The sequence below is a fragment of the Mesorhizobium onobrychidis genome (assembly GCF_024707545.1).
Lineage (GTDB): Bacteria > Pseudomonadota > Alphaproteobacteria > Rhizobiales > Rhizobiaceae > Mesorhizobium > Mesorhizobium onobrychidis.
Window position 1 is genome coordinate 4,553,540 of the sequence record NZ_CP062229.1, and the last position, 221,993, is coordinate 4,775,532.

Annotated in this window: 224 protein-coding genes, 6 tRNA genes and 2 pseudogenes (1 of these 232 cut by a window edge); 103 read left to right on the top strand and 129 right to left on the bottom strand. The window is 61.6% G+C overall.

All coding sequences use genetic code 11. The features are described from left to right. Positions 1 to 21 precede the first annotated feature (21 nt). The 12 genes from rpsC to rpsL all read right to left on the bottom strand — a co-directional run bounded on the left by rpsC (position 22) and on the right by rpsL (position 8,704). A complete protein-coding gene (gene rpsC, locus IHQ72_RS22665) occupies positions 22 to 747 on the bottom strand; it encodes a 30S ribosomal protein S3 (RefSeq protein WP_077377560.1) in 726 nt (241 codons plus the stop codon). Further along, the gene (gene rplV / locus IHQ72_RS22670; protein WP_023799292.1) at positions 747 to 1,136 is read right to left on the bottom strand and encodes a 50S ribosomal protein L22; all 390 of its coding nucleotides are present in this window, start codon (positions 1,134 to 1,136) and stop codon (positions 747 to 749) included. The genes rpsC and rplV overlap by 1 nt, the downstream gene beginning before the upstream one ends. Positions 1,137 to 1,138: 2 nt before the next feature. Continuing rightward, positions 1,139 to 1,417 carry a 30S ribosomal protein S19 gene (gene rpsS, locus IHQ72_RS22675; RefSeq protein WP_006205463.1) on the bottom strand — a complete coding sequence of 93 codons (279 nt, stop codon included), beginning with the start codon at positions 1,415 to 1,417 and terminating at the stop codon, positions 1,139 to 1,141. A 16-nt stretch (positions 1,418 to 1,433) separates the two neighbouring features. Then, positions 1,434 to 2,267 carry a 50S ribosomal protein L2 gene (rplB, locus tag IHQ72_RS22680; protein WP_029352208.1) on the bottom strand — a complete coding sequence of 278 codons (834 nt, stop codon included), beginning with the start codon at positions 2,265 to 2,267 and terminating at the stop codon, positions 1,434 to 1,436. 23 nt (positions 2,268 to 2,290) lie between these two features. Beyond that, positions 2,291 to 2,584, bottom strand: a complete 294-nt coding sequence (locus IHQ72_RS22685; RefSeq protein WP_010909275.1) for a 50S ribosomal protein L23 — start codon at positions 2,582 to 2,584, stop codon at positions 2,291 to 2,293. Continuing rightward, positions 2,581 to 3,201 (bottom strand): 50S ribosomal protein L4, encoded by a 621-nt coding sequence (rplD, locus tag IHQ72_RS22690; RefSeq protein WP_027154042.1) that lies wholly within the window; start codon positions 3,199 to 3,201, stop codon positions 2,581 to 2,583. Before rplD ends, IHQ72_RS22685 begins: the two co-directional genes overlap by 4 nt. Beyond that, positions 3,201 to 3,947, bottom strand: a complete 747-nt coding sequence (rplC, locus tag IHQ72_RS22695) for a 50S ribosomal protein L3 (RefSeq protein WP_258117359.1) — start codon at positions 3,945 to 3,947, stop codon at positions 3,201 to 3,203. The genes rplD and rplC overlap by 1 nt, the downstream gene beginning before the upstream one ends. A gap of 94 nt (positions 3,948 to 4,041) precedes the next feature. Further along, positions 4,042 to 4,350: a 30S ribosomal protein S10 gene (rpsJ, locus tag IHQ72_RS22700; RefSeq protein WP_006205468.1), complete on the bottom strand. Its 309-nt coding sequence runs from the start codon at positions 4,348 to 4,350 to the stop codon at positions 4,042 to 4,044. A gap of 63 nt (positions 4,351 to 4,413) precedes the next feature. Continuing rightward, a complete protein-coding gene (gene tuf / locus IHQ72_RS22705; protein WP_258117360.1) occupies positions 4,414 to 5,589 on the bottom strand; it encodes an elongation factor Tu in 1,176 nt (391 codons plus the stop codon). Positions 5,590 to 5,655: 66 nt separating this feature from the next. Further along, on the bottom strand, positions 5,656 to 7,746 hold the full coding sequence (gene fusA / locus IHQ72_RS22710; protein ID WP_029352192.1) for an elongation factor G: 2,091 nt from the start codon (positions 7,744 to 7,746) through the stop codon (positions 5,656 to 5,658). Between the two features lie 30 nt (positions 7,747 to 7,776). Beyond that, positions 7,777 to 8,247 (bottom strand): 30S ribosomal protein S7, encoded by a 471-nt coding sequence (gene rpsG, locus IHQ72_RS22715; protein WP_008875664.1) that lies wholly within the window; start codon positions 8,245 to 8,247, stop codon positions 7,777 to 7,779. Positions 8,248 to 8,332: 85 nt separating this feature from the next. Further along, positions 8,333 to 8,704, bottom strand: coding sequence for a 30S ribosomal protein S12 (gene rpsL, locus IHQ72_RS22720; RefSeq protein WP_006333356.1), 372 nt, complete (start codon positions 8,702 to 8,704; stop codon positions 8,333 to 8,335). 462 nt (positions 8,705 to 9,166) lie between these two features. On the opposite strand from rpsL, the gene IHQ72_RS22725 reads away from it, so the two are divergent. Together IHQ72_RS22725 and IHQ72_RS22730 are read left to right on the top strand one after the other, a co-directional pair. After that, positions 9,167 to 9,448 (top strand): transcriptional regulator, encoded by a 282-nt coding sequence (locus tag IHQ72_RS22725; protein WP_123150797.1) that lies wholly within the window; start codon positions 9,167 to 9,169, stop codon positions 9,446 to 9,448. A gap of 165 nt (positions 9,449 to 9,613) precedes the next feature. Then, entirely contained in the window at positions 9,614 to 10,549 is a 936-nt protein-coding gene (locus IHQ72_RS22730) for a Gfo/Idh/MocA family protein (protein WP_258117363.1), read from the top strand. Positions 10,550 to 10,922: 373 nt separating this feature from the next. On the opposite strand, the gene rpoC is transcribed toward IHQ72_RS22730, so the two are convergent. From rpoC to tuf (IHQ72_RS22800), 14 genes and pseudogenes are all read right to left on the bottom strand, one after another. Further along, on the bottom strand, positions 10,923 to 15,119 hold the full coding sequence (gene rpoC, locus IHQ72_RS22735; protein WP_258117364.1) for a DNA-directed RNA polymerase subunit beta': 4,197 nt from the start codon (positions 15,117 to 15,119) through the stop codon (positions 10,923 to 10,925). Between the two features lie 130 nt (positions 15,120 to 15,249). Next, a complete protein-coding gene (rpoB, locus tag IHQ72_RS22740; RefSeq protein WP_123150793.1) occupies positions 15,250 to 19,386 on the bottom strand; it encodes a DNA-directed RNA polymerase subunit beta in 4,137 nt (1,378 codons plus the stop codon). 252 nt (positions 19,387 to 19,638) lie between these two features. Beyond that, a complete protein-coding gene (gene rplL / locus IHQ72_RS22745) occupies positions 19,639 to 20,016 on the bottom strand; it encodes a 50S ribosomal protein L7/L12 (RefSeq protein ID WP_023680442.1) in 378 nt (125 codons plus the stop codon). 54 nt (positions 20,017 to 20,070) lie between these two features. Beyond that, positions 20,071 to 20,589, bottom strand: a complete 519-nt coding sequence (gene rplJ, locus IHQ72_RS22750; RefSeq protein WP_065011395.1) for a 50S ribosomal protein L10 — start codon at positions 20,587 to 20,589, stop codon at positions 20,071 to 20,073. Between the two features lie 396 nt (positions 20,590 to 20,985). After that, positions 20,986 to 21,684, bottom strand: a complete 699-nt coding sequence (gene rplA / locus IHQ72_RS22755) for a 50S ribosomal protein L1 (RefSeq protein ID WP_095494992.1) — start codon at positions 21,682 to 21,684, stop codon at positions 20,986 to 20,988. Positions 21,685 to 21,688: 4 nt separating this feature from the next. After that, positions 21,689 to 22,117, bottom strand: a complete 429-nt coding sequence (gene rplK, locus IHQ72_RS22760) for a 50S ribosomal protein L11 (RefSeq protein ID WP_029352163.1) — start codon at positions 22,115 to 22,117, stop codon at positions 21,689 to 21,691. A 171-nt stretch (positions 22,118 to 22,288) separates the two neighbouring features. Then, complete coding sequence (nusG, locus tag IHQ72_RS22765; RefSeq protein ID WP_006333333.1) at positions 22,289 to 22,816, bottom strand: transcription termination/antitermination protein NusG; 528 nt, start codon at positions 22,814 to 22,816, stop codon at positions 22,289 to 22,291. Positions 22,817 to 22,843: 27 nt separating this feature from the next. Continuing rightward, entirely contained in the window at positions 22,844 to 23,047 is a 204-nt protein-coding gene (secE, locus tag IHQ72_RS22770; RefSeq protein ID WP_013531408.1) for a preprotein translocase subunit SecE, read from the bottom strand. A 370-nt stretch (positions 23,048 to 23,417) separates the two neighbouring features. Continuing rightward, positions 23,418 to 23,493 (bottom strand) — tRNA-Trp (locus IHQ72_RS22775). 148 nt (positions 23,494 to 23,641) lie between these two features. Continuing rightward, a complete protein-coding gene (locus tag IHQ72_RS22780) occupies positions 23,642 to 24,073 on the bottom strand; it encodes a metal-dependent hydrolase (RefSeq protein ID WP_309508642.1) in 432 nt (143 codons plus the stop codon). Positions 24,074 to 24,139: 66 nt separating this feature from the next. After that, the gene (locus IHQ72_RS22785) at positions 24,140 to 24,622 is read right to left on the bottom strand and encodes a group II truncated hemoglobin (RefSeq protein WP_258117373.1); all 483 of its coding nucleotides are present in this window, start codon (positions 24,620 to 24,622) and stop codon (positions 24,140 to 24,142) included. A gap of 101 nt (positions 24,623 to 24,723) precedes the next feature. Continuing rightward, a complete protein-coding gene (locus IHQ72_RS22790; RefSeq protein ID WP_374120270.1) occupies positions 24,724 to 26,388 on the bottom strand; it encodes a COG3904 family protein in 1,665 nt (554 codons plus the stop codon). A 179-nt stretch (positions 26,389 to 26,567) separates the two neighbouring features. Next, positions 26,568 to 28,217, bottom strand: a pseudogene (locus IHQ72_RS37425) (COG3904 family protein); the annotation flags it as partial. A gap of 345 nt (positions 28,218 to 28,562) precedes the next feature. Next, on the bottom strand, positions 28,563 to 29,738 hold the full coding sequence (gene tuf / locus IHQ72_RS22800; RefSeq protein WP_258117360.1) for an elongation factor Tu: 1,176 nt from the start codon (positions 29,736 to 29,738) through the stop codon (positions 28,563 to 28,565). A gap of 304 nt (positions 29,739 to 30,042) precedes the next feature. Between tuf (IHQ72_RS22800) and IHQ72_RS22805 the strand changes: the two genes are divergently transcribed. Together IHQ72_RS22805 and IHQ72_RS22810 are read left to right on the top strand one after the other, a co-directional pair. Next, positions 30,043 to 30,930 (top strand): DMT family transporter, encoded by an 888-nt coding sequence (locus IHQ72_RS22805; RefSeq protein WP_258117376.1) that lies wholly within the window; start codon positions 30,043 to 30,045, stop codon positions 30,928 to 30,930. Positions 30,931 to 30,996: 66 nt separating this feature from the next. After that, positions 30,997 to 31,443: a GFA family protein gene (locus IHQ72_RS22810; RefSeq protein ID WP_258117377.1), complete on the top strand. Its 447-nt coding sequence runs from the start codon at positions 30,997 to 30,999 to the stop codon at positions 31,441 to 31,443. Positions 31,444 to 31,559: 116 nt separating this feature from the next. Here IHQ72_RS22810 and IHQ72_RS22815 read toward each other — a convergent pair. Together IHQ72_RS22815 and IHQ72_RS22820 are read right to left on the bottom strand one after the other, a co-directional pair. Beyond that, positions 31,560 to 31,633, bottom strand: a tRNA-Gly gene (locus IHQ72_RS22815). 70 nt (positions 31,634 to 31,703) lie between these two features. Continuing rightward, a tRNA-Tyr gene (locus IHQ72_RS22820) sits at positions 31,704 to 31,788 on the bottom strand. 199 nt (positions 31,789 to 31,987) lie between these two features. On the opposite strand from IHQ72_RS22820, the gene IHQ72_RS22825 reads away from it, so the two are divergent. After that, a complete protein-coding gene (locus IHQ72_RS22825; RefSeq protein WP_258117378.1) occupies positions 31,988 to 32,836 on the top strand; it encodes a TrmH family RNA methyltransferase in 849 nt (282 codons plus the stop codon). 119 nt (positions 32,837 to 32,955) lie between these two features. Here IHQ72_RS22825 and IHQ72_RS22830 read toward each other — a convergent pair whose 3' ends face one another. From IHQ72_RS22830 to gcl, 4 genes are all read right to left on the bottom strand, one after another. Further along, entirely contained in the window at positions 32,956 to 33,843 is an 888-nt protein-coding gene (locus IHQ72_RS22830; protein ID WP_258117379.1) for a 2-hydroxy-3-oxopropionate reductase, read from the bottom strand. Between the two features lie 193 nt (positions 33,844 to 34,036). Beyond that, complete coding sequence (locus IHQ72_RS22835; RefSeq protein WP_258117380.1) at positions 34,037 to 35,200, bottom strand: IS4 family transposase; 1,164 nt, start codon at positions 35,198 to 35,200, stop codon at positions 34,037 to 34,039. Between the two features lie 186 nt (positions 35,201 to 35,386). Then, positions 35,387 to 36,184, bottom strand: coding sequence for a hydroxypyruvate isomerase (gene hyi / locus IHQ72_RS22840; protein ID WP_258117381.1), 798 nt, complete (start codon positions 36,182 to 36,184; stop codon positions 35,387 to 35,389). A 170-nt stretch (positions 36,185 to 36,354) separates the two neighbouring features. Further along, entirely contained in the window at positions 36,355 to 38,136 is a 1,782-nt protein-coding gene (gene gcl, locus IHQ72_RS22845; RefSeq protein WP_258117383.1) for a glyoxylate carboligase, read from the bottom strand. Positions 38,137 to 38,338: 202 nt separating this feature from the next. Between gcl and bhcR the strand changes: the two genes are divergently transcribed. Together bhcR and IHQ72_RS22855 are read left to right on the top strand one after the other, a co-directional pair. Further along, on the top strand, positions 38,339 to 39,223 hold the full coding sequence (gene bhcR / locus IHQ72_RS22850; protein WP_258117385.1) for an HTH-type transcriptional regulator BhcR: 885 nt from the start codon (positions 38,339 to 38,341) through the stop codon (positions 39,221 to 39,223). Between the two features lie 61 nt (positions 39,224 to 39,284). Beyond that, positions 39,285 to 39,779 (top strand): YbaK/EbsC family protein, encoded by a 495-nt coding sequence (locus IHQ72_RS22855; RefSeq protein ID WP_091591224.1) that lies wholly within the window; start codon positions 39,285 to 39,287, stop codon positions 39,777 to 39,779. Here IHQ72_RS22855 and IHQ72_RS22860 read toward each other — a convergent pair. From IHQ72_RS22860 to IHQ72_RS22870, 3 genes are all read right to left on the bottom strand, one after another. Beyond that, entirely contained in the window at positions 39,747 to 40,103 is a 357-nt protein-coding gene (locus tag IHQ72_RS22860) for a hypothetical protein (protein WP_095489666.1), read from the bottom strand. The genes IHQ72_RS22855 and IHQ72_RS22860 overlap by 33 nt on opposite strands. A 168-nt stretch (positions 40,104 to 40,271) precedes the next feature. Next, positions 40,272 to 40,580, bottom strand: coding sequence for a BA14K family protein (locus IHQ72_RS22865; protein WP_258117391.1), 309 nt, complete (start codon positions 40,578 to 40,580; stop codon positions 40,272 to 40,274). Between the two features lie 198 nt (positions 40,581 to 40,778). After that, a complete protein-coding gene (locus IHQ72_RS22870; RefSeq protein WP_258117392.1) occupies positions 40,779 to 40,946 on the bottom strand; it encodes a hypothetical protein in 168 nt (55 codons plus the stop codon). Positions 40,947 to 41,099: 153 nt separating this feature from the next. Here IHQ72_RS22870 and IHQ72_RS22875 point away from each other — a divergent pair. Then, positions 41,100 to 41,175, top strand: a tRNA-Thr gene (locus IHQ72_RS22875). Between the two features lie 354 nt (positions 41,176 to 41,529). Here IHQ72_RS22875 and IHQ72_RS22880 read toward each other — a convergent pair. Further along, a complete protein-coding gene (locus IHQ72_RS22880; RefSeq protein ID WP_258117393.1) occupies positions 41,530 to 42,021 on the bottom strand; it encodes a class I SAM-dependent methyltransferase in 492 nt (163 codons plus the stop codon). Between the two features lie 518 nt (positions 42,022 to 42,539). Between IHQ72_RS22880 and IHQ72_RS22885 the strand changes: the two genes are divergently transcribed. Then, positions 42,540 to 42,615, top strand: a tRNA-Thr gene (locus tag IHQ72_RS22885). Positions 42,616 to 42,746: 131 nt separating this feature from the next. Here IHQ72_RS22885 and IHQ72_RS22890 read toward each other — a convergent pair. Continuing rightward, the gene (locus IHQ72_RS22890) at positions 42,747 to 43,172 is read right to left on the bottom strand and encodes a hypothetical protein (RefSeq protein WP_258117394.1); all 426 of its coding nucleotides are present in this window, start codon (positions 43,170 to 43,172) and stop codon (positions 42,747 to 42,749) included. A 3-nt stretch (positions 43,173 to 43,175) separates the two neighbouring features. Continuing rightward, entirely contained in the window at positions 43,176 to 43,856 is a 681-nt protein-coding gene (locus IHQ72_RS22895) for a hypothetical protein (protein WP_258117395.1), read from the bottom strand. A gap of 147 nt (positions 43,857 to 44,003) precedes the next feature. Between IHQ72_RS22895 and IHQ72_RS22900 the strand changes: the two genes are divergently transcribed. The 3 genes from IHQ72_RS22900 (at position 44,004) to IHQ72_RS22910 (ending at position 45,977) form a co-directional block, all read left to right on the top strand. Then, positions 44,004 to 44,291, top strand: a complete 288-nt coding sequence (locus IHQ72_RS22900) for a helix-turn-helix domain-containing protein (protein ID WP_258117396.1) — start codon at positions 44,004 to 44,006, stop codon at positions 44,289 to 44,291. A gap of 772 nt (positions 44,292 to 45,063) precedes the next feature. Then, positions 45,064 to 45,246 (top strand): hypothetical protein, encoded by a 183-nt coding sequence (locus tag IHQ72_RS22905; RefSeq protein ID WP_258117397.1) that lies wholly within the window; start codon positions 45,064 to 45,066, stop codon positions 45,244 to 45,246. 536 nt (positions 45,247 to 45,782) lie between these two features. After that, positions 45,783 to 45,977: a hypothetical protein gene (locus IHQ72_RS22910; protein ID WP_258117398.1), complete on the top strand. Its 195-nt coding sequence runs from the start codon at positions 45,783 to 45,785 to the stop codon at positions 45,975 to 45,977. A 29-nt stretch (positions 45,978 to 46,006) separates the two neighbouring features. On the opposite strand, the gene IHQ72_RS22915 is transcribed toward IHQ72_RS22910, so the two are convergent. The 3 genes from IHQ72_RS22915 to IHQ72_RS22925 all read right to left on the bottom strand — a co-directional run bounded on the left by IHQ72_RS22915 (position 46,007) and on the right by IHQ72_RS22925 (position 47,171). After that, a complete protein-coding gene (locus tag IHQ72_RS22915) occupies positions 46,007 to 46,228 on the bottom strand; it encodes a DUF768 domain-containing protein (protein WP_258117399.1) in 222 nt (73 codons plus the stop codon). 143 nt (positions 46,229 to 46,371) lie between these two features. After that, positions 46,372 to 46,731 carry a hypothetical protein gene (locus tag IHQ72_RS22920; RefSeq protein WP_258117401.1) on the bottom strand — a complete coding sequence of 120 codons (360 nt, stop codon included), beginning with the start codon at positions 46,729 to 46,731 and terminating at the stop codon, positions 46,372 to 46,374. A gap of 221 nt (positions 46,732 to 46,952) precedes the next feature. Further along, complete coding sequence (locus IHQ72_RS22925) at positions 46,953 to 47,171, bottom strand: hypothetical protein (protein WP_258117402.1); 219 nt, start codon at positions 47,169 to 47,171, stop codon at positions 46,953 to 46,955. Between the two features lie 524 nt (positions 47,172 to 47,695). Here IHQ72_RS22925 and IHQ72_RS22930 point away from each other — a divergent pair. Next, a complete protein-coding gene (locus IHQ72_RS22930) occupies positions 47,696 to 48,448 on the top strand; it encodes an RDD family protein (RefSeq protein ID WP_258117403.1) in 753 nt (250 codons plus the stop codon). A 921-nt stretch (positions 48,449 to 49,369) separates the two neighbouring features. Here IHQ72_RS22930 and IHQ72_RS22935 read toward each other — a convergent pair. Continuing rightward, positions 49,370 to 49,810, bottom strand: coding sequence for a hypothetical protein (locus IHQ72_RS22935; RefSeq protein ID WP_065008440.1), 441 nt, complete (start codon positions 49,808 to 49,810; stop codon positions 49,370 to 49,372). A 237-nt stretch (positions 49,811 to 50,047) separates the two neighbouring features. Between IHQ72_RS22935 and IHQ72_RS22940 the strand changes: the two genes are divergently transcribed. Further along, positions 50,048 to 50,377 (top strand): hypothetical protein, encoded by a 330-nt coding sequence (locus IHQ72_RS22940; protein WP_258117405.1) that lies wholly within the window; start codon positions 50,048 to 50,050, stop codon positions 50,375 to 50,377. Between the two features lie 21 nt (positions 50,378 to 50,398). On the opposite strand, the gene IHQ72_RS22945 is transcribed toward IHQ72_RS22940, so the two are convergent. From IHQ72_RS22945 to IHQ72_RS22980, 8 genes are all read right to left on the bottom strand, one after another. Then, positions 50,399 to 50,737, bottom strand: a complete 339-nt coding sequence (locus IHQ72_RS22945; protein WP_258117407.1) for a ParB N-terminal domain-containing protein — start codon at positions 50,735 to 50,737, stop codon at positions 50,399 to 50,401. Beyond that, positions 50,734 to 50,934: a helix-turn-helix transcriptional regulator gene (locus IHQ72_RS22950; RefSeq protein WP_258117408.1), complete on the bottom strand. Its 201-nt coding sequence runs from the start codon at positions 50,932 to 50,934 to the stop codon at positions 50,734 to 50,736. The genes IHQ72_RS22945 and IHQ72_RS22950 overlap by 4 nt, the downstream gene beginning before the upstream one ends. A gap of 111 nt (positions 50,935 to 51,045) precedes the next feature. Continuing rightward, positions 51,046 to 52,089, bottom strand: a complete 1,044-nt coding sequence (locus IHQ72_RS22955; RefSeq protein WP_258117410.1) for a hypothetical protein — start codon at positions 52,087 to 52,089, stop codon at positions 51,046 to 51,048. Between the two features lie 4 nt (positions 52,090 to 52,093). After that, entirely contained in the window at positions 52,094 to 53,338 is a 1,245-nt protein-coding gene (locus IHQ72_RS22960) for a tyrosine-type recombinase/integrase (RefSeq protein ID WP_374120407.1), read from the bottom strand. 359 nt (positions 53,339 to 53,697) lie between these two features. Further along, positions 53,698 to 53,841 carry a hypothetical protein gene (locus tag IHQ72_RS22965; protein WP_258117414.1) on the bottom strand — a complete coding sequence of 48 codons (144 nt, stop codon included), beginning with the start codon at positions 53,839 to 53,841 and terminating at the stop codon, positions 53,698 to 53,700. Positions 53,842 to 53,854: 13 nt separating this feature from the next. Next, on the bottom strand, positions 53,855 to 54,490 hold the full coding sequence (locus IHQ72_RS22970) for a hypothetical protein (RefSeq protein ID WP_258117415.1): 636 nt from the start codon (positions 54,488 to 54,490) through the stop codon (positions 53,855 to 53,857). Beyond that, a complete protein-coding gene (locus tag IHQ72_RS22975) occupies positions 54,487 to 56,478 on the bottom strand; it encodes an SIR2 family protein (protein ID WP_258117416.1) in 1,992 nt (663 codons plus the stop codon). The genes IHQ72_RS22970 and IHQ72_RS22975 overlap by 4 nt, the downstream gene beginning before the upstream one ends. A 261-nt stretch (positions 56,479 to 56,739) precedes the next feature. Continuing rightward, positions 56,740 to 56,961 carry a helix-turn-helix domain-containing protein gene (locus tag IHQ72_RS22980; protein WP_258117418.1) on the bottom strand — a complete coding sequence of 74 codons (222 nt, stop codon included), beginning with the start codon at positions 56,959 to 56,961 and terminating at the stop codon, positions 56,740 to 56,742. Positions 56,962 to 57,052: 91 nt separating this feature from the next. Here IHQ72_RS22980 and IHQ72_RS22985 point away from each other — a divergent pair, with 91 nt between their 5' ends. The 3 genes from IHQ72_RS22985 (at position 57,053) to IHQ72_RS37165 (ending at position 58,807) form a co-directional block, all read left to right on the top strand. Continuing rightward, positions 57,053 to 57,793: a hypothetical protein gene (locus IHQ72_RS22985; RefSeq protein WP_258117419.1), complete on the top strand. Its 741-nt coding sequence runs from the start codon at positions 57,053 to 57,055 to the stop codon at positions 57,791 to 57,793. Between the two features lie 495 nt (positions 57,794 to 58,288). Further along, positions 58,289 to 58,507: a hypothetical protein gene (locus IHQ72_RS22990; RefSeq protein ID WP_258117420.1), complete on the top strand. Its 219-nt coding sequence runs from the start codon at positions 58,289 to 58,291 to the stop codon at positions 58,505 to 58,507. Positions 58,508 to 58,558: 51 nt separating this feature from the next. Beyond that, the gene (locus IHQ72_RS37165) at positions 58,559 to 58,807 is read left to right on the top strand and encodes a DUF982 domain-containing protein (protein ID WP_374120274.1); all 249 of its coding nucleotides are present in this window, start codon (positions 58,559 to 58,561) and stop codon (positions 58,805 to 58,807) included. A gap of 235 nt (positions 58,808 to 59,042) precedes the next feature. Here IHQ72_RS37165 and IHQ72_RS22995 read toward each other — a convergent pair whose 3' ends face one another. Beyond that, the gene (locus tag IHQ72_RS22995; RefSeq protein WP_258117422.1) at positions 59,043 to 59,351 is read right to left on the bottom strand and encodes a DUF1236 domain-containing protein; all 309 of its coding nucleotides are present in this window, start codon (positions 59,349 to 59,351) and stop codon (positions 59,043 to 59,045) included. Between the two features lie 741 nt (positions 59,352 to 60,092). On the opposite strand from IHQ72_RS22995, the gene IHQ72_RS23000 reads away from it, so the two are divergent. Next, positions 60,093 to 60,836 (top strand): thermonuclease family protein, encoded by a 744-nt coding sequence (locus IHQ72_RS23000; RefSeq protein ID WP_258117424.1) that lies wholly within the window; start codon positions 60,093 to 60,095, stop codon positions 60,834 to 60,836. Positions 60,837 to 61,222: 386 nt separating this feature from the next. After that, the gene (locus tag IHQ72_RS23005; protein ID WP_258117426.1) at positions 61,223 to 61,468 is read left to right on the top strand and encodes a hypothetical protein; all 246 of its coding nucleotides are present in this window, start codon (positions 61,223 to 61,225) and stop codon (positions 61,466 to 61,468) included. Between the two features lie 190 nt (positions 61,469 to 61,658). Here IHQ72_RS23005 and IHQ72_RS36915 read toward each other — a convergent pair whose 3' ends face one another. Beyond that, complete coding sequence (locus tag IHQ72_RS36915; RefSeq protein WP_309508643.1) at positions 61,659 to 61,994, bottom strand: hypothetical protein; 336 nt, start codon at positions 61,992 to 61,994, stop codon at positions 61,659 to 61,661. Positions 61,995 to 62,009: 15 nt separating this feature from the next. Continuing rightward, entirely contained in the window at positions 62,010 to 62,624 is a 615-nt protein-coding gene (locus IHQ72_RS23015; RefSeq protein WP_258117429.1) for a TetR/AcrR family transcriptional regulator, read from the bottom strand. Positions 62,625 to 62,714: 90 nt separating this feature from the next. Between IHQ72_RS23015 and IHQ72_RS23020 the strand changes: the two genes are divergently transcribed. From IHQ72_RS23020 to IHQ72_RS23050, 7 genes are all read left to right on the top strand, one after another. Then, positions 62,715 to 63,821 carry a polyamine ABC transporter substrate-binding protein gene (locus tag IHQ72_RS23020; protein ID WP_258117430.1) on the top strand — a complete coding sequence of 369 codons (1,107 nt, stop codon included), beginning with the start codon at positions 62,715 to 62,717 and terminating at the stop codon, positions 63,819 to 63,821. Positions 63,822 to 63,834: 13 nt separating this feature from the next. After that, entirely contained in the window at positions 63,835 to 64,680 is an 846-nt protein-coding gene (locus IHQ72_RS23025; RefSeq protein WP_258117432.1) for an ABC transporter permease, read from the top strand. Positions 64,681 to 64,682: 2 nt separating this feature from the next. Next, the gene (locus IHQ72_RS23030) at positions 64,683 to 65,465 is read left to right on the top strand and encodes an ABC transporter permease (protein ID WP_258117434.1); all 783 of its coding nucleotides are present in this window, start codon (positions 64,683 to 64,685) and stop codon (positions 65,463 to 65,465) included. Further along, a complete protein-coding gene (locus tag IHQ72_RS23035) occupies positions 65,462 to 66,526 on the top strand; it encodes an ABC transporter ATP-binding protein (protein ID WP_258117435.1) in 1,065 nt (354 codons plus the stop codon). The genes IHQ72_RS23030 and IHQ72_RS23035 overlap by 4 nt, the downstream gene beginning before the upstream one ends. Positions 66,527 to 66,529: 3 nt before the next feature. Further along, positions 66,530 to 67,291, top strand: a complete 762-nt coding sequence (locus IHQ72_RS23040; protein WP_258117436.1) for an MBL fold metallo-hydrolase — start codon at positions 66,530 to 66,532, stop codon at positions 67,289 to 67,291. A gap of 487 nt (positions 67,292 to 67,778) precedes the next feature. Next, positions 67,779 to 68,552, top strand: coding sequence for an NAD kinase (locus IHQ72_RS23045; protein WP_254025158.1), 774 nt, complete (start codon positions 67,779 to 67,781; stop codon positions 68,550 to 68,552). Positions 68,553 to 68,743: 191 nt separating this feature from the next. Next, on the top strand, positions 68,744 to 70,336 hold the full coding sequence (locus tag IHQ72_RS23050; RefSeq protein WP_258117439.1) for a DEAD/DEAH box helicase: 1,593 nt from the start codon (positions 68,744 to 68,746) through the stop codon (positions 70,334 to 70,336). Between the two features lie 192 nt (positions 70,337 to 70,528). Here the strand turns inward: IHQ72_RS23050 and IHQ72_RS23055 are convergent, their stop codons facing one another. Further along, positions 70,529 to 71,422: a LysR family transcriptional regulator gene (locus IHQ72_RS23055; RefSeq protein WP_258117440.1), complete on the bottom strand. Its 894-nt coding sequence runs from the start codon at positions 71,420 to 71,422 to the stop codon at positions 70,529 to 70,531. Between the two features lie 127 nt (positions 71,423 to 71,549). Here IHQ72_RS23055 and IHQ72_RS23060 point away from each other — a divergent pair, with 127 nt between their 5' ends. Next, the gene (locus IHQ72_RS23060; RefSeq protein WP_258117441.1) at positions 71,550 to 72,431 is read left to right on the top strand and encodes an NmrA/HSCARG family protein; all 882 of its coding nucleotides are present in this window, start codon (positions 71,550 to 71,552) and stop codon (positions 72,429 to 72,431) included. 34 nt (positions 72,432 to 72,465) lie between these two features. Beyond that, positions 72,466 to 72,738, top strand: a complete 273-nt coding sequence (locus IHQ72_RS23065) for a DUF2798 domain-containing protein (RefSeq protein WP_192365652.1) — start codon at positions 72,466 to 72,468, stop codon at positions 72,736 to 72,738. A gap of 176 nt (positions 72,739 to 72,914) precedes the next feature. On the opposite strand, the gene IHQ72_RS23070 is transcribed toward IHQ72_RS23065, so the two are convergent. The 6 genes from IHQ72_RS23070 to IHQ72_RS23095 form a co-directional block, all read right to left on the bottom strand. Further along, entirely contained in the window at positions 72,915 to 73,565 is a 651-nt protein-coding gene (locus IHQ72_RS23070) for a YiaD family glycine zipper/OmpA-like lipoprotein (RefSeq protein ID WP_258117445.1), read from the bottom strand. Between the two features lie 280 nt (positions 73,566 to 73,845). Then, positions 73,846 to 74,214 carry a GFA family protein gene (locus IHQ72_RS23075; RefSeq protein WP_258117446.1) on the bottom strand — a complete coding sequence of 123 codons (369 nt, stop codon included), beginning with the start codon at positions 74,212 to 74,214 and terminating at the stop codon, positions 73,846 to 73,848. 210 nt (positions 74,215 to 74,424) lie between these two features. Beyond that, positions 74,425 to 74,811 carry a hypothetical protein gene (locus IHQ72_RS23080; RefSeq protein ID WP_192365005.1) on the bottom strand — a complete coding sequence of 129 codons (387 nt, stop codon included), beginning with the start codon at positions 74,809 to 74,811 and terminating at the stop codon, positions 74,425 to 74,427. Positions 74,812 to 75,252: 441 nt separating this feature from the next. Continuing rightward, positions 75,253 to 76,384 (bottom strand): peptide chain release factor 2 gene (gene prfB, locus IHQ72_RS23085; RefSeq protein WP_258117449.1). Its coding sequence is split into 2 segments (ribosomal slippage): positions 75,253 to 76,317 and positions 76,319 to 76,384, totalling 1,131 coding nucleotides; the frame shifts between segments, so codons are not numbered across the junction. Positions 76,385 to 76,525: 141 nt separating this feature from the next. After that, positions 76,526 to 78,982 (bottom strand): penicillin-binding protein 1A, encoded by a 2,457-nt coding sequence (locus IHQ72_RS23090; protein WP_258117450.1) that lies wholly within the window; start codon positions 78,980 to 78,982, stop codon positions 76,526 to 76,528. 209 nt (positions 78,983 to 79,191) lie between these two features. Then, entirely contained in the window at positions 79,192 to 80,469 is a 1,278-nt protein-coding gene (locus IHQ72_RS23095; RefSeq protein WP_258117451.1) for an N-acetylmuramoyl-L-alanine amidase, read from the bottom strand. Between the two features lie 675 nt (positions 80,470 to 81,144). On the opposite strand from IHQ72_RS23095, the gene IHQ72_RS23100 reads away from it, so the two are divergent. Beyond that, complete coding sequence (locus IHQ72_RS23100; RefSeq protein WP_258117453.1) at positions 81,145 to 84,096, top strand: Rne/Rng family ribonuclease; 2,952 nt, start codon at positions 81,145 to 81,147, stop codon at positions 84,094 to 84,096. Between the two features lie 95 nt (positions 84,097 to 84,191). Here the strand turns inward: IHQ72_RS23100 and IHQ72_RS23105 are convergent, their stop codons facing one another. Beyond that, positions 84,192 to 85,121: a glutaminase gene (locus IHQ72_RS23105; RefSeq protein WP_258117454.1), complete on the bottom strand. Its 930-nt coding sequence runs from the start codon at positions 85,119 to 85,121 to the stop codon at positions 84,192 to 84,194. Positions 85,122 to 85,126: 5 nt separating this feature from the next. Next, on the bottom strand, positions 85,127 to 86,275 hold the full coding sequence (locus IHQ72_RS23110) for a pyridoxal phosphate-dependent aminotransferase (RefSeq protein WP_258117455.1): 1,149 nt from the start codon (positions 86,273 to 86,275) through the stop codon (positions 85,127 to 85,129). A 158-nt stretch (positions 86,276 to 86,433) separates the two neighbouring features. Here IHQ72_RS23110 and IHQ72_RS23115 point away from each other — a divergent pair, with 158 nt between their 5' ends. The 6 genes from IHQ72_RS23115 (at position 86,434) to aat (ending at position 91,949) form a co-directional block, all read left to right on the top strand. Beyond that, entirely contained in the window at positions 86,434 to 87,828 is a 1,395-nt protein-coding gene (locus IHQ72_RS23115) for a M48 family metalloprotease (protein ID WP_258117456.1), read from the top strand. An 87-nt stretch (positions 87,829 to 87,915) separates the two neighbouring features. Further along, positions 87,916 to 88,719 carry a DsbA family protein gene (locus IHQ72_RS23120; RefSeq protein ID WP_258117457.1) on the top strand — a complete coding sequence of 268 codons (804 nt, stop codon included), beginning with the start codon at positions 87,916 to 87,918 and terminating at the stop codon, positions 88,717 to 88,719. Positions 88,720 to 89,019: 300 nt separating this feature from the next. Then, complete coding sequence (aroQ, locus tag IHQ72_RS23125) at positions 89,020 to 89,454, top strand: type II 3-dehydroquinate dehydratase (RefSeq protein ID WP_258117458.1); 435 nt, start codon at positions 89,020 to 89,022, stop codon at positions 89,452 to 89,454. Positions 89,455 to 89,480: 26 nt separating this feature from the next. Further along, on the top strand, positions 89,481 to 89,939 hold the full coding sequence (gene accB, locus IHQ72_RS23130) for an acetyl-CoA carboxylase biotin carboxyl carrier protein (protein WP_258117459.1): 459 nt from the start codon (positions 89,481 to 89,483) through the stop codon (positions 89,937 to 89,939). Between the two features lie 19 nt (positions 89,940 to 89,958). Next, complete coding sequence (gene accC, locus IHQ72_RS23135; protein WP_258117461.1) at positions 89,959 to 91,302, top strand: acetyl-CoA carboxylase biotin carboxylase subunit; 1,344 nt, start codon at positions 89,959 to 89,961, stop codon at positions 91,300 to 91,302. A 29-nt stretch (positions 91,303 to 91,331) separates the two neighbouring features. Further along, positions 91,332 to 91,949, top strand: coding sequence for a leucyl/phenylalanyl-tRNA--protein transferase (gene aat, locus IHQ72_RS23140; RefSeq protein ID WP_258117462.1), 618 nt, complete (start codon positions 91,332 to 91,334; stop codon positions 91,947 to 91,949). A gap of 11 nt (positions 91,950 to 91,960) precedes the next feature. On the opposite strand, the gene IHQ72_RS23145 is transcribed toward aat, so the two are convergent. The 3 genes from IHQ72_RS23145 to IHQ72_RS23155 form a co-directional block, all read right to left on the bottom strand. Beyond that, positions 91,961 to 92,329: a hypothetical protein gene (locus IHQ72_RS23145; protein WP_127319587.1), complete on the bottom strand. Its 369-nt coding sequence runs from the start codon at positions 92,327 to 92,329 to the stop codon at positions 91,961 to 91,963. Between the two features lie 104 nt (positions 92,330 to 92,433). Then, complete coding sequence (locus tag IHQ72_RS23150) at positions 92,434 to 92,985, bottom strand: DUF2155 domain-containing protein (RefSeq protein ID WP_258117466.1); 552 nt, start codon at positions 92,983 to 92,985, stop codon at positions 92,434 to 92,436. A gap of 125 nt (positions 92,986 to 93,110) precedes the next feature. Continuing rightward, the gene (locus tag IHQ72_RS23155; RefSeq protein ID WP_258117467.1) at positions 93,111 to 93,509 is read right to left on the bottom strand and encodes an NADH:ubiquinone oxidoreductase subunit NDUFA12; all 399 of its coding nucleotides are present in this window, start codon (positions 93,507 to 93,509) and stop codon (positions 93,111 to 93,113) included. Between the two features lie 225 nt (positions 93,510 to 93,734). Here IHQ72_RS23155 and panB point away from each other — a divergent pair, with 225 nt between their 5' ends. Beyond that, positions 93,735 to 94,577 carry a 3-methyl-2-oxobutanoate hydroxymethyltransferase gene (gene panB / locus IHQ72_RS23160; protein WP_258117468.1) on the top strand — a complete coding sequence of 281 codons (843 nt, stop codon included), beginning with the start codon at positions 93,735 to 93,737 and terminating at the stop codon, positions 94,575 to 94,577. A 47-nt stretch (positions 94,578 to 94,624) separates the two neighbouring features. Then, positions 94,625 to 95,476: a pantoate--beta-alanine ligase gene (gene panC, locus IHQ72_RS23165; protein WP_258117470.1), complete on the top strand. Its 852-nt coding sequence runs from the start codon at positions 94,625 to 94,627 to the stop codon at positions 95,474 to 95,476. A 5-nt stretch (positions 95,477 to 95,481) separates the two neighbouring features. Here the strand turns inward: panC and IHQ72_RS23170 are convergent, their stop codons facing one another. Continuing rightward, on the bottom strand, positions 95,482 to 95,934 hold the full coding sequence (locus tag IHQ72_RS23170) for a phasin (protein ID WP_258117471.1): 453 nt from the start codon (positions 95,932 to 95,934) through the stop codon (positions 95,482 to 95,484). 369 nt (positions 95,935 to 96,303) lie between these two features. Here IHQ72_RS23170 and IHQ72_RS23175 point away from each other — a divergent pair, with 369 nt between their 5' ends. Continuing rightward, positions 96,304 to 97,704, top strand: coding sequence for a glycosyltransferase family 39 protein (locus IHQ72_RS23175; protein WP_258117472.1), 1,401 nt, complete (start codon positions 96,304 to 96,306; stop codon positions 97,702 to 97,704). A 67-nt stretch (positions 97,705 to 97,771) separates the two neighbouring features. Here the strand turns inward: IHQ72_RS23175 and IHQ72_RS23180 are convergent, their stop codons facing one another. The 4 genes from IHQ72_RS23180 to IHQ72_RS23195 form a co-directional block, all read right to left on the bottom strand. Continuing rightward, positions 97,772 to 98,260, bottom strand: a complete 489-nt coding sequence (locus IHQ72_RS23180; RefSeq protein ID WP_258123910.1) for a GNAT family N-acetyltransferase — start codon at positions 98,258 to 98,260, stop codon at positions 97,772 to 97,774. Positions 98,261 to 98,264: 4 nt separating this feature from the next. Continuing rightward, positions 98,265 to 99,764 carry an Asp-tRNA(Asn)/Glu-tRNA(Gln) amidotransferase subunit GatB gene (gene gatB / locus IHQ72_RS23185; protein WP_258117473.1) on the bottom strand — a complete coding sequence of 500 codons (1,500 nt, stop codon included), beginning with the start codon at positions 99,762 to 99,764 and terminating at the stop codon, positions 98,265 to 98,267. Positions 99,765 to 99,931: 167 nt separating this feature from the next. Further along, positions 99,932 to 100,363 carry a CBS domain-containing protein gene (locus IHQ72_RS23190; RefSeq protein WP_258117474.1) on the bottom strand — a complete coding sequence of 144 codons (432 nt, stop codon included), beginning with the start codon at positions 100,361 to 100,363 and terminating at the stop codon, positions 99,932 to 99,934. A 103-nt stretch (positions 100,364 to 100,466) separates the two neighbouring features. After that, positions 100,467 to 101,225 carry a rhomboid family intramembrane serine protease gene (locus IHQ72_RS23195; protein ID WP_258117475.1) on the bottom strand — a complete coding sequence of 253 codons (759 nt, stop codon included), beginning with the start codon at positions 101,223 to 101,225 and terminating at the stop codon, positions 100,467 to 100,469. A 421-nt stretch (positions 101,226 to 101,646) separates the two neighbouring features. On the opposite strand from IHQ72_RS23195, the gene IHQ72_RS23200 reads away from it, so the two are divergent. From IHQ72_RS23200 to IHQ72_RS23240, 9 genes are all read left to right on the top strand, one after another. After that, on the top strand, positions 101,647 to 102,285 hold the full coding sequence (locus IHQ72_RS23200; protein WP_258117476.1) for a PAS domain-containing protein: 639 nt from the start codon (positions 101,647 to 101,649) through the stop codon (positions 102,283 to 102,285). A 117-nt stretch (positions 102,286 to 102,402) separates the two neighbouring features. Beyond that, a complete protein-coding gene (locus IHQ72_RS23205) occupies positions 102,403 to 103,020 on the top strand; it encodes a PilZ domain-containing protein (RefSeq protein WP_095492016.1) in 618 nt (205 codons plus the stop codon). 272 nt (positions 103,021 to 103,292) lie between these two features. Further along, positions 103,293 to 103,901, top strand: a complete 609-nt coding sequence (locus tag IHQ72_RS23210; protein ID WP_258117477.1) for a transglutaminase-like cysteine peptidase — start codon at positions 103,293 to 103,295, stop codon at positions 103,899 to 103,901. A gap of 470 nt (positions 103,902 to 104,371) precedes the next feature. Then, a complete protein-coding gene (locus IHQ72_RS23215; RefSeq protein WP_135937609.1) occupies positions 104,372 to 104,797 on the top strand; it encodes a globin family protein in 426 nt (141 codons plus the stop codon). Between the two features lie 680 nt (positions 104,798 to 105,477). Next, positions 105,478 to 106,056, top strand: a complete 579-nt coding sequence (locus IHQ72_RS23220) for an OsmC family protein (RefSeq protein ID WP_258117479.1) — start codon at positions 105,478 to 105,480, stop codon at positions 106,054 to 106,056. A 65-nt stretch (positions 106,057 to 106,121) separates the two neighbouring features. After that, positions 106,122 to 107,354: a flavin-containing monooxygenase gene (locus IHQ72_RS23225; RefSeq protein WP_258117480.1), complete on the top strand. Its 1,233-nt coding sequence runs from the start codon at positions 106,122 to 106,124 to the stop codon at positions 107,352 to 107,354. Between the two features lie 10 nt (positions 107,355 to 107,364). Beyond that, on the top strand, positions 107,365 to 108,576 hold the full coding sequence (locus IHQ72_RS23230; RefSeq protein ID WP_258117481.1) for an NAD(P)/FAD-dependent oxidoreductase: 1,212 nt from the start codon (positions 107,365 to 107,367) through the stop codon (positions 108,574 to 108,576). A 140-nt stretch (positions 108,577 to 108,716) separates the two neighbouring features. Then, a complete protein-coding gene (locus tag IHQ72_RS23235) occupies positions 108,717 to 109,046 on the top strand; it encodes a MaoC/PaaZ C-terminal domain-containing protein (RefSeq protein WP_258117482.1) in 330 nt (109 codons plus the stop codon). Between the two features lie 397 nt (positions 109,047 to 109,443). Further along, positions 109,444 to 114,135: an alpha/beta fold hydrolase gene (locus IHQ72_RS23240; RefSeq protein WP_258117483.1), complete on the top strand. Its 4,692-nt coding sequence runs from the start codon at positions 109,444 to 109,446 to the stop codon at positions 114,133 to 114,135. 142 nt (positions 114,136 to 114,277) lie between these two features. Here IHQ72_RS23240 and IHQ72_RS23245 read toward each other — a convergent pair whose 3' ends face one another. Then, the gene (locus IHQ72_RS23245) at positions 114,278 to 116,290 is read right to left on the bottom strand and encodes a BTAD domain-containing putative transcriptional regulator (protein ID WP_258117484.1); all 2,013 of its coding nucleotides are present in this window, start codon (positions 116,288 to 116,290) and stop codon (positions 114,278 to 114,280) included. 257 nt (positions 116,291 to 116,547) lie between these two features. Between IHQ72_RS23245 and IHQ72_RS23250 the strand changes: the two genes are divergently transcribed. After that, on the top strand, positions 116,548 to 116,709 hold the full coding sequence (locus IHQ72_RS23250; RefSeq protein ID WP_258123911.1) for a YjiS-like domain-containing protein: 162 nt from the start codon (positions 116,548 to 116,550) through the stop codon (positions 116,707 to 116,709). Between the two features lie 252 nt (positions 116,710 to 116,961). Next, positions 116,962 to 117,522 carry an ankyrin repeat domain-containing protein gene (locus tag IHQ72_RS23255; RefSeq protein ID WP_258117485.1) on the top strand — a complete coding sequence of 187 codons (561 nt, stop codon included), beginning with the start codon at positions 116,962 to 116,964 and terminating at the stop codon, positions 117,520 to 117,522. A gap of 54 nt (positions 117,523 to 117,576) precedes the next feature. On the opposite strand, the gene IHQ72_RS23260 is transcribed toward IHQ72_RS23255, so the two are convergent. Beyond that, complete coding sequence (locus IHQ72_RS23260; RefSeq protein WP_258117486.1) at positions 117,577 to 118,104, bottom strand: gamma carbonic anhydrase family protein; 528 nt, start codon at positions 118,102 to 118,104, stop codon at positions 117,577 to 117,579. 19 nt (positions 118,105 to 118,123) lie between these two features. Further along, a complete protein-coding gene (locus IHQ72_RS23265) occupies positions 118,124 to 118,636 on the bottom strand; it encodes a DUF6949 family protein (RefSeq protein WP_441338654.1) in 513 nt (170 codons plus the stop codon). Between IHQ72_RS23265 and IHQ72_RS23270 the strand changes: the two genes are divergently transcribed. Continuing rightward, a complete protein-coding gene (locus tag IHQ72_RS23270; protein WP_258117487.1) occupies positions 118,620 to 119,351 on the top strand; it encodes a hypothetical protein in 732 nt (243 codons plus the stop codon). The genes IHQ72_RS23265 and IHQ72_RS23270 overlap by 17 nt on opposite strands. Before the next feature lie 113 nt (positions 119,352 to 119,464). On the opposite strand, the gene IHQ72_RS23275 is transcribed toward IHQ72_RS23270, so the two are convergent. Then, positions 119,465 to 119,668 (bottom strand): DUF3126 family protein, encoded by a 204-nt coding sequence (locus IHQ72_RS23275; protein WP_013531334.1) that lies wholly within the window; start codon positions 119,666 to 119,668, stop codon positions 119,465 to 119,467. Positions 119,669 to 119,818: 150 nt separating this feature from the next. Next, the gene (gene cysE, locus IHQ72_RS23280) at positions 119,819 to 120,667 is read right to left on the bottom strand and encodes a serine O-acetyltransferase (RefSeq protein WP_258117503.1); all 849 of its coding nucleotides are present in this window, start codon (positions 120,665 to 120,667) and stop codon (positions 119,819 to 119,821) included. A 246-nt stretch (positions 120,668 to 120,913) separates the two neighbouring features. Here cysE and IHQ72_RS23285 point away from each other — a divergent pair, with 246 nt between their 5' ends. Beyond that, positions 120,914 to 121,513: an HD domain-containing protein gene (locus IHQ72_RS23285; protein WP_258117505.1), complete on the top strand. Its 600-nt coding sequence runs from the start codon at positions 120,914 to 120,916 to the stop codon at positions 121,511 to 121,513. A gap of 232 nt (positions 121,514 to 121,745) precedes the next feature. Here IHQ72_RS23285 and IHQ72_RS23290 read toward each other — a convergent pair whose 3' ends face one another. The 3 genes from IHQ72_RS23290 to IHQ72_RS23300 form a co-directional block, all read right to left on the bottom strand. Continuing rightward, positions 121,746 to 122,513 carry an alpha/beta fold hydrolase gene (locus IHQ72_RS23290; RefSeq protein WP_258117507.1) on the bottom strand — a complete coding sequence of 256 codons (768 nt, stop codon included), beginning with the start codon at positions 122,511 to 122,513 and terminating at the stop codon, positions 121,746 to 121,748. A gap of 20 nt (positions 122,514 to 122,533) precedes the next feature. Further along, positions 122,534 to 123,046, bottom strand: a complete 513-nt coding sequence (locus IHQ72_RS23295) for a DUF192 domain-containing protein (protein WP_258117509.1) — start codon at positions 123,044 to 123,046, stop codon at positions 122,534 to 122,536. Positions 123,047 to 123,167: 121 nt separating this feature from the next. Beyond that, positions 123,168 to 123,740, bottom strand: a complete 573-nt coding sequence (locus IHQ72_RS23300) for a cold-shock protein (RefSeq protein WP_258117510.1) — start codon at positions 123,738 to 123,740, stop codon at positions 123,168 to 123,170. A 239-nt stretch (positions 123,741 to 123,979) separates the two neighbouring features. Between IHQ72_RS23300 and gloA the strand changes: the two genes are divergently transcribed. Next, entirely contained in the window at positions 123,980 to 124,420 is a 441-nt protein-coding gene (gene gloA / locus IHQ72_RS23305) for a lactoylglutathione lyase (protein ID WP_258117512.1), read from the top strand. Between the two features lie 130 nt (positions 124,421 to 124,550). After that, positions 124,551 to 124,844, top strand: a complete 294-nt coding sequence (locus IHQ72_RS23310) for a DUF2218 domain-containing protein (protein ID WP_258117513.1) — start codon at positions 124,551 to 124,553, stop codon at positions 124,842 to 124,844. 10 nt (positions 124,845 to 124,854) lie between these two features. Here the strand turns inward: IHQ72_RS23310 and IHQ72_RS23315 are convergent, their stop codons facing one another. Both IHQ72_RS23315 and ilvA read right to left on the bottom strand, forming a co-directional pair. Further along, a complete protein-coding gene (locus IHQ72_RS23315; protein WP_258117514.1) occupies positions 124,855 to 125,409 on the bottom strand; it encodes a DUF1697 domain-containing protein in 555 nt (184 codons plus the stop codon). Further along, positions 125,406 to 126,662 carry a threonine ammonia-lyase IlvA gene (ilvA, locus tag IHQ72_RS23320; protein WP_258117515.1) on the bottom strand — a complete coding sequence of 419 codons (1,257 nt, stop codon included), beginning with the start codon at positions 126,660 to 126,662 and terminating at the stop codon, positions 125,406 to 125,408. Before ilvA ends, IHQ72_RS23315 begins: the two co-directional genes overlap by 4 nt. Positions 126,663 to 126,899: 237 nt before the next feature. Between ilvA and IHQ72_RS23325 the strand changes: the two genes are divergently transcribed. Further along, complete coding sequence (locus IHQ72_RS23325; RefSeq protein WP_258117517.1) at positions 126,900 to 127,967, top strand: alpha/beta hydrolase; 1,068 nt, start codon at positions 126,900 to 126,902, stop codon at positions 127,965 to 127,967. 146 nt (positions 127,968 to 128,113) lie between these two features. After that, complete coding sequence (locus IHQ72_RS23330) at positions 128,114 to 129,280, top strand: alpha/beta hydrolase (protein ID WP_258117518.1); 1,167 nt, start codon at positions 128,114 to 128,116, stop codon at positions 129,278 to 129,280. Positions 129,281 to 129,307: 27 nt separating this feature from the next. On the opposite strand, the gene ade is transcribed toward IHQ72_RS23330, so the two are convergent. Then, positions 129,308 to 131,119 carry an adenine deaminase gene (gene ade / locus IHQ72_RS23335; RefSeq protein WP_258117519.1) on the bottom strand — a complete coding sequence of 604 codons (1,812 nt, stop codon included), beginning with the start codon at positions 131,117 to 131,119 and terminating at the stop codon, positions 129,308 to 129,310. Positions 131,120 to 131,182: 63 nt separating this feature from the next. On the opposite strand from ade, the gene IHQ72_RS23340 reads away from it, so the two are divergent. The 3 genes from IHQ72_RS23340 to IHQ72_RS23350 all read left to right on the top strand — a co-directional run bounded on the left by IHQ72_RS23340 (position 131,183) and on the right by IHQ72_RS23350 (position 132,289). Continuing rightward, positions 131,183 to 131,647: a hypothetical protein gene (locus tag IHQ72_RS23340; RefSeq protein WP_258117520.1), complete on the top strand. Its 465-nt coding sequence runs from the start codon at positions 131,183 to 131,185 to the stop codon at positions 131,645 to 131,647. Between the two features lie 139 nt (positions 131,648 to 131,786). After that, positions 131,787 to 132,026: a hypothetical protein gene (locus IHQ72_RS23345; RefSeq protein WP_258117522.1), complete on the top strand. Its 240-nt coding sequence runs from the start codon at positions 131,787 to 131,789 to the stop codon at positions 132,024 to 132,026. A gap of 177 nt (positions 132,027 to 132,203) precedes the next feature. Continuing rightward, positions 132,204 to 132,289: transfer RNA gene (locus tag IHQ72_RS23350), tRNA-Leu, on the top strand. Between the two features lie 34 nt (positions 132,290 to 132,323). Here IHQ72_RS23350 and IHQ72_RS23355 read toward each other — a convergent pair. Further along, complete coding sequence (locus IHQ72_RS23355) at positions 132,324 to 132,902, bottom strand: NUDIX domain-containing protein (protein ID WP_258117523.1); 579 nt, start codon at positions 132,900 to 132,902, stop codon at positions 132,324 to 132,326. Positions 132,903 to 133,300: 398 nt separating this feature from the next. On the opposite strand from IHQ72_RS23355, the gene IHQ72_RS23360 reads away from it, so the two are divergent. From IHQ72_RS23360 to IHQ72_RS23415, 12 genes are all read left to right on the top strand, one after another. Then, positions 133,301 to 134,404, top strand: coding sequence for an NADH:flavin oxidoreductase/NADH oxidase (locus tag IHQ72_RS23360; RefSeq protein ID WP_258117524.1), 1,104 nt, complete (start codon positions 133,301 to 133,303; stop codon positions 134,402 to 134,404). Between the two features lie 95 nt (positions 134,405 to 134,499). After that, complete coding sequence (locus tag IHQ72_RS23365; protein WP_123149945.1) at positions 134,500 to 134,793, top strand: DUF982 domain-containing protein; 294 nt, start codon at positions 134,500 to 134,502, stop codon at positions 134,791 to 134,793. Between the two features lie 31 nt (positions 134,794 to 134,824). Beyond that, positions 134,825 to 135,064, top strand: a complete 240-nt coding sequence (locus IHQ72_RS23370; protein WP_095491993.1) for a DUF2188 domain-containing protein — start codon at positions 134,825 to 134,827, stop codon at positions 135,062 to 135,064. 284 nt (positions 135,065 to 135,348) lie between these two features. Beyond that, complete coding sequence (locus IHQ72_RS23375; protein ID WP_258117525.1) at positions 135,349 to 136,437, top strand: ABC transporter ATP-binding protein; 1,089 nt, start codon at positions 135,349 to 135,351, stop codon at positions 136,435 to 136,437. Positions 136,438 to 136,473: 36 nt separating this feature from the next. Next, a complete protein-coding gene (locus tag IHQ72_RS23380) occupies positions 136,474 to 137,799 on the top strand; it encodes an ABC transporter substrate-binding protein (RefSeq protein ID WP_258117526.1) in 1,326 nt (441 codons plus the stop codon). A gap of 205 nt (positions 137,800 to 138,004) precedes the next feature. Further along, complete coding sequence (locus IHQ72_RS23385) at positions 138,005 to 138,856, top strand: carbohydrate ABC transporter permease (protein ID WP_374120408.1); 852 nt, start codon at positions 138,005 to 138,007, stop codon at positions 138,854 to 138,856. Between the two features lies 1 nt (position 138,857). Next, positions 138,858 to 139,751 carry a carbohydrate ABC transporter permease gene (locus tag IHQ72_RS23390; protein ID WP_258117528.1) on the top strand — a complete coding sequence of 298 codons (894 nt, stop codon included), beginning with the start codon at positions 138,858 to 138,860 and terminating at the stop codon, positions 139,749 to 139,751. Positions 139,752 to 140,156: 405 nt separating this feature from the next. After that, on the top strand, positions 140,157 to 140,900 hold the full coding sequence (locus IHQ72_RS23395; RefSeq protein ID WP_258117529.1) for a competence/damage-inducible protein A: 744 nt from the start codon (positions 140,157 to 140,159) through the stop codon (positions 140,898 to 140,900). Positions 140,901 to 141,079: 179 nt separating this feature from the next. Then, a complete protein-coding gene (locus tag IHQ72_RS23400) occupies positions 141,080 to 141,913 on the top strand; it encodes a universal stress protein (protein ID WP_258117531.1) in 834 nt (277 codons plus the stop codon). A gap of 133 nt (positions 141,914 to 142,046) precedes the next feature. Then, positions 142,047 to 142,547, top strand: a complete 501-nt coding sequence (gene gpt, locus IHQ72_RS23405; protein WP_023798205.1) for a xanthine phosphoribosyltransferase — start codon at positions 142,047 to 142,049, stop codon at positions 142,545 to 142,547. A 199-nt stretch (positions 142,548 to 142,746) separates the two neighbouring features. Continuing rightward, the gene (locus IHQ72_RS23410; RefSeq protein ID WP_258117533.1) at positions 142,747 to 143,235 is read left to right on the top strand and encodes an NUDIX hydrolase; all 489 of its coding nucleotides are present in this window, start codon (positions 142,747 to 142,749) and stop codon (positions 143,233 to 143,235) included. Between the two features lie 708 nt (positions 143,236 to 143,943). Then, positions 143,944 to 147,717, top strand: coding sequence for a vitamin B12-dependent ribonucleotide reductase (locus IHQ72_RS23415; protein ID WP_258117534.1), 3,774 nt, complete (start codon positions 143,944 to 143,946; stop codon positions 147,715 to 147,717). 256 nt (positions 147,718 to 147,973) lie between these two features. On the opposite strand, the gene IHQ72_RS23420 is transcribed toward IHQ72_RS23415, so the two are convergent. The 8 genes from IHQ72_RS23420 to IHQ72_RS23455 all read right to left on the bottom strand — a co-directional run bounded on the left by IHQ72_RS23420 (position 147,974) and on the right by IHQ72_RS23455 (position 155,933). After that, on the bottom strand, positions 147,974 to 149,278 hold the full coding sequence (locus tag IHQ72_RS23420) for an IS4 family transposase (protein ID WP_258117536.1): 1,305 nt from the start codon (positions 149,276 to 149,278) through the stop codon (positions 147,974 to 147,976). Between the two features lie 209 nt (positions 149,279 to 149,487). Beyond that, a complete protein-coding gene (locus IHQ72_RS23425) occupies positions 149,488 to 151,686 on the bottom strand; it encodes an esterase-like activity of phytase family protein (RefSeq protein ID WP_258117537.1) in 2,199 nt (732 codons plus the stop codon). 205 nt (positions 151,687 to 151,891) lie between these two features. Next, positions 151,892 to 152,908 (bottom strand): glycoside hydrolase family 25 protein, encoded by a 1,017-nt coding sequence (locus tag IHQ72_RS23430; RefSeq protein ID WP_258117538.1) that lies wholly within the window; start codon positions 152,906 to 152,908, stop codon positions 151,892 to 151,894. Between the two features lie 224 nt (positions 152,909 to 153,132). Beyond that, positions 153,133 to 153,375, bottom strand: coding sequence for a hypothetical protein (locus IHQ72_RS23435; protein ID WP_258117539.1), 243 nt, complete (start codon positions 153,373 to 153,375; stop codon positions 153,133 to 153,135). Between the two features lie 118 nt (positions 153,376 to 153,493). Beyond that, a complete protein-coding gene (locus tag IHQ72_RS23440; RefSeq protein WP_258117542.1) occupies positions 153,494 to 153,892 on the bottom strand; it encodes a GFA family protein in 399 nt (132 codons plus the stop codon). 186 nt (positions 153,893 to 154,078) lie between these two features. After that, positions 154,079 to 155,035, bottom strand: a complete 957-nt coding sequence (locus IHQ72_RS23445) for an alpha/beta fold hydrolase (RefSeq protein WP_258117544.1) — start codon at positions 155,033 to 155,035, stop codon at positions 154,079 to 154,081. A gap of 25 nt (positions 155,036 to 155,060) precedes the next feature. Beyond that, positions 155,061 to 155,546 (bottom strand): SRPBCC family protein, encoded by a 486-nt coding sequence (locus tag IHQ72_RS23450; protein ID WP_258117545.1) that lies wholly within the window; start codon positions 155,544 to 155,546, stop codon positions 155,061 to 155,063. Positions 155,547 to 155,684: 138 nt separating this feature from the next. Next, positions 155,685 to 155,933, bottom strand: coding sequence for a ParB N-terminal domain-containing protein (locus IHQ72_RS23455; RefSeq protein WP_095490758.1), 249 nt, complete (start codon positions 155,931 to 155,933; stop codon positions 155,685 to 155,687). Between the two features lie 157 nt (positions 155,934 to 156,090). On the opposite strand from IHQ72_RS23455, the gene IHQ72_RS23460 reads away from it, so the two are divergent. The 5 genes from IHQ72_RS23460 to IHQ72_RS23480 are packed head-to-tail and all read left to right on the top strand — an operon-like array spanning position 156,091 to position 161,610. After that, on the top strand, positions 156,091 to 157,731 hold the full coding sequence (locus IHQ72_RS23460) for a N,N-dimethylformamidase beta subunit family domain-containing protein (RefSeq protein ID WP_258117548.1): 1,641 nt from the start codon (positions 156,091 to 156,093) through the stop codon (positions 157,729 to 157,731). A 1-nt stretch (position 157,732) separates the two neighbouring features. Beyond that, complete coding sequence (locus tag IHQ72_RS23465; RefSeq protein ID WP_258117549.1) at positions 157,733 to 159,112, top strand: aminotransferase family protein; 1,380 nt, start codon at positions 157,733 to 157,735, stop codon at positions 159,110 to 159,112. A gap of 2 nt (positions 159,113 to 159,114) precedes the next feature. Then, positions 159,115 to 160,044: a 3,5-dioxohexanoate:acetyl-CoA acetone transferase gene (gene kce / locus IHQ72_RS23470; RefSeq protein ID WP_258117551.1), complete on the top strand. Its 930-nt coding sequence runs from the start codon at positions 159,115 to 159,117 to the stop codon at positions 160,042 to 160,044. Positions 160,045 to 160,066: 22 nt separating this feature from the next. Further along, positions 160,067 to 160,582, top strand: coding sequence for a GNAT family N-acetyltransferase (locus IHQ72_RS23475; protein WP_258117552.1), 516 nt, complete (start codon positions 160,067 to 160,069; stop codon positions 160,580 to 160,582). Then, positions 160,582 to 161,610, top strand: a complete 1,029-nt coding sequence (locus tag IHQ72_RS23480) for a histone deacetylase family protein (protein ID WP_258117553.1) — start codon at positions 160,582 to 160,584, stop codon at positions 161,608 to 161,610. The genes IHQ72_RS23475 and IHQ72_RS23480 overlap by 1 nt, the downstream gene beginning before the upstream one ends. Positions 161,611 to 161,628: 18 nt before the next feature. Here IHQ72_RS23480 and IHQ72_RS23485 read toward each other — a convergent pair whose 3' ends face one another. Together IHQ72_RS23485 and IHQ72_RS23490 are read right to left on the bottom strand one after the other, a co-directional pair. Next, positions 161,629 to 162,894 (bottom strand): cysteine desulfurase-like protein, encoded by a 1,266-nt coding sequence (locus IHQ72_RS23485; protein ID WP_258117554.1) that lies wholly within the window; start codon positions 162,892 to 162,894, stop codon positions 161,629 to 161,631. A gap of 54 nt (positions 162,895 to 162,948) precedes the next feature. Then, positions 162,949 to 164,016 carry an aldo/keto reductase gene (locus IHQ72_RS23490; RefSeq protein ID WP_258117555.1) on the bottom strand — a complete coding sequence of 356 codons (1,068 nt, stop codon included), beginning with the start codon at positions 164,014 to 164,016 and terminating at the stop codon, positions 162,949 to 162,951. A gap of 381 nt (positions 164,017 to 164,397) precedes the next feature. Between IHQ72_RS23490 and IHQ72_RS23495 the strand changes: the two genes are divergently transcribed. After that, positions 164,398 to 164,562: a hypothetical protein gene (locus IHQ72_RS23495; RefSeq protein WP_023798224.1), complete on the top strand. Its 165-nt coding sequence runs from the start codon at positions 164,398 to 164,400 to the stop codon at positions 164,560 to 164,562. 50 nt (positions 164,563 to 164,612) lie between these two features. Here IHQ72_RS23495 and IHQ72_RS23500 read toward each other — a convergent pair whose 3' ends face one another. Then, positions 164,613 to 165,119 carry a DUF1993 domain-containing protein gene (locus IHQ72_RS23500; protein ID WP_258117562.1) on the bottom strand — a complete coding sequence of 169 codons (507 nt, stop codon included), beginning with the start codon at positions 165,117 to 165,119 and terminating at the stop codon, positions 164,613 to 164,615. 121 nt (positions 165,120 to 165,240) lie between these two features. Between IHQ72_RS23500 and IHQ72_RS23505 the strand changes: the two genes are divergently transcribed. Continuing rightward, entirely contained in the window at positions 165,241 to 166,290 is a 1,050-nt protein-coding gene (locus tag IHQ72_RS23505; RefSeq protein ID WP_258117563.1) for a DUF1176 domain-containing protein, read from the top strand. On the opposite strand, the gene IHQ72_RS23510 is transcribed toward IHQ72_RS23505, so the two are convergent. From IHQ72_RS23510 to IHQ72_RS23540, 7 genes are read right to left on the bottom strand one after another with little or no spacing between them, the layout of a single operon-like run. Next, positions 166,287 to 167,162, bottom strand: a complete 876-nt coding sequence (locus tag IHQ72_RS23510) for an alpha/beta hydrolase (RefSeq protein WP_258117564.1) — start codon at positions 167,160 to 167,162, stop codon at positions 166,287 to 166,289. The genes IHQ72_RS23505 and IHQ72_RS23510 overlap by 4 nt on opposite strands. A 31-nt stretch (positions 167,163 to 167,193) precedes the next feature. Continuing rightward, positions 167,194 to 168,804, bottom strand: coding sequence for an NTP transferase domain-containing protein (locus IHQ72_RS23515; protein WP_258117565.1), 1,611 nt, complete (start codon positions 168,802 to 168,804; stop codon positions 167,194 to 167,196). Then, a complete protein-coding gene (locus IHQ72_RS23520) occupies positions 168,801 to 169,505 on the bottom strand; it encodes an XdhC family protein (protein ID WP_258117566.1) in 705 nt (234 codons plus the stop codon). The genes IHQ72_RS23515 and IHQ72_RS23520 overlap by 4 nt, the downstream gene beginning before the upstream one ends. A 10-nt stretch (positions 169,506 to 169,515) precedes the next feature. Further along, positions 169,516 to 169,854, bottom strand: a complete 339-nt coding sequence (locus tag IHQ72_RS23525; RefSeq protein ID WP_254018040.1) for an XdhC family protein — start codon at positions 169,852 to 169,854, stop codon at positions 169,516 to 169,518. Between the two features lie 28 nt (positions 169,855 to 169,882). After that, positions 169,883 to 171,133: a vWA domain-containing protein gene (locus IHQ72_RS23530; protein ID WP_258117568.1), complete on the bottom strand. Its 1,251-nt coding sequence runs from the start codon at positions 171,131 to 171,133 to the stop codon at positions 169,883 to 169,885. Positions 171,134 to 171,136: 3 nt separating this feature from the next. Beyond that, positions 171,137 to 172,066 carry an AAA family ATPase gene (locus tag IHQ72_RS23535; protein ID WP_258117569.1) on the bottom strand — a complete coding sequence of 310 codons (930 nt, stop codon included), beginning with the start codon at positions 172,064 to 172,066 and terminating at the stop codon, positions 171,137 to 171,139. Positions 172,067 to 172,098: 32 nt separating this feature from the next. After that, positions 172,099 to 172,593, bottom strand: a complete 495-nt coding sequence (locus tag IHQ72_RS23540) for a flavin reductase (protein WP_123150093.1) — start codon at positions 172,591 to 172,593, stop codon at positions 172,099 to 172,101. A 192-nt stretch (positions 172,594 to 172,785) separates the two neighbouring features. On the opposite strand from IHQ72_RS23540, the gene IHQ72_RS23545 reads away from it, so the two are divergent. Together IHQ72_RS23545 and IHQ72_RS23550 are read left to right on the top strand one after the other, a co-directional pair. Next, positions 172,786 to 173,859, top strand: coding sequence for a branched-chain amino acid ABC transporter substrate-binding protein (locus tag IHQ72_RS23545; RefSeq protein ID WP_258117573.1), 1,074 nt, complete (start codon positions 172,786 to 172,788; stop codon positions 173,857 to 173,859). After that, positions 173,859 to 174,878 carry a P1 family peptidase gene (locus IHQ72_RS23550; RefSeq protein ID WP_258123913.1) on the top strand — a complete coding sequence of 340 codons (1,020 nt, stop codon included), beginning with the start codon at positions 173,859 to 173,861 and terminating at the stop codon, positions 174,876 to 174,878. Before IHQ72_RS23545 ends, IHQ72_RS23550 begins: the two co-directional genes overlap by 1 nt. Here the strand turns inward: IHQ72_RS23550 and IHQ72_RS23555 are convergent. Next, positions 174,776 to 175,087, bottom strand: a complete 312-nt coding sequence (locus IHQ72_RS23555) for a DUF2171 domain-containing protein (protein WP_258117574.1) — start codon at positions 175,085 to 175,087, stop codon at positions 174,776 to 174,778. The genes IHQ72_RS23550 and IHQ72_RS23555 overlap by 103 nt on opposite strands. Positions 175,088 to 175,228: 141 nt before the next feature. Between IHQ72_RS23555 and IHQ72_RS23560 the strand changes: the two genes are divergently transcribed. The 3 genes from IHQ72_RS23560 to purB are packed head-to-tail and all read left to right on the top strand — an operon-like array spanning position 175,229 to position 177,833. Then, the gene (locus IHQ72_RS23560; RefSeq protein ID WP_258117575.1) at positions 175,229 to 175,954 is read left to right on the top strand and encodes a DUF2259 domain-containing protein; all 726 of its coding nucleotides are present in this window, start codon (positions 175,229 to 175,231) and stop codon (positions 175,952 to 175,954) included. Further along, entirely contained in the window at positions 175,951 to 176,466 is a 516-nt protein-coding gene (locus IHQ72_RS23565) for a hypothetical protein (RefSeq protein WP_258117576.1), read from the top strand. The genes IHQ72_RS23560 and IHQ72_RS23565 overlap by 4 nt, the downstream gene beginning before the upstream one ends. A 59-nt stretch (positions 176,467 to 176,525) precedes the next feature. Further along, a complete protein-coding gene (gene purB, locus IHQ72_RS23570) occupies positions 176,526 to 177,833 on the top strand; it encodes an adenylosuccinate lyase (protein ID WP_258117578.1) in 1,308 nt (435 codons plus the stop codon). Positions 177,834 to 178,116: 283 nt separating this feature from the next. Here purB and IHQ72_RS23575 read toward each other — a convergent pair whose 3' ends face one another. Continuing rightward, positions 178,117 to 178,929 (bottom strand): VOC family protein, encoded by an 813-nt coding sequence (locus IHQ72_RS23575; RefSeq protein ID WP_258117579.1) that lies wholly within the window; start codon positions 178,927 to 178,929, stop codon positions 178,117 to 178,119. Positions 178,930 to 179,229: 300 nt separating this feature from the next. On the opposite strand from IHQ72_RS23575, the gene IHQ72_RS23580 reads away from it, so the two are divergent. Then, entirely contained in the window at positions 179,230 to 179,778 is a 549-nt protein-coding gene (locus IHQ72_RS23580) for an RBBP9/YdeN family alpha/beta hydrolase (protein WP_258123914.1), read from the top strand. Here the strand turns inward: IHQ72_RS23580 and IHQ72_RS23585 are convergent. Together IHQ72_RS23585 and IHQ72_RS23590 are read right to left on the bottom strand one after the other, a co-directional pair. Next, entirely contained in the window at positions 179,775 to 180,548 is a 774-nt protein-coding gene (locus IHQ72_RS23585) for an HpcH/HpaI aldolase family protein (protein WP_258117581.1), read from the bottom strand. The two genes, IHQ72_RS23580 and IHQ72_RS23585, sit on opposite strands and share 4 nt — an antisense overlap. 220 nt (positions 180,549 to 180,768) lie before the next feature. After that, positions 180,769 to 181,089: a DUF1476 domain-containing protein gene (locus IHQ72_RS23590; protein WP_258117584.1), complete on the bottom strand. Its 321-nt coding sequence runs from the start codon at positions 181,087 to 181,089 to the stop codon at positions 180,769 to 180,771. 277 nt (positions 181,090 to 181,366) lie between these two features. Between IHQ72_RS23590 and purC the strand changes: the two genes are divergently transcribed. The 5 genes from purC to IHQ72_RS23615 all read left to right on the top strand — a co-directional run bounded on the left by purC (position 181,367) and on the right by IHQ72_RS23615 (position 183,834). Next, positions 181,367 to 182,161 carry a phosphoribosylaminoimidazolesuccinocarboxamide synthase gene (gene purC / locus IHQ72_RS23595; protein ID WP_023674725.1) on the top strand — a complete coding sequence of 265 codons (795 nt, stop codon included), beginning with the start codon at positions 181,367 to 181,369 and terminating at the stop codon, positions 182,159 to 182,161. A 42-nt stretch (positions 182,162 to 182,203) separates the two neighbouring features. Next, complete coding sequence (gene purS, locus IHQ72_RS23600; RefSeq protein WP_258117591.1) at positions 182,204 to 182,446, top strand: phosphoribosylformylglycinamidine synthase subunit PurS; 243 nt, start codon at positions 182,204 to 182,206, stop codon at positions 182,444 to 182,446. A 73-nt stretch (positions 182,447 to 182,519) separates the two neighbouring features. Next, complete coding sequence (locus tag IHQ72_RS23605) at positions 182,520 to 182,708, top strand: hypothetical protein (RefSeq protein WP_258123915.1); 189 nt, start codon at positions 182,520 to 182,522, stop codon at positions 182,706 to 182,708. Next, positions 182,705 to 183,373, top strand: coding sequence for a phosphoribosylformylglycinamidine synthase subunit PurQ (purQ, locus tag IHQ72_RS23610; protein WP_258117593.1), 669 nt, complete (start codon positions 182,705 to 182,707; stop codon positions 183,371 to 183,373). The genes IHQ72_RS23605 and purQ overlap by 4 nt, the downstream gene beginning before the upstream one ends. 44 nt (positions 183,374 to 183,417) lie before the next feature. Beyond that, the gene (locus tag IHQ72_RS23615) at positions 183,418 to 183,834 is read left to right on the top strand and encodes a hypothetical protein (protein ID WP_258117594.1); all 417 of its coding nucleotides are present in this window, start codon (positions 183,418 to 183,420) and stop codon (positions 183,832 to 183,834) included. A gap of 152 nt (positions 183,835 to 183,986) precedes the next feature. On the opposite strand, the gene IHQ72_RS37170 is transcribed toward IHQ72_RS23615, so the two are convergent. Next, positions 183,987 to 184,139 carry a DUF1127 domain-containing protein gene (locus IHQ72_RS37170; RefSeq protein ID WP_374120275.1) on the bottom strand — a complete coding sequence of 51 codons (153 nt, stop codon included), beginning with the start codon at positions 184,137 to 184,139 and terminating at the stop codon, positions 183,987 to 183,989. 185 nt (positions 184,140 to 184,324) lie between these two features. On the opposite strand from IHQ72_RS37170, the gene IHQ72_RS23625 reads away from it, so the two are divergent. The 5 genes from IHQ72_RS23625 to IHQ72_RS23645 all read left to right on the top strand — a co-directional run bounded on the left by IHQ72_RS23625 (position 184,325) and on the right by IHQ72_RS23645 (position 190,637). Continuing rightward, complete coding sequence (locus IHQ72_RS23625) at positions 184,325 to 185,737, top strand: aminotransferase-like domain-containing protein (protein WP_258117595.1); 1,413 nt, start codon at positions 184,325 to 184,327, stop codon at positions 185,735 to 185,737. 148 nt (positions 185,738 to 185,885) lie between these two features. Next, positions 185,886 to 188,126 (top strand): phosphoribosylformylglycinamidine synthase subunit PurL, encoded by a 2,241-nt coding sequence (purL, locus tag IHQ72_RS23630; RefSeq protein WP_258117597.1) that lies wholly within the window; start codon positions 185,886 to 185,888, stop codon positions 188,124 to 188,126. 86 nt (positions 188,127 to 188,212) lie between these two features. Next, a complete protein-coding gene (locus tag IHQ72_RS23635; protein WP_023674714.1) occupies positions 188,213 to 188,446 on the top strand; it encodes a BolA/IbaG family iron-sulfur metabolism protein in 234 nt (77 codons plus the stop codon). Positions 188,447 to 188,889: 443 nt separating this feature from the next. Then, positions 188,890 to 189,225 (top strand): Grx4 family monothiol glutaredoxin, encoded by a 336-nt coding sequence (grxD, locus tag IHQ72_RS23640; RefSeq protein ID WP_258117612.1) that lies wholly within the window; start codon positions 188,890 to 188,892, stop codon positions 189,223 to 189,225. Between the two features lie 251 nt (positions 189,226 to 189,476). Then, complete coding sequence (locus IHQ72_RS23645; protein WP_258123916.1) at positions 189,477 to 190,637, top strand: multidrug effflux MFS transporter; 1,161 nt, start codon at positions 189,477 to 189,479, stop codon at positions 190,635 to 190,637. Positions 190,638 to 190,657: 20 nt separating this feature from the next. On the opposite strand, the gene IHQ72_RS37510 is transcribed toward IHQ72_RS23645, so the two are convergent. Continuing rightward, entirely contained in the window at positions 190,658 to 190,975 is a 318-nt protein-coding gene (locus tag IHQ72_RS37510) for a UCP034077 family protein (RefSeq protein ID WP_502572792.1), read from the bottom strand. A 330-nt stretch (positions 190,976 to 191,305) separates the two neighbouring features. On the opposite strand from IHQ72_RS37510, the gene IHQ72_RS23650 reads away from it, so the two are divergent. Both IHQ72_RS23650 and IHQ72_RS23655 read left to right on the top strand, forming a co-directional pair. Further along, positions 191,306 to 191,560, top strand: coding sequence for a hypothetical protein (locus tag IHQ72_RS23650; protein ID WP_258117613.1), 255 nt, complete (start codon positions 191,306 to 191,308; stop codon positions 191,558 to 191,560). 44 nt (positions 191,561 to 191,604) lie between these two features. Beyond that, entirely contained in the window at positions 191,605 to 192,696 is a 1,092-nt protein-coding gene (locus tag IHQ72_RS23655) for a hypothetical protein (RefSeq protein ID WP_258117614.1), read from the top strand. Between the two features lie 328 nt (positions 192,697 to 193,024). Here the strand turns inward: IHQ72_RS23655 and IHQ72_RS23660 are convergent, their stop codons facing one another. From IHQ72_RS23660 to IHQ72_RS23715, 11 genes are all read right to left on the bottom strand, one after another. Further along, entirely contained in the window at positions 193,025 to 193,234 is a 210-nt protein-coding gene (locus tag IHQ72_RS23660) for a hypothetical protein (RefSeq protein ID WP_258117615.1), read from the bottom strand. Positions 193,235 to 193,707: 473 nt separating this feature from the next. After that, positions 193,708 to 193,941 carry a hypothetical protein gene (locus IHQ72_RS23665; RefSeq protein ID WP_258117618.1) on the bottom strand — a complete coding sequence of 78 codons (234 nt, stop codon included), beginning with the start codon at positions 193,939 to 193,941 and terminating at the stop codon, positions 193,708 to 193,710. A 288-nt stretch (positions 193,942 to 194,229) separates the two neighbouring features. Further along, a complete protein-coding gene (locus tag IHQ72_RS23670; RefSeq protein ID WP_258117620.1) occupies positions 194,230 to 194,481 on the bottom strand; it encodes a UCP034077 family protein in 252 nt (83 codons plus the stop codon). A gap of 91 nt (positions 194,482 to 194,572) precedes the next feature. Continuing rightward, on the bottom strand, positions 194,573 to 195,751 hold the full coding sequence (ppaT, locus tag IHQ72_RS23675) for a pyridoxamine--pyruvate transaminase (RefSeq protein WP_258117621.1): 1,179 nt from the start codon (positions 195,749 to 195,751) through the stop codon (positions 194,573 to 194,575). 233 nt (positions 195,752 to 195,984) lie between these two features. Continuing rightward, a complete protein-coding gene (locus tag IHQ72_RS23685; protein WP_258117622.1) occupies positions 195,985 to 196,812 on the bottom strand; it encodes an inositol monophosphatase family protein in 828 nt (275 codons plus the stop codon). After that, positions 196,802 to 197,692 carry a tRNA 2-thiocytidine(32) synthetase TtcA gene (gene ttcA, locus IHQ72_RS23690; protein WP_258117625.1) on the bottom strand — a complete coding sequence of 297 codons (891 nt, stop codon included), beginning with the start codon at positions 197,690 to 197,692 and terminating at the stop codon, positions 196,802 to 196,804. The genes IHQ72_RS23685 and ttcA overlap by 11 nt, the downstream gene beginning before the upstream one ends. A gap of 136 nt (positions 197,693 to 197,828) precedes the next feature. Then, a complete protein-coding gene (gene rpsD, locus IHQ72_RS23695) occupies positions 197,829 to 198,446 on the bottom strand; it encodes a 30S ribosomal protein S4 (protein ID WP_127317332.1) in 618 nt (205 codons plus the stop codon). Positions 198,447 to 198,851: 405 nt separating this feature from the next. Next, positions 198,852 to 199,040 carry a DUF3008 family protein gene (locus IHQ72_RS23700; RefSeq protein ID WP_095490797.1) on the bottom strand — a complete coding sequence of 63 codons (189 nt, stop codon included), beginning with the start codon at positions 199,038 to 199,040 and terminating at the stop codon, positions 198,852 to 198,854. A 61-nt stretch (positions 199,041 to 199,101) separates the two neighbouring features. Next, a complete protein-coding gene (murI, locus tag IHQ72_RS23705; protein ID WP_258117627.1) occupies positions 199,102 to 199,914 on the bottom strand; it encodes a glutamate racemase in 813 nt (270 codons plus the stop codon). A gap of 117 nt (positions 199,915 to 200,031) precedes the next feature. Beyond that, positions 200,032 to 200,688, bottom strand: a complete 657-nt coding sequence (locus tag IHQ72_RS23710; protein WP_258117628.1) for a hypothetical protein — start codon at positions 200,686 to 200,688, stop codon at positions 200,032 to 200,034. A 71-nt stretch (positions 200,689 to 200,759) separates the two neighbouring features. Next, positions 200,760 to 201,605 (bottom strand): RNA methyltransferase, encoded by an 846-nt coding sequence (locus IHQ72_RS23715; protein WP_258117629.1) that lies wholly within the window; start codon positions 201,603 to 201,605, stop codon positions 200,760 to 200,762. A 217-nt stretch (positions 201,606 to 201,822) separates the two neighbouring features. Here IHQ72_RS23715 and IHQ72_RS23720 point away from each other — a divergent pair, with 217 nt between their 5' ends. From IHQ72_RS23720 to IHQ72_RS23730, 3 genes are read left to right on the top strand one after another with little or no spacing between them, the layout of a single operon-like run. Next, on the top strand, positions 201,823 to 203,034 hold the full coding sequence (locus tag IHQ72_RS23720) for an NADP-dependent isocitrate dehydrogenase (RefSeq protein ID WP_258117631.1): 1,212 nt from the start codon (positions 201,823 to 201,825) through the stop codon (positions 203,032 to 203,034). Positions 203,035 to 203,047: 13 nt separating this feature from the next. Then, positions 203,048 to 203,668, top strand: a complete 621-nt coding sequence (locus tag IHQ72_RS23725; protein ID WP_258117633.1) for a glutathione S-transferase family protein — start codon at positions 203,048 to 203,050, stop codon at positions 203,666 to 203,668. A 15-nt stretch (positions 203,669 to 203,683) separates the two neighbouring features. Continuing rightward, positions 203,684 to 204,265, top strand: a complete 582-nt coding sequence (locus IHQ72_RS23730; RefSeq protein WP_258117635.1) for a demethoxyubiquinone hydroxylase family protein — start codon at positions 203,684 to 203,686, stop codon at positions 204,263 to 204,265. A 6-nt stretch (positions 204,266 to 204,271) separates the two neighbouring features. On the opposite strand, the gene alaS is transcribed toward IHQ72_RS23730, so the two are convergent. Both alaS and recA read right to left on the bottom strand, forming a co-directional pair. Beyond that, a complete protein-coding gene (alaS, locus tag IHQ72_RS23735; protein WP_258117636.1) occupies positions 204,272 to 206,938 on the bottom strand; it encodes an alanine--tRNA ligase in 2,667 nt (888 codons plus the stop codon). Between the two features lie 255 nt (positions 206,939 to 207,193). Next, positions 207,194 to 208,291, bottom strand: a complete 1,098-nt coding sequence (gene recA / locus IHQ72_RS23740) for a recombinase RecA (RefSeq protein WP_008875470.1) — start codon at positions 208,289 to 208,291, stop codon at positions 207,194 to 207,196. Between the two features lie 274 nt (positions 208,292 to 208,565). Here recA and IHQ72_RS23745 point away from each other — a divergent pair, with 274 nt between their 5' ends. Continuing rightward, a complete protein-coding gene (locus IHQ72_RS23745) occupies positions 208,566 to 209,504 on the top strand; it encodes a carbohydrate kinase family protein (RefSeq protein ID WP_258117638.1) in 939 nt (312 codons plus the stop codon). Between the two features lie 19 nt (positions 209,505 to 209,523). Here IHQ72_RS23745 and IHQ72_RS23750 read toward each other — a convergent pair whose 3' ends face one another. Next, complete coding sequence (locus tag IHQ72_RS23750) at positions 209,524 to 209,847, bottom strand: TfoX/Sxy family protein (protein WP_258117640.1); 324 nt, start codon at positions 209,845 to 209,847, stop codon at positions 209,524 to 209,526. A 90-nt stretch (positions 209,848 to 209,937) separates the two neighbouring features. On the opposite strand from IHQ72_RS23750, the gene IHQ72_RS23755 reads away from it, so the two are divergent. After that, entirely contained in the window at positions 209,938 to 210,435 is a 498-nt protein-coding gene (locus IHQ72_RS23755) for a GFA family protein (RefSeq protein WP_258117641.1), read from the top strand. 195 nt (positions 210,436 to 210,630) lie between these two features. On the opposite strand, the gene sufA is transcribed toward IHQ72_RS23755, so the two are convergent. The 7 genes from sufA to IHQ72_RS23790 form a co-directional block, all read right to left on the bottom strand. Then, positions 210,631 to 211,011: a Fe-S cluster assembly scaffold SufA gene (gene sufA / locus IHQ72_RS23760; protein ID WP_006206001.1), complete on the bottom strand. Its 381-nt coding sequence runs from the start codon at positions 211,009 to 211,011 to the stop codon at positions 210,631 to 210,633. 92 nt (positions 211,012 to 211,103) lie between these two features. Beyond that, positions 211,104 to 211,496, bottom strand: coding sequence for an SUF system Fe-S cluster assembly protein (locus IHQ72_RS23765; RefSeq protein WP_095489690.1), 393 nt, complete (start codon positions 211,494 to 211,496; stop codon positions 211,104 to 211,106). Between the two features lie 5 nt (positions 211,497 to 211,501). Beyond that, on the bottom strand, positions 211,502 to 212,743 hold the full coding sequence (locus tag IHQ72_RS23770; protein WP_258117644.1) for a cysteine desulfurase: 1,242 nt from the start codon (positions 212,741 to 212,743) through the stop codon (positions 211,502 to 211,504). Positions 212,744 to 212,933: 190 nt separating this feature from the next. Then, positions 212,934 to 214,202, bottom strand: a complete 1,269-nt coding sequence (gene sufD, locus IHQ72_RS23775) for a Fe-S cluster assembly protein SufD (RefSeq protein WP_258117645.1) — start codon at positions 214,200 to 214,202, stop codon at positions 212,934 to 212,936. Positions 214,203 to 214,245: 43 nt separating this feature from the next. Continuing rightward, positions 214,246 to 215,001, bottom strand: coding sequence for a Fe-S cluster assembly ATPase SufC (sufC, locus tag IHQ72_RS23780; protein WP_023798289.1), 756 nt, complete (start codon positions 214,999 to 215,001; stop codon positions 214,246 to 214,248). A 30-nt stretch (positions 215,002 to 215,031) separates the two neighbouring features. Continuing rightward, positions 215,032 to 216,549, bottom strand: a complete 1,518-nt coding sequence (gene sufB, locus IHQ72_RS23785) for a Fe-S cluster assembly protein SufB (protein WP_077371599.1) — start codon at positions 216,547 to 216,549, stop codon at positions 215,032 to 215,034. A 187-nt stretch (positions 216,550 to 216,736) separates the two neighbouring features. Further along, positions 216,737 to 217,900, bottom strand: coding sequence for a cysteine desulfurase family protein (locus tag IHQ72_RS23790; RefSeq protein WP_258117646.1), 1,164 nt, complete (start codon positions 217,898 to 217,900; stop codon positions 216,737 to 216,739). A 240-nt stretch (positions 217,901 to 218,140) separates the two neighbouring features. On the opposite strand from IHQ72_RS23790, the gene IHQ72_RS23795 reads away from it, so the two are divergent. Both IHQ72_RS23795 and IHQ72_RS23800 read left to right on the top strand, forming a co-directional pair. Next, positions 218,141 to 218,815 carry an alpha/beta hydrolase gene (locus tag IHQ72_RS23795; protein ID WP_027154148.1) on the top strand — a complete coding sequence of 225 codons (675 nt, stop codon included), beginning with the start codon at positions 218,141 to 218,143 and terminating at the stop codon, positions 218,813 to 218,815. A 13-nt stretch (positions 218,816 to 218,828) separates the two neighbouring features. After that, positions 218,829 to 219,479, top strand: coding sequence for an FMN-binding negative transcriptional regulator (locus IHQ72_RS23800; RefSeq protein WP_258117649.1), 651 nt, complete (start codon positions 218,829 to 218,831; stop codon positions 219,477 to 219,479). Positions 219,480 to 219,591: 112 nt separating this feature from the next. Here the strand turns inward: IHQ72_RS23800 and IHQ72_RS23805 are convergent. Then, positions 219,592 to 219,922: pseudogene (locus IHQ72_RS23805) on the bottom strand (lipid-A-disaccharide synthase N-terminal domain-containing protein). Beyond that, entirely contained in the window at positions 219,915 to 220,643 is a 729-nt protein-coding gene (locus IHQ72_RS23810) for a glycosyltransferase family 2 protein (RefSeq protein ID WP_258117650.1), read from the bottom strand. The pseudogene IHQ72_RS23805 and the gene IHQ72_RS23810 overlap by 8 nt, the downstream one beginning before the upstream one ends. Positions 220,644 to 220,964: 321 nt before the next feature. Here IHQ72_RS23810 and tyrS point away from each other — a divergent pair, with 321 nt between their 5' ends. After that, positions 220,965 to 221,993 carry the 5' portion of a tyrosine--tRNA ligase gene (tyrS, locus tag IHQ72_RS23815; protein ID WP_258117651.1) on the top strand. The gene runs 225 nt beyond the window's last position, so the window shows 1,029 of its 1,254 coding nt (coding positions 1-1,029); the start codon lies at positions 220,965 to 220,967; its stop codon lies beyond the right edge, outside the window.

Below are 221,993 nucleotides of genomic sequence, written 5' to 3' on the forward strand. Positions count from 1 at the left end.
AACTCCAAATTCTCAACTGTCTCAGGCGTTTTCGCGACGGCGACCGCGTTCGCGCTCACCACCACCGCCATGCGCATGATCGCCCTCGGTGGCGCGGCGCTCCGAAGCCATCGGGTCGTGCTCGAGGATTTCGCCCTTGAACACCCAGACCTTGACGCCGCAGATGCCGTAGGCGGTGTGCGCTTCGGCCGTGCCGTAGTCGACGTCGGCGCGCAGCGTATGCAGCGGCACGCGACCTTCGCGGTACCATTCCATGCGCGCGATCTCGGCGCCGCCGAGACGGCCGGCGCAGTTGATGCGGATGCCTTCGGCACCGAGGCGCATGGCCGACTGCACGGCGCGCTTCATGGCGCGGCGGAACGCGATGCGGCGCTCGAGCTGCTGGGCGATCGACTGGGCGACCAGCGTCGCGTCGATCTCGGGCTTTCGCACTTCGACGATGTTCAAATGCGTCTCGGACTTCGTCATCTCCATCAGCTTCTTGCGAAGCTTCTCGATGTCGGCGCCCTTCTTGCCGATGATCAGGCCCGGACGCGCCGCATGGATGGTGACGCGGCACTTCTTGTGCGGACGCTCGATCACGACCTTTGAAATCGCGGCCTGCTTGAGTTCCTTCTCAAGATACTTGCGGATCTTGATGTCCTCATGCAGCAGCTTGCCGTACTCGCCGGTGTTGGCGAACCAGCGCGAATCCCAGGTGCGGTTGATGCCGAGACGCAGACCGATCGGATTGATTTTCTGGCCCATTATGCGGCCTCCACTTTTTCTTCGACTTCACGAACGACGATCGTGAGGTGCGAGAACGGCTTCTCGATACGGCTGGCGCGGCCACGGCCACGGGCATGGAACCGCTTCATGACGATCGACTTGCCGACATAGGCTTCCGCCACGATCAGCGCATCGACGTCGAGGTCGTGGTTGTTTTCCGCGTTGGCGATCGCCGATTCCAGCGTCTTCTTGACCGTGCCGGAAATCCGCTTGGCCGAGAATTCGAGATCGGAAAGCGCTGTCGCGACCTTCTTGCCGCGGATCAGCGCGGCAACCAGGTTCAGCTTCTGCGGGCTGATACGGATCGTGCGCAACACGGCGCGCGCTTCGTTATCAGCAAGCCTGCGCGGAGCTTTGGCCTTGCCCATGATTATTTCCTCTTCGCCTTCTTATCCGCGCCATGACCGTAATAGGTCCGGGTCGGAGCGAATTCACCGAACTTGTGGCCGACCATGTCCTCGTTCACCGAAACGGGAACGTGCTTCTGGCCGTTGTAGACACCAAAGGTGAAGCCGACGAACTGCGGCAGGATGGTGGAGCGACGGCTCCACATCTTGATCACCTCATTGCGACCACCTTCACGAACCTTGTCCACCTTCTTGAGAAGGTAGCCGTCGATGAAGGGGCCTTTCCAAATCGAACGAGTCACTTGGCGTTACCTCTTCTTAGCTCTTGCGCTGATGGCGCGAGCGCAGGATGAACTTGTCGGTCGCCTTATTGGACCGCGTCTTCTTGCCCTTGGTCGGCTTGCCCCAAGGCGAAACCGGATGGCGGCCACCCGAGGTGCGGCCTTCGCCGCCGCCATGCGGATGGTCGACCGGGTTCATGGTCACGCCGCGATTGTGCGGACGTTTTCCCCGCCACACCGTGCGGCCTGCCTTGCCGTCATTGATGTTGCCGTGGTCCGGGTTGGACACGGCGCCGACAGTGGCCATGCACGAGCCGTGGACGACACGCTGCTCACCCGAATTCAGGCGCAGGATCGCCATGCCCTGGTCACGGCCGACGAGCTGGGCATAACCGCCAGCCGAACGGGCAACCTGGGCGCCCTTGCCCGGCTTCAGCTCGATGTTGTGGACGATCGTGCCGACCGGCATCGAGGCCAGCGGCATCGCATTGCCCGGCTTCACATCGACCGCTTCGCCGGCCACGATCTTGTCGCCGGCAGCAAGGCGCTGCGGGGCGATGATGTAGGACAGCTCACCATCGTCATACTTGATCAGCGCGATGAAGGCGCTGCGGTTCGGATCGTATTCGATACGCTCGACAGTTCCGACAATGTCGAACTTGCGGCGCTTGAAGTCGATGATGCGGTACGTACGCTTGTGACCGCCGCCGATGAAGCGGGCCGTGATGCGGCCGTAATTGTTACGGCCGCCCGACTTAGTCAGGCCTTCGGTCAGGCCCTTGACGGGCTTGCCCTTGTAGAGGCCCGAGCGATCGACGATGACCAGCTGGCGGGTGCTCGGCGTTATCGGGTTGAATTTTTTCAGTGCCATGTTTGTTGTCCTCGCGGTCTTGCTCAGAGACCCGTCGCGACGTCGATCGACTGGCCGTCGGCCAGCGTCACGATCGCCTTCTTGACGTCGCTCTGGCGGCCGATCGTGCCGCGGAAGCGCTTGATCTTGCCCTTGCGGACAAGCGTGTTCACGGCCATCACCTTGACGCCGAACAGCGCTTCGACGGCAGCCTTGATTTCCGGCTTCGACGCCTTCTTGGCGACGTTGAAGACGACCTGGTTCTGCTCGGAAGCCATGGTCGACTTTTCGGTGATCGCCGGCGAGACGATCACGTCGTAGTGACGAAGGTCGGTCATTTGAAGCGCTCCTCGAGAGCCTCGACGGCGGCCTTCGAAAGGACCAGCGTGCCGCGGCGCAGAATGTCGTAGACGTTGATGCCCTGGATGGGCAGCACGTCGATGTTCGGGATGTTCGTCGCCGCCAGCTTGAAGTTCTTGTCGAGCTCGGCGCCGCCGATCAGCAGGGCGTTGGACAGGCCCAGCGTCGCGAAATTCGCGATCAGCGCCTTGGTCTTGGCCTCGGTCAGCATCAGTTCGTCGATGATGATGAGCGACGCGCTCTTGGCCTTGGCCGAGAGAGCATGCTTGAGGCCCAGCGCACGCACCTTCTTCGGCAGGTCGTGCTCGTGGCTGCGGACGACCGGGCCGTGGGCCTTGCCGCCGCCGCGGAACTGCGGAGCGCGTGCCGAATGGTGACGGGCGCGGCCCGTACCCTTCTGCTTGTACATCTTGGCGCCGGTGCGGGCGATCTCGGCGCGACCCTTGGTCTTGTGCGTGCCCTGCTGCTTCTTGGCAAGCTGCCAGCGCACGACGCGCTGCAGGATGTCCTCGCGCGGATCAAGGCCGAAAATCTCCTCGGAGAGTTTCACCTTGCCGGCGTCCTTGCCGCCAAGCGTTGTGATCTTGAGGTCCATTATTCCGCTCCCTCTGTGGCCGGGGCATCTACTGTGGCCGGGGCATCGTTCTTGGCGCCATCACTGGCTGCAATGACGCGGATTGCGGCGGGCTTCGGCGCATTGGCCGGCAGCGCAACCTTGGCCGCGTCACGGACCAGGATCCAGGCGCCCTTCGAACCGGGAACCGCGCCGCGGATCAGGATCAGACCGCGATCGGCGTCGGTCGAGACGACCTCGACATTCTGCGTGGTGACGCGGGTGTCACCCATGTGGCCGGCCATATGCTTCCCCTTGAACACCTTGCCCGGGTCCTGGCGCTGGCCGGTCGAGCCGTGCGTACGGTGCGAGACCGAGTTGCCGTGGGTCGCGCGGCCACCGCCCATGTGGTGCCGCTTGATAACGCCCTGGAAACCCTTGCCGATCGTGGTTCCCGTCACATCGACCTTCTGGCCGGCGACGAAATGATCGACGGTGATCTCGGCGCCGACATCGATCATGTTGTCGGCGGAGACACGGAATTCGGCAACCTTGACCTTCGGCTCGACGGAAGCGGTCGCGAAATGGCCGCGCATCGCCTTCGACGTGTTCTTCACCTTGGCAAGGCCAACGCCGAGCTGGACGGCGGTATAGCCGTTCTTCTCCTGCGTGCGCTGCGCCACGACCTGGCAGTTCTCCATCTGGAGAACAGTGACGGGAACATGTTCCCCGGCATCGTTGTAGATGCGGGTCATTCCCACCTTTTTTGCAATCACACCTGAACGCATCGGTTCAATTCCTTTAGAGTTCCCTGTCGGGGCTGTCGCCCCTCCACGCCTCTTGTTCCTTCAGAGTTCCGGGTCGCCCCGCCTCTCTGGTTCCTTAGAGCTTGATCTCGACGTCGACACCGGCGGCAAGATCAAGCTTCATCAAAGCGTCGACCGTCTGCGGGGTCGGATCGACGATGTCGAGGAGACGCTTGTGCGTGCGCATCTCGAACTGTTCGCGGCTCTTCTTGTCGACGTGAGGCGACCGGTTGACCGTGAACTTTTCGATCCGCGTCGGCAGCGGAATGGGGCCGCGGACGTTGGCGCCGGTGCGCTTGGCCGTCGACACGATTTCCCGCGTCGAGGCGTCAAGCACCCGGTGATCGAACGCCTTCAGGCGGATGCGGATATTCTGTCCGTTCATGCGTCACTTCCTTGTTCTGGCGCGGCGCGGGCAGCGCCCGCGACAGATCGGTTTAAGTCCAAATTACTCTTTGATGGTGACGACGATGCCGGCACCGACGGTGCGGCCGCCTTCACGGATGGCGAAGCGCAGCTTCTCTTCCATGGCGATCGGCACGATCAGCTCGACATCGACGGTGATGTTGTCGCCCGGCATCACCATCTCGGTGCCTTCCGGCAGCGACACGATGCCGGTCACATCCGTCGTGCGGAAGTAGAACTGCGGACGGTAGTTGGTGAAGAACGGCGTATGACGGCCACCTTCGTCCTTGGTCAGGATGTAGGCTTCGGCGACGAACTTCTTGTGCGGCTTGACCGTGCCCGGCTTGGCCAGAACCTGGCCGCGCTCGACACCTTCACGGTCGACACCGCGCAGCAGCGCGCCGATGTTGTCGCCGGCCTGGCCCTGGTCGAGCAGCTTGCGGAACATCTCGACGCCCGTGCAGGTCGTCTTGGTGGTCGGACGAATGCCGACGATCTCGAGCTCCTCGCCGACCTTGACCACGCCGCGCTCGACGCGGCCGGTCACCACCGTGCCACGGCCCGAGATCGAGAACACGTCCTCGATCGGCATCAGGAACGGCTTGTCCAGCGGACGAACCGGCGTCGGGATGTAGTCGTCGACCGCAGCCATCAATTCGCGGATCGAATCCTCGCCGATCTTCTTGTCGGAGTCTTCAAGCGCGGCAAGCGCCGAACCCTTGACGATCGGAATGTCGTCGCCGGGGAACTCGTTCTTGGTCAGCAGCTCGCGCACCTCGAGCTCGACCAGTTCGAGCAGCTCGGCGTCGTCGACCTGGTCGACCTTGTTCAAAAACACCACGATCGACGGCACGCCGACCTGACGGGCCAGCAGGATGTGCTCGCGGGTCTGCGGCATCGGGCCGTCGGCGGCCGACACGACCAGGATCGCGCCGTCCATCTGCGCGGCACCGGTGATCATGTTCTTCACATAGTCGGCGTGGCCGGGGCAATCGACATGGGCGTAGTGGCGGGCGGCCGTCTCGTACTCGACATGCGCCGTCGAGATGGTGATGCCGCGCGCCTTTTCCTCGGGCGCCGCATCGATCTGGTCGTAGCGCTTGTATTCGCCAAAATACTTGGTGATCGCCGCCGTCAGCGACGTCTTGCCGTGATCGACGTGGCCAATCGTGCCGATGTTCACATGAGGCTTTGTACGCTCGAATTTACCTTTTGCCATGTGATGTCTCCATTCCTGCTCGCCCGTGCGGGCTTTGAATTAAGTTAGCGCTGCAACCCGTTCTGGTTACGCGTATTTCTTCTGGACTTCCTGAGCGACCGCGGTCGGCACCGGCTCGTAGTGATCGAACTGCATCGTGTAGGCCGCGCGGCCCTGGCTCATCGAGCGCAGGTTGTCGACGTATTTGAACATGTTGGCGAGCGGCACCATCGCGTTGATAACCACCGCCACGCCACGGGCTTCCTGGCCCTGGATCTGGCCGCGACGGCCGTTCAGATCGCCGATGACGCTGCCGACATAATCTTCCGGCGTCACCACTTCGACCTTCATGATCGGCTCGAGCAACTGCACGCCAAGCCTGGGCGCCGCTTCACGGAAGCAGGCACGGCCAGCGATTTCGAAGGCCAGAACGCTGGAATCCACGTCGTGGTAGGCACCATCGATCAGCGTCGCCTTGACGCCGATCATCGGGAAGCCGGCGAACGGACCCGAAGTCATGACGCTGTTGATGCCCTTTTCGACACCGGGGATGTATTCCTTCGGCACAGCGCCGCCGACAATCTTGGATTCGAACAGGAATTCGCTGCTTTCCGGATTTGGCTCGAACAGGATCTTGACGCGGGCGAACTGGCCCGTGCCGCCGGTCTGCTTCTTATGGGTGTAGTCCTGCTCTTGGCTGCGGGTGATCGTCTCGCGATAGGCCACCTGCGGCGCGCCGACATTGGCCTCGACCTTGAACTCGCGGCGCATGCGGTCGACGATGATGTCGAGGTGGAGCTCGCCCATGCCGGAGATGATCGTCTGGCCTGATTCCTCGTCGGTCTTGACGCGGAAGGACGGGTCCTCGGCGGCCAGGCGATGCAGCGCAAGGCCCATCTTTTCCTGGTCGTTCTTGGTCTTCGGCTCGATGGCGATCTGGATGACCGGATCGGGGAATTCCATGCGCTCGAGGATGACTGGATGTAGCGGATCACAGAGCGTGTCGCCCGTGGTCGTGTCCTTGAGGCCGGCCAAGGCGACGATGTCGCCGGCGAAAGCCTCTTCGACGTCGGCGCGCGAGTTCGCATGCATCTGCAGCATGCGGCCGATGCGCTCCTTCTTGCCCTTGACCGTGTTGTCGACCGAGATGCCCTTGGTGAGCTTGCCCGAATAGATGCGGGCGAAGGTGAGCGAGCCGACGAACGGGTCGTTCATGATCTTGAAGGCAAGCATCGACAGCGGTTCGTTGTCGTCGGCATGACGCTCGATCTCGGCGTCGGTCTTGGCGTCGACGCCCTTGATGGCCGGAACGTCGGCCGGCGACGGCAGGTATTCGACGACGGCGTCGAGCAGCGGCTGCACGCCCTTGTTCTTGAAGGCCGAGCCACAGAACATTGGGTAGAATTTCACCGCAATGGTGCCCTTGCGGATTAGCGCACGGATCTCGTCATTGTCGGGCATCTTGCCTTCGAGGTAATTCTCAAGCGCCGTCTCGTCCATTTCGACGGCGGCCTCGATCATCTTCTCGCGGTATTCTTCCGCACGAGCCTTAAGATCGTCCGGGATCTCGACGACGTCCCAGGCAGCGCCCAGCGTTTCGTCGCGCCAGACCAGCGCGTTCATCTCGACGAGGTCGACGATGCCCTTGAACTCGGTCTCGGCACCGATCGGCAGCTGCATGACGACGGCATGCGCGCCGAGGCGCGAGCCGATCATCTCGACCGAGCGGTAAAAATCGGCGCCGATCTTGTCCATCTTGTTGCAGAAGATCATGCGCGGCACGCGGTACTTGTCGGCCTGGCGCCAGACGGTTTCCGTCTGCGGCTCGACACCGGCATTGGCGTCGAGCAGCGCAATGGCGCCGTCGAGCACGCGCAGCGAACGCTCGACCTCGATGGTGAAGTCGACGTGGCCGGGGGTGTCGATGATGTTGAAGCGGTGCATCTTGCCGTCACGACCCTTCCAGAAGGTCGTGGTCGCGGCGGACGTGATGGTGATGCCGCGTTCCTGCTCCTGCTCCATCCAATCCATGGTGGCAGCACCGTCATGGACTTCGCCGATCTTGTGCGACTTGCCCGTGTAGTAGAGGACGCGCTCGGTGGTCGTCGTCTTGCCGGCGTCGATATGCGCCATGATACCGAAATTGCGGTAGTCTTCGATTTTATATTCGCGGGCCATGGGAGGTGCCTCTTCAGTCTCGTTCGCGCTTTACCAGCGGTAGTGCGCGAAGGCGCGGTTGGCTTCTGCCATCTTGTGGGTGTCCTCACGCTTCTTGACGGCGGTGCCGCGGTTGTTGGCCGCGTCCATCAGCTCGCCGGAGAGGCGGTCGACCATCGTGGTCTCGTTGCGGTTGCGGGCGGCGGCGATCAGCCAGCGGATGGCCAGCGCCTGACGGCGCTCGGGGCGCACGTCGACCGGAACCTGGTAGGTGGCGCCACCGACGCGGCGCGAACGCACTTCCACATGCGGCGCGACATTGTCGAGCGCCTGATGGAAGACGGTGACCGGCTCCTGCTTGGTCTTGGACTGGACCTGGTCAAGCGCGCCGTAGACGATGGTCTCGGCAACCGACTTCTTGCCGTCATACATGACGGCGTTCATGAACTTGGTGACGATCAAATCGCCGAACTTCGGGTCCGGATTGATCTCACGCTTTTCTGCACTGTGACGACGGGACATTTTTTCTCTGCCTCAATTCTGCGTGGTGGCCTAGATCCCGGATCGTCGCTTGGCGCCGTTCGGGATGACCTTGGCTACGCTTCGGTCACTTCGGACGCTTGGCGCCGTATTTCGAACGGCGCTGCTTGCGGTTCTTCACACCCTGCGTGTCGAGCACGCCGCGGATGATATGGTACCGGACGCCCGGAAGATCCTTGACGCGGCCGCCGCGGATCATCACCACCGAGTGTTCCTGAAGGTTGTGACCTTCGCCGGGGATGTAGCCGATCACTTCAAAACCATTGGTCAGACGGATCTTGGCCACCTTGCGCAGCGCCGAGTTCGGCTTCTTCGGCGTCGTTGTGTAGACGCGCGTGCAGACGCCCCGCTTCTGCGGGTTCTGCTGCATGGCCGGGACCTTGTTGCGCTTCACCGGCGCAATGCGCGGCTTGCGGATCAGCTGGTTGACGGTAGGCATTAAACCCTCTTGTCTCTCAATTCCGTGTCTCGCCCGGTCAGGGCCGCTCAAAGCGTCATTTCCATACGCAAATTCGGGCCACAAACCGCGCCTCGCGGTCTTGCCCGAACAAATGGCAGAGGAAGCGGAAACCGCTTCATGCACGCCGGAAATGTCTTTTCGCTCGTAAAACGAACCCTGTTTGAGGCAAACTCCAAAGCGTGTCGCTTCGGAAGGGAGAGCCTCACATCGGTTCTGACTGGGCGGCTTCTACTCGCAAGCCTGTTGCCCGTCAACCCCGGAGCGCCAAATATTACGCTGAAACCGAGGCTTGGCAGCCATGCGAAAGGCGCATGTAATTTTCTTTCGCCATTTTGCAAGAGGAGGGAAGAAAGTGACCGGCTTTCGGCTGTTGCGCGGCCATGCTTCATGCGAAAAAGAGGCATGAACAGCACAAATCCCCTCGCCCGGAGGAATCAGCCCGTGAACGACAATGACGAGCGCCCGGTCACCATCATCACAGGCCGGGCGTGGAAGAGGAAAGACGGCAAGCCGGAAGGCGTCCACGTCATGCTGGTCGCTCCCGACGACGATTCGGCGGTGCGCCGGGCGCTCGAATCGCTCTCGGCCGAAGGTTACGCCGAGGCTGAGCTCGACCAGATCGGCGACCTGGACGGCGTGCCCGACGACGAGCCGCACCTGTCGGCCTATCAAGGCGCGCTCGAAGGCGAAGTGTCGATCGTCACCTTCGACGTGCCAGTCTGAGGCAGGGCCAGTCTAAGCAGGGCCAGTCTGAAGCAAGGCCAGTCTGAAGCGGGCTCTATCTCGGCCCGCCGGGCGAGCCTCCCGCGACTTGCCCGGCATCGGTTCTCTGCTAAGAGAACCAATCGCTGCCAGGAGCAGTGCATTTTCCAATCCGTGGAGTCTCCCATGTCCTCGAACAGCAACCCTATCAAGCTCGGCATCGTCGGGGTGGGAAAGATCGTCCGCGACCAGCACCTGCCAGCCCTGGCGAAGGACCGGGACTACCGCCTCGTCGCCGCCGCCAGCCGGCACGGCAAGGTGGACGGCATTGCAAATTTTCCTGATATCGAGGCGATGCTCGACGCGGTGCCGGAGCTTGAGGCCGTATCGCTCTGCATGCCGCCGCAGTTCCGCTACGACGCCGCGCGGACAGCACTGGCGGCGAAAAAACATGTCTTCCTGGAAAAGCCGCCCGGCGCCACGGTGAGCGAGGTCGAGGATTTGAAGGCGCTAGCGGTCGCGAACGGCGTCTCGCTGTTCGCGAGCTGGCATTCGCGCTATGCCCCGGCAGTCGAGGCCGCGCGCGATTTTCTCGGCTCGACCACGATCAGATCGGCTGCCATCAACTGGAAGGAAGACGTGCGCCGCTGGCACCCGAACCAGGACTGGATCTGGGCCCCGGGCGGCTTCGGCGTCTTCGATCCCGGCATCAACGCGCTGTCGATCGCGACCCACATATTGCCGGCGATGTTCATCAGCTCGGCGATCCTCGATTTTCCCGAAAACCGCGCCGCCCCGATCGCCGCCCATATCGCCTTTCGCACCTCGAACGGATTGCCGGTGGCGATGGAACTCGACTGGCGCCAGACCGGCCCGCAAAGCTGGGACATCCTGGCCGAGACGGACAAGGGGGCGATGCTGCTTTCGGGCGGCGGCTCAAAACTGGCGGTCGACGGCCGCGTCGTTCACGACGAGCCGGAAGCCGAATATCCGATGCTCTACAGGCGTTTCGCAGAGATCGTGCGCGCCGGCATCTCTGATGTCGATCTCGCCCCGCTGCAGCATGTCGCCGACGCCTTCATGCTCGGCAAGCGCAATGTGGTGGAGGCGTTTTACGATTAAGCCGCGGAGCTGTAAGGAGTGGCCTTCGCTCCGGTCCTGACCATCTTGCAAGCGTCGCGCCGCCCCTCATCTGGCTGCCGCCATCTTCTCCCCGTGAACGGGGAGAAGGACGCGGTCATCAAAGATTTCGCCAATCTCCAGCGTCGCAGAAAGTGCGCCAAGGTTGCGGTCAGCTTCTTTCTCCCCGTTTACGGGGGAGAAATGCCCGGCAGGGCAATGAGGGGCGGCATCGGTCGATCGAAATAAGTCGCAACACTCGACGAGGCCTCCTCCCAAATCCGTCGCCGGCGGCATAAATTTCCAACTTCAACACACAAAAAAAGCCGCCGGGTTGCCCCGACGGCTTTGTTGCCTGAGATCTGTACCGCCGCGCTTACTGCGCGGCGGAAGCCATGTCGGTCAGCATCGGATCGGCGACCTCGACGCCCGACGCCTTGCGGCGCTCGTCGATGATCAGCTCGTCGCGCGAGGTGGCGATGCGCCGGATCTGGCTCATCGTGCCGCCGGTGCCGGCCGGGATCAGACGGCCGACGATGACGTTTTCCTTCAGCCCCTGCAGCATGTCGGTCTTGCCGGCAACCGCCGCTTCGGTCAGCACCCTGGTCGTCTCCTGGAAGGAGGCGGCCGAGATGAAGGACGGCGTCTGCAGCGAGGCCTTGGTGATGCCCAAGAGCACCGGCTGGCCTTCGGCAGGCTTCTTGCCGTCCTCGACCAGGCGCTCGTTGACCTCTTCCAGCTCGATCACGTCGACGTGGTCGCCCGGGATGTAGGTCGAGTCGCCCTGCGCAGTGATCTCGACCTTCTGCAGCATCTGGCGAACGATCACCTCGATGTGCTTGTCGTTGATCGACACGCCCTGCAGACGGTAGACCTCCTGGATCTCGTTGACGAGGTAGGACGCAAGCGCCTCCACGCCCTTGATCGCCAGGATGTCGTGCGGCGCCGGATTGCCGTCGAGGATGTAGTCGCCCTTCTCGATGACGTCGCCGTCCTGGAGATGGAACGGCTTGCCCTTCGGGATCAGGTATTCGACCGGCTCAAGCGTCGAGTCATGCGGCTCGATAATAATGCGGCGCTTGTTCTTGTAGTCGCGGCCGAAGCGGATCGTGCCGTCGATCTCGGCGATGATGGCGTGATCCTTCGGACGGCGTGCCTCGAACAGTTCGGCAACACGCGGCAGACCGCCGGTGATGTCCTTGGTCTTGGCGCTTTCCATCGGGATACGCGCCAGCACGTCGCCGGGGCGAACCTGCGCGCCCGGCTCGACCGAAAGAATGGCCTCGACCGAGAGCAGGAAGCGGGCGTCGCCGCCCTTCGACAGTTTGCCAACCTTGCCCTTGGTGTCCTGGACGACGATCGCCGGCTTGAGGTCGTTGCCGCGTGGCGTCGAACGCCAGTCGATGACCTCGCGCTTGGTGATGCCGGTCGATTCGTCGGCCGTTTCCTGGACGGAAATGCCGTCGACCAGATCCTCGAACGCCACCTTGCCCTCGATTTCGGTGAGGACCGGGCGGGTATAGGGATCCCACTCGGCGATGCGCTGGCCGCGCTTCACCTTGTCGCCATCGTCCACGAAGATGCGCGAACCATAGGTGACACGGTGCGTGGCGCGCTCCTTGCCGGCCTCGTCGAGGATCAGCACCGCCATGTTGCGGCCCATGACCATCTGCTGGCCGTCGGAGTTGCGCACCACGTTGCGGTTGCGGATCTCGACCTTGCCCTCATACGAGGCTTCAAGGAACGACGAGTCCACCACCTGCGCCGTACCGCCCATGTGGAAGGTACGCATGGTGAGCTGGGTGCCCGGCTCGCCGATCGACTGCGCCGCGATGACGCCGACAGCCTCGCCCTGGTTGACGGGGGTGCCGCGGGCCAGATCGCGTCCGTAGCAGACCGCGCAGACACCGACCCTGACGTCGCAGGTCAGCGCCGAGCGGATGCGGACCGACTGGACGCCGGCCTTTTCGATCTGCTCGACGTCGCGTTCGTCCATCAGCGTTCCGGCCTTGACCAGAACCTCACCCGTGACCGGATGAGCGATGTCGTCGAGTGCCGTGCGGCCGAGAACGCGCTGGCCGACGGAAGCGACGACCTGGCCGGCATCGACGATCGGCTGCATGGTGAGGCCCTTGTCGGTGCCGCAGTCGACGGAGTTGACGATGCAGTCCTGCGCCACGTCGACCAGACGACGGGTGAGGTAACCCGAGTTGGCCGTCTTCAAGGCGGTGTCGGCCAGACCCTTGCGGGCGCCGTGGGTCGAGTTGAAGTACTCGAGCACGGTCAGGCCTTCCTTGAAGTTCGAGATGATCGGCGTCTCGATGATTTCACCGCTAGGCTTGGCCATCAGGCCGCGCATACCGGCAAGCTGGCGCATCTGGGTGGGCGAGCCGCGCGCACCGGAGTGCGACATCATGTAGATCGAGTTCATCGGCTTTTGACGGCCATTGTCCTCGAACTCGACCGCCTTGATGCGGGCCATCATCTCGTCGGCGACCTTTTCCGAGCACTTGGCCCAGGCGTCGACGACCTTGTTGTACTTCTCGCCCTGCGTGATCAGGCCGTCATTGTACTGCTGCTCGTATTCCTTGGCCAAAGCCTCGGTGTCGGAGACCAGCTTGATCTTGGCATCCGGGATCAGCATGTCGTCCTTGCCGAACGAAATGCCGGCGCGGCAGGCGTGGCTGAAGCCGAGGGCCATGATACGGTCGCAGAAAATGACCGTCTCCTTCTGACCGCAATGGCGATAGACGGTGTCGATCATCTTGGAGATGTTCTTCTTGGTCATCTCCTGGTTGGCGGTCTCATAAGGCACGTTGACGTTCTTCGGCAGAAGCTCGCCGATGATCATGCGGCCGGGCGTGGTGTCGTAGATCTTCGACACGACCTTGCCATCCGCATCGACCGTGCGGAAGCGCCCCTTGATCTTGGAATGCAGCGTCACCGCCTTGGTCTCGAGAGCGTGCTGGAGTTCGCCCATGTCGGCAAACACCATGCCCTCGCCCGGCTCGTTCTGGTTGACGATCGACAGATAGTAGAGACCCAGAACCATGTCCTGCGACGGCACGATGATCGGCGCGCCGGAAGCCGGGTGCAGGATGTTGTTGGTCGACATCATCAGCACGCGGGCTTCAAGCTGGGCTTCCAGCGACAGCGGTACGTGAACCGCCATCTGGTCGCCGTCGAAGTCGGCGTTGAAGGCCGTGCAGACCAGCGGGTGAAGCTGGATAGCCTTGCCTTCGATCAGGATCGGCTCGAACGCCTGGATGCCGAGGCGGTGCAGCGTCGGCGCACGGTTCAGAAGCACCGGATGCTCGCGGATGACCTCGTCGAGAATATCCCAGACCTCCGGACGCTCCTTCTCGACCAGCTTCTTCGCCTGCTTGACGGTCGAGGAATAACCCTTGGCGTCGAGACGGGCATAGATGAAGGGCTTGAACAGTTCGAGCGCCATCTTCTTCGGCAGGCCGCACTGGTGCAGCTTGAGCTCCGGACCGGTCACGATGACCGAGCGGCCGGAATAGTCGACGCGCTTGCCGAGCAGGTTCTGGCGGAACCGGCCCTGCTTGCCCTTGAGCATGTCGGACAGCGACTTCAACGGACGCTTGTTGGCGCCGGTGATGACGCGGCCGCGACGGCCGTTGTCGAACAGCGCGTCAACGGCTTCCTGAAGCATGCGCTTTTCATTGCGCACGATGATGCCGGGCGCACGCAGCTCGATCAGCCGCTTCAGGCGGTTGTTGCGGTTGATGACGCGGCGATAGAGATCGTTGAGATCCGACGTGGCGAAACGGCCGCCGTCCAGCGGGACGAGCGGGCGCAGGTCCGGCGGGATCACCGGAACCACCTTCATGATCATCCATTCCGGACGGTTGCCGGACTCCATGAAGTTCTCGACGACCTTGAGCCGCTTCAGATACTTCTTCTGCTTGAGCTCGGACGTGGTCGAAGCCAGCTCCGAACGCAGGTCGCCGGCGATCTTCTCCAGGTCCATGCCGGCCAGAAGGTCGTGGATGGCCTCGGCGCCTATCATGGCGGTGAAGCTATCTTCGCCATACTCGTCGACGGCCATCATGTACTCTTCCTCGCTGAGGAGCTGGTGCTCCTTCAGCGCGGTGAGGCCAGGCTCGGTGACGATGTAGTTCTCGAAGTAGAGAACGCGCTCGATGTCCTTCAGCGTCATGTCGAGCAGCGTGCCGATACGCGACGGCAGCGACTTCAGAAACCAGATATGGGCGACGGGCGCGGCCAACTCGATATGGCCCATGCGCTCGCGGCGGACGCGCGACAGCGTGACTTCGACGCCGCACTTCTCGCAGATGACGCCCTTGTACTTCATGCGCTTGTACTTGCCGCACAGGCATTCGTAGTCTTTGATCGGACCGAAAATGCGCGCGCAGAACAGGCCGTCGCGCTCCGGCTTGAAGGTGCGGTAGTTGATGGTCTCCGGCTTCTTGATCTCGCCGAACGACCAGGACAGAATCTTCTCAGGGCTGGCGAGCGAGATCCGGATGGAATCGAACACCTGCGCAGGCGCCTGGGGATTGAAGAGATTCATGACCTCTTGGTTCATGCCGTTCTCCTTTTCGGGGTCCTCGAAAACCCCTTGCATCTAGCGCGGACCAAACGCCCGCCGACTTGATCGGCCATCGGCCGAAGAATTTGGTGCGTCCGGTCGCGGAAGCCGCGACCGGACGTCGTGCTCACTCGGCCGCGTCGGGCAGCCGAACCGGGTTGTCGTCCAGCTTGGTGTTCTCCAGCTCGACATTGAGGCCCAGAGACCGCATTTCCTTGACGAGAACGTTGAAGCTCTCGGGAATGCCGGCCTCGAACGTGTCGTCGCCTCTGACGATCGCCTCGTAGACCTTGGTGCGGCCGGCGACGTCGTCCGACTTCACCGTCAGCATCTCCTGCAACGTGTAGGCGGCGCCGTACGCTTCGAGCGCCCAGACCTCCATCTCGCCGAAGCGCTGGCCACCGAACTGCGCCTTGCCGCCCAGCGGCTGCTGGGTAACGAGCGAGTACGGCCCGATCGAACGCGCATGGATCTTGTCGTCCACAAGGTGGTGAAGCTTGAGCATATATATGTAGCCCATCGTCACTTTGCGATCGAACGGCTCGCCGGTGCGTCCGTCATAGAGCTGCGACTGACCGCTGGTGTGCAGGCCCGCCTGCTCCAGCATGATGTTGATGTCGGCCTCGTGCGCGCCGTCGAACACCGGTGTCGCGATGGAGACGCCGCGGCGCATCTGCTCACTGAGGCGAACGACGCTCTCGTCGTCATAGTCGCGGATCGGCTCGTTGCGGTCGTTGGCCGGCATGAAGCTCTCGAGCGTCTTGCGCAGCGGCTTGATGTCGCCGCCTGTCTTGTACGCGTCGATCAGCTCGCCGATCTTCCTGCCCATTCCGGCGCAAGCCCAGCCCAGATGCGTCTCCAGGATCTGGCCGACATTCATGCGGCTCGGCACACCCAGCGGGTTGAGCACGATATCGGCATGCGTGCCGTCCTCGAGGAACGGCATGTCCTCGACCGGAACGATCCGCGACACGACACCCTTGTTGCCGTGCCGGCCGGCCATCTTGTCGCCAGGCTGCATCTTGCGCTTCACGGCCACGAAGACCTTGACCATCTTCATGACGCCGGGAGGCATCTCGTCGCCGCGCTGCACCTTCTCGACCTTGTCCATGAAGCGCTGTTCGAGCGCCTTCTTGGAATCGTCGTACTGGCCACGCAAGGCTTCCAGTTCGCTCTGGAGCTTTTCGTTCTCCACAGCAAACTGCCACCACTGCGAACGCGGATACTCGTCGAGCGTGTCCTTCGACAGCTTCGAGCCTTTCTTGAAGCCCTTCGGCCCGGCAATCGCGTCCTTGCCGACGAGTACGTCGGACAGGCGCGAATAGACGTTGCGGTCGAGGATCGCCTGCTCGTCGTCGCGGTCCTTGGCGAGGCGTTCGATCTCCTCGCGCTCGATCGCCATGGCGCGCTCGTCCTTCTCCACACCGTGGCGATTGAAGACGCGCACTTCGACGACGGTGCCGAAGGTTCCGGGCGGCATGCGCATGGAGGTGTCACGCACGTCCGATGCCTTTTCGCCGAAGATGGCGCGCAGAAGCTTTTCTTCCGGCGTCATCGGGCTTTCGCCCTTCGGCGTGATCTTGCCGACCAGGATGTCGCCCGGCTGCACTTCCGCGCCGATATAGACGATGCCGGCCTCGTCGAGGTTCTTCAGCGCTTCTTCCGAGACGTTGGGAATGTCGCGCGTGATCTCCTCCGGCCCGAGCTTGGTGTCGCGCGCCATGACCTCGAACTCCTCGATGTGGATCGAGGTGAAGACGTCGTCGGCGACGATGCGCTCGGACAAGAGGATCGAGTCCTCGTAGTTGTAGCCGTTCCACGGCATGAACGCGACCAGCACGTTGCGGCCGAGCGCCAGATCGCCGAGTTCGGTCGATGGACCGTCGGCGATGATGTCGCCCTTGTTGACCCGGTCACCCATACGCACCAGCGGACGCTGGTTGATGCAGGTGTTCTGGTTCGAACGCTGGAATTTCATCAGCCGGTAGATGTCGACGCCCGACTTGCCGGGATCGAGATCTTCCGTAGCGCGGATGACGATACGCGTCGCGTCCACCTGGTCGACGATGCCGCCGCGGCGGGCACCGATGGCGGCGCCCGAGTCACGGGCGACGATCGGCTCCATGCCGGTGCCGACGAACGGCGCTTCGGCGCGCACCAGCGGCACGGCCTGACGCTGCATGTTCGAGCCCATCAGCGCGCGGTTGGCGTCGTCGTTCTCGAGGAACGGGATCAGGGCCGCGGCCACCGACACCATCTGCTTCGGCGACACGTCCATCAGATCGACGTTTTCGCGCGGCGCCATCATCACTTCGCCGGCATTGCGGCAAATGACGAATTCGTCGACGAAACCACCATTCTTGTCGAGCTCGGCATTGGCCTGCGCGACGTGGTGCTTGGCCTCTTCCATCGCCGACAGATAGACGACCTCATTGGTCAGCTTGCCATTGACGATCTTGCGGTACGGGCTCTCGATGAAGCCGTACTTGTTGACGCGCGCGAAGGTGGCCAGCGAGTTGATCAGACCGATGTTCGGGCCTTCCGGCGTCTCGATCGGGCAGATGCGGCCGTAATGCGTCGGGTGCACGTCGCGCACCTCGAAACCGGCGCGCTCGCGGGTCAGACCACCGGGTCCAAGCGCCGAGAGACGGCGCTTGTGGGTGATCTCCGACAGCGGGTTGGTCTGGTCCATGAACTGCGACAGCTGCGAGGAACCGAAGAACTCGCGCACGGCGGCAGCCGCCGGCTTGGCGTTGATCAGGTCCTGCGGCATCACCGTGTCGATCTCGATCGAAGACATGCGTTCCTTGATCGCGCGCTCCATGCGCAAGAGGCCGACGCGGTACTGGTTCTCCATCAGCTCGCCGACCGAGCGCACGCGGCGATTGCCGAGATTGTCGATGTCGTCGATCTCGCCCTTGCCGTCGCGCAGTTCGACCAGCGTCTTGACCACGGCCAGGATGTCGTCCTTGCGCAACACGCGCACGGTATCCTCGGCCTTGAGCTCGAGGCGCATGTTCATCTTGACGCGGCCGACGGCCGACAGATCATAGCGCTCGCTGTCGAAGAACAGCGAGTTGAACATGGCTTCGGCGGTTTCGAGCGTCGGCGGCTCACCGGGGCGCATGACGCGGTAGATGTCGAACAGCGCGTCCTGGCGGCTCTCGTTCTTGTCGACGTTGAGCGTGTTGCGGATATAGGCGCCGACATTGACGTGATCGATGTCGAGAACCTTGATCTCATCATCGCCGGCGCTGAGAAGCACCTTCAGCGTCTTTTCGTCGATCTCGTCGCCGGCTTCGAGGAAAATCTCGCCGGTCGCATAGTTGACGATATCCTCGGCAAGGTAGTTGCCGAGCAGATCCTCGTCGGTCGCCTTGATCGCCTTGAGACCCTTTTCGCCGAGCTGACGGGCCTGGCGGGCAGTGATCTTCTTGCCGGCTTCGACGACGACCTCATTGGTGTCTGCATCGACCAGGTCACCAACCGCCTTGAGGCCGCGGAAACGCTCGACGTTGAACGGGATGCGCCAATGGTCGCCGGCGCGCTTGTAGGTGATCTTGTTGTAGAAGGTCGACAGGATCTCCTCGCCGTCCATGCCGAGCGCCATCAGCAGCGACGACACCGGAATCTTGCGGCGGCGGTCGATGCGGGCGTGCACAACGTCCTTCGAGTCGAACTCGATGTCGAGCCACGAGCCGCGATAGGGGATGACCCGCGCGGCAAACAGCAGCTTGCCGGACGAGTGCGACTTGCCCTTGTCATGGTCGAAGAAGACGCCCGGCGAACGGTGCATCTGCGAGACGATGACACGCTCGGTGCCATTGACGATGAAGGTGCCGTTCAAGGTCATGAGCGGCATGTCGCCCATGTAGACGTCCTGCTCCTTGATGTCCTTGATCGACTTGGCGCCGGTATCCTCGTCGATATCGAACACGATGAGGCGCAGCGTCACCTTGAGTGGCGCGGCATAGGTCAGGTCGCGCTGACGGCATTCGTCAACATCGAATTTCGGTGCTTCGAACTCGTACTTCACGAATTCCAGCATCGAGGAGCCGGAAAAGTCGGAAATCGGGAACACCGATTTGAAAACCGCCTGCAGTCCCTCGTCAGGACGCCCGCCCTTGGGCTCCTCGACCATCAGGAACTGGTCATAGGATGCCTTCTGAACCTCGATCAGGTTCGGCATCTCCGCAACTTCCGGAATCTTTCCGAAGAATTTGCGTACGCGTCTGCGGCCATTGAAAGTTTGTGTCTGGGCCATCGTCGCTCCTTAGCTCGATTCTCGGGGCGAGCCTCGCCGCGGCTCGCCTTGCATTCTCGGCCACCTCGGCGGCGGCCTTTATTTGTTCACCCGCCACCTGTCGGTGGCCGGCCAAAACGGGAGAAAACCCGTTTCCTGAAGGCCGGTTCACGGCCCTCAGGAAAGAGGTTTTCGTACTCTTCGCGTTACGCAGCCTCCCTTCGCGCCAAGGGAGTGGCGGACGGCGCGAAGCCGCCCGCCGATATCAAACGCTTACTTCAGTTCGACCTTGGCGCCGGCTGCTTCCAGCTGGGCCTTGAACTTGTCCGCGTCGGCCTTGGAAACAGCTTCCTTGACCGGCTTCGGAGCCGCCTCGACCAGATCCTTGGCTTCCTTGAGGCCAAGACCGGTGATGGCGCGAACTTCCTTGATGACGTTGATCTTCTGAGCGCCCGCCTCGGTGAGGACGACGTCGAATTCCGTCTTTTCCTCGACCGGAGCAGCAGCAGCCGCGGCACCGCCAGCGGCGGCAACCGCCACCGGAGCAGCAGCGGAAACGCCCCACTTTTCTTCCAGAAGCTTCGACAGCTCGGCCGCCTCGAGGACGGTCAGCTTCGAAAGGTCGTCTACGATCTTTGCCAGATCAGCCATTGCAATATTCCTTCATAGGGTTCGAACGTGTGTTTGTGATAGCGAGGAACGGCCTCATGCCGCCTCGTCCTTCCGGGCGTAAGCGCCGATGACACGCGCGACCGAAGCCGCAGGCGCATTGACGATCTGGGCGATCCGGGTTGCCGGCGTGGCGATCATGCCAACCAGCCTGCCGCGCAGCTCATCGAGCGACGGAAGTGTGGCGAGTGCCTTCACACCGTCGGCGTTGAGCGAGGTGGTGCCCATTGCGCCGCCGAGAATGACGAGCTTGTCATTTCCCTTGGCGAAATCGGACGCGACCTTCGGCGCCGCAATCGGATCCTCCGAATAGGCGATCAGCGTCTGTCCCTTGAACAGGTCGATGATCGATGCGGAGTCCGTGCCCTGAAGAGCGATTTTGGCGAGACGGTTCTTCGCGACTTTGACGGTGCCACCGGCGACACGCATTTTCGACCGAAGGTCGTTCATTTGCGCGACGGTGATACCGGCGTAGTGGGCCACGACGACTGAACCAGCGCCCGAAAACGCTTCATTCAGGCCCGTGACGAGTTCGCGTTTTTCCGCTCTGTCCACTGCCTATCTCCAGTTGACCCCTGCCCCATTACGAGAACAGGCGTCGGGTTGCCTTTTTGCCGGTCGGGCCATCCAGTAACGGATCTCCCGAACGACGCTCGAGGATCCTGCCCCCTTTCGCCACACCAGCCGGCAAGCCGAATGGTGCGCAGACAAAAGGCAAACACGGTTCGAACCTTTCATTGGAGCAGTCGCTCCGTTGTCCGGTCTTCACCCGTCTCATGCAGGCCCACATGAATTAAGGCCCCCCTTGAACTAAGGCTTGGGGCCGCCCGCAATCTCGGACAGGATGTCCGGAAGCCTTCCGACTTCCGGTACCGGGCCGCCAAGATAAGTCGGAGGCCCGGAATTCTGTTTGCGGATCAGCCCTTTAGCGGCCGATCCAAATAGTTCGTATCAGGACGCCGCCAGCGTCGAGACGTCGAGCTTGAGGCCCGGGCCCATCGTCGAGGTGACCGACACCTTCTTGACGTAGTTGCCCTTGGCACCAGCCGGCTTGGCCCTGTTCACCGCGTCGGCGAAGGCGCGGACATTCTCCTCCAGCGCCTTGACGTCGAACGAGATCTTGCCGACGCCGCCATGAACGATGCCGGCCTTCTCGACGCGGAACTCGACCGCGCCGCCCTTCGATGCCTTGACGGCGGCGGTAACGTCGGTGGTGACAGTGCCGACCTTCGGGTTCGGCATCATGCCGCGCGGGCCGAGCACCTTACCCAGACGGCCGACCAGCGGCATCATATCCGGCGTGGCGATGCAGCGATCGAAGTCGATCGTGCCCTTCTGGACGATGTCGACCAGATCCTCGGCGCCAACGATATCGGCGCCGGCCGCCTTGGCTTCCTCGGCCTTGTCGCCACGCGCGAAAACGGCGACGCGGACGGTACGGCCGGTGCCGTTCGGCAGATTGACCACGCCACGGACCATCTGGTCGGCATGGCGCGGGTCGACACCCAGGTTCATCGCGATTTCAACGGTCTCGTCGAACTTCACCGAGGACCGGTCCTTGAGCAGCTTCAGCGCATCACCCAAGGCATAGGCCTTGTTGGGATCGATGCCTTCGCGGGTCTTCGATACACGCTTTGCAATCTTTGCCATGATCTCAGCCCACCACTTCCAGACCCATCGAGCGGGCGGAGCCCTCGACCATGCGCATGGCCCCCTCGATATCGGTCGCGTTCAGATCCTTCATCTTCTGCTCGGCGATGGCGCGCACCTTGTCGCGGCCAATCGTGCCGGCCTTGACCTTCCCCGGTTCCTTCGAGCCCGACTTCAGGTTCGCGGCCTTCTTCAGGAAGTAGCTCACCGGTGGCGTCTTCATGACGAAGGTGAACGACTTGTCCTGGTAGTAGGTGATGACGACCGGAATCGGCGATCCCTTTTCCATTTCCTGGGTCTGCGCGTTGAACGCCTTGCAGAACTCCATGATGTTGATGCCGCGCTGACCAAGCGCCGGTCCGATCGGGGGCGACGGCGTCGCCGAGCCCGCGGAAACCTGGAGCTTGAGCTGGCCTGCAATTTTCTTAGCCATCTCTTTCCTGCCTTTATCTCATGCCGGCCCCACTATCTGGGCAACACCGGCGGTTGCAGTCTGGTGGTGCGGTTCCTGCGGCCGGCTAAAGCCGCATTCGCCTCCCACCCGTTTGGCCGCGATTTCCACGCCGCCTCTCCTCACCGCCGCATGGGCGACAAGGATTTCGGATCAGCCTTTTTCGACCTGTCCGAATTCGAGATCGACCGGCACGGCGCGCCCGAAGATCGAAACTTCCACCTTGAGCCGCGCCCGCTCCTCGTCCACTTCCTGGACGAAACCGTTGAACGACGCGAACGGACCGTCCGAGACGCGGATCGCCTCGCCGATCTCGAAAGTGACCGACGGCTTCGGCCGCTCGACGCCTTCCTGCACCTGGTTCAGGATGCGCTGGGCCTCGGCCTCGGTGATCGGCACCGGCTTCGAGTCACCCAGGAAGCCGGTGACCTTCGGCGTGTTCTTCACGAGCGAGAACACCGCGTCGGTCAGGTTGGCCTTCAGGAGCACGTAGCCCGGGAAGAACTTGCGCTCGGCATCGACCTTGCGGCCGCGGCGTATCTCGACGACCTTCTCGGTCGGCACCACGATCTGCTCGATGTCAGCGGACAGGCCCTTCTGCTTGGCCTTGTTCTCGATGTCCTCGGCGACCTTTTTTTCAAAGTTCGAATAGGCGTGGACGATGTACCACCGCGCAGTCATCTCAAGACTTCTCCGTAATCGCCGGACTTAGCGTCCAATGCCCAGAATCTGCTCGACCGCGAGGCCCATGAGCTGATCGGCAGTAAAGAAAAAGATCATCGCGATCACAGCGAACGCCAGAACCATCACCGTCGAGATCATCGTTTCGCGCCGCGACGGCCAAGTCACCTTGGCGGTCTCCGCGCGAACCTGCTGGAGAAAGACGAAAGGATTTGTGGTTTTCGAAGCCATGTGCCGCCTGTCTGCGAGACCCGTTGACCGGATCTCCTGGATGATCCCGCTGGCCGGGATGTGCCGCCTGAGCCTGTGTTCGCGCCGAATCAGCGCAATCATTTCGCCCATGCAAATCGGACGCGTAAAGCCGGATTCCCAGCTCCACGCGTCGCGTGTCTGTTTCGTCTACATAAAACCGATTCTTGATCCACGCAAGTGGCAAGTGTCCGCTTTATGACAAACGCCGCATCGGAACCATCCAGTCGTCCCGTCCCGGCTATGGCGCTCTTATGCCTCAAAACAGCCTATATGGCAAGCCACCGTGCGATTTTCAAAAGGCCGATGCGTGGAAGATCAGACATTTTCATGAATTGGCCATTTCGAAAAATGGCACGGGCAGCAGGGCTCGAACCTACGACCTGCGGTTTTGGAGACCGCCGCTCTACCAACTGAGCTATGCCCGTATCGCGCGCTGCTATTTCATAAAGCGGACAAGAACTCAAGTCGAGTTTTTAGGCGTGGCCGCGACGAACTGCGATCGTCGAAATCCGAGGGCCAGCGCCCAGGCGCATATGAGAAGTTCGAGAGCAAAAGTCCAATTCAGCATGAAGCTCATGACCCAATTGCGTACATGGCCGGAACCGTGACGAGTTCGAGCGCATGCCCGTCGAACGGCATTAGCCACATTATAGGCGAGGCCACGCTGTCCAGGATCATATGCATCATTGCGGCGGCAAAGAAGGCGCCGACTGGGGCCAGATATCGCTGACCACGCCATTTCGCGACCGACAATGCCACAAGGCCGGTCGCTGCCCAGAAGAGCGGCCAATGCGTGATGTAAGCGTGGTGATGGGTCTGGCGGCCATCGACAAAATGGAAGTAGAGCATGTCGATATCCGGGAAGACGCTGCCTAGCATAGCCGCCGCCATGATCCCCGATCTGCCGGGCCAACGGTTTCGCGCGAAAGTACCGAGTATGTAGCCAGCCGGAAGATGAGCGATCAGCATCGCCAAACCTTGTTCACTACCGAGTTGGTCGAACATCGCGGCATATTGTGGCGCATTCAGGAAGGATTACCCCGCTTCGCCCCATGCGGGCTAGGGAGAGGGCTATTTCGCGCTCGGCGGCTTGTACGGTCCGCCGGGCACGCCCCAGCCCCAGGCCGGCATCGGTTCCGTCTCCGGGTCGCAGGTCTCGCCAAGGTTGGAGTTCATCTTAGCCAGCCGCGACCCCCACTCGACATAGGCCATGAAAGCCGAGCGGAATTCCGGATCGTCCGGCAGCCCGACTTCATCGGCGGCGTTGGCAAGCAGATTGATCCAGCGGCGGCGCTGTTCCTCGCTCAGATGCTTGCCGAGATGGTGCATCACCATCTCGCGGTGGCCGCCATGCTCTTCGCTGTAGGTCTTCGGTCCGCCAAAGACCTCGCCGATGAAGGCCGCGACATGGGCAGGATGGTCCGGCGACATGTTTTTGAACACCGGGCCGACGATCGGATCCTGAAACACCTTGCCGTAGAAGGTTTGGGTCAGGCGGTTGAGCGCTTCGGTGCCGCCGGCCCATTCGAACAATGTCGGGACGTCCTCGTTCATCACCGATCCTCGATTGCAACTGACAGCGACGGTAGCGGAACGATCGTGCGGAGCTCAACCTGCCTCGATGGCCAGTTTGGGCCGGCTGCGGTGTCTGCACCTTACAACTTGACCGACGCGTCGGCCTGAACCTCGGACGTCGACACCACGCGGCAATTCTCCGGCATTGGCTCCGATTTGCAGATGGTCGGACCGGTAAATTCATCGACCGATTCAAGCCCGGTCGTCAGCCCGACTTTCAACATCATGTCGGGTTCGAGCTGCCGATGGCGCGAGGCCGGCACCGACAGCATCGCCACCAGCAGACCGGGTCCGACCGACATGTCTTTGAGATAGGTTTTGACCCGCTGCTCCAACCCCATCGAATGCACGGTCAACTGCGCGCGAGGACCGACAAGGCGCCTGACACCGCCGGCAAGCATGATCGGACAGGCCGCGCCACATTCGCCGCTCGCATCGATCGTGAGCCCGACATAGACGCCATCTTCGGCGGTGCAATCCGCCTTGTCCGGCTCGCATCCAATGAAGTCCGTCCGCGCAACCGCCACGTCGAGCTTGCGTTCTCGAATCAGCCTTCCGGCGGCCAGAGCACCGAGCACGTCACCTCCCGGCGAGTTGATCACCACGGGCAGTCGCCGATCACCGATAGTGTCCAGCAGTTGGCGCAGCCGTTCCGGCGTTTGAGCGCTAATCATGCCTTCAGCGGAGATCCATTCGGGACAGTTGGGATCGCAGAGAAAACTTCTGCCGCGAACCAGAACGAAGCGCATATCGCCAACATCGGCCCGCTGCACGGTTTCGGGTTCGACCGACGCGGGAGCGGGCTTGGCGTACGCCACCACGTCGCCGGCCGGTGCCGGTATTTCTCTACAGTTCGCGGCCACCGGATCGGTGTTGCACAGGGTTGCCGCGGTCAGCAGGTCGACGGCATCCAGGCTGGTAACCAGCTTCGTCTGCAGCATGTCATAGGGAGCCAGCTGCTGGATGCTGCTGGCCGGCGTGTTCTTCATCGTCTCGAGCACGGCCTGGCCGACGCCCATTTCGTTCAGATAGGCCGCCAGTCTTTTCTCCACCGACTTGCTCATCTCGTAGGTCTTGTAGCTGCCGGCGTTCTTGCGGCCGACGACCTTCTTGCTGAGGATCTTCTTCTTGCCTCTCACCACGCGATAGGTGGTCCGGTACTGCAATTTCGTCCGGATATAGGTCGTGGTGATCTGATGGACGCCGAGATAGGCCCATTGACCGACGACGCGCCTGATGCCGCCGGCAAACATCAGCGGACAAGCGGAATTGCAAATCGCGCCGTCGGCATAGGCATTGCCGAAATAGCGAGCACCCTTGCCGTCTTTTTCCTTGCACACCTTGGCGTCGGGCTGGCAACCGGTGAACCCGGTTTTGCCGACCGCAATATCGAGCTTGTTCTTGCGGATCAGCCGGCCAAGCGACAGCGCGGCTTCGACGTTGCCGCCGGGAGAATCCACGACAACAGGCAGTTTTCGGCCGCCGAGTGCCTTGAGCGTGCGTTTGAACAGGGCCGGCGTGCCGGCTTCTATCGAGCCTTCAGCCGATATCCATTCCGGGCAAGTGGGCTCGCAACCAGGCGCATTGCTGCGGACGACGACGAACCGCATCGTCGGACCAAGATCCGGCGTGGATTTTTTGGTGTTCGCCGCAAAGGCAGCGTGTCCCATGACAAGGAACGACGCCAGGCAGATCACCCCAAGCATCCACCATGTCTGGCCATTCAGACGGTGCCATGGAACCATTCGGGCAAGCCCCCCGCAATGCAAGCTATACTAGTTCAGCTTTGAAGGCTTGCAACAGGGTTTTGCGACGCCGCAGGCGCCGGCTGTACCCAAAAAAGCAAGATGGGCGGCTCGAAGACCGCCCCTTCGCATCGGATATCGGCCGGCAACGCCGGCGCCGATTATTGGCCGGCGCGAAGCTACAGCTTCGGGGGCGCCGCGGCCTCGGCGTTGGCTGACGGCGTGACCCTGCAATTGTCGGGCTTCGGCAGCGACTTGCAGATGGTGGCGCCGGTCAGTTCGTCCACCGATTGAGGACCCGTCGTCAGCCCAAGCTTCAGCATCATGTCAGGTTCGAGTTGGTGCTCGACCGGAATGCGCTGAAGCGCCATGAACAGATCAGGGTTGATTGCCATCTCGTCAAGGTAAGCCTTGATCAGCTGGTTTTGGCCCATCAGGCCTAGGCTGAGCCGCGCCCATGAACCGACAAGCCGCCTGACGCCGCCTGCCAGCATCAGCGCTCAGGCCGAATCGCAGTCGCCTTTCGCATCGCTGGTCACTCCGGCATACGCACCGTCTTTGGCCAGGCAACTCCACTCTCTCGGGTCGGCGACGTCGAGCTTCCTCTCATGGATAATCCTTCCCGCCGCCAAAGCGCCAAATAAGTCGCCACCTCGCGAGCTAACCACTATAGGCAGCAGCCGGCTGCCGAGCGTGGTGAGGAACTGGCCCAGCTTCTGCGGGGTCTGGCTCGTGATTACGCCTTGGGCCGATATCCATTCCGGGCAGTCGGGATTGCAGGACGAATTGCTGCCCCGAACCACGACGAAGCTCATCTCGGGTGCCTCGTTCCCCGGCGCCGCCCCGAGCGGCAGAGCCCACATCCATTCCGGGCAGTGGGCCAGCAAATCGGATCGCTGCCGCGAACGAGTATGAAGCCCTTATCCAGGCGCCTCGTTCCCTGGCGCTGCCTCGACCGGCTGAGTAGGTGCCTCCTTGGCCGGCTGAGAAAGTGGGACTTGAGCCGGTTGAGAATGTCCGGCCTTCGCCTCGATCGCTGCCGCCTTCTTGGCATTCGCAGGGATCTCCCTGCAGTTCGCCGGCGCAGGACTCCGCCGGCATATGCCCGCCTGCGTAAATATGTCGAGAGAGTCCGTGCTGGTGACCAGCTTCATCGTCAGCATTTCGTGGAGGGCCATCTGCCGGATGTCACTGGCGGGCGTGGCCTTCATTCTGTCCAGCACGCCCCGCCCGACACCCATCTCCCTGAGATAAGCCGAGAGCCTCCTCTCAAGCGCCTTGCTCATCTCATAGGTCTTGTATCCGACATTGTCTTGAGTGACGGTTTCTGTGGTGATCTTATATTTTTTGCCCCGCACAACTCGATAGGTGGTTCGATATTGCCGTGTTGTGCGGAAATGAGTCGTAGTGATCTGATGGACGCCTAGATGGGCCCAACCGCCGACCACGCGTCCGACGCCTCCGGCAAACATCAGCGGACATGCGGAGTTGCACATGGCACCCCCGTCAGACGCAATGCCGAAATATGCGGCGCCCTTGCCGTCATTGGCCCGGCAATCCTTCATCCCGGGCCAACAATCGGAAAACTTGGTTATACCGACGGCGATATCGAGCTTGTTTTTGCGGATTATTCGACCAAGCTGGAGCGCAGCATCGACATTGCCGCCCGGGGAATTAACGATGATCGGCAGTTTGCGGCGGCCGAGCGTCTTCAATATGCGCTTGAGTTGCGCTGGCGTGCCCGCTTCGATGGCGCCTTCAGCCGATATCCATTCCGGGCAGCTGGGCTCACAGCCCGGCGCGCTGCTGCGAACGACGGCGAACCGCATCGGCGAAATATCATCGGACCAGATCTGCGGCTCGGTCCACGTCGTCAGATCGGACCATTTCGGGAAGACATCCTCGGCTTTCGCCGCAAAGGCAGCCATCACCATTGCGACCACCGGCGCCAGGCGAACCAGCCCGCGCCACCACCTGGCCCTACTGTCTGAACGGCATCCCGGAACCACGCTTGGCAAAAGCCCCCTTGATGCAACCTATAATAGTTGCGGCGGTGGTGCTTGCAATAGCTTTGAAACGACCGCGCAAGATTGTTCTGCGTGGAGCCAGTAAACGAAGAAAGGGCGGCCCGAAGACCGCCCTTCCCTGTCGATCCCGACAAATGCCGGCGTCGATTACTCTTTGATGGTGACGACGATGCCGGCACCGACGGTGCGGCCGCCTTCACGGATGGCGAAGCGCAGCTTCTCTTCCATGGCGATCGGCACGATCAGCTCGACATCGACGGTGATGTTGTCGCCCGGCATCACCATCTCGGTGCCTTCCGGCAGTGACACGATGCCGGTCACGTCGGTCGTGCGGAAATAGAACTGCGGACGGTAGTTGGTGAAGAACGGCGTGTGACGGCCACCCTCGTCCTTGGTCAGGATGTAGGCTTCGGCGACGAACTTCTTGTGCGGCTTGACCGTGCCGGGCTTGGCCAGAACCTGGCCGCGCTCGACACCTTCGCGGTCGACACCGCGCAGCAGCGCGCCGATGTTGTCGCCGGCCTGGCCCTGGTCGAGCAGCTTGCGGAACATCTCGACGCCCGTGCAGGTCGTCTTGGTGGTCGGACGGATGCCGACGATCTCGAGCTCCTCGCCGACCTTGACCACGCCGCGCTCGACGCGGCCGGTCACCACCGTGCCACGGCCCGAGATCGAGAACACGTCCTCGATCGGCATCAGGAACGGCTTGTCCAGCGGACGAACCGGCGTCGGGATGTAGTCGTCGACCGCAGCCATCAATTCGCGGATCGAATCCTCGCCGATCTTCTTGTCGGAGTCTTCAAGCGCGGCAAGCGCCGAACCCTTGACGATCGGAATGTCGTCGCCGGGGAACTCGTTCTTGGTCAGCAGCTCGCGCACCTCGAGCTCGACCAGCTCGAGCAGCTCGGCGTCGTCGACCTGGTCGACCTTGTTCAAAAACACCACGATCGACGGCACGCCGACCTGACGGGCCAGCAGGATGTGCTCGCGGGTCTGCGGCATCGGGCCGTCGGCGGCCGACACGACCAGGATCGCGCCGTCCATCTGCGCGGCACCGGTGATCATGTTCTTCACATAGTCGGCGTGGCCGGGGCAGTCGACATGGGCGTAGTGGCGGGCGGCCGTCTCGTATTCGACATGCGCCGTCGAGATGGTGATGCCGCGCGCCTTCTCTTCGGGCGCCGCATCGATCTGGTCGTAGCGCTTGTATTCGCCAAAATACTTGGTGATCGCCGCCGTCAGCGACGTCTTGCCATGATCGACGTGGCCAATCGTGCCGATGTTCACATGAGGCTTTGTACGCTCGAATTTACCTTTTGCCATAGTCTCTTTCCTTGGACGGCCTGGACCTTCAGTTCAGTCGAATGCGGGGCGATTAGCGACTGCGGCCGAAAAACACAAGTGCCTTGTGGCCGGGGCTTCTCACCCGGTCTGAACCCATGATCCGGTTTTCGGGGATGTGGCGCGGATATAGGAACGAACAAGAAGGAATGGAATGGCCGAAGATAGGTTCCGCGGGTACCGGCATTCAGCGGGTGGACATCGCCGCTCCCGCCTGTCCGCTTGCCGGATTTACAGCCGGATCTGGCCCATTGCCGGTGTGACGCCGGTCTGATTTCCTGATCCGATGCATTTCATTCCGATCGCCATCCGCGGCCCGCTGTTCATGATCCTCTCGACCGGGTCCTATGTCGCCAACGACACCATGTTGAAGCTCGCCACTGTGGGGCTGCCGCCCTATGAAGTGCTGTTTCTGCGCGGGATCGCGGCAACTCTTTGGGGCATCCCGTTGCTACTTGCACTGGGCTACGCCAAGCAGATCCCGCTGATCCTCGAGCGGAGAGTGTTGCAAAGAAACCTGCTCGAGCTGGCGGCAATTCTTTGCTACGTGGTGGCGCTCGCCAACATGCAAATCGCCGATTCGACCGCCCTGGGGCAGATCACTCCCCTGCTCATGCTGATTGGCTCCTCTGTCCTGTTCGGCGAACGCATCGGCGGGCTGCGCATGGCGCTGATCGGGCTCGGCTTCATCGGCGCGGTGATGGTGGCGCAGCCGACCATGCAGGGAATCTCGGTCTACGCCTTGCTGGCGCTCGGCAATGCGGCATTCGCCGCCGCGCGCGATCTCGCCGGGCGGCGGGTCGCCGCCGATGTGCCTGGCATGATCGTCGCAATTTCCGCGGTGGTGGTGGTGCTAGTCGGCTCAGGCGTCGCGCATCTGATGTCCGAGCGTTGGGTGATGCCGGAGACGCATCATTTGCTGCTTATGGCTGGGGCCGGATTGTTCCTGATCTTCGGCCACTTCTTCATCTTCATGGCCTATCGCGTCGGGCCGACCGGGGTGGTGGCGCCCTTCTACTACTGCTTCACCGTCTGGGCGGTCGTTTCGGGGCTGGTGGTGTTCCAGCAATTGCCGAACGCGCTGGCGATCAGCGGCATCCTGCTGGTGGTGGCCAGCGGGCTGACCATCGTGTCGCTCGACGAGCGTAGGCGCCGACTGACCGTCGTCGCATAATTTGGGGAGTGGTGACCAAAACAACGGTTACACCACAAATTTCAACTTGGCCGCTGCCCGCAAAAAATGGAGAAACCTGTGACAAGCCAGGAGAATGCCGGCAACCGCATGCTTGCCGGAAAATGCCTGTGCGGCGCCGTGCAATACGCGGTGGCCGACGAGTTCATCTACGCCGCCAACTGCCACTGCTCGAACTGCCGGCGCACCACCGGTTCGGCCTTCAAGCCGTTTGCCGGCATCGAGCGTGAGAGACTGAGCCTGACCAAGGGCGAGGACAACCTCCTGATCTTTGGCGAGGAGACCGGCCATGACACGCGCTGCAAGACCTGCGGCTCATTGCTCTATTCGGTCGTCCGCGACGGTGCTTTCGTGCACGTCGCCATGGGGACCCTCGTCGACGAGCCGACCATCCGCGCGACGCAGCACATCTTTGTCGGCTCCAAAGCGAAGTGGTTCACGATCGCCGACGACCTGCCTCAATATGAAGAGCATGTCGCCGGAGGTGCCGACTGAAGACCTGGCGATGTGGATGACGGCATTGACGCTCAGGCACTACAGAACCGCCACAGACCAGTGACACAGCGCATTTTCAAGGAAGTTATTTTCGATAATGACTTCAACAGCATGCTTGGAGCGGGTAGCGGGAATCGAACCCGCATATTCAGCTTGGAAGGCTGCTGCTCTACCACTGAGCTATACCCGCGCCTCTCGCCCGAAAACCGCCATGCACTTTTCGGTCCGATGCATTGCGTTCAGGGCTTCCGGGCCGGCAGTGGTGGAGAGGGTTGGATTTGAACCAACGTAGGCATAGCCAACGGATTTACAGTCCGTCCCCTTTAACCACTCGGGCACCTCTCCAGTCTGCCGCCGGAGCCATGCAACGAGGCATCGACGCGTCGCGACCGCGTGAGCAGCCCTTCGCGAAGCGCCTTATGGCGGCAGCGCCCAAAACTGTCAACCGCAACATCCCGGCAAAACGCGCTGAATTTCTTGACGACCCGCCGAGCAGGGTATCCGGCTGTATCCATAGACAGACGACACGGCTATAGAACCGGCCATGAGCAACGATAACAAGCCCAAGACCCCGAAAGACACCCACTACGCCAAGCTGCGGCGTGCGCATCGCGACGAGAAAAGCGGCGGCGCGCCGGCGTTCAGGCCGCGCCAGCCGTTGCCGCCAGGAGAGACCGCCGCAGACGGCCTGGTGCGGCTTTACGGCCTGCACACGGTGCGGGCGGCACTCGACAATCCGCGCCGGCGGATCAAGAAGATGCTGGTGACGCGCAACGCCGCCGAGCGGCTGGCGATCGCCGACCTCGCCGCCCTGCCCTTTGAGACAGAGATGGTCGAACCGAAAGACATCGACAAGGTCACCGGCTCCGATGCCGTGCATCAGGGCGTGCTGATCGAAGCCGAGCCACTGAAGCCGAAGCGCCTCGATGCGCTCGGCGATACAACGTTGGTGCTGGTCCTCGACCAGGTTACCGACCCTCACAATGTCGGCGCGATCCTGCGCTCGGCGGTCGCCTTCGGCGCCGGCGCGCTGATCACCACGGCGCGCCACAGCCCGCATGAATCCGGCGTGCTGGCGAAATCGGCCTCCGGCGCGCTGGAGCATATCGACCAGATCGAGGTGAAGAACCTCGCCGACGCGGTCGGCCAGCTGCACGAGGCCGGTTTCCAGACCATCGGCCTCGATTCCGACGGACCGGCGGAACTCGAGAAGAGTTTTTCGGGAGAAAAGATCGCATTGGTGCTGGGCGCCGAGGGCAAGGGCCTCCGCCAGAAGACCCGCGAGACGGTGACGACGCTCGCCCGGCTCGACATGCCCGGCGCCATCCGCTCGCTGAACGTGTCGAACGCCGCGGCGGTGAGCCTTTATGCAGCGAGGAAATTTTTGGGGTAAGGGAGTAGGGGAGTAGGGGAGTAGGGGAGTAGGGGAGTAGGGGAGTAGGGACGTGCAAGTTTGCCGCATGCCGTGAATAGACATTTCCTACTGCCCTACTGCCCTATTCCCCTATTCCCCTATTCCCCTAACCCATGTCCCGCCATTCGCTCCAGCGCCCTGACCAGCGCCGAGTGATCCTCCTTGGCGCCGTCATTGGCCGCGCAGGAGTTGAACAATTGCTGCGTCGTCGAGGTGTTGGGCAGCGAAACGCCAAGCGCTTTTGCCCCTTCAAGCGCCAGGTTGAGATCCTTCTGGTGCAGTTCGATGCGAAAGCCCGGCGCGAAGCTGCGTTTGATCATGCGCTCGCCATGCACTTCGAGGATGCGCGAGGCCGCCAGCCCGCCCATCAGCGCTTGTCGCACCTTGGCCGGATCGGCGCCGGCTTTCGATGCGAAAACAAGGGCTTCGGCGACCGCTTCAATGGTCAACGCAACGACGATCTGGTTGGCGACCTTGGTGGTCTGGCCGACACCGTTGGGGCCAACCAGCGTGATGTTCTTTCCCATCTTCTCGAACACCGGCCTGGCGCGCTCGAAGGCCTTTTCCTCGCCGCCGACCATGATGGTCAGCGACGCGGCCTTGGCGCCGACCTCGCCGCCCGATACCGGCGCATCGAGATAGTCGCAGCCGAGGTCGTTGACCTTCTTGGCAAAAGCCTTGGTCTCGATCGGCGAGATCGAGCTCATGTCGATGACCAGCTTGCCCTCGGTCAGGCCAGACGCGACACCGTTGTCGCCGAAGAGTACATCGGCCACCTCAGGCGTGTCGGGAACCATGGTGATGATGATGTCGGCGGCACGTGCCACGGCGTGATGGCCGGAGACGGTCTTCAGACCCTTGGCGACGAGATCGGCCGGCGGTTTCGAGCGGTGGTCGCTGGCGACAACGGTGTAGCCCGCATCGAGCAGATGCCCCGCCATCGGCGCGCCCATGATGCCGAGGCCTATGAAACCGATGGTGTCCATTGATTATCTCCCTGGTATTTTCTTTGTTAAGGCCGCGTTCCTTCGCGCCCCCCTCTGGCCTGCCGGCCATCTCCCCCACGGGTGGGGAGATCGGCAGTTTCGGCGCCGGCTTGTAACTTTCTCGACCTCGGAAGTTAGCGAAAGCGGCGGTGACATCCAATCTCCCCACTTGTGCAGGGCTGTCCGGGGAAAGTTATTCATATATGAAGGCCATCTGATTGGGAGAGGCTCGGTCTTTTGGTCGGCTTTGATTGACCGGTGGCGGCTTGTGGATGGTGTGCATTTTCCGCCGCCCGAACAAGTATTGAGCGACCAGTTCTGTGAACCTCAAGATTGGAATAGGGACGCGGCGGGTGCGCGCGACAATGCGCAGCAGCGCATAGGCGATCATTGCGGCAAAGAGTTGCAGGCGAATGGCATTGCCGTTGTTGCCGAGGAACTTGCGGATCTTGAGGTGCTGCTTGATCCATCGGAACAGAAGCTCGATTTGCCAGCGGCCTTTGTAGAGCCGTCCAATCTCGATGGCGGAGCGCTCCAGATCGTTGGTCAAAAGCGTGATGGTGTCGCCCTCTTCGCGCTGAACGCGCAGGCGACGCAGGCGCATCGGCAGCTTGCAAACGCCCTTGCTGACCAGGCTTACCTCACTGTCTTCCACAACCAGGAAGCCGTCGCCCTGCGGCTCGGCTATAGGGCGATCGCACACCAGCGCCAGCCCCATGTTGGCCTTGGGCCGCGTCACGAAGATCGATCCGGCTTCGGCGATCGCCGTCCACCAGCCATAATGGCAGTAGCCCTTGTCGAACACGTAGGTCGCTCCAGCTTCGATCGTGATCTGGCGGCCGACCTGGGCGTCGTTGACGTTGGCGTCGGTGATGTCGAGGACGCGCGGACAGTCGGCCTTCGGGTCATAGACGACATGCACCTTCATGCCGCGGATGCGCCCGTTCGACTTGGCCCAATCGCACAGTTTGCCGAGCGGAATGGGGGTCGAGTCGATCAGCCGCAGCATTTCTGTGCCCTCGCGCCGCGTCTGCCGGTCAAGCAGACCCGCCACCAGACCGAACGCCTCGGCAAAGATGGCGACCGGACGCCGTCTGTTGGCGTCCGACAAGGTCGAACGCATCAAGGGACCGCTGCCCAGGTGATAATGATGCTGGCTGTTGGCGTTCCAGCCGGCTTCCAGGCCACGCAAGCCGCTGCTGCCGCAGAACTGGGCATAGATCAGCGCCACCAGATGATCCCAGCTTCTGAACGATTTGTCGTACGCATCCCCGTCGTGGCGATCCACAATTGCTTGGAATTGACGCCGATCGATGGGTTCAAGAAGCTGCCCGAAGATGCTAGGTGCAAAGCGCATGCCCCGTTCCTTTTCTGAGTCTCGACAACCAGAGAGAAGACGGACAAAACCCGTTTTACGGGGCATGCACATGTGGCATTTCGATTCACTCAAAACTTTCCCCGGACAGCCCTGCCACTTGTGGGGGAGATGGCCGGCAGGCCAGAGGGGGGCGCCAAGGAACTCGACTTCAATAATCCTTGACCCCTACGCCGCCGCACTGCCCTGCCCGGCAAACTCCCGGAACCATCCCAGTCCGGCTTCCGTCCCGCCCTTCGGCTTGTACTCCGCCCCGATCCAACCGGTATAGCCGATGCGGTCGATGTGGTTGTACAGAAAAGGAAAATTGATCTCGCCCGTCCCCGGCTCATGACGGCCGGGATTGTCCGCAAGCTGGATATGCGCGATGCGGTCGAGGTTTGCCTCGATGGTGCGGGCGAGATCCCCCTCCATGATCTGCATGTGATAGATGTCGTATTGCAGGAACAGGTTCTTCGAGCCGACGCGGTCGATGAGCGCCAGGGCCTGGTCCGAATAGTTCAGGAAGAAGCCCGGAATATCGCGCGTGTTGATCGGCTCGATCAACAGCCTGATGCCGGCCTGCGCCAGCTTCTCCGCTGCGAAAGCCAGGTTTTCGGCGAAGACATCTTCCAGCACTGAACGCTCGACGCCTCGCGGCGCGATGCCTGCGAGGCAGTTGACCTGTTCGCAACCCAGCGCATGCGCGTAGGTGATCGCCTTGGCGACGCCTTGCCGGAACTCGGGAACACGATCCGGCAACACCGCAATGCCGCGCTCGCCCTTGCCCCAGTCTCCGGCCGGCAGGTTGAACAGCACCTGCGCCAGGCCATTCTTCTTCAGCCTCGCCGCAACCACCTCCGGCGCATGGTCATAAGGCCCGATATATTCGACACCCTTGAAACCGGCGCGGGCGGCGGCATCGAAGCGGTCGAGGAAATCGTGCTCGCCAAAGAGCATCGAGAGATTGGCTGAAAAACGCGGCATCTTTTTTCTCCTTGTTTTCGCCCGGCCCAAGCTGTGGTGAGATTCAGGTCAGGCCGAGCAGAAAATGGTGGGTTCCAAGAAGCGGAGCGGAGCGTACTTTTGGTACGTGAGCACCGGAAGCGCAGGAAACCGCCGTTTGCAGGCCGGCATCACCTGAATATCAACACAGCTTAATCCAGCATGACGATCGCCGTGGGGGCGTCTTCATGGTGTTCGGCAAGCTCCTCGAATTCGGTGATCTTGTCGATTTCGGTGCCCATCGAAATGTTGGTGACGCGCTCTAAGATGAATTCAAGCACGACGGGAACCTGGTGCTCCTTCATCAGGCGCTGCGCCTGCTTGAACGCGCCGGCGAATTCCTCCGGCCTGCGCACCCGGATCGCCTTGCAGCCCATGGCCTCGGCAACAGCAACGTGGTCGACGCCATAGCCAGCCTCGGGACCGTCTTTTCGGTTGACGTTCTCGAAGGCGAGGCTGACCTCGAAATCCATCGAAAAGCCGCGCTGCGCCTGGCGGATCAGGCCGAGATAGGCATTGTTCACCACGACATGGATATAGGGCAATTTGTGCTGCGCGCCGGCCGCCAGTTCCTCGATCATGAACTGGAAATCATAGTCGCCAGACAGCGCCACGATATTGCGCTGCGGGTCGGCGGCGCGAACGCCAAGCGCTGCCGGCAGCGTCCAGCCGAGCGGGCCGGCCTGGCCGCAATTGATCCAGTTGCGCGGCTTGTAGACATGCAGGAACTGCGCGCCGGCGATCTGCGAAAGGCCGATCGTGGTGACATAGGTGGTGTCGCGGCCGAATGCCTTGTTCATCTCCTCGTAGACGCGCTGCGGCTTCAGCGGCACCTGGTCGAAATGCGTCTTGCGCTTCATCGTCTTCTTGCGGCCCTGGCATTCCCTGGCCCAGCCCGACCAGTCGCGCAGTTTCCGCGCCGTCTTCCATTCGGTGGCGACGTCGAGCAGCATTTTCAGTGCCGCACCGGCATCCGAGACGACACCGAGATCCGGCGCGAAGACCCGGCCGATCTGGGTCGGCTCGATGTCGACATGGATGAATTTTTTGCCCCTCGTGTAGACGTCGACTGAGCCGGTATGGCGGTTGGCCCAGCGGTTGCCGATGCCGAAGACGAAGTCGGCTTCGAGCATCGTCGCATTGCCGTAGAGATGCGACGTCTGCAGCCCGCACATGCCGGCCATCAGCCGATGGTCGTCGGGGATCGCGCCCCAGCCCATCAGCGTCGGAATGACGGGTACGCCGGTGACTTCGGCGAACTCGATCAGCAGATCCGAGGCATCGGCATTGATGATGCCGCCGCCGGCGACGATGACAGGTTTTTCGGCCGCGTTGAGCATTTTCAGCGCCTTCTCGGCCTGGCCCCGCGACATTGCCGGCTTGAACGGCACCAGCGGCTCATAGGCATCGATATCGAACTCGATCTCGGCCAGTTGCACGTCGACCGGCAGATCGACGAGGACCGGCCCCGGCCGCGACGAGCGCATCAGGTGGAACGCCTTCTGCAGCGCCATCGGCACGAGGTAGGGTTCCATGACGGTGACCGCCCATTTGGCGACGGGTGCGGCAATGGCGGCGATGTCGACGGCCTGGAAATCCTCCTTGTTGAGACGCGCCCGCGGCGCCTGGCCGGTGATGCAGAGGATCGGGATGGAATCGGCCGCGGCCGAATAGAGACCGGTGATCATGTCGGTGCCGGCCGGGCCCGAAGTGCCGATGCACAGGCCAATATTGCCTGACTTGGCGCGGGTATACCCTTCGGCCATGTGCGAGGCCGCCTCGACATGGCGCGCGAGGATGTGACGGATCGTACCCCTCGCCTTTACCGCCGAATAGAACGGGTTGATCGCCGCACCCGGCACGCCGAAGGCGCAGGAAATGCCTTCCTTTTCGAGAACGAGAACCGCTGCGTCAACCGCGCGCATCCTGGCCATGTCAGCCTCCATGGAATTGTTGCTGGCCGAGAATGCCAGTGCGCCGACTATTTTTCAATTTTTTCAAAATATTTTTTCACTTCTAAGAAACGACGACTACATACTGATTTCATTGTGTTTTCAGTTTTCCATAAAACTGGCGTGGCAAATTAGTGAAAAACTTTTTCATTGTGCATTTGGGGAAATCGGCAAGAATGCCGCCATGGAAACGACTGAAAAACGCCAGCGCGGGCGGCCGCGTGCCTTCCACGGTCCGTCCGACGCCGCTTCGGTGCAGTCGCTCGACCGGGCGCTGCGCATCCTGGCCATCGTCGCCGACGGCAGCGGTCTGTCGCTGAGCGAGATCGCCGCGCAGAGCGGCCTCCCCGCCTCCACCGCCTACCGCATGCTGACGACGCTGGAAAACCACGGCATGGTCGAGTTCGACAGCACCGACCAGCTCTGGTCGATCGGCGTCGAGACTTATCGCATGGGCGCGGCGTTCCTGCGCCGCCGCAAACTGGTCGACCGCGCCCGCACCGTTATGCAGGAACTGATGGAGAAGACCGGCGAGACCGCCAATCTCGGCGTCGCCGAGGACGATTGCGTCGTCTTCGTCAGCCAGGTCGAGACGCATCAGGCGATCCGCGCCTTCTTCCGGCCGGGCACGCGCAGTTCCTTCCATGCGTCGGGCATCGGCAAGGCGGTGCTGGCGCATCTCGAGCCGGAGCGCGTCGGCGCCATCCTGCGTCGGGCCGGGCTGGAGCGCTTCACCGAAAAGACGCTGTCCGACATCTCGGCGCTGGCCCGTGATCTGGTGACGATCAAGCTGCGCGGCTGGTCGGTCGACGACGAGGAGCGGCACCCCGGCATGCGCTGCGTGGCCGCCGCGATCTTCAACGAGTTCGGCGAGCCGATCGGCGGGGTTTCGGTTTCGGGACCGACAGTGCGGGTGACGCCGGAGCGGCTGGCCGAGATCGGCCCCCTGGTGCGCGAAGCCGCAACGGAAATAACCAGGATGATTGGTGGTCTGCCGCCCCCTTCTTCACCAAGCCGCGCCGCCGAACCGGGTTCACTCTTCGAGATTGGCGCTGCGCGCTCACCTTGACAGCCGCCCGGCTACGGCCAAGTTTGCGTCCACCTTCCGCCAGCCGACGCCCGAAAGACGCATGAGCCTCCAATCCGTCAAAGCCTTCTTCGCCGAATATGCCCCCGACATCGAGGTGATCGAAACGCCGACAAGCTCGGCGACCGTCGCGCTCGCGGCCGAGGCGCACGGCGTCGAGCCGGGGCAGATCGCCAAGACCATCTGCCTGCGCGTCGGTGACCGGGTCATGCTGGTCGTCGCCCGCGGCGACGCGCGCATCGACAATCGCAAATCGCGCGATGCATTCGGCGGCAAGCCGCGCATGCTCGATGCCGAGCAGGTGGCCGAAATCACTGGCCATCCGATTGGCGGCGTCTGCCCCTTCGGCCTCGCCTCGCCGTTGCCGGTCTATTGCGACGTATCGCTGCGCGCCTACGATCAGGTCGTGCCAGCGGCCGGCGCAACCAATGCAGCGGTGAAAATAGGCGTCGAGCGCATGGCAGCGCTGACCGGCGCCGAATGGTGCGACATCTGTCAGGATGAGCTAGGCCCCGGGCACCGCGCTCTTGGTCGATAGGTCGTAGAAATCAAGCAGCATCGCCAGCCCAACTCCGCAGGCGGTGAAGATGAGGCCGGCGATGAAGATGCGGGTGGCGCGTTCATAGACGCGTCGCTGTAGAGACGTTGTGTCGAGCAGCAACCGCAGCGCTCGTATCTGCAAGGCAATGCCTATCAAAATCGGCACGACGGCTGCCAGGTGATAGATTTCCCAAGGGAGCGGGTTGGCGGCCCAATGCGTGATGAAACCCAGCGAGAAAGCCAGTAGAATGCCGACGGTGGTGATCGTGCCGTTGCGGAAATCCGTCTCAATCTGCTCTTCCTTGGGTTCGTGCTCGTCCAAGCGTCCCTCTCCCTCTGGTGCCTTCACCGCCAGACTAAGCTGTCGAAAAATCCCTGTACATCCCTCGCTGGAACCGGTTGCGGTGCCGGGTTCAATTTTGCAACCCAGACAGCTGAAAAAGGGGCAGTGGGTGCCCCTTTTTCCCTTGCCTGAACGGTTCACCTCCCCTCAAAGCCGGCAATAGTGGCGATAGCCGTCGTAGCCGACATAGGTGTCGGTGTAGGGATCGTAGCTCTGGTAGCGATCGAGGCAGCGCCGGACGTGCCACGAACCGCCGTGGTCCTCGATGTAGACGGTGCGCGGCTGGGCGAGCGCGCTGCCGAGCAGGAAGCCGCCGACGCCGGCGGCGATGCCGATGCCAAGATGCTTGTTGTGATGGTGCTTGTGATGGGCGGCCGAAGGCTGGACGGAGCCGGCGAGCATGGCGGCGGCGACAGTGGTGGCGATGAGGCCGGAAACGATGGTGCGCTTGAACATGACGATCTCCTTGCTGCGTTGTGAGAGGCGATCCATCCGCCTCTTGACCATCAGTCGTTGCAGCAAGGAAAAAGGTTCGACGGTTTTTTTGGATCTTTTCGAAATCGCAAAAGCCGCCGGTCTGAACAGGGTTTGCAGTCAGGTGCGCAATTTACGACTGGCGAGGAGCGCCGGTCGACAGTCCACCGGCGGGAGGCCTCAGCCCATTCCGGTAATGTGGCGCAGCCAGAAGGCGAGCGCGATGAAGCCGATGATGGTGGTGATGCCGGTCCAGTCGACGTTGGCGCTCTTCACTTGCTTGACGAGCTTCACCAGGAGAATCCAGGCCGCGACGACGACCAGGGCAATGACGACAAGTCTGATCATGCGACACCCTCGCCCAAGCGATTGCACCTGCGGCCAATATAGGAAGCGAATTGGCCGTTTTCAGGATGTCCGCGCCGGCCGTTCCGGCGCGTTCGCCAGCAAAACAGAGTTTTGTCCTTACTGGCGCAACAAATATGCTAACCGGAGCGCCGTGCCCTTGTAGCTCAGCTGGTAGAGCAGCGGTTCTGTAAACCGAAGGTCGGCGGTTCTATTCCGTCCTGGGGCGCCAGCAAAATCAAATACTTAATAGAAATAATCCGGCCATTTGTCTTGTTCTTCCACAGTAAGGGTAACGACACGGGGTAACCAGACGTACATGCTAATCAAGCTCCAAAAAGATATATGTCCCTGATGAAGGAGAGGTGCTAGAGGCAAGTGTAGCAGTGACGAGCCGTGATCGGCCCCACCGAGTGGTCCAGTTTGGGTGTTATTATTTAGTGCATTGATGTCTCCGCCGCCATTGCCGGATGGAGGTGGAGCGAAGCGGAACCGAAGTGTTACCCCGTGATACTTCAGGTGACCGCTATCTGAATCCCACGCCCCCCGAATAGGAGGGCCCGCCTGCGAGCAGGTTGGCCAGATATCACTGGCGTCTTTGCGGATGCTTTCGGATTGCAACAAGCACCGCGCCGTCATCCAAGCTACATTCAACAGACCCTACCGCGGCCAGCGCGTCAGTGGCATCCACCGCATCCCCACCCGGTCCAGGCCCTCTGATAACGAAATGTCCTTTCTCACATGTGAAGTCCCACTTGTGCAGCTGCTTGTACGATTCCGTCTTTCCTTCGTTTTCAGCATGATAAAGCACGACGAAACCATCATGTTTTGTGACCGAGAGCATCTGTTGTATTGCCTTGAGTGGACTAGCCGTGTGGTCTATACAATTCTGTCCATGCACGATGTCGAAACTGTAATCGCCAAATTGAGTGCTAAGATTTTCGGCGTCACCAAAGACTGTTCGCACAAAAGGTTGGATCCCAAAATCTCTCAGAACTTGATCATATTCTGATGCCAGCAGGTCAGTTGCAGTAATCATGATCTCTTTCGAGGCATGCACTTTGCCGAGCTTCGTCAAGGGGCCAGCGCCCACATCGAGTATGCAAACTGGGTTGGTCGTCAACCTGTCGACATATCGCCCAACGTGATCCTGAATTGGTAAATTGGGGTCAAGACGTTCCTTGTAGTCCTCTGGCCAGAATGATCCCTGAGTGGAGAACCAGTGTCTCCAAAACAGAACTTCGTCTCTGAGCTGTTGGGATCGGCTGTCTCCCTCCAGCCAGCGCAGGATCTTTCGTCCGAGCCGCCGAGCCCTAGTCAACACCGATGTCGATCTTCTCAAAGACCCTTCTCTAGCCATGACGGGAATCCTCGCGGTGAAGAGGGTTTACGGTCCGCTCTGGCCACGACGACGACCAGGGCAATGACGACAAGTCTGATCATGCGATACCCTCGCCCATGCGATTGCACCCTGGATCAATATAGGAAGCGAATTGGCCGTTTTCAGGATGTCCGCGCCGGCAGCGCCGGCGCACTCACTGGCAAAACAGAGTTTTGTCTTTACTGGCGCAACAAATATGCTAACCGGAGCGCCGTGCCCTTGTAGCTCAGCTGGTAGAGCAGCGGTTTTGTAAACCGAAGGTCGGCGGTTCGATTCCGTCCGGGGGCACCAGTTTACGGTGAAACAACCAACGAAATCAGCCGCTTAGTGTTTTTAGCGAAAAGCTTATCCCCCTGCCTATCCACCCTTTGAAATGGAGCGCCCGCCACCGTGAGCCAGCGGGCCAAAGTCGCTCAACTATCTTACGCCGCGCGCGCCGTTCGGGCTGGCGATCTGGTGTAAGAGACCGGCGTGTCTCTAGGAAATTCGCGTGGAGCACCGACGACGCGACCTAGAACGTTGACGGATTGTCCAATGTCGGCCTTAGAATAGCTGATGCATCCGACGCGAAACGCTTCGGTATCGGCGCCCCGGCGCACGAACCTACCGTCCTGGTCCTTCCCCGTTTTGGACCAGCGAGCCAACTGCGGCGTCCCGCCCAACAGTTGCCAGACGATCAAACAGTCGTCTTCGAGTTCGGCGAATGGATCTATGCTCAACAGTTCCTTGGCGTACTTGGTGTCCATGACGTTGCCGCCGATTACGTCGGTATAGGCCATAATCTCGAAGGAGAACTTCCCCGCCTTCGCAGGGTCAATTACCTTCGCCAGTTTGACGGGCGCGCTCATGCGTCACGCCTCCCCTGCAAGGCGCTTGATGTCGGCTGCGATCGAGGTGAAGGCGTAGTCGTCCAGATACATTTCCTCTTTCTCGATCTCGCCCCCAGATCTGACATGCGCGCGCACCTTCACCGCCATGCCCTCGAAGGTGTGAGCCGGGATCGAGCAGATACGCTTGGTGAACTCGTCAACCTCGCTGACGCATGCGTTGAATTCGTCCTCTCTGGCATCGTATCCGAGCCCTTTGAGCTTGGCCCAATATTCATCCCAGGCGGCCTGGATCTGGGCTTTTTCTCTATCAACCGCATCGCGCCATGCGCGCACCGGTGCCGGCTCCCAGTCAGTGCTTAGAAAGTTGACGAAAAGCACGCTCTTAAGCGCCGTCTGACGCATTTCGCTCAGATGCCCCGGCATTTTCGGCCCTTCCTTTTCCCATTCCCGTGGATGAATCGGCTGTGGTCCAACAGCTTTCCGAGCCTTTCTGTCGGCCCTGCTCGACGCCCGTTCGACCCGTCTCATCCGAGCTTGGGCTTCCTCCATTTCTTGTTCGAGCCGGAACAGCTCGGCGTCAGGATGCTCGGCAAGAGCGGCGAGCGGCGTGGCTGAAGCATTGCGAACGCTGGCAGCGGTGGCGGCGAGAGCCAGGCCTGCCCCGGTCAGGTTGAGCAGGCGGCGGCGGTTGACATCGGGCATGCCTTCGGCGGCTGCCCGAACAAGTGTGTTCGACATGGTATTTCTCCGTTGCGGAAAATTGCTTACAGGTGTAGCTATAGCTACGAGCGTAGTCGATTGTCAACGCTTTATCGCTACAGCTATAGTCAATCTGGAGACCGATCCTTTATGGCCGACCTTACACCCGAGGCAAATCGCGCTGCTCGTGCTATCTTGAAATGGTCGGTTCGTGACGTCGCCGCCCTGGCCGGCATCGCCTTTTCCACCGTCCATCGCTTCGAACAGACTGGCATTGCGACCGAGACGACCAAGGCAAAGATTGTTGCGGCCTACGCGTTGCACAATGTCGATATAACGAATGGCGAAGGCACCGGCGCGAGGCTGCGGAAGCCGGCGGCGCCTGGCCACAACCTTCCCGACGGCGAAGCAGGCATCATCGAAAACAACGAGATGTAGGCGCGTCAGCGGAGTGTATCATTTTGATACAACCCCCAATTGGTAGACTCGCGCGATGCACCGGCAGTTAGTTTCAGCGTTAGGCTAAAGGGGGAAAAGGCCGCGAAGGGAGGTGAAACGATGTCTGTGCATAAAGAAGATCATCGAACGAACAGAGCCGACTATGCGATTGCCGCGAAGCATGGCCGAGCGGCCGCTGATGGCGATCGCGATGAACTGCTGGCAAGAAAAAAGAAGTCCCTGTGGCTAAGAGATCGGCGGTCCGCCAAATTGGCCGCAAACCCGTCGGAAAGCTCTTCAGAACCCAGACCGCGCGGTTAGCGCGTCCGGCGCCAGCCACTTCCTACTGCTCAAATCGTCAAGGGCGCCCTTGCGGGGGCGAAGCTTGCGTTTGTCTACGGCCGGCTGCCCCCTCAATAAAGAAGCCGGCCTCTCCTCGGAGAAGCCGGCTCTGCGCCGTATGTGCCGTGTCCATATCCATCCCGCTTTCGCGGGCAGAAACACCCGGCGTTCTATTAACGCGCGGCGCTGATGATGGTTCCTCGATCGCGTCCGGGCGTAAGGTTGCCAGCCGTAGACTGTAGCCGCGACAAGGCGCATAGTTCGCTCATGTCGCTGCCTCAACGCACCGATCTAGCGAACGACAATGGCAAACCGGAAGACCATCTGGCGGCGGCTACTGCAGCCCTTCACGCTGCCGTCAAGGGGCTAGATGCGCCCGTTGAATTGCTGGCCAGCAAAATCAAAGCGCCTGTAGAGGGAGCGTGCAGCGGTGGCCTACACGGTGATTTGGTACGGGAAAAAGGGCATCTTGGAGAAGACGCCATTTGATGCCGAGAAAGCGGCACGGGACTACGCGCTGTCGACCTTTCCAGATCGAAAGTCCGGTATCGTGGCGGTGGAAGTTCGCAAAGACGACGGCACGGTTGTATTCAGCAAAGCAGGGGGCAGCTAAAATCTCAGCGCTTCGCCATCGCTGGCGCATCCGGACCGAACCGATCGCGGAGCTTCACCAGATCCAGCTTTTGGCTATGGTTGCATGGCGAATGATGGCAGTGAGCCGTCACCGTCATCTTCGCATCGATCAGAGATTGGAACGTCCAGCCTTTTGCCATCGGATTGGCTTTATGGAGGGAGTGGTGGTCTAGGGTTTTCTGCTCAGAAAGCGGGCTTCTCGTATAAGCGACGCCCAGCTATACCCCAACACGGCGATAAGGTCGCGAGCCTGCTCTTCGGTGATACCCGCCTCTTTAACCAAGCGCTGAACGATAGAGTTGTCAGGGAGCCCGCTGGGTGTTCTGTCCTGTTCGTCTTCCATTGGCAGAATTCCCTTATCGGGCGTAACGCAAACATCTAGGTCCGGTTCCGTAGCAGGAATGATTCGCTAACTGATTGTCGAAAGCGTACAGTTGTCAGGTCGTCCGCCTCTTACGGCACACGGACGCTTGGTAGCCAACTCAGGTGCTCCCGCCTCTAATGAGGGAGACTGACATGGCAGAAGTCCATTCAGCTTGTTCGATATCGGCCTTTGATGGCGATGTGCTTCGCAGTGCCTTTAAGAAATCGGTCATCGAAGAGAGAATTCCCGAAGACCGCTGGCCGGCCATCGCCTCGCATTTGGTGCGCGACTTGACCGGCTACGAGCACGTTGCTCCGGAATTGCTCGCTTGGATTATGCGAAAGTAGATGGCGCGACGTGCGGGGCACCGGTGTGGTCAGTTCGCCAGGCCTTCGTCATGGTGGACGATCGCATCGAGGATCACTTCGTAGACACTCCCTATGTCTTCCTCGATCTCGACTTCGCCGATGCCTACAGCTTTTGCATCAGCGAGCAGCTTCTGGACCGCTTCGCTGACTGAAATCACGTCCGCGCTCAGGAGGCCATCGAGGTGGTTGCTCAGCCATTTGTGCAAGAAGTTCGTACCGCGTGTGCTCATTCCGTCACAAGCCGGCGGAGCGCATTATGTTCCTTCGTCCCAGAAATCCGGGGTGAGGTTGAGGAAAAGATAAGTCGCGCTGGCCGGTTGACCCGAGTTCATCGCGACGGGGGTTTGCGACAGGGGCCAGTCTGGACCGAATGTCAGAATGACTTAGGCGGCACGTACAGGCAGATCGTAATGTCAGGGTTGCCAGATGGGAATTCATGATGCCGGCCTACCGTTGCTTTCTGGGCATGGCACCAATGGAAACGCATGTCATGTGACTGACGCACCCTGCCGTCCGCGTAAGGCAGCAATTCGCCGGACGGCACCTTGAAGCCCTTGCTTGTTTCCTGAACGGTGCCATTTGCGATCGGCTCGCAATGCTCGTCCTCGCAGCACTGTTTTTCATACCAGCTATTATCATGTGCCGATGCCAACGGCATTCCGAAAGCGCAGGCTGCGGCGATGCTAGCGCCCAACCCGAATGCGCCGCCGCGCCCCCTCAATGGCCAGATCATGATTTTACATTAGGCTTGTCTGATATGATGGCGCAAGCGCAGCTTGCAGCCGGGAAACGGCGCGTAGAGCCTCACCAGCGAGCGTTTCGGCTGGCGGCAGTCCTACGGCGGGGCGCTGCCGTGCGGCCTGGCGGGCCTTTGGCACATGATGGCAGTGAGCCGTCACCGTCATCTTCGCATCGATCAGAGATTGGAAGGTCCAGCCCTTTGCCATCCAACCGCTAGTGGTTGTCCAACAGGATGGCCAGATGTCTGGTTGCGGCGCTTCCTAAAATCAGCTCCTCCAGCCCACTGTCGCTAATCGGCAAACCGTTGATGCGGCGCCTGATTACGCGGAGCGCTTCGGATACCGAAACTGCTGTAGTTTTTGCGTGATCATCCAGGTAACGGCCGACTTCAATCACGGCTTTTGCATCGACGTTGGACGGCAATTCTCGCATGGCACACCCTCCCGCTCAGATGGGCGGAAGCGCTGTCATCTTCCAAGCGCCCGCAATGCCGCTATTGGGTACGGGCGACTTGGGGATTGTACGCTCTATTGCGCAATTCGCGAGTCCGCAGATAGCCTCGCCAGCGTGCGTTCCCGCTGGCCGCTGTCCTACACCGCCGAAGCGGCTCGCGCGTCCTGGCGGCCCCCTTGTGCCTGCGGCGCCGGCCACTTTCAGCCCCTTCGTTCGAAAGTTGGCTTCCAGTCGCGATTGCGCGCCCGCTGCTGGCCTTCGTAGTCAGGAATGCATGTGAAGAACACCTGCCGGCGGTCACGGCCGGCAGCCTTGCAATTTGAGCAGACAAAGAGCCCGACCAGGTCGTCACCGACGCGAATATCGAAGTGCGCGGAGCAAGTTAATGAGCTGTGCTCCGAGCCCGCCGAGTTGCCCTCCGAACAATAGCGCAGATGCCCATTTTATGCTATGTCTCGACTACGCTGGCTCGAGGCGAGGAACGTGCCTGAGGCAACCTTACCATGACTTCAGATTCTGTGCCCTGCGTCGGCTTCTGGCGGAGGCTCGCTGCCTTTATCGTCGATGGGTTCGTGGTGATTGTGCCGCTGCAGCTCGCGACAGTAGTTCTCTTTTCGCTAACCGACGCCAAGGTGCAGGGAAGCTTCCTTGGCACGAAGCAGTGCGAGCAAGTCACCCACTTACCACAAGGGCTCGATCCGCCACCATTTGCCGGCGCGAACTGGGCAGAGATCTGCAAATTTAGCTTCTTCGGATTCCAAACCGCGCATGTGCTGACGGTTTCTACTGTGACGCAGAACGGTTCGACAACCAAGATCATATCCCGCAGCTACACCCTTGACGGCGAAGGGCGACCCAATTCAGCTTTCGTAGCCGACTGGCTCGCAATCTTGCTCCTGTTCGCCTACGTCATCCCGTTTGAGACGCTACGCGGTGCGACATTCGGTAAGTCGCTTGTGCGCATTCGCACCGTGGTGAAGAAGACCCCGGAGCGGATTGGGTTGCCGCTCAAGACCACATTGGGACGGGAAGGCGCCAAGCTTCTAGGCTTCATCCCTGGGCTTATGTTTCCCCTCATGTTTCTTGCCGGTTATGGGCCGGACAATCCGCAGTGGGACGAGGTTTTTTGGCCGCTCTCCTTGTGCGTGTTGGCGGTCAGTTTTGCCTGGGCAGTTTGGAACATCGCCGATGTCGTGCGCAAGCGTGACCCGATCTATGATCGTCTCGCTGGTACTGCGGTTTTGAGGAAACAATAGACACGGCCGTTTCAAGGAGTGACGTAAACGGGGATTAAGGGTCGACTTGCGACTGGATTGCGCGTCCGAAACTGCCATCAACGGCAGCGGTCTTGCGGCCGTGACAGCCGGCGCACATGCTGGCGAAGTTGGTAGGATCGAGCCGCCTATAGGGCGCCCTGCGGATGCTAACGATATGGTCGACCAGCGTGGCAGCCTCGCCGCAATCGACGCACTGTGGATGGCTGGCCAAGTGCTTGGCGCGGGCTGTTTGCCAGTCGCCGTCATATCCTCGTGCGCGGGCCGATGGGCGGGCTGCATCGCTTGCCGCCTTCCTAGCTTTGGCGCAAACGCACATTTGGCCTGGCGGCACGACACGGCCGCACGCGCACAGGCGCGGGCCTTTTGATGGCATGGTGATCTCCTGATGTGCGAACGGGCCGGCAGCGTCTTGCGTGCCGACCCGTTGCTTGTGCAGCCCGGCAGGACTGCGACCCTTGGCCCGAAAGGAGTGAGGGCTGGTATCTGGACTACATAGCCTTGACCCGATCATTGAACTTGTGCGGTGGGCGGGAGGCTACTTTTCGTTGTACGGCAAGCCCGTAAGCCATGCGCAACGCGTGGCGGTGCCGGCAATGTCCCCCACCTAATTAGGAAACGGGCTTAACCTGAGGGTTGCCCTTGACGATCACAGCGCCAGCCGTGAAAGGGGTTCGCCGCAATGGAGATTATATTCCTAAAATTTGATGTCGCTGGCAAGCGGGTTGGTCGCAGCTCGGAGCGAAACAGCCCGCGACAGTCGCGCTAGTGGTTTCCGCCTAACATAAGAGTCCGATTTGGGATTCCCTTTCGGGAGTGCGCATGCGAGACGAATGGGCTTGTCAGACATGCGTTAAGAGGGGGAAGGGCCACCTCAGTTGGCGCCCCCCCAAGGAGAAACGCTTAGGCAGGTATCAGAACGGAGATCCGGTGGATCCCGACTTCCTTGCTTATGTTCGTGGCCTGGTCCGTTTTGCCTTTGCCGCAGGTATAGTACTCACCTTTCTTAACGTTAAATTTCTTATCGGGGTTCGTCTTCTTGATGGTGAACTCACCGGCGGTGATAAAACAGACCATGTCGTTGTCCATGACGGATTCTTTGTCGGCAGCCCCAGGTTGGAATACTACATCGAGCACTAGAATGCTTTTGATGCCTGTCATATCCGAGTCCCAAGTGCCTACTTCCACTATGCGAACGCCGGGGGCAAGCTCCTTACCGTCATTTGGGCCATATGTCGGGACGATCTCTGCGGCTCCCGCGGGCGTCGCTAAAGCGAATAGAGGCGTCGCGGCGGCTGTCGCTAGACCGATCGTCAATGCAGACCGACGATTGATCTCTTCCATGGGGTTTCCTCCTAGTCGAAATGTGCGCGCATGCGCACAAACGCACAAAAAAGACTCGGCGCTTGGGATGGCCTACTGTCAAATCAATTTTGGCCCAAGCTACCCTGTGGTTTCCGCCGCCGACCCCGACAAGGTCTTCTTTGCCGTCAGACGCGGGCACCAAGTGTTAGACTCTATCCACTAGGTTCTCTTAGGTTGAGCGGCAGGCCATTTTAGGCCGCCTAGGGAGGGAACAGGATGAACCGGGAAATCATAATTGCCGCCGTTACTGCCTTCACACTGGTCGGGTTTTTGTCCGACGCTACCGCCGATGCGGCCTCTGTAGAGGCAGTCATCGGCAAAACCTGGAATTTCAAGCAAGGCAAAATCACGGGCACAATAAGCTACACCACGTCAACGGTGGCGGCGACCTTCGGGGGCAAGACCTACGAGGGTACATTGAGAATCGAAGGAGATCAGACCTGCACCAAATACCCTAAAATTAAGAAAGGTGCGGAGACCTGTTTCGGTATCTCGAAAACCGCCAAGGGATACAAAACAACGCACGGTGCAACGCTCTGGCCATAACCGCGGCCCGGCAGTCCGTCTTCAATCCTCGTCCCAGAAATCCTGCAGCGAGGCGTGCCGAAGGTCTTCCTCGCCCCTTAAATGCTTCACGCGTGCCTTGATCCCCGGTTTGACCCACTGCGTCGCTGGCCGCTTTGGCATGTCTTTGGGTGGTGGGCCGGCATGTTCCTGGACGCGCTTCCACAGCCGTTCCCGCATGATCTCGTAGCCATAACCAGCTTGACGTACCCGGATCGGATTGATGAGGCCGACTTGGTCGATGCTATCGGCCAGGGCGGCGAGGACGTCGTCATTCAGGGCGCGCGCCTTTGAATGCCGATGAAGTTCTTCGATCGGCAAAACCGTGATGAGATTGTTCAAGCAGCGCTCCCGTAGCGCAGCGCCTTCGCGTTCTCGATAACGGCAACTATCTCAGAATGCGGCCAGCGGGAGAGCGCGCCGATTTTAACCGGCGGCGGCACCGTGCCATCGGCGACACGTCGCCAGAAGGTCGGGATGCTGACTTGCAGTACCTTTGCGCCCTCGCGAGCGGTCAGGAGTGGGTCTGTGGGTTCCATTGGTCGGCCTCGTATTCGATTGATACGAGGTGACTTTGGATGGCGCAGTCGATAGCATCAAGGAAAGGCCGGCCAGTAAATCGATGTTTCTAGCCGGATATTCAAAGGGGATTATGCCGACAATTTCCGGCGGGAATTTCCGGCATTCTGCAAAAGCGGATCGATATAACTCTGCACAGTGCTGCGGCCAATGGGCATGTTAAATTCGCTTTTCACAAAGCCGATGAATTCTTCAATGAGCGCTTCTTGTTTGTCGAGCACGTCACCGCGCATAAGGCGATATCGCAGGATGCGTTGAATGGTGGCCTTGATGTCGCCTCCTGCCTTGGCTGGTCTTCCCCGAGTACGAGAACCGGACATTTGTGTTACGTTTGATCCATCCTCACTAAGGATGACCACCCCAGGATAGACCAGGGCAGACACACGCACAGCGTCGATGTCGGGAGCGGGGAAAACCCTAAACATGTCAGCCGTGCGCACTTGGACGGCGCGGTACACAATTTCAGAGGTAGTCAGTTCGCTGTTTTTCCAATCGAAATGCCTATATGTCCATGCTTCCTTGGGTATATCGAGGAATGTCCCAAGTTCCGATGCCTCAGAGGCTTTGATTTTCACCTCATCGCTGATCGGAAAGTCATGCCAGCCGGTTGCCCTCAGAGCGCCCGAGGAAAGTGCCTGAAAGACGGAGGACCTAGCCTTGTCGACTGCCGGAGAAAACTCGTCCTCCACGCCTTCCGCCCACTTCATCTCGCCAGCATCATAGATTCTTTGCTCATGAAGTTTTTTGAATTCCCGTCTGACCTCTTCCGCCTCGTCTTCGGTCAAGTGGTCAACTCGCGCCGGGTTTGCAAATCGCTCAGCTTCGGCCAATATTTCATCGGAGGACCTTCCGTAAGCCTCGGTGAGCGCTCTTTCGTAGCGCTTGAAATCAACTTCGACGCCTAGAAACCGGAACTCGGCATCCGAAAAGCCTCGATCGTAATCGCTGATCCCCCCGATATCGAGTAGCCGCTCCCCGCTTTGCCGCGCATCGTGTGGACCGTCTTCATCGTCTCCATCCCAAAAAAAGGCGGGCAATCTAGATAATGCGATCCAATAGGCCACCTCCTCCACGTAGCAGGTATCTGGCAAATTAATTGGCTCGAACATCTGCATCGATTCACGCTTCCTTGATCATCTTCAGCAACTGACCACCCTGACCGGTGACGTATTGCGCCCAGCGGGCCATCAGCTTCCGCCGCTGCTCAATAAAATCGGTCCGCCTGTAGGACCGCTCGACCGCGCCGCCGACCGTGTGGCCCAAAACCGTTTCGGCAATATCGTGCGGGGTGCTGGTGGTTTCTGCGATCCAGTCTCGGAGGCTCGATCGAAAGCCGTGAGGTCGCGCAGCCATTTCGGCACGCTCCATCAACCGGGCCATGGTGGCATCGGAGATTACCCCTTTCTTCACACTGGGGAACAAAAACCCGCCGCGGGCATGACGGCGGGCTTGCTTAACCACAGCGAGAGCTTCCTTGGACAAGGGCACCCGGAAATCAACGGTCGCATCCTTCCGGCCCTTCATTGCCGTGCCGGGGATCGTCCAGATGTCGCCTTCGATTTGCTCCTCTCGCAGGAAACGAAGAGGACCGGAACGAACGCCGGTCAGGATTAGCAGCCGGAGTGCGAGGTGCGTGACGGTCCCATCTGCCAAGGACAGGTAAAACGCCGGCACTTCTTGCCACGGTAATGCCGGGATATTGGTCGCCTTGTGCCGCTGCTTTCCCAGTAAGGCGCGCGCCTTTTCGGTAGCCTGCAGATCGACTTCCAAACCAAGGGCGGCTGCGTGTTTCATGCAGATTCCCAGGCGGTTCATCGCTTTTCGGGCGGTGTCCGCCTTGTCGTGCCAGATCGGTGCCAGCGTGTCCCGGATATCCTTTTGGTCGATATCAATCACGGGCACCTTCCCGAGCTTGGGCAGAACGTGAAGTTCAAGCGGGCTGAACCAACGGCCCGCGACACCATCGCCCTTGAGCTCCGCCTTGCGGCTCTCGAATGCATCCAGGGCAATATCTTTGAGCAGATGAAGGCTACTTGCCGCTTCGCGCCTTTTCCGCTCCCGCTCTTTGATCGGATCCAGATTCGACCGTACGATGGAGCGCGACCGTTCGGCTTCTTCCCGAGCATCCTTCAGAGGGACTTGCGAAACCGAACCTAACCCCATTTCCCGGCGTCGGCCGTGCACTGTAAACCGGAAGACCCATTGCCCTCCGCCATCCGTGCGCTTGTGCAGCCAGAGACCGCCGCCATCGGAATATTTTCCCTCGGGCGCAGTCCTGACCTTAACGGCGGAAAGCTTGTTCAGCGAACGTGTATTCCTATCCACCGTTTGATCCACCTTTGGCGGTAGTATGACATGATGCATCTTGATACATGATGAGATTGAACGAAACAAGAACTTCCTTAGTTATCAACTACTTTGATGGGCGCTGGTATGCCCTGAGTTGCAGAAGTTCTAGATTTCAATGCCGTCCGGGGGCACCAATAAAATCAAAGCGTTATAAACAATTCCGCTGGTTTACACTTGCTTTGCGAGGCATCCGGGAAGCCATGGGGGAACAATTCCAATGCGTCGTATGTTGCGGCACGTCTGGTTCGAGGAGCGGATTTCACGCCCAGCGATCGGCCCGCCTATTCGCAGATGCGCCAAGGGACGCTCACCGGCGTACGCTGGCATACACTTTCGTTGTGGCGGGTCGGGCCGATTAGCAGCTGTTCGCGGTGCTACTTCATTTCAGCCAGTTCGAGAAGGCGCACAAACCTCCGATCGCGGGTAAAGCGAGAATTCTTTTCCTCTATTAGATCAAGGATTTGCGCTAGTTCATTGGGAGCAGCGTCCGGATTGTTGGGGATGATGGCGTCCAGCATCTCCAGAACTGCTTCAGGGTGTTTGACCGTCAGAGGCTCTTCGCCTCCGACCTCTCTGGCGAATTGATACAACCAGTGAATGTCGCGCTCCACCGGGACCAAAAAGCGCCAACGCTTTTCTAGGGTTGGTTTTCACGAGTCCTGTGAACGGGCGTTTCTCCGTGAAGCTCCCGAAGTCGCGTTGAAGAGCGGCCTCAGCCCGTTCCACAATTTCGCTGACCGGCATGTCCATTAGGGCGTCCGGCGCCTCGTCAGTGCCGACCCACCCGACATGCATCCCGTTTTCGATCACAATGCTCGATGCAGCCCCTTCGCGCCATTCAGGCAATGCCAAGATCATGTCATCAAGGCGCTCTTGCTGTCCCGCGGCCAGTCGTCGCCCTTGCAGGGTCAGCCACCTAGCGTAGCGGGCGGCAAATTCATCTCTAAACTTTGGGTACTCTTCATCAGACCAGTGTGCCACCTTACTCGGTCCTGCGAGCAGGCGGTCGGCCAAAGCTAGCCGGTTCGCCTCAGAGAAATCCTCCCATCGGTCATGGATCAGGAACAGGAGCTCCCGACGAACGTCGAAGTCCCAGAAGCAGTCCTGTTCTAACCCGAGCACTACCTCGGCAGCCTCATCTGCACCGAAAAGGTCAACATGGTTCAACGCGAACAGTTTGAGCTTTCGAAAGTGGTATTCGTCGTTAGCTGGCCACGTGATGGCGCGTGTGCTCGAAGCAGGGCCGGCCTGTATTCAACCATTCGAGCAAATAGGCCTAGAAACTGGCGGAAGTTTGCGTCGCCGTCTCGGTCCCGGTCTTCGCCATCAATCTCCCGGCCAGGGTAACATGTCAGAGTGGTGAAAAAGGTCCGATTGAGTTCTTCTAGCAGCCCGGAAGCTCGGCGGAGGTGGCTTTCAGCGATCCGAAATACAGACTCTAGAACCTCGTCCGGTACTTTGATCTTCTCCCCATGCGTGTCGGCAAACTTGACCGCCCAACTTGCCAGTTCCTTTGAACCTAGTTCATCCCAACTACCAAATGGGGGCATCGATGCATCGATGCCAAGAGGCAAGTTACGGGACAGGATCGGTGCGGATAGTGCCTCGAATTGCCGCAATACGCTTGTGCTCCAGCCCTCGCTGTTGATCCGATCTTTTAGTTCAAACCAGCCGTGATCCCATTTGAAGTTTCGATGATCGGATTGAAATTCTAGTATGAGGTTCCAGTTGCGCCGCGCTTGTTGATGAAGGTCCGACCGTCGTCTCAGCTCTCGGCGAACTCCCTCGGTCAAACTTGGGTGTAGACCGTTTTGGCGCAATGCCCACCACGCGGTAACGGGACTATGCAAGAGCTTTATGATCCATCGCACGAGATGGAATAGCCTCGGAGGAATGTCCTCGAACCCTTCTGGCTGTCGCCCCGCAAGCCGATGGAAAGTTGGCGGGTTCGTATCACCACGACGCCATTCCAGGAGGTGATCATGTAACCGCTGAGTCTGTCGATCTGACTCGGGCGGTCGCGGTGGATCATCATCCAGCCCATACGTTTCGAGCGGGTCAAAGGTCTCCGCATCCTCGCCGTAACCACTGCTCTTCTTCGATGCGCGACAGAAAGCGTCGAAAACGCAGAGCCACTCTGCTGGCGGAGAGGGATCGGCATTGGCGAATAGGCGGGCACCTGGCGTGGTTCGGACCAGATGGGCGACTTGACCGCGTTCGTAGGCAGCAACGTTTCTCGGTCCTCTTCTTGCCAGATCAACCAGCTTAGAACGCCACGCTCTGGGGTCGTTGGCCCGTTCGGCCCAGGCTTCAAGACATTGCCAGAGATCGGAGTGATCGTTGTAAGCAATCGCACTAACGCCCCGGTCCCGCCATTTCGCTTCGATCTCCTCGGCTAAACCTTTATCGAATGCGTACAGGTTGGAACGGTCGGACATACCATCGTGGTTCAGTCCTTGAAGTAGATACTTCACCGGCGGGTCCTCGGCCTGGTAACCGACGAGAACGACGGTGTAGCTTTCGAGCAGGGAGCGGATGAAACTCGTCGCCCACCCTTCCGATAGGTATGCCCTCCCGAAATCGGCGCTGCTCAAGATGTAGGGATGATGCGCAGCGCCTGGTTCCTGAAGCCGCCCATGGAGGTAGGTCACACCCGTGACCGGGACGCCCATGCGGATGTCGGGGAAGGCCGGAGGTTCGTAGACTTTTCCAACCTCGACACCCACAGCATGTTCGAAAAGCCGGTCAAAATTGGTTGTCACTATCTGTGGATTGCCTTCCTGATCGGATGAAATCCGAGCAATCAGCTTGTGTTCTAGACTTTCGACTTCCCCAGGCGCTCCCTGTCGAAGACGTTCAGCCACCAAAGCATTGACGTCCTCCCGGCCATATTCTTGGTGGAGGAGATGAAATATCTGATCGAGCGGAGTCTTCGAGCCGTGGTATTCGGCATCCTCCCAGGGCCCGAAAGAACTCGCTATAGCGGAGCCCTTAGGAGGATCAAATGAATGGATTACGTGTTTAGTTAGCCCGACAAATGTCGGCATCCCGGCATTGAAAGAAACGCCGGCGCCACAGAGAAATACGACGCGCCCTTGGTCACGACGTTCAAGGAGCAGATCTGGGATATTAGGTCCATTTTCAACAAAGCGCATTGGGTCCAGAACTTCAGGAGGTGACCCCTAGATACTGCACTCTTCCGAAGACAGAAAGGAGCAATGAGAAGACGGCTGGCTCGCCTAGACGCTCGATTATCGGAGGGCGAAGCTCGACGTTGAGCATATAGGCCTTGGCGTGACCAGAGTTCGAAAAAGGAACTGCTTCCTATTGTGGTGTCTTGCTCGCTGGGGTGGCGGCGGTATTTCAGGCCCTAACAGCCTTTGTTTCGCGTGAAGCCGTATGCCTAACCGACCCGGCTATTTCTCTCTCTCGGGGGCTTTTAGAAGTTCCCAAGGCTCGATCTGGAGCACCGACGCAAGCTTTTCAATGATCTTGAGGCTTGCGTAATATTTGCCCTTCTCGATCTGACTGAGGTAGCTCCGGCTGACTTCCGCCTCATAAGCGAGATCGTCTTGAGACAGCCCTTTTGCGTGTCTCAGGCGGCGCAGATTTGCAGCAAGAACATCCCGCAGGTCCATGCGGGAAACGAGCCCAGTTGCTCAAAATATACACCTCGATATACTGAACAAAATGGGAGCGTCTCGCCCCGATCACAGGAAGCTAATTCGAATGCCCACCGAGAGATCGTTTGGCCAAACGGATGAATTCGCGGAGAAAATCCAGTCTACCGACTTCAAGGGCGCCATTGCCGCAAGCGGCATCGCCAAGCAGACGCCAGACCAAAAGGCAGCAATTGAGGCAATGATGTTTGCCCTCTGGGCTCAGGGGCAAAGCGAAAGATGGGGCGAAAGCACCGCCCTCCTGGTCCTGTTTAACCGGATGGTAGGCTTAGTGATTGACGTCTTGAAACTCCCCGTAGTGCTAATAGGGCACTTGCCTGGAATACTAATCGCTGTCGCCCTTGTGCTCGTCGCCTCCTACACTTTCGAATGGTCCCCCTCCCGCGAGGCCAAGGTTGGGTTGTTTCTTGTAGCCGTTTTGGTTCTGTTCAAAGATGAGATTTTACGATGGGTACGAGCTGTCCTGTTTGACATCGGCGACGTTTTTTCAAATGGCGCTCTTACGCGGCGCTATATCACCCGACACTTTCTTTACGGGCCAATTACGGTGCTTGAAGACCCTGATGGATTGAAGCTGCACCTGGCTACCAGCCGCCTCCTGACGTCAGGGCCGTATCTGGAAGAGACCGAAGCATTCCAAGAGATCGTCGCACGCCAAATCGACCAATGGCCATCTTTGCGGACTGCAATTGATGGCTTTTGGAGAGAGTTCCCAAGCAATCCACACTACTGGCGTAGCCTGAGGAACAAGCTTCTAGAAACCATTGAGCACGGACAGATGACTGCTTGAAACCTCAACGCCTCCCAGTTTTGGTGCTGTGCCGGTAAACGGGTCTTTTGGTTCCGAAATCAAAGGCTTAATCAGGCAGAAATAGCGGCGCCTCAGCGCTCATTTCAGAGTCATTTTGTTCGGCATTTTGACCTAATTAGGCGAAGGAAAGCCCTTCCCCTGTCATGCCAAATCCACGGGACCATGCCACAAGGGCCTGCCCTATTGGCACTAACAGCATGGCCAACGTAGGCAACTGGTTGCGTGCCGATGTTCGCCCGTGGGAATGCCGAGGCATGATCGAGACCAATGTTCAGTTCTAAGAAGTCAAAGGGTCTGTGCTGCGGTGGAATGAAGGGGGCACGGGGGGTCCTCGCGCGAGCCAGTTATCCGATCAGGCGCTCAGAAATTTCTGCCAAACATTCGCCCCCTTTCCCATACGAAATCGTCGTTGATTTTTTCCAGGAAAATGCAACAAATATGGCTACTTGGGGTAATGGCTCGGGGAACCCTCGGGTGAACGTTAAGACGAACTGCGGACGCACAGTCGAGGACCTTGTTCAGGAGGTCATCGAGGCGGCCCCATGCTGCGGCATCGTCTCTGTGAAGGCCACGATAGCAGCGGTGCGCGAAGATGGCCCCCATTGGGAAGTGACCGACGATGATCTGATCGAGTTTCTCGTGGAAGCGGCTCCAGCATTTGGGCGCGCGTTAGCCTTCGACCAACGCGAATGATCCTCTGATGATAGGTTGGTCAGCCGGTTCTTCCCGCCCTAAGTTACCCTTATGGCAACGCTTTGGTTTGTCCCTCCGGTGTTCGTTAAGAGTGAAACGGACGGTGCCAGGCATGGTTGCAACAATACGAGGGTAGCCCTTGAGCAGCTCAAGACGTGGACCCGGAGAGGACCTAGTTGGCACAAGGCGGTGACCCTATGCCTGTCAGCCTTGGACGGCGATCCGATTGACCCTCATGTGATACGAAAGGCTTTTGAGGCGGCTGCCAAGGAGGCCAAGATGTATCTCTCCCCTGAGTAGGAGGTATCATGGCTCTCAACTGGTTTCACCCTCCGGTATACGTCGAGACCGACCGCCCTTGGCAAAGTGAGGCTGTCTAGGCGTTGCTGAGGGGTGGTGTGTGCTTGCGTCAGAGGGGCACGGGGTGGTCGTACTGGGGCGACCTACGAACCCGAGAGGCAAATGGTCCGCCCGAAGTTTTGCCTCGCTGGTAGGGGAGCCCTGTTCATCGCTCCCCTATCGTACAGCCAAACGGTCACCTTTCGATGATGTGCACGACCTTGCGGGTTTGGGGGTCGATCAGCACGGTGCGACCGTCAATTACGACGTACTGATACCTGGTCGGCAATGTGTTTTCGGCAAGTTCGCCCGGCTTGAATATATCCGGTATGATCGCTCCGACTAACAGTTCAAAGTTGGACGGACGCTCGACTACGACTGGATTGGTTTTCACGTATTCTCGGACTACGATTTCCTGTTCGGGCGTGACCACGACAGTCTGGGCAGTCGCGAGAGCGGTTCCAGCGAGAAAGATGGTAGCGGCAATCGTGCTTCGAAAAGTCATATCTGCCTCCTGGGTTTGACATAATAACCACTGTAGAACCGCTGTCGGTCGAAACGGTTCCGCAATTGTCCAGCCCTCCCGACCCCCGCCATGCAACGAGGCAGGACCTCAGTCTTCCCCTGTCAGCCACTCATCGATCACGCCTCAGGGTCGCCCAGCAATCACCGTATGGAAGACCTAAGGACTTGTTGCGGGCTGGACCTAAGGGGTGCCGGGGTCGCCGCGCGTGCCTGTTATCCGATCACCCGCTCAGAAATTTATACTTCCCGGCCTCCCTTAAGCTCCCCGGTACAATCCACCATGCGGAACCTCCCGCGCTTCCACCATGCAAACAGATCAAATTGAGCGGATCATACACTGCCGTCACGACGCGAGGAAATCAGGATCACAACCACGCGCAAAGACCCGGTTCCGGTCCTGTGTCGGGAATTGGTTAAGCGAGGAGTCAACCCTAGCGATTCTGTCAGGGTCACCATCGGCACCGTGCCAATGTGGAAGGCAGATCGGACCATTGGCGCATGGGCGGGGATTGATGTCACGGAATACGACCGGGATGGACTTCGGACTGAGAAGCACCGGCCATTCCAGTCGGTCGGATGAGGTCATAACACCAGCGTTGACTGGGTTAGTGCATTCTTGCCAAGGACGTGCTTGCCTCGCTAGAGTAGCGTCCCATGGTTGTAGAAGCGTCAGCCGTTTGATCTAAAATTCTAACATCTTTCTTACTGCGTCACCGATGTCATGAACCAAGAAAATTCGGTAATTATTGTGCCGGAAAATCCGGAAGGGGAAACCATTAGAGTCCCTGTTCTGAAAATATTTGACGGTGATGGATTTCTAACAAGAATTAAGGCCAGCGAACTCACGGGCAGCCCAAGCGATCAATCAGAGCTTCAAGTTGCAGTCCGATTTGCGTTCATAGACGCACCTGAATTGGAACAGCCCGGAGGGCGCGAGGCCAAAGAGTTTCTTGCCACTTTGATTGGTGACAGATGGGTGGAACTTGAAGTTCGAATGAAGATGGATACTGGTCAGATAGTGGACAGACACAAACGTATTGTCGGTGTGCCGTTTCTGACGCAAGATTACTCGGTTGCCCAATTCAGAACATCGTCTAACCACCTCCACAACGCAATGACATTTAGGGGACCACTGCTCGTCACTAGGAACATTGAGCTAGAGATGGTTTTAAATGGATGGGCATGGGTTCTCGAACGATATGGACCCGATGAACGGTATTTAGAGGCATTGGACGATGCGCAACGTCACAAAAGAGGAATATGGGCTGCTCTAGGAAACTACATTCCACCATGGGAGTTTAAGCAGCAGAAACACCGTGAAAAGCGCCTCGCGGACAAGACGGGCACAAGATGTCCGATGGAGGGGTGTGGTGGCGACTTGGTGAAACGTATTGGTAAGTTTGGAGCGTTCTTTGGTTGCTCAACTTTCCCTGCCTGCAAATACTCTTGCTCTGCTGCGATCTGAAAACATGGCCCTTGGCGGTGCTGCATCAAGTTGACCGGGAACGGCAGGGGCAACGCTAAATCCCTGCTGTTGACAGAAGGTACACCGCTCGGGCACAAAGAGGTACACCGAGCTTAACCGCTTCGGGGGAAGAGAGCCTTCTACCCCCTTGATTTTTTACGGTAAATTCGGGTGGAACGCCTCAGTGGGATTTGGCCTTTAGCGCCGTCCGGGGGCACCAGCAAACAACAGCTTCTTGTGAGAACTTCCCACGGGCGGGCGATATCTGCTCATCCCCGATTTCCACAGGCCGGGGTCGTCAGGATGGCTAGCACATCAGCTTCAATGCATATATTCACCGGCGGAACCCCACAGGTATTCCCTGGTGGAAACCATAGGAGTCGCCGTTGGAGCAGAAACGCACGATCGCACCCTTTATTGGTGGCATGTATGGCAGCCTTGCTGCCCTCGCGTTGGCGTTCGGTTTCCGCTTCCTGACAATTCCTGATCCCGATCCGACCTCGCAGGCAACGATAGTCCTTTCAGGACTGGCCTTTTCGATTTGTTTCAGCCTGACCTTCCTTCGCGAGCATCGACGCCAAATCGCTGCCGCGAGAGAATTTCTCGGCCGTCCAAGATCGTATCGGGACTAATCTCCCGCGTTCTGCAACGCAAAGCGCCCATGCCCTCCCCCATGTCCTCCGGGTCGTGCCCGGGGCATCAGAAAAATTCAGCAATCGAACCAACGGATGCAACAGTGGATGCGGACCGGCCGGTATCTCCCGCTCGCCGGCCACTCTAATGCCATTCGATTAAAATGCGCCTGCGTATATTAGCACTCGCTCAATTTAGCGCGCCGACAATGTCTGTGCGGCGGGCTAAACAACGGGTGGTGTTATGCGAAGCGACTTCGCTGCAGCGCGCGAGCTCTTGGAGTGTGCCCAAAACCGGCTCTGCGGCATGGACGAAACGAGCCAACGCGTCAGCGAGGCACTCGACTCCCTGATCGAGGAAATAGCCATCGCGGAATTCCGCAAGGCGCCATTGACCATCGTGCCGTTTCCACGCGCGCGGCCACCCAGGCACGCCCGTTGAAGCGCCGATCGCGCCGATATGGGAAATCAGCAACGGGAGTGCTCCACGCGCCACCAGCTGAATTGAACCTGCGCGAAATCCCATCGGGAGATCCCGCGCTCACACCGCGATCGCCGCCACCAAAATCCGGTTCTGCCTTCGTATCGCCGTCCGCAGTTCCGCGATCCTCGCCCCGTCGCGCTTCACGAACTCGATGAACATCATGTTCATGTTGTTGAACACCAGTTCGCCCAAGGCCTGCCCGTCGATATCCCGGCGCACCAGGCCGAGCCCCTGCAGCCGGGCGATCAGCGCGCGGATCTGTTCGGTCAGCGCCCGGTCGAGCGCGGTATAGGCCTGACCGAACGGGCTGTCGGGCAGTTGCGTTGAGATCGCCATCGCCTGCCGCCACATCTCCTTGCTGAGGTAATGCAGCGAATGCTCGATATAGATGCCGAGCAGCGTATCGAGCGCATCGCCGACATTGGCCGGCGGATTGGCGACGACGCCCTGCCCGGCGTTGAGCACCTCGTTGACCTCCATCGAAACGATGGCACCGAGGATGTCGCCTTTGTTCTGGTAATAGTTGTAGATCGTGCCGACCGACACCTCGGCCTGCGCCGCGATCGTCTCGATCTTGGCGCCTTCATAGCCGGCATCGCGAAAAAGCTCCGCCGCCGCCTCGATGATGCGGCGATGCCGATCCGCCTTTTGCCTTGCCCGCAATCCACTCATATCGGCTATTTGCCATAAAAACAGAATTGACTCAATTTTAGAATTGGTTCAATTTTTGTCACAAGCCAAAAAGGCAAGGGAGAACACTCGATGCGCATTAATCTGAAGACCCCGATTCCAACTACCAAGGATCCGCTTTCCATTCTGAAGTGCCATCTCCACGCCGCGTGTGCTGCGACAGCACTGCTGCTGGCGACGGGCAATCTCGCTCAGGCTGCTGATCTCAACGCTTTGATCTGGTGCGATCACGCCGATCCGGCGCTGCTGCAGCCTTTCGAGGAGGCCAATGGCGTCAAGGTCAACGTCAAGGAGTTCGAGGGCACCGGCGCCGGTATGGCGATTGTCGAACAGTCGCAACCCGGCGACTGGGATGTGATGGTGATCGACAGCATCGACATACCGCGTGGCGTCGAAAAGGGCCTGTTCGAGCCGCTGCCGGATGACAAACTGCCGCTCGCCGACCTCTTTCCCCAAGTGAAGATGGACAGTTCCACCGTGGTCGACGGCAAGCGCTACGGCATCACCGAAAAATTCGGCTACAACACCATCGGCTACAACAAGACCAAGGTCGATCCGGCCGACATGCAGTCGATGGCCGCGCTGACCGGCGACAAGTACAAGGGCAAGATCGCCATCTATGACTACTATCTGCCGGTCATCGGCATGGCAGCACTGGCGATCGGCAAGAAGACCGCCGAACTGACCGAGGCCGACCTTCCCGCCATCAAGGAAGAGCTGCTCAAGATGAAGGCCAACGCCAAGCTGGTCGGCGAGGTGACCGCCAGCCAGACGGCGCTGGCGACCGGCGAGGTCGACATTCTGGTCGGCGGCGGCGAGTGGGTGACGGCCGGGCTGGCCAAGGAGAACCCTGCCCTCGACTTCTCCATCCCGAAAGAAGGTGCTGTGCTGTGGTCGCAGTCGCTGGCGATGTTCAAGGATTCCAAAAACAAGGACATGGCGCTGAAGTTCATCCGGTACATCATGAGCCCTGAAGGCCAGGCGCGGCTCGCCACCTCGGCCTGCTATTGGGGCATGCCGGCGAATACCAAGGCGGCTCTGACCGACGAACAGAAGAAGATCCTGCGCTTCGACGAGCAGCCGGATTTCCTCGCCCGCGCCCAGCCCTACCCGACGCCGAACGCCGATCTCGACAAGAGAATGCAGGACGTCTGGACCGAAATGCTGCAGGCGCAGTGACCGGTCGCCGGTCGTGAACGCTACTGGAAACACCGGGCGTGCCCTGCCCTGGGCGCTGGTCACGCCGGCGCTCGGCTGGACGCTGCTGTTCTTCGTGCTGCCTTTTCTGGCCATGGCGTTTTCCAGCCTGACGGCGCATGACGGCGGCGGCTTCACCCTGTCCAACTACAGCCAGTTTTTCAATAATCCGGCCTATTGGCAGGCGATGGTGAACTCGCTGCAGGTCACCGCCATTGTCACAGTGGTTTCGGTGCTGCTCGCCTACCCCTTCGCCTGGATCCTGGCCGAACAGGTGCCGGAGCGCTGGCAGCGGCTGGCGCTGATGCTGGCCGTGCTGCCGTTCTGGACCTCCTATGTCGTGCGCTCCTATTCCTGGCTTCTGGTGCTGGCGCAGAACGGCGTGATCAACCGTGCGCTGACCGGCTCCGGCCTGTTCAGCGAGCCGCTGCAGCTCGCCAACACACGGCTGGCCACGATCACTGGCTTCGTCCATTTCTTCGTCATGCTGTTGACGCTGACGATCTTCGCCAATCTGAAGCAGCTCAGCCCGAGCTACCGCAAAGCCGCCGCCGATCTCGGCGCCGGGCCGGTGCGCACGTTCTTGCATGTCGTCCTGCCGCTGACCTTGCCCGGCATCATGGTCGGCGCCTTTCTCACCTTCGTGCTGTGCATCGGCGACTACATCACGCCGCAGATCCTGGGCGGCAACAACGAGCTTTTGATGCCGCAGCTGGTGATGATGCAGATGGGTCGGCGCGGCGATTTTCCGCTCGCCTCGGCGCTGTCGATTATCCTGATGGCGGTTGTCACTGTCGCCTATCTCGCCTGCGCCCGCTGGCTCAAGATCGAGCGGGCCTGACCATGCGCGCTCTTGTCCGTATCACCTCCTGGATCTATGCCGTAGCCATCTATGGCTTCATCTTTCTGCCGGTGGTCGTGCTGGTGCTGTTTTCGCTGCAGGCGACGTCGTTTCCGATCCCGCCCTTCACCGGGCCGTCGCTGCGCTGGTACGACGCCGTGCTCGCCGACACGCGGCTGACCTCGGCACTGGTCAATTCGCTTGGTGTGGCGGCTCTCTCCTCAGCTGCAGCCGTTGCGCTGGGTTTCCTCTCTGCCTGGGGTTTTGCACGCTTCGTCCTGCCAGGCTCAGGCCTGATGCGCGGGCTGATCACGCTGCCCCTGACAGTCAGCTATCTCATCATCGGCATGGGATTGCTGGTGCTGTTCAACTGGGCCGGCATACCGAAGTCGCTATTTGCCGCCGGCATCGGCCATGTCGTGATCAACCTGCCGCTGTGCTTTGCCATCATCTACAGCCAGATGGGCGACCATCAGATCAACATCGAGCGCGCCGCGCGCGACCTCGGCGCGCCCGAATGGAAGGTGCTGCTGCTGATCACCGTGCCTGTCATGGCGCCGGCAATCTTCGCCGGTTTCTTCCTGTCGATGACCTTCTCCTGGGACGAATTCGTGATCTCGTTCCTGCTGACGCGCTTCGACACGACGCTGCCGGTCGAGATCTGGAACCTGCTGCGCTCAGGCCTCAATCCCAAGACCAACGCCGTCGGCTCGCTGGTCTTCGCCGTCTCCATCGTGCTGGTGGTGTTTTTTGAACTGATGCTGTTGCGGAGGAAGCCGGCATGATCGCGCCACTGGTCGATATAAGCTCTGTCTCGCACCGCTTCGGCCAGCATACCGTACTGAAGAATGTCTCGCTGACGATCGAACCGGGCAGCTACACGATCCTGCTCGGCCCGTCGGGCTCCGGCAAGACGACGCTGCTGTCCATTCTCGGCGGCTTCGTCACGCCGAGCGAAGGCAAGGTGCTGATCCGCGGCGAGGACTGCACCGCCGTGCCACCGGCGAAGCGGCCGACGACCACGGTGTTCCAGGACTATGCGCTGTTTCCGCATATGAGCGTCGGCAGCAATGTCGGCTTCGGCCTGCGCATGCAAGGCGTCGATGCCGCGGCACGGACCGCGCGGGCGCGCGAGGCACTGGCGCTGGTCGGGCTGGCCAACGCCTTCGACAAGAAGCCGCACCAGCTTTCCGGCGGCCAGCGCCAGCGCGTGGCGCTGGCCCGCGCCCTTGTCGTCGAACCTGCGGTGCTGTTGCTCGATGAACCGCTCGGAGCGCTCGACCTAAAGTTGCGCCGGCAGATGCAGGACGAGCTGAAGGCGATCCAGAAACGCGTCGGCACCGCCTTCATCCATGTCACCCACGACCAGGAAGAGGCGATGGCGCTGGCCGACCATTGCGTGGTGATGAATGACGGGCGCATCGAGGACGAGGGACCGCCGGAGCGCGTCTATGCCCGGCCGGCGACGCGCTTTTCCGCGACCTTCATGGGTGAAAGCACGCTGATACCCGGGACGGTGACGGCGGCGAAGGACGGAACAATCACTGTCGCGACGCAGGTCGGAGCGCTTTCGCTGACCGGCACAGTGCCGGCCGGGACGACTGTCGCCCTCGCCGTCCGTCCGGAGCACCTTGTCCTCGGCGCGACCGGCGGCGCCGTAAGGCTCGGCACGACCAAGGTGAGCGACGTGGTGTTTCAAGGCAGCTTCAAGCGCGTGCTTGCTGTCTCCGAGAAGGACCCGGCGCTGCATTTCATCGCCAGGGTCCCCGCCGCTGCGGCCGTCCAGCCGGGCGACATCGTTGCGGTTTCGTGCGACGCTGGCGACATCATCTTTTTGACGAGTTGAGCCATGGGCGCGCTTCCGGTCATTGATGCAGCGAATTGGTATGAAACCATCCGCATGGGTGATGGCGTGACGCTGATCCACGAGCCGTGGATCAAGCCGTTCTTCCGCTGCAACATCTGGCATGTGCGCGGTCGCGACCACGATCTTCTGTTCGACACCGGCCTCGGCCATTTCAGCCTGCGGCGCCAGGTGCCGCTGGTGACGGAGCGAAAGCTCATTTGCGTGGCCAGCCACACGCATTTCGACCATATCGGCTGCCATCACGAATTTCCGGACCGCTGCGTGCACGCGGCCGAAGCGGAGATCCTCGCCGATCCGCGCAATGAATGGACGGTCGCCGACCGCTATGCCACCGACGCAATGTTCGACGGAATGCCGCAAGGCTGGGATGCGGCGCGCTACCGGATACCGCCGGCGCCGGCCGACCGCCTGCTCGAACAAGGCGATGTGATCGATCTCGGCGACCGCGCCTTCGAGGTGATCCACACGCCGGGCCATTCGCCCGGCGGCATTGCGCTCTACGAGAAGAAGACCGGCATCCTGCTTTCCGGCGACGTCGTCTATGACGGCCCGCTGATCGACGATGTCTATCATTCGGTCGTCGACGACTATGTCGAAACGCTGCAGCGGATGCGCGAGCTCGATGTTGCGGTCGTGCATGGCGGCCACTTCCCGAGCTTCGGCAAGGTGCGCTACCGCCAGCTTATCGACGAGTATCTCGCGCAAAAGCGGCAGGCCGGTTGTCATCTGTTGCAGGCGCGATAAGCACCGGCTTCTCGTAATCGCGGGAAGTGCCTGGCGAATTCACAGAGCCCTTTGCGGGCACGGCGCGCCGGCGGCATCGCCGCAGCGTGAAGCCGTGGGCTGAGGTCTCAAACTCGTCTCTTCGGACTGGCGCACCAGTTGGGCGAAGGCAAGAGCAAAACTTCCCAGCATCAGGACGATAATGATCAGGCGTGTTACCGGCAATAGATTGGTCCGCTGGCTGGCCCCCACGCCGCCCATCCACTGCCGGCTAACATGGTCGATCCGGCTTTACGAGAGTTTAATCCCCGTCTTAACCATCACATTCGCTTGTCACTCGACACGATGCGCGAGCACCTGACCGGCAGTTCTTCCCGGCGTCGTGTCTAGGGGCAGCACGTGCCTCTCTTTGCAGATTTCCCCGCCCATGCTAACCCGGCGCTGGCGCGGCCCAAGCAACCCGGTCGCCAACCAGCCGGTCGCCACCAACCGTCGACATTGGGGAGCCATGAACAAAGCCGCCAGCCGTTTCGCCTTCGTCTCGTCCGACACCGCCGACGCCAAGGCGGCGCTGGAGAGCCTGTCTGCGCGCTATGGCCAGGCATCCATCGAGGATGCAGAGATCGTCGTCGCCCTCGGTGGCGACGGCTTCCTGTTGCAGACCTTGCGCGACACGATGAGCACGGGGAAAAAGGTCTACGGCATGAACCGTGGCACCATCGGCTTCCTGATGAACGAGTATCGCGCCAGCGGTTTGACGGGGCGTATCGCGGCGGCCGTTGCCGAAACGATCCGTCCGCTGGAGATGCAGGCGGTGACGGCAGAGGGCGAAACGATTTCGGCGTTGGCGATCAACGAGGTTGCGCTGTGGCGCCAGTCCTACCAGACGGCCAAGATCCGTATCACCGTGGACGGGCAAGTGCGGCTGGAGGAGTTGAACTGCGACGGTGTGATGGTCGCGACGCCAGCCGGCTCGACCGCCTACAATCTGTCCGCGCACGGGCCGATCTTGCCGCTCGACGCGCCGCTGCTGGCGCTGACCCCGGTCAGTCCGTTCCGCCCGCGCCGCTGGCGCGGCGCGCTGCTCTCCAACAAGGCAACCGTTCGTTTCGACATTCTGGAGCCGGAAAAGCGGCCGGTAAACGCCGCCGCCGACCACACCGAGGTGAAGGCTGTAACCTCGGTTACGGTGCAAGAATCGCCAGCGGTGACGGCGACGCTGCTGTTCGATCCGAGCCACTCGTGGAACGAGCGCATTCTCGCCGAACAGTTCCGGTACTGAGCCGGTACGGCGATAGCCAGCTCGATTAAGCATCGCGATTAAGGATACGACTTCACATTCATGCCATTCCCCGCCCGTTTCTGTTGACAAATCGTGGGCTTGCGCCTACCTGCAATACCGATCTTGCAGGCGCGCGGCGCTTGCCGCGACTGCTTATGTTGCGCCCCCGAACCAGCCAAAGACAGCCAAACTTGTCCTCAGACGCCCAGATCGCTCAAGAAGCGTTGACCTTCACAGACCTCGGCCTGTCGCCGAAGGTCCTTTCCGCAGTCACCGATGCCGGTTACACCGAACCGACGCCGATCCAGGCCGGCGCCATTCCGCACGCCTTGCTCGGCAAGGATATTTTGGGCATCGCCCAGACCGGCACCGGCAAGACGGCCTCGTTCGTGCTGCCCATGCTGACCCGGCTCGAAAAAGGCCGGGCCCGCGCCCGCATGCCACGCACGCTGATCCTCGAGCCGACGCGCGAGCTTGCCGCGCAGGTCGAAGAAAATTTCATCAGATACGGCAAGAACCACAAGCTCAACATCGCGCTGCTGATCGGCGGCGTGTCGTTCGACGAGCAGGACAAGAAGCTGGAGCGCGGCGCCGACGTGCTGATCGCGACGCCCGGCCGCCTGCTCGACCACCGCGAGCGCGGAAAGCTTCTGCTCAACGGCGTCGAGATCCTCGTCATCGATGAGGCCGATCGCATGCTCGACATGGGCTTCATTCCCGACATCGAGCGCATCTGCGAGATGATCCCGTTCACCAGGCAGACGCTGTTCTTCTCGGCGACAATGCCGCCTGAGATCACCAAACTCACCGAGAAATTCCTGCACGCGCCGGTGCGCGTCGAGGTTTCGAAGGCTGCGTCCGCCGCCACCAACATCGTCCAGCGGCTGGTGAAATCCGGCTCGAAACCCTGGGACAAGCGCGAGACGCTGCGCAATCTGATAAGGGCCGAGGATGCGGAGCTGAAGAACGCCATCATCTTCTGCAACCGCAAGATCGAGGTCTCGGAGCTTTTCCGCTCGCTGCTGAAATATGATTTCGACGCCGGCGCGCTGCATGGCGACATGGACCAGCGCGCGCGCATGCAGATGCTGGCCAATTTCCGTGACGGCAAACTGCGCTACCTCGTTGCGTCGGACGTTGCGGCGCGCGGCCTCGACATCCCCGATGTCAGCCACGTCTTCAACTACGACGTGCCGATCCATGCCGAGGACTATGTCCACCGCATCGGCCGCACCGGCCGCGCCGGACGCTCGGGCAAATCCTTCACCATCGCCACCAAGTCCGATACCAAATACATCGACGCGATCGAACGGCTGATCGGCAACAAGATCGAGTGGCATGACGGCGATCTGTCGACGGTCGTCGCCAGCGAGGGCGGAGAGGACGACGCTCCCCGCCGTGGCCGCGGCGCCCCGCGCCGCGCCGGCCGCAAGGACGATGACCGCAAGGACAGGGGCGAACGCAAGCCACGCGAACGCCACGCCAAGCAAAGCGATGCTGCAGCACCGGACGCGGCGCGCGAGGAACAGCCAGTGGCGGCCGAGACCGCGGTCGCCGATGCCGGTGAGCGGCGCGCGCGCAAGGAAGCGATCCGCTCGGAAAATGGCGAGCGCCAAGCTTCGCCCGATCGCAACCGGAACGAACAGCGTGCGCCGGAACGTGGCGACACCAGGCCGCAGCGCGACGGCAATCGCCCTGCCCGCCATCGCCAGGAAGACAATGACGCGACCGTCGGATTCGGCGACGAGATGCCCGCCTTCATGCGCATCGTCGCCAAGGTCTGATCACAGCAGAAATTCTCAAATCCAAACAAAAATGGCCCTTTGCGGGGCCGTTTTCATGTTCGATATCTGCTTTGCTCAGCTGTGGCGCGAAAGCTGGAAACAAGAAACTCAAAGCGCGCCGCATGAATCCCTTCAGACGCGACGCGCGTTATGACCACGAGGTGGTCGACCGCGCTCTGTCGTCTCCGGTGGCTACAGGTTTTTGAATTCCAGGCGGGACGGCAACATATCCAGAAACGCGCGAACTTTGGCTGAAGATGATCTGCCTTCCGGCCACACGGCGTGCATCGGCACCGGCACCGGCTCGAATTCGCTTAAAACGACCTCTAGGCGGCCATCGTCCACCGAATGCCTTATCTGCCAAAGGGGCGAGTAGCCCAAACCCAATCCGTGAGCTGCGGCTGCATAGATCGGTGCCATCAAATTGGATCGAAAACTGCCAGCCACTTTCACCGGCCGAGGTTTCCCCTCAATCTGAAACATCCATTCACCTGGACGCTGGTCGGAGGTTCGAACAATGCAACTGTGCCTGCTCAGTTCAAAAGGATGCGTAGGTCGGCCACGGCGTTCAAAGTAGGAAGGCGAGCCGAACACGACGCGCCGCAACGCGCCCAAGCGTCTGGCTCGCAAGCTGGAATCCGGCAAGTTGCCGATCCGTATTGCCAGATCGAGGCCCTCGGCACCAAGATCAACAAATCCATCGGAAAGCTGGAGGTCAACCTCGACCCGCGGATACGTCTGCATGTAGTCGGCGATGACAGGTACAACGAAATCCGGGCCGAACAGAACTGGCGCGCTCACGCGCAGGATGCCTGATGGCTCCGATCTCTGGTTGGCGGCCTGAAGTCTTGCGTCGTTTATTTCGTCGATGGCGGGTTTGATGCGGTGGAAAAACGCCGCTCCGGCTTCGCTCGGTGTCGAGCGGCGCGTCGTTCTCTGCACAAGCTCGACCCCGACGGATTCTTCCAGCGTCGCCAAAGACCGGCTGATTGATTGCAGTGAGCGGTTCAGCCGGCGTGCGGCGGCTGTCAAACTTCCATGCTCGACAACTGCCATGAAAGCTTCAAAATCATCTATCCGGCTCATGGCTTGTCCATTTCTCTCGAAAATCGAGAGAAACTATCGCAAAGCCAAATAATTGTAACGCTGTTCGCGACCTTTTATTTCCCTGGAAGAAATCCCGAAAGGGCAAGCTTCATGGAAGGGAATTGTCATGCGAGCACCCAATCCAACCGTCCTGGTCGTGGGCGCAACAGGCCGATTTGCCGGATTGGTCGTGCCTGAACTTGTCCGCCGCAATGCCACTGTTCGAGGACTCATTCGCGACCCCGCGAGCGCCGAAAAGGCGCGGAGGCTCGGGGCACCCGAGGTCGTGATCGGCAATTTGCGCGACCCTCAGAGCCTCGAAGATGCCGTCGAGGGCGTCGACGGCGTCTTTCACATCGGACCGGCCTTTGCCCCCGATGAAGCGGCCATGGGTGTTGCCATGGTTGAGGCTGCAGCACGAGCAGGCGTTCGAAAATTCGTCTTCTCGTCGGTGATCCAGCCGACCAATACGAGGCTCAAAAACCATGCGAGCAAGGTGCCGGTCGAGGATGCTCTCTACTCAACGAACATGGAATACACCATTCTGCATCCCGCCAATTTCATGCAGAATATCGCAGCAGCCTGGCCGTCCGTCGTTAGGGATGGCGTTTTCTCGGAACCGTTTCCAAAGACAGCAAAGCTGGCGCGCGTCGATTACCGCGATGTCGCTGAAGTGGCAGCGATCGCATTGACAGAAGCGCGGTTGTCCTATGCCACCCTCGAGCTGTGCGCTGGTATGCATAGCCGGGAAGAAATCGTTTCAATGATGGGTGAAGAACTTGGCCGCCCGATCTCGGCCGGCGAGCAGACCTTTGGCGAGTGGGCAGCGAATGCCCGCCTTCCCTACGATGACCGCCAATTGCAGCTGCTGGCTAAAGTCCATGACCACTATGCCAGATATGGCCTCGGCGGAAACAGCCTGACATTGCGCTGCGCTTTGGGCCGCGAGCCGCGTTCGTTGCGAAGCTTTATTCGGGAGCTAGCCCTGCAATCGGCACAGATCGCCTGATCGCGCTCACGCATTTTCCGACTAGGAGATTTCCATGCAAGCATCACCGCAAAAGACATTGAAGCTGAGAAAGCTGCCGCCTTCCTACAGTGCAGTGGTAATGCCGTTTGTTCTTTCAATTCTCATGACCTGCATCATCTCGGCGGTTTCGACGGCGATCGGCACCGGTTGGACGAACGGTTTCGTAGCGACCTGGTCATATGCATGGGGCGTATCATGGCTCGTTGCGTTTCCGAGCCTGCTGATTGTCCTTCCGATCGTGCGCCGGATCGTTGCGGCAATTGTCGATCAGCCGGTCCGACCCTAGGGCGCTTTGCGTTTTGGTAGGCCCAAAACCGCGCTCCAGGTCTTTGTTTGACGCATTTTGCCGGACGCCAAACCCAAACAGAAACGGCCCCTTGCGGGGCCGTCTTCATGTCCGATGCCGGCTTCTTGTTTGAACATGATCTTTTCCGAACCGGAGGTTCGGGATCATGGTCTTGCTCAGGTGAGCGGTGAAAGCTGGATCTCGACGCGGCGGTTCTGGGCACGGCCGGCGGCCGTCGCATTGGAAGCGATCGGACGCGTCTTGCCGAAGCCGGTGACGGCGAAGCGGCGGGAATCGACGCCCTGCCCGGACAGATAGTTGGCGACCGCCAGCGCGCGGCGCTGCGACAGGTCGAAATTGTGTTCGTCGCCACCGGTCGAGTCGGTGTGGCCGAACACGTCGACCGTGGTCTGCCGGAACTTGTTCAGCACAAGTGCGACCGAATTCAGCACTTGATAGAAGCCGGGCTTCACCGCGTCCTGGTCGACGTTGAAGGTGATGTCGGACGGCATGTTGAGGATGATCTGGTCGCCGGTGCGGGTGACACTGACGCCGGAGCCCTGAAGCTGCCGGCGCAGTTCGGCCTCGTTCTGGTCCATCGTGGCGCCGATGGCGCCGCCGGCGAGCGCGCCGACGCCAGCGCCGATCAGCGCATTACGGCGATCGTTGCCGCCGGCAAGCAGGCCGAGCCCCGCACCCGCCAGCGCGCCGATGCCGGCGCCGGCCGCAGTGTTGGAAACCTTCTGCTCTCCGGTATACGGATCGGTTGTAGTGCAGGCACTCACGAGCACAGCCGTCGCCACGACGACGAGCACAGTCTTTTTCATTTGGTAGTCCCTCTCCAGTCCGCGGTCCCACCGGTGGCGCGCCGCATCAGCCCTTCCGTTGCATCGGCCCGAAAATCATCGATTTTCGGAAAGCACGATGCATAAATTCAAAGTCTTAGAGCGTACTTTGTGCGTCCAAGTGGACGCACGTCGCTCTAATGTCTTGTAACATGAAATGCGGCGAAAAACGGAACGGGAAAAGCGGCTGGCTATGGCTTTTCCCGGTCAATTGCACGGCCGCGGTATTGCGCAATTCTGATCGGCTACCAGAGATTATCGGCTACCAGAGATTCTTGCCGTCGATGACGACGAGCTCGACCTGATCGAGGTCGAAATCGTCGAACAGGCGCGAATTAACGCTGATTTTCGGATTGTCGAAATCCGGCTTGCCGGTCGACCAGTCCGGCGTTTCGGTGAAGGTGCCGCAGCCGCAGGTGGCGCAGAAACCGTGTTTGATCGTTTTCGAGCCCCACCGGTAGAAGGAGACATTCTTGAGCGGGCTGGTGAGCTTGAATTGCGACGGGGTGTAGTAGGCCCACAACGAGCCGCGTTTCGAGCAGAAGGAGCAGGTGCATTGCGTCACGGTTAGCGGCGCTTCCGAAACTTCGAACGTCGTAGCCCTGCAATGGCAGCTTGCCTTTATGGTCATGAACGCCTCCTCACGATTGCCTGCCGCCCGCGCGGCAAGGCAACATAAGGAGACACTCCTGACAACCGTCTATCAGCAGACTCGCTTGCCTGCGTCGGACGCGTGGCGCGCTTCAATCTTTTTGATGCATGTCGTTATCCCAAAACCGCTGCGCACCATCGGGCCAGGCTCTGGGTCAAGCCCTTGGGGCAAGCTTTTGGGCGAGATGCATTAAAACGACGACGGTGGCACGAACAGGCAGATGGTCTTTCCATCATTGGCGCCGGCGACCGAGCACCAGTGATATTCGCCATCGGGCGAATTCTTGATCCGCGCATCGCTGTAGGACACGACCTCGCCTGTCCCCTTGATGACATAGCCCTCCGGACGCTCGCTGATCGACGTCTGCGAGACCGCGCGGCAATCATAGCCAGAACAACAGGAGAATGGGTAACTCCACCCTTGCGGCCTCGCCGCAGTCGGCGTGGCGTCGTGCGCCAAAGCGGGTGCTGCAAATAGAATGGTGGCGGCCGTCAGAGCCACCACCGCAATGATTGAATTCAGGAGGCGGCGCGCCGTGTTGACGGCTGAGGCCGGTCGGGCTGTGAAAGCAGGCATGGGCGCAATTCCTATCACCGAGTTATCAAGCGTTTCGCTTGCCCGTTCTTGGAACGTATCTTCCCAGTGGCCGGCTCGTCAGGTCGCAGATACGCCGCGTCCGGCCATAAATGCTTTTTCCCCCAGTCTTCGGATGCTGGGCTGATTCCTTTGTTGGCGCAAGAAATTGCTGTGCAAACCGAGCGCCGACATCTGCAGCCGGAACCAGCCTGCCGGGGCTAACGAGAGTGACTTCATCAACCCCGGCAGATGGGATCGCAGATAACGAGATTTGGCTCGCAGTGGTTCCGGGCCAAGCGCCGGCAGGCCTGCAACATCTAGCCCGAAGTTAGAAGTCGTTGTGGAAAATTTGATGAAAAAACAAAGCCATAAAGCGACCGCTCAATTAGAGTGAGAGCCTGTTACTCTAGCGTGATGTTCCTGCTGCTTTGTTGTAGGGCTTCAGTCGATATCGGCGACCACTTCGCCGGCGCCACCCTCGATGCGCTGCGACAGCGAGGCCTCCATGAAATCGTCGAGGTCGCCGTCCAGCACGCTCGACGGGCTTGTACTCTCGACGCCAGTGCGCAGATCCTTCACCAGCTGATAGGGCTGCAGAACGTAGGAGCGGATCTGGTGGCCCCAGCCGATATCGCTCTTCGACGCTTCAGTGGCGTTCGCCACCGCCTCGCGCTTCTTCAGCTCTTCCTCGTAGAGCCGCGAGCGCAGCATCTCCCAGGCCTTCGCCTTGTTCTTGTGCTGGGAGCGCTCGGCCTGACAGGCGACCGCGATGCCGGTGGCGAGATGGGTGATGCGGACCGCCGAATCGGTGGTGTTGACGTGCTGGCCGCCCGATCCGGACGAACGATAGGTGTCGATGCGGACATCCGATTCGGAAACGTCGATCTCGATCGTATCGTCGATCACCGGATAGACCCAGACGCTGGCGAAGGACGTGTGGCGGCGCGCATTGCTGTCATAGGGCGAAATACGCACGAGACGGTGAACGCCGGATTCCGTCTTCAGCCAACCATAGGCATTGTGGCCCTTGATCAGCAGCGTAGCGGACTTGATGCCGGCCTCTTCGCCGTCATGCACTTCCAGCACCTCGACCTTGAAGCGCCGCCGCTCGGCCCAACGCGTGTACATGCGCAGAAGCATCGAGGCCCAGTCCTGGCTTTCGGTGCCGCCGGCGCCGGCATGGACTTCGAGATAACTGTCGTTGGCGTCCGCCTCGCCCGAAAGCAGCGTCTCGATCTGGCGGGCCTTTGCTTCGCCGCGCATCGAGCGGATCGCCGCTTCCGCCTCGGCGATGACGCTCTCGTCGCCCTCTTCCTCGCCAAGCTCGATCAGGCCGATATTGTCTTCCAGCGCCTGGGTGAGGCCTTTGACCGCGGTGATGCCTTCCTCGAGGCCCTGGCGCTCACGCATCAGCTTCTGCGCCTCCAGCGGTTCGTTCCAGAGACTCGAATCCTCGGCACGCACATTCAGGTATTCAAGCCGCTTTATGGCTTGATCCCAGTCAAAGATGCCTCCTCAGCAGGGTTATCGCCTGCCTGATTTCGTCGACAATGTTCTGCGTTTCCGCGCGCATGGCTGGTCGTTCTGTCCTGTGCTGAAATGGTGCCCTGTTGCTTGAACAGAGCTGGGTTGGCGCGATACATAGGGACGGCACCGCCGCCTGTAAAGCGAAATGGGCCGGCTCGAAAGCCGGCCCAGAACACCATGTCCTATGTCAATAGAGCCCGCCGCCGCCGGACTGGATGGCTTGGTTGGCCTGTGGCGACAGCGCGCCGCCGGAGGCGTTGGAGCCGTCCGCACCCATGCCGATCACCCAATAGCTGTCGGCGGGGCCGGTGCCCGGCTTGAAGGCTTCGATAAAGGCGCCAGCGTCGCCTGGGTTGGCAGCCATGCCGGTCTTGCGATTGATGGCGATCAGCTTCATGCCTTCGGGAACCTGGAAATCGACATTGGGCGTGCCGTCCAGCGCCACGCGCATGAAGTCCTTGAAGATCGGCGCTGCGAGACCGCCGCCGGTCGCGCCCTTGCCAAGACCTTTCGGCTGATCGTAGCCCATATAAAGGCCGACAACGAGATTGGGCGTGTAGCCGATGAACCAGGTATCCTTCTCGTCGTTTGTCGTTCCGGTCTTGCCGGCGATGTGGCGGCCGAGTTCGGCGACGGTGGCGCCGGTACCGCGCTCGACGACGCCCTCCATCATCGAGGTGATCTGATAGGCGGTCATCGGATCGAGCACCTGCTCGGAATTGTCGACCAGTTCCGGCTCAGGCTGGTTCTGCCATTCGGCGGCGTTGCAATTTTCGCAGCCGCGTTCGTCCTGCCTGTACACCGTCTTGCCGTAGCGATCCTGGATGCGGTCGATCAGCGTCGGCTTGATCGACTTGCCGCCGTTGGCCATGATCGAATAAGCCGACACCATGCGCATCACGGTGGTCTCGCCCGAACCCAGCGCCATCGGCAGGTACTGCGCCAGACGGTCATAGACGCCGAAGCGCTCGGCATATTCGGCGACCAGCTTCATGCCCATGTCGTTGGCAAGGCGCACAGTCATCAGATTGCGCGACCTCTCGATGCCGGACCGCAAGGTCGCCGGGCCAGCTGTCCTTCCATCGTAGTTCTTCGGCGTCCAGGTCGTGTTGCCGCTCTTGATGGTGATCGGGCCGTCCATGATCACCGAAGCCGGCGTATAGCCATTGTCGAGGGCGGCCGAATAGACGATCGGCTTGAACGACGAACCCGGCTGCCGCATGGCCTGCGTGGCACGGTTGAATTCGGATTGCGAGTAGGAGAACCCGCCGACCATGGCCAGAACGCGGCCGGTATGCGGATCCATGGCGATCATGCCGCCTTCCACTTCGGGGGCCTGGCGCAGGATATAAGCCCCATCCGTACCCTCTTTCTTCTGCACGAAGATGACATCGCCCGGCTTCAGCACGTCCGCCGGCGACTTGGCCTTGACGGTCTTGCCGCCGACCACATGACGCATGGCGAAGCTCATGTCCTCGCGGCTGACGGTGCCTTCGATGCGATCCTTGACGAGTTCGCCCGAGATCTTCCGGGTCGGCCGAAGGCCGATCGACAGGCCGCTCTCCGAGCTGTCGAGCACGACGGCGAGCGACCATTCCGGCACGTCGTCCAGTCCCTTGACTTCGCTCAAAGGCACGCCCCAGTCGCCGGATACGCTGATGGTCTTCACCGGCCCGCGATAGCCGCGCAGCGTATCGAACTTCATCAGGCCGTTCTGCATGGCTTTGCGGGCGATGAGCTGCATCTTGGGATCGAGCGTCGTACGGACGGACAGGCCGCCCTCGTAGAGCGCATTCTCGCCGTAGCGCGCGCTGATCTGGCGACGCACTTCCTCGGTGAAGTATTCGCCGGCGAACAGATAGGTGCCGGAGCGGCGTGGCTTGACGCCGAGCGGCTCGGCCTTGGCCTTGGCGCCTTCCTCTTGCGTGACGTAGCCGTTGCCGACCATCTGGTCGATCACCCAGTTGCGGCGCTCGATGGCGCGGTCGGCATATTTGAAGGGGTGATAGTTGGAGGGCCCCTTCGGCAAAGCCGCCAGATAGGCCGCCTCCGCCACGGTGAGTTCATTCACCGCCTTGTCGAAATAAGTGAGCGCTGCCCCGGCGACGCCATAGGCGCCGAGCCCGAAGAAAATCTCGTTAAGGTAGAGTTCGAGAATGCGGTCCTTCGAATAGGCCTGCTCGATGCGGAAGGCGAGGATCATCTCCTTGATCTTGCGCTCGTAGGTCTGGTCCGAGGACAACAGGAAGTTTTTCGCCACCTGCTGGGTGATCGTCGAGGCGCCGACCTGGCGCTTGCCCGAGCCGAAATTCTGTAGATTGACCATGACTGCGCGGCCAAGGCCGGTCATGTCGATGCCGGGGTGATTGTAGAAATTCTTGTCCTCGGCAGACAGGAAGGCCGCCTTGACACGGTCCGGCACCGCCTGGATCGGCAAATACAGGCGCCGCTCGCGCGCATATTCGGCCATCAGCGCACCGTCGGACGCATGGATGCGGGTCGTCACCGGCGGTTCATACTTGGCAAGCACCTCGTAGTCGGGCAAATCCTTCGACAGATGGCTGATATAGATCGCCACGCCCGCCGCGACCAAAAGGGCCAGCGCCGTGCCGATGCCGAAGAAATAGCCAATGAGACGAATCATGCCCGCTCCAGTCCTTGGTTCGGGAATTTCCTAAACGAAGCCGCCTTTCGCGCAAGCTTTCGAGACGATCCCGACCGGTAATCGAAAACCCATGTCGCCACCATGTGGGCAAAATGCGGCAGCTTGGAATTTCGCCTTCGAATGGCGGAAATAAGTGCAGGGTGTTGTCGTCGTGCAACGCTGCCTCTGGTTGTAGCGCGGCTGGCACCTCAGCCTCCGGTTCCGGCTCCGGCCCGGGCTGAGGCGAACAGGGCGATGGCATTGGTTATGCTCTGGGCAGCCTTGCCGCGCCAATCGGCGCTGAGCAGTTGCGCCTCGTCCTTCGCGTTCGACAGATAGCCGAGTTCGACCAGCACGGAGGGGACATCCGGTGCCTTTAACACCTTGAAGCTGGCCGAACGCTGCGGATTGTTGATGAGGCCTACGCTGGTGGAAAGCTGGCCGACCAAAGTTTGGGCAAAACGCATCGAGAAACCGTGCGTCTCGCGGCGGATCAGGTCGATCAGGATGTCGGTCACTTCCTTGTCGTCGTCCTTGATTTCCATGCCGGCGAATTGATCGGAAAGGTTTTCACGGTCGGCGAGCGCCTGCGCTTCGGGATCGGAAGCCTTGTCGGAGACGGTGTAGACGGTTGCGCCGCGAAGGCCCTTGACCCTGATCGTGTCGGCGTGGATCGAAATGAGCAGATCGGCCTCGTGCTGTCGGGCAATGCGCACGCGGTCGTCCAGCCGCAGGAATTGATCCGTCTCGCGCGTCATGAACACGTCGTATTTGCCGACTGCGGCAAGTCTTTCCCGCAATTCGGTGGCGAAAGCGAGCGTGACGTTCTTTTCGACCGTGCCGTTCAGGCCCTCGGCGCCGCCGTCGATGCCGCCATGGCCTGGATCGATGACGACGGTGAAGCGATGGCCTGGATTGGAGACCGGGCCGGTGCCGACCCTGCCGCCCTTGTCGGAGGAGACCGTCGAGCCGGTGGTCAGCGCCTGATTGGCAAGAGCGGCGTCGAACTCCCGCACGGACGCCGCAGACATGTCGATTGCGATGCGGTAGCCGCTGCCGTCGTCATTCTTGAGCACGTCGAGCCTGTCGACGGCGAACGGGCCCTTGCCGGTGAGAATCAGCCGCGACACCCCCTCGCCGAGATCGCCGTAGCGCACGCTCCTGACCAGGCCGCGCGCCTTCACATCCTTGGCATTGATGGCGAATTTCGTGCTTGGCAGGTCGACGACCAGACGGTGGGGGCCGCGCAGCAGGAACCATTTGACGTCGGGTTCGCGGTCGAAATTCATGACGATGCGCATCTTGGTGGCGTCACCCGCCATTTTGTAGCTCGTCACGGCCAGCGGCGCGGCGGCGGCAAAGGAAACCGGCGAAAAGGCCAGGCAAGCGACAACCAGCGACAGCAGACAAGCAGCGCGGAAGTAGGCAGCGTAAAAAAAAATGCCTCCGGCGCGACCACTCTTGTGCGTGAAGACTGCCAGTCCCATCTCTTTCCAGTCGCTCCGGTTTGGCGCCAGGCGCCCAATCTTGTTTGTCGGAGTGTCGTCGTTTTTGTCGAAGTGCCGGTTAGGCCGCGAACTCGATTAACGATTGGTATCCAGAGAAGGTTAACCAAGCCTTTTCATGCAACGCTCAAAGCCGTGCTTCCGTTGCGGAACTGCTTTTTGCCGGCATCGGAAATCGGGGTTGCCTTCCAACCCGCCAAATCATAAAAGCGATGGTGGATCACTGCAATCCTGGAACCGTCCTCCTCCGCAGCTTCCTGCTACAGGTCAGATGAACGACGGCTCCTTTCGCTTCAGGCGAAGAAGGTATCAAGTGATCGCGACGAATTTCGCAGGTGCGAGCCCGTGGCGGGGGAAGCGCCTGCGTGAGGAAAACGGCCGGGATTGTCCCGCGCCGGCTCTGTATGAGCAAACACGCTGGTCCGGTTTTCCCCGGGCTTTGGTTCAAAAAGGTTCTGCTGGTTACGATGGCTTCAAGCGCAATCATGGAAAGGTCCGCAGCAAACCGCGCCATTATGGCTGCGGGCGGCACCGCCATGGCGCTCAGGCAGCGGCCGGCGGACATTCAATTGCCCGGCACCCATGTTCATCCACACTCACAGCGGCGGGCTTCGCCCCGCAAGCTGCGGCTGACGGCTGCCGGGGGGAAACGAAATAATGCCCAACAAGATGCTGATAGACGCCTCCCACCCGGAGGAAACACGTGTTGTCGTCGTTCGCGGTAACCGTATTGAAGAATTCGACTTTGAATCCCAGGACAAAAAGCAGCTCAAAGGAAATATCTACCTCGCCCGCGTAACGCGCGTCGAACCCTCGCTTCAGGCAGCCTTTGTCGAATATGGCGGCAACCGTCACGGTTTCCTCGCCTTCAGTGAAATTCATCCCGACTACTACCAGATTCCGGTCGCCGACCGTCAGGCGCTGCTGCGCGCGGAAGCGCAGGAGGCTGAAGACGAGGACGATGAGGACGGCGAAGGCGACGACCGCCAGAGCCGCGATCGCGGCCGGCGCGGACGCCGGCGCGGCGGCAAGAGCCGCGACCGAGGCGAGCACAAGCGTGATGCAGGTGCGGACGATTCTGTCGAGTCCAACGATAGCGGCTCCAACGAGGGCGGCGAACACGGCAAGGATGCGGTCGCGGAGAACGTCGATGCCGTTTCCGAAAATGTCGACACGCCGTCTGATACTTCGGAACATAGCGAGGATGCCGCCGGTCATGTTGACGCGAGTCATAATGAGACGAGCCATGATGAGACGAGCCATGATGAGACTGGGCCTTCCGAAGGCGGACCCAATTCCATCGCCGCCAGCATTGAAGCGGATGTGATTTCCGAAGCCGTGGCGCAGCAGGACTCGGCCGGCGAAGCCACGTCCACCGACAATGATCGCGGCATGCTGGAAGAGGTGCAGTCCTCGCATCCGGACGACCATGAGGTCGAATCGGTCGGCGCCGAGGATGCGCTGGAAGAAGCGCGCAACCGCCGCAAGCCGGTGCGCCGCCAGTACAAGATCCAGGAAGTGATCAAGCGCCGGCAGATCCTCCTGGTGCAGGTCGTGAAGGAAGAGCGCGGCAACAAGGGCGCGGCGCTCACCACCTACCTGTCGCTTGCCGGCCGCTATTCGGTGCTGATGCCGAACACGGCGCGTGGCGGCGGCATCTCGCGCAAGATCACCAACGCGCAGGACCGCAAGCGGCTGAAGGAGGTCGTCGCCGATCTCGAAGTGCCGCAGGGCATGGGCGTCATCCTGCGCACAGCCGGCGAAAGCCGCACCAAGGCCGAGATCAAGCGCGACTACGAATATCTGATGCGGCTTTGGGAAAACGTCCGCAATCTGACGCTGCAGTCCACGGCCCCTGCCCTGGTCTACGAGGAAGGCAGCCTGATCAAGCGCTCGGTACGCGATCTCTACAACAAGGACATCGACGAGATCCTGGTTTCCGGCGAAGAGGGTTATCGCGAGGCCAAGGACTTCATGCGCATGCTGATGCCGAGCCACGCCAAGGTCGTGCAGCCGTTCCGCGACACGACGCCGATATTCGTACGCAATGGCATCGAGGCGCAGCTCGACCGCATGCTGCAGCCGCAGGTGACCCTAAAGAGCGGCGGCTACATCATCATCAACCAGACCGAAGCGCTGGTCGCCATCGACGTCAATTCGGGCCGCTCCACCAAGGAGCACTCGATCGAGGACACGGCGCTTCACACCAATCTGGAAGCGGCCGAGGAAGTCGCACGGCAGCTGAGGCTGCGCGATCTTGCCGGCCTGATCGTCATCGACTTCATCGACATGGAGGAGAACCGCAACAACCGCTCCGTCGAAAAGCGGCTGAAGGATCACCTCAAGAACGATCGCGCCCGCATCCAGGTCGGCCGCATCTCGCATTTCGGCCTGATGGAGATGTCGCGCCAGCGCATCCGAGCCAGCGTGCTGGAATCGACGATGAAGCCTTGCCCGCATTGCGGCGGCACCGGCCATGTGCGGTCCGATTCGTCTGTCGCGCTGATGGTGGTGCGGGCGATCGAGGAATTCCTGCTCAAGGATTCGCGCAGCCACATCACGGTGCGGACGCCGGCGGCGACCGCACTCTATGTGCTCAACCACAAGCGCGGCACGCTGGTGGAGCTCGAAAGCCGCTTCGGCCTGACCATCACCGTCGAAGCCGACGACACGGTCGGCGCCCAGCACTATGCGATCTTCCGCGGCGCGCTGGCTGAAAAGCCTGAAGGCTTCGTCGAGGTGCGCACCTTGCCCGCCTATGTCGAGCCGGAAGAGCCCGCCGACGAAATCGTCATCGAGGAGGAGGAAGACGAGGCCGTTGCACCGGCGGAGCAACCGCGCCAAGCCCAGCAGCCGCAGCAGCCAAGGCCAAGCGAGGATGGCGAAGGCCGCGACCGCAAGCGCCGCAAGCGCCGCAGACGGCGCGGCGGCAAGGATCGCGACCGCGAGAATGGCGCCCCAATGGAAGGCGCGTCCCTCCCGGCCACTGCCGAAGGCGTATCCGAGGCCTTAAGCGATGAAGGCGTCGAAGCAGACCACGAGGACCAGGTCGGCGTCACTGAGGCGGTGGAAGCGTCGGATGACGGTCAAGTGGTGGATGAAGGTCAGGGCAAGAAGCGCCGGCGCGGCAAGCGCGGCGGCAAGCGCAATCGCCGTGAAGACGAAGGCGAGGTCGATGCGGGCACTGCAGAATTTGCTGACAGCCCCGAAGGCGAAGTCCTGGAGGGCATAGCCGTCTCCAGCGAGCCGGTAGCAGCAACGCCGGTCGAAGAGCCTGTAGACCTTGCTCCGGCCAATGACGACATGCCGAGCGCCGAAAAGCCGAAGAAGCCGCGCCGCGCCGCCAAGCCGAAGAAGGCTGCGGCGGACGTCGTCGTCGAGACGCCGGTAGCCGAGCCGGAAACCTCTGCCGAGGCTCCCGCACCTGTTCCGGAGGAAACAGCCGTGGCCACCGTCGACGAAAAACCGAAGGTCCGCCCATCGCGACGCAAGCCTGTACCGGTGGATGCTCCGGTTGAGCCGATCGTGTCTTCGACTGTTGCCGAAGAGGAAAAGACCGAGGAAAAGCCGAAGCGTGCCGGCTGGTGGCAGCGGAAAGGCTTTTTCTAAGCTTTTCGGTGGTTTAGCCTGATTTTTTGACCAAAAGAATCCCGCGCTGTCCTGTCGACAGCGCGGGATTTTTCTTGTCTGAAGCTTCACAATCTCTATGGCGCGAAGACCGACCAGTTCATCATCTTCGCCAGCCTTTCCAGCGCAATCGACCCCAGCCTGGAATTGCCGTTGGCGTTGAGGCCGGGCGACCAGACGGCGAGCGAAGCCACGCCCGGCACGATCGCCAAAATGCCGCCGCCAACGCCGCTCTTGCCGGGGATGCCGACGCGAAAGGCGAAATCGCCGGAGCCGTCATAATGACCGCAGGTCAGCATCATCGCGCCAATGCGGCGGGCGCGCTCGGCCGAAACAACGGAATGGCCGGTCGCCGGGTTCTTGCCGCCATTGGCAAGGAAGCGGCCGGCCAAAGCCAGTTGCCGGCAGCTCATGGCGACGGCGCAATGGTGGAAATAGACGCCCAGCGCCAGGTCCGGCGCGTGGTTGAGATTGCCGAAGGACTTCATGTAGTTGGCAAGCGCCAAGTTGCGAAAACCGGTGGCCCGTTCCGAAGCCGCTACCTCGCGGTCGATGATAATGGTTTCGTCGTCGGCCAGGAACTGGATGAAGCGCAGGATCTCGCCGATCGCCTCGCGCGGCTGGTGGCCGGCGAGCAGAATGTCGGAAATGACGATGGCGCCGGCATTGATGAACGGATTGCGCGGAATGCCGTTCTCATGCTCGAGCTGGACGATCGAGTTGAACGGGTTGCCCGAAGGCTCGCGACCGACACGCTGCCACAACGCGTCGCCGACATTGCCGAGCGCCAATGTCAGCGTGAACACCTTCGAAATGCTCTGGATCGAAAACGGCTCATCGGCGTCGCCCGCCATCAGCACGCGACCGTCATTGGTCACGGCGGCGATACCGAACTTTTTCGGATCGACCTTGCCGAGTTGCGGAATGTAGGTCGCGACTTCGCCGCGATCCGTGCGCTCCGCCATTTCGGCGGCAATTTCGGTCAAAGCCTGTTCGAGTTCCGGCATTCGCGCTACTTCAGCCAGCGTTCGAGGCGCATCATCGCCTCGACCATCTCATCGTGGCTGCCGGCGTAGGAAAAGCGCATGGTTCGATGGCCTTGAAGCGGATCGAAATCGCGGCCGGGCGTCGCCGCCACATGCGCCTCGGCCAGCATCTTGCGCGCGAAGGCCATACTGTCGTTGGTGTGCCTGGTGACATCGCAGAAGGCGTAGAACGCCCCGTCCATCGGTGCCGCCAGCGCAAAGCCGAGTTCGGGCAGGCGTGTCATCAAAAGCTCGCGATTCCAGGCGTAGCGCGCCTTCACCGCCTCCAATTCCCCGGTCGCCTTGAACGCCTCGATCGCGGCGATCTGGGACAGTTCCGGCGGAGAGATGTAGAGACTCTGGGCGATGCGCTCGACCGGCCGCACCAATGCTTCCGGCAGCACCATCCAGCCGATACGCCAACCGGTCATGCAGTAATATTTCGAGAAGGAATTGATCACCGTCACGTCCTGGCCGTAGGCAAGCGCCGTCGTGTCCGGCGCAGCGTAAGCCAGCCGGTGATAGATCTCGTCGGAGATCACGGCGATGCCGAGCTCTTCCGCCGTCGTCACCAGCGCCGACAGCTCGTCGGCGGGGATAATTGCCCCGGTCGGATTGGCCGGGCTGGCAAACAACACGCCCTTCAGCTTCTTTTCGCGATGCGCGGCCTTGAGGTGTTCGGCGTGGAGATAGGCATCACCGTGGAGCTCGATCTCGACGATCCCGATGCCGAGCGCTGCCATGATGTTGCGATAGGCCGGATAGCCGGGTGCGGCGATGGCGACACGATCGCCTGGATCGAACATCGCCAGAAAGGCCAGGTTGAAGGCGGCTGACGATCCGGTGGTGACGGCGATCCGGCCGGGTGAAACGGCAAGCCCGTAGTGGTCGGCATAGTGCTGCGCGATCGCCTCGCGCAGGCCGGAAAGACCCAATGCGTCGGTGTAGCCGATACGCCCCATCTTCAATGCGTTCGTCGCCGCTTGCCTGACCCCGGCCGGCGCCGGGTCGGACGGCTGGCCAACGGCCATGGAAACAACCGGCACGCCCTTTGCCTTCAGCCGATTCGCTTCCGCCAGAATGTCCATGGCGTGGAACGGCTCGACTTCGCCGCGACGCGAAAGCGATACAACCATTTGACCTCATTCCTTTGTCGGCCCCTTGGGTCGGCCCGGCGCCGAGCTTTGGCGTCCCGCGCCGCACAAATGCCCGATTGATGTGAGGATCACAAGTTCGGTAAAGTTTCAGTGCCGACTTTTCATCCTTCGCCCGCTCGTCTACCAGTGGACCTGCCATGTTTAACCGACCCAAATCGACGATAGCCAGGGCAGCGCGCGCCTTCGCGACGCTTTCGCTTGCCGCGACGGTCGCTGTGACCGGCACCATCAGCGCCTTAGCGCAAAACGTGCCGGTGGTGCGCGATGCCGAGATCGAGGCGCTGGTACGCGATTATGCGCGGCCGATCTTCCGGGCCGCGGGCCTGCCGGAAGACGGCGTCGACATCGTGCTGGTCAACGACCAGAGTTTCAACGCCTTCGTTGCCGGGTCCCGTCTGTTCATCAACACCGGCGCCCTGATGTCGGCGGAGACGCCCAACGAGATCATCGGCGTCATCGCACACGAAGCCGGCCACATTGCCGGTGGGCACCAGCAAAAATTGCGCAACCAGCTCGAACGCGCCAAGACGATGGCCATCATCGCGACGCTGCTTGGCGCCGGCGCCATCGTCGCCGGCGCCACCACCAAAAGCCGGGGCCTCGCCGGCGCCGGCATGGGGGTCGCGGCTGGCGGCGGTGAGATGGCGCAGCGCAGTATCCTCGCTTATCAGCGCACCGAAGAGATGACCGCCGACCGCTCGGCGATTACCTATCTCAATGCCACCGGTCAGTCCGGCCTGGGCATGCTGAAGACCTTCGGCCGCTTTCAGAGCGCGCTCTCGCTGTCAGGGGCGCAGGTCGATCCCTACCGGATCAGCCATCCTCTGCCGCGGGAACGCATCGCCAATCTCGAAGTCCTGGTCAAGCAGAGCCCCTATGTCGACAAGGTCGATACGCCGGCACTGCAGCAGCGGCACGACATGATGCGCATCAAGATCGCCGCCTATATGGGAGGCAAGGCCGCCGCATCGCGGCTGATGCGCAAGAACCCGGCCAGCCTTGCCTCGCAATATGGCGACGCGCAGACGAGCTACCTTTTCGGCGATCTGGCCGGGGCGCTCGCCAAGACCAACGCGCTGATCAAGGCACAGCCGAAAAACCCCTATTTCCAGGAATTGCGCGGCGACATCCTGATGAAGGCGAACAGACCCAAGCCAGCCGCCGAAGCCTATGCCAAGGCGGTCAGCCTCGATCCGGCGCGATCCGGGTTGCTGTCGGTCTCCTACGGCCAGGCGCTGATGGCCATCGGCACGCCCGATTCCCTGGAGAAAGCGGTGGTGCAGATCAACAAGGGCCTCGGGCGCGACCGGGAAAATGCCGTCGGTTACCGCCATCTGGCGCAGGCCTATGGCGAGCTCGGCAACATTCCGGCCGCCGATCTTGCAACCGCCGAAGGCCATTTCTATTCCGGCGCCTACAAGGATGCCAAGATCTTCGCAATGCGCGCGCAGATGAAAATGAAGCGCGGCGAGCCGGGCTGGATCCGCGCGCAGGACATCATAAACTACGCACCATCAGGCAAGAAAAAGTGAACCTTCCGGCCGTGCGCGGCGACATGTAGTCGGACCAATCGAGGTCAGACCAATCGGGCCGGAAACCAGGCAAGAGGATTAGGGACGATGAACAAGGCAATTCTGCTGGGCACCACGGGCGTGGCGGTCGCTCTCGCCATGCTGGGTTTCGGGTTCGTGACCGGAAGTCCGCAGACGGCAAAGGCCGATGCCGTGCAGATCGCCCAGGCGGCGCCCGCCGACACCAAGATCGACCGGGCCGAAGTCGAAGGCATCATCCGCGACTATCTCCTGAAGAACCCCGAAGTGCTGCTGGAGGCTCAGGAAGCGCTCGAGGCCAAGCAGAAGGAGGCGCAGCGCGTCGCCAGTCTCGCCATCATCAAAAATGCCAAGGACCAGATCTTCAACTCGGCCTTCGACGGCGTCGTCGGCAATCCGAACGGCAAGGTCACCATCGTCGAGTTCTACGATTACAATTGCGGCTACTGCAAACGCGCCATGGAGGACATGCAGACGCTGACGACAGCCGATCCGGACCTGCGCTTCGTGCTCAAGGAGTTCCCGATCCTCGGCCCGGATTCGCAGAAGGCGAGCGTCGTCTCGATGGCCTTCCACCTGATGATGCCGGAGAAATACGGCGAGTTCCACAACGCGCTGCTCGGCGCCCAGGGACGCGCCACCGAAGCGGCGGCCATCAAGGTAGCGCTTTCGCTCGGCGCCGACGAAGCGACGCTGCGCGAGAAGATGAAGGATCCGTCGATCGCCGAGGCCCTCTCCAAGACCTATGACATTGCCAACAAGCTGGCCATAACCGGAACGCCCTCCTATGTGGTCGGCAACGAGGTGGTGTTCGGGGCGCTTGGCCAGGAAGTGCTGGCGGAGAAGATCGAGGCGGCCAAGGCCGCACTCTGATCGGTTTCGGCGCAAGCCATTTTCCGCCTGTTGTGGACAGCGAAAGAACCCACTTGCGCTCTTTTCGCAGGCGTCTAAGCCCATTATAGAGGTCCGGCGCGCCGACTGATGCCGGCGCTGATGTGGTGGATTTGAAGTTCCTGCTACTTTGGTGGCATCAGCGTTCAGGAACTTCAAATCCACCACATCAGAAATGTATAAATTGCCAGTGTGGCTTTGAATCCGAAATTCGTTCAAAGCGCTGCTCCAAGGTATTGCGAATTTCGGATTCAAAACCACACTGGGAAAAAGGTCGGCATTTTGAAAACTGTTTTCGTCCTGAACGGTCCCAACCTCAACGCGCTCGGCAAGCGCGAGCCGGGCATCTATGGCGGCAAGACGCTTGCCGCGATCGCCGACGATTGCAAGCAGGCAGGTGCGGCGCTTGGGCTCGAGATCGATTTCCGTCAGTCGAACCATGAGGGCGACCTCGTCGACTGGATACAGGAAGCCGCCGACAAGGCTGTCGGCATCGTCATCAATCCGGGCGCCTACAGCCACACCTCGATCGCCATTCACGACGCCATCCGCTCAGTCGCGCCATTGCCCGTCGCCGAAGTTCATCTTTCCAACATCCACGCGCGGGAATCATTCCGCCACGTCTCCATGGTCTCGCCGGTCGCCGTCGGCGTGATCTGCGGGTTCGGGTCGCTCGGCTACACACTGGCGCTGCAGGCGCTGGCCGCACGTCTATGACCGGCCAACAAACAGAAGGCTCGAAAATGTCGATAAAGAAGAATGGTGTTGACCAGCAGCTTATCCGCGATCTGGCGGGCATACTGAACGACACCAACCTCACCGAGATCGAGGTCGAGCTGGGCGACTTGAAGGTGCGCGTGTCGCGACAGGCGCCGGCCGTCCATGCGGTCGCCGTACCGCAGCCCGCCTATGCGCCGCCGGCAGCGCAGCCGTCGGCCGCAGCCGCCCCGGCAGCGGCCGACGTGTCCAAGAATGCGGTGGCCTCGCCCATGGTCGGCACCGCCTACCTGGCGCCGTCGCCCGACGCCAAGGCGTTCATCGAAGTCGGCCAGCAGGTCAAGGAAGGCCAGACGCTGCTGATCATCGAGGCGATGAAGACGATGAACCAGATCCCCTCGCCCCGTGCCGGCACGGTGACGGCGATCCTGTTCGAGGATGCGCAGCCGGTCGAATATGGCATGCCGCTCGTCGTGATCGAGTAGAGCCGGGAACAGCCGAAAAATGTTCCAGAAAATCCTCATCGCCAATCGCGGCGAAATCGCTCTGAGAGTGCTGCGCGCCTGCAAGGAGCTCGGCATCCAGACGGTGGTGGTGCATTCGACCGCCGACGCCGACGCCATGCATGTGCGGCTCGCCGACGAGAGCGTCTGCATCGGCCCGCCGCCGTCGCGCGACAGCTATCTCAACATCCACCAGATCGTCGCGGCCTGCGAGATCACCGGCGCCGACGCGGTGCATCCGGGCTACGGATTCCTGTCGGAGAATGCCAAATTCGCCGATATCCTCGCCGCACACAACATCACCTTCATCGGCCCGTCCGGCGATCACATCCGCATCATGGGCGACAAGATCGAGGCCAAGCGCACCGCAAAGCGTCTTGGCATTCCGGTGGTGCCAGGGTCCGACGGCGCGGTCACCGAGGAAAAGGAAGCCAGGCGCATCGCCGCCGAGATCGGCTATCCTGTAATCATCAAGGCGTCGGCCGGCGGCGGCGGACGCGGCATGAAAGTGGCGCGCAGCGAAGCCGATCTTGTCGTCGCGCTGCAGACGGCGCGCTCGGAAGCCGGTGCCGCCTTCGGCGACGACGCCGTCTACATCGAGAAGTATCTCGAAAAGCCGCGCCACATCGAGGTGCAGGTGTTCGGTGACGGTGCCGGCCGCGGCGTGCATTTCGGCGAACGCGACTGCTCGCTGCAGCGCCGCCACCAGAAGGTCTGGGAAGAGGCGCCCTCGCCGGCGCTCAATGCCGAGGAGCGCGCGCATATCGGCGGCGTCTGTGCCAGGGCGATCGCCGATCTCGGCTACTCCGGCGCCGGCACCATCGAATTCCTCTATGAGAACGGCGAGTTCTATTTCATCGAGATGAACACGCGCCTGCAGGTCGAGCATCCGGTGACGGAGGCGATCACCGGCATCGACCTCGTGCATGAGCAGATCCGCGTCGCCTCGGGCGGCGGGCTTTCGGTGCGCCAGGAAGAGATCCGCTTCCAGGGCCATGCCATCGAATGCCGCATCAATGCCGAGGATCCGCGCACCTTCACGCCCTCGCCCGGCACGATCACCCACTTCCACACGCCGGGCGGCCTCGGCATCCGTGTCGATTCCGGCGTCTATTCCGGCTACAAGATCCCGCCCTACTACGACAGCCTGATCGGCAAGCTGATCGTGCACGGCCGCAACCGCGTCGAATGCATGATGCGGCTGCGGCGGGCGCTCGACGAATTCGTCGTCGACGGCATCAAGACGACGCTGCCGCTGTTTCGCGATCTCGTCGGCAATGCCGATATCGCCAATGGCGAGTATGACATCCACTGGCTGGAAAAATATCTGGCCAAAGAGGATTAGGTCGTGAACTTATAGAATATAATGTCGCGATGACCCGTCCCTACGCGCCAGGCTATCGCATCCCGACCGACCTGTTGCTCAAGGCCTACGCCTCGGGCGTCTTTCCGATGGCCGAAAGCGCCACAGATCCCGAAGTGTTCTGGGTACGGCCGGAGACGCGCGGCATCATCCCTCTCGATGGTTTTCACACGCCCAAAAGCCTGAGGAAGGCGATCCGAAAAAACCTGTTCGACATCCGTTTCGATTTCGACTTCGAGGCGACGATCGATGGCTGCGCTGAGAGGCGCGAGGATCGCCGGTCGACCTGGATCAATGCGCCGATCCGCGAGGCCTATGTCGAACTCCATCGGATGAGCCATTGCCATTCGGTCGAAGCCTGGCGTGAGGGTCGGCTGGTTGGCGGCCTCTACGGCGTGTCGCTCGGCCGGGTGTTCTTCGGCGAAAGCATGTTCGCCAGGGAAACGGACGCGTCGAAGGTCTGCCTGGTGCATCTGGTCGAGCGCCTGAAGGAACGGCGCTTTGCGCTGCTCGACACGCAGTTCACCACCGAGCACCTCAAACGTTTCGGCGCGGTTGACGTGCCAAGGGGCAAATACGAAAAGATGCTGGCTGACGCGCTGAAGGGCGAAGCGGTCTTTTTCCCGTGATCTGCGCCAGGTCAGTTTTTTGCGGCAGGCTCAAGAGGCGTCTGCGCGTGGAACATCATCTTCCAGCCATTGACGCGATGGACATAGCCGGTGCTGACCAGCGCCGCATAAGGCTCGCCATTCTCGCGAGTGGCATGGGCCTCATAGGTCAGCACGACGATGTCGCTGCCCGGCTCGATGATGCCCTTGAGATCGATATCGAGATCGCGCCAGCGGTTCGGATCCGTCGCGGTTTCGGCCAGATCGGCGTTGCTCATCGTTTGCGCCATCTGCGGGAAAGCCACCAGGCATTCGGTGTCGGCATTGGCTTTGAAATAGGCAGCGTCGCCGGTCCAGAACCCTCTTTCGAGGTCGAGGAGTTCGTCCTTGTTGGCCATCATGGGAACATCTCCGTACCGCCAGCCATGACCAACGCACGGAGAATAAGGCGGTTCCGGAAGCTCAGTATGTGATCCCGAACAGGGGATCCCTCGCGCCTGGCGCTCTAATTGGATTTAGCAGCGTCGGGTGCCGGCACCTCCGACTTCTGCTTGCAGCCCTTCAGCCAGACATCGTAGACCGCGTGCTCGACGGCGTTGAGGCCGGGGCTTTCGGCAAACATCCAGCCGGTGAAGATGCGGCGGATCTTGCGATCCAGCGTGATCTCGTCGACCTCGACGAAGGAATCGGTCTTCGGCTCTTCGGTTTGCGGCCGCGAATAGCAGATGCGCGGCGTCACCTGCAAAGCACCGAACTGCACCGTCTCGTCGATATAGACATCGAAGGTGATGATGCGGCCGGTGATCTTGTCGATGCCGGCGAATTCGGCGACGGGATTGGTGATGCGTTCCGGCGCCGCCGGTGCCGCCGGCGCCGTTAACGCCTCCGGTTCCATTGGCGCCTCCGGTGTCGCTGGCGCCTCCGGCGTCGCTGGCGCTTCTTCCCAGGCCTCCGGTTCGATTGGCGCCTCCAGCGTCTGTGCAGCGGCCATGGCGCAAGCGACCAAAGCAGCGGCCGCCGTCAGTCCGCCCATCGAGATTCGGCTGAAAATGCTCATGCAAGAGTCCGGTGGTTTGCGCCCGGGGTGATTCTGTCGCGCCCAAGGCTAGTCGCTGCTGTCAGATCGGCAAGCAGCTAAACGCCAATTGTGGCGATAAAGGACCGATCCGCGTCGACGATCGGTTACGACCCCGGCGTCCAGGCATCGTAATCGCCCGTCACCTGCGGGCGGTGCTGATTGGTGAGCACGGAGCCCTTGGGGCGATAGGCGGCGGCACTTCCGGTAAGGTTCGGCTGATGCGGCTTCTGCCAGTCGCGTGGCTTGTAGTTTTCGCTCGGCGGCGCGGTATCGACGCGGTGATGCATCCAGCCATGCCAGCCGGGCGGAATCGTCGAGGCTTCCGAATAGTCGCGATAGATGACCCAGCGGCGGGTGCGGCCTTCCGAATCGACACCACCTTCGTAGTAGACGTTGCCAGCCTCGTCCTGCCCGACTTTCTTGCCATGCCGCCAGGTGTGGAAGCGCGTGCCCAGCGTCTGGCTGTTCCACCAGGTGAAAAACTGCAGAAGGAAAGTCTTCATCCAAATCCTCGCGGCGGCGCCTGTTTCCTGCTTATGGCGTCAGGCCATCGCCAACGCAAGGGTTTTGCCGCAAAAGCCGCGGACATGGCCGTCGAAAACCGATGCAAAACCAGGCAGGCTTTTCGCGTGTGTCGAAGCATGCCTTGCCAAGCCTGCCTGGTCTTTCTAAAGCTCTGCGCGTCCCATGCAGGTACCCAGCCTGATTGACGGTTGAGGGAGGTAAAGATGGCCCCGGATGCATCCGACCCTGAACTGCGGATCAGTGCCGGCGCCATTCGTCTGCGCAAGGGCGGCGTGCCGGTCGTCTGCCTCACCGCCTATACCTACCCCGTCGCTCGCCTGCTCGACGGCCATGTCGACCTGCTTCTGGTCGGCGACAGCGTCGCCATGGTTCTCCATGGCCACAAGACCACGCTGGGCGCCTCGCTGGAGATGATGATCGCCCACGGACAAGCGGTGATGCGAGGGTCAGCCAAGGCCTGCGTGGTGGTCGACATGCCGGCCGGAAGCTATGAGGCAACGCCGGCGCAGGCCGTCGCCTCGGCGCGGCGGATCGTCGGCGAAACCGGTTGCCAGGCCGTCAAGCTGGAGGGCGGCGTTACCGTTGCCGGGCAGATCGCGGCGATCGTCGCTGCCGGCATTCCGGTCATGGGACATATCGGCTTGCAGCCGCAATCGGTGGAAAGCGACGGCGGCTACAGGATCAAGGGCCGTACCGAGGAGAATGTGGCGGCCCTTTATCGCGACGCCGACGCGGTCGAGAAGGCCGGCGCGTTTTCGGTGGTCATCGAAGGCACCGTCGAGACCGTCGCCGCCGACCTCACCCGGCACATTTCCATTCCAACCATCGGCATCGGCGCCAGCGGCGAATGCGACGGCCAGATCCTGGTCATCGACGACATGGTCGGCCTGACCGTCGACCGGGTGCCGAAATTCGTCAAGCAATATGCCGACCTGCGCAGCGTGATATCGCAGGCGGCAGCCAGCTATGCAGCGGAGGTGCGAAGCCGGACGTTCCCCGGCCCGGGACATGTCTTTTCGGCCGCAGCCGACAAAGACAAAGAATGAGTGGGGACAAAGAATGAGTGGGGACAAAGCATGAGCCGGGACAAAGCATGAGCCGGCCTCTCGTCATCGACAGCGTCGCCGCTCTTCGCGCGCAAATCCGCGACTGGCGTTGCGATGGTCTCAGCGTTGCCATGGTGCCGACCATGGGTGCGCTGCATGACGGCCATATCTCGCTGGTCAGGATCGCGCTGGAAAAGGCCGAACGCTGCGTTGTTTCGATCTTCGTCAACCCGACGCAGTTCGCGCCGAGCGAAGACCTCGACAAATATCCGCGCCAGCTCGCCCGCGACCTCGACCGGCTGGCCGGGGCCGGCGCGCACCTCGCCTTTATCCCTGATGTCGCGGAGATGTACCCGGCCGGCTTCGCCACCAGGATCTCCGTCGACGGGCCAGCCGCCGGGCTGGAATCCGATTTCCGGCCGACCTTCTTCGACGGCGTCGCGACGGTCGTGGCAAAGCTCTTCCTGCAGACGTTGCCCGATTATGCGGTCTTCGGTGAAAAGGACTACCAGCAGCTTTGCGTCGTCAGGCAGCTCTGCCGCGACCTCGATCTGCCGGTGGAAATCATCGGCGCACCAACGGTACGCGACGCACATGGCCTCGCCATGTCGTCACGCAATGCCTATCTGAGCGAAGCCGAGCTCGGGGTGGCGCGCCAGCTCAACGCCATATTGCGCCGGACGGCAGCGGCACTAGCGGCAGGCGCGGATGAAGGCAGCGCGACCGCCGAGGCCAGCCGCGCGCTCGTCAAGGCTGGCTTCGACAAAGTCGACTATGTCGCGGCGCGCGAGAGCCTGGCGCTCGCGCCATGGCGACGAAACCGTGACGGACGCCTGCTCGCAGCCGCCTGGCTGGGCAAAACCCGGCTCATCGACAATGTGGAAGTTCCCTCCGCCTAGGCCAATCAGGCGACCTTGAGATCCTTTATCGCCTTCTCGTAGACATCTTTGATCGGCTTGGATACGTCTTCGGCGGCTTTCGTTGCCGCAGCCTGAAACTCCTTGCCCTGCTCGACGGTCTTTTCCACCTGCTTGCGCAAGAAGTCAGTCTGCAGTTCGATGAACTCGGAGGGCGATTTCACGGCAACCAGGGCTTCGAGGTGAGAAAAGCTGGCCTCAGCATTCGCGCGCAGCGCGGCGATCGTCTTCAGCGACAGCTCATTGCTGGCGGTCTTGGCTGTTTCGAAGGATGACTCGAGAGCCTTTTGGGTCGCCTCGGCGCCGGTCGCCAATTTCGATAATGCTTCTTTCGACTGCTCGACGCCCTTTTCGGCGACAGCGCGGAACTGATCGGTTGCCTCGGTCGGGACTTCTGCGTTCTCGGTGATTTCAGCAGTTTTATCGGCGGTCTTGGTCATAGTTTCCATCCTTTGCGGTGGGCGGCCTTTTAGAAAAGCCGCCTCGTTCATTCAGGAGCCTGACGTTACGGCATCTGTAGTGCATTGCAATATTTTTGTGCGTCGCACCATGCCTTTTTTTGCCTCAGCGTGGCCACTGCCGAATTCTTACCTGCGGCGTGTTTTGCGGACTTCCCGTAATTCCCGTAAGTCTAGTTCAGGCAATCCGCATATTTTTCAGAGCTTTGTAGACGACATCTTCAGAATCCAAGCTACCGGGCCGGCTCGGCTACAATTCGGCCAGAAATCATGGTGCGGTCCTGCGCGCTCCAGGAGCGCAGCATCGATGCTCGGCTGGAATGAGAACGATTCCTGGCGCGGATCCCAATCTTGATACCGGCACATGTCGAGCGGCTGCTCCCCTATCTGTTCCTGCTTGCGTTGATCTGCATCGCGGTCGCTTTCCGGCCGCTCCTGCCTGTCGATGAAACGCGATATCTCAGCGTCACCTGGGAGATGTATTCGAGCGGACAGATCTTCGTTCCGACGATGAATTTCGCGCCCTATCTGCAAAAGCCGCCGCTGCTGTTCTGGCTTATCGATCTGGCCTGGGACATTTTCGGCGCAAGCCGGGTTGCCGCGATGCTCGTCATCTTCGTCGCATCGTCGCTCGTCATCTGGCTGACGACGCGTCTGGCAAAAACCCTCTTTCCCGGACGCGACGACATCGCAAGCCGTGTCCCCTGGCTCGTCGCCGGAAGCACCATCTTCGTCATTTATTCGACGCTGATCCTGTTCGACATGCTGCTGACGGTCTTCGTGCTCGCGGCGCTTTTGTCGTTGCTTGCCTTTGCCAGGAGCGGCAACCATTGGCACGCCGTGCTGGCGGGCCTGTTCATCGGACTGGGTATTTTGACGAAAGGTCCGGTGGTGCTCATCCATGTCGGCGCACCCATCCTGCTCTATCCGTTCTGGCGTGATCGGCAGGGCGGGCTGGCGACGCCGAAATTCTTCGCCGGGGCGGGCCTGGCAATTCTCGCCGCATTGATCCCGGTGGCGATCTGGCTGATGCCTGCGACCATCCTGACGAAAGGCGATTTCGTCTACGACCTCGTCTGGAACCAGTCGGCAGGGCGCGTCACCGGCAAACTGCACAACTCCCACGGCCGGCCGTTCTATTTCTATGTCGTGATGCTGCCGCTTTTGTTCATCCCGTGGATTTTCGTGCCGCATGTCTGGCGGTTGCACCTGCCGGCGCGGATACGCGGCTTGATACAAACACGGTCAAGAGATCTTTCGGCACTGCGTCTGCTGACGATGTCGTTCGTGGCCGTCGTGCTGGTCTTCAGCGCTATATCCGGCAAACAGCCACATTACCTCGTTCCGGTGCTGCCTCTGGCGACGATCGCGTTCGGGTATTTCATGGCCGAGGTGCCGCCCGCCAGGATCAAGGCCGCCGCCTTTTGCATGCTTGCCATGTTCGGCATCGGACATGCAATCGCGTCCGATACGGCCTTCAAACTTTACGATCTCACGCCGCTGGCGAATTTCATCGACGAACGGAAGGACGCGGCCTGGGCTGTCGACTTCGACTATCAGGACGAAGTCGGCTTCCTTGCCCGGTTGCAGAAGCCGTTCGAAAGCACCGACAATCCCGAGGGATGGCTACGCTCCCATCCCGGCGGCTATGTCATCGACAAATCTTTCAAAGACCCTGAGACGTCGGGGCAAGTCGCTTTTCGCCTTCACGTCGAACGAGGCTATCTTGTCGTCCTCAAGGGACAACATTGAGGGCGCCGCAACCGACCGGCGCAGCCCGTAAAACGCAACCGACTGCGACATATCCGGGCAGGCAAATCTAGCCGATCGTCTTCTCGAAAATCAGCGCCGGCAGCCCTGAACCACCGCCACAGTCGGCGGTGTTGCCGGCCGGCAAAAACCCTTTCGAGCGGTAGAAGGCGACGGCCTGAGCGTTTGCCTCTTCAACTTCGACACGCAGCGTCCGCGCCTCCGGAAAGCTGGCTTCGACCTCTTCCAGCAACGCCTGGCCGATCCCCTGCCTCTGGCAGGCCGGATGCACGTAGAGCTGGTTCAGCATGACGATCTTCGCATCGGTGGTCGCTGCCGCGAAAGCCATGCCGCCGATGCGCTTGCCGTCGTCTGCGACCAGGAATTCGGAATTCGGCCGTGTCAGCCGCGCCTTGAGCGAGGCGATCGAATGCCATTCACCAGTGATCTCGGTGACTTTGGCAGCACCATAGATGCCGTCGTAGGTGGCGTGCCAGGTTTCGACCAGCAGCGCGCGGACCGCGGCAAGGTCGCGCTCGCCGGCGGTGCGAACGAACATCATCCTATTCGATCCCGAGCTTGGCCTTGACGAGGTCGTTGACCGCTTGCGGGTTGGCCTTGCCGCCTGTCGCCTTCATCACCTGGCCGACGAACCAGCCGGCCATGCTCGGCTTGGCGCGCGCCTGCTCGACCTTGTCCGGATTGGCTGATATCACCTCGTCGACCGCCGTTTCGATGGCGCCGGTGTCGGTGACCTGCTTCATGCCGCGGCTTTCGACCAGTTGGCGCGGATCGCCGCCCTCGTTCCAGACGATCTCGAACAGATCCTTGGCGATCTTGCCGGAGATGGTGCCCTCCTTGATCAGGTCGATGACCGCGCCGAGCTGATCGGGCGAAACCGGAGCATTTTCAATACCCTTTCCGGCTCTGTTCAACGCACCCAGCAGATCGTTGATGACCCAATTGGCGGCGAGCTTGCCGTCGCGACCAGCGGCCAACTTCTCGAAATAGTCGGCGACCGCCTTTTCCGACACCAGGATCGAGGCGTCGTAAGTCGACAGGCCGAGCGAGGAGATCAGCCGCGCCTTCTTGGCGTCGGGCAGTTCAGGCAGATCCTTTGCCAGCGCATCGACATAGGCCTGGTCGAATTCCAGCGGCAGAAGATCGGGATCCGGGAAATAGCGGTAGTCGTGCGCTTCTTCCTTGGAACGCATCGAGCGCGTCTCGCCCTTGTTGGGGTCGAACAGCCGCGTTTCCTGGTCGATCTTGCCGCCGTCCTCGAGGATAGCGATCTGGCGGCGCGCCTCGTAGTCGATCGCCTGGCCGATGAAGCGGATCGAGTTGACGTTCTTGATCTCGCAACGCGTGCCGAATTCACCGCCGGGCCGGCGCACCGAGACGTTGACGTCGGCGCGCAGCGAGCCTTCGTCCATATTGCCGTCGCAAGTGCCGAGATAGCGCACGATGGTGCGCAGCTTGGTGACATAGGCCTTGGCCTCGTCGGCGGAGCGCATGTCGGGCTTGGAGACGATCTCCATCAGCGCCACGCCGGAGCGGTTGAGGTCGACATAGGACATGGTCGCATGCTGGTCGTGCATCGACTTGCCGGCATCCTGCTCCAGGTGCAGGCGCTCGATGCCGACCTCGATATCCTCGAACTCGCCCTGCCGGTCCGGGCCGACGGAGACGATCACCTTGCCCTCGCCGACGATCGGCTGCTTGAACTGCGAGATCTGGTAGCCCTGCGGCAGGTCGGGATAAAAATAATTTTTCCGGTCGAAGACCGACTTGTGGTTGATCTCGGCCTTCAGTCCGAGGCCGGTGCGGATCGCCTGCTTGACGCATTCCTCGTTGATGACCGGCAGCATGCCCGGCATCGCCGCATCGACGAGGCTGACATTGGCGTTTGGCGGCGCGCCGAAAGCCGTCGAGGCGCCGGAGAACAGCTTTGCTTGCGAGGTCACCTGCGCGTGCACCTCAAGGCCGATGATGATCTCCCAGTCGCCGGTGGCGCCTGATATCAGGCGTTTGGCGTCGGGCGTGCGGGTGTCGATGAGGGTCATAGTGGCCTGCGAGTTATCGGTGACGGAATTCACTTCTCAACATGAATTCCGTCACGTCGGACGTGAAAGTCACTCGCTAGTGCAAACCACAAAAAGAGACAAGCGCAAAGCCAAAGCTGGCGCTTCACATCGAATCCAGCCGGCCGGCCGGCTGAAGAAATAAGGCATCACGCCGTCGCGATGTAGGCCCTGATCTCCGCGGCCTCGCGCTCGACATCCTCGATGCGCCGCTTGACCACGTCGCCTATCGATACGATGCCGTTGAGCAGGCCGTCCTTTTCCACCGGCAGATGGCGGAAACGGCCACTGGTCATGATCTCCATGACCTCGTTGACGGTGTGATTCTCATTACAGATCTTCACCTTGGGCGTCATGGCCGAGCGCACCGCGATATCCAGTGCGGCGGCTCCTTCCCTGGCGAGGACCCGCACGACGTCGCGCTCGGAAAGAATGCCGACGATCTTGTGATCGCCATTGGTGATGACCAGCGCACCGATCCTGTGTTCGGCCAGGATGCGAATGGCCTCGCTCAGCTTTTCGTTCGGCCCGAGCGTCAACACGTCGTGGCCCTTCTGCTCGAGAATTGCCTTAACAGTCATGGCGTCCTCCTCAGTTTTACTTGCCGGTTTCCTGCCCTGACCGGCTTTCGATAGTGCCAGACATCGTGCGCCGCGATCGATTGCTTTTCAAGTGCGGCGAGGCTCAGACCATGAACTCATCCACCTGCTGCCGCCGATCGAAAGCGCGCAGGCCGAAGAAGCCGGCGACGAAACCGCCGATATGAGCCTCCCAGGCGATCTGGCTGTCGATACCGGGCGCGAAGGCAACGAGGCCGGTGGCGAGATTGATCACCATCCAGATGGCAAGAAAAGTCACAACGCCGCGCGAGCGGAACACCGCCGCCATCGGCAGCGGCGCGCCGGCGAAGGCGGCTTTGCCGGACGAGCGGTCAGTGCGGAAGCCAAAGCGGGCGGCGGCGCCCATCATGCCGGAAATCGCCCCCGATGCGCCGACCAGCGGCGCCTCGCCGAGCGGATGCACGGCCCAGAACAGCACCACCGCCGCCAGCCCCGTCGCCGCGAAGAACAGGCTGAAACGAAGCGCGCCGAAGCGGTTCGCCAGCGGTGAGCCGAAAGCCGCCAGCCACACCATGTTGACGGCAAGATGAGCAAAGCCGCCATGCAGGAAGGCATAGGTGAAGGGCCGGGAAAACAGGAACCAGTCGAAGCCATATTGGCCAGTATAAAGAACGGGAATGAAGGCCGCATCGTACAACAATGTCAGCAGCTGGCTTTGGCTAAGCACGTACTCCTGCATGAGATAGAGGCCGACGCAGATGCCGATCAGTGCCAGCACAACGGGCGGCATGTTGAATACCGGCTCGCGGCGCGGCTCCGGCTCGCGGCCGACAGGTCCGCCCTCGCCCTGTTCGATTTCCGATGGGCTTGCTGGTTCGCTCATATGGCTCGCACTCAGTCGCTGGATTCGACTTCGCGAGCATGTAGATCACGGTCACCCGATTCACAAAGGGGCGAATCGCCCCACGCAAATCAAACTGGGGCGAATCAAAATTGGCGCGAATCAAAAAGAAGCCGTCCAAGGTTGCCCTTGAACGGCTGGTCGAGCCCCCATGCTCCCCCAAACTCTTGACTGAACTGCTGCCGATCGCTGCGAAACGACCGCTTCTGAAGTGGTTTTAGCGTGCCACGGGCGTGGGCGGGGCGCAACGTAAACCACTTGTTAACCTTAACGACCCCGACCCGTGAACAAGTGTTAACGATGCTGGCACGCATCCTGCTCCGCAACGCATGTAGGTCCTCGGAGGGCGCCCTTCTGTTCACCGATGGGACATCAGACGACAGATTGCGCGGAGCAGCATAGCATGAACCAGATCGGATCGATCACGCTGTTCCATTATTGGAACCGGCTGCGTGACGGGCGCCCTGCCCCGAAGCGTTCGGAAGTCGAGCCAGCCGACATCAAGTCGCTGCTGGCCGACACCTTCATCCTGGAAAAGGATACGCGCGGCGAAGCGGTATTCCGGCTCGCCGGCACCAGGCTGTGCGCGGTCTATGGCCGTGAGCTCAAGGGGTTTTCCTTTCCCTCGCTATGGCGCGAGAAGGACCAGCGGCTTGTCTCAAAACTGATCCACGGCGTCTTCGATCAGAAATCCGTGGTGCTCATCACCTATGAAGGTTTCAGCCGCACCGACCGCTCCAGCAAGTTCGAGCTGCTCGCCCTGCCGCTCGACGGCGGCGTCGAAAATCCGCGCTGCCTCGGCGTGATAAGCGCTGCTGAAAAACCCTTCTGGCTGGGCGCGGATCCGATCGCCGACGCCCTGATCGATTCAATCCGTGTCGTCGATCCGGAGAAGGAACCGAAATTCCCCAGGAACCGGCCGGCCATCGACGTTCCTTCGCTTGTCCCGTCGGAACTCGATCCGCCCCAGACGATTTCGGCGCTCGGCCAGGCGCGCCGCATCCGCCATCTGGTCGTGTTCGACGGCGGGCGCGGTGAATAGTCCAGAACGCTAAAGTAGCGGGGTCAGGCTTTCCCCTTTGTTAACCTGCTTTGCTGTAGCTTTCCGACGAAATTCCTCGCATCAACGCGCGGAATGCCAAACGGGGTGTAGGCAGTCATGAGGTCAGCGGCGGTCGACACCGCGCCGTCCCGAGCTGAAAGGCGTAACTTTCAGCGCGTCCGCGTGAAGATCTACGGACGCTTCATGCTGGAGGATCGCACCGAACATCCGTGCCAGGTGGTCGACATGTCGCCGGGCAATGTAGCGCTTCGCACCGAGCGCATCGGCATGCCGGGCGAGAAAGTCATCGCCTATATCGATCACATCGGCCGCATCGAGGGCGTCGTCACCCGCATTTTGCAGGACGGTTTCGCGATGACGGTCATCGCGTCGGAACGCAAGAAGGACAAGCTTGCCGCGCAATTGACCTGGCTTGCCAACAAGCACGAGCTCGACCTGCCGGAAGACCGTCGTCACGAACGCGTGGCGCCGCGCAATCCGACCAGCGTGCTTCAGCTCAGTGACGGGCGCCAGTACCAGTGCCGCATCATCGATCTGTCGCTTTCGGGCGCCGCGGTCGAGATCGACGTCAAGCCGGCGATCGGCATCCAGGTCATGCTCGGCACCATGCGCGGCCAGGTGGTGCGCCATTTCGAGGACGGCGTCGCCATCGAGTTCGCGGTCATCCAGCGGCCCGAAACACTCGATTCCGAATTCAACGCATCCGGCACCTGACAAACAGCGCGCACATTACCGCAATCGACCGGCCCATTTCGGCCGGTTTTTTTGTTGACCCGCGCCGGCCGTCGCGGGCTGCCAACCGATGCCGCGCCAAGGCGCCGCGCCGCGCCGATGCGATCCCCGCGAAAAACGCCTCAACAATTTTATACTGAAATGATTCAAATTTTATGTTTATTCTATAGGCGTTTTACTTAATGTCTACTTCGAGCCTTTGCGTCGAATAAATCCAATCGTGTCATTGTCTCCTCAAACGGGGAGACTGGACGATGAAGAAGACGAGGGGCAAGCTGTTGCTCTTGGCAATGGCGACGCAGCTTACCGCCTGGGGAACAGCGTATGCAGCGGGACCTACCTTCATGCACACCGGCAGCCGCACCACACAGCCGGTCGGCCATTACGAGTTCTGCCAGAAGATTCCGCAGGAATGCAATCAGCGGACGCCGAAGCGGGCGCCGATCGAGCTGACCCGCAAGCTGTGGGCGAAGATCGTGAGCATCAACAATTCCATCAACAGCAAGATCGCGCCACGCACCGATATGGAACTGTCGGGCAAGGAAGAAATCTGGTCCTATCCCAACAGCGGCTTCGGCGACTGCGAGGACTATGCGCTGGAAAAGCGCCGCGCGTTGATGAACATCGGCGTTCCGGCCGGCGACCTGCTGATGACGGTTGCGCGCCAGCCGAACGGAGACGGTCACGCGGTGCTGACCGTGCGCACCAGCCTCGGAGAGTTCATCCTCGACAATCTCGAAACCAGGGTGCTGTCCTGGACCGCCACCGAGTACACCTACCTGAAGCGCCAATCGAGCCAGAATTCGGGCGCTTGGGTAACGATCAACGACGGCCGCTCCGACGCGGTCGCCAGCGTCCGCTAAGGACGCGACGCAAAAACCCGGTCGAGACCCCACACTCCCCGTCCCCAACGACCGGGTTTTAGGAGCCGGCCCCGTCCCCGGGCCGGCTCCACCTTTTCAAGCGGTACTGGACTTCTGGTGATGACGATCCGACTTGCGCGTTGGGAATGGCGGGAGACGACCGGTGCGGACATTGGTCCGATTGCGACAAATTCAGCGGCGCAATAAGCTTCGGCCGTGAGCTACCGGGCGATGAAAATTCGAGTGATCTGTGATCAGAGGACTGTTCGGGAATGTTTCCTAGACGCTTGGTCTCATTGAGAGGTTTCCGGGCACCGTCAGGACAGAAGGAATCTGAATACAACTGAGCGCAAACCGAACCCCAATTGAGACACAACTGAAACACATCGACGCGCCGGGCGACATGCATGCGAAACGTTTTGGGCGGATGGTCGAGCCGCACGCAGGCCAGGAGCGCAGGAGCGTCGCCAATGACACCCGACCAGATTCGACTTGTCCAGGATAGTTTCCACGAGGTCCTCCCGATACGCGTGGCAGCCGCGGCTCTGTTCTATGAACGCCTGTTCGCGATCGACTCGGATCTTCGCGCACTGTTTCTGGCGAGCGACATGCCCAAGCAAGGCGCAGAGCTGATGGCGAGCCTGGGCTCCGTCGTGCGCGGACTGGATCGTGCCAACACCGTCCTTCCGACCGTACGCGAGCTCGCCAAGCGTCATGTGGCCTGCGGTTTCAAGGAGCATCATTACCCGATCGTCGGGCAAGCGCTTATCGACACGATGGCGGCCGGCCTCGGCACGGCCTTCACGCCGGCGGTCCGCGAGGCTTGGGAGGCAGCCTATGCGTTGCTCGCAAGTGTGATGATCGCGGCTGCCCGCGAGGATCAGCTCGCAGCGTGAGGCATCCGATGCCGGAACAATCGGCACTTAAGTTAGCGATGTTCACGCTTTGAAACCAAACGCGCCCGTGGCCCAGCCCGGCGGCCGGGATTGACAGTGGCTGTCGATTCCCGTGGTTGCATACGCAGTTTAACGGATCCATTCCCTCGAATTCGACCATAATTCGACGGAGGCTCAAACGCTCACTCCCCTGGTCTTATCGCAACCTCCTCTAATCGACGGCGCGAATGGTCGCGTCGCGAGTCGCGCTACATTCAATGCCCGACTATCTGCTCAACGACATGGGCATCGGCCGCTCGGAGATCGATCACGTCACGTCCATGCGGTTTACAATTGCCAACAGCGCTCAACGCGGTCGCTTGAACGCGAAATGATGCTGATCCACATTGACCCGGCCTGCTGAACAGGCTCGGCTCGACGGGCGCGAGAGGTTGCCCCGAAGTCGGGCCAGGCCTTCAACACAAGAATTACTCAACCGCGCAGTCCCTGGCGATCACCTCGCCGGGGTTTTGGCGCTTTGAACAAGGCCCACGTCTCGCAGATCGTTTCGTAGCGTGGAAGCATGTGGATCAAGCAATTCCATGGCAAATTCCACGAACGCAACCACCCTCGTTCAAACGCAGCGCCGTCACAAGGAAGCGGTCCGGCAAATTCGCCGCACTATTCACTTGGAGAAGACGATGCAACACACCACCAAGGCCTCAAGGCCACCGTTGAACGGCGTCGACACGCCGAACCTTCTGGCAACGATCAACTTTGTCGCCGGCCAGCCTGAACTGGCCAAGTTCCAGTTCCGCGCCCACAACGAGTGGGTCGAAGGCACCCACAGCAAGAGCGTCATGCTCGGCTTCCACGGCGCCGGCCAGGAACAGAAGCATGCCAAAGCCTATTACGCCGACAGCGACCACCCGGCCGTGCTGTGCGGCGCCGATCACGGCCCCACCCCGGTCGAATGGCTGCTGCATGCGCTCGCCAGCTGCCTGATGGCGGGCGTCGCCAACATCGCCGCGGCTCGCGGCATCAAGCTGACCAAGGTGCAGTGCTCGGTCGATGGCGACATCGATCTGCGCGGCATCCTCGGGATTTCCGACGAGGTCCGAAACGGCTTTCAGAACATCACGGTGGCGTTCGAAATCGAGGGCGATGCGCCGTCCGAGAAGCTCCAGCAACTGGTCGAGCAGGCACGGGCACGGTCCGCGGTCTTCGACGTGCTGACGAACGGTGTTTCCGTTTCGGTCGGTGTCAAAACCATCCAGTGATCCACCCGGAAAGGCGGTTCGGACGGGTGTCTGAACCGTCGCCCTCCAAAACTGATGGAAACAATATGGAACAGGCTGACGTTGTCATCGTCGGCGCTGGCCAGGCGGGCATCGCCTTGAGCCATTGCCTTCGAAAACGCGGGATCTCGCATGTCGTTCTGGAACGCGGGCGCATTGGCGAACGGTGGCGGTCCTCGACATGGCGTTCGCTCCGCCTTTTGACGCCCAATTGGCTGAACGCGCTGCCAGGCTCCCCATATTGTGGCTCCGAACCCGACGGCTACATGAGCCGCGACGCGTTTGTGGAAACCCTGGTTGGCTATGCCCATCGATCGCAAGCGCCTGTGCGCTCGTACGTCGATGTCTTGTCGTGCGAACAGGATGGGCAAGGCTTCAGGCTGCGGACGACTGCCGGCGACTGGTCGGCGAAAGTCGTCGTTGTGGCCACCGGTCATTGCGACGTGCCGAGCATGCCCTTCCCGCTGCATACCAGCGCGGACCAACCGGTCAGCATCCACGCTTCGCAGTACCGAAGTCCCGACCAGCTTGCGTCGGGCGGCGTGCTGGTTGTCGGCGCATCGTCGTCGGGCGTCCAGATTGCCGACGAGCTGCGACGCAGTGGCAGACGCGTAATCCTGTCCGTCGGCAAGCACACGCGTTTGCCGCGCATCTGGCGAGACAAGGATATCTTCTGGTGGCTCTACCATATGGGATTCATGTCCCAGCGGCTGGACGATTTGACAGATCCCGACAGCGCCAGACGACAGCCTTCACTTCAACTTGCCGGTCGGGCGGATCGCTCCAATGTCGATCTGGCGACCCTTCAGGGCATCGGAGTCGAACTCACCGGGCGGTTGAAAGGCATCTCGAACGGGACAATTGGCTTTGCCGATGATCTCAAAGATAGCATCACGGCGGCGGACGCCAAGCAGGACCGGCTCCTTCGCCAGGTCGACCAGTTCGCGGGTCACAAATCCATGGCCGGCGCCCCCGCCCCTATCGAGGTGCCGACGAATTGCCTCAAGCGCCTGTCGTTCGCGAACGACGACATCGGCACCATCATATGGGCGACCGGCTACAGCCGCTCGTTTTCATGGCTGAAACTGCCCGTCATCACCGCCGATGGCGAACTGGCCCACAAGGGCGGGATAACGACCGTCGCCGGCCTCTATGCGCTTGGCTTTCGCTTTCTGCGCAAGCGCGATTCCAATTTCATTGGAGGCGTTGGGCCGGACGCGCAAGCGATCGCCGACCATGTCTCACACTATCTCGGTCAGAGCGGCCTCAAGGCAGCATAAGGACATTCCGATGCTTTCCAATGTCGTCCCCGCACATTCTCACTACGACGCCATCATCGTCGGCGCGCGCTGCGCCGGAGCCTCGACGGCAATGCTGCTCTCCCGGGCAGGATTGCGGGTGCTGGCAGTCGACCGCCAGTCCTATGGATCTGACACGCTGTCTACACACGCGCTGATGCGACCAGCCGTCATGCAGCTTTCGCGTTGGGGCCTGCTCCAACCGTTGATCCAAAGCGGTGCGCCGGTGATCAGGTCTACCACTTTTCACTATGGCGAGCAGGAGGTCACGGTGCCCATTCGGCCCGAGCCAGATATTCCGGGCCTGATCGCTCCACGCCGCACGGTGCTTGATCGCATGTTGGTCGATGCAGCACGAGCCGCTGGAGCCACGATTATGCACGACACTCCGGTCCATGATCTCATGTTCGACGCACATCGCCGTGTTCGCGGCGTCACATTGAGAGACGCCGGCGGCCAAACTCGCGAGATAAGCGCCGATATCGTGGTTGGAGCAGACGGGCTCGGCTCGTTTATCGCTCGCAAGGTCGAGGCACGGACGCTGGTGCAGGGGCGGTGCTCGGTGGCACATGTCTTCGGCTACGCCCCCGCGCCGGCGTTCTCGGGATACCACTGGTATTTCGGCCGGAACTTATCCGGCGGCGTGATACCGACGAATGACGGGCTTGCCTGTATCGTCGCATCCGTTCCGACCGAGCGGTTTGACGCGGAGTTCCGTTTCGATCTTTCCGCCGCACAGCTTGCCCTGGCAGCGCTGGCACCCGGATTGGGATCGCGGGTCTTCGGCAATGGTGGCGAACGTCTGAAGGCCTTCCGCGGCACGCCCGGCCGATTGCGGCAGGCATACGGCCCTGGCTGGATGCTGGTCGGCGATGCCGGCTTCTTCCGCGATCCGCTGACCTCGCATGGTATTTCCGACGCCCTGCGTGATGCCGAAGGGGCCGCGACGGCAATACTTTCCTGTCGCGAGTCCGCATTGCGGGAGTTCCAGGAAGTACGCGACAGCCTCGCGCTACCCATCCTTGAGACCACGGACGCCATCAGTGCCTTCGACTGGTCCCTCGAAGAGCTACCTGAACGCCACAAGCGCTTCAGCGAGGCGATGAAATCCGAAGTCGCTGTGCTCTTGGCCCGGGCGGCGCGCGATCGCGAGGTTCCGCCTCTCCCGCAAGGGCTAGTGACGTCGCAGCTAGAGGCAATCTGAAACACAAAACAAGGAGCAAGGCTATGCAAACGACCATACGATCCGGATGGTCCGGAGTCCGGTTCGGACAACCGGAAGTCGGGGCCAGTGCAGAGCGAAGGCGCATCACTCGGGCTAGCGACATCATTGCGTTCAGCGACATGACCGGCGACAGAAACCCACTCCACTACGATGATGTCCTATCCGCCCGAACCGTATTCGGCCGTCTCATAGTTCAGGGCGGTGTCACTTCCGGCCTTCTCAATGCTGTGGTGGCCGAGGACTTACCGGGACCCGGCAGCGTCTTTCTTGGCGTCGAGTGGAAGTTCCTCAAGGCCGTCGGTATCGGCGAGGAGATCGTCGCACGCGCGGAGGTGCTTAGCGTGCGGGAAGACAAGCCGATCTGCACGCTGTCAACCACCGTCGCAAACTCGGCAGGCGAGATTTGCCTGTCCGGCACGGCAACAACCTACACTGTGCCGCTCGATTAGCCGCCATAGGCTGCCGGGCGGCTCCGCATTTCCATGCTCTCCCACACGCTGTCTCCAACGGGCAGAACGCATGTTCGAGGAACTTAGCGGAATGGTCCGCTGCAAACCAAGGAGCCAACTTTATGAACATCTCATTCGGTATCTATGCAACCCCGACATCCACTCTGTGGAAAGACATCCGCAAAGGTCCGCCGCTCGAGGCAGTCCGGGAGCACCTCGACCGGGTGGTTAACTTCAGACGCCTTTGCGAGATCGCTCGCAGGGCTGAGGTCCGGTGACGGAGTACGGGTCAAATGCGATGGCGGGCGTGGAGACACGTCCGCCATCGGTTTGGGTGTTGCGAACCCAAATGCTTCGTCGCTAATGTAAGGCCGACCATACGGTTAGGACAACCGGATTGAGCTCGGCCTTCGAAGTAAGGGTCTTTGGCGACCTCACGGTTCGCCGTGACGGCGAGCCTGTGGCCCTAACGCAATCGCGCAAGACGCGGGCGTTACTCGCCTATCTGGCCGTGCAGCAAAAGCAGCAGCGCCGCGAGTGGCTTTGTGAGATGTTCTGGGACGTCCCTGATGATCCTCGGGGCGCGCTGCGTTGGAGCCTTTCGAAGCTGCGCCAGATCTTAAACGCCGACGGCGAGACCCGGCTTGCGGCCGATCGCAACGTGGTCCAACTGAAGCCGGGATCGATCTGGCTCGACTACGATCTGATCAGGGGCCTGTCGGCCGATGCGGTTGGTTCGCTGCCTACAGAGCGTCTGGAAGCGATCGCTGCGGCTTTCGCCGGCCCGTTCTTGTCGGACCTCTATCTGCCGCGCTGCCAGGCGTTCGAGGCTTGGCGCGTCTATTGTTCGAACGAGACCGAGATTCTGCACCTGAAGGCGCTACGCGCCCTGATCGATCGCCTGGGCGACGAGCCTGAGCGGGCGCTTCCCCACCTGCACACGCTACAGTCACTTCTTCCGGACAATGATCTAGCAGACGAGATCGCCCGCATTAACGATCAGGCTCGACTGACCGTCGCCGCTGCCCCGATCCGAAGTGGCACGACGGCTGGACCTGTTAGCCGGCCGGCCCCCGAACCTCCGCTGACGGGGCCTGTGCCCGAACCCGTCCCGTCGCCTTCGACGAAGGTTTCGTCAGGTAAGCAGCAGATACGCTACGTCAATGCCCGCGATGGCACCCGGATCGCCTATGTCATCAGCGGATCCGGGCCAGCGATCGTGCGTGCCTCGCACTGGATGTCCCATCTCGACTTCGATTGGGAAAGCCCGGTTTGGGGACATTGGATCGACGGCCTGTCCAGCGGCTTCACGCTTGTACGCTACGACGGGCGCCTGAACGGCCTTTCCGACACAGTCTGTGAGGATGTGTCTTTCGATGCATTCGTCGACGATCTCGAATGCGTCGTAGAGGCCGTGGGCCTCGACCGTTTCGTCCTCCTTGGAATATCGCAAGGCTGTGCTCTCTCGGTCGAATACGCCATTCGCCATCCCGAGAAGGTCGCGGGTCTCTTGATTTGGGGGGGATATGTTCGTGGATGGCGAGCGCGCGGAAATGCGGCGGAGATCGTCAGACGCGAAGCAATCTCGGCGTTGATGCGCCAGGGCTGGGGTCAGGATGACCCATTGTTCCGCCAAATGTTCACCAACCTGTTTATACCGGGCGCCAATCGCGTGCAGATGGATTGGTTCAATGAGCTGCAGCGCCGGACACTCACGCCGGAAAACGCGATGCGGTTGAGCTATGTCTTTGCCGACATTGACATATCGCGATCGCTTGAACGGCTGCATGTGCCAGCGCTCGTCCTGCATGCCAACGGCGACCGGGTCGCGCCTTTCTCGGAAGGTTTGGAGCTCGCCAGATCGATAACTGGTGCCCGCTTCGTCGAACTGGAAAGCGCCAATCACATCCTTCTTGCCGAGGAACCCGCGTTCCGCAACTTCATTCTCGAGGCGTCGGCATTTGCCAACGAGGCGCTTCAGGCGCAAACGGTCGTTGCGGTCGACCCGAGGACCCGGCGACAGGCAACGATCCTGTGCGCCGATTTCCAATACGCCGAACCGGTGATGGAGAACCTGCCTCCCGATGTCGCGCTGGAGCGGGTCGATCCCTTCCTCATGCAGGCCACCGCACTCGTGCGCGACAACGGAGGAACGGTTCTGACGATTTCCGAGAACGAGCTCGTCGCGTCGTTTGGCGCGCCTGAGCCGCTCGAAGGACATGCTGCACTTGCCTGCCGGACCGCACTCGCGCTGCGCGAGCTCGCGCTGCGCCATGGCGATTGGATGACCGGCGTTCGTGCTGCCCTGGACACAGGCGTCGTGATCGTCAGCCCGGCACGTGACGGGGCTTTGGAGGTGCGCGGCGGGCCGGTGTCCGTGGCCCATACGCTGAGCCAGGCGTTGGGGCGCGATCTCGTGGTGGCAACCGCCAGGACCCGGGCATCGGCTGGCGGCTTCGTCAGTATGGAAGCGCTGGCAGCGCCACTTCTGTCGGAATACCCGAAGAACCAGCGGCTCTTTGAAGTGATCGAGATCAGGCGGGGCCGCTCGCGCTGGCAGTTGCGCGCCGAAACGCAGCTGTCGCCGTTCGTCGGCCGCGAGATGCAGCTGCAGATTCTGAACAAGGCCTGGCATGACGTATTCGACGGCGAAGGTCAGACGATTTTCGTGGTCGGCGATCCCGGTCACGGCAAGTCGCGTGTCACGCATGAATTCGTTGGGGCCATCCCTCACGATGATGCTGAGAATCTGGAGGTCGGCGCGCTCGAAACGGACCTGCGCAGCGGCTTCGTCGTAATTCGGAAGCTGCTGCAAACCCTGTTCGGCGTGGGCGACACCGAAGCGCCGCCAATCGCAATCGAAAAGGTACTGGCCGCGCAAAGCGCGCAAGGCTTCGATGAGCGGCTCCTCGATCCGATCATGGCAGTCATGGAACTGCCCGTTCAGGATCCGAACTGGGCTATCATTTCTGGCCAGGAGCGATCCCGGCGCATGCAGGAAGCAGCGGTTGGGCTTCTGCTCTTCCTTGGCCGCAGGAAGCCCGTCGTTCTCCTGGTCGAGGACCTTCATTGGATAGACGCCGAGAGTGAGGGGGTCCTGGTGCGGCTGGCGCAGGCACTGCCCACTGTCCGCTGCCTGCTTATCCTGACCTGTCGACCCGAATACGATCGCGGTGCCTTCGCCGCTGCAGGACCTTCCGAAATCCGCCTGCCGGCGTTCAATACGGCCGAAGCAGCAGCATTTCTTGACTACCTGGTTGGCAGGGACCCTGAGCTGGCGCAGCTCCGCGGTGCAGTCGGGGATGCGTGCAAAGGCAATGCATTGTTCCTGGAAGAGACCGTCCGCGCTCTCGCCGAGACCGGCAAGCTGGAAGGGCAGCCAGGCCGCTACCGGCCTTCTGGCGAGGTCGACGAGATCGTCGTTTCGGCGAGTATTCAGACGATCGTCGACGCTCGCTTCGAACGTCTCGACAAGGATTCGAAGCGGGTAGCCGAGGTCGCCTCGATCTTCGGCGGAGAGATTCCGGTGCCCTTGCTACGAAGGATGGCGACTCTGTCGAGCCTGCGCTTCGATGCCGCCCTCCAGAATTTGAAGAAGGCCGATCTCCTAGTGGAGCTTCAGGTTTTTCCCGAGGCTTTCGTCCGCTTCAAGCACGTCCTCATCCGAACTGCTGTGTCAGGACGTATCGTATCGTCGGCGCTCATTGAGCTCCACAGGACTGCGCTTGCCGAATTGAAGGCCCATTACGCGGACCGGCTTGAGGAGCACAGCGAACGCCTGGCCAGACACGCGCAACAGGCTCACCTCTGGGTCGAAGCCGTCGGCTATCTTCTGATCTCGGCTCGCAAGGCGATCAGGCGGTCGGCGCACGTCAGTGCACTTGAGCAGCTGGACCTTGGGGTCAGGCTGCTGAGGAGCAACGATGTCGCCGACGCCGATGAGCAAGAGATCGAGTTCCAGCTCGCGAGGGGCGTGGCCCTCATGGCGGCTCGTGGCTGGGGTGCGACCGAAGTGCTCGCCGCGTTCGAGCGCGCCGAGGAACTTTGCGGTAAGATCGGCGACCAGGCGCGTCTGTTCACGGCGCTGCGCGGGAGAGCCCAATACTACATGCTTAGCGGTAAGCCGGCAGCGGCGCAGGAACTGGCCTGCCGATGGGCTGGCATGGCTAAGGACGACAGCGATCCCGGTCTCGCGATCGAGACCGAGCACATGTTCTGGACAAACAATTTCTTCCTTGGGGAGACCGCGGCGGCCCAGAACCATGCGGAACGCGCCATCGGCCTCTACGACCCCGACCGCGATCATTATCTGACGTACAAGTACTCCGGTCATGACCCGGGCGTCTGCTGCCGCTGCTTCTCGGGATTGTCAGCCTGGCTGGCCGGCGAGCCGGATAAGGCAAGGCTACGGTGCGAAGACGCAACCGGGCTCGCCGGACGTTTCGAGCATCCGCTGAGCATGGCGCTTGCGTATTGGGGGACCAGCTACCTCCATATGTTCGCGGGGGAGCCTGAGGCCGCGCTTCGGGCGGCAGAAAGCGAGTTGCAGATAGCAGAGAAGTTCCAGTTGCCGCTCCTTGTCGGCCAAGCCGCGTTCCAGGTTGGATGGGGGCAATTCCGGCTTGGGGAACGGGGGGCCGGCCTGCGCGGCATGGAGGAAGCTATATCTGCCATTCGCCGGACCGGCGCTGAAATGGGGCTGCCCTATCTGATAGGCCTTTACGCCGAAGCGCTGGGCGACAGCGGCAGGCTGGACAGCGCTCGCAAGTCGGTTGAAGCTGCCCTCGAGCTCGGCCGCTACAACGGAACCTATTTCCAGCTCGCCGAAGTACTTAGGATCGAAGCCTGTATCCGCGAAAAGAGCGGTGGCGGACCTGACGAGATCGAGAAGATGCTCCACAAGGCTGCGAACGTCGCTACCTTGCAGCGTTCCGCGATTGGCCAACTGCGTATCGCTGTGGAACTCGCTCGCTGTCTTCGAAGCCTTGGAGACGTCGAGAAAGCGCGTGAATTTATCGCGCCTCACGGCGAGCTTGTCGGTAAGCTCGACGACAGCCAGGATGCGCGGGCGGCGCGTGAGTTCTTCTAGTCTAGCCAACGTGGCTACGTGACGCGTGCCCAGCAACCGCGCCGCCGCCACTGCGGCTGAATAAGCATCCGGCTACGCTAGGTTTTCGAAATCCAGTATGCGTCGGTGAAGCCGACATGCCTCGCTTCACGGTGATACCGCGTTAGTCCGGCAGGCCCGCCTTGCGAAGGCCTTCGATATATCTGCTGCGATCATCCGTTCGATAAAACGGCGGCAGCACCTCGGCGAGATTCGAAAGCCGCAACGTAGGATCGAGTTCGCGCAGGCGAGCCATCATCTTCTCGGCTTCCGAAAGCCGACCGGCCAAGACGTAACTTGCCGTCGCCACACGCGTCGCACTCGCGTAGTTTGGTTGCGAGCGCAAAGACCTTTTCGCCCACTCAGCAGCATCGTTGTAGCGCCCGGCACAAAAGTGAGCGAGCGCGGTGCAAAATTCCCAAACAAAAAAGCGAGGATCGAACGGACTGAGGCGCATTGCCTGCGCGGCGCGCTCGACGGCTTTCTCCGGCTCACCTAAGCACGCTTGAACCCAGGCGCTGTAACCCCACGCCGCAGCCAAGTTCGGGTTCAGGCCAAGCGCACGTTCGATGCAAGCCGCGCTTTCCTCCACATCGCCGCCTACATAGCCGAGCACGTATCCGCCGTACGAAAGGGCAATTGCATCGTCCCATCCAAGTTCGATCGCTCTCTTTGCCAGTCGGGTCGCCTCGGCAGTCTCTTCTAAGCGATCGATCATCCAGCGGTTGCTCTTTCGCGCCGCATAGCAGCGCGCCGCCCGGGCATAGGCGGCAGCGAACACCGGGTCACAGCCGATCGCCTTCATGAAGAACCGCAGAGCGTCATCCATGGTTTCCTTGGTGTTGACCGCTCGGTCGTGGGACGCCAACCCGCGCAGATAATAGTCGTAGGCGTCGAGGCTTTCCGTCGGCTTGCGCTTGGCACGCTCGATCTCAGCCTCCTCCACCTTCGGGGTGATTGCGCCGACTATGCTCGAGGCGACCTGGTCCTGCAGATCGAACACTTCGGCGGGCGTTCCGTCAAAACGATCGGCCCAGAGGTAGGCCCCCGTCGAGGTGTCGATGAGCTGCCCGGCGATGCGCAGGCGGTCACCCGCCCGGCGCACACTTCCCTCGACCACATAGCGCACGCCCAGCTCACGCCCGACCTGCTTTATGTCTATGGACCGTCCCTTGTAGGTGAAGCTCGAATTCCGTGCGACCACGAACAGGTGGCGGAAGTGAGCCAGGGCGGTGACGATGTCTTCCACCATTCCGTCGGCAAAATATTCCTGCTCGATATCACCGCTTAGATTCTGAAACGGCAGCACCGCAATTGATGGCTGATCGTCGTGTCTCGTCGGGACTGACAGCACCCGCGCCGGCGCCGCGACGCCAGAGCTTAGTCCGGGTCGCTGATGTCCAGTTCGTTCGCGGGACTGCAAAGAAGCCGCCAGTGAGCTTGTCTGCGCCTCGGGCTGCGCATCCAGCTGCTTTTTCAGGGCCGTCCGACAGAGCTCGAACTGGCGCAAGGCGGCGTTTTCGTGACCGCGATGAGCATGGATCCGGATCAGCGCCCGATGGGCTGCCTCCGCGGTAGGGTCTGAGGCGAGCAGTCTCTCCGCCAGTCCTTCGCAGGCTGCCTCTTCCGCAGAGCCGGGTATGGGCAGCGCGAGGCTCAGCCGATCCACCAACTGCAGCGCCTTGCGCTGATACCTGTTCAGATAGGGTCCAAACCACTCATCCAGTTCCTCAGGAATGGCTTCCCCTACGAGCACCCCACCGCGGTAGAGGTCCGCGGCGAAGGCGAGATCGGTCGCTCGGCCCTCCTCCAGTTTCCGGTCGAAGATCGAAATGTCCGCGTCATCCGGGCCGGTAATCAGCGCGACGGCTTCCTGATCGCCGTCGATGTAGACGGAGGCATCCTTGCTGGTCGGGAACCAGCGCCGGATGTCGACCAGCGCTTGCCGCAAACTATTGCGGGCCTGGCCATTGCTTCGTCCCGGCCAAAAGGCTTCGGAAAGCTGCTCGCGACGATGGCCCCGACGGCCCGCCAGCACCAGGGCAGCAAAAAGCAGCGAAGTCTTGCGCGTGGCGAAACGGACGGGCCGGAGCTCCGGCGAAGTAACCTCGAGGCCGCCCAGCAACCTGATGCGCACAGATCCGTCTCCAGACTTTGACCGCCGCCGCAGAATAGCATTCCGGTAGATGGATTTAACACCGATTTAACGGCAGCTCGTCGGGCTTTTCCGTTTCTTTTCACGCTCAGCCGAACAGCCCAAAAACACCCGCGTGGCACGCTCCCGCCCGCAAATCTCGAAATGGGAGACTAGAAATGGCTCATACGGAAACTCGCATCGGCCGCAGCGCGTCGAAAAAACGCCTGTTTGGATCTAGCAGGAAAAGCATAGCAATAATGATCGCCGCCTTCAGGGGGTGGCGGCGAACCGCCGCAAGACGCAGGGCACTAGCCGACTTGACGCCCGATCAGCTGAACGACATCGGTCATCCGGAGGCCCCTCGACCCGCACTCGACATCAAGGCAGGTCTGATGGCGAATTTGATGTCGATGCGGTAAGATCGACGTACCAACTGACCGCATCGTGGAACTCGGCACCCATAACGAGCTGCTTTGAAAATTGGGCTGTATTCGCAGCTTTGGGCGCGCCAGTCCGGGGGATTTCTCGGCAGCTTACGAGACTAAGGCGGATGAGATTCTAACAACGCAGCCGCAAGAACTGCTCTCCAATCGAACCGCCATAAGGCTTTCAGGCAACTGCGGATGGGAGCAATATGGCAGCCAAGCCAATTCAACCTTCGGATCGCTGCGATGTTGGAAATCCCGGAAGATCGATGCGAGCGCCACCGCCTGTTCAAGGCCATCGACGACGCGTTCAAGGCGGGCGACTTCGAGTCCCTCGGTGTGGCTCTCGGCGGCTCACCTTGCTGGTTCGACGAGCAGATGCCCTTTGAACTCGGCCTTGGGCATCCACTGGAGTATGCGATCTATTGGAGCCCCGCCGCTTTCATCTCGATCTTACTGGATGCGGGCTCGGACCCGAACTATCAACACCACGGCGGTTTTCCGGCAATCATTGCGGCACTCTCCACCGACCGGGCTGACAGACTGGAAATCGTCCGAATTCTGATCGATCGAGGCGCAGACCTCAACATGCGGGGCGTAAACGACTGGACGCCGCTTCACTATGCGGTCGCCATCCGTAGCGTCGATGCCATCCGCCTGCTGTTGGCGGCGGGCGCCGACCCATCGCTCGAAACCCGCATCGACGACTATGCGACAGCCCTCGAGGACGCCGACAATGCCGGCTTTGAAGCCGGCGCTTCGTTGCTGCGCGATGCGATGACCAGGCGCGGCTCCAATGGACGGTGAGGCGGGCGACGATGCCGGTGAACCATATAGCCGAAGATTTGAGCAAGGCTGGCCTCAGGTCTTCGTCAGTCCCGCTTTGAAGCGTTTGCCGTTGGCGACGTAGTGCGCGGCCGAATCGCGCAATCTTGCGACCGCGGCATCGTCCAGCACTCGCACCAAACGCGCGGGCGAGCCGATGATCAGCGAATTGTCGGGGAATTCCTTGCCTTCGGTGACCAGCGCGCCGGCGCCGACCAGCGAGTTCTTGCCTATTTTTGCGCCGTTCAGCACGATGGCGCCCATGCCGATCAGGCTGTTATCGCCGATCGTGCAGCCATGCAGCAAGGCCCGGTGGCCGATCGTGCAGCTTTGCCCGATGGTCAGGGGAAAACCGACGTCGGTATGCATGACCGTGTGCTCCTGCACATTGGTATCAGCGCCGATAACGATCGGCTCGTTGTCGCCGCGGATGACGACACCGAACCAGAAGCCCGCGTTGCGGCCGACCCTGACATCGCCGATCAATGTCGCGTCGGGCGCGATCCAGTTGCTGTCCGCGTCCTCGAAACCGGGCGCCTTTCCGTCGATCGCATAGAGCGGCATTTTTCGCCTCCGAATCGTCTCACGCTGAAAAATCAGCCAAACCTAGGAGAATGCCCGCTCGGGATGCAATGTCGATCAGCACGACGCCCAACGCCAACGCCCAGACCGTAGCGGTGCAACCGCAAGAGATCAGCGCCGATGCGGAAATGCGGCTTTGCCACCAGGCGTCGAGGGCTTCGTTGGCGAACATCAGGGGCCCGGCGCAGGCCGTCGCGAAGAGCGAGCGCAGCACATGCGCCGGCGACACATAGGGCTCGACGAAGGCAAGCCGGCGGCCTGAAATCAGCTCCATCACCGATCCAGCCAGGCCGCACGCCGTCAGCCCAACCATAAAAGCAAAGAGTGTATGTTCGACCGCACCCATGTTTACCTTCCATTTACCATGAAATCGCACAGTCGTGTTCGACAGCCGCCGTTGCAAGAGCCGTGCCGCGCCACATGTGCCGCCTAAGGACACCCAAGAAGGACGTCCCCAGGGGACATCTTGGGACAGGCGGCCGAAATTGGGGATCGCGATGAAGCAGACAGCCACCGCCAACGGTCCGCAACTCACCGTCGTCGATTCCAAGCTGATGAAGCGGGTGTTCTACGTGTTCGCGGGGCTGGCAATGCTTTCGGTGGCGATCAGCCTTGGCGGCAAATGGCTTGGCCGCTCGATCGCCATGGCCGGATACACCGACGACACGACAATCCACGAGGTGGTGATCGGCAACAACGTCATCGCCGTGCCGGCCAATGTCATCCGCTTCGACCAGGCCCGTCGCGACGGCATCGCCTCGCGGTTCGACCTCTATCTGCGCTATCCCGAGATGGACGGCTACAGCGAGGCCGCACGCGACGATTTCAACCACACCGGATCGAGCAAGAGGATTATCTTTCTGTCGTTCGAACGACAGGTCATGTCGCGTGACATGAGCGGGCGCTTCGCGCCGATCTACAGCGCACTGATTGTCCAGCCCGGCACGCCCGGCCCGGGCGGCACGACGCTCTACGGCTTCGCCGAAAAATCAGGCTATTTCAACGAGGTGCTGGCGGTTGCCAATCGCCGGGGCAAGGCCCCGTTTGTGGCCCGCTGCCTGAGCGGCCCGAGTGCCGCGCAATCGCTGGCGCCCTGCGAACGCGACATTCTGGTCGGCGACAATCTCAGCCTCACCTACCGCTTTCCCATGGAATTTCTGGGCGACTGGCAGGCGCTCGACGCAGCCATCGCCGCCGAGGCTGCGCGTTTGCTGAAGACAGGGCGCTAACGCATTGTGTCTGAAGGGATTATGCGACGCGCTTTGGGGGCAACTCGCAACGGCGGAGCCCCCTTCTCCGCCCAGGGATGACGGGCGCCTGCCGGTAACCGCGAATCCCCAGCTCAGGCCAGATCGATGTCGAGGATCGCCATGGAGAAATTATAGTCGCCGTCGTCCTCGTCCTTGAAGACGATGCCGAGGAATTCGTCGCCGACATAGACCTCGGCCGAATCGTCCTTGCGCGGCCGCGCCTTCACTTCAAGCTTGGGGTTCTGGAAGACGCGCTTGAAATAGGCGTCCAGCTTTCTGATTTCGTCCGGCTTCAAAAGTCTTCTCCGATCGTCGGTCTTGCTCGTTTGAGCGCGCTTCTGGCACGTCGACAATGGCGATGTAAAGGCAAGCCGACCGGATATGCGAGAACCGACAGGCGGCGGAGCCGGCAAACGGAGTTCGGTTGCCGGCCCGCGGACTTGAAATCAGATATCGAAGCTGACGACGTGGTCCATCGTCTGCGACGGCAAAAGCTGGTCCATCTGCCGCGAAGGCTGGTCGCAGCCGGTCTCACCGACCACACGGGCCGGCACGCCGGCAACCGTCTTGTTGTGCGGCACCGGCGACAGCACCACCGAGCCTGCCGCGATCTTCGAGCAATGGCCGACTTCGATGTTGCCGAGGATCTTGGCGCCGGCGCCGATCAGCACGCCGTAGCGGATTTTTGGATGGCGGTCGCCGCCGGCCTTGCCGGTGCCGCCCAGCGTCACCCCGTGCAGGATCGACACGTCGTCCTCGATCACCGCCGTCTGGCCGACGACGAGGCCGGTGGCGTGGTCGAGGAAGATGCCCTTGCCGATGCGGGCGGCCGGATTGATGTCGGTCTGGAACACCGAGGACGACCGGCTCTGCAGGTAGAGCGCGAAATCCTGGCGGCCCTGGTTCCACAGCCAATGCGCGAGCCGGTGGGTCTGGATGGCATGAAAGCCTTTGAAATAGAGCACCGGCATGATGAAGCGGTCGCAGGCCGGATCGCGATCGTAATAGGCCTGGATGTCGACACGCACTGTCGACGACCAGTCCACGTCGTCGGCTGCCATCGCCTTGAATGTCTGGCGGATGAGATCGGAACCGATATCCTGATGGGCGAGCCGCTCGGCCAGCCGATGGATGACCGCTTCCTCCAGGCTTTCCTGGTTGAGAATGGTCGAATAGAGGAATGCCGCCAGCAGCGGATCGCGGTTGACCGCCTCCATCGCTTCGTCGCGGATCGAGCGCCAGATCGGGTCGATCGGCTTCACCATGGTCGGGCGGGCAATCGTAACGCTGTTCATCAATGGTCTCCGGCCGTCCAATGTCTCCGGCTTGGCGGCTTGCCTATTCTCCGGCCGAATAATGCGAATCGCGATCAAAGTGATTCAGGCGATGCGCATTAAGTGCCTGTTTTGAGCATGTCGTTGTCCCAAAACCGCTGCGCACTTTTGCGCGACATGCTCTATAAGCCAGATCATAGCACGGTTGAACTCAATTTTCCTTAGTGCTTTGTCAAATGGATTTGGTTCACGGAAATTCAAGCGGCCATGGAAAACGAACCCTTGATCGACGAGCCGCTGAAGCACGAGCTTTCCGCGCTCTACCGGGCCGAAGGCCGCCACTATCACAACCTCGCCCATATCGAGGCGATGCTGGCGCTGGCCGGCAACTATCTGGCGCTGCTGCACGATCCCGAGGCGGTCGACGCGGCGATCTGGTTTCACGACGCCATCTATGACAGTCGGGCCAAGGACAACGAAGCCAGGAGTGCCGCCCTTGCCGAGAAAAAGCTCGCCGGCCGCACCGATGCGCAGCGCCTCGGCCGCATCACGGCGATGATCATCGCCACCGCCACGCATGAATTGCCGCAGTTTGGCGACGAGAATGCTGCCCGCGACGCAGCGCTGTTCCTCGACATCGACCTGGCGATCCTGGGTGCGGCGCCTGATGCCTTCGACGCTTATGAACAGGCGGTTCGCCGCGAATATGGCTGGGTGGAAGAGCCAATGTGGCGTGCCGGCCGCAGTGCTGTTCTGAAGAGTTTCCTCGCCCGCCCGCATATCTTTCACACCGAAAAGTTCCGCCAGCGGTTCGAGGCTCAGGCTCGGCAAAACATGGCGCGTTCGCTCGAAGCGCTTGAGGCATGACCTAGCACAGAGGAATTGGCTCTTTGACTGAGCCTGAAGGCACTGTGGACGGTCGCTAGCGATCGGCCGCGGGGCCCTTCTTCCTTCTCCCCTTGTGGGAGAGGCGCGCAGCGCCAACACGGTTGAGGGGTGCTGGCCGGAGCGCTGTCGGTGTCAAGCTGGAACACCCCTCATCCGTCGCCTTCGGCGACACCTTCTCCCACAAGGGGAGAAGGAAGAGACGCACCTACACTCAAAGCGGATTTTCGGCATAGAACTCCAGCACCCGCTGCTTGAAGGTCTTGTCGCCGACGGCCAGCATGTGGTCGCGGCCCTCGATGTGAAAGGCCCTGGCGTTCGGCATCAAGGCGGCCAGTTCGTCGGGCGAACCGCCGATATCGTCCTTGGTGCCGACGGCTATCAACGTCGGCTGGGCAATGCGCGCAATGTCGGCCTCGGCCAGCAATTCCCGCGAGGCGGCAATACAGGCGGCCAGCGCCCGGCGGTCGCTGCGGGTCTGGTCGGCGAAGGCGCGAAACGAGCGGCCGCGCGGATGGCTGGTGGTGCCAGGATCGTCGGCCAGAAGGGCGGCGGCGATCGGATCCCAGTCGCCGACGCCGTCGACCATGCCGACGCCGAGACCGCCGAAGATCAGCGTCGCCACCTTGTCCGGGTCGGAAAGCGCCAGGAAGGCCGATATCCGCGCGCCCATTGAGTAGCCCATGACATGGGCGCGTTCGATGCCGAGATGGTTCAGCAGCGCTGCCCCGTCGGAAGCCATTTTTGCGGGCGTATAATCGGCCTCTTCATAGCTCTTCGACGAGGCGCCATGGCCGCGATTGTCGAAAGCGATGGCGCGGTAGCCGGCATCGTTCAGCGCCTTGAACCAGCCGGGCGACACCCAGTTGACGTAATGGGTCGAGGCAAAGCCGTGGATCATGAGCACCGGATCGCCCTGCCCCGATGCCGGCTGGCGGTCGAGGAAAGCAAGATCAAAACCGTCATGGGGGAAAAACTGCATCTGCGCCGGATCCTGCGCGTTCAGTTGTGCGCAGTGCCGATTGCCGGGTGGCGCAACAAATCGCCGTCCTCGATGCCGCCCCTGGCGGCGGTGCCCGCCTTGAGCTCGAGTACGAAGCGAACCGGCTCGCCGGGCGAGATCATCGCCTCGGATTGCGGCTCGCCTTGCTTGATCGCCCGGACCCTGCCGTCCTGACCGACAAAGATCAGGTCGAGCGGCATCGGCGTGTTCTTCATCCAGAAGCTCACATCTCGAGGCTCCTCGAACACGAACAGCATGCCATGATTGTCGGCCATCTCCTCGCGAAACATCAGGCCGGCCTCGCGCTTGGCGGAGGTGTCGGCGATTTCGACGGAGAAAGAGCGTTCGCCGCCTTTCGTCACCGCGACCAGCGGCTGCGGGTCGACGGCAAGGATCATCGCTCGGCTGTCTGCCGAAGCCGGTTGCTGCGAATGGAAGAAAGCGCCTGTGGCGATGACAAAAGCGATCGCGGCGCAGACTACGCCCGTTGTCAGCCAGTTCCTGTGAGTCATTCAAAATCCTCGGCCGGAAATCGTCCTAGACCATGATCCCGAAAAGTGGAACCCGGTCTTCGGAAAAGATCATGGTCAAGCAAAAGCACTAGGTCCCATTCCGATTCGATCGGGATGGGACTTAGTGCGAGACCGGCAAGGTACCCATATCCGGGTGAATTTCGGCAGCCATAAGGCCTTTGTCGCCGCGCCCGAAGCGGACCAGCACGACCTGCCCCGGCCTGAGCTCGGTAATGCCGTAGCGGCGCAGCGTTTCCATATGGACGAAGATGTCCTCGGTGCCCTCGCCCCGGGTCAGGAAACCGAACCCCTTGGTGCGGTTGAACCATTTCACCAGCGCCCGCTCGAGCCCGCTTTCCGGCGTCACCGAGACATGGGTGCGCTGCTCCTGCATCTCCGCCGGATGGGTCGCCGTGGTGAGATCCATGGAGAGCACACGGAACGCCTGCAATCCACGCTCGCCATGCTTGACGAGGCAGACGACGCGAGCGCCTTCCAGGGCGGTCTGGAAACCGTCCTTCCGAAGACACGTCACATGGAGGAGAATATCGCCGGAAACGCCGTCATCGGGAAGAATGAAACCGTAGCCCTTGGCCACGTCGAACCATTTGATGGCGCCCGCAACCTCGACGAGATCGGCCGCATCGCCGCTCTCGTCCCTTCGCAAGACGTTACCGGTTCCGTCCCGCCCCATGAAAGAGGCCTTTTCCCCCATAACAACGCCCCCCTTTTTCCAAGAATACCGCAACTGATTCTTGACGTTAGATTAACACTGCCGCTTCCGCTGTGTGCAAGACCTTCCGTGCCTTTTTTCACGGTTCATTGCAGGAATACCGGATTTGTTGTTTGCCGGCGGGACCGGCTATCGGGAATTGCCCTTTGGCCGGGTGGCCCCTATGTTCCGCCGCTACGCAACATTTCGAGGAAAATCACATGCGCTACCTGCACACCATGGTCCGCGTCGCCGACATCGATGCATCGCTTGATTTCTACTGCAACAAGCTTGGCCTCAAGGAAGTGCGCCGCCACGAAAACGAACAGGGGCGCTACACGCTGATCTTCCTTGCCGCGCCCGAGGACGAGCAAAGCGGCATCGCCGACAAGGCGCCGCTGATCGAGCTCACCTACAATTGGGACCCGGAAGACTACAAGGGCGGCCGCAATTTCGGCCACCTCGCCTACGAGGTCGACGACATCTACGCCACTTGCCAGCAGCTGATGGACAACGGCGTAACCATCAACCGGCCGCCGCGCGACGGCAACATGGCCTTCGTCAAATCGCCGGACGGCATATCGATCGAGCTTTTGCAGAAAGGCCCGGCCAAGGCCAAGGCCGAGCCCTGGGCCTCGATGCCGAACACCGGAAGCTGGTAACCATCACAAGATCGAGAGCAGGTACGACCAATCCGGACATTTTATGGCGTTTCTCGAGATCGCGCCTATCTGTCCGGCGATCGCGCCTGCTTCCGAAATTGGCGCATCTTGCCTCAGGAGAAATCCATTCATGCCGACCAGCCATGTCGATGTCGCTACCGAACATGCGAGCCGTTATCTGCAGCAGCTATGCAAGCACTGGGCGCACAAGTTTCCCGTCGAGTTCGATCCGAACCACGGCACCATCGACCTCTCACTGGGCCGCACGGTCCTCGATGCCGATCCGGCAGCGCTGCATATCGCGGTAACCGCTGACGAAGCCGGCTCGCTGGAGCGCCTGGAAACGGTCGTCGCCGACCACATCAAACGCTTTGCTTTCCGCGAAGAGCTGACATTCGACTGGAAAAAGACTCCGGCAGCGTAAGCGACCACGTTCAGCCGCCGCGGCCAGCCTTATCCAGCAGCGCCTGCACCGTGCGCCAGTTGCGCGCGGTGCCGGGCACTTTCAGCGTGCGCGGGATGAGGTTGGCAAACACCGATTTGCCGAGACCTTCCGGTGCGTGCAGGTAAAGCACGTCGCCCCTGATCTCGAACCGTTCGGGACCTGTGCATTTTTCGGCCAGCCGCGCGACCTCATCGGCGTTCGGCGCGCGCTCCAGCACATAGGCGTGAAGCTTGGTCGGTTCCCCGGCAACTTCCGGATAGGGATTTTCCGCCACCAGCCGCTCGAACCAGCCGAGATCGCGCACCATGATGCGCGAGTGAAATCCCCATTTCTTCTCGAAGGCCGTTTCCAGCTGTTTGGTCAGCGTGGCCGCATCGCCCTTTGCCGAACGGAACACGACGTTTCCGCTCTGCACATAGGTGGCGACGTCGCGAAAGCCGAGCTCCTCGAAGAACGACCGGAGTTCGGCCATCTTGACGATGCGGTTGCCGCCGACATTGATGCCGGAAAACAACGCAACGAATATCTTCGCCTGGCCGCTCATATGATGAACCCGGCCAGCGTCTCGTTGTCGGTGATATCCTGATACTGGACGCCCTCGGCCTCGAAATTCGCGTTGAGCAACTCGAAATTGCGGCGGTCCTTGGTTTCGATGCCGATCAGCACCGAACCGAAATTGCGCGCCGATTTCTTCAGATATTCGAAGCGGGCGATGTCGTCGTCAGGCCCCAGCAATTCGAGAAAGTCGCGCAGCGCGCCCGGCCGCTGCGGAAAGCGGATGATGAAGTACTTCTTCAGCCCCTCGAAACGCAGCGCCCTTTCCTTCACATCCGGCAGCCGCTCGAAATCGAAATTGCCGCCCGAAACCACCGCGACGATGGTCTTGCCTCTGACCTCCTTCTTCGAAAAATCTTTCAGCGCGTCGATCGCCAGTGCGCCGGCTGGCTCCAGCACCACGCCTTCGACATTCAGCATCTCGATCATGGTCGCGCAGAGCCGGTTTTCCGGGATCAGCCGCACTGTGTCAGCAGCAAACGCCCTGAGATGCCGCAACGGCTCGCGGCCGATTTCGGCCACCGCCGCGCCATCGACGAAATTGTCGACCTTGGCGAGCTTGATGCGCTTGCCTGTGGCGAGGCTCTCGCTCAGGCTTGGCGCGCCGGCCGGCTCGCAGAAGACGAAGCGCGCGTCGCGGCGCTGGTCGGCGAAATAATGCGTCACCCCGGCCGCCAGACCGCCGCCGCCGACCGGCAGCATGATGATGTCGGGCATCCGCGCGCCAGGCATCTGGCCTGATATCTCGTAGGCGACGGTCGCCTGCCCCTCGATGATGTCCTTGTGGTCAAACGGCGGCACCATGTGCGCGCCGGCACTCTCGGTGAATTCGAAGGCGGCGCGGTAGCAGTCGTCGAAAAAGTCGCCGACCAGCCTGATCTCGACGAACTCGCCACCGAACAGCCGCGTCTTGTCGATCTTCTGCTGTGGCGTCGTCACCGGCATGAACACCACGCCTCGTCTGCCGAAATGACGGCAGACGAAGGCGAAGCCCTGCGCATGGTTGCCGGCGGAAGCGCAGACGAACAGCTCGGCATCGTTGCCGGCATCGAGCGCCTTGCGGAAAAAATTGAAGGCGCCCCTGATCTTGTAGGAGCGCACCGGCGACAGGTCCTCGCGTTTCAGCAGCACGCGCGCGCCGGTCTTCTTCGATAGATAGTCGTTTTCCTGCAGCGGCGTCTCCGGGAAAATCCGGCGGATCGCGGCAGCGGCGGCAGCGACGCGGGAGGAGAAACTGGTCATGGCAAGATCACCCCGGATCGTCTGTTGTCTTCGCGTGCGATTGGTGGTCAGAGGCTAGCACACGCCGTACGTGTTTGATCAGGGCAATCGTTCTGGCTTTCGCGCAACAGTGCGATGGCTGTCGTGCGGCGCTGAGCGCATTTCGGGTGGATATGACTTACTTCTGCCGCACTTCGGCTGTCCGGGAGGGGTTCGCGGAGGTTGGATAGGCCTTTCGGCCGGAGTGGAATTCCAGAGTTGAAGAAGATTTGCATCCTTGTCCTTGCCTTGCTCGTTGCCGGCTGTGGCGGCCGGCAGACCGAGGAACTGCTCGGCAGCGCCATGGTGTCCGCGCCGGTGACGGACATCGCCGGCAACCACAGCATCTTTATCGCCACGACGCGCAAGCGCTCCGACGATCCCAGCAGGGTTTTCGACCGTGAGCGCTCGGCCACGCTGAACTATGCCCGCGCCAACGTCACCGTGCCGGGGACCCACGAAACCGGTCGGATCGAGCGGCGTTCGCGCGGCAAGTCGAACGACCCGGCCAAATACTTCATGGCCTCCAACGTCGTCGGCTACGACACCGCGCCCAAATTCTCCAGCGCGCTCAGTGCCGACATCGCCGCGCGCGGCGGCCGCGTCATGGTCTTCGTCCACGGTTACAACACCGGCTTCGACGCCGCCGTCTACCGCGTCACCCAGATCGCCCATGATTCCGGCTACCCGGGCACGCCGGTGCTGTTTTCCTGGGCGTCGGGCGCCAAGACCCGGGACTATGTCTACGACCGGGAAAGCGCCAGTGCTGCCCGCGACCAACTGGAAGTGACGCTGAGAATGCTTTCGCAAACCGGCGCGCGGCGCATCGACATCGTCGCGCATTCGCTGGGAACCTGGGTGACCATGGAAGCGCTGCGCCAGCTCGCCATCAACGGCGACCGCGATCTCAGCGGCAAGCTCGGCGACGTCGTGCTGGCCTCGCCCGACATCGATGTCGACGTGTTCAAGAGCCAGATGCGCCGCTACGGCAAGCCGAACAAGCCATTCATCCTGCTTTTGTCCGACGACGACCGGGCGCTGCGGCTCTCCGGCCTGATCGCCGGTTCGCGGCCGCGCGTCGGCGACTACAAGGACGCAGCCGACCTCGCCGACTACGGCGTGAACGTCGTCGATCTCTCCAGCGTCAAGGGATCGGATCGCTTCAACCACACCAAATTTGCCGACAACCCCGAGTTGGTGAAGATGATCGGCCAGCGGCTGCGCGAGGATGACGGATTTGCCAGCGACCGCGAGGTGACCGACCGCATCAGCCTGCTCGGGCAGTGAGGTGCGCTCGACGCCCCGTTACTTTCGTCCCGCATGGTCACGGTTGCGGCAGCATCGTATCACTTCAACTGGACCGGGCCTGCCCCTGGCTTTATCGAAATAGCGAGTGACGTCACCAGCTTGACGTCCCTCCTGCGGGAGCCTGCGTGACCGTGCGTTCGAAGACTTTTCTCGTCGTAGCGTTTGCGCTCGCCGTTACCGGCTGCGCCGGCCGCAAGACGCACGACCTTCTCAACACGACGACCGTCACGGTGCCTGCCTCCGACATCGCGGCCACGCATGAGATCTTTGTAGCCACCACCCGAAAAAAGGCGACGAAGGACCCGCGGCAGGTGTTTGACGGTGACCGTTCACCGACCACCAGTTTTGCCAGTGTCCAGGTCACCGTTCCGAAAATCCATCGGGTCGGCGCCATCGAGCGGGTCAGGGGCTCCGCCAACAGCAATCCGGCGAAGGACTTCACGGCAACCGAGGTCGAATTCTACGAAGGCGCCCCGCAATTCGCCAAAGCGGTCGGCGCCGACATCGCCATGCGCGGCGACCGCGCCCTGGTTTTCGTGCACGGCTTCAACAACGGTTTCGACGACGGCATCTACCGGCTGACGCAGATCGCGCACGACACGAAATATCCCGGCACGCCGGTGCTGTTCTCATGGGCGTCGAGCGGCAAGACCACGGGTTATATCTACGACAAGGAAAGCGCCAACGCCGCGCGCGACGATCTCGAAGAGACGCTGCGCATGCTGGCCAAGACGAAGGCCAAGAGCATCGACATCATCGCCCATTCGATGGGCACCTGGGTGACGATGGAAGCGCTGCGCCAGCTTGCCATCACCGGCGACCGCGATCTCAGCGACAAGCTCGGCTATGTCATCCTGGCCTCGCCCGACATCGATGTCGATGTGTTCAAGAAGCAGATGATCCGCTACGGCAAGCCCGACAAGCCTTTCGCCATCCTGCTTTCGGGCGACGATCGCGCCCTCAGGCTGTCCTCCCTGATCTCCGGCGACAAGCCGCGCGTCGGCGACTATGGCGACGCGGCCGACCTCGCCAGCTATGGCGTTTCGGTGGTCGACCTGAGCAAGACCAAAGGCGGCGACCGCCTGAACCACGCCAAATTCGCCGACAACCCTTTCCTGGTGCAGTTGCTCGGTAACCGGCTGCGCGCCCCGGCCGGCCTGGCGTCAGACGAGGTCAATCCGGCGCAGCCGATCGACAATCTCGGCCAGGGCATCGGCAAGGCCGTCGGCTCGGTCGCCGAGATCGTCATCACCACGCCGTTCAGGGTGCTGACCATCGCCACCGGCGGATGAGCAACGTGGACACGCCCTTGGTCGTCGTCAGACGAACAGGTCGACCTTCTGGAACGTCGTCACGTCGATCAGGCCGACATCGGAAATCCTCAGTTCCGGGATGACGACCAGCGCCAGCAGCGAGTGCTGCATGTAGGCGTTGTTCAGCGAACAGCCCATCTGGCGCATCGCCTCGGTCAGCTTGTCGGCCTTGGCCGCGACGATTTCGGCGCGCTCGTCCGACATCAGCCCGGCGATCGGCATTTCGACCAGAGCCAGTTCCTTGCCCTTGGAGAACAGCACGACGCCACCGCCGACCTCGCCCAGCCGGTTGACCGCCAATGCCATGTCCTGCTTGCTGGTGCCGACGACGATGATGTGGTGGGCATCATGCGCCACGCTGGAGGCCATGGCGCAGTCGCTCACATAGCCGAAGCCGGAGACGAAGGCATTGGTGACGCCGCCCGTGCCCCGGTGGCGCTCGACCAGCGCGATCTGGCAGACGTCGTTGCGGCGGTCCATGGCGACCAGCCCATCCTCCACCGGAAGATCGGCCTCGAGCGCACGCGTCGGCGCCTGGTTCTCGATGACGCCGATGACCCGCACCCGAATTTCGTTGGCGCCGATGGGCGCTACGATGTCGAAATCCCCCGGTTTGAGCTTCTTGCCGAGCTTGACGGTGTTCTTCGCCGTCTTCGGATAGTCATAGGCCGGAATGTCGATGTCGAGCTTGCCGCCCTTGGCCAGCCTGACGCCGCGGCCATAGACCTCGTCGATGGTCATTGCGGCCAGATCGGAGACGATCAGCAGATCGGCGAGCCGCCCCGGCGCGATCGAACCCAACTCGCGCTCCAGCCTGAAATGCTGGGCGGTGTTGAGCGTCGCCATCTGGATCGCCGTCACCGGCTTCAACCCCTGGCTGATGGCGTGCCGGACCACCCGATCCATATGGCCTTCATGGACAAGCGTGCCGGAATGGCTGTCGTCGGTGCACAGAATGAAGTTGCGCGGATCGAGCCCGCTTTCCGTCACCGCCTTGATCTGCGAGGCGACGTCGTACCAGGCCGAGCCCAGCCTCAGCATCGCCTTCATGCCCTGGCGGACGCGTGCGATGGCGTCCTCGGCGCGGGTGCCTTCGTGGTCGTCCTCGGGTCCGCCGGCGACATAGCCGTGGAACGGCAGGCCGAGATCGCGCGAGGCATAATGGCCGCCGACGGTCTTGCCCGCCCTCACCGTCGCGGCGATCTCGCCCGCCATCACCGGATCATTGGCCGCGACACCGGGAAAGTTCATAACCTCGCCAAGCCCGATGATGTTTTCCCACGCCATCGCCTCGGCGACATCGGCGACCGTCAGCTCGGCGCCGGCATGCTCCAAACCCGGCGCCGAGGGCACGCAGGACGGCATCTGCACAAGCACGTTGATCGGCATGGCGACGGCCTCGTCATGCATCAGCCGCACACCCGGCAGGCCGAGCACATTGGCGATCTCGTGCGGATCGATGAACATCGAGGTGGTGCCATGCGGGATGACCGCGCGGCAGAACTCGGTCACCGTCACCATGCCGCTCTCGACATGCATGTGCGCGTCGCAGAGGCCCGGCACCAGATAGCGCCCACCGGCATCGACTACCTTGGTGCCCTGCCCGATGGCGTGGCCGGCATTCGGCCCGCAATAGGCGAAGCGGCCGCCGGCAATGGCAATGTCGGTGCCGGCGATGATCTCGCCGGAATGAACGTTGACCCAGCGCCCGTTGCGGATGACGAGATCGGCGGGCCTCCTGCCCATCGCAACATCGACCAGATGCGTCGCCGCCTCGGCCCAGGGTTTTGGTTTCGTCGCACGCGCGGTCTTCGCCATGAAGAGACTCCTGTTTTCCCGACTGTGCCAAGCCGCGCGGATTTTGACCAGCAAGATCAGCGAATGCTCGAGCGCTCCTCGGCCTTCACGTCGACCGCGATTTTCGGGTCGTCGCGAGCTCGCGATTCGTTGCTTTGTGACGGCATCTATGCTGTTGATTTCGGCATGGTGCTGATTTGCGCCAACGACCCGCCGCCGAGGCGGGTTTTTTGTTTCGGCGCCGTCCACGGCAAAGTGTCCAACCGGAATACGATTCCGTTTGCGGCAAATCAGATCGCCCCTCGTTGGCGGATCTTTCTGGGTCCTGGGATGCCGCCGTTAAGTGTCCTGCCGCTGTTCCCTGTCGCGGCAGTTGAGAAGGTCGACCAGATCGTCGGCCTCTTCGATCGGCATGTCGATCAAGGGAACGCCCACCTCGACAACCGGCAGCCCAGTGAACACATCGATGATGTCCCAGGTACCTTCAGGCGTCTTCTCAATGTCGTAGCGTTGAGCCATGGAGCCATGGGGATGGAGGAGAGGATTTAGCGCGTTTACCCGGTCATCGCTGGTTTGGGCCCCGGGAATGCGGAAATGGTTCCCGCCCGGCCTGATCGAGCGTCTCAAGCAATGAGGCAAGGGCGCTGGGCAGTCGCAGGTCGACGCCAAGATCCAGCACGTCGTGTAAATGCCGGCGATTGTCTTCGGAACGGATCAATTGCCGGACGGCTTTGGCAACAGACTTTCCTCGTTCTGTGTCAAACTCTGCCATGTCCGGGATTCCAGTAGCTTTAGTCCGAAACTCAGCCGCTACGAAATGGTTCCAGCGATCTTGATCAAGTTTGAATCAGTGGATGGCCCCTCGCTGGCGAGGGTTGCCGCTGGCTCGATGACGGCAGCCATGCCGTTGATTTGGCCGCTGTGCTGATTTTGCGCCCGACGACCCAGGTTTTAGCGCTATCAATGGACATTGAGGCAAGGTTCAGATTTTAAGCCACATGTCGTTCCTTGCAGCGCCGCGACAAAGCGTGCTTCCCGTGTCAGATTTTTCGATGGCAGAAGATGGCTTGACGGCCCTTGGCTGGCGTCTGAAAAGGACTGGCCTGCGGACGTGGCGGAATTGGTAGACGCAAGGGACTTAAAATCCCTCGATCTCTGATCGTACGGGTTCGATTCCCGTCGTCCGCACCAGCAACACCGGCGCGCGGGTCCAGATTCCGGCAGATCAAGCCTTGATCGGGTTCAGCTTCAGATGCTGGATCAGGATGATCGTCTTGGCGTCGATGATGCGGCCGTCGTAAATGCCGGCCAGCCCTTCGTCGAGCGGCATTTCCAGAACCTCGATGTCTTCGCCTTCTTCCGGCGCGCCGCCGCCGTCGGAGATGCGGTCGTTCGGCGAATAGCGCGCGACGAAGAACCAGAGCCGCTCGGTTACGCTGCCAGGGCTCATATAGGGCGCAAACAGCCGTTCGACGTCCTTCAGGTGGTAGCCGAGTTCCTCTTCCGCCTCCTTGCGGATGCAGGTTTCCGGATCGTGTTCATCGAGCAGGCCGGCGCAGGCCTCGATCAGCGGCTCGCGGTGGCCGGTGACGTAGGCCGGGTAGCGGAACTGCCGCACGAGCAGAACCGTCGAGCGCTCGGGGTCGTAAGGCAGGATCACCGCGCCGTCGCCGCGATCGTAAGTCTGGCGGATCTGCGTCTCCCATTGCCCGTCACGCCGGCGATAGTCGAGGACGGTCTTTTTCAGGACGGCCCAGTCGTCGGAAAGGACTTCCTCCGAACGGATGCGAATGCGGTCTTCCATGATGAACTCCGTGCTGCCGGCGCGAGGCGTAACCGCGAACCGGACTTCGCGCAATCCCGACAGCAATTCAGGGCAATCGCTTCAGGGAAGGATCGCGGCGTTATCTCAGTTTGGGTTCCTCGCCCCCACGAGAGTGGGGAGAGGTGGCTCGGCGAAGCCGAGACGGAGAGGGGGACTGCGCCCTACGAAAGCCCCCTCTCCGGCCGCTTCGCGGCCACCTCTCCCCACTCTCGTGGGGGCGAGAAACCCCGGTCCTGAGAGTTCGAGGGACAGCACCCCACTCTGCCCTGCCGGGCATCTCCCCCGCAAGGGGGGAGATCGGCAGCTTCACCGCCTCGTGTATGGCGCGGGCGCAATCCATTGCCTAAATAGCGACAACCCCTCCCCCGGAGTTTTTTATGACCACATCCCTCTTCCATCCGATCACGCTTGACGGCCTCACCTTTCCCAACCGCATCGCGGTCGCGCCGATGTGCCAGTACTCCGCCGATGACGGTTCCGCCAGCGACTGGCACCTGTACCACTGGATGAACCTGGCGATGTCCGGCGCCGGCATGGTCACCGTCGAGATGACCGACGTCGAGCGGCGCGGCCGCATCTCGCATGGCTGCCTCGGTCTTTATTCCGACGACAACGAGGCCGCCGCCCGGCGCGCGCTGGATGCCGCCAGGCGCGTCGCCGCTCCTGGCACCAAGTTCGGCACCCAGCTTGCCCATGCCGGCCGCAAGGCCTCCAACCAGAAACCTTGGGAAGGCGGCGGGCCGCTCAAGGCCGATCAGGACCCGTGGCCGATCGTATCCGCCTCGGCCATCGCCTACGACACCGGCTGGCAGGTGCCGCGGGCGCTGGAGGATGAGGAGATCCTGCACATCGTCGAACGCTTCGCCGAGGCGGCGAGGCGGGCCGAGCGTGCCGGCTTCGATTTCATCGAATTGCACGCGGCACACGGCTATCTGATCTTCCAGTTCCTGTCGCCGCTTTCCAACCAGCGCACCGACCGCTGGGGCGGCTCGCTGGAAAACCGCATGCGTTTTGTCATCGAGATCGCCAAGGCGGTGAGGAAGGCAGTGCCCAAGCTGATGCTTGGGGCGCGCCTGTCGGTCAAGGAGTGGGTCGATGGCGGCTTCGATGTCGAGGACGCGATCGAAGTGGCCAAGGCGCTGAAGGCAGCGGGCGTCGCCTATCTCTGCTGCTCGAGCGGCGGCAATTCGCCCCTGCAGAAGCTGCCGACGGGTCGGGGCTACCAGGTGCATCTGGCGGAAGCTGTCCGCAACGGCGCCGGCATCCCGACGCGGGCCGTCGGCCTGATCGACGACCCGAAGCAGGCCGAGGCGATCGTTGCCGAGGGCCGTGCCGACATGGTGGCTCTGGCCCGCGCCTTCCTCGCCGATCCGCGCTGGGCGTGGCGCGCCGCGGCCACCTTCGGCGAGACGATCCACCCGGCGCCGCAACTTGCCCGCTCGGTGACGACGATGCAGCACTGGATGAAGGCGGCGGGGTGACCGCCCCGTTCATGGCTGCGGCCCCACGACTGCGACCCTTGAGACCTTTACGCGGAGGGGCGTGCAACCAAATCGGCCGCTCCGCGTTGGCGGCGATGATGGACAACAAGCCCTTTGAAAAGCCGGTCGTGGTCGAACTTGGCCATGTCGGCAAATACCGTGAGATCCGCAGCACCCAGGAAGCAGCGGAGTGCCTGATGACGGTCTGGCCACTCAATCGTGGTCCTCGGCATCGCGATGCTCTCGACACTTGCCTAAAAGTGCTGGAAGGTTATCGTTCGACAGCGGATGCGCGCCGGGCATTGGTCGAAGCCGCGAAGGAATCGGACGTGCTGGTTCCCGACGAGAGATTGCCTCAAGGCAAACTGCCCCAAGGCAAACTGCATTGAGCAGACGGAGCTTTTTCCACTGGAGGATTTCATGGCGAAGCTGACCTACAAGATCGTCGAGCATGACGGGGGCTGGGCCTACAAGGTCGGCGAGACATTTTCGGAGACGTTCCCTACTCACGAGGACGCGCTGCGCGCCGCCGAGATCGCTTCGGCCGGACAGCAGGTCGCCGGCACCACGGACGGCATCCAGTACGAGGACGCCGACGGCAAATGGCACGACGAGCTCGCCGACGGCCGGGATCGGCCGCAAACCGAAGTTTCCGATTAGGCTGGTGTCGTTGCTGATGGCTTCTCGCAAATCCGCTTCAAGGGCTGGGGCTTGGCAAGCCATTCTCCGATCCCGGACATGGCGAATTTCAGTCCGTGCCAGGGACGCCCACAATCACGAGCGACAAAGAAGGGTGCTTGCGGCGCAGCCGCTTTACAGGCAGGCTTGGTAGCGCTACCGTTTCATCATCGCGCGTGACCAGGGAGGAGCTTGGGAGCTGCCGCGGCCAGTCAGGAAAGCGGTTTCCTTCGAAGACGTCGCAGGAAGCATTCGGGAGGAAATCGATGGCGTCTGTCGCGATTGGCGATGTCTACAAATCATTCGGAACCGTCGAGATTCTCCATGGCGTCAGCGTCGACATAGACGACGGCGAGTTCGTCACGCTGGTCGGGCCGTCGGGCTGCGGAAAATCGACCCTTCTCAGGATGATCGCCGGCCTGGAAAAGATTTCGCGCGGCCAGATCGCGATTGGCGACCGTGTCGTCAACAACGTTGCGCCAAAAGAACGCGACGTCGCCATGGTCTTCCAGAACTACGCGCTCTACCCGCACATGACCGTCGCCGAGAACATGGCGTTCTCGCTCATGCTCAAGGGTGTGTCGAAAGCCGAAAGCGCTGCCAGCGTTAAGCGCGCCGCCGAAATCCTGGGGCTGGTGCCATTGCTGGAGCGCTATCCCAGGCAGCTTTCCGGCGGCCAGCGCCAGCGCGTCGCCATGGGCCGGGCGATCGTGCGCGATCCGGCGGTCTTCCTGTTCGACGAGCCGCTGTCCAATCTCGACGCCAAGCTCAGGGTGCAGATGCGCGCCGAGATCAAGGAATTGCACCAGCGCCTGAAGACCACGACGGTCTATGTCACCCACGACCAGATCGAGGCGATGACCATGGCCGACAAGATCGTGGTCATGCATGACGGCATCGTCGAGCAGATCGGGCCGCCATTGGAACTCTACGACCGGCCGAACAATCTCTTCGTCGCCAGCTTTATCGGCTCGCCCGCCATGAACATGCTGAGGGGCGAAATCGCAACTGATGGCGGCTCACCGTCTTTTCGCGGCTCCGGCGGAATTTCCCTGCCGCTGGCCGCAGTACCTTCGATCGGCAGCGGCGAACAGGTGGTGCTGGGGATACGTCCCGAGCATCTGCAGCTGTCCGACGACCAGGGTATTCCAGTCACCGTCGCGGTGGTCGAGCCGACCGGATCGGAAGTGCAGCTCATCGGCCGGACGGCCGGCGGCGAAGAGATCGTCGCCAATTTCCGCGAGCGCCATTCCTTCACGCCGGGCGAGACCGTACGGCTTACGGCCGAGCCCGGCCTCATCCATCTCTTTCATGGCGAAACCGGGCAGCGCTTCGAAATGCGCACCCGGCAGTAAGAACCACGGCAAGGACATAAACAGGAGGAGACGAGCATGAAATTCACCAGACGTGACGTGATCCGCACCACCGCCGGCGTGGCGGCGGGAGCCTTGGGAAGCCGGTTCGTCGGCTCTTCCGCCTTTGCCCAGGAGGGGTTGACATACAAGCCCGAGGACGGCGCAAAGCTGCGGATGCTGCGCTGGTCGCCGTTCGTACAGGGCGATGAGGATCAATGGCTGGCCAACACCAAGCGGTTCACCGAGGCGACAGGCGTCGAGGTCCGTGTCGACAAGGAAAGCTGGGAGGACATCCGCCCCAAGGCGGCGGTCGCCGCCAATGTCGGCTCCGGTCCAGATCTGATGTTGGTCTGGTTCGACGATCCGCATCAATATCCAGACAAGCTGCACGACGTGTCGGAACTGGGTGAGTATCTCGGCACGAAATACGGCGGCTGGCACGACGGACCAAAGCAATATGCGACGCGCGAGGGAAAATTCCTCGGCCTGCCTCTGGCCACCATTGGCAATGCCATCGTCTATCGGGAAAGCTGGGTGAAGGAGGCTGGTTTCTCGGAATTTCCGAAGGACACGGCGGGCTTCCTCGAGCTTTGCAAGGCCTTACAGGCGAAGGGCCATCCGGCCGGTTTCACACACGGCCATGGCGTCGGCGACGGCAACAACTATGCTCACTGGCTGCTGTGGAGCCATGGCGGCCAGATGGTCGACGAGAGCGGAAAGGTGACGATCAACAGCCCCGAGACGCTCAAGGCGATCGAATACGCGCAGGAACTCTACAAGACCTTCATCCCCGGCACCGAAAGTTGGCTCGACGTCAACAACAACCGCGCCTTCCTGGCCGGCGAACTGGGCGTCATCGCCAACGGCATTTCCGTGTATAACACGGCCAAGACCAACAAGGACAATGATCCGAAACTGGCTGAAATCGCCAAGGACATGCGCACGACCAGCCTGCCGATCGGTCCTGTCGGAAAATCCGTCGAGCTGTTCCAGGTGACCACGGCCGTGATCTTCGACTACACGCCCTACCCCAACGCGGCCAAGGCCTATCTGCAGTTCATGTTCGAGGAACAGCAAATGGCAGAGTGGATCACCTCCTCGGCCGCCTATTGCTGCCAGACACTCAAAGCCTTCGACAACAATCCTGTGTGGGCGGCCGACCCGAACAATGCCGCTTACGCCAAGGCCTCAGCGACGCTGCGTCCCAACGGCTATGCCGGGCCGCTCGGCTACGCTTCGGCGGCGACCATGGCCGACTATGTCCTGGTCGACATGTTCGCCAAGGCCGTGACGGGCCAGGCCACGCCGCAGGAGGCGATGGAAGAGGCGGAGAAGCGCGCAAACCGGTACTATCGCGTTTGATCACAGCCGAGCCGGGCAGCCGCGACCGCGCTGCCCGGTCTGGTCCTGAAATCGCGTGGCGGACACTCAGGCCACCATGCCACCAGACCTTATGAGGAGCCGTCCCATGGCCGTGTCGTCCGCTGCCGTTCAGCCGCGTCCGTCGATCCCGTCGCGGATCCTGTCGCTCCTGGCCGACAGCCGGAACGCGCTTGGCTTCGGCTTCATGCTGCCGGCGGCAGCGCTGCTGCTGGTCTTCCTCACCTATCCGCTGGGGCTCGGCATCTGGCTCGGCTTCACCGATGCCCGCATCGGCCGCCCCGGTATCTTCATAGGCATCGAAAACTACCAATATCTGTCGGATGACGCCGTCTTCTGGCTCTCCGTATTCAACACCTTGCTCTACACGATAAGTGCCTCGATCCTGAAGTTCGCGCTCGGCCTCTGGCTGGCGCTTATTCTCAATCAGAACCTTCCCTTCAAATCGTTCTTCCGCGCGATCGTCCTGCTGCCGTGGGTGGTGCCGACGGTGCTGTCGGCAATCGCCTTCTGGTGGATCTACGATTCGCAGTTCTCCATCCTGTCCTGGGCGCTTATGGAAATGGGCCTGATCGACCATCGCATCAATTTCCTCGGCGATCCGGTGAACGCGCGCGCTTCGGTCATCGCCGCCAATATCTGGCGCGGCATCCCGTTCGTGGCGATCACGCTGCTTGCCGGCTTGCAGACGATTCCGCAGTCGCTTTATGAGGCCGCCACGCTTGACGGCGCCAGCCGCTGGCAACTGTTCCGTTTTGTGACGCTGCCGCTGCTGACGCCGATCATCGCCATCACCATGACGTTCTCGGTGCTGTTCACCTTCACCGATTTCCAGCTGATCTATGTGCTGACCCGCGGCGGACCGGTCAATGCCACCCATCTGATGGCGACATTGTCGTTTCAGCGCGGCATTTCGGGGGGCCAGCTTGGCGAGGGCGCCGCCATCGCGGTCGCCATGATCCCGTTCCTGCTTGCGGCGATCCTGTTCAGCTATTTCGGCTTGCAACGCCGCAAATGGCAGCAGGGCGGCGGAGACTGACATGGCCGCGATCAAAAAAACGAAACGTCCGGAACTCGACGAAGGCGGCATGGGCTACCTTCAGAGCCTGCCGCGGCGCGTGGTGACGGTCTATCTGCCGTTGCTGGTGTTCGTCATCGTGCTGTTGTTCCCGTTCTACTGGATGACGATCACGGCGATTAAGCCCAATCACGAGATGACCGACTACGCCAATTTCAATCCGTTCTGGGTCGTGCATCCGACATTCGAGCACATCCGCTATCTCTTGTTCGACACGTCCTATCCGGGCTGGCTGCTCAACACCATCATCATCTCCACCGCCGCCACGTTCCTGTCGCTGCTGGCTGCGGTGTTCGCGGCTTATGCGATCGAACGGCTGAGGTTTTCCGGGGCGCGGCAGGTCGGGCTCGCGATCTTCCTCGCCTATCTCGTGCCGCCCTCGATCCTGTTCATCCCGCTGTCGGTGATGGTGTTCAACCTTGGGCTTTACGACACACCCTTCGCACTCATTCTCACCTACCCGACCTTCCTGGTGCCCTTCTGCACCTGGCTGCTGATGGGCTACTTCCGCTCCATCCCGTTCGAACTGGAAGAATGCGCGCTCATTGACGGGGCGAGCCGGTGGCAGATTCTAACCAAGATCGTGCTGCCGCTGTCGGTGCCCGGCCTGATTTCCGCCGGCATATTCGCATTCACCCTGTCATGGAACGAATTCATCTATGCGCTGACGTTCATCCAGTCGTCCGAAAACAAGACTGTGCCCGTCGGGGTGCTTACGGAGCTTGTCCGCTCCGACGTCTATGAATGGGGAGCGCTGATGGCTGGAGCCCTGATCGGCTCCCTGCCGGTGGTCGTGCTTTATTCGTTCTTTGTCGAGCACTACGTGTCCTCGATGACCGGTGCGGTGAAGGAATAGCGCCCTGCCGCGGTCACGCGGTCGGCTCTGCTCCTGATGAAGGCATTGACGCGTTCCTGCTAGGCTGCGGCAGCCAGCGCAATCTCTTCAGACAAAAGCAGGTGCTCGGCCAATTGTCGAAGTCGGCGCCGCCCCTCATCTGCCTGCCGGCATCTTCTCCCCGTATAGTGACGGGGAGAAGGGGCTGGCCGCAATTTCGGCGCCCTTTCTGCAACACTGGAGATTAGCGAAATCCTTTGCGAAGGCGTCCTTCTCCCCGTCATTATACGGGGAGAAGTGCCCGGCAGGGCGATGAGGGGCAGCGCAAACCTGAAGCGATTGCTCTGCTGCAGCAGCACTTTCAATACCATATTGCCGCCGGCCATCCGCCGCGCTATCTCAACTGACCTTTTGCCGGAGCCTGCCATGCCTGAAATCGTCACCGCCGCCATGCTGGTCATCGGCGACGAGATTCTGTCCGGCCGCACCAAGGACAAGAATATCGGCCACCTCGCCGACATCATGACGGCGATCGGCATCGACCTGAAGGAGGTGCGCATCGTTCCCGACGAGGAAGACGAGATCGTCGCCGCAGTGAATGCCCTGCGCACCCGCTACACCTATGTCTTCACGACCGGCGGCATCGGTCCCACGCATGACGACATCACCGCGGATGCGATTGCCAAGGCCTTTGGCGTGCCCTGCGAATACGACGCCAAGGCCTATGCCATGCTGGAAGCGAGCTACGCCGCGCGCGGCATCGAATACACCGAGGCGCGCAAGCGCATGGCGCGGATGCCGCGCGGTGCCGACCATATCGACAATCCTGTGTCCATCGCGCCGGGCTTCCGCATCGGCAACGTCCATGTCATGGCCGGCGTGCCGGCGATTTTCCAGGCCATGCTCGACAATGTGGTGCCGACGCTGAAGGCCGGCACCAGAATGCTGTCGGCGACGGTGCACTGTCCGTTCGGCGAAGGCCTGGTCGGCGGACCGCTGGGCGACATCCAGAAGGCGCATCCGGACACGATCATCGGGTCCTACCCGAAATATGGCGACGGCAAGTTCTGGACGGAACTGGTCGTCCGTGCCCGCAGCCAGGAAGCGCTGGACGCCGCCCACGCCGATGTCGAGGCGATGGTCGCCGGTCTCGCCAGCGCGGCCACCTGATCTAAAGCGCGTCGCGTCTGAAAGGATTCATTCGACGCGCTTTAGGTTCTTGTTTTTATGCATGTCGTTATCCCAAAACCGCTGCGCACTTTTGGGCGACATGCATTAGCCGGAACTAAGCATGGTGCTGTAACGTTTCTCGCGGGCGAGTTTCGATCGCCGTAAAATGAGGGATCACCATGCGATTCAAGACCATCGTCGCCATACTGCAGAACGAACAGGACGCGGAGCGCGTGCTCGAATGCGCCATTCCGCTTGCCGACAGGTTCCAGAGCCATCTCATCGGCATTCATGCCGAAGCGCTTCCCGTCCCCTACACCTCGGCCACCGGCTTTCCCGACACCGAGTTCCTGCAGGCTTCGGCCGACATGAGCAAGGAGCGTGCTGAAAAATTGCGGGCGGTTTTCCTCAGGCATATCGAGGATTCCGGCCTGTCCTTCGAGTGGCGCAGCCTCGAGAGCTTTTCCGGAGACAGCGCGCTGACCGGCATCCCAACCGTCCGCACCGCGGACCTGATCATCGCCGCGCAGCGCGAGTCGGGCGGCGATCCGAGCGCCGATGTCGACACGCTGGTCTATGACGCCGGCCGGCCGGTGCTGGTCGTGCCGCACTCAGGCCCGCTCGTCACCAGCTTCAAGCATGTGCTGCTCGCCTGGAACGGCAGCAAGGAAGCCGCGCGCGCCGCCTTCGACGCGCTGCCCTTCATCATCGAGGCCGAGAAGACCGATATTGTCGTCATCGACCCGCCGGACACGCTCGACGAGGCTCCGGAGGCGGCCGGCGCCGAAATCGCCGCCGCCCTGTCCAGGCACGGCGCTACCGTCAGCGTCTCAGTGCTGCAATCGGGCGGCCACTCGGTCGACGACGTGATCCAGACCAGGGTCGCCGAAACCGGCGCCGACCTGCTCGTGCTCGGCGCCTACAGCCATTCCTGGCTGCGCCAGCTTCTGTTCGGCGGGGTCACGCGCACGGTGCTGCGCACGTTGCCGGTGGCAGCTTTCCTGTCACGGTAAGTCGATAAGAGGTAAGTTCACAGGGATCGCTTGCCGCCGCCCTTGCCAAGGCCAAGGCTTTCCAGTTAATTCCGCGCGCATTCCTTCAAGTGTCTGCGCGCGGTTTTTCGCGCGCTGCGGAGTGCGCACAAAAATGTCCCTTCCCGAAAAGGCCTTTCCTGTTTCCTGGGATCAGTTCCACCGCGACGCGCGTGCACTCGCCTGGCGGCTTGCCGGCGCCAACAAAGGGCAATGGAAAGCGATCGTCTGCATCACGCGCGGCGGCCTGGTTCCGGCCGCCATCATCTCGCGTGAACTCGGCATCCGGGTCATCGAGACGGTTTGCGTCGCCTCCTATCACGACTACGCCAGCCAGGGGCAGCTGCAGGTGCTGAAGGAGGTCACGCCGGCACTGCTCGCCGATGACGGCGCCGGCGTGCTGATCATCGACGACCTTACCGACACCGGCAAGACGGCGGGGATTGTGCGCGCCATGATGCCTAAGGCGCATTTCGCCACTGTCTATGCCAAGCCGAAAGGCAGGCCGCTGGTCGACACCTTCGTCACCGAGGTCAGCCAGGACACCTGGATCTATTTTCCGTGGGATATGGGCTTCACCTACCAGAAGCCGATCGCCGACGACCACGCCGGCTGATTCGCGGCAACTGCTTTTTCTCCTGGAACATGCCGGCGAGCACTTCTTGCCGGCGAGCACTTCTTGAAAGCGTGCCGCGGTGCACGATATTTGGTGTGGTTAACCAGTCCGTAGGAGGTTTTTTACTTTTATTGCTCATGATTAGCCGTAAGATTCACGAGACGGCAGATGATTCTGGAGGCTGGGGCAAGCTTCTCCGATGTTGACGAGGCCAGCAACGCACAACCATTTGGCCGAAAGGGTCCAGCGGCTCTTCGGCACGGCCCCGTGCCGCCTGCAGGTTGCAGCATTGCCCTGGCGCGATACTAGGCATGACGTCGAGATCATGCTGATCACCAGCCGCGATACCGGCCGCTGGGTGCTTCCCAAGGGCTGGCCTGAGGCCAAGGAACTGCTTTGCGAGGCGGCGGCGCGCGAGGCCGGCGAGGAAGCCGGACTGCGCGGCACGATCTCCCACCACGAAGCCGGCCGCTACTTCTATGCCAAGGCATTGGCTTCCGGCGAGGAAGTGCCTTGTGAGGTCCTGGTATTTCCGTTGCAGGTCGACAAGATCGCCGACCGGTGGAAGGAAAAGCGGTCGCGCACCCGCAAATGGGTCAGCCCCGCCGAGGCCGTGCGCATGGTCAACGAGCCTGACCTTGGCCAGATCATCGCCTATTTCTGTGCCGACCCGCACCAGTTCTCCTGAGCAAGCACAGGCGCACCGGCCAAAGCCGTGCACCTGCCGCGCATCACCGGCGATGTTCTTTGGCGAAGAGAATCGATTTGGCCACTCCAGCTTTGGCATGCGTTGTCGCGGCCGATTGCCTGCGCGTGGGCTAATCGAAATCCCCTGGGGCAATTCTATCCCCGTTATCCACAAATGTGACACACAAGATGTTGGGGTCACAAAAGCGGCACAAACGAATCCTTGACGGCGCAAAACGAGTCGCCTTTTATAGGCCGTGCGCTCCTGTTGAGAGTGCGACCGGAAAGTTCTGAGCCCGGTCTTTTTCCCGGATTATGTGCGTTTTGCCGCATTTCCGCCTGGTTACGAGGCCGGCGGGAGCGTTGGGATTGTGGGGTCTTTGGGGGACGAAAGGGAAAAATGTCGGACTGGAATAAATTGTCTGTTAATACTATATTTAGTGTTTGCAGGTAGGTTCGACGCTAGATAGTGTGAAAGTCCCTCGATTGAGGGAGTCGCAAAAAAGTTTCAGTTTTGAGGACCCGCAGGGTTCGTCGGCGCGTTGGACGGCTACTTCGCAAGGAGTTCGACCAGCAGGGCGGGCGGAGCCTGTGAAAAGGAGCCGGCCGTTTTCGAACGCCGGCAGACGGCGGACATGCGCGTTTCGCAATGGGGGCAGAAATCCCCCGGGAAAGGCGCTATATATAGACAAAGCAAGGGATAGGACCAATGCGCATCGAGCGTCGTTTCACCAAGCAAGGGCAGTCGGCTTATGCGGAGATCGAATTCCGCAAGGCGCTTTCGGAGATCAAAAATCCGGATGGCTCGGTGGTGTTCCGCTTGGACAACATCGATGTGCCGGCGCAGTTCAGCCAGGTTGCCGCCGACATCCTAGCGCAGAAATATTTCCGCAAGGCCGGCGTGCCGGCTCGGCTGAAGAAGGTCGAGGAGAACGACGTCCCCTCCTTCCTGTGGCGCTCCGTCGCCGACGAGGCCGAGCTGGCAAAGCTGCCCGAGGCCGAGCGCTACGGCTCCGAGATCGACGCCCGCCAGGTCTTCGACCGCCTCGCCGGCACCTGGACCTATTGGGGCTGGAAGGGCGGCTACTTCAAGTCGGAGGAAGATGCGCGCGCCTTCCGCGACGAGCTTGCCTATATGCTGGCCACCCAGCGCGTCGCGCCGAACTCGCCGCAATGGTTCAACACCGGCCTGCACTGGGCCTATGGCATCGACGGCCCGAGCCAGGGCCATTTCTATGTCGACCCGTTCACCGGCAAGCTGACCAAGTCGAAGTCTTCCTACGAACATCCGCAGCCGCATGCCTGCTTCATCCAGGGCGTGCGGGACGATCTCGTCAACGAAGGCGGCATCATGGATTTGTGGGTGCGTGAAGCGCGCCTGTTCAAATACGGCTCCGGCACCGGCTCCAACTTCTCGTTTCTGCGCGGCGAAGGCGAAAAGCTGTCCGGCGGCGGCCGCTCGTCCGGCCTGATGAGCTTCCTGAAGATCGGCGACCGCGCGGCGGGCGCCATCAAGTCGGGCGGCACGACGCGCCGCGCCGCAAAGATGGTCATCGTCGACGCCGACCATCCCGATATCGAGGAATTCATCGACTGGAAGGTCAATGAGGAGCAGAAGGTCGCCTCGCTGGTCACCGGCTCCAAGATCGTCAAGAAGCACCTCGAAGCGATCATGAAGGCCTGCATCAACTGCGAAGGCCAGGACGACGATTGCTTCGACCCGGCGATCAACACCGCGCTGAAGCGCGAGATCAAGCTGGCCAAGAAGGACGGGGTGCCGGAGAATTACATCTACCGCGTCATCCAGTTCGCCAAGCAGGGCTACACCTCGATGTCGTTCAAGACCTACGACACCGACTGGGATTCGGACGCCTACCTCACCGTTTCGGGCCAGAACTCCAACAATTCGGTCTCGCTGAAGGACGATTTCCTGCGCGCCGTAGAGCAGGACGGCGACTGGCATCTCACCGCCCGCAAGGACGGCAAGGTGCTGAAGACGCTGAAAGCCAGGGATCTGTGGGAAAAGATCGGCTATGCCGCCTGGGCGTCGGCCGATCCGGGCCTGCACTTCAACACGACGATGAACGACTGGCACACCTGCGCCGCGGCCGGTGCGATCCGGGCGTCCAACCCGTGCTCGGAATACATGTTCCTCGACGACACCGCCTGCAACCTGGCGTCGATCAACCTGCTGCCCTATCGCAACGCCGACGGCACCATCGATATATCAGCCTACGAGCACACGGTTCGGCTGTGGACCATGGTGCTGGAAATTTCCGTCATGATGGCGCAGTTCCCGTCGAAGGAGATCGCCAAGCTCTCCTACGAATACCGCACGCTCGGCCTCGGCTACGCCAATATTGGCGGCCTGCTGATGACATCAGGCATTCCCTATGATTCCGACGAGGGCCGCGCCATCTGCGCCGCACTCACCGCGATCATGACCGGCACGGCCTATGCCACCTCGGCCGAAATGGCCGCCGAGCTCGGCGCCTTCCCCGATTACGACCGCAATGCCCAGAACATGCTGCGTGTCATGCGCAACCATCGCCGTGCCGCCTATGGCGACAGGGACGGCTATGAGAAGCTCGCCGTCAACCCGGTGCCGCTGGTCGCCTCCGACCTGAAGCAGCCGGAGCTTGCCGCCCATGCCAAGGCTGCCTGGGATCGCGCCATCGAGCTCGGCGAGGAGCATGGCTACCGCAATGCGCAGGCGACCGTGATCGCGCCGACCGGCACGATCGGCCTGGTCATGGATTGCGACACCACCGGCATCGAGCCCGACTTCGCGCTGGTCAAGTTCAAGAAGCTGGCCGGCGGCGGCTATTTCAAGATCATCAACCGCGCCGTTCCGGAAGCGCTGCGCACGCTTGGCTATTCGGAAAGCCAGATCGCCGAGATTGAGGCCTACGCGGTCGGCCACGGCAATCTGAACCAGGCGCCAGCCGTGAACCCCGGTTCGCTCAAGGCAAAAGGTTTTACGGACGACAAGATCGCGGCACTTAACGCAGCGTTGAAATCGGCCTTCGACATCAAGTTCGTCTTCAACCAGTGGACGCTGGGTTCGGACTGGGTGAAGGAGACGTTTGGCTTCACCGACGAGCAGCTCAACGATTTCTCGTTCGAGATGCTGCCGGCGCTTGGTTTTTCGCGCAAGGACATCGAGGCCGCCAACATCCATGTCTGCGGTGCGATGACCCTCGAGGGAGCACCATTTCTGAAAGACCAGCATTTGCCTGTGTTCGACTGCGCCAGCCCGTGCGGCAAGATCGGTAAGCGTTCGCTGTCGATCAATAGCCACATCCAGATGATGGCGGCGGCCCAGCCCTTCATCTCCGGCGCCATTTCCAAGACCATCAACATGCCGAACGACGCGACGGTGGAAGACGCCAAGGGCGCCTACATGCTGTCGTGGAAGCTGGCGCTGAAGGCCAACGCGCTCTATCGCGACGGCTCTAAGCTCTCGCAGCCGCTCAACGCCTCGCTGCTTGCCGACGTCGAGGACGACGAGGACGATGCCGTCGAACAGCTGATCGCGGCGCCGGCTTCACAGCGCGCCGTGCAGGTGACTGAAAAGATCGTCGAACGCGTCGTCGAACGCCTCTATCGCGACCGCGAAAAGCTGCCGAACCGCCGCAAAGGCTATACCCAGAAAGCGGTCGTCGGCGGCCACAAGGTCTATCTGCGCACCGGCGAATTCGATGACGGTCGTCTTGGCGAAATCTTCATCGACATGCACAAGGAAGGTGCCGCCTTCCGGGCGATGATGAACAACTTCGCCATCGCCATCTCGCTCGGCCTGCAGTATGGCGTGCCGCTCGAGGAATATGTCGAAGCCTTCACCTTCACCAAGTTCGAACCTGCCGGCATGGTGCAGGGCAACGACGCCATCAAGAACGCCACGTCGATCCTCGACTATGTGTTCCGCGAACTTGCCGTCTCCTATCTGGAACGCCACGACCTCGCCCATGTCGACCAGTCGGATTTCGACAAGACCGCACTTGGCCGCGGCATCAACGAAGGCAAGGCGACGCCGTTCTCGAAGGGGCTGACGCGCGGCGTCTCGCCGGTCAAACTGGTGTCGGGCATGAGCGCCGACCCTAAGGGGTTTGGGGGTTCAAGTCCCTCTCCCGCTGCCGTCCCCACTCGCTCGGCGCCGACGGCGTTCTCAGGCTCCAATGTGCTGGCGCTGAAGCCGGCCAGCGACGAAGCGATCGCCTATAAGCGAGACTACGAAGAGCGGGCCAGGGAACTGGTCGAGGACATCGTCTACGAAGAAGCAACCGACCCGACTGGGCTGTTCACCGACGATGCCGCGAAAGAAGCGGCCGAGGCGAAGGCGCTTGCCGCTACCCGGCGTCAGCAATCATTGATGCAGGGCTACACCGGCAACGAATGCTCGGAATGCCACAACTTCACCATGGTGCGGAACGGGACGTGTGAGAAGTGCGATACCTGTGGGGCTACGAGCGGGTGCAGCTGAAAATCTGCAGCGCTAAAAACGCGACATCATCGGCCCGGTCGTAAGATCGGGCCGAAATGCTTCAAGCGCCGTGATCAGGCGCAGCTCTGCCTTCTCCCCCTGTGGGAGAAGGTGGCCGCGAAGCGGCCGGATGAGGGGTGCTCCAGCTTGGCCGCGACAGCACTCTGTCCAACACCCCTCAACCGTCTTGGCGCTACGCGCCGAGCCACCTCTCCCCACTCTCGCTAGCGTGCGCACACATCTGATTTGGCGGGGATTAGTTTGGATTTGCAAGAGCGAAGCCCTCGGCGATGGCGTGGAAGCGTTTGAGGCCGTTGCTGAAGGTGACGGGACCTGGCGGCCGCTCCTTTGCGTAGCCGTTCCACCCTCCCAGCCGGGCGATGCACCAAGCGGCCCAGGCGAGCGTGTGTTGCGGATGCGGGTTGTTCTGCTTTTGGGTCTTGCCTTCGAGCCTGGCAATCAGCGCCTCCAGCACGGTGATCTCGGCGGGGCTGAAGAGGCGTGCAGCCTTGAAGGCCTGGCCGGCGGCATCGCGCCCGTGCACGAGTTGCATGACCCTGGTGGCGACGATCAGCGCGGTCGCGGCCAGCCGTTCGAGTGCCTCACCATCGGCAAGCAGGCTTTCCTCCAGATCGATGGCCTGCGACTTCACGGTTCGGAACAGCTGTTCGACGCTCCAGCGCAACCGGTAGAGATCGACCATGCGGCAAGCGTCGGCGAGCGTTTTGACCGCGTGAGTGGTCAACAGCCGCCAGATCACCGCTTCCTTGGGCGAAGGCGGATCGATCTCGCGCACTTCGACCATGTTGAGCGTGATCTCGCGCGGATCGCGACAGTCGGCACCAAGGCGCGGCTGGCGCAAGGCGACCGCGGCGAAGCGAACGGCCAGTTGCACCTTGCGCGCCGGTCGGCCGGGACGCGCCTGCAGTTCGAAGGCGGTCCGGCCGGCTTCCGGCGTTTTGGCGATCTCGCCGAACAGACGGCCGCCCTGCTCACCCAGAGCCCGGTCGCGCACGGCGCGGATGAGCACATGCGTGCGCTCGTCAGGCAGCCTTGCCAGCACTTCGTAGATGTCGGCCTCGCGGTCGCCGATCACGGTAGCCAGCGGCGTGTCGGTCAGCGCCTGGCGGGCCGCCTTGGCGGTGGCGATCCATTTGTAGCTTTCCTTGGCTTCGATCGGCAGGGCTTGGTAGTCGTGCGCCTTCTGCCCCCGGCGCCGCCAGATCGTGGCAGCCGCAAGCCCCAGCACCGAGCCGTCGGCGGCATCCACGGCCAGCGCCGGGTGGACGAACAGCCCGACATCCTTGCCGTTGCCGACATGCCCGAGGCCGCGCTTGCGCGAGGCCTTGGCCTCATAGTTGATCTCGCTGCTGTCCTCAATGATCAGCACATGGCGGCCGGCCGCCGCCTCGCCCGTTCGCGCCGCCGCCGTGCGCACGATCTCCGGCACCGTCACTTGGGGATTGCGAAACAGCCGCGTGAACGCAATCTGTTCCGCCCGCGTATCGGCCAGCCTGCGCAGGCCCGCGCTGACGCGCGTGCACATGCGCTCCAGCACCATGCTCCCCTTTTTTGCAGGCGCAGGTCGCCGAAGTATCCAAGCAGCAAAGCCATCGTCGAAATCTCCCGAATCAACAATGGCAGCTACAGAATCACACATGATTCCAACCCCACAAGCCAAACCTGCTACCCGACCAAACTCCCTTGACACCTCTCCGAAGCAGATGTGTGCGCACGCTAGCCCACAAGGGGAGAAGGAAAGAACCACCCTCAGTTCACGGCGCTGATGTTGCCCAGGCGGAGAAACAGCGTTTCGCCGGAAGAATCATCGACGCCGTCATTGTCGGTGGCGACGAAGATATCGCCGTTCCTGTCGATGGTGAAACCTTCGACCTTGTCGATGACATAGCCGTTGGTGGCTGATTTCAGGTCACTGATGATGTCGCGTACCAGCGTCTTTTCGACCAATGGCAGTTCGCCACCGAGCTTGGCCGGTTTGAAGGCGTCGAGGGCCACCGAATAAACGCGCTTCACCTTGGCCAGGTCGCCGATCTGGTTGTCGCGTTCGAGGATGTAGAGCTTGCCGTCATGCGCGGTGATCTCCGACAGGCCCATCCAGCCAGCTTCGGTCGCTTCGAGCGGGTAACGCACCGCCGACCATTCCTTGGCCTGCGGCTTGTAGGCCAGAAGCTTGACCTGGCCCTTGGGATCGTCGGCCCATTCGCGTTGCACGGCCATCACCAGCGTCAGGTCGTCGCCCTCGCCGACCGCAGTGATGCCTTCGAGACCGAAGCGGGTCTGGTGGGCGAGCAGTTCTATCGGGAAGCCGATTTCCTGCTTGATCTCGCCCTTGTCGTTGACGCGCAGGATGGCGTGCGGGACGAGCTTTGCCGGATCGCCTTCATTGGCAAGCCAGAAGCCGCCTTCACCGTCGGCGACAATACCTTCGATGTCGAGCTTCTGTGCAGGATGGCCGCCACGCGTGACGATGGTCTTGCCAGTGATCAGCGCCGGCGTCTGGGTGGCATCGATCTCGAAGATCGACGGCGCGTTGGCGTAGAACGAGTCCGAGGCCGCGAAGAGCTTGCCGGCAGCGTCGTCGGCCGCGAGCGCCGAAAGCGCACCCCAGCCGAGTGGCGTGCCGTCTGCCGTAAGCTTTGCCGTGATCATCGGGTAAGTGGCGGGACCCTCCGAGCGCTCGTAGATCATCACGTGCGAGCGGGCGAGCCCGTCCTCAACCAGGTCGGCTTCGTTGGCGGTGACCAGGAGATTGCGCGACGGGATCGCGACCAGGCCTTCCGGGCCGATGCCGGACGGCAGGATCTGGACGAACTGGGGCTCCGCACCCGTGTCCTTGTAGACGCCGACAACGGAGCCACGCTCCGAAGCAACGAAAACCAGTCTGTCTTCGCCGAACGCGCCGGTCTCGAGACCTTCCGGCTCGACGCCCTTCTTGTTGCGGTCGTCCGGATAATGGCCGGCATTGGCGACCTGGTTCTCGAAGGATGGACCGGATTCGTAGAGAACCTCGCCCTTCTTGCTGAAGATTGTGAAGCCGCGCGAGCCGCCCTTGTAGTCGCCTTCGTTGGCGACGACGAGACGGTCATTGTCGAGCCAATTCACGGCGTCGGGTTCGCGCGCGACGTTTTCCATTTTGCCATCGAAGGACAAGGCGCCGTTCTTCTTGGTATCGATCTTGTCCAGCGCGACTGAGCCTGCGGTGAAGTGCGTGACGATCGCGCCGGTTTCGGCGTTGACGATGGCGATGTGGTTGTTTTCCTGCAGCGTGACCGCTATCTCGCCGGCCTCGTTGAAGGCGACGAATTCCGGCTCCGGATCTTCCGCCGCGACTTCGGCAATGCCCGCCAGGTTGACGGTCTTCATCGCCGCGCAATCAGGCTGGCCTTCGGCAAGCGTGAAAATCTTGAGGTCGCCCGCCGGCATCTGCGGAATTTCTCCGTCGTTCAGATCCTCGTCGCGCTCGTTCTCGATGGCGATGGCCAGGAACTTGCCGTCCTTGCTGAACGCCAGCGAGTCCGGCTGGCCGCCGAGGTCGCAGGTGCCTTCGATCGCCTTTGAGGCGAGGTCGATGATAGTAAGATTGCCGGAAGGCTTGGCTTTGCTCTGGGACGTGTTGACGCCGGCCAGCACCTTGCCGCCGATGACCACAACCGAGGTTGGCTCGCCGTCGATCTTGACGATGCCGCCGGCCTTGGGCGCCTTGGGATCGGCGATGTCGATGAAGCCGACCGCACCGAGCGGGCTATCGGAATAGACCAGCGTCATGCCGTCTTCGCTCGCCGTGATGATCTCGGACGAAGTCGGCGTGGTCTTTTCGACATCCGCCGGGAGGTTTCCGGCCACCGCGAAGCTCGCGACCCGGTTGAACATCATGTCGGCATGGGCCGGCAGCGAAACGGAGGCAGCAAGCGCTGCCGTCAGGACGAGAAGCGCGGAATGGCGGGGCACGGGTGGCGTCTCCTGTTCGATGGAATCCACCTGATTTGCGGGAACGACATTTCAAAGCGATGACGGATCGATGACACTTCCGCGACAGGCGGTCAGGGTCCGTCGATATTCACCTCATACTGGCCTGCAAATGGCGGCTTTTTGCGGCCGCGATCAGCGCCCCACAGGCGCGAACAGCAAGAAGCTCCAGCCCCGGAAGGACGCCCTACTCCGCCTCGGCCACCATCTGCCGCCCGCCGACCCAGTTCCGCCAGGCTCTCTCGTCGCCGTGGAACACGTTGAGGTCGATGCGGCCCCTCACCCCGTGCGACAGGCCGGAGCCGGAATACTGCCAGAACACCCATTTGCGGCCGGGATAGACCTTTGACGGGTGCTGTGCCACCGCGCGCAGCCAGAATGGATAGTCCAGAAATGCGCCACGCAGATTGTCGCGGTAGAAATCAGGCGCGGTGTAGATGATGGGCCGCTGGCCGTAGTGGCGCTCGAGCTTGTCCATGAACACCTGCATCTTCTCCAGCACCTTTTGCCGCGACGGCCGCCGCTTGCAGCTGGATTCGCCGTTCCACTCGACATCGATCACCGGCGGCAAGGCGCCCTCGACCCTCGGCACGTTGCGGATGAACCAGTCGGCCTGCTCGCCGGCCGTGCGGCACCAGTAGAAGAAATGGTAGGCGCCGCGCTTGAGGCCGGCGGCGTGGGCATTGCGCCAGTTCTTCCTGAACATCGGGTCGAGATGATCGCCGCCGTCGGTCGCCTTGATGTAAGCAAAGTTCGCGCCCTGCGCGCGCAGCTTGTCCCAGTTCACGTTGCCCTGCCAGCGCGAGACGTCGACGCCGTGAACAGCGAGGTGTCTGGGCGACGCCCTGCCGAAATTGATCGGCTTGGCGTCACGAAAACGATAGCGCTGGACCGGCTCGGCGAGCATCGGTGCTGTCCGTGCCAGCCGCGTCGGCGCCACCAGGGCAATCGGCTCGGCGGGTGGTTCGATGCTTTCCACAGGCTCTGGAGTGGCCATCGCCACAGTCGGCTCCGCCGCCTCTTCCTGCGCGAAGTCGGGCGCCGCATCGGCCGCACCGACGGACGCTACCGGCGCCGGCGGCCGCACAACCGAGCTGGTCGTCTCGCTGGACGGCACTTGCAACGCGTCGACGCCGGACGTGGATGTGCAGCCGGCAAGGCACAGAGACGCGAGCACAAAGATGACGACGCCTGATAACCGCATCTGGACCTGTACGCAGAACACAACAGACCGAGGGCAAGACAACGCCGCCGGACAAACCAGTCCAGATTACTAACGAGAAATTACCAACAAAGTTTGAATCAAATTGTTAGGACGAGAACTGGGCAAACAGAATACATGGCGTGCTTGATCGCCGTAGCGGCGAGAGCTTGAAAACGCCGGCAGGGGCAGAGGGCGCACGAAGGATCGCCGACCCTGCACCGCTGCTAGCCACACAGCCATAGCGTGTGGCAGGCCTTGGCTACCACGTGAGCGGGCGGCACAAAGCGATCCTCGACGGGTCGATCGTCGACCGGGCGATTGACGACCGGCACATCGTCCTCCGCCCGGCGAACTTTTTCTTCAAGCAGCGTGCGAAGCTCGGCCGGCTGCACGCGGTCACGCTCCATCACGAGCTTGACCATCGGATCGCTCAAAAGCTCATCCAGGGTGTTGATTCTGTCGTTCATCCGTCGCCTCCTCGACTGCCGACCCGCACGTAATAGATAGGTGGCAATGATGGCTCGCCAATGACGCTTTGCCGGCTATCTCGTGTCCCGGATGAAAAAATTGGGCACGCGCTGCGCTTCAATTCGGCGGTGGCGCGCCTTCATATTGCGGCAGGCCGTCGTCGAGTTGCACCCAGGGCTGCTTCGAGGCGGTCCACATATGCATCTGCGGCTTGAATATCGAAGGGTCGTCGAGCGAGCCTGAGGTGACGCCGATGATGCCGGCGGAGTCGCGCCGGGAAAACATCGTCGTGCCGCAGCCCGGGCAGAAGCCGCGCTTGAGATCGGGCGAGGAATTCACCGTCGCCACCGGCCCGTCGATGGTCACATCGTCGATACGGAACAGCACGCGGGCGTTGAAGGCAGCGCCCAGCGCCTTCTGGCAAAGCCGGCAATGGCAGACGCGCTCGTTGATCGGCGCGGCCTCAGTGCGGTAGCGCACCGCCCCGCACAGGCAGCCGCCCTGATATTTCGCCATTGCCTGAGCCCCTCTTTCTGAAGATTGGCAGCAAGGTAGCTGCCGGGATAGGAGCGTCAATTGAAAATCTTTGATGGCGCCATCTGTTGGCGTGATGCGGCAGGCCGAACGTGCGATCAGGCGCGATGCGCAACGAGCGTCGCCGGCCATCTCGCGGGAGACGGCCGGCAGGCAGTTGTCAGGCTGTCAGTTCGTTTCGCTGACGATCTCGTCCCAGGTCTTGACCTTGGTCTCGCCATTGAGAAAGGGCAGCGCGGCGGCCACCAGTTCCGGCGCGAAGAACACGTCGTAATGGGTGCGGTTCGGCAGGATGGCCAAACGGTTCTGCGACAGGTTCTCGCGCATCCAGCCGGCGTCCTTCAACCCGCCGCCGAGCATCTGATAGAACTTGATCTCGTGCTCGGGCCGGTACATGTCGCTGTCGCCAAAAACCAGCATGACCGGCATCTTCAGCTTCGCCACGTCGGCGGAATAATCATAGTCCTTGCGCATATGGGCGCCCAGTTGATCGAGCAGCTTCGGAAAGTCCTGCGGATGCGGCGCGACCGCCGCGTAGGACTTGTACATCGGCGTGTCCTTCATCATGTCGGCCATCGCCGCGCCGACCTGCGCCTGCTGGGTGCGCATGTCGGCATAGAAGCCGTCCGAGGCATAGCCGGTCGAGACCAGGACCAGCCGGCGCACGGTTTCGGGATGCTGGACGGCCATGCGGAAGGCAACGCCGCCGCCCAGCGAGTAACCCATGACATCGACCTGCTCGTAGCCGAGCGCCTTGACGATCGCCGCCATGTCGTCACCCATCGCCTCCAGGCTGAGCGGCCGGTCGCCGAGCGCGGTGCGGCCGTGACCATGCAGGTCGACGCCGATGACGGTGCGGTTCTCGGCAAGCTTAGGCAGGATCGGCGCGAACATGTCGGTGGTGCCGAGACCACCATGCAGCAGAAGCAGCGGCTCGCCGTTGCCGTAGACGGCGTAATAGTAATTCAGGCCGTTGATCGGCAGCAGGCCGGATTTCGCCGGCTCTGGCATCGCCTTCATTTCGGTGATCATGGCGGGCTTTGCCTCCTCGGCTTTGGTGGAGCCCGGCGCAGCGAAGAGCGCAGCAGCCGAGGCGAAGATGGCGAAAAACATCGATCTGGACATGTCGGTCTCCTCCCGTCCGCTGGTATCAAAGCCGCTTGGCTAGTTCCTCGAGCTGGTCGGCGCACTGGCCCCAGCCCTCGTGAAAGCCCATCTTCTCGTGCTTTTCGCGATCGGTGACGGACCAATGCGCAACCCGAGCGATGTAGCGGGTCTTGCCCTCGCCCTCATCCTCGAAGGTCAGTACAACCGTCATGAACGGCTTTTCGGACGGCTCCCAGGCCTTTGTATAGGCGTCGGTGAGAACGATCTTCCTGCCCGGCACGACTTCGAGGAAGATGCCGGGGTTCGGGAATTCGTTGCCGTCGGGTCCCGCCATGACGACCAGGCTGGAGCCGCCGGTGCGCACGTCCATTTCGGCGCGCGGCGTCGTCCAGGGCTTTGGCGCGAACCATTGCGTTACGAGTTTCGGCTCGGTCCAGCAGCGATAGACGTTCTCGCGCGGCGCATCGATGATGCGGGCAAGAACCAGTTCACGGTCGGAGTTGGGGGCGATGTCGAGCTTGGTCGTCATGATGGTCCCCTCACTTGCTTGCTAAAGAGTTGGCTTGAATGCCGGTTTCCGTCTCAAGGACGAGTGGGCAACGCGCAGCCCGACACGGTCTCGCGAAAAACTTCGCCTGGCCGATTCCGGCGGACGCCGAATGAGAGCTTAGTGGCGCTTGGCTTGCACCAGATAGGCGTCGATCTCGGTCTCGCCGAGCCACTTCGCCGCTTCCAGCCGGTGCAGGCCTTCGACCAGGATATGGCGCTTGCCGTCATGGCGCACCTGGATCGGCGTCTTCATGCCGTTTTCCAGAATGTCCTCTGCCAGATGCCGGACGGTCTCGGGATGCAGCGTCTTCCTGCGCGCGGTCGGCACGTAGATGTCGTCCACCTTGACCTTTTGCACTCTCAGCATGTCGGCTCCCGTGGCGAAAAAGGCCACCCTTTGTGAGATAGTCGGTTTGGCAGGCAAGGCCAAGGCCGGCTGTCAGCTATCGCTGGCCCGATCGTTTCCAATTGACGCTTGGCCGGCAGATGGTCGAAATGACGCGTTCGACCCTCCACAGGCGTTCATGACCCAGCTTCCTACCGAATTCCCCGATTTCGGACTGACGCCCCACCAGCGCCGGCAAGCGGTGCGCGGCCACTACTGGGAGTGGCCGGGCATGGATGGCGAACGCGGCGAGATCTGGTGCTACAGCGACCGTTTTTCATACCGCCGGGGCGAGACAGTTGTGCTGCATGTCAGCTCGACAGCCTCCAGCTTCAGCGTGGCGATCGTCCGCGACGGCGGGACCGAAACGAAAATGTTCGAGACGGCCGGGATCGCGGCGCGCTGGCAGGATACGCCCGATCAATGTTCGGTCTTGGGCTGCGGCTGGGACGCGTCGTTTGAGTTCCGTGTCAATGACGAATGGCCGTCCGGAGCCTACCGCGTCACGCTGACGGCGGACGGCCGCGACGGCAAGCCGATCCGCTGCCACCACCTTTTCATCGTTAGCCCGCAGCCCGGCAAGAAACGGGGTCGTGTGCTGCAGGTTGCCGCCACCGGCACCTGGCTTGCCTACAACACTTGGGGCGGCTCCAATCATTACGAAGGCATCACCGGCCCGAACCGCGACCAGTATGCCCCAATGGTGTCGAGGCAGCGGCCATGGTGCCGCGGCTTTGTTGTTCTGCCGAAAGAGGCGCCGCGCGTGCCGCTCGAGGTCGCCGTGCCGCCGAAGACCGCGCCGCGCTATCCGCATATGGAATGGGCTTTCGCCACCGGCCATTCGAAGAAATACGCCTCGTCCGGCTGGGCAAGCTATGACAGCCACTTTTTTCGTTTTGCCGAACGCGCCGGCTATGCTGTCGACCTTGCCAGCCAGCACGAATTGCATTTCTCGCCCGAAATCCTCGACGGCTATGACTGCGTCGTCTTCGTCGGCCATGACGAATATTGGACCTGGGAGATGCGCGACGCTGTCGATGCCTATGTCGAACGCGGCGGCCATGCGGCGCGCTTCGCCGGCAATTTCATGTGGCAGACCAGGCTGGAGGACGAGGGCCGCCGCCAGATCTGCTACAAATACCGCGCCCGCGCCGAGGATCCGGCCTATCGGGGCGGCGACGTGACCCGCGCCACGAATTCTTGGGAAGCGCCGGAAATCGGCCGGCCGGGTGCGACGACCTTCGGGCTCAATGCGACCAGGGGCCTCTATGCCGGCTGGGGCGGTTGCGCGCCGCGCGGCGTGCGCGGCTTTCCGGTCTACCGGCCTGACCATTGGGCGTTCGCCGGCACAGGCATCTATTACGGCGACCTGCTCGGCGCCGACAGCCATGTCTATGGCTATGAGGTCGACGGGCTGGACCACGAGATCCACGGCGGCCTGCCCTACCCGACGCCCGACAGCGGCGCGCCGGATGGCCTGGAAATTCTCGCGGTCGGCATGGCTGCGCAAATCGAGGAGAGCGCCGACATCGCGTTCGAAGACCAGTTTCTCGGCGACGAGGACGGACGCTTCACCGCCGAAACGCTGTTCGGCGAGGCGAGCGACGCCAATCTCGACAAGGTCAAGCGCGGCAACGGAATGATCGTCAATTTCCCGCGCGGCAAGGGCGAGGTGTTCCACGCCGGAAGCTGCGAATGGGTCGCCGGCCTGCTAAGGCAGGACGCGATGGTCGAACTTGTCACCAAAAATGTTCTCGGCCGCTACCTCGGAAAGTCCTGACATGCTGAAGTCCCAAACCCCTGCCCCGGACGCCGAGACGCGCCCGCCATCGCATCTGTTCTATCTGTCCAGTCTGCGCCGGCCGCTGGTCGATCGCGCCGAAGGCATCTACATCTGGACGCAGGATGGCCGCCGCTTCATCGACGGATCGAGCGGACCGATGGTCGCCAATATCGGTCATTCCAACCGCAACGTGCTGGATGCGATGAAGCGGCAGATGGACCGCGCCACCTTCGCCTATCGGCTGCATTTCGAGAACGAGCCGGCCGAGGAGTTGGCGCGGGAGCTGGCCGGAAAGCTGCCCGAAGGCATGGACCGCATCTTTTTCGTTTCGGGCGGCTCGGAAGCGACTGAATCCTGCATCAAGCTTGCCAGGCAGTGGGCAGTGGCGACAGGCCAGCCCAGGCGCTGGAAGGTGATCACCCGCTTTCCCTCCTATCATGGCGGCACGCTTGGTTCGCTGTCCGTCACCGGCGACGATGCGCTGGCCGAAACTTTTGCGCCGATGATGCAGGTCATGCCGACCGTGCCGGCGCCGGCCGCCTGGCGCGACCGTGACAATCTCTCGATGGAACAGCGCGGCATTCGCTACGCCGACATGCTGGAGGAGAAAATCCTCGCCGAGGGACCGGAAAGCGTCCTCGCCTTCATCATGGAGCCGGTCGGCGGCGCTGCCACAGCGGCGCTGGTGGCGCCGGACAGCTACTATCCGCGCATCCGCGAAATCTGCGATCGCTACGGCATCCTGCTCATCCATGACGAAGTGATGAGCGGTGCGGGCCGCACCGGAAAGTTCCTCGGTGGCGACCATTGGAACTGCAAGCCTGATATCGTCGCGCTGTCGAAGGGACTGGGCTCGGGCTATGCGCCGCTCGGTGCGCTGGCGGCGCCGATGCGGCTGGTACAGCCGCTGCTCGCCTCCGGCGGCTTCCAGCACGGCCACACCTATGCCGGCAATCCGCTCGCCTGCGCCGCCGGGCTCGCCGTGCTTGGCGAAATGGACCGCCTCGGCCTGATCGCCAATGCGGCTGACATGGGCGACCTTTTGATGGCCGAGCTGAAAGGATTGGCCAAGCGGTTTCCGTTCATCGCCGACGTGCGCGGCAAGGGCCTGCTCACCGGCGCCGAGATGGTCGCCGACCCCGATACGCTGAGGCCGATCGCACCGGCGAAGAAGGCCACCCAGCGCCTGCTCGACCTCGCCTATGAGCGCGGCCTGATAATCTATGGCCGCAAAGTCAAGGGCGGCATCGACGGCGACAATTTCATGGTGGCGCCGCCGATGATCGTCACCAAGGAACAGGTCGGCGAGATCGTCGCCATCATCGGCGATTCGCTGCAGGTGCTGGCCGGCGAGCTCGACCTGCCGGTCGAAGACTGAAAATGGCGCCGCGAAAAGTCATCATCACCTGCGCCGTCACCGGGTCGGTGCACACGCCGTCGATGTCGCCGCATCTGCCGGTGACGCCGGGCCAGATCGCCGCAGAGGCGATCGCCGCGGCGGAAGCCGGCGCTTCGATCCTGCATCTTCACGCCCGCGACCCGAAGGATGGGCGGCCGACCGCCGATCCTGATGCGTTCATGCAGTTCCTGCCGCGCATCAAGCAGGCGACCGATGCGGTGATCAACATCACCACCGGCGGCTCCTCGCTGATGACGCTCGACCAGCGCCTGGCCGCACCGCTCAGGGCCGAGCCCGAAATGTGCTCGCTCAACATGGGCTCGATGAATTTCGCGCTGTTCCCGATGCTCGACCGGCCAAGGCAATGGCAGCACGAGTGGGAGCCCAAGTTGCTGGAGGCAACCCGCGACACGATCTTCAAGAACACCTTTGCCGACATGGAGACCGTGCTCGAAAGACTTGGAAAGGGCTGCGGCACACGCTTCGAATTCGAATGCTACGATGTCGGCCACCTCTATTCGCTGGCGCATTTTCGCGACCGAGGGGTGGTTTCGGGACCTCTGTTCATCCAGTTCGTGTTCGGCATACTGGGCGGTATCGGCGCCGATCCCGACAATCTGGTGCATATGAAGCGCATCGCCGACAAATTATTCGGCGACAGCTATCAGTTTTCGGTGCTGGCCGCCGGGCGCCACCAGATGCCGATGATCTCGATTGCGGCGGCGATGGGCGGCAATGTCCGCGTCGGGTTGGAGGATAGCCTCTATGACGGGCCCCAGCTGGCAAAGTCCAATGCCGACCAGGTTCGCCGTATCCGCAGCGTGCTCGACGGGCTGTCGCTTGACGTCGCCACGCCCGCTGAGGCGCGCGAGATGCTGGCACTCAAGGGCGGTGATAGGGTAGCGTTCTGAGATGGCCTGAGATGCTTGCAAAGTGACCAATCCAGCACGCAACGACATTCTCGTCCGGCCCGGAACTGTCGAGGACGTCGAAACCATCCATGCCGCGATCCTGCGGCTTGGCGCTCATATCGGCGCGCCCGAGGAAATCACCTCGACGGCCGACGACCTCCGCACCTACGGCTTTGGCGAAAAACCTTCTTTCTCGACCCTGATCGCCGAAGTCGGCGGCGAGTTCGCCGGCCTCTGCCTCCATTTCCCGATCTTCTCGACCTGGATGGGGCGGCCTGGCGTCTATGTGCAGGACCTCTTTGTCGAAGACCGGTTTCGCGGCCGCAAGATCGGCGAACGCCTGCTGCGGCGTGTCGCGCGAGAATGCCGGAAAGATGGCGGCGTCTACCTCAGACTGTCCGTCGATACCGACAATGAAACCGCTAGGGCCTTTTACGAAAGACTGGGCATTGCCTGGTCGAGCTACGAGCAGGTGCAGAAGATCGTCGGCGACGCCTTCGTCGCTTTCGCCGACGCGCCAGAGGATGAGGGGAAATAATGAAAGCCTTCTATGCCGAAGAACAGAAGCGCCATGATCCCAAGGCGTTCCTCTCCAGCGGTGCCCAAAAGCCCAATCCGGAAAAACCGGAACGGGTCGAACGGCTGCTCGCCGGCGCAAAGGCCGCCGGCTGCACGATCGAACGGCCGAGAGATCACGGGCTTGGTCCGGTTGCGGCGGTGCATACGCCCGAATACCTCGATTTTCTCGAACACATATTCGCGCGCTGGCAGCGCATCGAGGGCGCTTCGGCGGAAGTGATTCCCAACATCCACCCGATAGCGCGGGACGGCTCCTATCCGGCCTCGGCGGTCGGCCAGGCCGGCTACCACATGGCCGACACCGCTTGCCCGATCTCCGGCGAGACATGGCATAGCGCGCTGTGGAGCGCCTGGAGCGCGGTTGAAGCCGCCGAGGCGGTGATGGCGGGTGCGCCGGCTGCCTATGCGCTGTGCCGTCCGCCCGGCCACCACGCCTTTGCCGATGTCGCCGGCGGCTTCTGCTTCATCAACAATTCGGCGATCGCGGCACAGGCACTACGCAAGAATGCAGCGCGGGTGGCGATCCTCGATGTCGACCTGCATCACGGCAACGGCACGCAAGGCATTTTCTATGCGCGGCCGGACGTGCTCACCGTCTCGTTGCATGCCGATCCGGTGCGCTTCTATCCGTTCTTCTGGGGTCATGCCGACGAGCGCGGCGAAAGGCCCGGTCTCGGCTACAATCTCAACCTGCCGCTGGCGCGCAAATCCGGCGATGCCGCGTTCCTCGAAGCACTCGACGTGGCTTTCCAGCGCATCCGCGCCTTTGCGCCCGAAGCGCTTGTCGTGGCGCTCGGCCTCGACGCCTTCGAGGGCGATCCGTTCGGCGGGCTGTCGGTGACGACACCGGGATTCTCGCGCATCGGCGAGGCTATCGCCGGCCTCGACCTGCCGATGGTCATCGTGCAGGAGGGCGGCTATCTCTGCGACGAGCTCGGCGACAATCTTACTGCCTTCCTCACCGGATTCGGCGGCAAGAAGCGGTGATATCAGCCGGATGCTGCGTCAGAACCGCTCCTGTCGCAGCATGGCGATGACACGGCGCACGCTCTCCAGCGTCTCGTCGATCTCGGCCGCCGTGTTGTAATGGGCGATACCGATGCGCACGACGCCATGCTCGGCTGGAATGCCGAGTTGGTGGACGATCTCCCAGGCATAGTTGTGGCCGGACCACAGGAAGATGTTTTCCGCATTCATCTGCCGCACAATTGTCTCAGGCACGATGCCGTCGACCGTGAACGAGACCGTCGGCACGCGCTCCCCGACAAGCGCCGGATCGGTGATGCCGTGAATGATCAGGCCGGAAATATCCGACAGGCAGTCGATCAACCTTTGCGCCAACGGGTTTTCGTAAGCGGTTGATACTTCGAACGCCTTGGCGATCTTCTGCCGCCGCGATCCTCTCTCGCCGGCTGCCTTGCCCAGTCCCTCGAAATGGCCAACGGCGGCCGTCAGCCCGGCCAGCAGCTCGATCTGCGGCGTGCCGAGCTCGAACCGCTCCGGCAGAGCGTCGGACGAACAGCGGCACTTGTGCGGTTTCAGAGCATCGATGACATCCAGCCTGCCCCATAGGATGCCCATATGCGGGCCGAAGAATTTATAGGCCGAGCAGATCAGGAAATCGCAGCCGATGTCCCTGACGTCGATCAGGCCGTGCGGCGCGAACTGCACGGCGTCCACATAGACCAGCGCGCCGGCCTGCTTGGCGATGCGGGTCAGCGCCTTCACCCGGTTGATCGAGCCGGTCAGATTGCTGGCGTAGTTCAAGGCCACGAGCCGCGTCCTGTCGGTGAGCAGTGTAGCAAGCGCCGCCTCCTCGATCTGCCAGCTCTGCTGGTCGAAAGGCAGCCAGCGCACGACGAGGCCAAGGTCTTCGGCCAGTTGCAGCCAGGGCGACACGTTGCCTTCGTGATCCATGCGGGTGAGGATGATCTCGTCGCCCGGTTTCATCGTGCAGCCGAGCGTGCGCGACATGTGGTAGGTCAACGTCGTCATGTTGGCGCCGATGATGATTTCCTGCGGGCTTGCAGCACCCAGGAAATCGGCCATCGCCGCATGGGCGTCGTCGACGATTTGTTGCGCCGCGATCGTGGTTTCGAAAAAACCGCCGAGATTGGCATTGGTGGTCAGCAGGCAGCGCGATACCGCGTCGGCGACCGCTTGCGGCACCTGCGTGCCGGCAGGGTTGTCGAGATAGATGCGGCGACGGCCCTTGTCGGTCAGCGAAAGCGCCGGAAATTTCTCGCGCACGGCGTCGATCGGAAAATTCACTTCTGCCCCCTTCCCCTTGTAATCATTTGATAACTTCGCTCTCGGCCGTGTTGCTCACGGGCACGGATTGCCGACACGCTGGTGGATTGCATCGACCGCCTTCTGCATGTCCTCGCTCCAGACGACGTCGGCGGAAGACAGCGCCATTTCGAGCTGCGAAATGGTCGTCGCGCCGATGATGCTCGAGGTGACAAAGGGCCGGCTCGTGACATAGGCGTTGGCAAACAATGCCGGCTCCATGCCGAAAGAGCGCGCCAGCTTGTTGTACTCGAGCTGCGCTTCGGCGGCATTGGGCGTCTCGTAGCGCTGGCCCCGGTTGAAAAGCTGAGAACGCGAGCCCTGCGGCCGCGAGCCATGATCGTATTTGCCGGTCAGGTAACCTTGTCCCAGCGGCGAATAGGCGAGCAGGGAAACCTGTTCGCGCTCGCAGACCTCAGCGAGATTCACCTCGAACGTGCGGTTGACGAAATTATAGGCGTTCTGCAGCGACACCAGGCGCGGACCGAGGCCCTTGTCGGATTCGGCGATGAATCGCATGACGCCCCAGGAGCTCTCGTTCGACAGGCCGAAATGGCGGATTTTTCCAGCCTTCACTAATTCGTCGAAGACGGCGAGCGTCTCGGTGATCGGCGTCTCTTCGGCCGGTGCGCCGACGGAATCGGCTCGTAGCGCGACGGCGCCGACGCGGTTCGGGTTGGCACCCCACGGCACCGCGCGCTCCGGCCAATGGATCTGATAGAGATCGAGATAATCGGTGTTGAGCCTGATCAGCGATTTTTCGACGGCATCGAAGATGTCGGCGCGCACCAGCTTCGACGGGCGCCCGCCGCGGAACCATGTGTTGGCGGTGCGGCCAACCACCTTCGAGGCGAGGATCACTTGATCGCGGTTGCGCTTCGCTTTCATCCAGCTGCCGATGATCTTCTCGGTCCAGCCTTGCGTCTCCGCCTTGGGTGGGATCGGGTAAAGCTCGGCAGTGTCGATGAAGTTGACGCCGCGCGAAAAGGCCAGATCCATCTGGGCGTGGCCGTCCGCTTCGGTGTTCTGCTGGCCCCAGGTCATCGATCCCAAGCAGATCTGGGAAACAAGAAGATCGGTCCGACCGAGGCGGCGTTTGTGCATGGAACTTTCTCCGGCGGGAATTTTTTGCGCGGCTGCGCGGGAAGGAAGCCACAGCATACAGGAATGCGCGGGCTGTCTCCAAGCCCGCCGCCAATCGCCTGCGACTTTTCCATGAAATCCAGCCAAGGGCTACGCGGCAGCCAACAAAAAGCCGGACTGCATTTTCATGCAGTCCGGAAATTTCGCCAGGAATGGCGAGGAAAAACCGGCCCTGTGCCGGCATTCAGCTATACGGTCAGCCCGCGCCGGAAGTTTCACGGGTCAGGTCGATTGCGATCAAAAAAGCCTGCGCAGCATGGCTGCCATGCAAATGCTGCACTGCACAATTGTCATGATTTGCCTATATTGCGAGTCGGGGAGGACCAACCAGGGGCTTGAATCATGGGTTTCCTCACTGAAATGTTCGCTCGTCCGCGTCCGCAGGAACATCTGCGCTACCGCGCGGCTCTGGCGCTGCTTCATTCAATGAGCAATGCCGACCGTGCCGACATCGGCATCAAACCAGCCGACTTCCCGCGCGTCGCCCGCGAAATGTCCTCACGCTAGTCAGCTCGTACGATATCCCGGCTCGACCGGGATATCGCCTCGCCAATTCTTCAACGCGATCCTATGAAAATCGCCTTGCTCAGCGGCACGCCATTGTGGCGCAGGATGTCGTAGGCGGTGGTCACGTGGAAGTAGAAATTGGGCATGGCGAGATGCAGCAGATACTGCATGCCGGCCATCGAGAATTCGCGCTGGCCAAGTTTCAGCTCGATCATTCTGTCGTCGGAGCCGTCCATATCGCCAGCCGAGAACGTCGCCAGATGGTCGACGGTCTTGGCGAGGCGCGCCTGGAGATCGGCAAAGCTCGCCTCGTTGTCTTCGTACTTCGGCACCTCGCGGCCGGCCAGCCGCGACGGCGCGCCCTTGGCGTGGTCGGTGGCAATCTGCACCTGCCTCGTCAACGCGTACATGTCCGGCGCCAGCCTCGACGTCAAAAACACCTGCGGGTCGATCTTGCGGTCGAGCGCATTCTGCTCGGCTGTCGAAAGCACGTTGGATAGCGCCTTCAACCTGGCCGAAAACACCGGCACGGACGCTTCGTACATCGATATGGTCACGTGAGTCTCCTATCCTGCGGGAACGCCGACGCGGACCTAGCGCCTCCGCGGGCGAATCTTCAAGCGTCACCACGTCGCCGCAATCGGTATGATAGGATTTCCCATCTGGTGGAGATTCCCGATGAGAAGCGCCCTTTTTGCAGCGACCGCTTTTTTCTCCCTTGCCGTGACAGGCCAGCCAGTGCTCGCCGCCGAAGCGCCCTATGTCGACGACAGGTCGGACGCCGAGGCGGTCATCCGTTCGCTCTACAGCGCCATCAACCGGCAAGAATTCGCGCGCGCCTGGGACTATTTCGGCGACACCAAGCCGGCCAAGGATTTCGATGCGTTCGTCAAGGGCTATGACGGCACCGAAAGGGTCGATGTCAAAACCGGCGGCGTGTCGGACGACGGTGCGGCCGGCAGCATCTATTACAATGTTCCGGTTGCCATCCGGGCGACAGCCAAGGACGGCAGCGAAAATGTCTTTGCCGGTTGCTATACGTTGCGCCAGGTCAATGCCCAGATCCAGGAACCGCTATTCCGCCCGATCTTCATCGACAAGGGCGCTTTGAAACCGTCCAAGGCCGATTTCGAGGACGCTGTGCCGGAAAGCTGCGGCGACGGACCGCCGCCGCCGAAGAAGGATGCGGCGCTGGAGCAGGCCAAGAAGGCGTTTGCGGCCACTTATGGCGACCAGTGCGACAAGGAAATGCCCGGCGGCGAGCCTTTGGCAGAGCCGGACGCCTACTCCCTCCGCTACAAGGATGCGGGCGCCGAGACCGATGAGCCCGAACGCGAGACGCGGCTGTTCCGCTTCTTCTGCTCGATGGCTGCCTACAATGAGAGTGCCGTCTACTATGTCTACGACGACGTATCCGGTGTCCGGCAGCTGCAGTTCGCCTCGCCGGAACTCGATATCCACTATGAGAACAACAATAGCGAAGGCAAGGTCGAGGCGATCAACGTCGTCGGCTTCGAGACAGACGACCAGTTGGTCAATTCCGAATATGACGACGCCACCAAGACGATCTCGTCGCTCAACAAGTGGCGCGGCGTCGGCGATGCCTCGTCAGCTGGCACCTATCTGTTTCGCAACGGCAATTTCTCGCTGGTGCAGTATGATGTCGACGCCTCCTATGACGGCGAGATCAACCCGCAGACGGTGGTGGACTACAACACCGCGCCTTAAGGGGCCTTCGACAGCATCCAGTTGAGCGTGCCGCGCCAGTCGGTCATGCGGATCGGCGTGCCATGCGTGCCCGTCTCGAAACGGACAAAGCGGGCCGGATAGGTTTTCGATTTGGCCAGGATCGAACGGAAGAAGGCTTCCTGTTTCTCGACCGGAAACACCGGATCCCTGCTGCCCTGGCCAAAGAAGACCGGGACACGGCGCTTGAAGGCCGGGCTGGAGAAGAAACTCTCATCCCAAAGCGAGCCGAGCAGCAGCAGCCCGTCGATGCGGTCGCCCAAATCCTTGCGGGCGGCAAGCTTCCAACACAGTGCGCCGCCCATCGAGCCGCAGGCAACGAAGATCTTCGCGCCCGGCGACCGTTCGGCATAGTGGCCGATCAGCGCGGCGATTTGCGCCGCGCCGGTGTCGCCGAAATCGGAGAAATCAGGCGACAGATAGAGGCCGCCATTGCCGGCCATCAGGTTCTTGACGCGGTTGAAATTGCCGCCAAAGGTGAAGTCGTCGACGCCCTGCTTGCGGCTGCCGCCCTGCCCGTGCAGGTAGAGCACGATAATGCCGGCGCCTTGCGTGCGGCCGACGGCGACGTGGCGGATCTTGCCGGCATCGGTCTTCAGCGACAGATCCTGCTGCTTTTTTCGCACGCCGGTGTCGACATACTGCGCGTGTGCGCGGCGTTCCGGCACTTCGTCGCGGGCGTTGATATCGCGCAGTTCACGATAATCGATGACCGTATAGGCGCCATTGTTCTCGGATGAGAGCGTGGCCTGATAGGCGAACAGATCATCCTTGAATGGCTTTAGCGTCTGACCATGCGCCAAACCCGAAAACAAAAGAAAAATCGAGGTCAGAAGGGGTAAACGGAGAGCCATGCCAAAGGCATGGTTTTTCGGCCTCGGTTTGTCAATCCTGCAGCACGCCGCCGGCGCCTTCGAGCGCCTCGCGGGTGTCGACATCGATCGACGCTGCCTTGCCGATCTCGACATCGACGACATCGAGCCCCTCGGCCTCGACCAGATGGCGCGCGCCGGTATCGCCTTCGAGATGAGCGATCGCCGCGAACAGTGAACGCGGCAACAGGACCGGATTGCCGCGCCTTCCCTCATGCGAGGCGCGCACGACCGATCGGCCCTCGGACTTGCGGAATGCATCGATCAGCCTGTCGAGATCGGCTGACGCGACGCCAGGCATGTCGCCAAGCACGATCATGGCACCGGCAGCGTCGCCGGCAACTTTCGCGATGCCGGCCTTCAGCGACGAAGACAGGCCGTCAGCGAAATCCGGATTGTCGGCGAAGGTGACCTCCAGACCAGACAACGCCGCGCGTACACGCTCGCGCTGATGGCCGGTGACGACGATTGTATCAGAGGCTTTCGAGCCGAGCGCGCGCTCGGCGGTGCGGCGGACCAGCGGCTTGCCGTCGAACAGCGCCAGCAGCTTGTTCGGGCCGCCCATGCGGCTGGAGCGGCCGGCGGCCAGCAGCACGACATCGACCTTCAACTCGGCTCTGGCCGGCAGCGGCTCGCGCGGCTGTGGCCGCGTCGGGATTTCCATCAACAGACCGCCGACACCCATGCCGGCGATATCCTTGGCCGTCACGTCGAGGCCGGCGATCAACCGGTCAAGAACCCAGTCGAAGCCGTTCTCCTTGGGGCTGCGGGCGCAGCCCGGTGCGCCGATGACGCGCTTGCCGCCAAGCTTGCCGAGCACCAACAGATTGCCGGGATCGACAGGCATGCCGGCGCGGATGACGATGCCGCCGGCCTTCTCGATCGCCGCCGGGACGACGTCGCCAAAATCGCTCATCGCCGAGGCGCCGAAGATCACCACCATGTCGTTATCGCGCGCCAGCGAGGCCGCAGCCTCCGCAACGGTGCCAACTTCGTGCGGCGTGCGGCGCTCCGCCGTCAGCCGGCCGCCCGAGCGCGCCAAGCGGGCTTCGGTGACACGCAACGTCTTGTCGAGCACGCTCTGCTTGATGCCGGGCAGAACCGTCTGGATGACGCCGACACGCACCGGCTGATAGACATTGACGGCAAAGATCTCGCCGCCGGCGCAGATCCTCGCCACCGAATCGACCAGCATGGAGCTGACCGCGAAGGGAATGATCTTCACCGTTGCAACCATCTGGCCCTTTTCAACCGGCGCGTGCTGCGCCAAGGTGGCGATGGTGATCGTCGGATCAACGGCGTTGATGGCGTCGATCATCGCCGCATCGACGGTGAAGATGCCGGCCGCCTGAGCGTGGAGATTAACCCGGCCGGTCGCAGCGGACTTGGCCTCGATGTTGCGATGAATCATGCTCTCCGCGATCTTTTCGGCGGCAGCGTCCTCGCTCAAATCGTCGGGAGCAAGAACAGCCGCGACAACCTCCGAAATCCCCGCGGCCTTGAGCAAAGCCACATCGTCGGCGTTCAGCCGATGCGCCTTGCGGAAGCGCCGTTCTCCGGCCGTGGTGGCATGCGCCAGCACCGCGCCTTCGGCCGTGTTGATCGGGATGAGGCCGAATTTCACGCCGCCGCGCCTTTGGATTCCAGGCCACGCGAGCGAAAGGCCTGAATTGCCTGCGCCAGCACCGCTACCGCGATCTCGGCCGGGCTCGCGGCGCCGATATCGAGGCCGATCGGCGCGTGGATGCGGGCGATCTGGTCGGCGGTCGCGCCCAATGCCAGCAGGCGCTCGACGCGCTTAGCATGGGTCTTGCGGCTGCCAAGCGCCCCGACATAGAAGCAGTTGGCGTCGAGCGCCGCCTTCAGCGCGAAGTCATCGATCTTCGGATCATGAGTGACGGCTGCCAACGCCGTATAGCTGTCGAGCGGCTGGCGTTTCAGGGCATCCTCCGGCCATTCGGCATGCAGTGCGACATCGGGAAAGCGGTCTGATGTGGCGAACGCCGCGCGCGGATCGACGATCTCCACGGGATAGCCGGCGATCTTGGCCATCGGCGCCAGTGCCTGGCTGATATGGACGGCGCCGATCACCACCAAGCGCGGCTGCGGCAGATAAGCGTTGAGGAAAAAGGTTCGCCCTTCAGCCTCGACCGACCCGGAATTACCTAACCGAAACGCCTTGGCGATCGCAGCACCCAATTCGCCGGCGACCTGGTCGCCCTCGCGCACGATGCGGTCGCGGCCGTCGCCGAGATCGGTCACCAGGATCGCCGCGCGGCGGGCGCGGCGTTCGGCGTTCAGCGTCTTCAGCGCGTAGGGATCCATCGTGCCTGGCCTAACCTAAGCGCTCGACATAGACTTTGATGCGGCCGCCGCAGGACAGTCCGACCTGCCACGCGGTCTCGTCGGCGACGCCGAATTCCAGCATCTTTGCTTTGCCGCTGTCGATAACATCGACTGCCTCGGTGACCACCGCGCCTTCGACGCAGCCACCCGAGACGGAGCCGTGGAAATTGCCTTCCGCGTCGATGACAAGGTGGCTGCCGACTGGGCGCGGCGCCGAGCCCCAGGTCTCGACCACGGTAGCAATGGCGACATCCTTGCCGTCTTTCATCCAGCCTTCGGCGATGATCAGCGGATCGCGGGCCTCATCGAGATAAATGCTGTTTTCCATCACCGTTTCTCCCGGAGAAAACATATGGCTATGCTGCGTCTCGCGCGCCACCCTCAATCCATCTGCGTGGGTCGACGGAGCGCGCCGAATTCTTGTCCAGCGACGCGCACAGATCGGCGAGCGCATCGAGATTGTGCACCGAGCGGAATTCGTCAACATGCGGCAGCATCGCCTTGACGCCGCGGGCGCGCGCCTCGAAGCCGTCGAAGCGCAGCAGCGGGTTCAGCCAGATCAGCCTCCGGCTGGATTTGTGCAGGCGCTCCATTTCCTCCGACAGGCCGGCAACGTCGTCACGCTCCAGCCCGTCGGTGATCAGCAGCACCACCGCGCCCTGCCCCAGCACACGCCGCGACCACAGCCGGTTGAATTCGGCCAGCGTGTCGCCGATGCGGGTGCCGCCCGACCAGTCCTTCACCGCCGCCGAACAATCGGCGAGTGCCGCGTCAGGATCGCGATGGCGCATCTGCCGCGTCAGATTTGTCAGCCTGGTGCCGAAGACGAAGGCGTGCACGCGCCGGCGCTTTTCCGTCAGCGCATGCAGGAAATGCAGGAAAATGCGCGTGTACTGGCTCATCGAACCGGAAATATCGGCAAGCACGACCAGCGGCGGGTGAACCTCGCGCGGCGACCGGAATTTCGGCAGGATCAGTTCGCCGCCTGTCCGCGCGGCCGAGCGCATCATGGCGCGCGGATCGATACGTCGGCCATGCGCGTTGGATTTGAAACGCCGTGTCCTGACCATGTCGAAGGGCAGCCGCAACTCGGCGATCGCCTTCTTGGCGTCAGTCATCTCGGCGGCGTTCATCTGGGCAAAATCCTTGCCCCTCAGCACCTCGTTCCCGGAAAACGTGAAGCGAGCGTCGACCTCGATCTCGGGGATTTCCTGCACCGGCTGGTTCTTCTGGTGGCCCTCGAACATTGCCTGGCTGACGCGGTTTTCCGCAGCGCGCGGCTTTTGCTTCTCACGACTGTTCGGCGCCACCGGCGAAAACATCGCCAGCATCTTTTCGATCAGCTCGTGCGATTTCCAGAACAGCCGGAAAGTCTCGTCGAAGGTAGGGTGATCCTCGTGCCGCGACACCAGTACGGCGTGCAGCGTCCAGTAGAAATCGTCGCGAGAGCCGATACCGGCGGCCAGCACCGCCTCGATCGCATCCTTGACCGAGGCCGGGCCGACCCGCATGCCGGCCTTGCGTAGGGTGCGGGCGAAATAGACGATGTTATCGGCGATCCTCCCATCGGGCGTGGCCTCTTTCGGTTCGGGACGCGGCGTTGCCATCGCCTACTCCGCCGCCGAAAGCTCGGCCTTCACCTCGTTGAGGATGCGCCGGCCTTCGCCATGTTCTATACGGGCAATGTCGTCCTGGTATTTCAACAGCACGCCGATCGTGTCGGAAACGGTTTCCGGATCGAGCGCCACCTTGTCGAGTTCGGTCAGCGCGCCGGCCCAGTCGATGGTCTCGGCAACCCCCGGCACCTTGAACAGCTCGATCTGGCGCAGCTTCTGGATGAACGAAACCACCTCTGCCGACAGCCGGCTGTTGGCCTGCGGTACTTTTCTGCGCACGATCTCCAGCTCGCGCTCGGCATTCGGGTAGTCGACCCAGTGATAGAGGCAGCGGCGCTTCAGGGCGTCATGGATCTCGCGGGTGCGGTTGGTGGTGATGATGACGATCGGCGGTTCCTGCGCCTTGATCGTGCCGAGTTCGGGCACCGTCACCTGGAAGTCGGAGAGAATTTCGAGCAGGAATGCCTCGAAGGCCTCGTCGGTGCGGTCGAGCTCGTCGATCAGAAAGACCGGGGCGGCGCCCGCCTTGCCGGTCAGTGCGTCGAGCACCGGGCGGCGGATCAGGTATTTTTCGGAAAAGACGTTGCGCTCCATGTCGGAGCGGTCGACCTTGCCGGCCGCCTCTTCCATGCGGATCTCGATCATCTGCGCGGCGTAGTTCCACTCGTAGACGGCGGACGAGACGTCGAGGCCTTCATAGCATTGCAGGCGGATCAGCCGGCGGCCGAGCGCTTGCGCCAGCACCTTGGCGATCTCGGTCTTGCCGACGCCGGCCTCGCCCTCAAGGAACAGCGGCCGCTTCATGCGCAGCGATAAGAACAGCACGGTCGCCAGTGACCGATCCGCCATATAGTCCGCACCGGTCAGCAGATCGAGCGTCTCGTCGATCGTCCGCGGCGCGGGACGCGGTTTCAACTCGGTCATTCTCTCTCCGTTGGTGCAGCCATCCAGAGCCTCTACAGAGCGTGATAGCCGCGGTCGTGATAGATCAGCGGCCGCAAATTATCGCCGGTGCGCAGGCCTGTCACCTTGCCAAAAAGCACACGGTGGGTGGCCAGATCCTTGGTGTCGATCAGTTCGCAGTCGAACACGGCGAGCGCGCCCTTCAGCGTCGGCGCACCGGTCGAGATCACGTCCCAATCGCCCAACGCGAAACGTTCCTCGACGGGCAGACCTGTGAGGCCGGAAAAGCCGACCGACAGCGCCTCCTGGTCCGAAGCCAGCGTGTTCAAGGCGAACCTGCCATTCTTCACGAACGGCTCATTCTTGGGATTTTCGCAATTGAGGCAGACCAGGATGGTCGGCGGCGTGTCCGAGACCGAACAGGCTGCAATGACAGTCGCACCGCGCCGGCCGGCGGGACCGTCGGTGGTAACCACATGGACGTGGCCGGCAAAATGGCTCATCGCGTCGCGATAGGCCTGCGGCCCTATGTCGTTCTTCTTCAGCACCGGCGATTTCCATTGGTTTGAAGCGAGGTGAACCGAACCGTTATATATGGCGGCATATTGCATGCCACAAGCGAAGTGGTTGACATGCATCTTGAATTTCGCGTGTTGCGTGAAAGCTGACCAGCCTTTAGGTCTTGGCAGGAAGTGGCCCCGGCAAACACGCGACCGGCGCAGAGGAATTCTTTCGCTCGCATGCGACCCAGGACAACGACAATAGCGGTGCTGGCCTGGCTGTCTCTCGCCGGTGATGCGAACGCTGAGGCGCTGCTGGTCGGCGTCGCAGCACCACTGTCCGGGCCGTCGGCGATCCTCGGCAAGCAGATCGAGGCGGGCGCTGGCCTGGCGGCAGAGGCGAACGGTGCTCAACTCAAGGTTGTTGATGACGCCTGCACGGCCGATGGTGGGGCTGCCGCAGCGAGGGAATTCGCTGCGGCGAAAGTCGGCGTGGTCGTCGGCTTCCTCTGCACCGAGGCGATCGAGGCGGCACTGCCGATCCTGAAGGACGCCAACATACCGGTCATCACCGTCGGCGTGCGCACCGAAAGCCTGACCGACCGGCGCGCCAAGACCGGCTGGCCGATCTTTCGGCTCGGGCCGCGCGGCGACGACGAGCGCAACGCAGTCGCCTCCATCCTCACCCGCCAATGGCAGAACGAACTGTTCGCCATCGTCGACGACGGCACCATCTACGGCCGCGAAATCGCCGAGACGCTTCGGGCGGCAGCCGAGCAGGCGGCGCTGAAACCGGTGTTCGTCGACACATTCCGGCCGCAGCTCGACAACCAGATCGGGCTGATCGGGCGGCTGAGGAAAGCCGGCGCAACGCATGTCTTCGCCGGCGGCGACGGCAGCGACGTCGCCATCATGGGCCGCGACGCCGGCCAGCTCGAGGCCGGCATCACATTTGCCGGCGGCGAAACGCTGCGCACGCAGCCCGGCGACGTGCCTTATGTGCAGGGCACGCTGATGATCGCGCCGCCCGAATGGGCCGATGTTGCCGACCCCAAGGTGCTGGAAAGCTTTGCCGCACAGAAGATCGAGCCGGACGGCTACACGCTGCCGGCCTATGCGGCGGTCGAGATCGCCAAGGCGGTCTCGGCCCTGGCGGAAAGCTCCGGTAAGCCACTGGCCGATGCTCTCACCGCGCAGGACTTCAGCACCGCGATCGGGCCGATCCGCTTTGACGGTAAGGGCGACTTGACCGAAAACCTCTATCGGGTCTTCCGTTTCAACGGCGTCCGGTTCGTGCCGATCGAGGACAAATGATGTTTCGTACAGGGCAGCGCAATCTCATCACCGATGTCGCCGGCCTGCATGTCGGCAACGCTTCTGATATCAGGCTGAAATCCGGGGTGACCACCATCGTCTGTGACGAACCGGCGGTGGCCGGTGTGCAGATCCTTGGCGGGGCGCCCGGCACCCGCGAGACCGACTTGCTCGAGCCGCACAATTCGATCGAGGCGATCCATGCGGTGGTGCTTTCGGGCGGCTCGGCCTTCGGTCTCGATGCTGCCTCCGGCGTGCAGGCGGCGCTGCGCGAAAGGGGCATCGGCGTGGAGGTCGGCGGCTTTCGCGTGCCGATCGTGCCGGCGGCGATCTTGTTCGACCTGCGCAATGGCGGCGACAAGGATTGGGGTCGCTATCCGCCTTACCGCGATCTCGGCTATGAGGCTGCACAGGCAGTCGGCGTCGATTTTCCGCTCGGCACTGTCGGCGCGGGCAGTGGTGCGTTGAGTTCCGGCCTGAAGGGCGGCCTCGGATCGGCCTCGACGGTGCTCGACAGCGGGGTCACCATCGGCGCGCTCGCCGCCGTCAATCCGACCGGCTCGGTGACGATCGCCCAAACCCGCCACTTCTGGGCAGCGCCCTTCGAGATCGGCGACGAGTTCGGCGGGCTTGGCTATCCCTCGACTATGCCGGAGGACGCGAAAACGATCCTGCTGAAGTTTCGCGACAAGCATATCGGGAAACGGGCGAAGGTCGGCGGCAACACGACCATCGCCATCATCGCCACGGACGCCGTCCTCACCAAGGCCGCCGCCAAACGCCTGGCGATATCAGCGCATGACGGCTTCGTGCGCGCCATTTGGCCGACACACACGCCGGCCGACGGGGATCTGGTTTTCGCGCTGGCGACCGGCAAGAGCGGTATCGAGCTCGCGCCCAATGACGCCATCGACCTCTACGCAGCGGCCGGCGCCACCATGGCGCGCGCCATCAGCCGCGGCGTCTTTGCCGCGACGCCAGCCGATGGCGACCTGTTTCCGGTCTGGTCGTCGCGCTGAATGCGCGCTGCCGTAATCAAAATGGGGCCGTAATTAATGGCCGTGATCAGGTGGGGTCGGATTTTCTGATGCCCCCTGTGAGCGCCCTCGCCGCTGTCGCGCTTGGTCAGCTTGATTCGTTGTCCCTCAACTTTGTCGACGGTGCCGACATGGACGCCGTCGGCGCCGATCACTTCCATATGTTCGCGAATGCTGGCTGCATCGGTCATTGTGGGTTCTCCATTTGAAGCTGCCAACATAAACAAACGACAGCGCGATTGGATGCATCGGGTTTGCGTCTCAGAGGGCACGACGTTTTGACGATGTCGTGATAGTGATCGAAACAACGCTGGCTGCTCAAACGGAATCCGATGCGAATTCTTGCCCTGTTTGCCGTTTCCGTCCTTGCCCAGTTTGCAATCTCGCTCGCCGCGCATGCCGGCGACGTCGCCGAGTTTGAAATCCTCGGCTTCACTGGGGATGGCGGCATCTTCGCCTTCGAGGAATATGGTGTCCAGGACGGGTCGGGATTCCCCTATGCCAATCGCTATTATATCGACACGGCCGACGACAGTTTTCTCAAGGGCACGCCGATCAGGGTGCGGCTTGACGACGAGAACGCAACGCTCGACGCAGCGCGCCTTGCAGCCCGGCAGAAAGGCGAAGCTATCATCAAACAGGCGGAGTTGACCGCGAATCGCGGCATCACCGCCGGCTCCAACCCGGTGACCGAGCTTTCGGCCGATCCGTTCCGCATGGTGGTCAATCCGCGGCCGATCTTTTCGCCGGTCGATGATCCGCTCGAGTTCCGGCTCGACGAGATCGGTATGAACGACACGGAAGCCTGCCAGAGCCTCGGCGAGATCAACGGCTTTCGCTTGCTGCGCATCGAGGCGAAAGACGGGGGCAAGACTGAGCTCCTGCACGAAGACAAGTCGATCCCTAAAAGCAGAGGCTGCCCGAACGGCTATCGGATCGGCGCGGTGCAGACATTTTCCATGCAGGGCCTCAGCGCCTATGCCGTGCTGATCGCGGTGCGCCAGTACGGCTTCGAAGGGCCGGACTATCGCTGGATCGCGGTGACCGGCCGGCTGTGACGCCGCTCCCTGCCATACACAACCGACTGGATCGTATCGGCAAGGCCTTGCCATCGCCGCGCGCCGCGGTTTGCGGCGCCCTGCTGTGGGCCGCAGCGATGGGCGCCAGCGCGCTTGCCAATCTGCTGTTGGACGACTGGGAGACCCCGGCAAAGATCCGCTTCGTCTCATTGCTCTATGCGGCCGGCGGAGCGCTCGCTTTTCCGGTTGGCCTGTTCCTGGCGCGGCTCGTCTCGCTCGGACGGCATTGGCAAGTTGCCTTGGCGGCCGCGTTTGTCTGCCTTCTTGCCACTACGATCGGCCTCACCGGTGGGCTCTTTGCGCTGCAATACCGTTCCTACTATGCCCAGTGGCATGAACCTGCACTGACCATCGCCTGGTCCATCCAGTTCGTGCACACCGTGGCGACGGCGTTCTATCAATTCATCGTTCTGGGCATCCGGCTTTATTTTCCACTCGGTTTCATCGCGCTCGCTCTCGCCAGCATCTGGTTTGCGCGGCAGCAGCGTTGAGGATTTTGTCTGCCTCTGTTAGGACGCGGGCGAATGCACTCGCAAGTCAGGATTGACCGATGATCCCTCGCTACTCCCGGCCGGAAATGGTGGCCATCTGGTCGCCCGAAACCCGGTTCCGCATCTGGTTCGAGATCGAGGCCTACGCTTGCGATGCACTGGCCGAACTCGGCGTCATCCCGAAGGAGGCCGCCAAGACCATTTGGGAAAAGGGCGGGGCCGCGAAGTTCGACGTCGAGGCCATCGACGAGATTGAGCGCGTCACCAAGCACGACGTTATCGCCTTCCTCACCCATCTCAGTGAATTCGTCGGCCCGGACGCCCGTTTCATCCATCAAGGCATGACCTCCTCTGACGTTCTCGACACCTGCTTTGCCGTGCAGCTCACCCGCGCCAGCGACATCCTTTTGGCCGACATCGACGGCCTGCTTGCGGCGCTCAAGCGCCGCGCCTTCGAACACAAGGACACAATCACCATCGGCCGCAGCCACGGCATCCATGCCGAGCCGACCACCTTCGGCGTCAAGCTGGCGCAGGCCTATGCCGAATTCTCGCGTTGCCGCGAGCGGCTGGTGCACGCGCGTGAGGACATTGCGACCTGCGCCATATCAGGTGCTGTCGGCACTTTCGCCAACATCGATCCCTATGTCGAAGAGCATGTGGCGAAGAAACTCGGATTGAAGCCGGAGCCGGTGTCGACGCAGGTGATCCCGCGCGACCGCCACGCGATGTTCTTCGCGACACTCGGTGTCATCGCATCGTCGATCGAACGGCTGGCGATCGAGATCCGCCATCTGCAGCGCACCGAGGTGCTGGAAGCGGAAGAGTATTTTTCGCCCGGACAGAAAGGCTCGTCGGCGATGCCGCACAAGCGTAATCCGGTGCTTACCGAAAACCTCACCGGGCTTGCGCGCATGGTGCGTTCCTTTGCGCTACCGGCGATGGAGAACGTGGCGCTCTGGCACGAGCGCGATATCTCGCATTCGTCGGTCGAGCGCATGATCGGCCCGGATGCGACCGTGACGCTCGATTTTGCGCTGTCGCGGCTGACCAGTGTCATCGACAGATTGCTCGTCTATCCCGACAACATGCTGAAGAACATGAACAAGTTCCGCGGCCTCGTGCATTCGCAGCGTGTGCTACTGGCGCTGACCCAGGCCGGTGTCAGCCGTGAGGACGCCTACCGGCTGGTGCAGAGAAACGCCATGAAAGTGTGGGAGCAAGGCGCTGATTTCCTTGAGGAACTTTTGGCTGACAAAGAGGTCACCGCAGCCTTGCCCGAAGCCGAGATTCGTGAAAAATTCGACCTCGGCTATCATACCAAGCATGTCGACACGATCTTCAAGCGTGTGTTCGGGGAAGCGTGAGGCCACGCGGATTTGACCGGTCCTAGCCGGCGCCAGGCTGGAACACCCCTCATCCGACCTCGCTTTGCGAGGCCACCTTCTCCCACAAGGGGAGAAGGTAAGACGGCATCGACCTCGCCGCCAACCATCAAACTGCGAGATTTGCCGAGGCGCAAACGGCAGGCTCGCCCTTCTCCCCTTGTTGTGGGAGAAGGCGGATCGGCGCGCAGCGCCGAGACGGATGAGGGGTGTTCCAGCCTAGCGCAGCCTTCACCTGCTCAGCGCGCACCATCAGGTTCGAAGATCAAGCCTTGCCGGGAACGGTCCTGATCACCGTTCCCCATGGGTCCTCGCGCGTCGCTGCATCAGTCACATTGTCGGACCGCATTTCGACCCAGGCCAGGCCGGACCGGGAAGGATCGCGCCGGCCGGCGCCGGAACTCTGCCAGGCATTGGCGCCGATGTGGTGGTGGTAGCCGCCTGACGACAGGAACACCGCCGCGCTACCATATCTCGCCACCGTGTCGAAGCCGAACTCCTGGTGCCACCAGGCCTCGGCGTCTTCCGGCCGACCGACGCGCAGATGGACATGGCCGATGATGCTGTTGTCCGGCATGCCCTGCCAGCCGGCATCGCCGGCCGGCACTTCGGCGACGACCGACGGGATGTTCAGCCGTCCGGTCGCCATCGCCACCTTGTCGCCGTTCCACTTCCAGTCCTCGTGGCGGCGGTCGGCATAGATTTCGATGCCGTTGCCTTCAGGATCGGTCAGGTAAAGCGCCTCGCTGACCAGATGGTCGGAAGCGCCCTCGATGCCGATATTGTTCGCGATGGCGTTGTTGATCCAGCGCCCGAGATCGGCCCGGCTGGGCAGCAGGAAGGCGGTGTGGAACAGGCCAGCACTGCGCGGATCGTCGGGTTTCGCCGCTGCATCCGCCTCGATGTCGAGCAAGGGACGATTGGCGGCGCCCAGCGTAATCGTGCCGCCGGCGCGGCTCAGTTCCCGCAGACCGACGGCGTTGCGATAGTAAGCGGCCAGGCTTTCGGCATTCCGCGCGCGCAACCCGACACGGGCAACGCTGACCGGGGTGGTGGCGGCAAAAGGCAGTTCGCTCATCAAAGTCTCCGTTTGGGCGGCCTTCGACGAGATTCCCAAAGCCAGGAGTCCGGCGCCACCTACCATTGTCCGTCGTGTCAGTTCCAAATCCTGGTTCTCTTACACGGCTGCTACTTTTCCCGATGACAGATCGTCGATCGCGATCGTTCACACAAGACGCCAAGAAGCGAACATGGTGTTCACTATTGTGAGCGATCTCACTGATGAGACCCAGTTGCGCATGGTCTGTCCAAAAACCGCTTCACACTTTTGGGATCATGCGCGGTTGCACGACGTAACAGCACTCGTTACATGCGCGGCATGAAAGTCAGGGATGCAGACATTCTCATCGTGCCGGGCTACACCAATTCCGGCCCCGACCACTGGCAGAGCCGCTGGCAATCGAAACTGTCGACGGCGCGCCGCGTCGAGCAGGCAGAATGGTCGAAGCCGGTGCGCGAGGACTGGACGGCGAGCGTAGCCAAGGCGGTCAACGAGGCCGAGCGGCCGGTCGTCATCGTCGCGCATTCGCTTGGCGTCGCGGCGGCAGTCCAGGCAGCCCCACAGTTCGAGCGGCCGATCGCCGGAGCCTTCTTCGTGGCGCCGCCCGACGTCGCCAATCCCAAGATAAAACCCAGGCACCTGATGACCTTCGGCCCCTATCCGCGCGAGCCGCTGGCATTTCCTTCGGTGGTGATCGCCAGCCGCAACGACCCGTTCTGCACGTTTGAGGTGGCCGAGGACATTGCCGGCGCCTGGGGCTCGCTGTTCATCGATGCCGGCGATGCTGGCCATCTCAATGCGGATTCCGGCTTCGGCCCATGGCCCGAAGGATCGATGACTTTTGCGAAATTCCTGACGGACCTTTAGGGGCCGATCGAGTCCCTCACGCTCTTCAGCAGGGTCTTTGCCCCCAGACCGATCAGCGCATGCTCGGAGCCCATCGCCAGCAGCCGATAGCCCATCGACACCACACGGCCGGCGATGGTCGGCTCGATGACGTAGATGGCGGCATGCTTGCCGGCCTTGCGTGTCCGCTCGGCGATCGAGGCGACGGTTTCCATCATGCTTTCGAGCGTCGAGTTGACGGCGGCGCCGTTCGACCAGGCAATCGAGAAGTCCGATGGGCCGACGAAGATGCCATCGATACCCGGCGTGTCGAGGATGCCGTCGAGCGCGTCGAGCGCGGCGCGGGTCTCGACCATGGCGAAGGCCATGGTGCGCTCGTTGCTGTCGCGCAGCCAGTCGGCATGGTCGCCCTTGCCATGACGCGGAAAGGCATAAGTCGGGCCCCAGGAGCGCTCGCCTAGCGGCGGGTACTTCATGGCGGCGGCAAACATCTTGGCGTCCGCCACCGAATTCACCATCGGCGCGATCACCGCCTCGGCGCCGAAATCGAGCGCACGGCTGGCCATGTCGAAGCGGCCGACCGGAATGCGCACAAGCGCCGGTTTGTTGGCGGCCAGCACCGGCCCAAGGCCGCGCAGCACGCTGTCTTCGTGATGTCCGCCATGCTGCATGTCGAGCGTGACGGCATCGAAACCCTGTCTGGCGAGGATTTCCACTGTCAAGGCATCCGGCACGCCGGACCATGCGGTGCATAGCGTTTCATCCGCCGCCAGGCGTGACTTCAGGGACATAGGCGCTTTCCTTTTTGGCTCGCGCATCGGCCTGGAAATCGAAATCGATTTTCGGAGCACGAGGCGAAAACTCAAAGTGTTAGAACTTACTTTGTGCGGCCGAATGGACGCACGCCGCTCTAATGCAGTTCAGCCGGAAACTGCCGCAAAGGCAAAGAAAAACCGCCCGGATAGACCGGGCGGTCGATTGGTCCAGCAAGTCGATTGGCTCAAAGAAAGATCAGGTGTTCTTGATCTGCTCGATCGCCTGCGCCATGAGATCGTCCATGGTGCGGCGAATCTGATGGTCCGACTGGTCGACCCCGGCTTCGTCGAAATCCTTGCGGATCTTGAGGAAAACGTCGTGATCGCCGGCTTCCTCGATGTCGGCGACAACCACTTGCTTGGCATAGGCTTCGGCATCGGCGCCGGACTTGCCCAGCTTTTCGGCGGCCCACATGCCGAGCGCCCTGTTGCGGCGCGCCGAAGCCTTGAACCGAAGTTCCTCGTCGAGTGCGAATTTGCGCTCGAAGCCCTCTTCGCGATCTTTCATGCTGCTCATGGTATCCCTCCGGTCAAATCCGATTCGCTGGTAGCTGAATATGTGTGTTGCCGCAGCACAAACCAAAAGGCCTCGGGTCGGTCAATATGCTACATCACTTGCTGCGCTGCGGCATTTCATTCCCGAAAGCGGTTGATTGAAAGGATTTGCCGATTGAGCAAACAGTGCGATTGGGATAGACACCGGCATTGAACCCCTACCGTTGCCGCACTAATTTAGGCAGACGGACAGGAACTGGTCGCTTGCCGCCTGCCCGGAAATCCAGAGAAAAAATCAGATGAAAAATCGCCGCCGCATTTATGAAGGCAAGGCCAAGATCCTCTATGAGGGACCTGAGCCGGGGACGCTGATCCAATTCTTCAAGGACGACGCGACCGCTTTCAACAAAAAGAAGCACGAAATCGTCGATGGCAAGGGCGTGCTCAACAACCGCATTTCCGAGCACATCTTCAACCATCTCAACCGGATGGGCATTCCGACCCACTTCATCCGCCGGCTCAACATGCGCGAGCAGCTGATCAAGGAAGTCGAGATCATCCCGCTCGAGGTGGTGGTGCGCAATGTCGCCGCCGGTTCGCTGGCCAAGCGCCTCGGCATCGAGGAAGGCACCGTGCTGCCGCGCTCGATCATCGAATTCTATTACAAGGCCGATGCGCTCGACGACCCGATGGTGTCGGAAGAGCACATCACCGCTTTCGGCTGGGCGAGCCCGCAGGAGATCGACGACGTTATGGCACTGGCCATCCGCGTCAACGACTTCCTCTCCGGCTTGTTCATGGGCGTCGGCATCCAGCTCGTCGACTTCAAGATCGAGTGCGGCCGCCTGTTCGAAGGCGACATGATGCGCATCGTCGTTGCCGACGAGATCTCGCCGGACTCCTGCCGGCTGTGGGACGTGGCGACCCAGGACAAGCTCGACAAGGATCGTTTCCGCCGCGACATGGGCGGATTGGTCGAAGCCTATCAGGAAGTCGCCCGCCGCCTCGGCATCATGAACGAGAACGAGCCGCCGCGTCCCGCCGGACCAGTGCTCGTCGCCTCGACCGATGGCGTCAAAGGCAAGCCGCACTGAGATTTTCTGCCGCTCAACACTTCGAACAGGAGCATGTCCAGCGTGATCAAGGCCCGCATTACCGTAACCCTCAAGAACGGCGTGCTCGACCCACAAGGCAAGGCGATCGAACACGCGCTGTCCGGGATGGGCTTTGGCGGCGTCGGCCAGGTGCGGCAGGGCAAGGTTTTCGACGTCGAGCTTGCTGAGAGCGACAAGACCAAGGCCGAGGCCGACCTCAAAGCCATGTGCGACAAGCTTCTGGCGAATACGGTGATTGAGAACTATAGTGTGGCGATTACCTGAGGTTGTGCCGGAGGGCAGATGGCCGAGCTTGATATTTGAAGTCCTCAAGTCCATTCAGTCGCGGCTGGACAGGATGGATTTGACGCTCGGGGAGGTAAAGTCCGAGCTCGGCTCCATCCGCGGCCACCTCATCGCCACCGAGGGTGACGTGAAGAACATCTATGGCGTGCTGGCTCGCCAGGACGAGCGTCTGGAACATATTGAACGCCGCTTAGAGCTGCGCGAACTTGCCGAAGCCCAGAGGCCTTACGAACCGAAATGAAATCAGCCGTCGTTCTTCTCCCGGGCCTCAACCGTGACCGCGACATGATCGCGGCGCTGACCAAGATTTCGGGAACGCCGCCGGTCACCGTCTGGCAGACCGACACCGAAATCCCCGATGTCGACCTGATCACCATTCCGGGCGGCTTCTCCTTCGGCGACTATCTGCGCTGCGGCGCCATTGGCGCGCGCATGCCGGTGATGCGGGCGGTCGCCGAAAAGGCGGCCAAGGGTGTCATGGTCATTGGCGTCTGCAACGGCTTCCAAATCCTGGTCGAGGCCGGCCTGCTGCCGGGCGCCTTGATGCGCAACACATCGCTGAAATTCGTCTGCCGGCAAGTCAAGCTGCAGATCGCCAACGCCAACACGATATTCACCCGCCGCTATCAGCCGGGCCAGATCATCCGCTCGCCGGTGGCGCATCACGACGGCAATTACTTTGCCGACGCCGAGACGCTTCGCAGGCTCGAAGGCGAAGGCCAGGTCGTGTTCCGCTATGCCGAAGGCACCAATCCCAACGGCTCCATCAACGACATTGCCGGTATCATCAACGGCCAGGGCAATGTGCTCGGCCTGATGCCGCATCCCGAGAACCTGATCGAAGCGGCGCATGGCGGCAGCGACGGCCGGGCACTGTTCGAAAGTGCCCTCGGCATCGCCGCTTGATATCTTCAGCATTCATCTTTTTTCCGAATTCGAAATAGGCGCGCATGAGCCCGAGACAGACGATCGCCCGCCTCGCTCTCGCCGCCGCCGCCGGCCTTGCGCTCGCCTCCTGCCAGTCGAAGCCGAAAAGCGCACCGGCGCCTTCGGGCAAGAGTGCGGCGCTGCTTGCCATGGAACAGGTGGCAATCGCCGCCCACAAATGCTGGATCGCCAGCAAGGATCCCGCTTTCAGGCCCTATCAGATGGCCAATGAGCTGAATTCGTTCACCGGCACGCCGCGCTTCCTGCTGGTCCCGGCCAAGCATTATGGCGGAAAGCCGTTGCTGGTGGTGCAAGCGCAAGGCAATTCACGCCGTATCGACGTCTACGGTCCGCTGATGAACGAGCCGCTCGGTGCACGCGTCGGCTCGGATATCGCGCGTTGGCAGACAGGCAACCCGGCCTGCGGTGCGGCTGCGTAGCGTCATGGCCCGCTTGCTGCAGATAGCCGGCCTGGTCATAGGATAAGAATAGATAATGAGGGTAACTTCTCGGCGATGAGGAAGACCGCAGCGGCACTCAACGCCGGCTGCCCATCCCGCTATTCGAGACGGGAGCATGCGACGACGTACTTTCAGTCCCAGAACGGCCTCAGACCCTCGCGATGCGCCTCGCAGCGCGAGATGCCGATGTCCTTGAGCTGATCGTCGGTCATCTCCAGCAGTGCCAGCCGGCTGCGCCGGCGATCCAGCAGGTCGCCGACCCGGTTTGCGAGTGACCTGACCATACACACGAGAGCTGAATTGCTCGGGGCGCGCCGGGCAGGCCGGCAAGGCTATGTCCGTCGCCTGGTGCGACGGATTGTATCGATTGCAGCCATTTTCTTGCTACCAGAATTGGAGATTGTACCTTTTTATCGCGAAACCGATATGTATTGACTCTTAATTCGGTGCAATATAGAAAATTGTCACCATGACAAATTGGCTTCCTGACCTTACGTCCGGCTCCGGGCCCCTGTATCAACGGCTTGCGGATTCCATTGAAACGGACATCGACCGCGGCGTGATCGATGCGGGGGCGAAACTGCCGCCGCAGCGCGATCTGGCATACGACATCGGCACGACGGTCGGCACGGTCGGTCGGGCCTACCAATTGTTGCGCGAGCGGGGGCTGGTAAGCGGCGAAGTCGGGCGCGGAACCTATGTCCTGGGCCGGCATGACACCAAAACCGATCTGTTGGCGCCCGACCCGCAGGTGGAAGGCACGCGCTATATCGATGCGCCTCGCGGCAAACTGCGCTTCGACAGCACGGCCGCGCCTGATACTGGCCAGGGCGCCATTGTCGCCGATGTGCTCTCGCGCACGGCGCAGGACCATCCGTATGAGATTTCAAGCTATACCCGGGATTTTCCCGACCGCTGGTTCGACGCCGGCTGCAGCTGGCTCTCGCGCAATTCGTTTCGCCCGAGCCCTGATGGCATCGTTCCGACGCTCGGCACCCATGCCGCGGTTATGGCGGCGATTGCCGCGCTGACCACGCCCGGCGACTATGTCGCCTTCGAGCACCTCACCTATTCGCAGATTTCACGCAGCGCCGGCCTGATCGGCCGTCGGACCGCGCTGGTGACGTCAGACGAGGAAGGACTCGATCCAGAGGATTTCGAGCGCGTCTGCGCGCAAAAACACCCGAAAATGATGTTCCTGATGCCGACGGCCAAGAACCCCACACTGGTGACGCTGTCGGCAACGCGGCGCGAGGCTATCGCGCGCGTCGCGCGCGAATACAATGTCGTCCTGATCGAGGACGATCTCTATGGCGATCTGACCGACGACCCGACGCCGCTCTTGGCCGAATATGCCCCCGAACGGACCATCGTTGCCGGTGGCCTGTCGAAATCCGTCGCGGCTGGTGTTCGCGGCGGCTGGCTCGCCTGTCCGCCGGCCTATCGGCACCGGATCCGGGTCGCTCACAAGATGCTGACGGGCGGCCTCCCCTTCCTGCTGGCGGAAGTGTGTAGCCGGCTGGTGCTGTCCGGCCAGGCCAGCGAGATGCGCAAGCGCAGCATCGTCGAGATCAACGCGCGCATGGCGATCGTGCGCGAGACGCTGGCCGGGTTCGACTTCAAGGCCGTGGACAATGTGCCCTTTGTCTGGCTCACCCTGCCTGATCCATGGCTTTCCGGCACGTTCAAGAATGCCTGTCTCGAACATGGCGTGCTTATCGATGATGAGGACGAGTTCAAGGCGGGCCGTTCCGAGCAGGTTTTCCACGGCGTGCGTTTCGGCGTTTCACAGCCGAGTCGGCGAGAGGACATCGCGGGCGGCGTCGGCGTGATCAGGCGGCTTCTGGACGAAGGCCGTGCCGGTTACGACAGTTTCTCCTGAGCCGGCTTGAAACCGGCGGATCGAGTAGCGATCTTTCGCTGGTTGCTGCCCCTGTGGCTTTCCATCGTTTTTCGTCGCTTGATGGGTGTATCGCCTGCAAAGCTTGCGATAAGACGGGACTCGATCCCAAGGATATAAATTGCTGCCCATGACCAGTTCCAATTCCGTGCCGATCACTCCGGAACTCATTGCCGCGCACGGGCTGAAGCCCGACGAATATCAGCGCATCCTCGACCTGGTCGGGCGCGAGCCGAGCTTTACCGAGCTCGGCATCTTCTCGGCGATGTGGAACGAGCACTGCTCCTACAAATCCTCGAAAAAGTGGCTGCGCACGCTGCCGACCACCGGGCCGCAGGTCATCCAGGGGCCGGGCGAGAATGCCGGCGTGGTCGATATCGGCGACGGCGACTGCGTCGTCTTCAAGATGGAAAGCCATAACCACCCCTCCTACATCGAGCCCTATCAGGGTGCGGCGACCGGCGTTGGCGGCATCCTGCGCGATGTCTTCACCATGGGCGCGCGGCCGATAGCGGCGATGAATGCGCTGCGCTTCGGTGCGCCGGATCATCCCAAGACCAGGCACCTCGTCGCCGGCGTCGTTGCCGGCGTTGGCGGCTACGGCAATTCCTTCGGCGTGCCGACGGTCGGCGGTGAGGTCAATTTCGACGCGCGCTACAATGGCAACATCCTGGTCAACGCCTTCGCGGCGGGGCTTGCCAAGACCGATGCCATCTTCCTGTCGGAAGCCAAGGGCGTCGGCCTGCCGGTCGTCTATCTCGGCGCCAAGACCGGCCGCGACGGTGTCGGCGGCGCCACCATGGCCTCGGCCGAGTTCGACGACAAGATCGACGAGAAGCGGCCCACCGTTCAGGTCGGCGATCCCTTCACCGAAAAATGCCTGCTCGAAGCCTGCCTCGAACTGATGGCGTCCGGTGCCGTCATCGCCATCCAGGACATGGGTGCCGCCGGTCTCACCTGCTCGGCGGTCGAGATGGGCGCCAAGGGCGACCTCGGCATCGAGCTCGACCTCGACAAGGTGCCGGTGCGCGAGGAGCGCATGAGCGCCTATGAGATGATGCTGTCGGAGAGCCAGGAGCGCATGCTGATGGTGCTGCGCCCCGAAAAGGAAAAGGAAGCCGAGGCGATCTTCCACAAATGGGGCCTCGACTTCGCCATTGTCGGCAAGACCACCGACGATCTGCGCTTTCGCGTGCTGCACCAGGGCGACGAGGTCGCCAACCTGCCGATCAAGGACCTTGGCGACCAGGCGCCGGAATATGACCGTCCCTGGGCCGAACCGAAGAAGCCGGTGCCCCTGGCTGCCAGCGATGCACCACAAGCCGACGTCGCCGAGGCGCTGATGAAACTGCTCGGCGGTCCCGACCTGTCATCGCGCCGCTGGGTATGGGAGCAGTACGATACGCTGATCCAGGGCAATTCGCTGCAGCTTCCGGGCGGCGATGCCGGCGTGGTGCGCGTCGAAGGTCATCCGACCAAAGCGCTCGCCTTCTCCTCCGACGTGACGCCGCGCTATTGTGAGGCCGACCCTTACGAGGGCGGCAAGCAGGCGGTGGCCGAGTGCTGGCGTAACCTTACCGCCACCGGCGCCCTGCCGCTCGCCGCCACCGACAATCTCAATTTCGGCAACCCAGAACGGCCCGAGATCATGGGCCAGTTGGTCGGCGCCGTGAAAGGCATTGGCGACGCTTGCCGTGCGCTCGGCTTCCCGATCGTCTCCGGCAATGTCTCGCTCTACAACGAAACCAACGGGCAAGGCATCTTGCCGACGCCGACCATCGGCGGCGTCGGACTGATCGCCGACTGGTCGAAGATGGCGCGGATTGGCTTTGCCGCCGAGGGCCAGATGATCCTGCTGGTCGGCGCGCCATCCATGTGGGGAACGCATCTCGCCCAGTCGGCCTATATGCGCGACATTCATGGCCGCACCGACGGCCCGCCGCCGCCGGTCGACCTCGACCATGAAAAGCGCGTCGGCGACCATGTGCGCGCCCTGATCGCCTCCGGCGTCGTTACATCAGCGCATGACGTATCCGATGGCGGCATTGTCGTCGCGCTGGCCGAGATGGCGATGGCGTCCGGCATCGGCGCGACCGTCCCCGGCCTGGTCGGGACCGATCCGATCCCGGTCTGGTTCGGCGAGGATCAGGGCCGCTATCTCTTGACGCTGTCGATCGATCCGCAGAGCAAGGAATGGGATGCAATTCGCGAAGAGCAGAGCAAGCTCGGCATCTTTGCGCCGTGGATCGGCTCGACCGGCGGCAATGACCTGAAACTCGGCGAGGCACGGGCGATCCCTGTCAGCGAATTGACCGCTACCCACGAATCCTGGTTTCCTCGCTTCATGGCAAATGAGGTCGTGGACCCGTGATATGATCGAGTGGGGTCGTTTGGGTGTGGTTCATCCGCCATTTCGATCATATTTATGAGATCACGACCTGAACAAGGAATCCTCGCATGGCAATGGACGCGCACGACATCGAACGGCTGATCAAGGAAGGCATTCCGGACGCCAAGGTGACGATCCGCGACCTGGCCGGTGACGGCGACCATTATGCGGCCGAGGTGGTGGCCGAAAGCTTTCGCGGCAAAAGCCGCGTCCAGCAGCATCAGATGGTCTATGACGCGCTGAAGGGCAATATGGGCGGCGTGCTGCACGCGCTCGCTTTGCAGACCAGTGTGCCGGACTGAGCTTCGGCGTCCAACCCCTCGTTACTTTTTCGCCGAGACGGCAATCATCGGCCCTGCCGGATATTTTTCGCCGACGATCGATCTCTGGCCATTCGACCGCGCCGAGACCGCCCGTCGAAGAAAAGCGCGTTGGGACAGTGCAGCGCATCGCGGAACAGGCGTGCAAAGCTGCCGAGACTGACTTGCGAGCACCAGATCGCGATTGCCTGAGCCAGAAGATCAAGGCCAGCGTAACGGGCACAATACCAATCAGGATTGCCGCGCCATCTCGCCTTTTATCGCTTCCTTGGGAAAATAGCTGGCCGATGCTCTTGGCCCAATATCAAGCCATCCTTTGCGCCATTTGCGTGACGATGCGGCAAACGTCTTGTTTCAGGCAACCTATGGGTTTATTTGAAAGGCATGTTTCGAGCCCGACTCCCGCGGGCATGAAAGGATTCTCTATGAGCGGTATCAACGACTACATCGACAGCGAAGTGAAGGGCAACGACGTCGTCCTTTTCATGAAGGGCACGCCCGGTTTCCCGCAATGCGGGTTTTCCGGTCAGGTCGTGCAGATCCTCGACTACATCGGGGCCGACTACAAGGGCGTCGACGTGCTGACCTCGGCCGAGCTACGGCAAGGTATCAAGGAATATTCCAACTGGCCGACGATCCCTCAACTCTACGTCAAGGGTGAATTCGTTGGCGGCTGCGACATCATCCGCGAGATGTTCCAGGCAGGCGAACTTCAGACGTTCCTCGTCGAAAAGGGCGTGGGCGTAAAAGGCGCCGCCTGAATTTTGTTTGCGCATGATCCTTTCCGAAATCGATCCCGATTTCGGGGTCATGCGCTAAACGCCGGGCCAGCCCCCACCTCGGCAGACTGAGTACCTCCCCCGTATTGGGGCCTAAGACGAATGAATGCGCTGGTGCGCCGGCGCTTTTCGTTTGAAGATCGGACTTTGCCGTGGATCAGCATGCACAAGCGCCGGAGGCAAGCACCTTGCCTATTCCGCGCTGGGAATTCATCGCGCTTTGCGCTGCGTTGATGGCGCTCAACTCGCTGGCCATCGACATCATGCTGCCGGCGCTGCAGCAGATCGGCGCTTCGCTGGGCGTGGAAAATGAAAACCACCGCCAATATGTGATTGCCGCCTATATTCTGGGCTTTGGCGGCGGGCAGCTCTTCTTCGGGCCGATCTCGGACCGTTTCGGACGCCGTGCTCCGCTCGTCGTAGGACTGGTGATCTATGTCGCGGCGGCGGCTGCGGCGGCAATCGCCCCGTCATTCGCTATTCTTCTTCTGTGCAGGCTGGTGCAAGGCATTGGTGCGGCGGCCACGCGCGTCATCGCCGTCTCGATCGTGCGCGACACGTTCGAAGGTCGCCGCATGGCTGAGGTGATGTCGCTGATCTTCATGGTGTTCATGGCCATTCCGGTGGTGGCGCCAGGCATCGGCCAGTTCATCATGCTGTTTGCGACCTGGCACTGGATCTTCATCACCATGGCGGCGGGCGCGCTGATCGTCTCGGCCTGGTCGCTGCTGCGCCTGCCCGAAACGCTGCGTCCCGAACATCGCCGGCCGCTGACGGCATCATCCGTCCTTGGCGGTTTCCGCATCGTGCTGACCAATCGCATGGCGCTCTGCTACGCCTTTGCCAGCACCTTCATCTTCGCGGCCATGTTCGGCTTCATCGCCTCGGCACAGCAGATCTACGTCGATGTGTTCAAAGTCGGCGAGATGTTCCCGGTGATTTTCGCAGGGATCGCCGGCGTGCTCTCCTTTTCGAGCTATCTGAATTCGCGCCTTGTCGGCCGCATCGGCATGCGCCGCCTATCGCAAAGCGCGCTGCTCTTGTTTCTGGCCATCAGCCTCGCCTGGCTGGTCGTTTCCATCCAAATGAAGATGCCGCTCTGGCTTTTCATCACCTTCTTTGCCTGCACGATGGTCCCGTTCGGCGCACTCGGCGCGAATTTCAACGCACTCGCCATGGAGCCGCTCGGCCAATTGGCCGGGACAGCGTCGTCCATTCTGGGTTTTATGCAGACCTTCCTCGGCGGCGTGCTCGGCACGCTGATCGGCCAAGCCTTCAACGGCACGGTGACGCCCTTGGCCGCCGGATTCTGCAGCGTTTCGCTTGGCGCATTGGTGATGGTGCTGATCGCCGAGCGCGGCAAATTCTTCCAGCCGCAGAACCCGCCGGTTTAATGCACATTGCCGGACCCGCTCTAGGATTCACCCCCACTCGCTGCTGTGAAGCGAGGGAACAGCGTACGCCCTGCGATCGCTCCACCCATGCGGTCCGAAACGGGCAGTGGCAGGGCCTTATCGAGAGCCTCGAGGACGGAGGCGACGAAGGCCCGGTTGAGGCTGCCATCATCCCCTAGACTAAACGGGCAGTTCCACAGGAGAAGCGGACGTTGGGACGTTATCTGCCGAACTTCCGGTTTTGGCGCAACCCCGACCTCCAGCGTCATCGCCGCCGATGTCTGCTTTCGGAAGCGGAAGCTGATCTCTACGGCCGACATGGGGCGCAAAGCGGTCATTGCGCGCCGCGCGATGAGTCGCCAATGGGGTCCATCTCAAGATCTTGGCGCGAGTTGGACGACAGCATCATCCGCCTGACCAAGCGATAGGGGAACTAGTTCACAGTTCGGAATCGGCTAAGTAGTTGTAATTGTTAAATGCAGAACCTGTGAACCAAAATGCGGTGGTTCACAGCTTCGGAGAAAAATCGCTTGAAGAGAACGCTATGGCCCTCTCAGCCTCCGATGCAGTTCACAGGTTTTCTGTCGGAACCGCGCAGAACACGGGGATTCCGAGCGGCAGCACGGCAATCGGAGAATAGTTCCGCAGACCGACTGGCGGAGGGAAGGGTGCTGGAATCCAACATTCTCCACATCGGGCCGGTCGATCCGCGAGGCCGCCGCCACATAGTCATGGACCGGACGCCCAACAGCAAAATTCTTTCACTCGATGTCGAGGTGGAGACCGAGCAACTGCTGAAGAACGAGAAGGCGGCCGGCTATTTTGTGGTCAGCCACGGCCGCAACAGCGAGGCGGAAGCAGCACTCCGCCTCGGAACGCTCGTGATTGAGGGGCCCTCGCTTCCTTGTCCTTTTCTCTTTTGAGGGTATTCTCGATCGTAGCTATCGGAAGATTGACGGAGGGTTGCGTGAGCGGACTCAGGTATCATTCTTGGTTTCGAGGCGTCATCGTATTCCCGGCTTTTCTTGGAGCGTTATTGTGCCACGCCCTCTCATCTAGTTCAGCGCAAGAGCTGCCTTTGAATATTCCCTTGATAAAATTAGAGTACCCGGGAACTCCTCAAAATATTCGCATGCTGTATATCAATATATTGTTTCTTGGATATCGAAAGATAGCTCAACCGCTCCTATTTGACACTGGATCGAGCGGGATGACTATCGATTGTACCGTTGTACTTCCTACGAAGATGTGTTCAGAAAAAGGAATAAAGATCAAGAAAACTTTCGAATTAGATGGATTGACCGTCACTACTCAAAAAACTGTCATGCACTATGGAACGTACGATGAGTATGGCAATGTGGCGTCCGCCCGCGTGATCTTTGGATCGGCGGACTCGGCTGCATCTACCGCCGTGTCTATCCCCTTCCTTATCCGCTACAAGGAAGTTAGGCGCAGCACAGGTGAAGTTGTCGGAGGCCCGCTCTGGCCAAAAGGAATCTTTGGGGTCTCGCCGCTTGGCGGTGGCGGACCAAATCAAATGTTGAAGTCACCCCTGAACTCGGTAAGTGCGGGGAACGGCTTGCGACAAGGGTACTTTCTTTCACCGATCGGGACAGATTGGAAGGTCTGTACAAATGAAGATTTGAATTGTCCACAAATTGACGCCCTTCATATCGGGTTATCAGATAGTGTAAAGAAGGATTTTAAAATAAAGAAATGGGAAAGAGCCAGTAAGAACTATAATTTTCCAACAACCGAGGCTTGCATCTTCTGGGGAAAAAAGCCAATATGCCGACCGACACTGTACGATACAGGCAACTCGACAATTATGGTTGCCGGCGGGCCGCCAAAGAAACCTGGTTTATCATTGGATACTGGGGTCAATGTTACTGTAACGTCCCCGAACCATGACGAGTGGAGGTTCACCACCACATACAAGCCAGAGGTTGAGTTCGTTCCGCAAATTGAGCATCACATTATAGGCGTACGATATTTTGAAACGAATAGCTTGCTGTTTGACTTAGAGAGTAAAGAAATCGGCTTCCGCATTGGAAAGTGAAAACCGGCCGGGTCGATCTGATGCCATTGCTAAGGTGCGTGTAGCGCTTGTTGCCGCCGACCTTGCCGGCGGCTGCACTGGCCGTCCCGTGCTTGCGCTGTGACACTTCACGACGCTCGCAGCGCTACACCGAACGTCGTCGCCACAGCCCGGCACGTCTGGCCCGACGCAATGGCAGCAACCACGCATTCGCAAAGATCGGGGAATATGTCACCGTCCCGCAAATTGTGCCCATTCTGCACTAAGGTTTGGCGCGTGTCAGCCCGAGCCCTCCACAATCGTCCTTGCGGCCGGAATTCTCGTCCACAAATGAGGACCGTTCGTTAAATTAGGCCGGCCAGAAGTAATAGACCGCCACCATGTTGGCGGCGGCCGCCGCCGTCAAAGCCGGCAGGGATGGCCGCCAGATCGCGAAAGCAGCGAGCGCCAAGGCGATTGCCGATGCCGTCCACGCGGTGCTGATTTCCTCATTCAGGACGACTGGCGCACCAGTGCCCGGCAGCGTTGCCTGAAAGGCGGGATTGGGCTCAACCGCCATGCCTGCCGGGGCACCGGTCAGAGCAAAACACAACCCGCCCCGACATGAGCAGCCTGCTCGATTATGGTTAACGAATTCTCAATGCCGCCGCATCGTTTCCGGCTGGCGCGACAGGATCGAACAGGAAAAACGAACGTGTCACCGACCAATCTGCTTGAAGAAAACGAAACGTGCGTCCTGGGCCGTCTCTGTGGCAAGGAAGGGCTATCTAGGCAAGCTGCACGCTGACTGGAAGCACCCGTTGCGATTTTATTTGGCGTTTGCCCTCCACTGTATTTGGTGACATGATCCCATCGCTGGTTTCGGCCAGCGAGCGATGAAGCGCTTGTTGTCACAGCGGATCGCCAGAGCAGAGCTTGACAGCACCCTTCAGTGGGTCCGTTCAACAGCGCCAGATGCGATACGCAGAGCGGCAGCGCCGAATCGAACAGGGGCGACCGGAGAAATTCGATCGCCTCTTGCTTTTCCGGCCTTCAGGTCCGGGTGGACATGATTTCAGTCCCTGCCTGTCGCTTCAATTTGACAGCGTCCACCAGTCCAAGCTTGTCAAAATCTTCTTCCGTCAACTTCGTTTGCGACAGAACCGTGACGCTTTCGCACTGGGCTAACACCTTCGCCTGTGCGACCTCTTTATCGCGAACCCCAACGATAAAGTGTCGTGTCTTCCCACGATCTTCTACCGCGATTTGCCAACCGGTTCCGGACACATGAAACTCCTATGCCTTGCGGTACGCATATAGGAGCGGGGCCGGAAGCGACAACGTCAGAGTTCGGGGGAGTGCCCGCTGCCTTGATGCTCGATCGCGCAATTTTATTGGCGGTGTTGCACTATCCGTACCCATCGCAATGTGTTGTGAGATGCGAAAACGCGGCTCCCAAACGCTGAGATTGAAAGCGTCCTGGTTTTCTCGGACTTCATGATTATTCGCATTCATGCGGTGCACTCTGGAACGAGATAGTCGAAAGCTTCAACTGGGCTGATTTAGCTTCTTCGCCTAGTCTAGACGGGAGTAAGTGGCGCGAGGCTTGCCGATAAGCGTGCCGTTTCGGCGAATTGAGAACTGCAGCGTCAGGGTCATGCCCGCGGTTCCGGGCGGCGACTCCCAACAGGCGACGATCGCGGAGAACATCTCGTTTATGGTGTCGACGGGATCGGGACTGCGACAGCCGCGTTCCTGCGATGTTGCCGCGTTAGGACCGGCAACCAGGGCAAGGGCAAGGGCGGCAATTGCGGACCGAGGTTTCATCTCGGGTCTCCGGTTTCGCACGGATAAATATAATGTAGGCGAATTTTTCGACGAAAGCCTCCATCGATATCAGCGCGGCGGATGGATCCTTTCAGACGTCGGCGTCGATAACGGCCAGCGCCGCATCGATGCCTTTGCCGACCGCAGGCTTTTCGCCCAAAGCATTCATCGCGCCGCCAAGTGCCGACAGCGCCGCGATCGCATAGATCGGCTGGGCGGTCGGGCCCATGTGGCCGATGCGTGTCAGCTTGCCCAATGTTTCGCCGCGGCCCGACGAAAACACCACGCCGTAGCGGGCGCGCGCGGCCTGGCGAAGCGCCTCCTCGTCGATGCCTTCGGGCGTCCTGACGGCGGTCGTGGTTGGCGATGCGATATTGTCGCTGGCAGCCCAGATCGACAGACCCATGGCGGCGACGCCCGCGCGCATGGCCTTGGCGGTGAGCGCGTGGCGCGCCCACACCGCCGCCGGTCCCTCGTTGAGGTAGAGGTCGAGCGCGACGTCGAGCCCGTTCATCTCCGCGACGGACGGCGTGAACGGAAACGGCTGGTCCTTCGACCAAGCATGCTCCCAGTCGACGATGCTCAGCATCGACGCACGTGGCGCTGCCCTGTTGGCATTCATTTTCGCCCAGGCCCGCTCGCTGACGCCCATCATCGTGAGGCCGGGAGGCGCGCCGAGGCATTTGTTCGGGCCGGTGACATAGATGTCGGCCTTGCAGTCCTCAGGATGCGTCTTCATGCCGCCAAAGGACGAAACGGCATCGACGATCAGATAGGCGCCATGCGCCGAAACCAGCGCGCCGATGGCGTCGATCGGGTTGATGGTGCCGGACGGCGTGTCGTGGTGGCAGACGGAAACGATGGTGATTTCCGGATGCGCTTCCAGCATTGCCGCAACCGCCTGCGGGTCGATCGCCTCGTTGTAGGGCACCTCGATTTCGAGCAGATGCGGCGAATAGCGCTTCGCCCAATAGCCAAACCCCTTGCCATAGACGCCGGAGGCGAGGTTGAGCACGACGTCGTCGGGCGTGATCAGGGAGGCTGCGGCCGCCTCCAGGCCAAGAACCGGCTCGCCATGGAGAATGACCGGCTTGTTCGACAGCCGCATCGCCTTCTGCGCCTTGTCGACCACACGCTCGTAAAAGAGCTGGAACGCCGGATCGTGATCGTAGAGCACCGTGCGGCCGAGGCCGCGCAGCACGGCGGGATAGGCGTTCACCGGGCCCGCGGTGAGCGTGATGACCGGTTCGGCGTGTTCGAAATAGCGCATGGTCTTTGTCTCCGCATTGGCGGCGGTCAGCCGTAGAATTGCGTGCCGGTCCGATAGGTTTTGAAGTTATCCATGTCGTGCGAATACATCAGCTCGGCGCCGGCGAGCTTCTTCACCTTGCGCATCGAATTGAAGGCCGCCTAGCACGACGTTTCAAGGCTCTTCTGCGTGTAGGCCGCGTCGATGGTGAACATGATCGGCTTGCGCTTGGGACCGGATCTATCCCGCACGGCCTATTCCGCCCAGAGTTCGCGGCGCAGTTCGCGCCAGCTTTCTTCGTCCGGTGCGACAAGAAGGCCACCTCCGACGTGCGAAGGCAAATAGGCGCTGCCATCGAAACGCGCCGCGAAACCACCTGCCTCGGCATGGATCAGCACACCGGCCAGGTGGTCCCACGGCATCAGCTTGTTGTAGACGACGAAGTGGGCGTGGCCGCTCGCCAGCAGGCGGTATTCGTGAGCCGCACAGCGATAGCCGAATTGCGACAGGGATTTCGTCTGGTTGCGCGCCAGCCGTGACCGTTCCGGCTCGGGCATGTATTGCCAGGAAACCGCGCCGGTCATTTGCGAGATCGGCGCAGGCTCGGCGACATGCACCTTCTCCAGCGTGCCATGCGCATGCCGTATGTGGCTGCCAGCACCTTTGGCGCCGATCAGCCAATCCTTGCCGACAGGATCGTGAATGATGCCGGCGACGGTCTCGCCCTTCACCACGACGCCGAGCATGACGCCGAACAGCGGCACGCCGGAGGCGAAGTTGAAGGTGCCGTCGACCGGATCGATGACGAAGGCGAGATCGGCTTCGCCGAGACCCTGGAGCAGCGCCGGATCGTCGGAGCAGGCTTCCTCGCCGACGATCATCGCCTGGGGGTAGCGCTCACGCAGCCTGACGGTGATGAGCCGCTCGGCATTCACGTCAGCCTGCGTCACCAGGTCGGCTGCCGAGGTCTTCTGGCGGACCTCGCCCTCATCCAGCCGGCGAAAGCGCGGCATGATCTCGGCAATGGCGGCGTCGGACAGAAGCTTGGCAAGCCAGTCGATCGCGGTATCGTCAAATGTCATCGGGGATGTCTTGCCGTGTAAGGGTTTCATTGAGTGCGGCGAAATCGAAGAGTTTGCGATCGAGCAGATGCGAGGGCCGCACATTGGTCATGGCGTGGATCATCGTGTCCTTGCGGCCGGGCATGCGCTTTTCCAAGTCGTCGAGCATCGCCTTCATCGCATTGCGCTGCAGGCCGTCCTGGCTGCCGCACAGATCGCACGGGATGATCGGGAATTTCATGGCGCCGGCGAATTTTTCGAGATCGGCCTCGGCGCAATAGGCGAGCGGCCGCAGTACCATGACGTCGCCGTCGTCGTTGAGCAGTTTTGCCGGCATGGCGGCGAGGCGCCCGCCATGGAACAGGTTCATGAAAAAGGTTTCGAGAATGTCTTCGCGGTGGTGGCCGAGCACCAAAGCCGAGCAGCCCTCCTCCCGCGCGATGCGGTAGAGATGGCCGCGCCTGAGCCGCGAGCACAGTGAACAGTAGGTGCTGCCCTCGGGAAGCTTGTCGGTCACCACCGAATAGGTGTCTTGATATTCGATGCGGTGCGGAATGGCGTATGTGTCGAGATAATCGGGCAAAATGTGTTTCGGGAAATTCGGCTGGCCCTGGTCGAGATTGCAAGCCAACAGGTCGACCGGCAGCAGCCCGCGCCATTTGAGGTCGAGCAGCAAAGCGAGCAGACCGTAGGAATCCTTGCCGCCAGACAAGGCGACCAGCCAGCGATCGCCGGGCCTCACCATCGAAAAATCGTCGATCGCCTGGCGGGCGAGACGCAGCAGCCGCTTGCGCAGCTTGTTGAATTCGACGGAGGACGGCACGTCGGCAAACAGCGGATGAAAGCCGCCTGCGGCATCGGCGATCGGTTCGAGTGTTTCGGCGTCTGGCAGCATGTTCATGGCGCGTCGGCCCCAAAATCCTTGTTGCTGCCCGGATTAGCGCATCGGCCCGAAAATCGAAATCGATTTTCAGATGCCCACAAGAAAAGGCCGCCTCGACGGCGGCCTTCGGTGGTGTCGCAGACGAAGAAATCGATCAGCGCGAATAGAATTCGACGACCAGGTTCGGTTCCATCTGCACGGCGAAGGGAACATCCGACAGGCCAGGAATGCGCCCGAAGGTCGCGGTCATCTTATTGTGGTCGACCTCGATGTAGTCAGGCACGTCGCGCTCGGCCAAGCCTACCGATTCCAGGACGATCACCAGCTGCTTCGACTTTTCGCGCACTTCGATGACGTCGCCCGGCTTGCAGCGGTATGAGCCGATGTTGACGCGCTTGCCGTTGACATTGATGTGGCCGTGATTGACGAACTGGCGAGCGGCAAAAATGGTCGGCACGAACTTGGCGCGGTAGACGACCGCGTCGAGACGCGACTCGAGCAGGCCGATCAGGTTCTCCGAGGTGTCGCCCTTGCGGCGGTTCGCCTCTTCATAGACCTTGCGGAACTGCTTTTCCGAAACGTCGCCGTAGTGACCCTTCAGCTTCTGCTTGGCACGCAGCTGCAGGCCGAAATCGGAAAGCTTGCCCTTGCGGCGCTGGCCGTGCTGGCCGGGACCGTATTCGCGCTTGTTGACCGGGGATTTCGGGCGGCCCCAGATGTTTTCGCCGAGACGGCGGTCGATCTTGTATTTCGCGGATTCGCGCTTGCTCATCGCATTCCCTTTCAAAACAACACACCCGGAAACCTCATGGTCCGGGTGAAGGAAACGCGCCCTCCTCTGGCCCCCGTTTTCGAGACCTGACAGGATTTTCCCACGCAACGCGGCGGAAGACCCACGGGACACGTCATTCTAGACAAGACTCCGGAAAGAATAGAGCGGCTTTCCCAAACGCCTTGCGCACATAAAAAGAACCACCGGACGCTGCGGCCCGGTGTTGGTGGGCTGATTAGACGGAGATTTAACTGGTGTCAAGCTTGCAGCGGCTGGCGTTGGTGATGGCGAGCGGATACGGCCCAAGGCCGCGGTTCAGCCGCGGTCTGTGCTGGACCACGGCTATCCAACTATGGAATCGGAAACGACCGTCCTGTGGACGCGTCCGGTCGGACACGCGGCGGGCTAGTGTTTCGATTTCTTCTCGGGCAGGCCCTTACGCTTGGTTTCGGCGAATTCCTCGAGCTGCTTTTCGCTCATGGATTTGTACATTCCCTTCGAAGGGCCTTTGAGTTCGCTCTTCTTGGTTTCGCCACGCTTGGCGGACAATGCTGCGCCGGCGGCTTTCTGCTGGGCCTTTGATGTGGCTGGCATGATCGTTTCTCCCGTCTGCAATGAGGGAAAAACGCACCGGTCCGGGTGATGTTCCCAGGCATCAGGAAATCGCCAGCCCAAATCCCTGCATCAGGCGGCGAGTCGGGAAATCAACCCGCTTCGAGGTGAAGACAGCAAGGTCGGCGCCTTCCGGCAACGCCTCGCCGCGGTGGCTGGCCTCGGTGCCCGCGAGCAGCGAGAGCGCCCGCCGTGCGATCGCCTCGGCGGGATCGAGCCAATCGACCGGCCAAGGTGCCGTCTTGCGCATGCGGTTGGCCAGAAAGGGATAATGGGTGCAGGCAAGCACGACGATGTCGGTCCGCAGCTCATCATGTTCGACGAAGCACGGCGCGATCTCGACACGCACAGCCTCTTCATCGACAAAGCCTTCGCGCATATAGACCTCGGCCAGTCCCGCCAGACTGTCGCTGCCAACCAGACGGACATGGCATTTCTGCGCCCATTTGCCGATCAGGTCGCGCGTATACTGGCGCTTGACGGTGCCGGGCGTCGCCAGCACTGAAACCAGCCCTGAGCGCGTGCGTTCCGCCGCCGGCTTGATCGCCGGCACCGTGCCGACGAAGGGGTGGCCGGGAAATCTTTCGCGCAACGCATCGATGACCAACGTCGACGCGGTATTGCAGGCGATGACCGAAATGGCCGGCGCAAAATGGCCGAGTAGCTTGCCGAACAGCTCCAGTATATGTGCCCTCAGTGCCGGTTCCTCCCAAGCGCCATAGGGGAAAGCCGCGTCGTCGGCGACATAGACGAACCGTCGGTCGGGCATTAGCACGCGCGCTTCGCGCAGCACCGTCAGGCCGCCGATGCCGGAATCGAACATCAGGATCGGGCGAGCGTTTGGGGGATCGGTCATTGCCATCGATCAGGAAAGGGAGTTGGGGAGAGAAGGCTGGCCCAGGCTTAGGCCTACGATGCGTTTGTCTGGGACGGTTCTATCTGCAACCATCATGGCCTTGATGCGGCGAGATGATCACACAAGGCCTCGCTTGCCGAAGCCGCCGGGCCGCGGCCGGCCATTTGGCAGAGACGCAGGTTGAGATGCAGGGTGGTTCGACGGCGCCGGTGCAGCGCGCATGGCGTAGGCCGGAGCCTGGGCCGTCCCGCCGGCGGCCGACTCTGAATGGGGCGCCCGGCCGCCGTGCAACGGCCTGGGAGGGTCGAGATCATCGAAACTCAGGGAGGACGCCATATCCGCAGAGCTGCCACCCGCCGGCTTGGCCGCCAAGATGACCGCCCAGAGCCCGACGAGAGCGAGTCCCAGCAGGTTAAGGCCGGAATGCGAATCTTCGCCGTCGAATTTCACGACAAGAACAGTGCCGGCCTGCAGAATCGCAAACAGGGCCGAGAACACAATGTACGACCAAAGGATCCATTTGGGTCCTTGCGCGTCGCGGCTTCGACGCCAGGCGAAGTTCGCGCGAAACAGCACGATCACCAGCGAAGCGATGAGAACGGCCGCGGCCAGCCCTTCCCTGGAAGGACCAGGTTTCGAATTGGCCAATCCCTCGATGCCGATGGTCGATACGACGCAAAGCACAAATGTCACAATTTCCGCAACCAGCAGGCCCGCAGAATAGAAGAAAAAGCGAAGACGACCGATATTGGAGTTAAACATCCGAGGATCCACCCTTCGCCGGACGATGGATCATATCGAATAAAATTCAGTTACTGGTGAAGCAGCCGTTCTCACGATCGGTTCTATTCTTTGTCTGTCACCTTGCGGGCGCGTGCCGCCGCTGCCGGAAGCCGTCTTGGATCATCGCCCGGCGATCCGTCGCCGCGCGGCATGGCCGGCGAGAACCTGTCCAGCGATGATATTATGCCGCGCAGCACCTTGAGTTCCGGCTCGGCGAAGCCGGCGCGCGTCAGCACCGCGCGCAGATTGTCGACCATCTTCGGCTTCTTCGGCGCTGGGCGGAAATAGCCGCGCGCTTCGAGCGCGCCTTCCAGATACGCGAACAGGCCGTGCAACTGTTCCTTGGTCGCCGGCATCATGTCAGGGCTGGAAAAATTGGTTTCCGTTTCATCTTCCAAGCCCGACTTCATCCATTCATAGGACATCAGCAGGGCCGCCTGGGCGATGTTGAGCGAAGAGAAGGCGGGATCGACCGGGAAGGTGACGATCTCGTCGGCCAGGCCGACCTCGTCATTGTAGAGCCCGAACCGTTCGCGGCCGAACAGGACCCCGGTTTTCTGCCCGGCTCGCTGGCGCGCCCTCAGCGCCCTGCCCGCCTCGACCGGTCCGCGCACCGGCTTGAAATTATCGCGCGCGCGCGCCGTGGTGGCGAAGACGAAGTTCAGGTCGGCGACCGCCGAGGCAAGATGGTCAAACACTCTAACGGCATCGATGACATGATCGGCGCGGCTCGCGGCAGCGCGCGCCTTTTCGCTCGGCCAGCCGTCGCGCGGATTGACGAGGCGTAGTTCGGCAAGGCCGAAGTTCGCCATGGCGCGCGCGACCATGCCGATATTCTCGCCGAGCTGCGGCTCGACCAGGATGATCGCCGGGCCTGTGGCAGGAAGGATGTCGTTGCTGGCTTGCATTCTCTCAATGAACTGCTGTTTGCGGCATTTCGGCGTCCCCTGCCATATCCGGCCGCGAAAATGAAGCTTTCGCAAGGAACGCCCGATGCCACAGTCGAGCCCGCTAGTGTGGATCGCCGTTTGCGCGGCCAAAAATGCTTTGATATACGGGCCGCATCCCCGGCCAAAGCCATGCGGGCAAGGCCGTTCCGATCCCCAACAATGAGGCATTCTTTCCATGGCGAAGATCAAGGTGGCGAACCCGGTCGTCGAACTCGACGGCGACGAGATGACCCGCATCATCTGGCAGTTCATCAAGGACAAGCTGATCCACCCCTATCTCGACCTCAAGCTTGAATATTACGACCTCAGCGTTGAGCACCGCGACGCCACCAACGACCAGGTGACCATCGATTCGGCCAATGCCATCAAGAAACATGGCGTCGGCGTGAAATGCGCGACGATCACGCCCGACGAGCAGCGCGTTGAGGAATTCGGGCTGAAGAAGATGTGGAAGTCGCCGAACGGCACCATCCGCAACATCCTCGGCGGCACCATCTTTCGCGAGCCGATCATCATGAAGAACGTGCCGCGGCTGGTGCCCGGCTGGACCAAGCCGATCATCGTCGGCCGTCATGCCTTCGGCGACCAGTACCGCGCCACCGACTTCCGCTTTCCCGGCAAGGGCAAGCTGACGATTAAGTTTGTCGGCGAGGACGGCAAGGTGATCGAGCATGACGTGTTCGATGCGCCGGCCGCCGGCGTCGCCATGGCCATGTACAATCTCGACGACTCGATCCGCGAATTCGCCCGCGCCTCGCTGAATTACGGCCTGCTGCGCAATTACCCGGTCTACCTCTCGACCAAGAACACCATCCTCAAGGCCTATGACGGCCGCTTCAAGGACATTTTCCAGGAAGTCTACGAGGCGGAGTTCGAAGCCGAGTTCAAATCCAAGAAGCTCTGGTACGAGCACCGGCTGATCGACGACATGGTCGCCTCCAGCCTGAAATGGTCGGGCGGCTATATCTGGGCCTGCAAGAACTATGATGGCGACGTGCAGTCGGACACGGTAGCGCAAGGTTTTGGGTCGCTCGGCCTGATGACCTCGGTGCTGATGACGCCGGACGGCAAGACGGTGGAGGCGGAGGCCGCACATGGCACCGTCACCCGTCACTATCGCCAGCACCAGAAGGGCGAGGAAACCTCGACCAATTCGATCGCCTCGATCTTCGCCTGGACGCGCGGCCTCACCCATCGCGCCAAGCTCGACGACAATGCCGAGCTGAAGCGTTTTGCCGAGACGCTGGAAAAAGTCTGCATCCAGACCGTCGAGGCCGGTTTCATGACCAAGGATCTGTCGCTGCTGATCGGTCCCGACCAGCCATGGCTTTCGACCACCGGCTTCCTCGACAAGATCGACGAGAATCTGCAGAAGGCGATGGCCTGATCCGACGGGCGACATGAGCAAGCCCGTCGTCTACGGGGCGGACAACAGCGTCTATGTGCGCATGGTCCGCCTCGTGCTCGAGGAAAAAGGCATCGACTACGAACTTGTGCCGGTCGACATCTTTGCTGCGGACGGCGTACCGGGCTGGTATTTCGACCATCAGCCGTTCGGCCGCATCCCCGCCTTCGAGCATGACGCATTCCGCCTCTATGAGACCAGCGCGATCGCCCGCTATGTCGACGAAGCGTTCGACGGCCCGGCGTTGCAACCGATCGAAGCCCGACCTCGCGCGCGTATGAACCAGATCATCGGCATGCTCGACGCCTATGCCTATCGGGCAATGGTCTGGGATGTCGCCGTCGAGCGGCTGGAGAAAGAAGCGCCCGACGAAACGCTGATTGCCGACGGGCTTCGGCGGGCGAGCACGGCGCTGCGGGCGCTTTCTTCGCTGAAAGCTCCCGGGCCATGGTTGATGGGAAACCAGCTTACGCTGGCCGACCTACATGCAGCACCGATCATCGGCTATTTCGTCAAGGTCACTGAGGGGCAAAACCTGCTGGCCGAGTTTGCAGACATTCACGATTGGTGGACGCGCATCGCAGGGCGTGCGAGCGTTGCCAACAATCTGACCTAACACCGGGGGCGCTCCATGGTTGAACACTCTCACCAGGACGCGCTAACGGTGGCCAGAATAGTCAGGGTCAACCACGCCGGCGAGTTCGGCGCGATCAGAATCTATTCGGCGCAGATTCTTGTCTCGAAGCGTTTCTGGCCGCGTTGCGTGCCGTCTTTGTCAGAGATGCTTGGGCATGAGCGCAGTCATTGCGCTGCTTTCCTAGCAGCGATGCCGTCGCGACATTCGCGACCGTGCCGCGTGATGCAATTCTGGAGCTGGGGCGGCTGGCTACTGGGTTTCCTCACTGCCCTGCTCGGCCCGCAAGGCATCTGGGCCTGCACCGCAGCGGTCGAAGCGGCGGTGCACCGCCATCTCGACGATCAGCTATTCTTTCTTGCCGGACGCGATCGCGAGTTGCACGGCATCATCCTGTCCATCCGCGAAGAAGAGCTTGCCCATCTCCGTCACGCCGAAGTGCAGCTGAGATCGCCCGGACCGTTGCTGAACCTCCTGCGCGCAGCGATCTCCGTCACCACCGACTGCCTGATCTGGTTGTCCCCCTGGGGCGACTCCACGCGAATGACGCGCGCCCTGAAGGCAGCAAAGCATGCCTGACGGGCGCTATGCGGCTTCCAGCGCCGCTTTCACCGCAGCGATCGCATTCTCGGCTTTCGAGGCATCTGGGCCGCCGGCCTGAGCCATGTCAGGCCGACCGCCGCCGCCCTGCCCGCCCAATGCGGCGGACGCCACGCGGACCAGATCGACGGCGCTGAAGCGGCTGATCAGGTCGTCGGTGACGCCGACCACGACGCTGGCCTTGTTGTCCTCGCCGGCGCCAACGAAGACGACGACGCCGGAGCCGAGCGACTTCTTGCCGGCATCGGCCAACGGCTTCAAATCCTTTGGCGAAACGCCCGACACCGCCTTGCCGAGAAAACCGACACCGGCAATGGTCTCGTTTTCCGCAGGCACACCGGCGGGCGAGCGGTCGCCCAGCGCCAGCTTCTTGCGCGCCTCGGTCAATTCCTTCTCAAGCTTCTTGCGCTCGTCGAGCAGCGCCTCGACGCGGCCCGGCACGTCGGCCGGCGAAATCTTCAGCGTGGCAGCGACCGCCTTCAGCCGTTTGTCCTGTTCGTCGAGATGCTTTCTGGCCGCCTCTCCGGTCAGCGCCTCGATGCGGCGCACGCCGGCAGCGACAGCGCCTTCCGACACCAGCCGGACCAGGCCGATATCGCCGGTGGCGCCGACATGGGTGCCGCCGCACAGCTCGACAGAATAAGGCTTGCCGGCCTTGTCGCCGGCAACCCCTGTGCCCATCGACACGACGCGGACCTCGTCGCCGTATTTTTCGCCGAACAGCGCCATGGCGCCCTCGGCGATCGCGTCGTCGACGCTCATCAGCCGCGTCGTCACCGGACTGTTCTGCACGACGATCTCGTTGGCCATCGCCTCGACGCGTTCCAACTCCTCGGCCGAAATCGGTTTCGATTGGGAAAAGTCGAAGCGCAGCCGTTCCGGCGCAACCAGCGAGCCCTTTTGCGCGACATGAGTGCCGAGCACCTCACGCAGCGCCTCATGGACAAGATGGGTCGCCGAATGGTTGGAGCGCAGCCGCGTGCGCCTGATATGGTCGACCTTGAGTTCGACCGCGGCACCGGTCTTGACGATGCCCTTGGTGACCTTGCCGAAATGCACGAACAGGCCGTCGCCCTTTTTCTGGGTGTCGGTGACCTCGATCGCAAACCCCTCGCCTGACATGACGCCGGTGTCGCCCACCTGGCCGCCGGACTCGCCATAGAACGGCGTCTGGTTGACGACGACGCCGACGCTCTCGCCGGCTGCGGCGCTGTCCACCGCGATGCCGTCCTTGACCAGTGCCTGAACGATGCCTTCCGCCTGTTCAGTGTCGTAGCCCAGAAACTCGGTCGCGCCTGACTTCTCACGCACCGCGAACCAGACGGTCTCGGTGGCCGCGTCGCCGGAGCCGGCCCAGCTCTTCCGCGCCTCGGCCTTCTGCCGCTCCATCGCCGCATTGAAGCCGTCGAGGTCGACCGAAACGCCGCGCGGACGCAGGGCATCCTGGGTGAGGTCGAGCGGGAAGCCATAGGTGTCATAGAGCTTGAACGCCGTCTCACCGTCGAGCCGGTCGCCGCTGCCGAGCGTCTCGGTTGCGTCGGCAAGCAGGCCGAGGCCGCGCGCCAGCGTTTTGCGGAAGCGGGTTTCCTCGAGCTTCAGCGTCTCTGATATCAGCGGCTGGCCGCGCACCAGTTCGGGATAGGCCTGACCCATCTCACGCACCAGCGCCGGCACCAGCCGCCACATCAACGGATCACCGGCGCCCAAAAGCTGTGCATGGCGCATGGCGCGGCGCATGATGCGGCGCAGCACGTAGCCGCGGCCTTCGTTCGACGGCAGCACGCCGTCAGCGATGAGGAAGCTCGATGCGCGCAGGTGATCGGCAATGACGCGGTGGCTCGCCCGATTCTTGCCTTCCGCCTTCACGCCGGTCGCCTCTTCCGAGGCGCGGATCAGCGCCTTGAACAGGTCGATGTCGTAATTGTCGTGCTCGCCCTGCAGGACGGCGGCGATGCGCTCCAGGCCCATGCCGGTATCGATCGACGGTCGCGGCAGTTCGATCCGCTCCGCCTTCGTCACCTGCTCGAACTGCATGAAGACGAGGTTCCAGATCTCGATGAAACGGTCGCCGTCCTCATCCGGGCTGCCGGGCGGGCCGCCCGGAATGTCGGCGCCATGGTCGTAGAAGATTTCCGAGCACGGGCCGCAGGGACCGGTATCGCCCATCGCCCAGAAATTGTCGCTGGTGGCGATGCGGATGATCCTGTCCTCCGGCAGCCCGGCGATCTTCTTCCAGAAGTCTGCGGCCGCGTCGTCGGTATGGTAGACGGTCACCAGAAGCCTGTCCTTGGCGATGCCGAACTCGCGGGTGATCAGGTTCCAGGCGAGCTCGATGGCGCGCTCCTTGAAATAATCGCCGAAGGAGAAATTGCCGAGCATCTCGAAAAAGGTGTGGTGACGGGCAGTGTAGCCGACATTGTCGAGGTCGTTGTGCTTGCCGCCGGCGCGCACGCATTTCTGCGAGGTCGTGGCGCGCGAATAGGGACGGGTTTCAAACCCGGTGAAGACGTTCTTGAACTGCACCATGCCGGCGTTGGTGAACATCAGCGTCGGGTCGTTGCGCGGCACCAGCGGGCTCGACGCCACGACCTCGTGACCCTCTTTGCGGAAATAGTCGAGAAATGCCGACCTGATCTCGTTGACGCCACTCATTAATACTGCCTTTTCGAGAGAACCGCCGATTGCCGGCGGAAAACAGACATGGCCTTTTAGCGGTCGCACCGCACCCTGTCCAGAAACACGGAATTGCTCCAAATCGTAGCCTTGGCCGGCTGTTCGGAATGGCCAGAGCCACCGCCAAAAACGCAAACCGCCGGCCCAAGGCCGGCGGCATGAACACATCGATACACCAACTCAATTCGGGATACGTGAACTCAAACGGATATTCTGGCTGGCACAGCCTGCATCCTACATCGCGCCCGCTTCGTCCTCGAAACCGTCGTCTCCGCCTTCGGAACCACCATTCTCGAGGAATTTCTCGGCGATAAGTCCGGCATTCTGCCTCAGCGCCAGCTCGATTTCGCGCGCCGTGTCGGGATTGTCGCGCAGGAACAGTTTTGCATTCTCGCGGCCCTGGCCGAGACGCTGCGAATTGTAGGAGAACCAGGCGCCCGACTTCTCGACCACGCCGGCCTTGACGCCGAGGTCGACCAGCTCGCCGGTCTTGGACACGCCCTCGCCATACATGATGTCGAATTCGACCACCTTGAAGGGCGGCGCCAGCTTGTTCTTGACCACCTTGACGCGGGTCTGGTTGCCGACAACCTCGTCGCGGTCCTTGACCGAGCCGATGCGGCGAATGTCGAGGCGCACCGAAGCGTAGAATTTCAGCGCGTTGCCGCCAGTCGTGGTCTCGGGCGAACCGAACATGACACCGATCTTCATGCGGATCTGGTTGATGAAGATGACCATGGTGTTGGAGCGCGAAATCGAGGCGGTCAGCTTGCGCAGCGCCTGGCTCATCAGGCGGGCCTGCAGGCCCGGCAGCGAATCGCCCATTTCGCCCTCGATTTCGGCGCGCGGCGTCAGCGCCGCGACCGAATCGACCACCAGCACGTCGATGGCGCCGGAACGCACCAGCGTGTCGCAAATCTCCAGCGCTTGCTCGCCAGTGTCGGGCTGCGAAATCAGCAGGTTTTCGAGATCGACGCCGAGCTTGCGGGCATAGACCGGATCGAGCGCGTGCTCAGCATCCACGAAGGCGCAGATGCCGCCCTTCTTCTGGGCCTCGGCCACCGTGTGCAGCGCCAGCGTCGTCTTGCCCGAGCTTTCCGGCCCGTAGATCTCGACGATGCGGCCGCGCGGCAGGCCGCCGACGCCAAGCGCGATGTCGAGGCCAAGCGAACCGGTCGGCACCGTTTCGATCTCGACGACCTGCTCGTTTGCGCCGAGCCGCATGATCGAGCCCTTGCCGAAGGCACGCTCGATTTGCGACAGCGCCGCGTCCAGAGCCTTTGATTTATCCACTGCTTTGTCCTCTACAAGCCGCAAAGAATTCTGAGCCATGATACATCACCCCTTGGTCGTCAATGAAGGCCGGACAATCCGTAATCCTTATCAATTTGTACCGTTTTTGTTCTCGTCTGGCAAGGGGAGACAAACGATTGAAAAACAAACAATATCCGGATTTGTTCTTTTTTTGTTTCGTGTTTTCACCCCAGGATGTATCCCGCTTCACCCGCAGGATTCTGCTGGGCATCTTGCGAATCGCGCCTCCGGTTGCCGGGTTCCGCCTGACAACCTAGTCTCACCCGGCAACAGCAAAGGTCATCTCGCCGGCATGATGAAGTCGCCGACAATCCTGGCCGTGGGCGGCGCCTATATAGATCGGCGCGGCCAGGTTTCGGGCGCCTTCGTGCCGGCGGCGTCAAATCCCGGCACCATGCGCGAGGCTGTCGGCGGTGCCGTCTTCAATGCGCTGCGCAGCGCCGTGCGCCGCGGCGTCTCCGGTTCGCTGCTTTCGGTGCGCGGGGGTGATGTTCTGGCCGATACGGTCTCGCGCGCCATCACTGCGGCCGGCATTGCCGATCTGTCCGTGGTGTTCCTCGATCGCACGACGCCGAGCAACACGGTACTGATCGACGGCGACGGCGCGCTGATCGTCGGCCTTGCCGACATGGCGCTCTACGACCTGGCGCTTCCCAAGCAGATCCGCCGTGCCAAGGTGCGCGAGGCGATCAGCACCGCCGATGCGGTCCTGTGCGACGCCAACCTGCCGTCGACGGCGCTGGAGCGGCTGGTGACGCTTGCCGCCGGCAAGCCGGTCTTCGCCCTCGCAGTCTCGCCCAACAAGGCGGCGCGGCTCGCACCGGTGCTGGGCAGTCTGGCGATGGTCTTCATGGACCGGCGCGAGGCCATCGCACTCGCCGATGTCGGTATCGACACGGCGGAGCGAGATATCATCGACTGCCTGAGGCGCGCCGGCCTCAAAGGCGGCGTGGTGACGGCGGATGACGCTCCGGTGCTGGGTTTCGACGAAGCCGGCGCCTTCTCGATCCTGCCGCCGAAAAAAGTTGCGGACGGCGCCGCCGATGCGCTGGCGGGCGCAACGGTCGCCGCCCTGCTGCGCGGCCTGACGCTGCGCGCGGCGCTGCGCGACGGCGTTGCCGCAGCAATGCTCGCGATCGAAAGTGCCGAGCTTGTGCCGGTCTTTGCGGCGGCAGACTTTGCCGACGCGCTAGCCCTTGTGCCCGAGCCGCAGAAAATTGGCATGAGCTGATGACCAGTGGAGAGGCAGCCTATTTGCCGGCACGCAGCCCCGCTTCATAGGCCCGGCGTGCCCAGACCGACATCTCATCCGGATCGTCGAAGGCGCTGTCGGGAACGCTCCAATACGGCATCGACACCAGCTTGCCGTGCCGCGACCCCGTATAGGTCCATTGCCGACAGCCGGCCGCCTCGAATTCGGGCGCGCTTTCCGCGTCGGCCTTCAGCATCAATTCGCCACGCACCACGATGGCGACGATAACGCCGTCAAAATAGATGCCCTTGCCGCCGAACATCTTGCGAATGCTGACCGGGCCGAGGCCCTCGAAAAGTTCGGCAATGCGTTCATTGTCCATGCCGCGATCATGTCACCCGGATTTCCCCTTGTCATCGCCGCAACCGGCACCATCCTGACAAGTTGAAAATCAACTTTGTCGGAGTTTTTCATGCCGCTTCTTCTCAAAGGGTCCTGCCGGTGCAATGCTGTCCGCTTCGAGGTGGAAAGCCACACGCCGGTGCCATTCATGCTCTGCTACTGCTCGATCTGCCGCAAGCAGCAGGGCGGCGGTGGCTTTGCCATCAATCTCGGCGCCGATTTCGAGACGCTGATAATCAAGGGCAAGCGCAATCTCGGCGTCTATCAAGCCGAGATCGAGGACGACGAGCATCCGCAATGCGAAATCTCGTCAGGCGAGCGGAATTTCTGCAGGAAATGCGGATCGGCACTCTGGCTCTACGACCCGACCTGGCCGGAGCTGGTCCACCCCTTCGCCTCGGCGATCGACACAGACCTGCCGAAACCGCCTGAAAAAGTGCACCTCATGCTGAAATACAAGGCGAACTGGGTCGTGCCCGAGATCGGCAAGGGCGACAAGGTCTTCGATGTCTATCCGGAAGAATCAATCGCCAGATGGCACAAACGAACGGGAATGTGGGTGGATTAGCTATTTGCGTGGCGCTGAAGTTTTGACGAATCGGATGGTGCGGCGCTGGCGGATATTGTGCCCAGGCGATTGGCCGAAACCCTGTTCCGTCGTCATCCTGGGGCGTCGCTTCGCTCCTGCTTCGCCCAGGGATGACGAAGTTGAGAGTTTCGGGCAATCCCGACGTTTGCGTGTCGAGGAACTAGCGGGGCCAGATCAGGCCGAAGCGCGCGCCTCGGCCAAGGCCTTCAGGTCGGCCGGCTTGAGCTCGACCGATTCGCCACAGCCGCAGGCCGAACTCTGGTTCGGGTTGCGAAAGGTGAAGCCGGTGCGCAGCGTCGTCTGCTCGAAATCCATCTCGGTGCCGAACAGGAAAAGCGCTGCCTCAGGCGCGACATAGACGTGGGCGCCGTCGCGCTCGATATGGTCGTCCTTGGTGTTGGGCTCAGTCACCAGGTCGACCGTATATTCCATGCCGGCGCAGCCGCCCTTCTTGATGCCAAGGCGAATGCCATGCGCATTCTCACGGGTTGCGACGATCTCGCGTACCCGGTCGGCAGCCTTTTCGGTCATCGTGATGACGGCGAAGCGTCCCATCTTTTCTTTCTCCATTACGTGCAGGTTTAAGGCCTGGCGAATGATTCCTCACCTAAAATGGTGAAATTTTCGGCCTGGCGCAAGTGCGCCCATTAATACCAACCCACCGCGACCTGCGCCTCTTCCGACATGCGGTCGGGCGACCAAGGCGGGTCGAAGGTCATGTTGACCTCGACGCCGGAAACGCCCTCGACCGCGCCGACGGCGTTCTCCACCCAGCCGGGCATTTCGCCGGCCACCGGACAGCCGGGCGCGGTCAGCGTCATGTCGATCTTGACCGAGCGGTCGTCTTCGATGTCGATCTTGTAGATCAGGCCGAGCTCGTAGATGTCGGCCGGGATTTCCGGGTCGTAGACCGTCTTCAGTGCCGAGACGATGTCGTCGGTCAGCCGCGCCAGTTCGTCGGCGGGAATGGCCGAGGCGGAAACCAGACCGTTGGCAGTCGTCTCCGAAGTGGTCTCAGCGGTGCGGCCTGCATCATCCATGATCGTCATCCGAAGAACTTTCGCGCTTTTTCGAGCGCATCGGCCAAAGCGTCGACTTCGGCCCTGGTATTATACATGCCGAACGATGCCCTGCATGTGGAGGTTACGCCGAAGCGTTTCAACAGCGGCTGGGCGCAGTGGGTGCCGGCGCGCACGGCGACGCCTTGCCTATCGATCACCATCGACACGTCGTGGGCATGAATGCCCTGCAGTTCGAAGGAGATGATGGCGCCCTTATCCGGCGCATCGCCGAAGATGCGCAGCGAGTTGATGGCGCGCAACCGCTGATGGGCATAGTCCTTCAGATCCGCCTCGTGGGCGGCAATGCGCTCGCGGCCGATCTTTTCCATGTATTCGAGCGCCGCACCCAGCCCGATCGCCTGGACGATCGGCGGCGTGCCGGCCTCGAAGCGGTGCGGCGGATCGTTGTAGGTGACGATCTCTTGCGTCACCTCCTCGATCATCTCGCCGCCGCCCATGAACGGACGCATGCGCTCCAGCATGTCCTTCTTGCCGTAGAGCACGCCGATGCCCGAGGGCCCGTAGACCTTATGGCCGGTGAAGACGAAGAAATCGCAGTCGAGGTCCTGCACGTCGATCGGCATATGCACGGCGCTCTGGCTGCCGTCGACCAGCACCGGAATGCCGCGCGCGTGCGCGATGCGGACGATCTCTTTGATCGGCGTCACCGTGCCCAGCGCGTTCGACATGTGCGTGATGGCGACCAGTTTTGTGCGATCAGTCAGCCGCTTTTCGAACTCCTCGATGTGGAATACGCCGAGATCGTCGACCGGCACCCAGACCAGCCTGGCGCCCTGGCGCTCGCGGATAAAATGCCACGGGACGATGTTGGAATGGTGCTCCATGATCGACAGCACGATCTCGTCGCCCTCGCCGATGTTGGGCATACCGAAGCCGTAGGCGACGGTGTTGATCGCCGCGGTCGTGTTCGAGGTGAAAACGATGTTGTCGGTATCAGGCGCGTTCAGAAATCTTTGCACTATCTTCCGCGCGTTCTCAAAGGCGTCGGTCGCGGCATTCGAAAGGAAATGTAGCCCGCGATGAACATTGGCGTATTCCTGGGAATAAGCGTGCTGGATGGCGTCGAGCACGGCCTGCGGCTTCTGCGCCGAGGCGCCGTTGTCGAGATAGACCAGCGGTTTGCCGTAAACTTCCCGCGACAGAATCGGGAAGTCGCGGCGTATCGCCTCGACGTCGTAGGGGATGTTTTCGACTTTCTGGTCCATCACAAGCTCTCTCGAGGCATCGCCTCATTCCGTCCAGCACCCCTCATCCGACCGAGCTTCGCTCGGCCACCTTCTCCCACAAGGGGAGAAGGTAAAGCGCTTTACCTTCTCCCCTTGTGGGAGAAGGTGGATTGGCGCGAAGCGCCAAGACGGATGAGGGGTGTTGGCCGAAGCCACCCCTCATCCGCTGCTATCCGTGCGCCACGAACCAGCCGTCGAGCCTTGCTTCCAGCGCCTCGACGATCGCCTCGTCGTCCAGTTCCTCGATCACCTCGGCAACGAACGCCTTCACCAGCAGCCCCCGCGCGGTCTTCTCGTCAATGCCGCGCGCCATTAGGTAGAACAGGTGGCTATGATCGATCTCGGTGACGGTCGCGCCATGGCCGCAGACGACGTCGTCGGCGAAGATCTCAAGCTCAGGCTTGGTCGAGAACTCGCCGTCATCCGACAGAAGCAGCGTGTTGCAGGCCATCTTGGCGTTGGTCTTCTGCGCATATTGGTGGACGTTGATGCGCCCCTGGAAGACGCCGCGCGCTCTTCCCGTCACCACGTTGCGGATCACCTCGGTCGACGCCGTGTGCGGCACGGCATGGTCGAGCACCATGGTCACGTCGGTATGGGTGTCGCCGGCAAGCAGGTTGATGCCGCGCAGCGTGAAATCGGCGCCTTCGCCGGTCGTTCTGACCACGACCTCCTGGCGCACCAGCTTGCCGCCGGCATTCATCACGAACAGGGTCAGCTTCGCATCCTTGCCGAGATGCGCCTTGAACTGGGCAAGATGCGTGGCCGTATCCGCCTGCTCCTGCACGATCAGCCACATCACGTCGGCGCCCTCTTCAAGCAGAAGCTGGCTGACCGAGCTGACGAGTGCGGCGCCCTCGCCCGCCTGGCGCTCGACGATAACGGCCTTGGCGCCGGCGCCGACGCGGACGCTGAAGCGCACATGCGTCTGGCCGCCGGCCTGCAGGTTCTGCAATTCGATCGGCTTGTCCAGTTCGGTGCCGTCGGCGATGTCGACAAAATAGCCGTCGGCCACGAAAGCGGTGTTCAGCGCGCCGATGGCATCGTCGGCGCCATAGGCATCGAGCCCCGGCGCGATGCTGCCGTCGGTCAGCTTTTCCGACAGGCGCTGCACGGCAACACCGTCGATATCAGGCAGTTTCGTGCTCGACACGCCGTTCAGCACCGGCAGAACAGCGGACCCTTCAACAACAGGCGCAATGGCTTTCGCGACGGCTGCGGGATCGAAGTCCGGCACCGAAGTCAGCAGGCGGCGCAGGTCGGTGTAGTGCCAGGATTCGATGCGTCGCGTCGGCAGGCCGCTCTTGATCGCCTCGATGGCGTCGTCGCGCTTCAACATCACCGTGCCGTCGCCGGGCAGCAGCGACAACCGGTCGCTGAAGGCGTCGATCAGCGCTGTTTCGGCCGGCGTTCGCTGGGGTGTCGTGTGTATGTTCATCAGTTTCGCCTTGTTTGGCTTGCCTTCTGGGCCTTCTGGCATCTCACGCGGCTTGGCCGATCACGCCGGCATAGCCATTGGCCTCGAGGTCGAGCGCCAGCGACTTGTCGCCCGACTTGACCACCTGGCCCCTGTACAGCACGTGCACACTATCCGGCACGATGTACTGAAGCAGGCGCTGGTAGTGGGTGATGATGACGATGGCGCGGTCTGGCGCGCGCAACGCATTGACGCCTTCCGAGACGATCTTCAGCGCATCGATGTCGAGGCCGGAATCAGTCTCGTCGAGCACACAGAGTTTTGGCTCCAGAAGCTTCATCTGCAGGATCTCGGCGCGCTTCTTCTCCCCGCCGGAGAAGCCGACATTGAGCGGCCGCTTCAGCATCGCCATGTCCATGTCGAGCAAGGCGGCCGCGTCCTTCACGCGCTTCAGGAATTCCGGGATCTTCAGCGGCTCCTCGCCGCGCGCTTTGCGCTGCTCGTTCATCGCCACTTTCAGGAATTCCATCGTCGCCACGCCCGGTATCTCCATCGGATACTGGAAGGCGAGAAAAATGCCTGATGTGGCGCGCTCGGCCGGATCCATCTCGAGGATCGACTGGCCATTGTAGAGGATATCGCCTTCGGTCACTTCATAGTCCTCGCGACCGGCGAGGATGTAGGACAGCGTCGATTTTCCCGAGCCGTTGGGGCCCATGATGGCGGCGACCTCGCCGGCTTTCACCGTCAGGTTCAGGCCGCGGATGATCTCGGTGCCGTCATCGACGATGCGAGCATGCAGGTTTCTGATTTCAAGCATTTTTTCTTTTCCTGAAAATTTTCTGTCCGGTCAGCCGACCGAGCCCTCGAGGCTAATCCCAATCAGCTTCTGCGCCTCGACCGCGAATTCCATCGGCAGCTGCTGGATGACGTCCTTGACGAAACCGTTGACGATCAGCGCGATCGCCTCTTCTTCCGGAATGCCGCGCTGCATGACGTAGAACTTCTGGTCCTCGGAGATTTTCGACGTCGTCGCCTCGTGCTCGAACTGTGCCGTTGCGTTCTTGGCTTCCATGTAGGGCACGGTGTGCGCGCCGCACTGGTCGCCGATCAGCAGCGAGTCACAGTTGGTGAAGTTGCGGGCGTTGGTTGCCTTGCGGTGCGCCGAGACCTGGCCGCGATAGGTGTTCTGCGAGTAGCCGGCGGCGATGCCCTTGGAGATGATGCGGCTCGACGTGTTCTTGCCGAGATGGATCATCTTGGTGCCGCTGTCGACCTGCTGGTAGCCGTTCGACACGGCGATCGAATAGAACTCGCCGCTGGAATCGTCGCCGCGCAGGATGCAGCTCGGATATTTCCAGGTAATCGCCGAGCCGGTCTCGACCTGCGTCCACGAAATCTTCGAACGGTGGCCGCGGCAGTCGCCGCGCTTGGTGACGAAATTGTAGATGCCGCCCTTGCCCTCGGCGTCGCCGGGGTACCAGTTCTGCACCGTCGAGTATTTGATCTCGGCATCGTCGAGCGCGATCAGTTCGACCACGGCGGCGTGAAGCTGGTTCTCGTCGCGCTGCGGCGCCGTGCAGCCTTCGAGATAGGAGACGTAAGCCCCTTCCTCGGCGATGATCAGCGTGCGCTCGAACTGGCCGGTGTTCTTCTCGTTCATGCGGAAATAGGTCGACAGTTCCATCGGGCAGCGCACGCCCTTGGGCACGAAGACGAAGGAGCCATCGGTGAACACCGCCGAATTCAGCGTGGCGTAGAAATTGTCGGAGGTCGGCACGACCGAGCCGAGATATTTCTTCACCAGTTCCGGGTGCTCGCGGATGGCTTCCGAGATCGAGCAGAAGATGACGCCGGCCTGCGCCAGCTCCTTCTTGAAGGTGGTGACGACGGAAACTGAATCGAACACGGCGTCGACGGCGACGCGGCCCGACTTATAGACATTGTCGCTGGCTTCCTCGAGTTCAGACGCATCGGTCTTCTGCACGCCGGCAAGGATTTCCTGTTCCTTCAGTGGGATACCGAGCTTTTCGTAGACCCTCAACAGCTCGGGATCGACGTCGCTCAGCGATGTCGGTCCCGGCGTGCTCTTGGGCGCCGCGTAATAGTAGAGGTCCTGGAAATCGATCTTCGGATAATGGACGCGCGCCCACTTCGGCTCGTCCAGCGTCACCCAGCGCCGATACGCTTCCAGACGCCATTCCAACATCCAGGACGGCTCGTCCTTCTTCGCCGAAATGAAGCGGATAATGTCTTCGCTCAGGCCCTTTGGGGCCTTGTCCATCGCGATTTCGGTCTGGAATCCGTATTTGTATTGGTCGACGTCGATCTTTCGGACCCGATCGATCGTGTCCTGCACAGCAGGCATTAGCGTTCTCCATCCACGCCGGGGTCAAGGCCCGGCAGTTTTCAAACTATGGCACCGCGAAACCAGTACCCGTGAGGCACCCAAGGCGGCGTAAGTTCCATATAGTGCGTCCTTGCCGGAAATTCACCCGGCCACCATGAAACGCACGGCTCTACCAGGCCGGAAGGCCTGCATCATTCTGCCGCACTCAGGCAGCTTCTTCCCTGCCCCCGCGGCGCGAGGCGATACCTGCCAGCGCAGCACCGAACAGTTCGATGTCCTCGGCGCTCGTTGCGTGGCCGATGGACACACGCAAAGCGCCAAGGCTGTCATTGTATCCCATGGCTTTCAGCACATGGCTCGGGCCGACCTTGCCCGACGAACAGGCGGAACCGGCCGACAGCGCCACACCGGCGAGGTCGAAGGCGATCTGCGCCGTCTCGGCCTTGATGCCCGCAATAGCGAAGAATGTCGTATTGGCAAGCCTCGGCGCCCCGGTTCCGAAGATTTCCGCATCCGGCACCAGCGCTTTCACGATGGCTTCGATCTCGTCGCGGCGGCTACCGACCGCATCGATGCTCTTCAATCCGATCAGGGCCTCCCGCGCCGCCGCGCCAAAACCAGCGATCGCGGCCAGATTTTCGGTGCCGCCACGATGACCCTTTTCCTGGCCGCCGCCGGCGATCAAGGGCCTAGGCATCATCAGGTCCGAGGCGGCGATAATGGCGCCAACGCCCTTGGGACCGCCGATCTTGTGCGAGGACAGAATTAGGTAATCGGCGTAACTCGCTGACATATCGAGCGGAATGCGACCGGCTGCCTGCACGGCGTCGACGACCAGGATGCCGCCCGCCGCCTTGACGATTTCGGCGATGCGGTCGACCGGCTGGATGACGCCGGTCTCGTTATTGGCGGCATGGATCGCCACCAACGGCAGACCGTCTGCCTTGTCATGACGGCCAAGTGCCGCCGCCAACGCGTCCAGCCGGACTATGCCGTCGGCGTCGACGCCGATGCGTGTCACCTGGACTGCCGGAAAACGCCCGCCGTTCAGCACACAAGGATGATCGGCTTCGCAGACATAGAGCCGGCTCATGCGGACAGTGCCGCGCCCCATCTGCCAATCCGGCGTCAGCAGCGTCGAGGCGGCTTCCGTCGCACCGGAGGTGAACACGACATGCTCGGCGCCGGCGTTGACCAGCGCCGCCACATCGCGCCTTGCATTCTCGATCAGCCGCCGTGCGGCGCGACCCTCGGCATGGACCGACGACGGGTTGCCGGCGGCATCGAGCGCGGCAATCATTGCCGCGCGCGCCGCGGCAAGCAGCGGCGCGCTGGCATTGTAGTCGAGATAGGCGCGTGGTCCGGCCATTTTCGCTTCAACTGGTCCCGTCAAAAGCCGTTCCGCGAGGATAGCGCGTAATTTCCTTGAAATTGCAAGGCAAGACGTCCTATTTACGCGGCGTGCGGCGTGGGTAGCCGAGCCATTACGTTTGGCCACCCAGTTTTGAACAATTCTAAACTAGCTTCTAGAAAGACGCTCGCCCTGCGTCAAGGCCAGAGGAAGAGTTGTTCCGGGCGCCGCGCATTCTTATGCCATGTGGAGTATTTTATGCCTGAGGTCATCTTCACCGGTCCGGCCGGCCGCCTGGAGGGTCGCTACCAGCCTTCCAAGGAAAAGAGCGCGCCGATTGCCATCATCCTGCACCCGCACCCGCAGTTCGGCGGCACGATGAACAACAAGATCGTCTACGACCTCTTCTACATGTTTCAAAAGCGGGATTTCACCACGCTTCGCTTCAATTTCCGCGGCATCGGCCGCAGCCAGGGCGAATTCGACCACGGCACCGGCGAATTGTCGGATGCGGCCGCGGCACTTGACTGGGTGCAGTCGCTGCATCCGGATTCCAAGAGCTGCTGGGTCGCCGGCTATTCGTTCGGCTCGTGGATCGGCATGCAGCTTCTGATGCGCCGGCCGGAGATTGAAGGCTTCATCTCGATCGCGCCGCAGCCCAACACCTATGATTTCTCGTTCCTGGCGCCCTGCCCGTCGTCCGGCCTTATCATCCATGGCGACGCCGACAAGGTCGCGCCGCCTAAGGACGTGCAGGGGTTGGTCGACAAGCTGCACACGCAAAAGGGCATCACCATCACCCAGAAGACCTTGCCCGGCGCCAACCATTTCTTCTCCAACGACGCGGACCTCCTGCTCCAGGAATGCGCGGACTATCTAGATCGCCGTCTGGCCGGCGAGTTGTCCGACCCGCGGCCGAAACGGTTGAGATAGTCGGCAAACGGCGATGTACCAGCCCCCGCATTTCCAGGAAACGCGGCAGGACGTCCTGCACGGGCTGATCCGGGCGCATCCGCTTGGCTTGCTGATTTCAAATGGAGCCGAGGGGCCGGTCGCGAACGCGATCCCGTTCCTGCTCGACGCCGAAGTGCCGCCGAATGGCAGGCTGCGCGCCCATCTGGCGAGAGCCAATCCGCAATGGCGCCTGCTGGCCGACAGCCCGGCATCGCCCGTGCTGGTCGTCTTCCAGGGTACCGATGCCTATGTGACGCCGTCCTGGTACGAGACCAAGCGCGAGACCGGGAAGGTCGTGCCGACCTGGAACTACGCCATTGTCCAGGTGCGCGGTGCCGTCAGGGTGATCGAGGACCAGGACTGGCTGGCCCAGCAGATTTCCGATCTGACGATATCACAGGAAGCCGCTCGCGAAGCACCCTGGGCGGTGGCCGACGCACCAGCCAGCTTCATCCAGTCGCAGATCAAGGGCATTGTCGGGCTGGAAATCGAGATCACTGACTTGCAAGGCAAGTGGAAGGTCAGCCAGAACCGGCCCATCGCCGACCGTAGCGGTGTCGCCGAGGGGCTCGAGAGCGAGGATCCGAACTCGCCCGACATGGTTCGGCTTGTACGATCCTACGGCGGACTGGACGACAGATAGGACCGACCTTGTGCAAGGTCGCAGCCGGAGACTCCCAGGGATTGCTGCGGCCAGGAAGGCATCGGTGTCGACCTTACCGGCGTGCGCCACGTCGCTCTGAGAGGCAGGTCGCTCAATCGACCTTCGTCATCGCCGCCTTGTGCTCGTTGGCGATCAACCACAGGTTGCGGATGTAGATGAACAGGCCCAGGGCCTGGCCGGCGATGAACACCGGATCCTGCCGCTGGATGGCGTAGATCAGCAGCAGGCTGCCGCCGAACAGCGAAAGAACCAGAAAGCGATCGGCACGACGCTGCGCTTGGCTTTTCCGATGCGATCCACTGCACGACGAAGCGCATGCTGAAGAAGAACTGGGCGACAAAGCCGAGCAGAATCCACGTATCGAACTGCTTGACGAAGACGTCGTGAAGCCAGGTCGCCAGTTCCTGAAGCACGTTAGCCATGCCGGATTTCCTGTGTTTTTGGCATTCTCCGGCGCCGGCGGCGCAGCCACCAGACACCGGCGAGATCAAGCACCCCTTGCAGGCCGCGATCGAAAATTCCGTAATTCGACTTGCCGTGGCGGCGAGAGCGGTCGACGACGTCGCAATGCACGACGCGATACCCCTCCTGGATGACGAGGGCTGGAACAAAGCGGTGCGTGCCGTCGAAGAACGGCAATTTCCTGAGGATGTCGGTATGGATCGCCTTCAGGCCGCAGCCCGTGTCGCGGGTCTCGTCATGCAGGACGGCCTTTCTCAGCCAGTTGGCAAAACGCGACGCCAGTTGCTTGATCTTGCTGTCGCGACGCTTCAGGCGCTGCCCCTGCGCAAGACCGAAACCGGGACCGGCGTGCCGCAGGGCATCGACGAGCGCCGGAATATATTTGGGATCGTTCTGGCCGTCGCCATCGATGGTGGCGACGATATCGTCGCGGGCCGCCCAGGCGCCCGAACGCACAGCGAAAGACTGGCCGGCGGATTTCTCATGCCGGAGGTGGCGAAGCGGAAACGGGCGAAGCACCGCCTGGGCGGCAAGCACCGAGGTGGTCTCGTCGGTCGAACCATCGTCGACGACGATCACCTCGAAGTCGCGCCCGACCATCGCCGCCCCGATCTCGTCAAGCAGAAGCGGCAGGTTCGCCGCCTCGTTCCTGCAAGGAATGACGATGGATATCTCCGGCATTTCGCGTCGGGCTCTGTCACAGGATATTGGCATTCGATTCGATGCCGTGCGGTGCCGTTCCAGCGGGTCATGTGCGGCGAGAATCCGCTGGCGCGGCGCCTCATTACGCCAGCCCAAACGATGAAGCAAGGATGCAGCCGGAAGGCGAGCTTGCGCCGTTTCAAGGCGCCGTGATTGCGTTCGCACCGAACCGATCATGTAAAACGCGATCGAACGCAAAACCGGATTCCGCTTTTGCTGACCGCGCTTGGATGCTAAACGCCCGCGTTCACGCATACCACGCCCGATCCACTTCGGTTGGGCGCTTTCGGGAAAGATAAAATGTCCGCCTTCAAATCCGATTTCCTGCGCATAATGAGCGAGCGCGGTTTCATCCACCAGATTTCGGACGATGCCGGCCTCGACCAGCTTTTCGCCAAGGAAACGGTGACCGCCTATGTCGGCTACGACGCCACGGCGACCAGCCTGCATATCGGCAATCTGATTTCCGCGACCATGCTCTACTGGCTGCAGGAAACCGGCCACCGGCCGATCGCGCTGATGGGCGGCGGCACCTCGATGATCGGCGACCCGTCCTTCCGCGACGACCAGCGCAAGCTTTTGACGCCTGAGGCCATCGCCACCAACATCGAGGGCATCAAGCGCATCTTTGGCCGCATCCTGCGTTTCGGCGACGGTCCGAACGACGCGATCATGGTCAACAATGCCGACTGGCTGATGAAGCTCAACTATGTCGAGTTCCTGCGCGATGTCGGCCGGCATTTTTCGGTCAACCGCATGCTGACCTTCGACAGCGTCAAGCTGAGGCTCGAGCGCGAACAATCACTGTCGTTCCTTGAATTCAACTACATGATCCTGCAGGGCTATGATTTCGTCGAGCTCAGCCGGCGATATGGCTGCCGCCTGCAGATGGGCGGATCGGACCAGTGGGGCAACATCATCAACGGCGTCGATCTCGGACACCGCATGGGTACGCCGCAGCTTTATGCCCTGACCACACCGCTGCTGACGACGTCCTCAGGCGCCAAGATGGGCAAATCGGCGAAGGGCGCGGTCTGGCTGAACGGCGATCTCTACTCGCCCTATGATTTCTGGCAGTACTGGCGCAACACCGAGGACGCCGACGTCACGCTCTTCCTCAAGATTTTCACCCGCCTGCCGCTCACCGAGATCGCCCGGCTCGCCGCGCTTGGCGGCTCCGAGATCAACGAGGCCAAGAAGGTCCTGGCCACGGAAACGACGGCCATCGTGCACGGCCGCGAGGCAGCCGAGCAAGCCGAGGAAACCGCGCGCAAGACGTTCGAAGAAGGCGCGCTGGCCCAAACGCTGCCGACGGTCGAGGTGGGCAAG

What these genes read in the sequence shown, in the direction of transcription:
- IHQ72_RS23365 (WP_123149945.1), top strand. Translation starts at nt 134,500, where the DNA reads ATGATGGACAACAAGCCCTTTGAAAAGCCGGTCGTGGTCGAACTTGGC.
- rpoC (WP_258117364.1), bottom strand. Translation starts at nt 15,119, where the DNA reads ATGAACCAAGAGGTCATGAATCTCTTCAATCCCCAGGCGCCTGCGCAG.
- IHQ72_RS22785 (WP_258117373.1), bottom strand. Translation starts at nt 24,622, where the DNA reads ATGAACGAGGACGTCCCGACATTGTTCGAATGGGCCGGCGGCACCGAA.
- IHQ72_RS23410 (WP_258117533.1), top strand. Translation starts at nt 142,747, where the DNA reads ATGTTGACGAGGCCAGCAACGCACAACCATTTGGCCGAAAGGGTCCAG.
- secE (WP_013531408.1), bottom strand. Translation starts at nt 23,047, where the DNA reads ATGGCTTCGAAAACCACAAATCCTTTCGTCTTTCTCCAGCAGGTTCGC.
- IHQ72_RS23555 (WP_258117574.1), bottom strand. Translation starts at nt 175,087, where the DNA reads ATGACCGATGCAGCCAGCATTCGCGAACATATGGAAGTGATCGGCGCC.
- IHQ72_RS22995 (WP_258117422.1), bottom strand. Translation starts at nt 59,351, where the DNA reads ATGACTTTTCGAAGCACGATTGCCGCTACCATCTTTCTCGCTGGAACC.
- IHQ72_RS23290 (WP_258117507.1), bottom strand. Translation starts at nt 122,513, where the DNA reads ATGCAGTTTTTCCCCCATGACGGTTTTGATCTTGCTTTCCTCGACCGC.
- IHQ72_RS23170 (WP_258117471.1), bottom strand. Translation starts at nt 95,934, where the DNA reads ATGACCAAGACCGCCGATAAAACTGCTGAAATCACCGAGAACGCAGAA.
- IHQ72_RS23505 (WP_258117563.1), top strand. Translation starts at nt 165,241, where the DNA reads ATGAGAAGCGCCCTTTTTGCAGCGACCGCTTTTTTCTCCCTTGCCGTG.
- IHQ72_RS22915 (WP_258117399.1), bottom strand. Translation starts at nt 46,228, where the DNA reads ATGAGCACACGCGGTACGAACTTCTTGCACAAATGGCTGAGCAACCAC.
- IHQ72_RS23575 (WP_258117579.1), bottom strand. Translation starts at nt 178,929, where the DNA reads ATGAGCGAACTGCCTTTTGCCGCCACCACCCCGGTCAGCGTTGCCCGT.
- IHQ72_RS23660 (WP_258117615.1), bottom strand. Translation starts at nt 193,234, where the DNA reads ATGGCGGTTGAGCCCAATCCCGCCTTTCAGGCAACGCTGCCGGGCACT.
- IHQ72_RS23685 (WP_258117622.1), bottom strand. Translation starts at nt 196,812, where the DNA reads ATGACATTTGACGATACCGCGATCGACTGGCTTGCCAAGCTTCTGTCC.
- rplC (WP_258117359.1), bottom strand. Translation starts at nt 3,947, where the DNA reads ATGCGTTCAGGTGTGATTGCAAAAAAGGTGGGAATGACCCGCATCTAC.
- IHQ72_RS22935 (WP_065008440.1), bottom strand. Translation starts at nt 49,810, where the DNA reads ATGGAAGAGATCAATCGTCGGTCTGCATTGACGATCGGTCTAGCGACA.
- IHQ72_RS23605 (WP_258123915.1), top strand. Translation starts at nt 182,520, where the DNA reads ATGGATTTGACGCTCGGGGAGGTAAAGTCCGAGCTCGGCTCCATCCGC.
- IHQ72_RS22910 (WP_258117398.1), top strand. Translation starts at nt 45,783, where the DNA reads ATGGCAGAAGTCCATTCAGCTTGTTCGATATCGGCCTTTGATGGCGAT.
- rplL (WP_023680442.1), bottom strand. Translation starts at nt 20,016, where the DNA reads ATGGCTGATCTGGCAAAGATCGTAGACGACCTTTCGAAGCTGACCGTC.
- sufA (WP_006206001.1), bottom strand. Translation starts at nt 211,011, where the DNA reads ATGGGACGCTTCGCCGTCATCACGATGACCGAAAAGGCTGCCGACCGG.
- IHQ72_RS22900 (WP_258117396.1), top strand. Translation starts at nt 44,004, where the DNA reads ATGGCCGACCTTACACCCGAGGCAAATCGCGCTGCTCGTGCTATCTTG.
- IHQ72_RS22810 (WP_258117377.1), top strand. Translation starts at nt 30,997, where the DNA reads ATGGAGAAACCTGTGACAAGCCAGGAGAATGCCGGCAACCGCATGCTT.
- IHQ72_RS22920 (WP_258117401.1), bottom strand. Translation starts at nt 46,731, where the DNA reads ATGATCTGGCCATTGAGGGGGCGCGGCGGCGCATTCGGGTTGGGCGCT.
- IHQ72_RS23480 (WP_258117553.1), top strand. Translation starts at nt 160,582, where the DNA reads ATGAAAGCCTTCTATGCCGAAGAACAGAAGCGCCATGATCCCAAGGCG.
- IHQ72_RS23075 (WP_258117446.1), bottom strand. Translation starts at nt 74,214, where the DNA reads ATGACCATAAAGGCAAGCTGCCATTGCAGGGCTACGACGTTCGAAGTT.
- IHQ72_RS23645 (WP_258123916.1), top strand. Translation starts at nt 189,477, where the DNA reads ATGGCGCTCAACTCGCTGGCCATCGACATCATGCTGCCGGCGCTGCAG.
- IHQ72_RS23270 (WP_258117487.1), top strand. Translation starts at nt 118,620, where the DNA reads ATGAAGCAGACAGCCACCGCCAACGGTCCGCAACTCACCGTCGTCGAT.
- IHQ72_RS23120 (WP_258117457.1), top strand. Translation starts at nt 87,916, where the DNA reads ATGAACAAGGCAATTCTGCTGGGCACCACGGGCGTGGCGGTCGCTCTC.
- IHQ72_RS23215 (WP_135937609.1), top strand. Translation starts at nt 104,372, where the DNA reads ATGACACCCGACCAGATTCGACTTGTCCAGGATAGTTTCCACGAGGTC.
- IHQ72_RS23700 (WP_095490797.1), bottom strand. Translation starts at nt 199,040, where the DNA reads ATGCCAGCCACATCAAAGGCCCAGCAGAAAGCCGCCGGCGCAGCATTG.
- tuf (WP_258117360.1), bottom strand. Translation starts at nt 5,589, where the DNA reads ATGGCAAAAGGTAAATTCGAGCGTACAAAGCCTCATGTGAACATCGGC.
- IHQ72_RS23795 (WP_027154148.1), top strand. Translation starts at nt 218,141, where the DNA reads ATGCCTGAGGTCATCTTCACCGGTCCGGCCGGCCGCCTGGAGGGTCGC.
- murI (WP_258117627.1), bottom strand. Translation starts at nt 199,914, where the DNA reads ATGACCGATCCCCCAAACGCTCGCCCGATCCTGATGTTCGATTCCGGC.
- IHQ72_RS23360 (WP_258117524.1), top strand. Translation starts at nt 133,301, where the DNA reads ATGACCACATCCCTCTTCCATCCGATCACGCTTGACGGCCTCACCTTT.
- IHQ72_RS22985 (WP_258117419.1), top strand. Translation starts at nt 57,053, where the DNA reads ATGCCCACCGAGAGATCGTTTGGCCAAACGGATGAATTCGCGGAGAAA.
- rpoB (WP_123150793.1), bottom strand. Translation starts at nt 19,386, where the DNA reads ATGGCCCAGACACAAACTTTCAATGGCCGCAGACGCGTACGCAAATTC.
- IHQ72_RS23585 (WP_258117581.1), bottom strand. Translation starts at nt 180,548, where the DNA reads ATGTCCCTGAAGTCACGCCTGGCGGCGGATGAAACGCTATGCACCGCA.
- IHQ72_RS23510 (WP_258117564.1), bottom strand. Translation starts at nt 167,162, where the DNA reads ATGGCTCTCCGTTTACCCCTTCTGACCTCGATTTTTCTTTTGTTTTCG.
- IHQ72_RS23250 (WP_258123911.1), top strand. Translation starts at nt 116,548, where the DNA reads ATGATCGCCGCCTTCAGGGGGTGGCGGCGAACCGCCGCAAGACGCAGG.
- IHQ72_RS23060 (WP_258117441.1), top strand. Translation starts at nt 71,550, where the DNA reads ATGCGAGCACCCAATCCAACCGTCCTGGTCGTGGGCGCAACAGGCCGA.
- IHQ72_RS23725 (WP_258117633.1), top strand. Translation starts at nt 203,048, where the DNA reads ATGAGCAAGCCCGTCGTCTACGGGGCGGACAACAGCGTCTATGTGCGC.
- IHQ72_RS23720 (WP_258117631.1), top strand. Translation starts at nt 201,823, where the DNA reads ATGGCGAAGATCAAGGTGGCGAACCCGGTCGTCGAACTCGACGGCGAC.
- IHQ72_RS23230 (WP_258117481.1), top strand. Translation starts at nt 107,365, where the DNA reads ATGCTTTCCAATGTCGTCCCCGCACATTCTCACTACGACGCCATCATC.
- IHQ72_RS22825 (WP_258117378.1), top strand. Translation starts at nt 31,988, where the DNA reads ATGAGCAACGATAACAAGCCCAAGACCCCGAAAGACACCCACTACGCC.
- IHQ72_RS23035 (WP_258117435.1), top strand. Translation starts at nt 65,462, where the DNA reads ATGATCGCGCCACTGGTCGATATAAGCTCTGTCTCGCACCGCTTCGGC.
- IHQ72_RS23435 (WP_258117539.1), bottom strand. Translation starts at nt 153,375, where the DNA reads ATGAACGACAGAATCAACACCCTGGATGAGCTTTTGAGCGATCCGATG.
- IHQ72_RS23460 (WP_258117548.1), top strand. Translation starts at nt 156,091, where the DNA reads ATGACCCAGCTTCCTACCGAATTCCCCGATTTCGGACTGACGCCCCAC.
- gloA (WP_258117512.1), top strand. Translation starts at nt 123,980, where the DNA reads ATGCGCTACCTGCACACCATGGTCCGCGTCGCCGACATCGATGCATCG.
- IHQ72_RS23530 (WP_258117568.1), bottom strand. Translation starts at nt 171,133, where the DNA reads ATGGCAACGCCGCGTCCCGAACCGAAAGAGGCCACGCCCGATGGGAGG.
- IHQ72_RS23180 (WP_258123910.1), bottom strand. Translation starts at nt 98,260, where the DNA reads ATGTTCGTTCGCACCGCCGGCGAGCGCGACCTTGCCGCGGTCCGCGCG.
- IHQ72_RS23225 (WP_258117480.1), top strand. Translation starts at nt 106,122, where the DNA reads ATGGAACAGGCTGACGTTGTCATCGTCGGCGCTGGCCAGGCGGGCATC.
- IHQ72_RS37510 (WP_502572792.1), bottom strand. Translation starts at nt 190,975, where the DNA reads ATGACCGCTTTGCGCCCCATGTCGGCCGTAGAGATCAGCTTCCGCTTC.
- gpt (WP_023798205.1), top strand. Translation starts at nt 142,047, where the DNA reads ATGTCCCTTCCCGAAAAGGCCTTTCCTGTTTCCTGGGATCAGTTCCAC.
- IHQ72_RS23145 (WP_127319587.1), bottom strand. Translation starts at nt 92,329, where the DNA reads ATGATGGCCAACAAGGACGAACTCCTCGACCTCGAAAGAGGGTTCTGG.
- IHQ72_RS23040 (WP_258117436.1), top strand. Translation starts at nt 66,530, where the DNA reads ATGGGCGCGCTTCCGGTCATTGATGCAGCGAATTGGTATGAAACCATC.
- IHQ72_RS23155 (WP_258117467.1), bottom strand. Translation starts at nt 93,509, where the DNA reads ATGAAGACTTTCCTTCTGCAGTTTTTCACCTGGTGGAACAGCCAGACG.
- IHQ72_RS23450 (WP_258117545.1), bottom strand. Translation starts at nt 155,546, where the DNA reads ATGACGACCAAGCTCGACATCGCCCCCAACTCCGACCGTGAACTGGTT.
- IHQ72_RS22780 (WP_309508642.1), bottom strand. Translation starts at nt 24,073, where the DNA reads ATGTTCGACCAACTCGGTAGTGAACAAGGTTTGGCGATGCTGATCGCT.
- IHQ72_RS23030 (WP_258117434.1), top strand. Translation starts at nt 64,683, where the DNA reads ATGCGCGCTCTTGTCCGTATCACCTCCTGGATCTATGCCGTAGCCATC.
- IHQ72_RS22895 (WP_258117395.1), bottom strand. Translation starts at nt 43,856, where the DNA reads ATGCCCGATGTCAACCGCCGCCGCCTGCTCAACCTGACCGGGGCAGGC.
- ppaT (WP_258117621.1), bottom strand. Translation starts at nt 195,751, where the DNA reads ATGCGCTATTTCGAACACGCCGAACCGGTCATCACGCTCACCGCGGGC.
- IHQ72_RS23095 (WP_258117451.1), bottom strand. Translation starts at nt 80,469, where the DNA reads ATGGGACTGGCAGTCTTCACGCACAAGAGTGGTCGCGCCGGAGGCATT.
- IHQ72_RS23255 (WP_258117485.1), top strand. Translation starts at nt 116,962, where the DNA reads ATGTTGGAAATCCCGGAAGATCGATGCGAGCGCCACCGCCTGTTCAAG.
- sufD (WP_258117645.1), bottom strand. Translation starts at nt 214,202, where the DNA reads ATGAACATACACACGACACCCCAGCGAACGCCGGCCGAAACAGCGCTG.
- aat (WP_258117462.1), top strand. Translation starts at nt 91,332, where the DNA reads ATGACCCGTCCCTACGCGCCAGGCTATCGCATCCCGACCGACCTGTTG.
- IHQ72_RS22890 (WP_258117394.1), bottom strand. Translation starts at nt 43,172, where the DNA reads ATGAGCGCGCCCGTCAAACTGGCGAAGGTAATTGACCCTGCGAAGGCG.
- IHQ72_RS22940 (WP_258117405.1), top strand. Translation starts at nt 50,048, where the DNA reads ATGAACCGGGAAATCATAATTGCCGCCGTTACTGCCTTCACACTGGTC.
- IHQ72_RS23580 (WP_258123914.1), top strand. Translation starts at nt 179,230, where the DNA reads ATGAAAGTCAGGGATGCAGACATTCTCATCGTGCCGGGCTACACCAAT.
- IHQ72_RS23790 (WP_258117646.1), bottom strand. Translation starts at nt 217,900, where the DNA reads ATGGCCGGACCACGCGCCTATCTCGACTACAATGCCAGCGCGCCGCTG.
- IHQ72_RS23235 (WP_258117482.1), top strand. Translation starts at nt 108,717, where the DNA reads ATGACCGGCGACAGAAACCCACTCCACTACGATGATGTCCTATCCGCC.
- IHQ72_RS23355 (WP_258117523.1), bottom strand. Translation starts at nt 132,902, where the DNA reads ATGGAAGACCGCATTCGCATCCGTTCGGAGGAAGTCCTTTCCGACGAC.
- IHQ72_RS23345 (WP_258117522.1), top strand. Translation starts at nt 131,787, where the DNA reads ATGCCGGCGATTGTCTTCGGAACGGATCAATTGCCGGACGGCTTTGGC.
- IHQ72_RS22960 (WP_374120407.1), bottom strand. Translation starts at nt 53,338, where the DNA reads ATGCATCATGTCATACTACCGCCAAAGGTGGATCAAACGGTGGATAGG.
- IHQ72_RS23730 (WP_258117635.1), top strand. Translation starts at nt 203,684, where the DNA reads ATGGTTGAACACTCTCACCAGGACGCGCTAACGGTGGCCAGAATAGTC.
- ade (WP_258117519.1), bottom strand. Translation starts at nt 131,119, where the DNA reads ATGGCGAAGACCGCGCGTGCGACGAAACCAAAACCCTGGGCCGAGGCG.
- IHQ72_RS23205 (WP_095492016.1), top strand. Translation starts at nt 102,403, where the DNA reads ATGAGGTCAGCGGCGGTCGACACCGCGCCGTCCCGAGCTGAAAGGCGT.
- IHQ72_RS23220 (WP_258117479.1), top strand. Translation starts at nt 105,478, where the DNA reads ATGCAACACACCACCAAGGCCTCAAGGCCACCGTTGAACGGCGTCGAC.
- IHQ72_RS22730 (WP_258117363.1), top strand. Translation starts at nt 9,614, where the DNA reads ATGTCCTCGAACAGCAACCCTATCAAGCTCGGCATCGTCGGGGTGGGA.
- rpsC (WP_077377560.1), bottom strand. Translation starts at nt 747, where the DNA reads ATGGGCCAGAAAATCAATCCGATCGGTCTGCGTCTCGGCATCAACCGC.
- IHQ72_RS23495 (WP_023798224.1), top strand. Translation starts at nt 164,398, where the DNA reads ATGGGTTTCCTCACTGAAATGTTCGCTCGTCCGCGTCCGCAGGAACAT.
- IHQ72_RS22855 (WP_091591224.1), top strand. Translation starts at nt 39,285, where the DNA reads ATGAGCCTCCAATCCGTCAAAGCCTTCTTCGCCGAATATGCCCCCGAC.
- IHQ72_RS23190 (WP_258117474.1), bottom strand. Translation starts at nt 100,363, where the DNA reads ATGACTGTTAAGGCAATTCTCGAGCAGAAGGGCCACGACGTGTTGACG.
- IHQ72_RS23015 (WP_258117429.1), bottom strand. Translation starts at nt 62,624, where the DNA reads ATGAGTGGATTGCGGGCAAGGCAAAAGGCGGATCGGCATCGCCGCATC.
- IHQ72_RS23315 (WP_258117514.1), bottom strand. Translation starts at nt 125,409, where the DNA reads ATGAGCGGCCAGGCGAAGATATTCGTTGCGTTGTTTTCCGGCATCAAT.
- IHQ72_RS23800 (WP_258117649.1), top strand. Translation starts at nt 218,829, where the DNA reads ATGTACCAGCCCCCGCATTTCCAGGAAACGCGGCAGGACGTCCTGCAC.
- IHQ72_RS23400 (WP_258117531.1), top strand. Translation starts at nt 141,080, where the DNA reads ATGCGATTCAAGACCATCGTCGCCATACTGCAGAACGAACAGGACGCG.
- recA (WP_008875470.1), bottom strand. Translation starts at nt 208,291, where the DNA reads ATGGCTCAGAATTCTTTGCGGCTTGTAGAGGACAAAGCAGTGGATAAA.
- rpsL (WP_006333356.1), bottom strand. Translation starts at nt 8,704, where the DNA reads ATGCCTACCGTCAACCAGCTGATCCGCAAGCCGCGCATTGCGCCGGTG.
- IHQ72_RS22870 (WP_258117392.1), bottom strand. Translation starts at nt 40,946, where the DNA reads ATGATCAGACTTGTCGTCATTGCCCTGGTCGTCGTCGCGGCCTGGATT.
- ttcA (WP_258117625.1), bottom strand. Translation starts at nt 197,692, where the DNA reads ATGAACATGCTGCCAGACGCCGAAACACTCGAACCGATCGCCGATGCC.
- kce (WP_258117551.1), top strand. Translation starts at nt 159,115, where the DNA reads ATGGCGCCGCGAAAAGTCATCATCACCTGCGCCGTCACCGGGTCGGTG.
- IHQ72_RS23465 (WP_258117549.1), top strand. Translation starts at nt 157,733, where the DNA reads ATGCTGAAGTCCCAAACCCCTGCCCCGGACGCCGAGACGCGCCCGCCA.
- IHQ72_RS22805 (WP_258117376.1), top strand. Translation starts at nt 30,043, where the DNA reads ATGCATTTCATTCCGATCGCCATCCGCGGCCCGCTGTTCATGATCCTC.
- IHQ72_RS37165 (WP_374120274.1), top strand. Translation starts at nt 58,559, where the DNA reads ATGGCAACGCTTTGGTTTGTCCCTCCGGTGTTCGTTAAGAGTGAAACG.
- IHQ72_RS23750 (WP_258117640.1), bottom strand. Translation starts at nt 209,847, where the DNA reads ATGGACAATGAACGCATTGCCGAACTTTTCGAGGGCCTCGGCCCGGTC.
- IHQ72_RS23070 (WP_258117445.1), bottom strand. Translation starts at nt 73,565, where the DNA reads ATGAAAAAGACTGTGCTCGTCGTCGTGGCGACGGCTGTGCTCGTGAGT.
- IHQ72_RS23045 (WP_254025158.1), top strand. Translation starts at nt 67,779, where the DNA reads ATGAACAAAGCCGCCAGCCGTTTCGCCTTCGTCTCGTCCGACACCGCC.
- IHQ72_RS23210 (WP_258117477.1), top strand. Translation starts at nt 103,293, where the DNA reads ATGAAGAAGACGAGGGGCAAGCTGTTGCTCTTGGCAATGGCGACGCAG.
- IHQ72_RS22955 (WP_258117410.1), bottom strand. Translation starts at nt 52,089, where the DNA reads ATGCAGATGTTCGAGCCAATTAATTTGCCAGATACCTGCTACGTGGAG.
- IHQ72_RS23430 (WP_258117538.1), bottom strand. Translation starts at nt 152,908, where the DNA reads ATGCGGTTATCAGGCGTCGTCATCTTTGTGCTCGCGTCTCTGTGCCTT.
- IHQ72_RS23380 (WP_258117526.1), top strand. Translation starts at nt 136,474, where the DNA reads ATGAAATTCACCAGACGTGACGTGATCCGCACCACCGCCGGCGTGGCG.
- IHQ72_RS23020 (WP_258117430.1), top strand. Translation starts at nt 62,715, where the DNA reads ATGCGCATTAATCTGAAGACCCCGATTCCAACTACCAAGGATCCGCTT.
- sufC (WP_023798289.1), bottom strand. Translation starts at nt 215,001, where the DNA reads ATGCTTGAAATCAGAAACCTGCATGCTCGCATCGTCGATGACGGCACC.
- IHQ72_RS23110 (WP_258117455.1), bottom strand. Translation starts at nt 86,275, where the DNA reads ATGGTTGTATCGCTTTCGCGTCGCGGCGAAGTCGAGCCGTTCCACGCC.
- IHQ72_RS23285 (WP_258117505.1), top strand. Translation starts at nt 120,914, where the DNA reads ATGGAAAACGAACCCTTGATCGACGAGCCGCTGAAGCACGAGCTTTCC.
- accC (WP_258117461.1), top strand. Translation starts at nt 89,959, where the DNA reads ATGTTCCAGAAAATCCTCATCGCCAATCGCGGCGAAATCGCTCTGAGA.
- IHQ72_RS23765 (WP_095489690.1), bottom strand. Translation starts at nt 211,496, where the DNA reads ATGGATGATGCAGGCCGCACCGCTGAGACCACTTCGGAGACGACTGCC.
- gatB (WP_258117473.1), bottom strand. Translation starts at nt 99,764, where the DNA reads ATGACCCTCATCGACACCCGCACGCCCGACGCCAAACGCCTGATATCA.
- IHQ72_RS23055 (WP_258117440.1), bottom strand. Translation starts at nt 71,422, where the DNA reads ATGAGCCGGATAGATGATTTTGAAGCTTTCATGGCAGTTGTCGAGCAT.
- accB (WP_258117459.1), top strand. Translation starts at nt 89,481, where the DNA reads ATGTCGATAAAGAAGAATGGTGTTGACCAGCAGCTTATCCGCGATCTG.
- panC (WP_258117470.1), top strand. Translation starts at nt 94,625, where the DNA reads ATGAGCCGGCCTCTCGTCATCGACAGCGTCGCCGCTCTTCGCGCGCAA.
- IHQ72_RS23080 (WP_192365005.1), bottom strand. Translation starts at nt 74,811, where the DNA reads ATGCCTGCTTTCACAGCCCGACCGGCCTCAGCCGTCAACACGGCGCGC.
- IHQ72_RS23420 (WP_258117536.1), bottom strand. Translation starts at nt 149,278, where the DNA reads ATGGTGCTGGAGCGCATGTGCACGCGCGTCAGCGCGGGCCTGCGCAGG.
- rplB (WP_029352208.1), bottom strand. Translation starts at nt 2,267, where the DNA reads ATGGCACTGAAAAAATTCAACCCGATAACGCCGAGCACCCGCCAGCTG.
- ilvA (WP_258117515.1), bottom strand. Translation starts at nt 126,662, where the DNA reads ATGACCAGTTTCTCCTCCCGCGTCGCTGCCGCCGCTGCCGCGATCCGC.
- IHQ72_RS23550 (WP_258123913.1), top strand. Translation starts at nt 173,859, where the DNA reads ATGTTTCGTACAGGGCAGCGCAATCTCATCACCGATGTCGCCGGCCTG.
- IHQ72_RS23200 (WP_258117476.1), top strand. Translation starts at nt 101,647, where the DNA reads ATGAACCAGATCGGATCGATCACGCTGTTCCATTATTGGAACCGGCTG.
- IHQ72_RS23670 (WP_258117620.1), bottom strand. Translation starts at nt 194,481, where the DNA reads ATGAAACCTCGGTCCGCAATTGCCGCCCTTGCCCTTGCCCTGGTTGCC.
- purC (WP_023674725.1), top strand. Translation starts at nt 181,367, where the DNA reads ATGAAAAATCGCCGCCGCATTTATGAAGGCAAGGCCAAGATCCTCTAT.
- IHQ72_RS22975 (WP_258117416.1), bottom strand. Translation starts at nt 56,478, where the DNA reads ATGCGCTTTGTTGAAAATGGACCTAATATCCCAGATCTGCTCCTTGAA.
- IHQ72_RS23105 (WP_258117454.1), bottom strand. Translation starts at nt 85,121, where the DNA reads ATGCCGGAACTCGAACAGGCTTTGACCGAAATTGCCGCCGAAATGGCG.
- IHQ72_RS23625 (WP_258117595.1), top strand. Translation starts at nt 184,325, where the DNA reads ATGACAAATTGGCTTCCTGACCTTACGTCCGGCTCCGGGCCCCTGTAT.
- IHQ72_RS23490 (WP_258117555.1), bottom strand. Translation starts at nt 164,016, where the DNA reads ATGCACAAACGCCGCCTCGGTCGGACCGATCTTCTTGTTTCCCAGATC.
- grxD (WP_258117612.1), top strand. Translation starts at nt 188,890, where the DNA reads ATGAGCGGTATCAACGACTACATCGACAGCGAAGTGAAGGGCAACGAC.
- IHQ72_RS23150 (WP_258117466.1), bottom strand. Translation starts at nt 92,985, where the DNA reads ATGAGCATTTTCAGCCGAATCTCGATGGGCGGACTGACGGCGGCCGCT.
- IHQ72_RS23375 (WP_258117525.1), top strand. Translation starts at nt 135,349, where the DNA reads ATGGCGTCTGTCGCGATTGGCGATGTCTACAAATCATTCGGAACCGTC.
- IHQ72_RS23715 (WP_258117629.1), bottom strand. Translation starts at nt 201,605, where the DNA reads ATGCAAGCCAGCAACGACATCCTTCCTGCCACAGGCCCGGCGATCATC.
- IHQ72_RS22830 (WP_258117379.1), bottom strand. Translation starts at nt 33,843, where the DNA reads ATGGACACCATCGGTTTCATAGGCCTCGGCATCATGGGCGCGCCGATG.
- gcl (WP_258117383.1), bottom strand. Translation starts at nt 38,136, where the DNA reads ATGGCCAGGATGCGCGCGGTTGACGCAGCGGTTCTCGTTCTCGAAAAG.
- IHQ72_RS23745 (WP_258117638.1), top strand. Translation starts at nt 208,566, where the DNA reads ATGATGAAGTCGCCGACAATCCTGGCCGTGGGCGGCGCCTATATAGAT.
- IHQ72_RS22925 (WP_258117402.1), bottom strand. Translation starts at nt 47,171, where the DNA reads ATGCGAGAATTGCCGTCCAACGTCGATGCAAAAGCCGTGATTGAAGTC.
- IHQ72_RS23390 (WP_258117528.1), top strand. Translation starts at nt 138,858, where the DNA reads ATGGCCGCGATCAAAAAAACGAAACGTCCGGAACTCGACGAAGGCGGC.
- bhcR (WP_258117385.1), top strand. Translation starts at nt 38,339, where the DNA reads ATGGAAACGACTGAAAAACGCCAGCGCGGGCGGCCGCGTGCCTTCCAC.
- IHQ72_RS23260 (WP_258117486.1), bottom strand. Translation starts at nt 118,104, where the DNA reads ATGCCGCTCTATGCGATCGACGGAAAGGCGCCCGGTTTCGAGGACGCG.
- IHQ72_RS22865 (WP_258117391.1), bottom strand. Translation starts at nt 40,580, where the DNA reads ATGTTCAAGCGCACCATCGTTTCCGGCCTCATCGCCACCACTGTCGCC.
- IHQ72_RS23310 (WP_258117513.1), top strand. Translation starts at nt 124,551, where the DNA reads ATGCCGACCAGCCATGTCGATGTCGCTACCGAACATGCGAGCCGTTAT.
- IHQ72_RS23445 (WP_258117544.1), bottom strand. Translation starts at nt 155,035, where the DNA reads ATGTCCAGATCGATGTTTTTCGCCATCTTCGCCTCGGCTGCTGCGCTC.
- IHQ72_RS23590 (WP_258117584.1), bottom strand. Translation starts at nt 181,089, where the DNA reads ATGAGCAGCATGAAAGATCGCGAAGAGGGCTTCGAGCGCAAATTCGCA.
- rpsG (WP_008875664.1), bottom strand. Translation starts at nt 8,247, where the DNA reads ATGTCCCGTCGTCACAGTGCAGAAAAGCGTGAGATCAATCCGGACCCG.
- IHQ72_RS23000 (WP_258117424.1), top strand. Translation starts at nt 60,093, where the DNA reads ATGAACCAAGAAAATTCGGTAATTATTGTGCCGGAAAATCCGGAAGGG.
- tuf (WP_258117360.1), bottom strand. Translation starts at nt 29,738, where the DNA reads ATGGCAAAAGGTAAATTCGAGCGTACAAAGCCTCATGTGAACATCGGC.
- rplD (WP_027154042.1), bottom strand. Translation starts at nt 3,201, where the DNA reads ATGGACCTCAAGATCACAACGCTTGGCGGCAAGGACGCCGGCAAGGTG.
- IHQ72_RS23440 (WP_258117542.1), bottom strand. Translation starts at nt 153,892, where the DNA reads ATGGCGAAATATCAGGGCGGCTGCCTGTGCGGGGCGGTGCGCTACCGC.
- IHQ72_RS23295 (WP_258117509.1), bottom strand. Translation starts at nt 123,046, where the DNA reads ATGACTCACAGGAACTGGCTGACAACGGGCGTAGTCTGCGCCGCGATC.
- IHQ72_RS23455 (WP_095490758.1), bottom strand. Translation starts at nt 155,933, where the DNA reads ATGCTGAGAGTGCAAAAGGTCAAGGTGGACGACATCTACGTGCCGACC.
- IHQ72_RS22930 (WP_258117403.1), top strand. Translation starts at nt 47,696, where the DNA reads ATGACTTCAGATTCTGTGCCCTGCGTCGGCTTCTGGCGGAGGCTCGCT.
- cysE (WP_258117503.1), bottom strand. Translation starts at nt 120,667, where the DNA reads ATGAACAGCGTTACGATTGCCCGCCCGACCATGGTGAAGCCGATCGAC.
- IHQ72_RS22965 (WP_258117414.1), bottom strand. Translation starts at nt 53,841, where the DNA reads ATGCTGGACGCCATCATCCCCAACAATCCGGACGCTGCTCCCAATGAA.
- IHQ72_RS23635 (WP_023674714.1), top strand. Translation starts at nt 188,213, where the DNA reads ATGGCAATGGACGCGCACGACATCGAACGGCTGATCAAGGAAGGCATT.
- panB (WP_258117468.1), top strand. Translation starts at nt 93,735, where the DNA reads ATGGCCCCGGATGCATCCGACCCTGAACTGCGGATCAGTGCCGGCGCC.
- IHQ72_RS23300 (WP_258117510.1), bottom strand. Translation starts at nt 123,740, where the DNA reads ATGGGGCGGGACGGAACCGGTAACGTCTTGCGAAGGGACGAGAGCGGC.
- IHQ72_RS23535 (WP_258117569.1), bottom strand. Translation starts at nt 172,066, where the DNA reads ATGACCGAGTTGAAACCGCGTCCCGCGCCGCGGACGATCGACGAGACG.
- nusG (WP_006333333.1), bottom strand. Translation starts at nt 22,816, where the DNA reads ATGACTGCGCGGTGGTACATCGTCCACGCCTATTCGAACTTTGAAAAA.
- IHQ72_RS22685 (WP_010909275.1), bottom strand. Translation starts at nt 2,584, where the DNA reads ATGACCGACCTTCGTCACTACGACGTGATCGTCTCGCCGGCGATCACC.
- rplA (WP_095494992.1), bottom strand. Translation starts at nt 21,684, where the DNA reads ATGGCAAAGATTGCAAAGCGTGTATCGAAGACCCGCGAAGGCATCGAT.
- IHQ72_RS23340 (WP_258117520.1), top strand. Translation starts at nt 131,183, where the DNA reads ATGCTCGAGCGCTCCTCGGCCTTCACGTCGACCGCGATTTTCGGGTCG.
- IHQ72_RS23810 (WP_258117650.1), bottom strand. Translation starts at nt 220,643, where the DNA reads ATGCCGGAGATATCCATCGTCATTCCTTGCAGGAACGAGGCGGCGAAC.
- IHQ72_RS23100 (WP_258117453.1), top strand. Translation starts at nt 81,145, where the DNA reads ATGCCCAACAAGATGCTGATAGACGCCTCCCACCCGGAGGAAACACGT.
- purL (WP_258117597.1), top strand. Translation starts at nt 185,886, where the DNA reads ATGACCAGTTCCAATTCCGTGCCGATCACTCCGGAACTCATTGCCGCG.
- alaS (WP_258117636.1), bottom strand. Translation starts at nt 206,938, where the DNA reads ATGAGTGGCGTCAACGAGATCAGGTCGGCATTTCTCGACTATTTCCGC.
- IHQ72_RS23770 (WP_258117644.1), bottom strand. Translation starts at nt 212,743, where the DNA reads ATGGACCAGAAAGTCGAAAACATCCCCTACGACGTCGAGGCGATACGC.
- hyi (WP_258117381.1), bottom strand. Translation starts at nt 36,184, where the DNA reads ATGCCGCGTTTTTCAGCCAATCTCTCGATGCTCTTTGGCGAGCACGAT.
- IHQ72_RS23370 (WP_095491993.1), top strand. Translation starts at nt 134,825, where the DNA reads ATGGCGAAGCTGACCTACAAGATCGTCGAGCATGACGGGGGCTGGGCC.
- IHQ72_RS23560 (WP_258117575.1), top strand. Translation starts at nt 175,229, where the DNA reads ATGCGAATTCTTGCCCTGTTTGCCGTTTCCGTCCTTGCCCAGTTTGCA.
- IHQ72_RS37170 (WP_374120275.1), bottom strand. Translation starts at nt 184,139, where the DNA reads ATGGTCAGGTCACTCGCAAACCGGGTCGGCGACCTGCTGGATCGCCGG.
- rpsJ (WP_006205468.1), bottom strand. Translation starts at nt 4,350, where the DNA reads ATGAACGGACAGAATATCCGCATCCGCCTGAAGGCGTTCGATCACCGG.
- sufB (WP_077371599.1), bottom strand. Translation starts at nt 216,549, where the DNA reads ATGCCTGCTGTGCAGGACACGATCGATCGGGTCCGAAAGATCGACGTC.
- fusA (WP_029352192.1), bottom strand. Translation starts at nt 7,746, where the DNA reads ATGGCCCGCGAATATAAAATCGAAGACTACCGCAATTTCGGTATCATG.
- IHQ72_RS22950 (WP_258117408.1), bottom strand. Translation starts at nt 50,934, where the DNA reads ATGGAACCCACAGACCCACTCCTGACCGCTCGCGAGGGCGCAAAGGTA.
- IHQ72_RS23065 (WP_192365652.1), top strand. Translation starts at nt 72,466, where the DNA reads ATGCAAGCATCACCGCAAAAGACATTGAAGCTGAGAAAGCTGCCGCCT.
- IHQ72_RS22980 (WP_258117418.1), bottom strand. Translation starts at nt 56,961, where the DNA reads ATGGACCTGCGGGATGTTCTTGCTGCAAATCTGCGCCGCCTGAGACAC.
- purQ (WP_258117593.1), top strand. Translation starts at nt 182,705, where the DNA reads ATGAAATCAGCCGTCGTTCTTCTCCCGGGCCTCAACCGTGACCGCGAC.
- IHQ72_RS23195 (WP_258117475.1), bottom strand. Translation starts at nt 101,225, where the DNA reads ATGAGCGAACCAGCAAGCCCATCGGAAATCGAACAGGGCGAGGGCGGA.
- rplV (WP_023799292.1), bottom strand. Translation starts at nt 1,136, where the DNA reads ATGGGCAAGGCCAAAGCTCCGCGCAGGCTTGCTGATAACGAAGCGCGC.
- IHQ72_RS36915 (WP_309508643.1), bottom strand. Translation starts at nt 61,994, where the DNA reads ATGGGATTTCGCGCAGGTTCAATTCAGCTGGTGGCGCGTGGAGCACTC.
- IHQ72_RS23615 (WP_258117594.1), top strand. Translation starts at nt 183,418, where the DNA reads ATGAGCCCGAGACAGACGATCGCCCGCCTCGCTCTCGCCGCCGCCGCC.
- rpsD (WP_127317332.1), bottom strand. Translation starts at nt 198,446, where the DNA reads ATGAGCAAGCGCGAATCCGCGAAATACAAGATCGACCGCCGTCTCGGC.
- IHQ72_RS23755 (WP_258117641.1), top strand. Translation starts at nt 209,938, where the DNA reads ATGCCGCTTCTTCTCAAAGGGTCCTGCCGGTGCAATGCTGTCCGCTTC.
- IHQ72_RS23545 (WP_258117573.1), top strand. Translation starts at nt 172,786, where the DNA reads ATGCGACCCAGGACAACGACAATAGCGGTGCTGGCCTGGCTGTCTCTC.
- purB (WP_258117578.1), top strand. Translation starts at nt 176,526, where the DNA reads ATGATCCCTCGCTACTCCCGGCCGGAAATGGTGGCCATCTGGTCGCCC.
- IHQ72_RS23090 (WP_258117450.1), bottom strand. Translation starts at nt 78,982, where the DNA reads ATGATTCGTCTCATTGGCTATTTCTTCGGCATCGGCACGGCGCTGGCC.
- rplK (WP_029352163.1), bottom strand. Translation starts at nt 22,117, where the DNA reads ATGGCTAAGAAAATTGCAGGCCAGCTCAAGCTCCAGGTTTCCGCGGGC.
- IHQ72_RS23385 (WP_374120408.1), top strand. Translation starts at nt 138,005, where the DNA reads ATGCTGCCGGCGGCAGCGCTGCTGCTGGTCTTCCTCACCTATCCGCTG.
- IHQ72_RS23415 (WP_258117534.1), top strand. Translation starts at nt 143,944, where the DNA reads ATGCGCATCGAGCGTCGTTTCACCAAGCAAGGGCAGTCGGCTTATGCG.
- IHQ72_RS23115 (WP_258117456.1), top strand. Translation starts at nt 86,434, where the DNA reads ATGTTTAACCGACCCAAATCGACGATAGCCAGGGCAGCGCGCGCCTTC.
- IHQ72_RS23520 (WP_258117566.1), bottom strand. Translation starts at nt 169,505, where the DNA reads ATGGATCCCTACGCGCTGAAGACGCTGAACGCCGAACGCCGCGCCCGC.
- IHQ72_RS22835 (WP_258117380.1), bottom strand. Translation starts at nt 35,200, where the DNA reads ATGCGCTTTGCACCTAGCATCTTCGGGCAGCTTCTTGAACCCATCGAT.
- IHQ72_RS23525 (WP_254018040.1), bottom strand. Translation starts at nt 169,854, where the DNA reads ATGGAAAACAGCATTTATCTCGATGAGGCCCGCGATCCGCTGATCATC.
- IHQ72_RS22790 (WP_374120270.1), bottom strand. Translation starts at nt 26,388, where the DNA reads ATGGTTCCATGGCACCGTCTGAATGGCCAGACATGGTGGATGCTTGGG.
- IHQ72_RS23395 (WP_258117529.1), top strand. Translation starts at nt 140,157, where the DNA reads ATGCCTGAAATCGTCACCGCCGCCATGCTGGTCATCGGCGACGAGATT.